Origin of the sequence: Ottowia flava, from assembly GCF_008017535.1 — a bacterium.
GTDB lineage: Bacteria > Pseudomonadota > Gammaproteobacteria > Burkholderiales > Burkholderiaceae_C > Ottowia > Ottowia flava.
The window spans coordinates 1-226184 of sequence record NZ_VRUA01000002.1; the positions used below are offsets into that span (position 1 = coordinate 1).

Sequence of the window (226184 nt, forward strand, 5' to 3'; positions counted from 1 at the left end):
AAGCTTTAGGGTTTTTACCGATTTGCACTGCAACCAAGGCCGCCTCGCATCTCCCAACCCACAACCCACAACCAGAAGAGTCTTCCGATTGTCGCCAACCCCTGAGATCCCTCATCGATCAGCGAAGCCTTCGATTATGGCACGTCTTTCAAAGACCTGTCAAATCTTGGGGGATTTGGCGGCCGCGCCGCTTTCTCCACCTCCCGGCGCTTGGAAGTACTCCTCGACCGGACTTCGCTGTGAGCAACTTGCGTTGCCGTGATCAGCGAAGCCCGCGACTATAGCACGCTTTTTGGCCGAATACGTGGCAGCCGCGAACGGGACGCCGACTGCCCCGCTTACGCCTCGATTTCAGCTTCCCGTGCCTTCGATCTCGATCTGCGCTGTGGGATCACGCGCTGCGGCGGGCTGTCTTATCACTGTGGCGTGTCGCCTGGTCAACGTGACTCTCGTTCAGCGGCTTCGCGCGGATGAGGAAGCCATGGTCATTGCGCGACAGACTACGAGATGAAGGTGGGCACGACCCACGCGTCAACCCAGTGATTTGCGCCGCTTTGCCCGCCCACCCCTCGCGGACCGGTCAGCAGCCACCACACGCGCTGCCAATCCCCAAACGGCCTGCAGCGGCAGCTATGCTTACGCGCTCCCGTAGCTATCCTGTATGCGCCCGATCGGCGCCCACGGCATCGCGCTCACCACATTTCGCTGACACCTTCGTTGGCGCTCACCTCTTCGATCGTGATCCCATGGCCTTGATGACTCTCTTGAACGGGCAACTGGCGTTTGGCCATGTGGCCTTGCTGGACCACGCCGACTTCGCGCTGGAGACGCGCGAACGCGTGGGCCTGATTGGCCGCAACGGCGCTGGCAAGTCCTCCTTGCTGAAGATCCTCGCCGGCATGGAGCGCCCGGACGACGGCGATCTGCAATTCCAGACCGGCCTGCGCCTGGCCTACGTGGCGCAGGAGCCTGCGTTGGACGCCTTCACCACGGTCAACGACGCCGTGGGCGCCGGGCTGAACCACTTGGCCGAGTTGATTGAGGCCTATACCCGCGGCGAAGGCGATCTGGCGGCACTGCAGTCGCAGATTGAAGCGGAAGACGGCTGGAACTGGCCGCAGCGCGTGGCCGACACCTTGCAGCGCCTCGGCCTGGATGGCACGCGCCACGTGGCCGACCTGTCCGGCGGCACCAAGAAGCGCGTCGCGCTGGCGCAAGCGCTGGTGCGGCGTCCCGACGTGTTGCTGCTGGACGAGCCGACCAACCACCTGGACCTGGACGCCATCGGCTGGCTGGAACAACTGTTGCTGGACTTCCGCGGCAGCGTGATCACCATCACGCATGACCGCGCCTTTCTGGACCGCGTCGCCACGCGCATCGTTGAACTGGACCGCGGCCGCCTGGTCAGCTACCCCGGCAACTTCAGCGCCTACCTGACGTTAAAGGAAGAGCAGCTCGCGCAGGAGGCCACGATCCAGGCGAAGGCCGACAAACTGCTGGCGCAGGAAGAAGTGTGGGTGCGCCAAGGGGTGGAAGCGCGCCGCACCCGCGCGCAAGGGCGCATCAACCGCCTGCAGAACTTGCGTGCGGCGCGGGCGGCCCGGCGCGAAACGGTTGGCCGCGTGCACATGGAAGTCAGTAGTGGCCTGCCCAGCGGCAAGCTGGTGGCCGAGCTGGAGCACGTCACCAAGACCTTTGGCGAGAAGACGGTGGTGCGCGACTTCAGCGCCACCTTGCTGCGCGGCGACAAGATCGGCCTGCTGGGCCCCAACGGCGCGGGCAAGACCACGCTGCTCAAGCTGATTCTGGGCGAGCTGGCGCCCGACAGTGGCCGCGTGCGCCAGGGCGCCAACCTGCAGGTCGCGTATTTCGACCAGATGCGCGACGCGCTGGATCTGGACGCCACGCTGGAAGACTTCATCAGCCCCGGCAGCGAATGGATCGAAATCGGCAAGAAGCGCCAGCACGTCAAGAGCTACCTGGGCGACTTCCTGTTCAGCCCGGCGCGCGCGCATTCGCCGGTGCGCAGCCTGTCGGGCGGCGAACGCAACCGCCTGCTGCTGGCGCGCCTGTTCGCGCGCCCGGCCAACGTGCTGGTGCTGGACGAGCCGACCAACGACCTGGACATCGACACGCTGGAGCTGCTGGAAGAGCTGCTGCAGACCTACGACGGCACCGTCTTCCTGGTCAGCCACGACCGCACTTTCATGGACAACGTGGTCACCAGCACCATCGCCTGGGAAGGCCCCGGTCAGTGGCGCGAATACGAGGGCGGCGTGACCGACTGGCTCACACAAAGCGAGCGGGCGCGCGAATGGGCGAGCGGGCGCGCGGGCCTCGCCACTCCGGCTGCGCCGCCCAGCCCGGCGCCCACGGTCCAACTTGAGAATAAAAACGACACCCAGCCCTACACAGATCAGCGCGGGCAGCTATCAAAAAAGAAGCTGAGCTACAAAGAACAGCGCGAACTGGACGCCCTGCCCGGCCAGATCGAAGCGCTGGAGACGGAGCAGTCCGACATTCGCGCTGCCCTCGCCGACGGGCAGCTCTACCAGTCCGACCTAGCGCGCGCCGTGGCGCTGCAGGCGCGCGATGGGGAGATCGACGACGCCCTGATGCACGCGCTGGAACGTTGGTCCGAGCTGGAAGCGCGCACGCACTGACCCCCGGTATCGCCCCAGCTTGACGTGACAGGTCAGCGTGCCAAGATGCGCGTTTTGCAAAACAAACACAGGTGAGGAGAGCGCGTGATGGAGGGCTTGGGCTGGATCGCTCCGCTGTTGCTGGTGGCTTTGTTGGGTGGCCTGGGTTTTCTGTGGTGGCAGCGCCGCGGCGGCACCGCGGCCGGCGGTGACGCGCCCCTGGGTCGCAACGACCGCTTTGCGCCGGCGGCCGCGCTGTCGGCGGCCGAGATGGAGCTGCTGGACTACCTGGTGCGCGCCTTCCCGCGCCGCGCCGTGCTGTTCCGCGTCGCACTGTCGAACCTGGTCAGCGTGCGCCGCGCCGACAACCGCGTGGCCACGCAGCAACGGCTGGCCGAGCACCGCGTGGACTACGTGGTGTGCAACCGCGATGGCCGGCCGGTGTACGCGTTCGAGCTGGATGCACTGCACGACAACGCCGACGAGGCCGAACTGGACGCGCGCGAAAAGCACCGTGTGCTGAAGTCCGCCGGCATCCGGCTGATTCGCCTCACGCGCAGCACGCGCGATCTGCCCAACCCCAACGACTTCCGCCGCCACGTGCGCAGCGCCGAACTGACACCCGACGGATCGCCCGCCAACGTGACCGCGCCAGGCGCTTTGGCGCCAGCGGACGGCGCTGTACCGTTGCCCGCGCACCGCCGCCCGCATCTGTCGGACGACCTGCCTCACGGCCGCGCCGGTGGTTTCCGCGACACCCAGCCCATGACGGTGACCGGGCTGATGGATTTGTCACCGGTGGCCGACGAACACGCCGACGCCGCGGCCGACGCCTGGGGCATAGGCCGCGCCAGCAACTGACGGCCGTGGCACCACGCGGTGCGTCAGCGCCCCGGCCGTGTGACCCACGCGCCGAACGCTGCGGCCAGCCGGCCGTACAGCAGCCGGTCACGCAGGCCCCCGCCGCTCAGCTTTCGTTGGTGCCAGCGGCCTTTTTCACCGGCCGCTGCCAGTGGGCGATGCTCACTGGCTTGCCGCGCGCCACGGTCAGTGCGCCGGGCGGCGTGCTCTTGGTCAGCGTCGATCCGCCGCCCACCGTGCCGCCCGCACCCAGCGTGATCGGCGCGACCAGCACGCAGTTGCTGCCCACGTGCACGTCGGCCTCGATCACCGTCCGGTGCTTGTTGGCACCGTCGTAGTTGGCGGTGATGCTGCCGGCGCCGTAGTTCACGCGTTCGCCCACCGTGGCGTCGCCCAGGTAAGCCAGGTGGTTGGCCTTGGCGCCATCGGCCAGGGTGCTGTTCTTCACTTCGACGAAGTTGCCGATGTGCACCTCGGCGCCCAGCGTGGCGCCCGGGCGCAGACGGGCAAACGGGCCGACCAGTGCGCCCGCGCCCACGCGCACGCCGTCCTTGGCGCCGTCGATGTGGGTGAAAGGGTGAATCACCGCGCCCGCCGCGATGTCGGCGTTGGCAATGACGCAGTGCGCGCCGATGCGCACGTCGTCGCCCAGCGCCACCCGGCCTTCGAAGATGCAGCCGACGTCGATCTCCACGTCCTGCCCACAGACCAGCTCGCCGCGCACGTCAAAGCGCGCCGGGTCGGCCAGGCGCACGCCGTCCGCCATGAAGCGCTGGGCCGTGCGCAGCTGCAGCTCGCGTTCCAGCTCGGCCAGCTGCTGCGGGCTGTTGACGCCGGCCACTTCCACCGCGTCGCTGATGCGCAGCGCCTGCACCGGCGTGCCATCGGCCACGGCGTGGCGCACCACGTCGGTCAGGTAAAACTCTTTTTGCGCGTTGTCGTCGTCCAGCTGCGCCAGGTATTTCTTGAGCAGCGCCGTGGGCGCGGCCATCACGCCGGAATGCCACTCGGTCAGCGCGCGCTGCTCGGGCGTGGCGTCCTTGGCTTCGACGATCGCCAGCACCGGTGCGTCCGCGCCCTGCCCGCCCCGCACGATGCGGCCGTAGGCGCCGGCGTCCTCGGCCGTGTCCACCGTCAGAAGGGCGATTTGGCGCGCGCCACACAGGTCGATCAGCGCACGCAGCGTATCGGGCTGCACCAGCGGTACGTCGCCGTTCAGGATCAGCGTGACGCCATCCTGGGGCAGCAGCGGCACCGCCTGTTGCACCGCGTGACCGGTGCCCAACTGCGGCTCCTGGCGCACAGGCCGCAGCGAGGGATATGAACCATTTTGGCCTCCAGCCTTACTCCAGTCTGCGCAGGCAGCTTCTACTTCTGTAGCACCATGACCGGTGACGACCACCACGTCGGCCGCCCCCAGGGCGGCCGCGCCGTCCAGCACATGGCGCAGCAACGCGCGTCCGGCCAGCGTGTGCAGCACCTTGGGGCGCTTGCTTTTCATGCGGGTGCCTTTGCCCGCGGCCATGACGACGACGTGGATGGCGCTCATATCTGACGGTGTCCCCTGGGTCTCAATGCGATGCGCTTGATTATCGGACGCGCCACGCGGCCATTTCCGCGCGCGCCCGCAACGGCAGCGCCCGGGCGCTAGCATGCGCCATGCACATCGCCGACCTGCCCCCCGATGCCGCCTTGATCGAGCGCCTGGTCACGCTGATGGACGGCCCCTCCGACGAGCGCCTGGTTTGCTTTCGCGCGCGTTGCGAACACGCGATCAAGTCCGTCGACATTGACCGTCCTACGCTCGCCCTGGTGCTGCGCGGGCAGAAGCACGTGCAATGCGGCAACCAAGCCGACCAGTTCGAACCGGGTGACCTGCTGGCCGTCGCGCCTGGGGTGCGGCTGGACGTGGTGAACCGGCCCGACCCTGCCGACGGCCGCTACTTCAGCCTCAGCATCCCGCTGTGCGACGAGGTGCTGGGCGCCGCGCGCTTGCTGTGGACCACGCCATTGGCCTCGGCACGCATGGATTTCGTGCGGATTCCGGCCGGCAGTCTGTGCACAGAGTTGACCGCGCTGGCCGACGCCGCTGAAGCGGACGACGAATTGCGCGCCCGGATGGCGGTGCTGGCCCTCTTGACGCAACTGGTGCCGCGCGGCTGTGGCGATCTGCTGCTGCCACCGGCCCCCCGACTGTCCGCCCAGGTGCGTGAACTCGTCGCGCAGGCGCCCGACCGACCATGGCAATCGCGCGATTTCGAGCAGGCGCTGGGGTGCAGCGGCGCCACCTTGCGCCGCCGTCTGGCCGATGAAGGCCTGTCGCTGCGCGAGCTGATCGCGCAGGCCCGGCTGGCGCACGCTCTGCTGCTGTTGCAGACCACGCGCTGGCCGGTCAAGTCGGTGGCGGCCAAGGTGGGCTACTGCTCGGCCGACAGCTTCTCGCGCCGCTTCCGTGAGCGCTATGGCCTGGACGCCAGCGCCATGGGCAACGCGCTGCCCGAAGCCGCCTGAGCGTTTCGCGCGGCAATCTGAGCGCCCGGCGGGGCGCTTGAGGCGTACCGTCAGCACATCGCCTTCGGGCTTTCTCTGACAGGACGCTCTTCATGCCCACCAACACCCGACGCTTTCCAAAGCTCGCCGCTGCCCTGCTGGCGCTCGGCGTTGCCACCAATCCCTTGCCTGCGGCCGCCGCCGATTTCACGCAGGTACCCGGCGTCTATCGCCAGGCCATCGGCGACCTGCAGGTCACCGCCCTGTTCGACGGCGTCGCTTTTCTGCCCGTGCAGCAGCTCAAGGGCATGCCGCCTGCCAAGACTCAGGCAAGTCTGGATACCTTTCACGTGCCGCAAACCCAGGACGGCGTGCAAACCGCCGTCAACGCCTACCTGGTGCGCCGCGGCGGCGAGCTGCTCCTCGTGGACACGGGCACGGCGGACTGCTTCGGCCCCGCGCTCGGGCAGGTGCTGGGCAACCTTCGGGCGGCCGGTGTGCGGCCGGAAGACGTCCGGCACGTGCTGCTCACCCATGCGCACCCGGACCACCTGTGCGGCGTGCTGACGGCCGATGGCCAGATGGCGTACCCCAACGCCACGCTGTGGCTGTCCGAGGCCGACGCGCGCTACTGGCTCGACCCGGCGACGCGCGACCTCGCGCCCGAGGCCATGCACCCGCTGTTCGACATGGCGCGCCGCGCGGTGGCGCCTTACCAGGCGGCCGGGCGCTTCAAGGCCGTGGGCGACGGTGACGCCCTGCCCGCAGGCGTCGAGCGCGTGGCCACGCCGGGCCATACCCCTGGCCACACCTCTTGGCGCGTGCACGGCAGCGGCCAGGCCTCGCTGCTGGTGTGGGGCGACGTGGTGCACTACCACGCGGTACAGCTGCGGCACCCGGAAGCCGCGTTCGAGTACGACAGCGACCGCCGGCAGGCCGTCGCCTCGCGCAAGCGCCTGCTGGCCGAGGTCGCCGAGCGGGGTGAATGGGTGGCGGGCGCGCACCTGCCGTTCCCCGGCATGGGTCACGTGGTGCGCGAAGGCCGCCATTCCGCCGCGAGCTACCGATGGGTGCCCACGGAGTTCGGGCCGATCGGCAAGCCCTGAGCGCGTGCGGGCGCGGCCCGCTCAATCCAGCGTCTGGCGGTAGCGCGCGATGGCGAGCACGCTCACCGCCAACACAAAGGCGAGCAATGCGCCCAACTCGGGCAGCAGCTCGGTCAAGCCTGCGCCCTTGAGCATGATGCCGCGCACGATGCGCAGGAAGTGCGTCAGCGGCAGCACCTCGCCAATCCACTGCGCCCAGCGCGGCATCCCGCGAAACGGAAACATGAAACCCGACAGCAGCATCGAGGGCAAGAAGAAAAACAGCGTCATCTGCACCGACTGCAACTGGTTGCGTGCCAGGGTGCTGAAGGTGAAGCCGACGGCCAGATTGGCCAGGATGAACACGCCGATCATCGCGCCCAGCAAGGGGCCGCTGCCCACCATCGGCACGCCAAAGAGCAGCCAGGCCGCGCCCATAATGACCATAAGCTGCAGGTAACCGATCACCACGTAGGGCAGGATCTTGCCCACCATCACCTCCAGTGGCTGGACGGGCGTGGCGAGCAGGTTTTCCATGGTGCCGCGCTCGCGCTCGCGCGTCATCGCCAGGCCCGTGAACATGATCATCGTCATGGTCAGGATGGTGCCGATCAGCCCCGGCACGATGTTGACGCGCGACAGGCCTTCAGGGTTATAGCGCCGGTGCACCCGCACCTCAAAGGGCGGCGCCTGCGCGTTCAGCGCACGCAGCGGGCCCGTCAGGTCGCGCCGCAGTGCCTGCGTGGACAGCTGACCCAGCGCCGCCACCGCGTTGGCCGACGCCGATGGGTCGGTCGCGTCGGCCGCCACGTACAGCACGGGCTTCTGGCCGCGCAGCAGCTGCGCCTCGAACTGCGGCGGCACCACCACGATCAGCTGCACATCGCCGCGCAGCATGGCGTCGTCGGCCTTGGCCTCGCTCACCCCGTTCATCACCACGTCGAAGTAGCCGGTGTTCTGCATGGCCGTGGTCAGCGTGCGCACCAGCGGCCCGTGTTCGGCCGCGACGATGGCCGTGGGCAGCTGCTTCGGGTCGGTGTTGATCGCATAGCCGAACAGCACCAGCTGCATCACCGGGATCATCACCGCCATCGCGAAGGTCAGCCGGTCGCGCAGGATCTGCTGGAACTCCTTGATGAACACCGCCAGCGCGCGGCGCAGGGACAAGCCGCCGCCCCCGCTCACGACGGCACCCCGCCTTCGGCAAAGTTGTCCTGCGCCTGGCCAATCAGGCTGATGAACACGTCTTCCAGGTTGGCGGGCGCGCGCGCCACGTTCAGGCCCTGCGCAGCCAGCGGCGCGACCGCCTGCTCGACCAGCGCCGCATCGCGCCCCGCGACGTGCAAGCGGTTGCCGAAGGGCGCCACGCTGTCCACGCCGGGCGCCTCCGCCACGCGGGCCTGCTGCTCGGCCGTGATGGCGCCGGTCACCTCGTACACCGTCAGGTGCGCGCCCTGCACGATCTCGGCCTCGGTGCCGCGCGCCAGCACATGGCCGTAGGCGATGTAGACGAGCTCGTGGCAGCGCTCGGCCTCGTCCATGTAGTGCGTCGACACCAGCACCGTGATGCCCTCGCTCGCCAGCCGGTGGATCTGGTCCCAGAAGTCGCGCCGCGCTTTCGGGTCGACACCCGCCGTCGGCTCATCGAGCAGCAGCAGGCGCGGCCGATGGATCAGGCAGGCGGCCAGCGCCAGGCGCTGTTTCCAGCCGCCCGACAGCGCGCCCGCCAGCTGGTGCTGGCGCTCGCGCAGGCCCAGGTCGTCCAGCGCCTTGTCAACAGCGGCGCGGCGTTCGGGCAGCGCGAACAGGCGCGCGATGAAGTCGAGGTTCTGGCGAATCGACAGATCGTCGTACAGCCCGAACTTCTGCGTCATGTAACCCACCTGGCGCTTGATCAGCGGCGCCTGCGTGCGGATGTCCAGGCCCAGGCAGGTGCCCTCGCCCGCATCCGGCGTGAGCAGGCCGCACAGCATGCGGATGGTTGTGGTCTTGCCGCTGCCGTTGGGGCCCAGAAAGCCGCAGATCCGGCCAGGCCGCACCTGCAGATCGACGTTGTCCACCACGACGCGCTCGCCATAGCGCTTGGTGAGGCCGCGCACGTCGATGGCCCAGCCGGCCGCGTCTTCACCGCGGGTGAATGCCGCCTCTTCTGCTACTTTGTTCATAGCTGGTTGCGCAAGCTCATGGCCGATCAGAGCCCTGTTTTTTTCAAGAACCGGGCACGGCAGGCAGCAGCCGCACATCCAGTGGCTGGCCAGGCTTCAGGCGCGCGACGTCCTGGGTCTCGGGCAGCGCTTCGACCATGAACACCAGCTTGGCACGCTGCGCATTCGAATAGATCACCGGCGGTGTGTACTCGGGCTCGGTCGCGATGCGGCTGATGCGCGCGGTGAGCGGCGCCGCACAGCCATCGCAGTTGAGTTGCACGGCAACGCCGCTCTTCAACTGGCTCAGGGCGGCTTCGGGCACGAAGAAGCGCGCCTTCAGGTGGCCGGGCGGCAGCAGCGACACGACCGGCTGACCCGCCGCCACCCACTCGCCTTCGCGAAACAGCGTGTCGGCCACCTGCCCGCTGGCCGGCGCCGCCTGCGCCATCTGGTCCAGGCGCCAGCGCTGCTGGGCCAGCGCGCCGTCGGCCGCGCGGGCCTGCGCTTCGGCCGCGGCGCGCTCCTGCGCACGCGCGGGCTGGCGCGCCGTGCGCAGGGCGGCTTCCAGCTCGGTCACGCGCTGGTCCGCAGCGGCCGCGGCGGTGCGGGCCGCGTCGGCCTCGCTGCGCGAGACGGCGGCCTGAGTCACCAGGGACGCCTTGCGCGCCGAATCGGTGCGCGCCAACGTGGCCTGCGCGCGCGCCTGCGCCAGCTGCGCCTGCACCTGCGCGACTTCGTCGGGCCGCTTGCCGGTCTGCAGATTGGCCGACTGCGCGACCGCGGCGTCGCGCTGGGCCTCGGCCGCCTGCAAGGCGTCGCGCTCGGGTGCCTCGTCCAGCGCGAACAGCGGGGCACCCTGCGCCACGTCGTCGCCCGCGCGCACCGCCAGTCGGGTGAGCCGGCCGGCCACCGGCGCGGCGACGTAGACGTAGTCCCCCTCGGCGTAACCCGACCAGCCATCGCCCACCGGCTCGGTGCAGGCCGCGAGCACGGCGGTCGCGGCCAGCAGCACGCCGGCCAGGCGCCGCCGGTTGGCGGAGCGACCTGTGCGCGGGCGTGCCTGCGCGGTCCTGTCACGTCGTGTCATGCAAGGCTCCTGATCTGAGGGCCCGCAGCGCCAGCCCGATGCGTTCGTCGATCGCCGCGTCGGACAGCACCTGCGGCTGCACCAGCGGCTGCGCAAAGGCCGGCAGCAGGCCGGTGTCGCGCATGGCCGAAGCGGCCAGCACGGGCGCCATCACGGCGCCGAACAAAAAACTGGCGCGCAGCAGCGGGGGCCGGGGGGCCAGTTGGCCGCGCGCTTCGGCCTCGGCCAGCAGGCCCAGCACCAGCTCCACGTGGCGCGGCAGGTTGCGCTGGATGAATTCGGTGACCACGGCGTGCCCGGCCTGCGCGTCGCTCAGCACGCGGCGCAGCAGGGGCGCGTGCTCGCGCACGAAGCGCGCGATGGCGCCCAGCGCGCTGTGCAGGCGCTCCAGCGGTGGCCCGGGCCGCTGCGCCGGGGTGCTCATCTGGCTGAAAAGCTCTTCGTAGAAGCCCTGCAACACCTGCCGCAGGAAGTCTTCCTTGCTCTCGAAATGGTAGTGAAACATGCCCGCCGTGACGCCCGCGTGCGCGGCCACGGCACGCACGGACAGGCCGGCGCACCCCAGTTCGGGGTACAGCGCGGCGCCGCTGGCGAGCAGCGCCTGGTCCTGCTGACGAGAAGGTCGGGCCATGAGGGTGCCGAGTTTGCACCGTTTCTGGTCAACCGTCCAGTAAATGCTGCTCGCCGACGCCGGCGCGCGCCGCGGGCGCGCTGCAAGGGGATCAGGCGGTCAGATCAGCGGCTGCGGGCGCAGTGGCCGGGCGGCGTAGTCCGCCAGTGCCGCGAGCGCGCCGGGCTTCACGATGCGCAGGCGGCCATCGCGGATCTCGTGCAGGCCCAGCTGCGTCAGTTTGCGCAGCGTCTTGTTGGTGTGCACCAGCGACAGACCCAGCGCGTCCGCGATGTGCTGCTGCGTCAGCGGAAATTCGAACGCGCCGTCGCCATCGACCAGCCCGGCCCGCTCGGCGCGCCGCGCCAGGCGGATCAGCAGCGTGGCGATGCGCTCAGCCGCATTGCGCTGGCCCACGGTGACCAGGTTTTCGTCGACCACCTGTTCACCGCTCGCGCTCAGCCAGGTGATGTCGTAACCCAGCTTCGGGTTGCGGCGCACGAAATCCCACAGGCCGGACTGCGGAAACACGCACAGCTGCGCATCGGTCAGCGCCTCGACACCGTGGGTCGCGGTATTGGCGAACTCGGCCTGCAGGCCGATGAAGTCGCCCGGCAGCAAAAAGTTGAGGATCTGCCGGCGCCCGTCGGACAGCGTCTTGTAGCGAAACGCCCAGCCCGCGTACAGCGTGAACAGGTTGACCGGGTCGCCCAACTCGGCGATCACCGCCCGGCCCGCGGCCACCTTGCGGGTACCGCTGCGAAAGGCCTGAATGCACGCCAGCTCCTCCTCCGTCACGGGCTGAAAGCCCTGGGTTTGCCGCAGCCGGCAATCTGCGCAAGCTGCGGGCGGCTGAGGGCGGGGGAAGATGCTCATGGTTGTAGGAGTTTCGTCTACTCCCGGGTTACACGCCATGCGCATTGACATACCCTCATGGCGCCGTAGCCCCTTCCAGCGGCGACCGGAGGCGGCCTCAGCGCGGTGTCAATCCGTGGTCGAGCAGGGCCACCACCTCGTCGGCAAACTGCGGGTAGCTCATCGAGCCGCCCGGGCGCAACCAGGTGAAGGTCCAGTTGATCATGCCGAACAGCGTCATCGCCACCGCCGTCTGGTTGCCTGCGTGGATGCGTTCCGGGTAGGCGCGGCGCAGAAAGCGCGTGACGGCCGAGACCACGTCGCGCTGGCGGTTCAGGATCACTTCGCGCTGCTCGGGCCCCAGAAACTGCGTGCTGCCCAGCAGCGCCGCGTGGCGGGTGGCCGACGTCTCGTACTCGCGCAGAAAAGCGCGCACCAACTCGTGCAGCGTGGCGCGCTCGTCCAGCCCGCCGCGCTGCGCCGTCGCCTGCACCTGACCGATGATGACCAGCAGCTTTTGCGTGTAGCGGTCGAGCAGGTCGAACAGGATCGCCTCTTTGCTCTCGTAATAGTGGTAGAGCCGCGCCTTCGACGTGCCGCCCGCAGCGGCAATGTCGTTCATGCTGGTGGCGGGGTAGCTCTGACGGGCGAAGCAGTCGGCCGCCACGTTCAGGATCTCGTCGCGGCGCAGCCCGTGGGCGGCGGAAATCGGTCTTGCCATCGCGCGATTATCCCCATTCACCGACCGTGCGGTTGGCTTTTGTTTTTTAAGGGTTTTAAGCCTCTAGCCCTACAACCACCAGCGCAGACAGCTATGTTTTTGATGGCAAAGTGCGTTCGGCGTCGGTCGCCATCCAGGCCGCGACCGCTTGCGCACGGGCCTGTGCAACGGCCTTGCCGATCGCCTCGCCGCGCGCACCGCGGGCCTGCGCTTCGGCCGCGACGGTGGCGGTTTCCACACTCTGCGCCGCCGCCAGCGCGGCCAGCAGGCGCGGGCGCTGCGGGTAGGCGTCGTCTTCCATGCCCAGCCGTCCGCGCGCGTCGCATTCGCAGGCCAGCAGCGCGTCGGCAAAGCGCGCCGGTTTGCGGAACGCATCGCAGCGCTCCAGCAGGCGCACAGTCGCGGCGGCGTTCAGATCGCCACTGCGGTGGATGTTGCCGTGTTCGCGCGCGACCACGTCGGCCAGTTCGGTGCATTCGGTCGGCACGCGCAGGCGTTCGCCCACGGTCTTGAGCAGCTTGGCGCTGCGGATTTCGTGCGCGATGTGGCGCGGCAGCTCATCCACCGGCGTCGTGCCCTTGCCGAGGTCGTGCATCAGGCAGGCCCAGCGCACCGGCAGGCCCGCACCCAGGCGTGCGGCCATCTGCAGCACCATCATCACGTGCACGCCGGTGTCGACTTCGGGGTGGTATTCGGCGCGCTGCGGCACGCCCCACAGGCGGTCCAGCTCGGGCAGCACGACGCGCAGCGCGCCGCACGCGCGCAGCACCTCGAACATCCGCGCCGGGTGCGTCTCCATCAGCCCGCGCGCCAGCTCCTGCCACACGCGCTCGGGCACCAGGTGGTCGGCCTCGCCATCGGCGACCATGTCCTGCATCAGCGCCAGGGTCTCGGGCGCGACGCTGAAGTCGTGAAAGCGCGCGGCAAAACGCGCCAGCCGCAGGATGCGCACCGGGTCTTCGCGGAAGGCGTCGGTGACGTGGCGCAGCACCTTGGCGCGCAGGTCGCGCTGGCCGTGGAACGGGTCAATCAGCGCGGGATCAAGATCCAAGCCTTTTTGGCCTGCAGCCGGCACCCAATCTGCGCAGGCAGCTATCGCATTGATAGTCAAATCGCGCCGCGCCAGATCCTGCTCCAGCGTCACATCGGGGCTGGTGAAGACGTTGAAGCCCTTGTAGCCGCGCCCGCTCTTGCGCTCGGTGCGCGCCAGCGCGTATTCCTCGTGCGACTCAGGGTGCAGGAACACCGGAAAGTCCTTGCCCACCGGCACGAAGCCCTGCGCCACCATCTCTTCGGGCGTGGCGCCCACCACCACCCAGTCGTGGTCTTGCACCGCCAGCCCCAGCAACCGGTCGCGCACCGCGCCACCCACCATGTAGATTTGCATGGGGAGAGTGTAGAAGGCGGGCGCTGGCGCCCGCCCACGACAACAGCCCACACCAGTATCGAGTAGGCCGTGGGCGGCAGGCACCGCCCGGCGATACGCGCACCGTCAGCGCGGGGCGCTGCCCTTTGGCACCAGGCCTTCGTGAAACTTGTCGAGCAAGCGGTCCGCGGCTTCCTGATCCTTGTGCGTGCGGGCCGGCTCACTGGCCGATGCCTGCGACTGCGCCTTAGCTGCGGAAGCGGCCGCGTCCTGTGGCAACGGCTTGGCCGGACAGTCGATCTGGCGGGGTGCCTGATCAGAGCCCATCAGGTAGTCGACAACGGCCACGTCAACACATGCGGTTTGGTAAGGGAACACGCCATGTGTGTATTCGCCAGGCACGTAGACCAAGTGGGAGGTCGGCAACTGCGCGAACATGTTCAACGCATCGGGGGTCGGCGTGGCTGAATCAAACTGCGACTGGACCATCAACAGCTTCTGGCTCTGCAAGGGCTTGAAGTCGGGCTTGGTGGTGCGCGGACCACCCCAGAATTGGCAGGGGTTGTGACCCAGGGCGCTAAAGAAGTAGCGCGGTGACGCCTGGGCTTGGGCCCGCACGATCGCTGTCCACGCCGCCGGGTCCGTGGTGGCGACGCTGTCGTTGCAAGTGACAGGCCAGAATCCGCCGCTGTCGGAAATGCTTTGCGCCGGGAAGTTCACCCAAGTGTGGCGGTACTGGTTGTAAAACTGGATGGCCTGACTCATTGCAGCTTGGTTGCGCTCAGTCGCGTCGGCGGTGCCGCCGGCGATGAACACGGTTTTTGCCAGGGCGCCCACCACGCCGCCCGCGTCCGCGTCCGAGGGCGCTGCACGCAGCACGGCGTCGAGCCCCCGCGCCGCTGCAATAGCGGTCATCGATTTCTCAGACTTGCGAACGCTGTAGGAATCACCCGCCAGCTGACCTCCTAACAGCGCCTGCACACGGGGCGACAAGCCGTTGATCATCTGGCTGACCTCGCCCGCACTGGCGCCCAGTTGGTAGTAGGCGGCGTGGCGTGCCGCGTAGGGCGCCAGGATGCGATCTTCAATGATTTGGCGCGCCACCGGCTTGGCCACCAGCGCGCGCTCCAGATTGCCGGAAAAGTCGATGGAACTGTCCAGCACCATCCGGCCGGCGTGGTCCGGGAACAGGCTCGCGTACCACGCGCCCAGCCACGTGCCGTAGGAATAGCCGACGTAGTTGAGCTTTGCGTCACCAAGCAGGCCGCGGATCAAATCCATGTCGCGCACCGTAGCGTCGGTGTTGACGAAGGGCGTCACCGGGTTGCGCGCGCACGCGATCGCGTACTTGCTGGCGTTGTAGCTGGCGTTCGCGACATAGACATCCTGCGTGCCCAGTGGCGTGGGGTCGACAAATTTGCTCACTTCGTTGGTCTGGCACAGCACATGCACGCTGCTGCCCGTGCCGCGCGGCGAGAAGCCCACCATGTCGTAGGCGCTCGCCAGCTGCCGGTACTTGGCCCCCACCGGCGTCGCGGGATCGGCCGAGTTGATAAAGCCAATCAAATACTGAGACAACCAGAGGCCGTCCTCGCCGGGGCCGCCGGGGTTGAACAGGATCGAGCCCTTGCGCTGGGCCGGATCCATCGACTTGAGCCGCATCACGGCAACCGACACGTCGCCGCGGTCGGGCTTGGCCCAGTCCAGGGGCGCGCGCACGTCGGCGCACTGCAGGCGCTCGCCAACGCCGTCAGGCAGGTTTACTTGCGGCCCGAGCGCCGTGGCGTCGCACACCCCCCACTGGACGACTTGGTCGCGGTACGCCTGCAGCGGATCAGGGGTGCCGCCGCCGTCGGCGTCGTCACCGCCGCCGCACGCGGCCAGACTGGCGGCCGTGGCCGCGGCGACCAGCCAAGTCCAAGGGCTGGTGGTGGATTGGGGGCATCTCTTCATCGGTCGGCTCCTGGCAACACAAGTTGCGCGATTTCGAACACTTTATTTACCCGTCGTTACATCTGAAGGCCGCCCGATGATAGGCCGCTTGTCGTCCCCTTGGTATCCCTGAAACTGGGTATTTTGAGGCGCACCCCAAGAATCTCTTGCGGACCCAAAATTCAAATGTTTTTGGCTTTCAGCCCTACAACCACCTGCGCAGACAGCTACCCATTTGGTAGCATGAGAGACCGAAGCGGCTGCGCGGCGCTGCCAACATGGCTGGCCTGCGACGCGCGCCGCGGCCGGGCTGGCGTACCGGGCGCCTCCTTTTTCCCCGCGGTTTAACCCCCTCCGAGGCGTTACCCCGTTCAAGCCTTCACCTGCTGCTTTTTTTGCGGAAACCTGCCATGACCCTTCGCCCGACCAATCTGCCCTTTGACACCCTGGTGGCGCCAATCCAACGCCGGCGCGGCGCCACGCCCGTGCTCACCGTTGTGGTCGTTGCCGCCCTGCTCGCAGCCTGCAGCACACCAGTACGGCAGTCGTCCAGCAAGCCCCAGGCTGATGCGGCGGCCAGCGCCAGCGCCGCGGTGGCGGCGCCCTCCCCCGCCGCTGCGCCGGTGCCAGCCCCGCCACCGGCGTACCAGGCGCAACCCGCGCCGCGCGCCGGGTTGGCGCGCAACCGGGCCGTCGCCACTGGGAACGTCCTGATCGCGCCGCCGATGCCGCTGCCGCAGCAGGCGCTGCCCGGCCGCGACACCGAGCGCTACGACAAGATCAAGGACAACCCGGTCAAGCTGACCGCGCAAGACGCCGTGTCCACGCTGAGTCTGGACGTCGACACCGGCAGCTACAGCAATATGCGGCGCTTTCTGAAGCAAGGCCGTCTGCCGCCGGCCGACGCGGTGCGCGTGGAAGAGCTGCTGAACTACTTCCCCTTCCCCTTCACCTACAGCAACCAGCCCACGGCCGGCGCGCCGTTTGGCGTGACAACCGAGGTGGCGCCAGCGCCCTGGAACGCGCAGCATCTGCTGCTGCGCGTGGGCGTGAAGGCGGTGGACGTGCAAAGCGGGCAGATGCCGCCAGCCAACCTGGTGTTCATGGTGGACACGTCGGGCTCGATGGCAAGGGCCGACAAGATGCCGCTGGTGCAGGCCACGCTGCGCATGCTGACCGAACAGCTGCGCCCGCAGGACAGCGTCAGCATCGTCACGTACTCGGGCCATGTGTCGCTGGCGCTGCCGGCCACCAACGACAAGCAGAAGATACTGGGCGTGGTCGGCGGCCTGCGCGCCAGCGGCGCCACGTCGGGCGGGCAGGCGCTGGCGATGGCGTACGAGCAGGCCCGGGCCGCCTTCAAACCCGGCGGCATCAACCGCATCGTCATGGCGACGGACGGCGACTTCAACGTCGGCGTGGCGAACGTGGAGCAGCTGAAGTCGATGGTGGCGCGCGAACGCGCCAGCGGCGTGTCGCTGACCACGCTGGGCTTTGGCACGGGCAATCTGAACGAGCCGATGATGAAGCAGCTGGCCCTGGTCGGCAACGGCAACTACAGCTACATCGACTCGGCCACCGAGGCGCGCAAGGTGCTGGTTCAAGAACTGTCGTCCACCTTCAACACCGTGGCCGCGGACGTCAAGCTGCAGCTGGAATTCAACCCCGCCAGCGTGGCCGAATGGCGCCTGATCGGCTATGAAAACCGGGTGATGAGCGAAGCCGACTTCCGCAACGACCAGGTCGACGCGGTGGAGATCGGCGCCGGCAAATCGGTCACCGCGCTGTACGAGCTCACGCCCGTCGGCCAGACCACGCTGCACGCACCGCGTCGGTACGGCCAGACCACTCAGGCGGCAGCCACCGGCAAGGCGGGTGAGTTGGCCGAATGGCGCGTGCGCTACAAGGCGCCGGGACAGTCGCAGGCCAGGGAGATCCGCCAACCCATTGCCGTGGCGCCTGGCAACGCCGCGCCCAGCGTCGACTTCAAGTTTGCGGCCGCGGTCGCCGGCTTTGGCCAACTGCTGCGCACCAGCCCGTACATCGGCCAATGGACGTACGACGACGCCCTGGCTCTGGCGCGCGCCGGCCGTGGTGACGACCCGCAAGGCTACCGCGCCGAGTTCGTGCAGTTGGTGGAGACCGCGCGCACCTTGGCGCCCAAGGCGCCGGGCGCTGGCATGCCCGGAAATCTGCAAGCCCCGCAGTAAGGGCAGGCGCCGGGGCCGCGCGGCCCCGGTGTCGCATCAGCGCTGCGCCGTCATCAACCGCAGCGCCAGCCCGGCAAAAACCAGCGCCGCCATGCGGTTGAGCCAGCGCTGCGCGCGCGCCGAGCGCGCCAGGCGGGCACGCAGCGCATCGGCCGCCAGAATCACCGCCGCGAACACCAAAGCCCCGGCAGCGATGAAAAGCAGGCCCAAGGTCACGATCTGCAGCACCACCCCGCCCCGCGCGGGCGTGACGAACTGCGGCAGCAGGGCCAGGAAAAACAGCAGCACCTTGGGGTTGGTCAGGTTCATGACCACGCCGCGCCCCACCAGCCGCCACCAGGACTGCTGCGGCGCCCCGCCCGCCGTGTCGGCCTGCACACTGGCCGGCGCGCGCCAGGCGCCCCAGGCCAAATACAGCAGGTAAGCGGCGCCGGCCAGCTTGAGCGCGGTGAAGGCTGCGGCCGATGCGGCGAAGACCGCCGCCAGCCCCAGCGCCACCGCCAGGGTGTGGACCAGCACGCCCAGCATCAGCCCCGTCAGCACGGCAAAGCCGGCGCGCCGCCCCTGCGACGCGGAGATCATCAGCAGAAACAGGTTGTCCGGCCCTGGAGCGAGGGCGAGCAGCAACGAAAGGCTGAAAAAGGCGAGTGCGGTGTCGGGGGAAAGCATGGTGGGAGGTGCGAGTCAGGCTTTGATTTTGACGGGGCGGACGCAACGCGCTGGGTGACGCGCCCCCGGTCGCGTGCTGACCCGGCCGAATCCCCCAAATACCCCAACCACAGCAGGTGTAAGCAGCGCCCGCGACACTGCGCGGCTATGAAATCCATGGGTCAACGCGCCACCGGCGCCCGACTGGAGCGCATGCGCGCCTCATCTGCCTGGGCGGGCGAAGGCTTTCGCAACCTCTACCCCGTCGCACCGGGCCTGCGCGACCCGGCGGTGCCGATGCCGTCCATCCGCGAGATGCTGTGGTCTTCAAACAGCCGCCGTGTACCCGTTGGGCCGCTGCCCGTCGCCGACCCCCGCTCTACGTGGCTGCGCCCGCCGGACACCGGCCTACGGGCGACCTGGCTGGGGCATTCCAGCGTGCTGCTGGAGATCGACGGCTGGCGCGTGCTGACGGACCCGGTGTGGGGACCGCGCGCGTCGCCCTCGGTGCTGGTCGGGCCCAAGCGCTTTCAGCCGGCGCCGGTGGCCTTGCGCGACGTGCCGGAGGTGGACGCCATCGTCATCTCGCACGACCACTATGACCACCTGGACTACCCCACCATCAAGGCGCTGGCGCGCAGCCGCGTGCCCTTCATCACCGCCCTGGGCGTGGGCGCGCACCTGCAGGCCTGGGGCATCGCGCCCGAGCGCATCCACGAGTTGGACTGGTGGGAAAGCCACCGCGTGGCCGGCACCGGCCTGACGGTGACGGCGGCGCCGTCACAGCACTTCAGCGGGCGCGGGCTGAAGACGCGCAACAGCACGCTGTGGTCGTCCATTGTGGTGCGCGGGCCGCGGCACGCGGTGTTCTTCAGCGGCGACACCGGCCTGACGGGCGAGTACAAGACGATTGCCGAACGCCTGGGTCCGTTCGACCTGGCGCTGCTGGAAGTCGGCGCCTACCACCCGGCCTGGGGCGACATCCACCTGGGGCCCGACCACGCGCTTGAAGCGCTGGCGCTGCTGGGCCACCCGCCGCTGCTGCCGGTGCACTGGGGAACGTTCGCGCTGGCCATGCACGACTGGGATCAGCCGGCCGAGCGCCTGTTGGAGCTTGCACCGCAGCAACCCGCGCCGCTGCTGATGCCGCGCCTGGGCGAAGCGGTGGAGCCGGCGCACGCCGAGGCGATCCGACCTTGGTGGCGCGCCGTCAAGGCGGCCGAGAACAAGGCGTGCGGCCCACGCCCGGCGCCCGAACCCGCGCCGCCCGCATCGGCGCGGCCAGGCACCGAACCCGAGTGGCCTGCGGATTGAAGCGCCGCGTTCTGCGCTCAGGCCGCGGCGATGGCCTCGATCTCCAGCAGCCAGCGGCTGTCGAAGATGCCGGTGATGATCACCGTCAGCGCCGGCGCATGCGCGCCCAGCGCCTGCTGGCGCGCCACGCGGTTGGCCAGGGTGTGCTCGCGCGACGCCAGAAAGGTCGTGACTTTGACCAGGTGGCTGGCGTCCATGCCGGCGGCGCGCAGCTGCGCCATGACGTTGCGCCAGGCCAGCGCGGCCTGCGCTTCAAAGCCTTCGGGAATGTCCCCTTCGGGCGTTTCCGGGATCTGGCCGCTGACGAACAGCCAGCGCTGCACGCCTTCGACCTGCAGCGCCTGGGCGTAGCCGCCAGCGACGGCCGGTGCGTCGGGGGCATTGATGGCTTGGGTTTTCATGAAACGTCCTCGCCGCCGTGTCAGGGCGCCACGCGGTACGGCTCGTCGAAATCGACGAAGTCGTGCTCGGCCAGCGCGCCATCGATCCAGGCTTTGACGCCCGGGGTGGCGCACACGCGGTCCATGTAGGCGCGCACGTCGTCCGGCACCGGCAGCGCGTAGGTGCGCAAGCGCATGACGACCGGGGCGTAGAAGGCGTCGACCGCGCTGAAGGCGCCGAACAGCATCGGGCCGCCGTGGTGCGCCAGCAATTCCTGCCACATGCTGACAATGCGCGCCAGGTCGGCGCGCACGCCGGGCTGATCGCGCAGTGCCAATGCGCCAGCCGTGGGCAGGCTGGCTTCGATGTTCATCACACAGGCCGAGCGCAGCGCGCCAAAGCCGCCGTGCATTTCCGCGCACAGACTGCGCGCACGGGCGCGCTGGCGCCGGTCGGCCGGCCAGACGCCTTGGTCGGGAAAGCTTTCGGCCAGGGTTTCGACGATGGCCAGCGTGTCCCAGACGGCCAGGTCGCCATCCACCAGCACCGGCACGTTGCCCACGGGCGTGATGGGCGCCAGCGTGGCCTTGAAGGCCGATTCGGGGCCGAAGGAGTCGAAGCGCACCATGACCTCGTCGAACGGAATGCCCAACTGCGTCATGAGCACCCAGGGCCGCATGGACCAGGACGAGTAGTTCTTGTTGCCGATGTAGAGCTTGAGCATGCGATGTCCCTCCAGAACAGCCTGTCATGCTAGCGCGTGGCGCACCGGCGATCCATGCGCTTTTTCCTTGCCATTGATGCGCTGCGCGCACCGGCAACGGCGGGGATGGGCCCAACCCGACGGCGTCAGGGCTCGTCGCGGCTTTCCGTGCGCTCGGCCGGCAGCAGGTGCGGCACCAGGGCGAACACCACCAGCGCGAGCAGCGTGGCGATCAGCGCCGTCACCTCGCGCCCCATGCCACAGGCCATGCCGATGGCAGCGGTCATCCACAGCCCGGCCGCGGTGGTCAGGCCGCGGATGTGCTCGGCACCGCGCGCTTCGGATTTGAGGATGGTGCCGGCGCACAGAAAGCCGACGCCAGCCACCAGGCCCTGCACCACGCGGCTCAGGTCCGCCGGCTCGACCCCCATCTGCTGCGGCAGCATGACGAATAGCGCCGAGCCCATGGCCACCAGCATGTGGGTACGCACGCCCGCCGCCTTGCCGTGGCTTTCACGCTCGTAGCCCAGCACGCAGCCCAGGGCCAGCGCGAGCAGCAGGCGCACCAGAATGCGCACGGCTTGCCCGATGTCGGGCACATCCGAAAACTCGGCGGCGAGCACCTGCAGCACGGTCGGGGCATCGGCGGCGTTCATGGCGTGGGCCATTGTGCGGTCGCTGGCGCCGCTACCGGCGTAGGACGCGGGCGCTGATGCGCAGCGCTCCCCGTTGCGGGTGCTGGCGCCATCGGCCACAGGACGCCAAACGCTATCGAATCAGAAGCTGCTCGCGCAGATCCAGAAAGGGCCGGAGGCCGAAAAGGCTTGAAACCCGACTCAGGGCAGGTCGCGGCTCAGATCGGGTTGGCCCCCCAGGGGACCCACCTGGCCCAGTCGCGCCTTGATCGACTGCGCCTGGCCCGTGAGCAGCGCCGCGTAGTCGGTGGTGTTGGACAGCACCTTCTTCACGTAGTCGCGCGTTTCGTTGAAGGGCACGTTTTCGGCCCAGATCGCGCCTTCCATCGTGGGCCCGTTGCGCCAGTTGCGCGGGCGGCCGGGGCCGGCGTTGTAGCCGGCGGCGGCCAGGGGCAGCGAGCCCTGGAAGTCGTCGAGCGCCAGCTTCAGGTAGCTGGTGCCCAGCAGCAGGTTGGTCTGCTGGTCGTTGATCTGGTCGGCGGTGAAGCCCTGCAGGCCGATCTTGCGCGCCGTCCAGCGGGCGGTGGCGGGCATGACCTGCATCAGGCCCGACGCCCCCACGCCCGAGCGCGCGTCCATCACGAAACGGCTTTCCTGGCGGATCAGGCCGTACACGTACGCCGGGTCCAGCCCGATGGCGCGCGACTGGCTGACCACCGGCTCGCGCAGCGGCGTCGGGAAGCGCTGGGCGAAGTCCATGAAGCCCTTGGTGCGTTCGCTGGCGTTGATGCAGCGGTCCCACACCTGGCGCTGGCAGGCGAAGTCGGCGGCGGCGTACAGCTCGCGGTCGTTCATGCCGCCCTTCTGGTGCAGGTTGGTCCAGTAGTTCCATTCGCGCGCGCCTTCGCCGCGCAGGCCCAGGGCGATCGCCATCAGCGCGCGGTTCAGGCCGATGTGGGTGCGCGCCCATTCCTTTTCCTGCACCGACAGCGGCACCGGGCCGGCGGGGATGGTGCTTTGCTGGCCGATCTCCTCGCGCGCCAGCTTTTCATAGAAGCCGAAGCGCCCGGGATTGGCGGCCAGCTTCTCGAACGCCGCGCGGGCGGCGGCGCGGTCGGCGTCGCTGCGCGCCTGCGCCAGCTGGGCGCGGGCCTTCCAGTACACCCAGGCGCCGTCGTCCGCAGCCGGGGCGTCCATCGCGTCGATGGCGCGTTGCACGGTGCGCCAATCGCCCTGGCGCAGTGCGGCGCGCGCCTTCCAGGCGAGCTGGTCGTCCGGCAGATCGGCGTCGCGCGTGACCTTGGCGAAGTAGCCCGGCGCCAGGTCCGACAGGTTCAGCGCCGACCACTTGCCGATCACGCCCCAGAGCCAGTTGCGTTCCTCGGCCGTGAGCTGCACGCTCCATTTGCTGTCCAGTTGCAGCGCAGCCTGGTCGGGGTTTTGCGTGGCCAGCTTGATGAGCGCCAGCACGATCAACTCCTGCCCCTTGCGCGTGCCAACGGCGGCGCGGCTGCTCAGGTAACGGCCGGGGTTCTGCAGCAGGCTGGCGACGTCGCCCGCCACGTCGGGCGCGTCCAGCGCCACGGCGGCGCGCGCCAGGCTGGGGCGGTTGGCTTCGGTCGCCAGGCGGGCGCGCTTCCACAGGTCGGTGAAAGGCAGCGCGCCGGCCTGGTGCAGCAGGCCGGCGGCCAGCAGGCAGCCGTCGTCCAGGTCGCGCTGGGCGAACCAGTCGCGGCGCACCTGCTGCACCTGTTCCTTGCTGGCGGCCTTGCCGTTGGCGACGTCCGTCGCCACCGCGTAGCAGCGCACCTGCGGGTCGTCGGCCATGCGAAAGCGCGGGTATTCGGCGGCAAAACCGGCCCAGTCGCGCCGCTTGCCGGCCAGCAACAGCCAGTCGTTGCGCAGGCGGTCTTCCTGGTAGGTGCCGGGGTAGCGGGCGGAGAAATCCTGCACGTCGGTCAGCGTGGCGTCCTCCAGCCGCGCCTTCAGCTCCCAGTAGCCCGCCCAGGGCTCCAGGGCGTGGCCGCGCGCCTGTGGCAACAGGCTGGCCAGGCGCGCACGGTCGTTGCGGCGGAACGCGTCGCGCATGTCGAGGATGACGCTGTCGCTGACGGCAGGCGCCGCGGTGGGCGCAGCCGGCGCAGGCGACACGCCGCCGGGTTGCGCCAGGCCGGGCAAACCCGGCCACACCGCGCCGGCCAGCACCACGCCCACGGCCCGCAACGGTGTCAGAATCTTCGAAACTTGCATCGTCGAATTATGAATAAGTCGTTTGACAAGAAGGCCTTGCGCCAACGTCTGGTGGAGCAGCGCCTGCACCTGGAGGACCGCCTGGCGCGCGCCGACGCGCTGCAGGACATCCTGCGCATCTGGCTGGTCGGCCGGCCCGATACCGTGATCGGCGCGTACTGGCCAATCAAGGGCGAATTCGACCCGCTGCCCGCGCTGCACCGCTGGAAAGAGGACGGCGAGCTGATCGACGAGCCCCAGCGCCGGCGCATCGGCCTGCCGGTGGTCAACAAGGTGCACAAGACGCTCACCTTCCACGCATGGTACCCGGGGTGCCCAATGGAAGAGGACGCCTACGGCATTCCCAAACCCAAGGACACCGAAATCCTAGTGCCCACGCTGCTGTTCGTGCCCTGTGTCGGCTATGGCCCCGGCGGCTACCGCCTGGGCTACGGCGGCGGCTTTTACGACCGCACGCTGGCGGCGCTGGAGCCGCGCCCGGTCACCGTGGGCGTGGGCTTCACCAACGGCTTCATCGACGATTTCGAGCCCGAGCCGCACGACCAGCCGCTGGACGCCATCCTGAACGACAACGGCGTGGTCTGGCCGGTGGGCGGCGCCTGAGGCGCTTCGCCGTCAGTCCAAGTCGTCCCGCTCGTCCGGGTCCAGACCCTCGCCGATCACGTCGCGCGTGGCGACGGCCTGGGCGCTGAGCCAGTCGGCGAAGGCCGCCACCTCGGGCCGCTGGGCGCTGCGCTGCGCCGTCATCACCCAGTACGCCATGGGCGAGCGCATGCGCATGCCGGTGAACGGCTCGACCAGTTCGCCGCGGGCCAGCGCTTCGGCCACCAGCGGCGGGCGCGCCAGCACGATGCCCTGGCCGGACAGCGCCGCCTGCGTCATCTGGTACGCGTAGTTGAAGCTGAGCCAGCGCTTGGGCTGTGCGCGCTCCAGGCCGTGGCTGTCCAGCCAGCGCCGCCAGGTCAGCCATTCCAGGTGCGGGGTGAAGGCGTCGGCGGCTTCGATCAGGGTGAAGTTCAGCACGTCGGCGGGCACCTTCAGCGGCGCCCCGCTTTTCAGCAGCCAGGGGCTGACCATGGGCGTGACCGATTCGCCGAACAGGCGCCGCGCGCCGGGCGGCATGCGGTCGGCCGGCGCGTAGCGGATGGCCAGGTCGACGTCGGCCACGTCCAGGTCGAACGCGGTGTCGGACGCATCCACCCGGATGTCGATGTCCGGAAACTCACGCTGAAACCATTCCAGCCGCGGAATCAGCCACATCGACGCGAACGAGGCGAACGTGGTCACCGCCACCTGCTTGCGCCCGGCGCTCTGGCGGATGTGGCGCACCGCGCCGTCGATGCGCGGCAGCGCATGCGCGACCGCCTGCAGCAGCTGCATGCCCGCCGCCGTGAGTTCGACCGCGCGCGTGTGGCGCAAAAACAGCGGCACGCCCACCTCGTCTTCCAGCGACTGGATCTGCCGGCTGACGGCGGACTGCGTGAGCGCCATTTCTTCGGCCGCGATGCGGAAGTTCAGGTGCCGTGCCACGGCCTCGAAGGCGCGCAGGTAACCGGCCTGCACCGGGCGCGTACGCAAGTGAGTCTGGGAATGCAGCATGGCACGCGATTGATGCGAAAACGGGATGAATAGCGTGTCGCGATTTCATTGGACTGTCAACGGGGGGAAGGCGCACCATGACCATCCGATTAATGATTTTCTTTGTCTGTGTGGGAGTCCACCATGCGCCACCATCCTGATGCCCTTTCTCCCTTGGCCCTGCGCGCCCAGGCGCGCGGACTGTTCACCCTGCCCGCCGGCCAGGCCCAGCGCTGGCACGCTTGCCGAACCGGCGAATTGCGTGTGGTGCGCGGCCTGATGTGGGTCACATTCGATGGCCCGCACCCTGGCACCGAGGCCGGCCCGCAAGGCGACGTCTTCGTGCGGGCGGGTGAGCGTCTGGTGCTGCCCGCCGGGGCGCGGCCGGTGCTGGAATCCGTGGCCACGCCGCAGCAGGCCCTGGGCGACGCCGCGTTCAGCTGGCACGCCGGACAGCCGCTGCGCAGCGCCGCCGCCGACCTGGCGCGCGCGTTGGTCGACGCCGGGCATGCGTTCGTGCGTCTGCTGGGCGGCGGCCGCGGCCCGCGGGGCGCCTGAGCCCCGTCCGCGCGCGCCGCGGCATCGGTTGATCGGCACACGCGGCCGGTCAATCGCCACCCATGAGCTATTATTTAGATAGCTGCTTGCGCAGATGGTTGTAGCGCAAACGGCCGATTTCATCGCAAATTCCTGGCAGAGACGGCGCATCACGGAAGCCGCGCCGCGGCACCCCCGATACCCTGGCAAACCCTGCCCTGGCCGCCCGAATGGCCGGGCGATTTGGAGTAGGCTAGCGGCGAGGCCTGCAACACACCGCGCGCCCACCTGGGCCGGTCGCCGGCCCCGGCACCGAATCACCAGGAGGCATATCCCCATGACCAAGCCGCTCTCGCCCACCGAGATGGCCCTGCGCGACGCAGCGCGCGAGTACCACCGCTCCCCCACCCGCGGCAAGATCGCGGTCAACGCGACCAAGCCGCTGTCCAACCAGCTCGACCTGTCGCTGGCCTACTCGCCCGGCGTCGCCTACCCGTGTCTGGACATCCAGGCCGACCCGGCCAAGGCGGCCGAATACACCAGCCGCGGCAACCTGGTGGGCGTCATCACCAACGGCACCGCCGTGCTGGGCCTGGGCGACATCGGCCCGCTGGCGGGCAAGCCGGTGATGGAGGGCAAGGGCTGCCTGTTCAAGAAATTCGCCGGCGTGGACGTGTTCGACATCGAACTGGACGAGCGCGACCCGGACAAGCTGGTCGAGATCATCGCCAGCCTGGAGCCCACGCTGGGCGGCATCAACCTGGAAGACATCAAGGCGCCCGAGTGCTTCTACATCGAGAAGAAGCTGCGCGAGCGCATGAACATCCCCGTCTTCCACGACGACCAGCACGGCACGGCCATCATCTCCGCCGCCGCGTTGCTCAACGGGCTGGAACTCGTGGGCAAGAAGATCGGCGACGTGAAGGTGGCCGTCAGCGGCGCCGGCGCGGCGGCGATCGCCTGTCTGGACGTCATGGTGGCGCTGGGCGTGAAGCCGCAGAACGTGTTCGCCTGCGACTCCAAGGGCCTGATCTACCAGGGCCGCCCGGGCGGCTTTGACGAGAGCAAGGCGCGCTTTGCCCAGCCCGACACCGGCGCGCGCACCCTGGCCGACGTGGTCAAGGGCGCGGACGTGTTCCTGGGCTGCTCGGCCGCCGGCGTGCTGACGCCCGAGATGGTCAAGACCATGGCCGACAAGCCGGTGATCCTGGCGCTGGCCAACCCCGAGCCCGAGATCCGCCCCGAAGATGCCAAGGCTGCGCGGCCCGACTGCATCATCGCCACCGGGCGCTCGGATTACCCGAACCAGGTCAACAACGTCCTGTGCTTCCCCTACATCTTCCGCGGCGCGCTGGACTGCGGGGCGACCAAGATCACCGAGGAGATGAAGCTGGCCTGCGTGCACGAGATCGCCAACCTGGCCAAGGCCGAGACCAGCGCCGAAGTCGCCGCCGCCTACGCCGGCAAGGACCTGCAGTTCGGTGCCGACTACATCATCCCGACGCCGTTCGACCCGCGCCTGATCATGCGCATTGCCCCGGCGGTGGCCAAGGCCGCCGCCGCCTCGGGCGTGGCCACGCGCCCGATCGAGGACATGGACGCCTACCGCATGAGCCTGGAGCGCTTTGTCTACCAGACCGGCATGGTGATGCGCCCGGTCTACGCCGCCGCCAAGGCCGCGGCGCCCGACCACAAGCGCGTGGCCTACGCAGAAGGCGAGGACGAGCGCGTACTGCGCGCGGCCCAGATCGCCATCGACGACCGCCTGGCCACGCCGATCCTGATCGGCCGGCCGGCGGTGATCGAAACCCGCATCCAGAAAGCCGGCCTGCGCATGCGCCTGGGCAAGGACATCGAATGCGTCAACCCCGAGGACGATCCGCGCTTTCGCACCTACTGGGAGACTTACCATGGCCTGATGGCGCGCAACGGCGTCACCGTCGAGGCGGCCAAGGCCGCGGTGCGCCGCTCGACCACGGTCATTGCCGCGCTGATGGTGCACCTGGGCGATGCCGACGCCATGCTGTGCGGCACCGTCGGGCGTTTTGACGCGCACCTGGACCACATCCGCGACATCATCGGCGTGGAGCCCGGCGCGCCCGGCTACGCCACGCTGAACGCGCTGATGCTGCCCGAGCGCACGCTGTTCATCACCGACACCTACGTCAACGACGACCCCAGCGCCGAGCTGCTGGCCGCCATTGCCAAGATGGCCGCCGACGAGGTGGGCAACTTCGGCGTGCCGCCCAAGGTGGCCTTCGTGTCGCATTCCAACTTCGGCTCGTCCAAGCGGCCGGGCGCGCTCAAAATGCGCCGGGCGCGCGAGCTGTTCCGCGAGATGGCGCCCGATGTTGAATGCGATGGCGAAATGCACGGCGACAACGCCCTGTCCACCGCGCTGCGCGCGCAGGCCGTGCCCGACAGCACGCTGCACGGCGAGGCCAACCTGCTGGTCTGCCCCAGCCTGGATGCGGCCAACATCCTGTTCAACGTGCTGAAGATCACGGTGGGCAGCGGCGTGACCATCGGCCCCATGCTGCTGGGCACCGCCGCACCGGCCCATGTGCTGACGCCTTCGGCCACCGTGCGCCGCCTGGTCAACATGACCGCCCTGGCCGTGGCCGAAGCGGCGGCGCGCCAGCGGGCAAAGTGAACGGCGCACGCTTCACGCCGCGTGGCGAACTGAGGCTGTGCCCATTGAAAAAAGCGGGCCTCGGCCCGCTTTTTGCTACCCTATCCATAGCTGCTCGCGCAGGTGGCTGTAGGGCTGGAGGTCGATTTCTCTTGAATCAGTCCGCCCGCTGGTTTACTGCTTGAACGCTTCGATGGTGGCGCCGATGGTGACTTTCTTCGTGATGCCGAAGTCGGCGCCGAAGTTCATGCCCCACTGGCTGCGGTCGATCACGGCTTCGAAGTCGCCGCCGCAGGCCTCGGTCTTGGCCATTGGGTTGTCGTAGCAGGCGAACTGCTTGACCTTCAGGGTGACCGGGTGCGTCTGGCCCAGCAGCGTCAGTTGGCCCGGCACCTCCGTCAGCTTCCCGCCCTTGTAGACCAGGCGGTCGGACACGAAGCGCAGGGTTGGAAACTTCTCGGCGTTGAACAGGTCGGGGGCCTGCAGGTGCTTGTCGAATTCGGCCGAGCCGCTGGCGATGCTCTTGACGTCGACCGTCACGTCGATCTTGCCCTTGCGCGCCACCTTGTCGAACTCGATCGTGCCGTCGGCCTTGTCGAAGCGCGCGCGGTTGACCGAGGCGCCGAAATGGCTGATGGCGAAGGTGGCGTAGGTGTGGTCGTCGTCGATCTTGTAGGTGGCGGGCGCGGCCTGGACGGCCAGCGCCGTCAAGCCCAAGGTAGCGGCGATCAGCGAAGCGGCAAAACGAGAGGACATGCGTTGTTCTCCTGGCAGTGGGGTGAAAGGGGGCGGCGCCAGCGACCGGGCGCCGGGGCCGCAGCGCGGCGGTGCGACGGGTGGCTAGCGAAGCGGCTGAGGGGCCCGTCGGCGGGCCGCCCCATCGGACGGTCACCATCTTAGGGTCAAATGGACAGGTCATAACCCACCCGATTTCGCGGCTTTGTTCAAACCATTTGAACTCAAAAGCCATGGTAAATCCTGTTTCATGCAACGCAGCGGGCCTGTCCCTGCGTCGCACCTGCCGATCCGCCATTCACGCCCCATGAGCATTCGCCACCTCGACTCCCTGTTCCAGCCGGCATCCGTGGCCGTCATCGGCGCCTCGGAACGCGCCTTTTCCGTGGGCGGCACGCTGTGGCGCAACATGCGCAGCAGCGGCTTCACCGGGCCGGTGTTCCCGGTCAACCCGAAATACCGCGAACTGGGCGGCCAGCGCTGCTACGCGCGCGTCGCCCAACTGCCGCAGGTGCCCGAACTGGCGGTGATCTGCACGCCGCCCGCCACGGTGGTGGACCTGGTGCAGCAGCTGGCGGCGCTGGGCACGCAGGCGGTGGTGATCATCACCGCGGGCCTGACGGCGGCGCAGAAGCAGGCCGTGCTGGACGCGGCGCGCCCGCGCCTGATGCGCATCCTGGGGCCCAACTGCGTCGGCCTGCTGGCGCCGCACGCGCACCTGAACGCGAGCTTTGCGCACATCCCGGCGCGGCCGGGGCAGCTGGCCTTCGTGTCGCAGTCGGGCGCGCTGGTCACGGCCATGCTCGACTGGGCAGAGGCGCGCCACGTGGGCTTTTCGTGCTTCGTGTCGCTGGGCGAGCACGCCGACGTCGATTTCGGCGACATGCTCGACTACCTGGCCAACGACCCGCACACGCGCGCCATCCTGCTGTACATCGAGGCCATCGACGACGCGCGCAAGTTCATGTCTGCCGCGCGGGCCGCGGCCCGCAACAAGCCGGTGATCGTGGTCAAAGCCGGGCGCAGCGAACAAGGCAGCCGTGCCGCCGCCTCGCACACCGGCGCGCTGGCGGGCGCGGACGAGGTGTACGACGCCGCCATCGCGCGCGCCGGCATGCTGCGCGTGGACAGCCTGGAGCAGCTGTTTCTGGCGGCCGAGGTGCTGACGCGCTTTCGCGCGCCGATCGGCGACCGCGTCACCATCCTCACCAACGGCGGCGGCGCGGGCGTGCTGGCGGCCGACGCCGCGGCGGCCATGGGCGTGCCGCTGGCCACGCTGGGCGACGCCACCCTGCGCGAACTCGACGCCGTGCTGCCCGCCAACTGGTCGCGCGGCAACCCGGTGGACATCATCGGCGACGCGCCAGCCCAGCGGTACGTGGACGCGCTTCAGGTGCTTGCGCGCCACCCCGAAGAGGCGGGCACGATCCTGTTCATCCACGCGCCCACGGCCATTGTGCCTTCGGTGGACATCGCCCGAGCGATGGTGCCGGCCATCCAGCCCGCCGGCCAGCGCCCGGTGCCGGTGATCGCCAGCTGGATCGGCGGGCCGGCGGTGGCCGAGGCGCGCGAAGTCTTCGTGCGCGCCGGCATCGCCTGCTACGACATGCCCGAGCAGGCCGTCGCCGCCATCGGCATGCTGCAGCGCTACGCCCACAACCAGGCCGAGCTGACCGAAGCGCCGCCCGCCGATGGCGCAGCCAGCGCGCCCGCGCCCGACGCCGAGCGCGTGCGCGCCATCGTCCGCCAGGTGCTGGACAGCGGCCGCGACATGCTGACCGAGCCCGAGGCCAAGGCCGTGTGCGAGGCGTACGGCGTTCCGGTGGTCGCCACGCGCACCGTCCCGGCCGACCCGGCAGCGGCCGCGGCCGAAGCGGCGCGCCTGGGCTTTCCGGTGGTGCTCAAGATCCTGTCGGAAGACATCAGCCACAAGTCGGACGTGGGTGGCGTCGCGCTCAACCTGCAGGACGCGCCCGACGTGCACGCGGCGGCCGAGCGCATGCTGGAGCGCGTGCGCAAGGTGCACCCCGACGCGCGGCTCGATGGCTTCACCGTGCAGCAGATGGTGCGCCTGCCGCAGGCGCAGGAATTGATCATCGGCGCCAGCATCGACCGCGTGTTCGGCCCGGTGATCCTGTTCGGCCAGGGCGGCACCGCCGTCGAAGTGATGAAGGACAGCGCCATGGCGCTGCCGCCACTCAACGCTCCGCTGGCGCGCGCGCTGATCGGCCGCACACGCGTGGCGCGCCTGCTGGAGGGTTACCGCGATGTGCCGCCCGCCAACCTGGGCGCGGTGGTGCAAACGCTGGAAGCCGTGTCGCGCCTGTTGGCCGACATCCCTGAAGTGGCCGAGCTGGACATCAACCCGCTCTTGGTCAACCACGAACGCGCCGTGGCGCTGGATGCGCGCGTGCGCGTCTCGGCCGACCGCCCGGCGGGCGCGGCGCACTTCGCGATCCAGCCTTACCCGTCGGAGCTGGTGGAAACGGTGGACTGGTGGGGCCAGCGCGTCACCCTGCGGCCGATCCGACCGGAGGACGAGGCCGCGCACCGCGACTTCATGGACGGCCTGGCGCCAGAAGACCTGCGCATGCGCTTCTTTCACAGCCGCCGCCGGCTGGAGCGCGGCGAGTTGGCGCGCCTGGTGCAGGTGGACTACACCCGCGAAATGGCCTTCGTCGCCACCGCACCCGCGCCGGACGGGCGCGAGCAGACGCTGGGCGTGGCGCGCGCCATCACCGACCCCGACAACCAGGTGGCCGAATTCGGCATCATCGTGCGCCCCGGCCTGAAAGGCAAAGGCCTGGGTCAGTTGCTGATGGCTCGCCTGATCACCACCTTGCGCGCCGCCGGCACGCAGCGCCTGGCCGCCACCGTGCTCGCAGAAAACGAGCGCATGCGCACGCTGGGCCGCGCGCTCGGCTTCACCGAAACCTCGGACCCGGCCGACCCTGCCGTTGTGCACCTGAGCCTGGCGCTGCAGCCCGCCAAAACACCCGCAGGCCGTGGGGGTGCTCGCCGCAAGCCGCGGGACGCGGTCTGACCTGGCTCAAGATGGGGGTGGCGAGGGGGCGTTTACATCAATACTGATAGCTGCCTGCGCAGGTGGTTGTAGGGCCAGCGCCCTGTTTCATAGGATTTACATCACCATGGCGCCTTGTCCGACGCGCAGGACGCCAGCGTCGGTACTAGAGTGAGCATCCTGGCGGAACTTTCCTTTTAGCACTCGCTCCAAGAGAGTGCTAAAATACTTGAGCAATATGAAAGGACATTCCAAGATGACCCATACGGATTCCGCTTCCAACGCGGTGGCGCTGGCCAATCCCTGGGCCGTCGTTCCGCCGCTGGGCAATCTGGACGCCTACATCACGGCCGTCAACCGCCTGCCCATGCTCACCCAGGAGGAAGAGCAGCGTTTTGCGCGCGAGCTGCGCGACGACGACAACCTGGAGGCCGCCGGCAAGCTGGTGCTGTCGCACCTGCGCCTGGTGGTTTCCACTTCGCGCCAGTACCTCGGCTACGGGCTGCCGCACGCCGATCTGATCCAGGAAGGCAACGTCGGCCTGATGAAGGCCGTCAAGCGCTTCAACCCCGACCAGGGCGTGCGCCTGGTCAGCTACGCGCTGCACTGGATCAAGGCCGAAATTCACGAGTACATCCTGAAGAACTGGCGCCTGGTCAAGGTGGCGACCACCAAGGCGCAGCGCAAGCTGTTCTTCAATCTGCGGTCCATGAAGCAGGGTTTCAAGACCGAGGACGCCGAGGCCGACATCACCCACCGCGACGCGCTGACCGATGCGCAGATCGACGTGGTGGCGCGCGAGCTGAACGTCAAGCCGATCGAGGTACGCGAGATGGAAACGCGCCTGTCGGGCGGCGACATCCTGCTGGACCCCAGCCCGTCGGACGATGGCGAACAGGCGTTCGGCCCGATCGCCTACCTGTCCGACGCCAACCACGAGCCGACGGCCATGCTCGAGTCGGCCCAGCGCGACGTGCTGGCCACCGAAGGCATCGCCACAGCCCTGAAAGGCCTGGATGAGCGCAGCCGCCGCATCGTGACCGAGCGCTGGCTGAACGTGAACGACGACGGCTCTGGCGGCATGACGCTGCATGAGCTGGCGGCCGAGTACGGCGTCAGCGCCGAGCGCATCCGCCAGATCGAAGTGGCCGCCATGAAGAAGATGAAGGCCGCGTTGGCCGAATACGCGTGACCGTGTGCCGCGCAAGTTCGGCGCCCTACCATCCCCAACCCGCTCCGGCGGGTTTTTTTATGTCATGCCGGCTGTGGCGCCCACGCTTTGGTCAACCCCGGAGCGCCTAGTGCGCGCCGCCCCGGTACGGTACTGGCCGGGCGTGAGGCCCCGCGCTGCACGAAAGCGCCGCACCAGATGACTGGCACTGGCGTGTCCGCTGGCCGCGGCCACGGCTTCCAGGCCCATTTCGCCTGAGCACCGCAGCAAGTCGGCCGCGCGGTCAATGCGCCGGGCCGCCAGCCACGCGTGCGGGGCGCATCCGAAGGACGCGCTAAACGCGTGGGCGAAGTGGTGCTCTGACAGTGCGCAGAAGGCCGCCATCTCGCCCACGGTGATCTGGTCGGCTAGGTGTGCCTGCAGCCAGTCGGCCAGCCGGCGACGCAGCGCCGGCGCCAACCCGCCACGCAGGCGCTGCCCCGCCGTGCGCTGGCCATGGGCGATCAACAAGTGCGCCAGCACAGCATGGCCCAGCTCGCCTGCTTGCAGGCGAGCCTCGGGCGTGGACCAGTCCAACCCGGCCAGCCGCGCCATCAGGCCGGTGAGCACGGCGTCATCGGTGAAATTCAGCTCCGGCAGGCGCACCTCGCGCGGCTCGCGGTCGAGCAGTCGCAGCGCCAGGGGGCCGAGCTGCTCCGGCGCGAAGTACAAGTGCACAAAGTGCTGCAGCTCGCCCACCACCCAGTTGACGGGCTGGCCGGCCGGCATCAGGCAGAACTTCCCTGGGGCGCCGCGCTGCTGCGGCGCATCTTCGCGAAAGGTGCTGCGCCCCCCGTCAAGGTAGAGCGACATCGTGTGGTGCGTGGGCAAATAGCGCACCGCGTCGTATTGGTTGGACCACAGCGCGACCGACAGCCCGTCGCCCAGCGCAGCACGCCGGTGCAGGCGCGCCCGCGAAAGCCGCAGCGCGTCGTCCACCCGGCTGGGGCTGACAGGGGTGTGGACTTGGTCGGCATCGGGCATGCTGCACTGTAACAACGCGGCGGTGCCGCCAGCGCTGGGCGGCGCACACAAACCGCAGAAACGTGCAATGCAGTGCAGCGCCGCGGGCCGACACTGGTCGGCGCCATGAATACCTTTCTTTACGTCATCACAGTGCTCGTCTGGGGCAGCACCTGGATCGCGCTGAAGCTGCAATTGGGTAGCGTGCCCATTGTCTGGTCGATCGTCTGGCGTTTTGCGCTGGCGGCGGCGGTGCTGCTTGCGCTGCTGGTCGCGCGGCGCCAGCTGCGGCCGCCTGTGCGGGCCGCGTGGTCGCTGGTGGCAGCCCAGGGGGTGTGCTTGTTCTGCGTGAACTTCATCTGCTTCATGAACGCCAGCCGCTTCATTCCGTCCGGGCTGGTGGCGGTGGTGTTTTCCACTGCGACGCTGTGGAATGCGCTGGGTGCGCGGTGGGTGTTTGGTCGCCCGTTGACTGCGCCCGTGCTGGGCGGCGGGGCCTTGGGACTGGCGGGCCTCATAGCGATGTTCTGGCCTGAGATTGCGGCGCACGGCGCTGGCGCGCAAACGCTGGCGGGCCTTGGCTGGGCTTTAGGCGGCACGCTGTGCTTTTCATGCGGCAACCTGCTGTCGGCGCGCCTGCAGGCGCTGGGCGAAACGCCGCTGTTGACTAATGCGTGGGGCATGGCGTGGGGCGCGTTAGTGCTGGCGGTGGGCAGCCTGGCGGCGGGCGTGGCCCCGTCGTTCGACGCCTCGCCCACCTATGTCCGCGCGTGGCTGTATCTGGCGGTCGCCGGCTCGGTGGTGGGTTTCACCGCGTACCTCATCCTGGTCGGGCGGCTGGGGCCAGAACGTGCGGCCTATTGCACGGTGCTGTTTCCGCTGGTTGCGCTGACCATCTCGTCGGTCGTTGAAGGCTACCGCTTCACCACACCGGCGCTGGCCGGGTTGGCGCTGGTGATGGCGGGCAACGTCATCATCTTCCGCAAACCTCGGCGCATTCCGGTCGGCGCCCAACCATCGACCAAATAAGGCTCTGGCGTTGGCAGGACTTGCGGCGGCAGCTATCCAAATTGGAGCATTCAGCCGATGCATGATGACGGGAGGCCAACCCATGCCGCGTGCCAGATGCCGATCCGCGCAATGCGCGCCGAAGCGGGCGGGAGAGGATCGTCGCGTTGCCCGGGTGACCGCCGCGGTATCAGCGCGCCGGGGCTGAAAGACCGACAACCCGGCATGCAACCGCAAGGTGATGCCTTGGCGTTCTGCTCCCCAGCCGAGACGCACCATCTACTGCGCCGGTACCGCGGTGCCGCCACTGCCGAACGCCGCGGTACAGGCTCAAGGCGAGGAAGGGAGTACAGTTGCCGACCACTGCGGACCGCGCTGCCGCCAGCGCCAGCCCGGCCTCCTGCGAAGCTGGCGACGCGCGCCGCGGCCCGTTCTCATCGTCTTCATCCACGCCCCACAGTCCCATGCACGCTTTGCACCGATCCCGTCGCATCGTTTTGTCGACCCTGTGCCTCGCCCTGACCTGCGCGGCTGGCACGGCGCTGGCGGCCGACGCCTGGCCCAGCAAGCCGCTGCGCATCATCGTCGGCTTTCCGGCCGGCTCGTCGCCCGACCTGACGGCGCGCGCGTTGGCCGAACCGCTGGAAAAGGCGCTGGGCCAGCCGGTGATCGTGGACAACCGCACCGGCGCGGGTGGCAACATCGGCGCCGACGCCGTGGCCAAAGCAACCGACGGCCACACCATCGGGCTGATGATCAACGGCAACATGACGATCGCTCGGCTGCTGAACCCGGCCGTCCGCTACGACCCGCTGAAGGACCTGGCGCCCGTGAGCCTGGTCGGCGTGGCGCCGCTGGTGCTGGTGGCGCCGGCCGGCGCGCCCGGCGCGGACGCCAAAGCCTTTCTGGCGGCCGCGCGCGCGGCCGGCGCCAAATGGAGCTACGGCTCGCCCGGCGTGGGCACGGTGGGGCACCTGGGCATGGAGCTGCTGAAAAGCCGCGCCGGCATCGCGCCGGTGCACGTGCCCTACCCCGGTTACCCGCAGGTGTTCACGGCGCTGGTGGCGGGCGATTTGCAGTTGTCGATGCTGCCGCCCGCGTTGGCCAACCAGCAGATCAAGGCCGGCAAGCTGCGCGGCATTGGGGTGACGTCCAGCGGGCGCAGCACGCTGGCGCCGGAGCTGCCGAGCATGGCCGATGCGGGCGTGAAGGACTTCAACCTGGAGATCTGGAACGCCGTGGCCGCGCCGGCCAGCATGCCCAAGGCGCATGTGGAAAAGCTGGCGGCCGCCGTCAGCGCCATCGTGCGCACGCCGGAGATGCGCCAGCGCCTGTTCCAGCAAGGCTGGCAAGCCATGGGCTCGTCGCCCGAAGCGCTGGGCAACCGCATCCGCAGCGATGCGCAGGTGCTGGGCAACATCATCCGGGCGCAGCAGATCAAGGCCGAATGAGGGGCTGACACTCAGTAAAAAGGGTGCCGATGGCACCCTTTTTACTCTCTATTTGATAGCTGCCTGCGCAGATGGTTGTAGGGCTTGAGGCCGATTTCTCTTGAAATCCGTCGAGCCCGCTCAGTTGCCCTGGATCAGCAGCTTGATGTCGTTCGCCAGCGGCTGGGCGCCCATGCCGTACCGCGCGTACAAACGCAGGCGGCCCTGCGGGTCGTAGATGAAGCTGGCCGCCGTGTGGTCCATGGTGTAGCTGGTGGGGGTCTTGCCGTCCACCTTCTTGTAGTACACCTTGAAGTCCTTGGCGAGCGCGGCCAGCTTCTCGGGTGAGCCGGCGTACAAGCCCAGAAACGTCGGGTCGAAGTTGCGCATGTATTCCTTGAGCACGGCGGGGGTGTCGCGCTCGGGGTCGATGCTGACGAACAGGCCTTGCACCTTGTCGCCGTCAGCGCCCAGCGACTGCTTGACCTGCGCCAGCTCGGTCATGGTGGTCGGGCAGACGTCGGGGCACTGCGTGAAGCCGAAGAACAGCACGACGACCTTGCCCTTGAAGTCGGCCAGCGTGCGCGGCTTGCCGTCGAAGTCGGTCAGCTGGAAGTCCTTGGCGTAGTCGGCCCCGGTGATGTCGATGGCGTAAAACTGCGGCTTGCTCGGGTCGCAAGCCGCCAAAAGGCCTGAGGCGCCTGCCACAACTGCGCAGGCAGCTACCGATTTCAGAGCATTTCGACGTCGCATGCGGGGGAACTCACACCAGGTAATGGTCCACCAGCAGCGCGGCGAACAGCAGCGACAGGTGGATCAGGGAGAAACGGAAGGTCTTGCGCGCCAGCTGGTCGGAATAGCTGCGCCACAGCTTGAACGCGTAGCCCATGAAGCCGATGTTCAGCACCACCGCCGCCACCAGGTAGATCCAGCCCGACATGCGGTAGATGAAGGGCAGCAGGCACGCGGCGGTGAGGATAAAGGTGTACAGCAGGATCTGCAGGCGGGTGAATTCGTTGCCGTGCGTGACGGGCAGCATGGGCAGGCCGCTCTTGCGGTAGTCCTCGACCCGGTAGAGCGCCAGCGCCCAGAAGTGCGGCGGTGTCCACAGGAAGATGATCAAAAACAGGATCATCGCCTCGGGGCCGACGCTGCCGGTCATCGCGGCCCAGCCCAGCACCGGCGGCATGGCCCCGGACGCGCCGCCAATCACGATGTTCTGCGGCGTGAGCGGCTTGAGGATCACGGTGTAGACCACCGCGTAGCCGACGAAGGTAGCGAACGTCAGCCACATGGTCAGCGGGTTCACCCACACATACAGGATGGCCGAGCCGATGGCGCACAGCACGCCAGAAAACGCCAGCGCCTGCACGTCGGACATTTCGCCGCGCGCCGTGGGGCGCCAGGCGGTGCGCTTCATCTTGGCGTCAATGGCCTTTTCTACCAAGCAGTTGAAGGCCGCGGCGGCGGCGGCCACCAGCCAGATGCCGGCGCAGGCGATGACCATGCGCTGCAGGTCGGCCCAGCTGGGCAGGCCGGGCACGGCCAGCACCATGCCGATCAACGCGCAGAAGACGATCAGTTGCACCACGCGCGGCTTGGTCAGCACGTAGTACTGGCGCCAGATCGGCATGCTGGGCAGCGCCGTGGCGGCGCCGACCGGCGCGCCTTTGGGAGCGGGGCGGCTGCTCATGCGCGCACCTCGCGACGCAGGTCGGTGGCGGGCACGGCGCGGGTCTGCGCAGCCGTGCGGCTGGCGCACAGCGCCCAGGCCAGCACGGTCATCAGCGCCGCCGCACCGCCGGTGTGCAACACCGCAGCGACCAGCGGCCAGTCGAGCACCACGTTGGACAGCCCGGTCACCAGCTGCATGACGGCCAGCGCCACAATCCAGCGGCGCTGACGCACCAGGCGGCCGCTGCGGTGCAGGCGCCAGGCCAGTACGCCCAACAGCACGAAGACGGCGTAGGCGAACAAGCGGTGCGTGTAATGGATGGCCGTGAGCGCATGGAATTCGAGCTGCGAGCCATCGGCCGACAGACCCAGCGGACGCCACAGCTCGAAGCCCTGGGCAAAGTCCATCTCGGGCCACCAACTGCCCTGGCACATCGGGAACGTGTTGCAGACCAGCACGGCATAGTTGGTGCTGACCCAGCCCCCCAAGGCGATCTGCACCCCAACGGCAATGGCCGCTACCCATAGCAGCATGCGCACGCCGCTGCCCAGCACTTCGGCCGGTTGGCCTGCGGCCTGGCGGTAGCGCTCGGCCTGCGCCGCCAGCAGCACCAGCAGGCCAACGCCGCCCAGCAGGTGCAGCGTGACGATGGCGGGGAACAGCTTCATGGTGACCGTGAGCGCGCCAAACGCGCCCTGCGCACAAACCCAGGCGAGCGTCAGCAGCGGCCAGCCCGGATGCAGGATGGCGCTGCCTTGGCCAGCCCCGCCAGGTCCCGCCGCAGCCCGGCGCGCGCGGCGCCATTCGACCCACGTGGCCACGGCCAACGCGATGATCAGCACGCCGACGGTGGTCGCCAGGTAGCGGTGGATCATCTCGACCCAGGCCTTGCCATGCGTGACCGGGCCGGTCGGCATGGCGTCCTGCGCGGCGGCGATGTGCTCGCGCGCGCCCACGGGGCTGGCCTTGCCGTAGCAGCCGGGCCAGTCGGGGCAGCCCAGGCCGGAATCGGTCAGGCGGGTGAAGGCGCCGAACAGCACCAGATCAAAAGTGAGGAACAGCGTCAGCACCGTGAGCGCCTGCAGGCGCCGCGCGGGCGATGCGCCCTGGCTGCGCAGGCGCAGCCACAGCAACGGCCCGATGGCCAGCAGCAAGCCCATGCCCATCAGGTGCAGCGCCGGGCTCAGGTTGTACAGCGGGGTGGTGTCCATGGTCGCAGTCGCGCGGCAATTGGCCTATTCGCGGCCCGGCTGGTCCCAGGAGGCCGACGCACGCAGCAGGCGCGAGATGTCGCGCTTGGCCTTGGAGGCGTTGGCCTTGTCGAGCGCCGGAAAGCGCATCATCCAATGCGCCATCGGGTCGACCACGTACAGCGATTCGGCCAGGGCATGGCCGGGCGCGGGCTCGAGCCATCGGGTCAGTTCCGCCTCGGGCACGCGCACCACCGTGGCCTGCGCAAGCGCCGGGCGCAGGGCGTCGGGCACGCGCTCATCGTCGGTCACCAGCCAGACCCAGTCCAGGCGCTCCTTGTCCTTGCCCAGGCTTTCGCGCAGCTGGCGTTGCAGGTACAGGTTGCTTTCACAGCGCGCGTCGCATTTGGCGCCGCCCACGCTGACGAGCAGCCACTGGCCCTTGAGCGACTGCAGATCGAACGGCTGGCCGTTCAGGTCGGTGGCCGCCAAGGTGGGCACGGGGCGCTGCGGATCGATCAGTTGGCCCAGGCTGGTGCCACCGCCCGGGCGCACGACGTAGTAGCTGAAGTACGAGGCGACCACCGGGGCCGCGCATACGAGCGCCAGCAGCAGCATCTTCCAGCGGCCGGAGCGCGTGCGTTGCCCGTCCTGCGCCATCGCGTCGGCAGGCGCGGGCATGGCATGCACGGTGAGGCCGAGCGGCTCGTCCCGGCCTGGGGGGCGCTCAGGCGCGGGGGGAACGGAGGAAAGGTCGGACAACTTGGAACCAGAGAAAAAGCAGGGCCATCAGCGTGCAGAGCCCAAACCATTGGAAGGCGTAGCCGTAGTTTCTGTCGACGCCGGTGGCGGGCGGCGGCCAGTCGCGCTGCAAGCCGTCGGAGGCAGGACCCGTTTGCTGCACCAGTGTGGCGGCGAGCGGCAAGCCGGTTTCGACGCGGTACGCGCCCAAGTCGAGATTTTGCCGGATTCGCCCACCCGATTCCTGGCCAAGGGCAAAGACCGCAGGCACGCGCTCCATCACGCGGCCGGTGACGGCCACCGGGCCAGCGGGCGTTGGCACCGGCGGCAATGCATCGCGCTGCTGGAAATTGCGCGGTGCCCAGCCGCGCAGCACTAGCACAACGCCGGCATCGCCCGCCAGCCGCAGCGGCGTCAGCACGAAAAAGCCGGCCCGCCCATCCATGGAACGGTTGTCCAGGAACACCGTCGCGTCGGGCAGCCACTGCCCGTCCAGGCGCACGGCGCGGTGCAGCAGCGGATCGGTCTGCGCGGGCTCACGTGCCGCCACCAGTGCCGCGGGCGGGATGGCCGGCAGCTGTTCCCGCGCGTCCATGGCGGCTTGCTGGGCCTCTTTCTCGTCGACGCGCGACAGCTGCCACAGGCCCAGCCTGAAGGTCACCACGATGCCGACCACGGCAGCAACAAGGATCAGGCCATCGCGCCAGGTGAAGGTGCGCCGGGTCACGGGATAATGCGCTCCATGAAACAGGTACTGATCGGGCTGGCCTTCGTCGGCATTCTGGGCAGCCTGGCGTCGGCGTTGTTCTTCATGATGAAGAAGGACAAGCCCGGCGAGCCGGACGACCCCAAGCGCGCCGCCCACATGGTCTGGGCGCTGGCCTTGCGCGTCGGTATCTCGGTACTGCTGTTCGTCTGCATACTGCTGGCCTGGAAGCTGGGTTATATCCAGCCATCGGGTTTGCCACAAAATCCATAGCAGCTTGCGCAGGTCTGTCTAGGGCCAAAGCGGGCAATCAATCGAAAAGAGCGCCTTGCGGCGCTCTTTTTCGTTCGGCCGCCGGAGGCGTCACATCCAGTAGACCAGGATGTACAAGCCCAGCCAGACCACGTCCACGAAGTGCCAGTACCAGGCCGCGCCTTCGAAGCCGAAGTGGCGCTCGGGCGTGAAGTGGCCCTTCATCAGGCGCAGCGTGATGAACAGCAGCATCAGCATGCCAACCAGCACGTGAAAGCCGTGGAAGCCGGTCAGCATGAAGAAGGTCGAGCCGAAGACGCCGGAGCTGAGCTTGAGGTTCAGGTCGGTGTAGGCATGGTAGTACTCGTAACCCTGCACGCACAGGAAGGTGGCGCCCAGGATCACGGTGATCCACATGAAGATGATGCAGCGCGCGCGGTGGTTGGCCACCAGCGCGTGGTGAGCGATCGTCAGGGTGACGCCGGAGGTCAGCAGCAGCGCGGTGTTGATCGTGGGCAGCCAGAACGGGCCCATGGTTTGGAAAGGCTCGACGATGCCGGCCGGCGACGCGGTGGCGCCTGGCGCCAGGCTGGGCCACACCGCCTTGAAGTCGGGCCACAGCAGCGCGTTGTCCAGACCGCCCAGCGCCGGCACCGAGTGCTCGCGCGCCCACCACAACGCAGTGAAGAAGGCGCCGAAGAACATCACTTCAGAGAAGATGAACCAGCTCATGCTCCAGCGGTAGGACAGGTCGATCTTGCGACCGTACAAGCCGTTTTCGCTTTCGCGGATGGCGTCGCCAAACCATTGGTACAGCACGAACAGCCACCAGGCCAGGCCAGCGAAGAACACATAGGGCGCCCAGTTCGAGCCATTGACCCACTGGGAGGCGCCCAGGATCACCAGGAACAGCCCGATGGCTGCCATCACCGGGTGCCGGGACTCCGCGGGAACGTAGTAGTACGGCGTGTGGCCGTGTGCGGTGCTCGACATCTTCACTTCACTCCTGTGCTCTTCAATTTATAGCTACTCGCGCTTATCCGTACGGCGCGGGAAAAGGTTTCGACTCAAAAATCTCGATTTAGGCCGCGGCAGGCCCGCTGGCCACCACCCAGTTGACTATCAACAGCAGCACCACGATGAACAGCACCAGCGCCACCAGCCCGGCAATCACCACGTGGAACGGACTGACCTGCGCCAAGTCCTGCTGGTACTCGCTGCGCTTGCGGATGCCCAAGAGCCCCCAGGCCACCATGCGCATCGACCGCCAGAACGACGGAGGCTGCACCTCGGGCGACGCCTCGCGCGCCGGATCAGGTTGGCGCACGGCGTTCATGCGCCTGCTCCCGTTTTGGCATTGGTCGCTGCGGCGCTGGCCTCAGGCGGCAAGGGCACCTTGCCACCGACCTCGAAGAAGGTGTACGACAGCGTGATCGTCGTCACGTCCTTGGGGATGCGCGGATCGATCACGAAGGCGACCGGCCAATCCTTTTTCTCACCCGGCGCCAGCGTGTACTGGTTGAAGCAGAAGCATTCCAGCTTGTTGAAATGCGGCGCCGCTTGCCTCGGTGCATAGCTGGGAATGGCCTGCGCCGACATGGTGCGGTTCTGGACATTCTGGAACTCGTACATCACCGTGGCCAGCTCGCCGGGGTGAACCTGAAGCGAGCGCTGTGCCGGCTTGAAGCTCCACGGGCCGCGTGCATTGGCATCAAATTCAACGGTGATGGTGCGCGTCTTGTCGATCTGGGTGTTGGCGGTGCGCGCCGCAGCGGCGCTGGTCAGGCCGTTGCCGGGCACCTGCTTTTCTGTGATCGACAGGATGTTGATGCCGGTGGCCTCGCAGATCGCGCGATAAATCGGGATCAGCGCATAGCCGAAGGCAAACATGCCGAGCGCGACCACGGCCAGCTTGCCCACCATCTTGAGGTTTTCGGTTCGGAGTGCCATCGCGCGCCCGCCGCTTACCCGCCGCCCAGCACCACCATGCGGACGATGAAGCCGATGAAGAAGGCGATCGCCACCGAGCCCAGGATCAGGCCCAGCCTTGCATTGCGCTTCTTCTGCTCAGATGTGGTCATGTCAGACAAGGTACGTCGTTTCGCTCCGCTTTGATGGTCAGCCGATCACGCGCGTGGCGGTGGCATCGAGCTTCGGCGGTGTTTCGTAGGTGTGGAACGGCGCCGGCGAAGGCACTTCCCATTCCAGGCCTTCCGCGCCTTCCCATGGCTTCTGCGGTGCCTTCTCGCCCTGGCCGCGCATGGCGGGGAGCACTACGAACAGGAAGAAGTAGACCTGTGCGAAGCCGAAGAAGAAGGCGCCGATCGACGCGATCATGTTGAAGTCGGCGAACTGCATCGGGTAGTCGGCGTAGCGACGCGGCATGCCGGCCAGACCCAGGAAGTGCATCGGGAAGAAGGTGATGTTGAACGAGATGATCGACCACCAGAAGTGGATGCGGCCGCGCGTCTCGCTGTACATCACCCCAGTCCACTTGGGCGCCCAGTAGTAGTAGCCGGAGAACAGTGCAAACAGCGAGCCTGCCACCAGCACGTAGTGGAAGTGGGCGACGATGTAATAGGTGTCCTGGATCTGCGTGTCGATCGGTGCGACGGCCGGGATGATGCCGGTGAAACCACCGATGGTGAACACGAAGATGAAGCCGACGGCGAACAGCATGGGCGTCTCGAACGTCATCGAGCCGCGCCACATGGTGGCGATCCAGTTGAAGATCTTCACGGCGGTCGGCACAGCGATCAGCATCGTGGCGTACATGAAGAACAGCTGGCCGGTCACGGGCATGCCGGTCGTGAACATGTGGTGCGCCCACACGATGAAGGACAGGATGGCGATGGCCGAAGTGGCGTACACCATCGAGGCATAGCCGAACAGGCGCTTGCGGGCGAAGGCGGGCACAACCTGGCTGACGATGCCGAACGCCGGCAAGATCATGATGTAGACCTCGGGGTGACCGAAGAACCAGAAGATGTGCTGGTACATCACCGGGTCGCCGCCACCGGCGGGGTTGAAGAAGCTGGTGCCAAAGTGGCGGTCGGTCAGCGTCATGGTGATGGCGCCGGCCAGCACGGGCATCACGGCGATCAGCAGGTAGGCGGTGATCAGCCAGGTCCAGCAGAACATCGGCATCTTCATCAGCGTCATGCCCGGAGCGCGCATGTTCAGGATGGTGACGATGATGTTGATCGCGCCCATGATCGACGAGGCGCCCATGATGTGCATCGCGAAGATGCTGGAGTCCATGGAGGGGCCCATCTGCAGCGTCAGTGGCGCGTACAGCGTCCAGCCGGCAGCGGGCGCACCGCCGGGCATGAAGAACGAACCCACCAGCATGATGGCCGCCGGAATCAGCAGCCAGAAGCTGAAGTTGTTCATGCGCGCGAAGGCCATGTCGGATGCGCCGATCTGCAGCGGGATCATCCAGTTCGCGAAGCCCACGAAGGCCGGCATGATCGCGCCGAACACCATGATCAGGCCGTGCATGGTGGTCAGCTGGTTGAACAGCTCAGGGTTGACCAGTTGCAGGCCGGGCTGGAACAGTTCGGCGCGGATCATCAGCGCCAGCACGCCGCCCACCATCAGCATGGTGAACGAGAACAGCAGGTACAGCGTGCCGATGTCCTTGTGGTTGGTGGCAAACACCCAACGGCGCCAGCCGGTTGGCGTGTGGTGATGATCGTCGTGGTGGTCGTGGGCGTGGTCGGGGTGGTGACCGGCGTGAGGAGGAAGAACGGCGCTCATGGGAGGAATTCCGAAATCTGGTCTATCAGGATGCGGTCAAGCTCACTGGGCCGCGACGATGTCCACGCGGCGACCTTCGCGGTCGGCGCCCTGCGCACCGGTGATGACTTCCGGTTTGCGCATGTCGATGCGGTCGCCCGCCACGCCACCAGCCTGAAGCGCATCGCGCACGGCGGTGGCGCGATTCTTGGCCAGTTCGTTGTTGGCATCAGCGTTCCCGGTCGAGTCCACGAAGCCCGACAGGGCGATCTTCACGTCCGGGTGCGCCTTAAGGTAGTCCACAGCGGCCTTCAGGGTCGCACTGGCCTCTGTGTCCAGGTCGCTCTTGCCGGTGGCGAAAAACACCTGATAGGGCATGCCTGTGGCCGGCGCGGCAGCGGTCGTCGGCGCTGCAGCCGACGCAGGGGCAGCAACGGCCGGTGCAGGCGCGGCTTCGGTCTTCGCAGCTGCGCCGCCAGCGGGGAACTCACCCGCGCGCGCCGCCTTGAACTGGGCCGGCTGGACCAGCTGACCCGTCTTGTTGCTCCAGTGGTTCTTGGTGTAGGTCACCACGGCAGCCAGCTCGGTGTCGGACAGCTGCTTCCACGACGGCATGGCACCGTTGGCACGGCCTTCCAGCACCACGTGCATTTCTTCGCCCAGCGGACCTTGCACGATCGCGCTGCCGTCCAGCGGCTTGATGGCGCCACCGCCCTTGCCGTTTTCCAGGTGGCAGGCAGCGCAGTTGGCGGCGTAAACCTTCTCGCCACGGGCCATCAGCTCAGGCAGCGTCCAGACCTTGTTGGGGTCGTCGGCCAGCGCGGCCAGGCGCTTCTTCTCGCCTTCCACCCAAGCGGTGTAGTCGGGCTGCGACAACACCTTCACGTGGATCGGCATGTACGCGTGCTCCTTGCCGCACAACTCGGCGCACTGGCCGTAAAAGTCGCCGGTCTTCTCGGCGCGGAACCAGGTGTCGCGCACGAAACCAGGGATCGCGTCCTGTTTGACGCCGAAGGCCGGCACCATCCAGGAATGGATGACGTCATTGGCGGTCGTGATGACACGCACCTTCTTGCCGACGGGCACGACCAGCGGATGGTCAACCTTCAGCAGGTAGTCGTCGCCGGCCGGCGTGCCGGCGTCGGACAGCGCGCGCTGCGATGAATCGAGCGTAGACAGGAAACCGATGCCCTCGCCTTCGCCGCTGATGTAGTCGTAGCCCCACTTCCACTGGTAGCCGGTGGCCTTGATGGTCAGATCGGCGTTGGAAGTGTCCTTCTGCGCAACCACCACCTTGGTGGCAGGCAGCGCCATGCCGATGACGATCAGGAAGGGGATGATGGTCCAGACCACCTCGACGGTGACGGACTCGTGGAAGCTGGCCGATTTGGCGCCCTGCGATTTGCGGTGCTTCCAGATCGAATAGAACATCACGCCGAACACGCCGACGAAGATGATCGAGCAGATGATCAGCAGCATCCAGTGCAGGCCGTGCTGCGCTTCGGCGATGCGCGTGACCGGCGGCGGAAGGTTCAGCTGATTAACGGCGGGACCGCCGGGCAGATCGTTCACGCGCGCCGCGAAAGCGCCCGTGGCGGCCCAGGCCGCAGTCCAGATGGTGGCGTGGCGGGAAACGCCAGCCAGCCGTGTTGCAATGCTCTTCATCGTGCTCACGTTCTTCAGTGCCTTACACAACCACTTCCCGATCCGTCCCGAACCCCGCACCGCTGGTGCGCAATGCCCGGCACATCTCCCCTGCCAATGCCTGCCGCCATTCCGGGCGCACGTGGCGACCCACTTCGATCTGCCTGCCATGCGCGCCGATATGGATCAACGCGCCCCGGCCTTCCGATAAGCGGACCTGGACAAACGCGCTGGAAAACTCCATCCGCTCACCCCGACCGGCCCGGTCACGCTCGATGATCAATCGACCGTCCTGCAGCAACACCGTCTCTCCGTCTGTCGCGTGCCTGGCGTAGACCAGTATGGCCACACCCAGCGCAAGCAACTCCAGCCCCGCGAACCCCAGCACGAGCGGCGCGCCGAGCATCCAGAACCATGCGCCAACAAGGGTCGAAACAAGGCAAAGGGACGCGTAAAACCAACCGAGTTGCGCGGGCGTCACGCTGCAGTTGCGACGCAAGCGCCACGCCAGTGCATGACTGCTGACATGCGCAAACCGGAATGTCGACGAATCCTGCAAGGCTTGCCTCCTGGGCCAACCGCCGCGTGAAGCTTTCACGCTGTTGCAAGCAAGTTTAACCGACTCCCCAGGAGGCTTTGATAAAACTCAAACGGGTGGGTATTTTCGTTTGCGTTGCCGCAACGAGGTGCGCAGATCGTCCAGCGCGATGTGGGTCTCCCCCGTCAGCGAATGGCGAGGCGCGGGCTTGAGCGCGTGCCCATAAATCACTTCGAAGCTCAGGGTCATCGGCCCTGCGCCTGCCGGCGCACGCAGGCCCAAATCAAGCTCACTCAACAAGGTGTCACGCCAACCGCGTCCACGCAGGCCGGGGAAACGGCCGACACCCAGATTGCGCCCGAGTTCCCGCAATTCGGTCAGCATTCGTTCGGGTGTTTCGAATTGCAACGTCAGCGTCTCCATATCCATCACCGGTTCCGCAAAACCCGCAGCGGCAAGTTGGTCGCCCCAGTCGTGCATGTCGGTGAATTCGTGCGCGGGCGGCGGCCAGCCCCGCCGTGCGTACAGCGCGCGCAACTCCTTCAGCGTGTCGGGCCCGAGGCACGAGAACAGGACGAAACCGTCGACCGACAGGGCACGGTGCCACGCGCCCAACAGCTCGTCCGGCTTGGCGACGTGGTGGGCCAACATGTTGGCCCAGACCAGTTGCACACTGCCGTCAGGCGGTGCGGTGACGTGCTCCTCGCGGCTGGCGCGCGGCGTGGTCGCCCATCGCTTCCACCAGGGCTTCACTATGTTTTTAGAAGCATCCTGCGCAGACTCGTATTGCCCTGAGACCCAATAACACTTCGCATTCGGATAGTGCTGAGCCACCAACGCATGACCGCCCAGTCCGCCGCGCTCAGGCTCCCAGTCGGCCCACTGCTGCACCGGCAGGCGGATCACCTCCAGCCGCTCGGCCATGCGCCGGGCGACTTCCTCATGCAGCCAGGGCGACGCCGTCCATGCGCTCGTCGCCCAGCGTTCGGCGGCGACGGGGTCGAGGGTGGGCGGACGGTCGGCAGGCATGGCGGATGGCACAGCGCAGTATATTGAGGCCGCCTGCGCGGCAGCTGCGGCCCCATAGACCCATGCTGATGCGCCGCGATCACATCGCCGCCTCCAAACACACCACCCATGCGCCCGCTGCACCGCCTGTTTGGCCCAGACTGGCGCCATGCGCTGCCCAGCCAGTGCCGCGTGTGCCACGCTTGGCCAGCGCTCACGCTGTGCGCGCGCTGCGTGACACGTTTCGCCCCCCACACCACGCGCTGCCAGCGCTGCGCCCTGCCGGTGACAGGCGGCGCGCCTGTCTGCGGCGCCTGCCTGCGTGCGCCGCCGCCGGTAGACAGTTGCTTGGCCGCCCTGCCCTACGCCTGGCCGTGGACCGAGGTGATCGCGCAGTTCAAGTTCCACGCTGAACCGGGTCTGGCCTCGCCGCTCGGCCATCTGCTGCAGGCCGCGTCCGGCGTGGTCGCTGCGCTGGCGAGTGCCGATCTCGTGCTGCCGCTGCCGCTGTCGGACGAGCGCCTGGCCGAGCGCGGCTACAACCCGGCCCAGTTGCTGGCGCGGCACCTGGCAGCGCCACCGGGCAGCCTGCGCCTGGACCTGCTGCTGCGCACGCGCCACACGCCGCCTCAGCACGGGCTGCCGCGCGCCCAGCGGCTGCGCAACGTGCGCGGCGCCTACGCGGTGGAGCCCCGGCGCGCGGCCGAACTGGCAGACCGGCGTGTGGTGCTGGTCGACGACGTGATGACCACTGGCGCCAGCCTTTTTGAAGCTGCGCACAGCGTGCGCGCGGCCGGTGCGCGCTACGTCACTGCGGTCACGCTAGCACGCACGGCCGAGCACTGAACCGAGTGCGAGCGCGATCTGCCGTGGCGCGCAGGCACCAAGTCACAATGGCGCCCCATGTTCCACATCGTCCTGGTTGAGCCCGAGATCCCGCCCAACACCGGCAACGTGATTCGCCTGGCAGCCAACACCGGCTGCGCGCTGCATCTGATCGAACCGTTGGGCTTCTCGATGGACGACCGGCACATGCGCCGCGCCGGGCTGGATTACCACGAGTACGCCGAGGTCCGCCGGTACGTCGACTGGCCCGCGTTTCTGGCCGCCTGCCAGCCCGACGCGCAGCGCCTGTTCGCGCTGACCACGCGCGGCACGCGTGCCGTACACGATGTCGCATTCCAGGCCGGCGACTGGCTGGTGTTCGGCGCCGAGACGCGCGGTTTGCCACCGACGCTGCGCGAAACGATCGCCCCGGCGCAGCAACTGCGCCTGCCGATGCGCGCCGGTCAGCGCAGCCTGAACCTGTCTAATGCGGTCGCGGTCACGGTGTTCGAAGCCTGGCGGCAGTGCGGCTTTGCCTGAAAAGCCGACGACGCGCAACCGCCGCGAACCGTGCTTTTTCCACCGCATTGAGGCCCGAGGCGGTCGCATTGCGTGTGAAAAGGTGTCGGCTCGTTTCAAGATCAATAGACTTCGCCTACCGGTGCACTGCACCGATTGCTGTAAGAGTCCCGACCATGCCTCCCGCCCTCAAACCGCTTGTCGCAGCTGCCCTGGCCGTAGGGCAGCGCCTCGGCGGCCAGCGCGTGGCCGACAGCGCCGACCTGACGCGCATTCGCACCGCCATGCTGGAGCGCGTGATCGACTGCGAACTGAAAACCGTGCGCCGCATCCGCATGCAGCTGTCGGGCGCCACCACAGCGGTACAGCTGTGGCTGCTGCGCAGCGAGGTGTACCAGGCCGTGTCGGAGCAGTTTGGCCAGGCCGAGGCCGCGGCCCGCATCGATACGCTGCGCCCGCTGTTCCAGGGTTTTCTGCCGTCCAAGCAGCTGCGCGCCGTCTGACGGCGCTTGGCGCGGCCTGCGCAGGCCGCAGGGGTTTCAAGCCAAATCAGCGCGCAAACCGCATCCCGCCTGCGCAGGCAGCTTCAAAGGTAATAGCGCGACAGCGGTTCGGCCACGCACACCGGCTTGTCGGCACCCTCGCGCTCGATGGTGCATTTCCAGGCCGCCTGCTGGCCGCCTTCAATGGCTTCCATGCTCAGCAGCTCGATGCGCACGCGTAGGTGGCTGCCGGCCGGCACCGGCGCCATGAAACGCACCTTGTTCAACCCGTAGTTGATGCCCATGCGCACGTCCTTGACGGCGATGGAGCGGTCAAAAAACCCCGCCAGCAGCGACAGCGTGAGGTAGCCGTGGGCGATGGTCGTGCCGAACGGGCCGGCCTTGGCGCGCTCGGTGTCGACGTGGATCCACTGGTGGTCGTCGGTCGCATCGGCAAACTGGTTGATCTGCTGCTGGGTAACGGGCGCCCAGTCGGTCACCACGATTTCCTGGCCCGCGCAGGCGGCCAGCTCGGCAAGGGTGTCGAAGGTCTTCATGGGGCGCCAATCTACAGGCACAGCGCATGGATACCCTGTCAGGCAGGCGACTGGCGCTGCATCCATCCACGGATGCGTGAAGCAGATGATTTCACCTTGGTACGCGCCCATCCTGCGCAATCAGCTATCATTTTTGAATGAATCGATCCTCCATGGTCACGCTGGGCCGACGCGCCGCACCCCTTGCCTTTGCCGCCTGCCTGCTGGGCACGGCCAGCGCGCAGGAAACACCGCCTGCGCTGGACGACGCAGCATTCCGCAGTTGCCTGGCGCAATTGCAGGGCTCGGCCGCCTTCCGCAACGTCGACCGCGCCACCTTCGCCCAGCACACGCAGAACCTCGCGCCCGACCCGTCGGTGCTGGTGCTGCTGGACAGGCAGCCCGAGTTCACGCTGCCGGTGTGGGACTACATCGCCGTGCTGGTCGACGACGAGCGCGTAGCCGACGGCCGCGCCGCCTACGCCAAGTGGCAGGACACGCTGCGCCGCATCGAGCAGCAGAGCGGCGTGGCGCCCAACATCGTCATGGGCGTGTGGGGCGTGGAAAGCAACTTCGGCCAGATCCTGGGGGGGCGCCCGCTGGTGCAGTCGCTGGCCACGCTGTCGTGCTTCGGGCGACGCCAGAGCTACTTCCGCGGCGAATTCGCGGCCACGCTGCGCATCCTGCAGGAAGGCCACATCCCGGCCGAAAAACTGGTCGGCTCCTGGGCCGGCGCGTTCGGGCAGACGCAGTTCATGCCCAGCACCTTTTTCCGCAGCGCGGTCGACTTTGACGGCGACGGTCGCCGCGACATCGTCGACAGCGTGCCCGACGCGCTGGCCTCCACCGCCAAGTTCCTGCAAAACGCTGGCTACCGCCGCGGCGAGCCCTGGGGTTTTGAAGTGCGCCTGCCGGCGGGCATGGACACGTCGGACGCCAGCCGCAAGAACAAGCGCCCGATCGACGCCTGGCGCCGCGCCGGCGTGACCCTGGTGGACGGCGCGCCGCTGCCCGACAGCCTGCCCAGCGCCGGCCTGCTGATCCCCGCGCGCAACCGCGGCGGCGGCCCGGCCTTCCTGGTCGGGCGCAACTTCGACACGCTGTACAGCTACAACGCCAGCGAAAACTACGCGCTGGCGATCGCCCAGTTGTCCAACCTGGTGGCCAACCCGAGCGGCAGCGTCGCCTTCGTCACGCCCTGGCCGACGGACGACCCCGGCCTGTCGCGCGCGCAAAACCGCGAGCTGCAAACCCTGCTGCTGGCCCGCGGGCACGACATCGGTACCGCCGACGGCCTGATCGGCGCCAAGACGCGCGAAGCCATCAAGGCCGAGCAGCAGCGCCTGGGCTTCAAGCCCGATGGGCGGGCGGGGCAAAAGCTGCTGGCGGCGCTCAAGACGGCGCGCTGACGCGCTGCTTTCCGCGCCCGCCATGACCCCTTGGCAACATGAAATAGTTCAAAAACAATAGCTGTCTGCGCTGATGGTTGTAGGGCCGAAAGCCCAATCCCCTGCCTCCGCGAGCCGGCGTCGTCCCCAAGGCGCACTCAAGCAGGCGTCCACGCAGACCAAAGTAGCAGTCCCCACGGCCCCTGGGACTGCTGCGCGGCCTGATCCGGCTGCAAGACCCGACATCCCATCGCAGGTCCACAAAACACTCTCTCGGATATTTGACTCGTCTCGTGCCGCACCGCGGCCATCGGCTCACGCCTGCGCGCGACGCGGCGAGAGGTGGATGCCGCCGATCATGCAGCGGACCGAGCCGCCCGCCATCTCGATGGTCGGCACGCGCAAGGGCAGCAGCCGCGCACTGCGTCCGATGCGCGCCTTCTGCTGCGCCGTCAGGCTGTCGCATGCGCGTTGCGACAGCGCCAATACCCGGCCATCACGGCCCGCCAGTTCAATGGCATTGCCGGCGAACTCGCCGATCTGCTCCGGGCTCAGGTCGATGACTTCGTGCCCTGATTCCTGCAGCCGCGCGACCACCGCCTGCGACCGGCATGGATCGGTCAGCGAACGCACGCCGAGCAGTGCGAATTCGGTGGCCACGCACATCAGCACGTTGGTGTGGTAAATCGGCCTGCCCGCACCATCGGCGGTGTCAAAGACGATGGGCTCATAGTTGAAATGCGCGCTGAAGCGCTCCAGCAGCACGGGGTCGGCGCGCTTCGAGCGCGCGGTGTAGGCCACGCGCGCCATGTGGTCGAACACCATCGCGCCAGTGCCTTCGAGGAACAGCTCGTCCTGCTCCAGACCCGAGTAGTCGATCACGTCCTGGACGCGGTACTCGGCCTTGAGCATCTCGATCACGTCCTGGCGCCGCTCGCGCCGGCGGCTGGTCGAGTACATTGAGTAGATGGCCACATGCCCGCCAGGATGGGTGGAAAACCAGTTGTTCGGGAACACCGCGTCAGGCGTGTCGCGCCCCCCTTCATCCTCGAACAGGTGCACGCGCACGCCAGCGGCCTGCAGTTGTTCGGCGGCCTGGCTGACCTCACGGTAGGCCGCTGCAGCGATGGTGTGTGCGTCGTTCTGGTCAGCCTCGCTCTGGAACGCGTTGTCGGCAGCGGTCTGCGGATTGGGCGTGAAGCGGTGCGGGCGAACCATCACGACCGCGGAAGGGGCCTGAATCGAGCGAAAAGTGGACATGGCGGCTGCGGGGTGGTCGACAGGCTCAGGCCACGCGGCGCATTACCGTGCGCAACGCGGCGGGACGGGTGTAGCGAAACAGGTCTTTGGGATCATCGACCCCAGGTACAAGCTCAACGTTGGTGCCCAGGTTGCGCTTCTCGGCCTGCGCCAGCACGTAGCGCAGCATCGAATAGTCTTCCAGCGCGAAGCCGACCGAGTCGAACACCGTGACCTGCTCGGCACTCTGCCGCCCGGCTTCGGTGCCGGCCAGCACGCGCCAAAGGTCTACGACGGGGAAGTCGGCGGGCAGCTGCTGGATGTCGCCCTCGACGCGCGTCTGAGGTTCGTACTCGACGAATACGCGGGCCCCGCGCAGCACATCGGCGTGCAGCTCGGTCTTGCCGGGGCAGTCGCCGCCCACCGCATTGATGTGTATGCCGGGCTCGATCATGTCCGGCGTGAGGATGGTGGCGCAGCCCTTGTCGGCGGTGATGGTGGTGACGATATCGGCGCCGCGCACGGCTTCGGCGGTCGAAGCGCAGCGGACGATCCTCAGCGAAGGGTAGACCGACAGATTGCAGATCAGCTTGTCGGTGGCGCGCGGGTCGACGTCGTAGACCGCGATTTCCTCGATGCCCAGATGGCAGTGAAAGGCCAGCGCCTGAAATTCGCTTTGCGCGCCGTTGCCAATCAGCGCCATGCGGCGCGCGTCGGGGCGGGCCAACGCACGCGCTGCCATCAGCGAGGTCGCGCAGGTTCGCAGCGCCGTTGCCACGGTCAGTTCGGACAGCAGCACCGGATAACCCGTGTCCACGTCGGCCAACACGCCAAAGGCCATCACGGTGTACAGGCCGCGCTGGGTGTTGCTCGGGTGGCCATTGACGTACTTGAAGGCGTAGCGCTGGGCATTGGAGACAGGCATCAACTCGATCACGCCAATCTCAGAGTGATTGGCGACGCGGGCGCGTTTGTCGAATTCTGGCCAGCGGACGAAATCGTCACGGATGGCGCTGGCGAGTTCGCCAATGGACTTGGCCACGCCAATGTCGTGCACAAGGCGGGCCATGGTGGGAACGTCGACGAAGCGGGTCATGGAGGTCTCCTGAAAGTCTTAGCACGTGCGGCGCCTGCCGCCACCCAAGAGATTGTTCGCCGATTTCACGCCAATTTGAATAGATCAACTTGCCTTGTTATTCATTTTGATTGACACTTTGTCATTATCAAAATACACAATGTAAAAACATGGACGACACCGACCGCGAACTGATCTCGTTGTTGCGTGCCGATGCGCGCACATCTGTGGTTGCGCTGGCGAAGAAATTGCGTGTCGCACGTGCCACCGTGCAGAACCGCATCGCCAAGCTGGAAGCGGAAGGGACGATCGTGGGCTACACGGTGCGGCTCAAGCCGGCGGCCGAGGGTCACCGCATCCGTGCGCTCACCTCAATCGAGGTTGACGGCAACCACGAAGAGGAGGTACGTCGAGAACTGCGCGGTCACCCCAACGTGGTGGCCCTGCACTCCACCAACGGTCGCTGGGACCTGATCGCCGAGTTGCGAACCGATACCCTGGAATCGTTTGACCGCGTGCTCCATGCCATCCGGAAGATCCAGGGCATCGCCAACACCGAAACCAGCATCCTGCTGTCGACCTACAAGCTCTAGCCTGGCGTTCGGGCGCAGCGCTGTGCCACACCGCACCGCTACCGTGGGCACAAGCGCATGGCGACCTCAGCCAATTGAGCACGAGAGGCAGGGCGCATGAGTCCACACGCACAGCATTTTGCTAATTTCAATCAGTCATAATGCCGAATTGAAGCTCAGAATGTGTGTCTCATCCGTTTGGCGATGCAGGCGAGCGTTCCTGAACCGTGCTTCGGCATTCGTGACGGCTATTCCACCGTCACACTCTTGGCCAGGTTGCGCGGCTTATCGACGTCGGTGCCGCGCGCCACCGCCGTGTGGTAGGCCAGCAGTTGCAGCGGCACGACGTGCAGGATGGGCGATAACTGGCCGTAGTGTTCGGGCATGCGGATGACGTGCAGGCCCTCGGCGGCTTCGATGCGGGTGTCGGCATCGGCCAGCACGTACAGCACGCCGCCGCGCGCGCGCACTTCCTGCATGTTGCTTTTGAGCTTTTCCAGCAGCGCGTCGTTGGGCGCCACGGTGACCACTGGCATGCTGCTGGTGACCAGCGCCAGCGGCCCGTGCTTCAGTTCGCCCGCCGCGTACGCCTCGGCGTGGATATAGGTGATTTCCTTGAGCTTGAGCGCACCTTCCTGCGCTACCGGGTAGTGCAGCCCGCGGCCGAGGAACAGTGCGTTCTCCTTGCTGGCGAACTGCTCGGCCCAGTCAATGATCTGCGGCTCCAGCGCCAGCACGGCTTGCAGCGCGGTGGGCAGGTGGCGCATGGCTTTCAGGTGCGCCGCTTCCTGCTCTTCCGTTAGTAGCCCGCGCGATTTGGCCAGCGCCAGCGTCAGCAAAAACAGGCCCGCCAGCTGGGTGGTGAAGGCCTTGGTGCTGGCCACGCCGATCTCGACGCCGGCGCGCGTGATGTAGGCCAGCTTGCATTCGCGCACCATGGCGCTGGTGGCAACGTTGCACACCGTCAGCGTGTGCTGCATGCCCAGCGACTGTGCGTGGCGCAGCGCGGACAGCGTATCGGCCGTCTCGCCCGACTGCGTGATGGTGACGACCAGCGTGGCCGGGTCGGGCACGGATTCGCGGTAGCGGTATTCGCTGGCAATCTCCACCTGGCAGGGCAGCTTGGCGATGCTCTCGATCCAGTACTTGGCCACGCAGCCCGCGTAGTAGCTGGTGCCGCAAGCCAGGATCAGCACCTGGCGGATCTTCTGGAATGTGGGGTAAGCGCCATCGCCCGGCGCGTGGTTGTTGGCCGCCTCGAACAGCTCCGGCACCACGGCTTCCACGCCTTCCAGCGTGTCGGCAATGGCGCGCGGCTGCTCGAAGATCTCCTTTTGCATGTAGTGGCGGTAGGGGCCGAGTTCAGCCGCGCCACTCATGGCCTGCACGGTGCGCGCCGGGCGCTGCACGCGCTGGCCGGCGCGGTCGTTCACCCAGTGCTTGCCCAGTTGCAGGTCGACCACGTCGCCCTCTTCCAGGTAGACGATCTGGTCGGTCACGCCGGCCAGCGCCATGGCGTCGCTGGCCAGGAAGTTCTCCTTGCCGTCGGCGCCCAGGCCGACCACCAGCGGCGAGCCCTGGCGCGCGCCGACCAGGCGGTGGGGCTCGTCGCGGTGCAGCACGGCGATCGAATAGCTGCCGCGCAGACGCTTGGTGGCCGCTTGCACGGCCGCCAGCAGGTCACCGTCGTACAGGCTGTCGATCAGGTGGACGATGACCTCGGTGTCGGTCTGGCTGACGAAGCGGTAGCCGCGCTGCTGCAGTTCCGCCCGCAGTTCGTCGTGGTTTTCAACGATACCGTTGTGCACCAGGGTAACCCGGCCGGCGCGCTCGTCGTCGGCCGCATCCGCTCCGCGCGGGCCGGTGCTGAAGTGCGGGTGCGCGTTGCCGACCGCGGGCGCGCCATGCGTAGCCCAGCGCGTGTGGGCAATGCCAGTGTGGCCCTGCAGGTGCTCCTGCTCGCACTGCTGCGCCAGGTCGGCCACCCGGGCGATGCCGCGCACGCGCCGCAGTTCGCCCGACGGTTGCCCCGCCTGGCCGGCCGTGTGCACGGCCACGCCGCAGGAGTCGTAACCGCGGTATTCCAGCCGCTGCAGGCCTTGCAGCAGGATGGGCACGATGTTGCGCGTGGACACGGCGCCGACGATGCCGCACATGAGGCACTCCTTGGTGTGAAAAGGGACAGAGACAACGCGCGGCGGGGTTGCCAAACGCTTGCAGGCATCGTAAGGAAGGCGGTGTGAAATCTCATCAACCCTGAATTGAAGATATTGAAATTTGATTCCAATTCAAGACGTGAAAGCAATTTTTAGCCACAATGGCATCCGTTATGGAATTGGATTCCACAGATTGGGCCCTGTTGGCCACCCTTCAAGCCGACGCGAGCGCCAGCAACCAGGCCCTGGCCGAGCGCGTGGGCGTGTCGCCCCCCACCGCGCTGCGGCGCGTGCGGCGGCTGCGCGAAGCCGGGCTGATCGCGGGACAACTGGCGGTGCTCGACGAAGACCGCATTGCCGCGCTGCAAGGCCACGGGCTGACGGTGCTGGCGGAAGTGTCGCTGGACCAGCAAGGGGCCGCGCACCTGGCGGCGTTCGAGCGCCGCGCGGTGCGGGACGACGCCGTGCAGCAGTGCTACCGCGTGTCGCCGGGGCCGGACTTCGTGCTGGTGGCGCGGGTACGCGACATGCCGGGCTACCAGGCGCTGGCCGAACGGCTGTTCACGCAAGACGCCAATGTGCGCAACGTGCGCGCGTTCTTTTCGGTCAAGCGCGCCAAGTTCGCGCCGCAGGTGCCGTTGTCGGGGGTGTGAGCGGCGGCGTGCGCGAGCCGCGGCGTGTCTCGCCACGGCGAGCATGGTCAATGACCTGTCACAGAGTTTTGAATGAAATTGGCCTGCAGCCCTACAACCATCTGCGCAAGCAGCTACTGAATCAATAGCTCACTTGCCATCGCAAGGAGCAGGCGACGCACGCGGATCCCGCGCCTGCAGCGCCCAACGGTTTCACCACACGCCGCGCGCCATCACCGGCACCACGCTTTCCACGCGGCCGCCGGCCAGGCCGTCGCGCACCACCACCAGGTGGCTGTGCAGGTTGACCGTGGGGTCGCAGTGGCCGGGGATCAGCCACACGGTGTCGCCCAAGGCGGGCAGGTTGGACAGCGGGCCGCTCTCGTCCAGCGGGTGCAGCACGCCGTGCTCGTCGCCGCCATTGGCAAAGCGCAGCGGGGGCTGGCCGGGCAGCGCGTGCACTTCGGGCACGCCGCTGTCGATGGCGTGGGCTTTCAGGCCGGCGTCACACACGGCGTGCCCCGCCGACACGCTGATGACCTGGGCCTTGACGAAGAGCGCCGGCTCGAACTGCGGCTGCGCCGGGTCGCGGTCGTTGCGCAGGTAGTCGGCGTCCATGAACAAAAAGCTGCCGGGCTGCACTTCGTTCCAGACGCCGCTGGCCGCTTCGTGTGCGAAGGTGCCGGTGCCCGCACCGGTGACCAGGGGCACGGGCATGTCGGCCGCTTCCAGCAGGCGGCGCACGTCTTCCACCTTGGCGGCGGCCGCGACGATGGCCGCGTGCCGCTCGCCCACGGTCCGCAGGTGCTGCGCACCGCCGTGGTAGGCGTGCAGGCCGGCAAAACGCAGGCTGCTGCGCGCGACGACCGCCCGCGCCAGCGTGACGACCTTTTCGTCCGGCGACACGCCGCAGCGGCCCTGGCCGACGTCAATCTCGATGTACACATCGACCACCGCCTTGGTCAGCTGCATGGCCTGGGCGAGGCGCTCCACGCCTTCGGCGCTGTCGACGACGATGCCGAGCTGGCCGCCGCGCACACTGAGTTGGTGCGCCAGCGCGGCCACGCGGCGCAGCTTGTTCACCGCCAGGATTTCGTTGGTGATCAGGATGTCGTTGATGCCGCCGGCGCCCATGGCCTCGGCCTCGGCCACGGTCTGCACGCACACGCCAACAGCACCGGCTTGCAATTCGAGCCGAGCCACGGCCGGGCTCTTGTGCATCTTGGCGTGCGGGCGCAAGCGCAGCCGGTGCTTGGTGGCGAATTCGACCGCCCGCTGCAGGTTGCGGTTGGCGGCGTCCAGATCGACCACCAGCGCGGGCGTGTCGATGGCGTCGACGCCCTGACCTACCAGCGCACGCAGGTGGTCGGGCAGAGGTTCAGGTTGTGCTTTCATCGAGCGACGCATCCTCCAGGTGACTGACGTCGGCCCAGCCGACGAGACTGAGGCCCCCCTCGGGGCTCCACAACAAACGGTTGACGGCGGTGTTGGTCAGCTGCCAGGTGCGCGCGTCCTGCAGCCCCAGGCGCGCCGCAGCGCGGTACAGCACGTCCAGGACGCCACCGTGCGTGACGATGGCGATCAATTTTTCAGTGTTTTCGGCCACCAGCGCTTGAACAGTCTGCGCAACGCGCTCCTGAAATACGAGCAACGATTCACCTCCCCTGCCCGGCGGCGCCCAGTCGGGCACGCGCCGGCGCCATTGCTCGGCGGCCTCGGGCGCAGCTTGGGTGACCTGCTCGAAGGTCTGGCCTTGAAAGTCGCCAAAGCAGCGTTCGCGCAGACCGGTGTGCAGCCGCAGCGGCGCGCCGGTAGCGTCGGCCAGCGCCTGGGCCGTGTCGCGCGCGCGGCTCAGGTCGCTGCTGTAGATCGCGTCCAGCGACTCGCGCCCGGCCAGCGCATGGGCCAGCCGACCGGCCTGCAGGCGGCCAGTCTCGTTCAGCGGGATATCCAGATGGCCTTGCAGCCGGCCGCCCACGTTCCAGGCGGTTTCGCCGTGGCGGATGGCCAGAATGCGGGTGAGCTGCATGGCGTCATCATGCCATGCGCCCTACCGTATGAGGCTCCGGTGAGCCCTTCGGGACGACCGCTGGTCGGCCGACGCGGCACCCCAGCGAACCGATCCTGACAGGGGCTTCAGTGGCGGGGCGTCACCATGACCGGCGCGCCTGGCGCAGGCGCTGGCACCGCCTGCGGAACGGCACCGCTCGTTGGCACCGGCGGCGCGCTGCCGCCTGTGGCGTTGGCCACCGGCACCAGCGGTACACCCACGCGACGCACGGTCTGCGCCGGGTTGGGGTAGCCCTCCAACGCGGCGACGAACAGCGCGGCCAGCACGTTGTCGGTGTCGTGCCAGGGGCCGTCGTGGCGGGCGCGGGTGTCGTACACGATCTGGCCGGTGCGCAGGTCGCGCATCAGCAGGTTGACCTCGCTCACGTAGGCCGGAATGGACGGGTCGTCCAGCGGCCAGCCCATGCCCAGCCCGATGCCACCGCCGCGCCAGCCGCCGCCAAAACCGAGCCCAAGCGACAGGCGCGGGCCGTAGCCCATCGGGCGGCCCCATTCGTCGCGCCAGTAGGCGCTGACGTAGCCGCCAACCTGCACGCTCAGTTGCGCGTTGGCGTCGTCGCGCAGCGCACCCACGCGCGCCAGGGCGGCCTGCGCCATGGCCTCCAGCTTGTCAGGCGCCGGCTGGCCGGCGACGAGGGGACCGCGCTCAAAGCGGTAGCGGGCGTTCAGCAGCACCGCCGCACCCGGCGCCTGCGCGGCCACGGTGCGCACATCGGCGTCCACCGTGCGCGGCCCGGTGGCACAGGCCGTGAGGCCCGCCAGCACGGCCGCCACCGCGATCCATTTCAACCAGAACTGCATGTCGAAACCTCCTGCACCGATGACGAAGCCGCTGCCTCGGGCCGCGGCGTCAGGCGCTGACCAGCCGCACGCCGCCAAAAGGCGTGCCCACCGATTCGGCAAAGCGCTCTTCGTCAAACGCCTTGTCGCCGTTTTCGTCCGGCGTGCCCGTCGCCTTCAGATGGCGGAAGTCGTGCAAGGTTCCGTCCATCAGGTGCGAGGGCACCACGTTCTGCAGCGCAGTGAACATGTTTTCAATGCGCCCCGGGTGCTTCTTCTGCCAGTCGCGCAGCATCTCGCCGATCACCTGCCGCTGCAGGTTGTCCTGACTGCCGCACAGGTTGCACGGGATGATCGGGAATTCGCAGTGCTCGGCCCAGCGGATCAGGTCCGATTCGGCCACGTTGGCCAGTGGCCGGATCACGATGAATTCGCCGTTGTCGCTGGTCAGCTTGGGCGGCATGCCCTTGAGCTTGCCGCCGAAGAACATGTTCAAAAAGAAGGTCTGGAGCATGTCGTCGCGGTGGTGGCCCAGCGCGATCTTGTTGCACTTCAGCCTTCGCGCCACGCTGTACAGAATGCCCCGGCGCAGGCGCGAACACAGGCTGCACGTGGTTTTGCCTTCGGGGATCTTGGCCTTGACGATGCTGTAGGTGTCCTGCGTCTCGATGTGGTGCTCGATGCCCAGGTTCTGCAGGTAGGCCGGCAGGATTTCGGCGGGAAAGCCGGGCTGCTTCTGGTCCAGGTTGACGGCCACCAGCTCAAACGGCACCGGCGCGCGCGCCTGCAGCTTCATCAGGATGTCCAGCAGGCCGTAGCTGTCCTTGCCGCCCGACAGGCAGACCATTACGCGGTCACCGGCCTCGATCATGTTGAAGTCGGCAATCGCCTGGCCGACCTGGCGGCACAGGCGCTTTTCCAGCTTGAGCGCCTCGCGCTCGGCCTTGGAACGGGCGGAGGGGCCAGCGGCAACGTCAACGTCGTCCAGAACAGAAGGGTTCGCGGTCATGCCCCGATTGTCCCAGATGGCCCTGCGCGGCGCTGGCCGCGCGCCCAGCGCTTACTGCGGCTGCGCGATGGCGCGCGCCGCCTTGATCGCCTCGTCCGCCATCACGCGGTGCAGGCGCGGGCTCGGGTGGAAGTTGTCGGACCACATATAGGTGTCGCCCGCGTTCGGTTTGACCAGGGTCTGCGCCGTGCAGAACACCGCGCTGCGCGTGGGCTCGGTGTTGTTGCAGGCCATGTCGGCGGTGTTTTCGATGCCGAAATCGCCCGGCTTGGCCAGCACACGCGCCAGCGTGTCGGTCAGGTCGAGGTACTGCACGTCCGGCAGACCCTGGGTGCCCTCGGCCACGATGCGGTTGAAGCGCGTGGCCCAGTTCGTCACCACCGCAGGCGCCTGGGGCACGGTGCAGGCGGCCAGGTCCAGCGGCTTCATGAAGGCCGCACCAAACGGCGTCACGGTGAAGTCGAACGCGCCGGCCACCAACACGGGGCCGCCGCCCTGGTCCTTGATGCGCTTGACAGCGCTGACCAGCGCATTGGCGGCCTCGTCCACCGCCGCGTCGGCCGCCGCCTGGGTCGGCGCCGCAGCGCCGCGCCCGTTGCTGTCGGTGCCCCAGCACAGGTCGGACAGCTGGGCGTACAGGTCGTTGCTGCCGCCGTCGATCACCACCAGCTGGTCGGCGGCAAAGCGGCCGTGCTGGCTCAGGTAGCGCTCCACCTGCTGCGCCACCGGGGCGACCACGTCGTTGTTGCCCACGCCGCTCTGGCTGGGAAAACGGGCGACGCGCGCGCCGCCTTCGGCGTACCCGTTGCCGCCCAGCACCCTCGCCGTGCCGACGCCCGCGCTGGCGATGCCCGAGGCCGTGGCGTCCAAGGTCAGCGCACGGTTGGGCGACAGCGTCAGCCCATAATGCGCAGCCACGCTTTCGACCCACACCGGCGTCGGGTTGACGGTGAACTTGCCCGGGTTGTCGGGGCGCCCGGTCGCCGGTGCGTAGGTGCCGACGTCGCTCAGGCTGTCGCCAAAGACGGTGATCGATTTGACGCGCACCGCATCGTCATCGCTGCCGCCACCACAGCTGGCCAACACGGCCAGCGCCAGACTGGCGGACGCCACGCGGGCGAAGGTCTTGAAGCGAACAGGCATGGCGCGATCCCCAAAGAAGTGAGTGAGCCAGCGCCCACCTTCCCGGGCCGACGCCACCACGGCCGCCGTGCCGGGGCCGTGCCGGGGCCGTGCCCGCGTTATACCGAAAAAACCGCAGCAGCCAAGCCAGACAAGGCGCCGCGCTGCGGCCCTACCAGCGGCCCGCCTCCATCCGTATCGCCACTTCGCAATCGTCAAAGATTTCCAGCTTGGCGATCTTCACGCGCACGCCCAGCACGCCGTGCAAGCCCAGCAGGCGCTCGCACAGCTTGCCGATCAGCGATTCAAGCAGGTTGACGTGCTCGTCCGTGCATTCGTCGATGATGATCTGGCGCACCTTGCGGTAGTCCAGCACGTGGGTGATGTCGTCGTCGCGCGGGCGAAGCGGCTGCGGGCCGAGGTTCAGCTCGGCGTCAACCTGGATCGGCTGCGGCGCGGTTTTTTCCTCGTCGAGGATGCCCAGGCTGGCGTCAAAGCGCAGGCCGTTCAGCGTCAGCGTCTGGCCGCCGGCGGTGGCGTCGGCAGCCGCGTTCGCTTCTTTTTCAATAGCTGGCTGCGCAATCGGCTGTAGGGCCGGCGCCGCATTCATCATGGAAAAATCGCGTTCAAAGCGCACCAGGTGCTGGCCGCCGTCGACCAGCAGCGTGGCGCCGGTGAGCGAGCGGTTGCCCAGCGCAAACACCACCGTGGCGGCCACGTCCTCAGGCGTGGACGAGCGGCCCAACGGGCTCATGCGGTGCAGCTCGGCAAAGCGCTCGTCGCTCAGCAGATGGCTGGTCAGCGTCAGCCCAGGCGCAACGCCAACCACCCGCACGCGCGGCGCCAGGGCCTGCGCCAGCAGCGTGGTGGCGCTTTGCAGCGCGGCCTTGCTGAGGGTATAGCTCAAGAAGTCCGGGTTGGGGTTGAACAGCTTCTGGTCCAGCAGGTTGACCACGCAGCCGGTGGCGGGCGGCGCATCGCGCGCATCCAGGTGCGCGGCCAGGGCCTGCGCCAGCAGCACGGGTGCGGCGGTGTTGGCGTGCAGATGCGCGTCGAGCAAGCGGGTGCTGAAGCTGGTGGCGTTGTCGAACTCGAACAGCGCGGCGCTGTTGACCACCGCGTCGACCGGGCCGAGCGCGGCGACCACACGCGGCAGCAGCGCGCGGGCTTGCGCCTCGTCCGCCAGATCGGCATCAAATGCGGCGCCAGCCGGCCCCAACTCTGCGCAGGCAGCTACGGTATCCAGAGCATCCTGGCGCGATCGGTGGTAGTGCACGGCGACGCGCCAGCCGGCCGCAGCGCAAGCCAGCGCGATGGCGCGGCCCAGGCGCCGGCCAGCGCCGGTGACGAGCACGGTGCGGGAAAGGGCAGCGGTGTTCAAGGACAATCGGGGGTGTGAAAAAGACGGAATCCAGTGTAACCAGCGGCGCTGCGGCGAACGGCCTGGCGCAGCCTGCTGACGCATCGGCGCAGGCCGAGCTGACGGCGCGCATCGCCGACGCCATCCGCGCCGCCGGCGGCTGGATCGGCTTTGACCGCTTCATGCACCTGGCGCTGTACGCGCCGGGGCTGGGCTACTACGCGCACGGCTCGCGCAAGTTCGGCGCGCTGCCGGGTTCTGGCAGCGACTTCGTGACGGCTCCCGAGCTGTCGCCGCTGTTCGGCCGCGCGCTGGCCGGGCAGGTGGCCGAAAGCCTGCGCGCCACCGGCACCGACGCGGTGTGGGAGTTCGGCGCCGGCAGCGGCGCGCTGGCCGAGCAGCTGATCACCGGCCTGGCCGCGCTGGGCCAGCCGCTGGCGCGCTACACCATCGTCGATGTGTCCGGCAGCCTGCGCGCGCGCCAGCAAGAGCGCCTGGCGCCACTGCTGGCCGCGCACCCGGGTTTGCAGATCGACTGGGCCGATCGCCTGCCCGAGGCGCTGCGCGGCGTGGTGGTCGGCAACGAAGTGTTGGACGCCATGCCGGTGCAGCTGCTGGCGCGTGTGGACGGGCAGTGGATGGAGCGCGGCGTGGCGCTTTCAGATGCTTTTGAGGCCACAGCCCTACAACCACGAGCGCAAGCAGCTACCGATTCAGTAGCACCCTTCGTCTGGTCCGACCGCCCGACCGAGCTGCGCCCGCCCTTTGATGTGGAAGGCGAACACGACTTTCTCACCGAAATCCACCTTCAGGCGCGTGCCTTCATCACCACGCTGGCCGAGGCGCTGGTGCGCGGCGGCGCGGGCGCGGCGTTCTTCATCGACTACGGCTTTCCCGAGGCCGAGTACTACCACCCGCAGCGCCACATGGGCACGCTGGTCTGCCACCGCGCGCACCAGGTCGACGACGACCCGCTGAGCGCCGTGGGCGCCAAGGACATCACCGCGCACGTCAACTTCACCGACGTGGCACTGGCCGCGCAGGACGCGGGGCTCGACGTGCTGGGCTACACCAGCCAGGCGCGTTTTTTGCTGAACTGCGGCATCGCCCAGGCCATGGAAGCGGCCGACCTGCCGACCCGCGCCAACGCCATGAAGCTGCTGACCGAGCACGAGATGGGCGAGCTGTTCAAGGTGATCGGCTTCGCCACGCCAGGGCACCCGGCGGCGCTGGGCTTTGCCGCGGGCGACCGCGTGCACCGGCTCTGACCCATGATCCGCTGGGTCATCGTCATCTTCCTGGCGCTGATGCTGATCAGCTGGTTCACGCCGTTTTTGAACAAGCTGGGCTTCGGCCGGCTGCCGGGCGACTTCCGCTTCAGGCTGTTCGGGCGCGAGTGGTTCATCCCGCTGACGACGACGCTGATCCTGAGCGGTGTGGCCAGCCTGATTGCGCGGCTGCTGTAGGCCCAGGCGACTTCAGCGAACTCACTTTTCGATAGCTTCTTGCGCAGTTTGGGCAAGGGCTACAAGCCGATTTTCCTCACAACATTTCGTCAGGCGCCAACGGCCCCAGCAGCTGCAGCACCATGCGCAGGCCCAGGCTGGCGTCGGGCTCGCTGCGCGCGTCTTCGAAGGGCGCGTCCGGCGGCGCGCGCCAGCGCAGCTGGTCTTCGGCGGTGAGCTCCATCTTCCAGGCGCTGTCGTCCAGCGTGTCGTCGATCTTGGCGGTGGCCTCGCGCGACAGGGCCACGCTGCGCACGACCAGCGCGACCTCGGTGTTCTGCAGCTTGGAGCGCAGGTCGAGGTTCATCGAGCCGATGCTGATCACGCGCCCGTCGATGATGAATATCTTGGAATGTAGGCTGGCCTTGGAGCCGCCCGCGCCCGAGCCGAACACCGTGCGGTCGAGCTTGGCGCCCTGCAGCGCGCGCATCTCGTACAGCTCGACCCCCAGGCGGATCAGGTCCTTGCGGTAGCGCGCATAGCCCACGTGGGCCAGCGGCGCGTCGTTGGACGCCAGCGAATTGGTCAGCACCCGCACGCGCACGCCGCGCGCGCGCATGGCGGCAAACACCTTCATCATCTCGGGCCCCGGCACGAAGTATGGCGAGACGATGAGCGCGTCGCGCCGGGCGCTTTGCATCAGCGCCAGCATGCCGTCGACCACGGTGTCGTCGGTGTGCTCGTCGTTCAATTCCGGCACGAGCTTGGAGGGCTTGTCCACCAGCAACAGCGCCGGCGCCCAGGTCAGCTGTAGCGTGTCCAGATCCATGGCCGGGGGCAGCAAGGGCGGGCCGACAGCGTCCGAAGGCGCGGACGCGGCCGCCTCGGGGCCGTGGTGGCCGTTGGCCGAGGGCGCTGAAGCGGTCTCCGCACCGGCGGCCCCGGCGGTCTGTGCGCCCGCGGTGGCCGACGCCGCCGGCCGGGCGGGAGCGGTCGAGTGGTACAGCGCGCGCAGCTCGTCCGGCGTGATGAGCGACTGCACCGGGTAGGCGAGCGGATTGTTCCAGTAGTTGTCGAAGCTGAGCGACATGGCCCGCACCACCGGGCCGACGGCGAGCACGTCCATGTCGACGAAATTGCTGCCGTCGGCGGTGCCGAAGTAGGAATCGCCCAGGTTGCGCCCCCCGGTGATGCCCCAGGCGTTGTCGGCGATGTACAGCTTGTTGTGCATGCGGTGCTGGATGCGCTTGAAGTCGCCCAGCGAACCCAGCGCCCGCAGCGCCCCTGCGCCGCGCCCGCCCGGCAGCGGGTTGAACATGCGCATCTCCACGTTGGGCAGAAAGGCCATGGCCATGACCAGCGCGTTGCGGCCGGTGGAATTGAAGTCGTCCAGCAGGATGCGCACGCGCACCCCGCGCGCGGCGGCCGCGCGCACCGCGGTGAGCAGCTCGCGCGTGCTGGCGTCGGCGTGGATGGCGTAGTACTGGATGTCGAGCGTGCGGGCCGCGCGCTCGGTCAGCGCGAGGCGGCTGCTGTAGGCCTCGTTGGGCGAGCCGATCAGGGCAAACCCCGAATCGCCGTCCTGCTCGGCGCGCGCCGACGCTGGCCGCCGCGCATCGGCCAGCGCGCCCAGCGGCGTGCCCTGCGGCTGCGCCAGGGCGTGCGATTCGGGCCGCGCCACATCGGTCGGCAGGCTGCCGCAACCCGGCAAAGGCAAGAGCGCGACCAACAACGACGCCGTGCAGCCCAACCGACGCAGGAGTCCGCGCGGCTTGAGGGCTTGAGGTATCGGCGGGGTGAATGTCGTCATCGCACGTCCGGTGAATGGCAGGCAGAAATCATAGTCAGCGCCCTGCGCCGCAGCTGTCGGACGACGGCCTCACCTGCGCTGCGAAAGCGCGCCCGAGGTCGGCCAGACAGCAAAAAACCGCCCGAGGGCGGCCTTTCGAGGTGAGTGCGCGCTTCGAACGCCCAGCTGATCAGGCCGTCTGGTCGTCCACGCTGGCGGCGGGTGCGTTGGTCACGCACGACTGGATGCCGTTGTCGCGGGCCGATTCGCTGGAATACATCTGGCTCTGGCCGATGACCTGACCATTGCCGGCCTTGAGCGTGAAATACGGCGAGCCATCCTTGGCGACCAGCTTCTCGTAACGGGCTGCGTCGCCACCGTTCTTCTTGACCGATTCGATGCCGTTGACCGCGCTGGCCTTGGCTTCGTACATCTCGCTGGTGAGGATGGTCTGACCGTTGCCGGCCAGCAGGGAGAAATGGAACTTGTCGTTCTTGGACTTCTTCAGTTCAAACTTGCCTGCCATGAAAACTCCTTCGTTGGCGCCAAAGCACGGTTGGCTGGCGCGCATTGTGGCCGCCTGGGCATGACATTTCAACCCGGCAAGCGCGCGGCGTGCGATACCGCACAGGCCTGTCGCGGATCGGCCAAAACCCGGGGGAGGATGGTCAGCTCTGGATCAGGCGCCGCGATTTCGATACCGACAGCAGCATGCCGAGCGCCAGGCCAAGCGTCACCATCGCCGTGCCGCCATAGCTGATGAAGGGCAGCGGCACGCCCACCACGGGCAGGATGCCGCTCACCATGCCCATGTTGACAAAGGCGTAGGTGAAGAAGATGGTCGTCAGCGCTGCGGCGAGGAGGCGCGCGAACAGCGTCGGGCCATCGGCCGCGATCATGAGGCCGCGCAGGATCAGGAAGGTGAAGCCCGCCAGCAGCGTCAGGTTGCCGATCAGCCCGAATTCCTCGGAATAGGCGGCAAAGATGAAGTCGGTCGTGCGCTCGGGGATGAACTCCAGGTGCGTCTGCGTGCCCTGCATGAAGCCCTTGCCGTGCAGCCCCCCCGAGCCGATGGCGATCATGCCCTGCAGGATGTGGAAGCCCTTGCCCAGCGGGTCGCGCGTAGGGTCCATCAGGGTGCACACGCGCTGACGCTGGTACTCGTGCAGCACCACCCAGTCGACGCCATCGGCGCACAGCTCGGTCTCGAAGCTCAGCAGCAGGACGATGCCGACGATGCCGATCAGCACAGGGGGCAGCACCAGCTTCCAGGGCAGGCCGGCGAAGAAGATCACGGCCAGGCCCGCCGCCATGACCAGCAGCGCGGTGCCAAGGTCGGGCTGCTTCATGATCAGGCCCACCGGCACCGCCAGCAACGCAAACGCGACGACGAAATCCACCGGGCGGGTCTGCCCTTCGCGCCGATGGAACCACCACGCCAGCATCAGCGGCATGGCGATCTTGAGCAGCTCGCTGGGCTGAATGACGATGCCCAGATTGATCCAGCGCGTGGCGCCCTTCTTGGTGATGCCAAAGAACTCGACGCCCAGCAACAGCACCACGCCCACGACGTAGAGCGGCACCGCCATGCTCATCAGCCGCTGGGGCGACACCTGCGCCACCACGAACATGATGCTGGCTGCGATCAGCATGTTGCGGCCGTGGTCGATGAAGCGGGTGCCGTGATCGAACCCCGATGAGTACATCGCCGTCAGCCCCATGCCGGCCAGCGTCAGCACCGCCAGCAGCAGCCAGAAATCGAACCCGCGCAGGAACGGCAGGACGCGCCGCCAGACCGAAGGACGTTCGAAAACCACTGCCATGCCGAATTATCCCCCGGCGACACCCGCATGCAGGCTGCACGGCGACGCAAAAAGCCGCGAGAGGTGCCAAAGCCACCCGCTACCATCGCCCGCATGGCCACCACGCACCTGCTCTACCTGCACGGCTTTCGCTCATCCCCGCAATCGACCAAGGCGCGCAGGGTCGGCGAACGCGTGCAGGCCAAGCACCCGGGCGTCACCTGGTGGTGCCCGCAATTGCCGCCGTCGCCAAGCGAGGCCGCCGCGCTGATCCAGCAAGGCGTGGCCGACTGGCCGCGCGGGCAGATGGCGGTCTGCGGCTCGTCCCTGGGCGGGTTTTACGCCACCTGGCTGGCCGAGCAGGCCGGCTGCAAGGCGGTGCTGCTGAACCCGGCCATCGACCCGGCGCGCGACCTGGCCGGCTACATCGGCGAGCAGACCGCCTGGCACGACCCGGACGAGCGCTTCTTCTTCCGCCCCGAGTACATCGGCGAGTTGCGCGCCCTGCAAACCGGCCCCCTCACCCGCCCCGAGCGCTACTTCGCGGTGATCGCCAAGGGCGACGAGTTGCTCGACTGGCGCGAGATGACCGGCCGCTACCCCGGCGCGCAGATTCGCCTGCTGGAAGGCAGCGACCACGCCCTCAGCGATTTCGACCAGCACATCGACGCCGTGTTCGACTTTCTGGAACTTGCGCCCGCCTGAGTGCTCTTTCTGAGAATGTGCCGCGCAAAAGCCCTCTCGCAGGGTCTGTTCAGCACATCTTTTTTGATAGCTGCCCGCGCGACACAGGCGCCGCTTTCAGCCACTTTTATTCAAATCAACCCGGCAACGTGGTACCTGCGCGCCACCGAAGCCGTCTGCCTGCAAGGAACCTCAATGACGCCCGACAACGCCGCCCGCTACGGCAGCTTCAGCCGCTTTCTGCACTGGACCATGGCCCTGGGCATCGGCTGGATGCTGGTCTCGGCCATCACCCATTCACTGGCCAAGGATTCGGGGCTTGACGCCTTCATGTGGCCCACGCACAAGCACGTGGGCAGCGCGCTGATGGTGCTGGTGGTGGTGCGCCTCCTGTGGGCCTTGGTCAACACCGCGCGGCGCCCGGCTTCGCTCAGCTTGGCGGCCAAGCTCGGGCATTGGGCGCTCTACGCGCTGATGTTCGCCATCCCGCTCATCGGGCTGCTGCGCCAGTACGGTTCGGCACGCGCCTTCTCGCCGCTCGGCCTGCCGGTCTTTCCTGGCCGCGACGAAAGCACCAAGATCCAGTGGATGACCGACCTCGGCGGCGCCCTGCACGGCGAGCTGGGCTGGGTGCTGCTGGCGGCCGTGCTGGGCCACATCGCCATGGCTTGGTGGCACCGCCGCAGCCCGACCGACAACGTGCTGCCGCGCATGATCGGAAGCAGCGCGAGCGCCCGCTGAGGCCCGCCGCCATGACCGGCTTTGGCCGGTGGGTACCTGAGGATGGGAAAATCCCCCTCCTCTATGCATGTTCTCTTTGACGAAGCCGGGAAATTCCTCGCCGGCCGTATCCTTTCCGAGGCCGAGGCCTCGGCCCAGGTTGAACTCGATTCGGGCAAGCGCCTGAAGGTCAAGTCCGCCAACCAGTTGCTGCGTTTTGACAAACCGGCGCCGGCGGAATTGCTGGCGCGCGCCCAGCCGATGGCAGCCGAGGTCGAGCTGCCATTGGCCTGGGAATTCGCCCCCGAGGCCGAATTCGGCTTCGACGAACTGGCCGCCGATTATTTTGGCGATGCGCCCGACGTGGTGCAGCGCACCGCCATGCTGATGGCACTGCAGGATGCGCCGCACTACTTCCGCCGCGCCGGCAAGGGGCGCTTTCGCAAGGCGCCGGCCGACATCGTGGCGCAGGCCTTGGCCGCGATCGAGAAGAAAAAACAGATCGCCGCCCAAATCAACGAATGGGCAGGCGAGCTGGTGGCGGGCCAGACGCCCCAACCGGTGCGCGATCAGCTCTACAAGATCCTGTTCAAGCCGGACAAGAACGCGCCCGAATACAAGGCCGTGGTCGAAGCCAGCCGCAACGCGCAGCTGGCGCCGCTCACGCTGCTGCAGCGCGCCGGCGCGATCGAATCGCCCTACCAGTTCCACTGGCAGCGCTTCTTGTTCGAGAACTTCCCCAAGGGCACGGGCTTTCCGCCGCTGGCGGCGGCGGCCATCACGGAAGAGCTGCCGCTGGCCAATGTGCAGGCGTTTTCCATCGACGATTCGCACACCACCGAGATCGACGACGCGCTGTCGCTGCAGGGCCTGGGCACGGGCACCGTGGTGGTGGGCATCCACATCGCGGCGCCCGGCCTGGCGATACAGCCGGACGATGCGCTGGACCAGGTCGCGCGCGCCCGCCTGTCCACGGTGTACATGCCGGGCTACAAGATCACCATGCTGCCGGACGACGTGGTGCAGACCTACACGCTGAGCGAAGGGCGCGACGTGCCCGCGGTGTCGCTGTACGTGACGATGAACGAGGCGACCTTCGATATCCAGCACAGCGAAACGCGACTGGAGCGTGTGCCCATCGCCGCCAACCTGCGCCACGACCAGCTGGACCACATCGTTACGCCCGAGTGGTTGTCCGGCAACAGCCATTCTGAAGAAAAAAGCGCTTTGCCCGCGCCAGTAGAGCGCAAGCAGCTATCCTTTTTATACCGACTGGCGCAACACCTGAAAGCCGGGCGCGAGCGCGTGCGCGGCAAGCCCGAGACCTTTTCCCGGCCCGACTACACCTTCCGTCTGGTGGGCCAGCAGGGCGACGTGCCAACCGGCAAGGAGCAGGTGCAGATCACCACGCGCCAGCGCGGCGCGCCGCTCGACCTGATCGTGGCCGAAGCGATGATCCTCGCCAACAGCACCTGGGGCCAGTGGCTGGGCACGCTGGGCGTGCCTGGCATCTACCGCAGCCAGGCCAGCCTGCTGCCGGGCATCAAGGTGCGCATGGGCGCCAAGGCGCTGCCGCACGCCGGCATCGGCGTACCGGCCTACGCCTGGAGTACTTCGCCTCTGCGGCGCTATGTTGACCTCGTCAACCAGTGGCAGATCATTGCCGCGGCGCGCCACGGCAAGACGGCGGCGCTGGCCGCGCCCTTCAAACCCAAGGACGCGCAGCTGTTCGCCGTGATCAGCGCGTTCGATGCCGCCTACAGCGCCTACAACGCGCACCAAGCGAGCATGGAGCGCTTCTGGACGCTGCAGCACCTGCGCCAGCACGGCACAACCGAGGTGACCGCCCAGCTGATCAAGGAAATGGCTGGCGGCGCCTGGCTGGTGCGCGCGGAGGAACTGCCGCTGGTGTTCAGCGTGATGGGCACGCAGGCGCTGGTGCGCGGCATGCGCGTGCGCGTGAAGCTGGGGGCGATCGACGACATTTCGCTTGACGTGCACGGCACCGTGACCGAGGTGCTGGCGGCCAACGCGAACGTGAGCAGCCCCGCCGACGACAACAGCGATGAGGAAGATGACGCACCCGCCGCCGGGCCGTTGACGATTGCGGTGGACGTGAACGAGAGCGAGGCCGGAAGCCCTGATAATCCGGCCTCGTAATGCTGCGTTTTTTCAAGTCGCTGTCGACACTGCAATGGGCCCTGGGCCTGTCGGTGCTGTTCCACGCCGTGGTGCTGACGGCGCGCTTTGTCGACCCTGAAGGCTTTCAGCGCGTCTTCCAGGACACTACGCTGGACGTGATCCTGGTCAACGCCAAATCGGACGAAGCGCCGGAAAAGGCCCAGGCCATCGCACAGGCCAACCTGGCCGGTGGCGGCGAGGCCGAAGGCCGTCGCATCGCCAGCACGCCGTTGCCGCCCAGCCTGCAGCAGTCGACCGGCGACGCGCCTGTCAACGAAAACCAGCGCCGCATCGACAACATGCTGGAACAGCAGGAGATGCTGCTGGCCCAGGTGCGCCAGCAGCTCGCTGCCATGCCCAAGGTCGATCCGCGGAAACCGAGCGATGACCCCGAATCCCAGGCCCAGGAGGAGCGTCGCCAGCAACTGTCCAAGCTGCTGGCCGCCATCGAGCAGCGGGTGGACGAGGAAAACTCGCGCCCCCGCAAGCGCTTTTTGAGCCCGGCAACGCTGGGCACGACCTACGCGCAGTACTACGACGACATGCGCCGCAAGATCGAGGTCGAAGGCACGACCAACTTCCCGCAGATGGCCGGCCGCAAGCTGTATGGCGAACTGCTGATGGCGCTGCTGATCAACCACGACGGCCGCATCCTGGATGCACGTGTGGTGCAGAGCTCGGGCAACCGCGCGCTGGACAAGCTGGCCGAGCTGATCGCCTCGCGAGCCGCACCGTTCGGACCTTTCACGGCGTCGATGCGCAAGGACACCGACCAGTTCGACGTGACCGCGCGCTTCAAGTTCACGCGCGACATGAAGCTTGAGACCACGCTGCAGGCCGATCCGCTGGACAGCACCGTTAAAAATGGAACACCGCCGTGACGACGGCACCTTCTCCTGAGTCGCCTGCGGCGCTTCCCCGCTTCTTCCTCCGGGAAGCGCGGCAACTGGGGCGCCTGATTGCGCGGCCGCGGATGGCGGTCAGGCCATGCGGCGCGCCACTCGTCCGCTGTGGCCTTTTGAACTTGTTTGCAAGCTCTGCACTTTCCCTGCGGAGGGCCTGACATGCTGCGCACCTTCGGCCGCTGGATCTTGCTGTGCGTGCTCGCACTGCTGTTGCTGGAGGCGTTCTTCATCGGGCGCATCGCGCTGATGGCGGTGCTGGACCCGAAGTCGACGGCGTTTCAGCGCTCGGAAGCCTGGCGGCTGGCGTCGCAGGGCGAACTACGCTGGCGCCAGGACTGGCGCGATTACGACCAGATTTCCGACCACCTGAAGCGGGCGGTGATCGCGTCGGAGGACGACAGCTTCGTCAACCACGAAGGCGTGGACTGGGACGCGATTGAAAAGGCCTGGGATCGCAACGCCAAGGCCGAAGCAGCCGCGGCCGCGCGCGCCGAGCAGAACCGCCCGGCGCGCCCGGTGCGCATCCGCGGTGGGTCGACCATCACCCAGCAGTTGGCCAAGAACCTGCTGCTTTCCGGTGAACGCAACTTGCCGCGCAAGGGCCAGGAGCTGGTGCTGACCTACGCGCTGGAAACGCTGCTGAGCAAGGAGCGCATCCTGGAGATCTACCTCAACAACGTCGAGTGGGGTGAGGGCGTGTTCGGCGCCGAAGCGGCCGCGCAGCATTACTTCCGCAAGAGCGCGGCGCAGCTGAGCGCGCGCGAGGCCGCGCGCCTGGCCGTGATGCTGCCGCGCCCGCGCTACTTCGAGAAACTGCCCCGGTCGGCCTACCTGAACAACCGCAGCTCGATCATCATGGGGCGCATGCGCTCGGCCGAACTGCCTTGAGCGCGTGGGGCTGCGCCTCCATTGAATTTTCACAAAGAATCGCCCTCCAGCCCTAGCCCGAATTGCGCAGCCAGCTATAATTTTTGCAGCAATGAGAGTGCTCGGCATTGACCCCGGACTGCGCACGACGGGCTTTGGTGTGCTCGACGTGGACGGCCCGCGCCTGCGCTACGTGGCCAGCGGCGTGATCGAGACGCGCAGCGTCGACCAAGGCGATTTGCCCGCGCGGCTGAAGGTGCTCTTCGACGGCATTGCTGAACTGAAAGCGCGGTACCAGCCCGAAGTGGCGGCGGTGGAAATTGTCTTCGTCAACGTCAATCCGCAGGCCTCGTTGCTGTTGGGTCAGGCACGCGGTGCATGCGTCACCGCCCTGGTCGCTGGCAACCTGCCGGTGGCCGAATACACGGCACTCCAAATGAAGAAAGCCGTGGCCGGCCATGGCCGCGCTGCCAAGGCGCAGGTGCAGGCCATGGTGCAGCGCCTGTTGCAACTGCCCTCGGCGCCGCGCCCCGACGCCGCCGACGCGCTGGGCCTGGCCATCACGCACGCCCACGCCGGGGCGGCGCTGGCGCGGCTGGCGTCGGCGGGCCAGGCGCGACGCTCCAGCAGCATGTACCGGCAGTCGCGCTGAGCGAGATTCTCAAGTCTTTTGAGCCACCAGCCCTACAACCATCTGCGCAGGCAGCTTCTATTTTTATAGCACATCTGCGCGATGCACCTACAACACGCGCTCGGCGATCAGCACCGCAAAGAAGCCCAGCGCGGCCAGCAGCGTCCACTTCAGCACCACCCAGCCGATGGCGCGAAAGCGCGGCTGGCCCGTGGCGGCGTAGTAGGCAAAGCACACGCCCGACACCAGCAACAACAGCAGGATGAGCCAGCGAAACAGCAGCACCGGTACCGGCCCCCGCTGCGCTTACCAGGCGCGCGCCAGTTGCGCGAAGCCCTGCGGGGCCTGGCGCTCGTCTTCGAAGGTGACGAGTTCCCACGCGTCCTCGTGCGACAGCAACTCGCGCAGCAGGCGGTTGTTGAGCGCGTGGCCAGAGCGGAACGCGGTGTAGGCGGCCAGCATCGGCTTGCCGACGCAGTACAGGTCGCCGATGGCGTCGAGGATCTTGTGCTTGGCGAATTCCTCGGCGTAGCGCAGGCCGTCGGCGTTGAGCACCTTGGTGTCGTCCATGACGACGGCGTTGTCCAGGCCGCCGCCCAGCGCCAGGCCATTGGCGCGCATGGTTTCGACGTCCTTGCTGAAGGCGAAGGTGCGCGCGCGTGCAATGTCGCGGCTGTAGCGGCCCGAGCCCATGTCGAACTCGACGCGCTGGCCGGTGGCGTCGATGGCGGGGTGCTGGAAGTCGATCTCGAACGCCAGGGTGAAGCCGTGGTGCGGCGCCAGGCGCGCCCATTTGAGCTGGTCGCCCTCACCGTCGCGCACTTCAACCGCGCGCTTGACGCGCAGGAACTGCTTGGGTGCCTTTTGCTGTTCGATGCCGGCGCTTTGCAACAGATAGACGAACGAAGACGACGAGCCGTCGAGGATGGGCACCTCTTCGGCCGTGATGTCGATGTACAGGTTGTCCAGCCCCAGGCCCGCGCAGGCGGACATCAGATGCTCGACGGTGCGCACCTTGGCATCGCCCTGGGACAGCGTGGACGCCAGGCGCGTGTCGGTCACGGACAACGCTGAGACCGGGATGTCGACCGGCTGCGGCAGGTCGATGCGACGAAACACGATGCCGGTGTTCGGCGGCGCGGGACGCAGCGTCAGCTCGACCCGTTCACCACTGTGCAGGCCCACGCCAACCGCGCGGGTCAGGGATTTGAGGGTACGTTGCGCAAGCATGGGGCCGATTTTACGGCTTTGCCTACCCGCCGTGCGCTTCAGAGGCCAGTGAGTCGGCATCCAGAATTCATGCTTCAAATTGGCCGTGTGCGCATATGGGTAGTGCGCGAGCAGCTTCTCTATTCATAGCAAAACGCTGCACGGGGTGACCGTGCAGCGTGCTTGCCGCCATGACCTGAACGCGCGACGCGCTGCGATCGATGACCTGCGGGACTCAATCCGCCTGCTTGCGCAGGAAGGCCGGGATCTCGAAGTCGTCCATGCCGCCCGAGGACAGCGCGTCCACCTTGGCCGCAGCCTGGGTGCGGTTGGTGCGCCACACGCTGGGCACCGCCATGTTGCCGTAGTCGGCCTGCGCCTGGCCGGCTTGCGGCTGGGTGGGCGTGACGAACATCGGCTGGTTGTCGGTGCCGGTGCGCAGACCGCCTTGCACCACGGTGATGGGTTGGCGACGCATCGCCTGGCGCGACAGGCCGGTGGCCAGCACGGTGACGCGCAGGTCTTCACCGAGTGTGTCGTCGTAGGCAGCGCCGAAGATGACGTGCGCGTCCTGGGAGGCGTAGGCGCGGATGGTGTTCATCGCTTCCTTCGACTCGTTCAGCTTGAGCGAACCCTTGGACGCAGTGACCAACACCAGCACGCCCTTGGCGCCCGACAGATCAATGCCTTCCAGCAGCGGGCAGGCGATGGCCTGCTCGGCGGCAATGCGGGCGCGGTCAGGGCCGTTGGCCGTGGCCGTGCCCATCATGGCCTTACCGGGCTCGCCCATGATGGTGCGCACGTCTTCAAAGTCGACGTTGACGAAACCGTAGTCGTTGATGATCTCGGCGATGCCGCCGACGGCGTTTTTCAGCACGTCGTTGGCCTGCGCGAAGGCTTCTTCCTGGGTGATGTCGTCGCCCAGGACTTCCAGCAGCTTCTCGTTCAGCACCACCACCAGCGAATCGACGTTGGCCTCCAGCTCGGTCAGACCGGCTTCGGCGTTGGTCATGCGGCGGCCGCCTTCCCAGTCGAAGGGCTTGGTCACCACACCCACCGTCAGGATGCCCATGTCCTTGGCAATGCGCGCGATCACGGGTGCAGCGCCCGTGCCCGTTCCGCCACCCATGCCGGCGGTGATGAACAACATGTGCGCGCCGCGGATCGCCTGGCGGATGTCGTCGGCTGCGGCTTCGGCCGCTTCGCGGCCCTTGTCGGGCTTGCTGCCGGCGCCCAGGCCGCTGTGGCCCAGCTGGATGCTGGCATTGGCCAGCGTGCGGCCAAGCGCCTGCGCATCGGTGTTGGCGCAGATGAATTCCACGCCCTGCACATTGCGCGTGACCATGTGATCGACCGCGTTGCTGCCGCCGCCACCGACGCCGATGACCTTGATCTGGGTGCCGGCGTTGAAGCCTTCGGTTTCAATCATTTCGATGCTCATGGTGTGTACTCCTTATCTGTCTGCAGTTGCCTGGGATGGTTTGATTTTGGGTTGCGCGCGGGAGAAAAACTGGAACTGGGGGTAAGGGGGTGTTTCATCACGGTGGCCCGGTGCTTTGCCACCCGGGGGACACCGATCGAATGCGTGCAAAGAGGCTGCGCGTGTTCATGCTCAGAAGTTCCCCACAATGAAGTCCTTGAACCGGCCGAACGCGGTTTTCACGCCGCTGGTTTTCTGGGCCACCTTGAAGCCACGCAGGCGCGCCTGCCTAGCTTCTTCCATCAAACCCATCACCGTGGCAGCGCGGGGTTGCGCCACCATATCCGACAACGCCCGGGAGTATTTCGGCACGCCGCGGCGGACGGGTTTCAGGAAGATGTCTTCACCAAGCTCGACCATGCCCGGAATCACGGCGCTGCCGCCTGTCAGGACGACACCCGACGACAGCACCTCTTCATAGCCCGAGTCGCGGATGACCTGCTGCACCAGCGAGAAGATTTCTTCGACGCGCGGCTCGATCACACCGGCCAGCGCCTGCTTGGACAGCATGCGCGGCGTGCGGTCTCCCAGGCCGGGCACTTCGACCTGGGTGTCGGCATCGGCCAGCAATTGCTTGGCGCAACCGTGGGCGACCTTGATGTCTTCGGCGTCCATGGTCGGCGTGCGCAGCGCCATCGCGATGTCGCTGGTGACAAGGTCGCCCGCGATCGGGATCACCGCCGTGTGGCGGATGGAGCCGCCAGCAAAGATGGCCACGTCGGTCGTGCCTGCGCCGATATCGACGCAGGCGACGCCCAGGTCGCGCTCGTCGTCGGTCAGCACCGCCTGCGCGGAGGCCAGCGGGTTCAGCATGAGCTGATCTACTTCGAGGCCGCAGCGGCGGATGCACTTGATGATGTTCTCGGCAGCGCTCTGGGCCCCGGTCACGATGTGGACCTTGGCTTCCAGGCGCATGCCGCTCATGCCGACGGGTTCGCGCACGTCCTGACCGTCGATCACGAATTCCTGCGGCGCCACCAGCAGCAGGCGCTGGTCGCTGGAAATGTTGATGGCCTTGGCCGTCTCGACCACGCGCGCGACGTCGATGGGCGTGACTTCCTTGTCCTTGACAGCCACCATACCGCTGGAGTTGATGCCGCGGATGTGGCTGCCGGTGATGCCCGTATAGACCCGGCCGATCTTGCAGTCGGCCATCAGCTCGGCTTCTTTCAGCGCCTGCTGGATGCTGGCCACCGTAGCGTCGATGTTGACGACCACGCCGCGCTTGAGCCCATTGCTGGGCGCCACGCCCAGTCCGGCCAGCTTCAGATCGCCGCCAGGCAGGACTTCACCCACCACCACCATGATCTTGGCGGTGCCGATGTCGAGTCCGACGATCAGATCCTTGTACTCTTTTGCCATGTTCTAGTCAGTCGATCCTGTGTCCTGGCCTTCAGCGTCGCACCGGCGCGGCGGCGGGCGCGGGCGTACCCGGGGTCGCGTCGCCGCGCACGGTCGTCACACCGCGCATACGCAAGGCATAGCCACCCACGTGGCGCAGGTCCGCCGTCTCAACGGCATCCAGCGTGCGCTGATGGCGCGCCGCCACTTCCTTCACTGTTCCCACGAATTGGTTCAGCCGCGCAGCCAGCTCCTGGGGCGAACCCTGCCCCAGTTCGATCACGGCGCCGCGGTCCAACTCAGCCACCCAGTTGCCCCGCGCCTGCAGGGTCAGCCCGGCCAGGCGGGCACCGAGGGGCTCAAGCAGGGGACTCAACTGGCGCAGCATGCTCAACACCACCGGCGCCTGGCCTTCGGGGCCTTGCAGGCGAGGGATGCGCCCTTCCTCGGCTTCAGAATCGCCCACTTCGAAGACTTCGCCCTGCTGGTTGACGAGTTCGGTATCGCCATCACCCCAGTGCGCCACTGGCACGTGTTCCTGCAGGGTGATGTGCAACTGGTTCGGAAATTCGCGCTGGACCATGGCCCTGCGCACCCACGGGGCCGACTGGAACGCGGCCCGCGCAGCCGAGAGGTCGAGCGTGAAAAAGTTGCCGGACAGCTTGGGCGCCACTGCGGCGCGCAGGCTGGTTGCGCTGTTGTGGGTGGTATCGCCACCCACGGTGATCCTGTCAATGGCGAACGCCGGGTTGCGCAGTGCCCACCAGAGGCCGGCAGCCACGCACGCCAGCACCAGGCTCGTGACGAGCAGCGAGGTCGTCACGTTCATCAACCTGACGTCCAGCGGCATGGGCACCGACGAAGTCACGCAGCCCCCTCCTTGTTCGCGCCATAGTCCAGCGATGCATCGGCCAGCAACTGCACGCAAAGGTCCTCATAGCTCACGCCATCCGCCTTGGCCGCCATCGGCACCAGCGAGTGACCGGTCATTCCGGGTGACGTGTTGATCTCCAGCAGGTAGGGCTGGCGCGTGGCGGCATCGATCATCACATCCACGCGACCCCAGCCGCGGCAGCCAAGCACGCGATAGGCCTTGACGACCAACGCCTGAATGGCGGCTTCCTCGCCGGCTGGCAGATTGCAAGGAACGCGGTATTCCGTGACGTCGGTGAAATATTTGTTCTGGTAGTCGTACTGGCCCTCGGGCGCGACGATGTGAATGACCGGAAGGGCGCGCGCGTCCGAGCCAGCGCCCAGCACCGGGCACGTCACTTCGTCGCCCGCGATGAACTGTTCGCACAGCACATCGGTGTCCAGAGCGACGGCGGCCGCCACCGCGTCCTGCATCTGGCTTGCTGTCGTCACCTTGGTCACGCCAAGCGACGAGCCCTCGCGCGCCGGTTTCACGATCAGGGGCAAACCCAACTGCGCCGGAATGTCGCACACCTGCGCTGCCGTGAAATGGCCTCGCTGCAGCAGCACATGGCGCGGGGTGGGCAGCCCCTCGGCTTGCCAAACGCGCTTGGTCATGACCTTGTCGATCGACATGCTAGACGCCATGACGCCGGCGCCTGTGTAGGGGATGCCAAGCAGTTCCAGCGCGCCCTGCACCGTACCGTCTTCACCGAAGCGGCCGTGCAGCGCGATGAAGCAGCGCGCGAAGCCCTGACGCTGCAATTCGTCCATCGGTTGCTGGGCGGGATCGAAGGCGTGTGCGTCCACACCCCGGGCGCGCAAGGCCTGGAGAACGCCCTGGCCGGACATCAGGGAGACCTCGCGTTCAGCCGAACGCCCCCCCATCAGCACCGCCACTTTTCCGAATTGAACGCCGTCTTGCACCATGATCCCAAAGTTAGCGCGGATTATGCTCAGTTTTTTGTAGCAAATCAACGATTTTTGCCGGAACGGCGCCAATCGAACCCGCTCCCATGCACAACACCACGTCACCTGCCCGTGCGCGCTCGGCGATCTGCTGTGGCATGTCCGCCACGTCGTCGACAAAAACCGGCTCGACCCTGCCTGCTACGCGCAGCGCGCGGGCGAGCGAACGGCCGTCTGCGGCCACGATCGGCTCTTCGCCGGCGGCGTAAACCTCGGCCAGCACGACCTGGTCGGCGCTGCCCAGCACCTTGACGAAATCCTCGAAGCAATCGCGCGTTCGGGTGTAGCGGTGTGGCTGGAACGCCAGCACCAACCGGCGTCCGACGAACGCACCTCGCGCCGCCGCCAGCGTGGCCGCCATCTCCACCGGGTGGTGACCGTAGTCGTCGATCAGCGTGAACGTGCCGCCGTCGCCTGTCGGCAATTCGCCATAGCGCTGGAAGCGCCGGCCAACGCCCTTGAACTCGGCCAGTGCTTTCTGCACGGCGGCATCAGGGATGTTCAACTCCACGGCCACCGCAATCGCCGACAAGGCATTGAGCACGTTGTGTTCGCCCGCCAGGTTCAGCACCACCGGCAGGTCCGGCAAATGCACGCCGTTGCGGCGCTGCACGGTGAAGTGCATCTGACCGTGCTCCGCGCGCACGTCGACCGCGCGGACTTGCGCGCCTTCGCGGAACCCGTAGGTCGTCACCGGGCAGGCGACATCACCCAGGATGTCGCGCACCGCCGGGCTTTCGATGCAGAGCACCGCCGTGCCATAGAAAGGCATGCGGTGCAGGAAATCGACGAAGGCTTTCTTGAGCTTGCCGAAGTCGTGCCCGTAGGTCTCCATGTGGTCGGCGTCGATGTTGGTCACCACCGCCATGACCGGCAGGAGGTTCAGGAAAGACGCGTCGGATTCGTCCGCCTCGACCACGATGTAGTCGCCCGAACCGAGGCGGGCATTGGCCCCCGCGCTGTTCAAGCGGCCTCCGATCACGAAGGTGGGGTCCAGCCCCGCCTCGGCCAGCACACTGGCCACCAGGCTGGTGGTGGTGGTCTTGCCGTGCGTCCCGGCGATGGCGATGCCCTGCTTGAGGCGCATCAACTCGGCCAGCATCATGGCGCGCGGCACCACCGGGATGCGCTTGTCACGCGCGACGATCACCTCGGGGTTGTCGGGCGTCACGGCGGTGGACGTCACCACGGCGTCCGCGCCCTCCATGTTGGCCGCCGCGTGCCCAATGTGGGTGCGGATGCCCAAGCCCTGCAGGCGGCGCAGCGTGGCGCTGTCGGACAGGTCCGAGCCGGAGATCGTGTAGCCCAGGTTGTGCAGGACTTCGGCAATGCCGCTCATGCCCGAGCCGCCGATGCCGACGAAGTGAATATGCTGGATGGCGTGTTTCATGCGGCCAACTCCTCGCACGCCGCCACGATGGCCTGTGTGGCTTCTGTTTTTTGCAACGTTTTGGCCTTCAGCCCTACTTGGATCAGCGCTGAGCGCTCTGTTTTTTGTAGCAAATCTGCCAAACCTTCGGCCGTCAGCTCGCGTTGCTGAATCAGCCAGCCGGCGCCCTGGTCGACCAGGAAACGGGCGTTGGTCGTCTGGTGGTCGTCCACCGCATGCGGAAACGGCACGAACAGCGCAGCAACGCCGATGGCCGCAATCTCCGTGACCGTGGTGGCGCCCGATCGGCAAATCACCAGATCGGCCTCCGCGTAGGCACGGGCCATATCGTCGATGAACGGCACCAGTTCGGCCTGAACCCCGGCGGCCTCGTAGTTGGCGCGCAGCGCATCGATCTGCTTGGCGCCGCTCTGGTGCACGACGTGCGGGCGGCTGGTTTCCGGCAGCAGCGCCAGAGCGCGCGGCACCACCTCGTTGAGCGCTTGCGCGCCGAGACTGCCGCCGACCACCAGCACGCGCAGCGGGCCGGTGCGCCCGGCAAAGCGCTCCTGGGGCCCCGGGTATTGCGTGAACGCCGCACGCAGCGGGTTGCCGACCCATTGCACTTTTCGCGCCTTGGGCAGCACGCCCGGGAACGCCGTGAAGACCTGATCGGCGACCCCCGCCAACACCTTGTTGGCCATGCCCGCGATCGAATTCTGCTCGTGCAGCACCAGGGGCTTGCCCGCCGCCACGCCCATCATGCCGCCCGGGAAGGTGATGTACCCGCCCAGCCCCACCAGGACGTCCGGCTTGACGCGGCGCACCACCTGCAGCGCCTGACCAAAGGCCTTGAGCAGGCGCAGCGGCAGCAGGAACAAGGTCTTGAGGCTCTTACCACGGACGCCGCCGAATTCGATCGGCTCGAAGGCAAAGCCACGCGGCGGCACCAGTTGCTGCTCCATGCTGGCTGGCGCGCCCAGCCAGTGCACGCGCCAGCCGCGCTCGCGCAGGCTTTCGGCCACCGCAAGCCCGGGGAAGATGTGACCACCCGTTCCGCCAGCCATCACCAGAGCGCACTTCTGCGTCATGCGCGGCCCCCTCGCATCAACTGGCGGTTTTCCATGTCAATGCGCAGCACGATGGCGATCGCCACCATGTTGGCCATGATGGCGGAGCCGCCGTAGCTCATGAAGGGCAGCGTCAGACCCTTGGTGGGCAGAGCACCCAGGTTCACACCGATGTTGATGAAGGCCTGAAAACCCAGCCATAGACCAATGCCCTGCGCCACCAGCCCGGAGAACACGCGGTCCAGGGCGATCGACTGACGGCCGATGTACATGATGCGGCGGGTGAGCCACAGAAACAGGAAGATCACGCACACCAGCCCGATCAGGCCGAACTCCTCGCCGATCACCGCCAGCAGGAAGTCGGTGTGCGCCTCTGGCAACCAATGCAGCTTCTCGATGCTGCCGCCCAGGCCCACGCCGAACACTTCACCACGCCCGATGGCGATCAAGGCGTGCGACAGCTGATAACCCTTGCCAAGCGCGTGCTCCTCGCTCCACGGATCGAGATAGGCAAAGATGCGCTCGCGCCGCCACGGCGAGGCCCAGATCATGGCGGCGAACGCCACCACCAGCACGGCGGCGATCAGGAAGAACATGCGCGCATTGACGCCGCCCAGGAAAAGAATGCCCATGGCGATCACCGCGATCACCATGAAGGCGCCCATGTCCGGCTGCGCCAGCAGCAGCAACCCCACGACAGCCACGGCGATGCCCATGGGCAGCACGGCCCGGAAGAAGCGTTCCTTCACGTCCATCTTGCGGACCATGTAGTCAGCCGCATACATCAGCACGGCGATCTTGGCCAACTCTGACGGCTGGAAATTCATGGGGCCGAGCGAAACCCAGCGCCGTGCACCGTTGACCACGGTGCCCACGTGCGGGATCAGCACGGCAATCAGCAGGGCCAACGACACGACGAAAAGCCAGGGCGCCGACTTTTCCCACCAATCCATGCGGATCTGGAAGGCCACCAGCGCCGCCATCAAGGACAGGAAGATCCACATCGCATGCCGCAGTGCAAAGTGGCCGGGCGCGTAACGCGCGAAGCGCGGGTTGTCCGGCAGCGCGATGCTGGCCGAATACACCATGATCAGGCCCCAGGCCAGCAAGGCAACGCAGACCCAGATCAAGGACTGGTCAAAGCCCAGCACGCGCGACGGCGTGCTTGCGGTGCGTGCGTACTCCATGCCGCCGATGCGCACCGGCAGCTCGTCGGCGCGCGCGCGCTGGCGGCGCTTCTTGGCGCGGGGCTGCTGGCCCATCGCGTCACTTGCTGCGCTCATGCCAGCACCTCCAACTCGACACCCTCGGCCAGCGCCAGATCGCGCACCGCAGCGCAGAACGCCTCGGCGCGCTCACCATAGTTCCGGTACATGTCCAGGCTGGCGCAAGCCGGCGACAGCAGCACGGCATCGCCCGGTTGCGCGTGCTCGCGCGCCGCCGCCACCGCACCGACCATGTCGTGCGCCTCGAGCAGCGTCGCGCCGGTGGCGGCCAGCGCGGCGCGGACCTGCGGTGCATCCCGACCGATCAGCACAGCGGCGCGAGCGTACCGCGCGACGGGGTCCGCGAGCGGCGAAAAATCCTGCCCTTTGCCATCGCCACCCAGGATGACCACCAGCTTGCGCTCGGCGCCCAGGCCGTGCAGCGCCGCCACCGTGGCGCCCACGTTCGTGCCCTTGCTGTCGTCAAAGTATTCGACTTCCCCCAGACGCCCGATCGACTCGACGCGATGCGGCTCGCCACGGTATTCGCGCAAGCCATACAGCATCGGCGCGAGCGGACAACCTGCGCTCGTCGCGAGGGCGAGCGCGGCCAGTGCGTTGACAGCGTTGTGCCTGCCACGAATTCGCAAGGCGTCGGCGGGCATCAGGCGCTGGAAGTGCAGCTCCTCCTCGGTGTCCTTACGGCGGCGCTGCGTTTCGTCGGCTTCAAGCGCGCGAACCAGCCATGCCATGCCCGCGACCACTTCCAGCCCGAAGTCGCCGGGCGCAGCCGGCATGTCGCCGCCGAAGGTGACGACTTGGCGCGGCGTCGGCTTGGGGCCTTTGACACCCTTTGCCGGCACGACCGGTTGCATCGCCATGACGAGCGGATCGTCGCGGTTGAGCACCATGACAGCGCGGCTGCCGAAGATGCGCGCCTTGGCCGCCGCGTAGGCAGCCAGATCGCCGTGCCAGTCCAGATGGTCCTGGGTGACGTTAAGGACGGCCGCCGCCGTGGGCTCGAAACCCTCGACTTCGTCGAGCTGGAAGCTCGAGAGTTCCAGCACCCACACCTCCGGCAAATCGTCTGCATCGAGCCGAGCCTGCAGCGTGTCGAGCAACGTCGGCCCAATGTTGCCGGCGACGACCACCGATTTGCCCGCGCGCTCCACCAGCTGACCAGCGAGCGCGGTCACCGTGGTCTTGCCGTTCGTACCCGTGACGGCCAACACGGCCGGCGCGTAACCGCGCTCCTCGCGCAGCGCGTCTAGCGCCTGGGCAAACAGGCCGAGTTCGCCATGCACCGGCAGACCGCGCAAGCGCGCTTCGGCCACGACGTCTGCAATGGCCTTCGGCGCGAGACCGGGGCTGCGGTAGACCGCGCGCAGGCTGGCTTCGTCCACGAGACCGGCCGCGAGGGGGCCGGCAACGAAGCGCGCCTCGGGCACCGAGTCTCTCAAGGCATGCAGTTGAGGTGGCTCCTCACGCGTGTCGGCCACCGTCACCGTGGCGCCGTGGCGCGCGCACCAGCGCGCGATGGCCAAGCCTGACAGCCCCAAGCCCAGCACCAACACGTGACGATCGTTCATGGTCTGCACGGTCTACCTCAGCTTCAGGGAAGACAGGCCGATCAGGCACAGCAGCATGGTGATGATCCAGAAACGGACCACGACCTGGGTTTCAGCCCAGCCGCTTTTCTCGAAGTGGTGGTGCAGTGGCGCCATCTTGAGCAGGCGGCGCCCTTCGCCATAGCGGCGCTTGGTGTACTTGAACCATGTGACCTGCAGCATCACCGACAGCGCTTCGACCACGAAGATGCCGCCCATGATGGCCAGCACGATCTCCTGCCGTGCGATCACCGCGATTGTGCCCAGCGCGCCACCCAGCGCCAGCGCACCGACGTCGCCCATGAAGACCTGCGCCGGATGGGCGTTGAACCACAGGAAGGCCAGGCCCGCGCCCGCCATGGCCGCGCAGAAGATCAGCAGTTCGGCCGTACCGGGAATGTGGGGGAACAGCAGATAGCGCGCGTACGCCGAACTGCCCGTGACGTAGGCGAACACGCCCAGTGCCGACCCCACCATGATCACCGGCATGATGGCCAGGCCGTCGAGACCGTCGGTCAGGTTGACCGCGTTGCTGGCGCCCACGATGACCAGGTAGCTCAGGATCACGAAACCGATCACACCTAGCGGATAGCTCACCTCCTTGAAGAAGGGCACCGTCAGGCCAGCGGCTGCGGGCAGGTCGATCGTGAAGCCGGACGACACCCAGTTCACAAACAGCTCCCACACCTTGGCGTTGGAGCCTTCCGAAATGCTGAACACGAGGTAGAACGCCGCAGCCAGACCAATCAGCGACTGCCAGAAGTATTTCTCGCGCGAGCGCATGCCTTCCGGATCCTTGTTGACCACTTTGCGCCAGTCGTCCACCCAGCCAATGGCGCCAAAACCAAAAGTGACGATCAGCACGATCCAGACGAAACGGTTGGACCAGTCGAACCACAGCAAGGTGGAAATGGCGATCGACAACAGGATGAGCACGCCGCCCATCGTGGGCGTGCCGCTCTTAGACAGGTGCGTTTCCATGGCGTAGCCGCGCACCGGCTGACCGATCTTCAATTCGGTCAGCTTGCGGATCACCCACGGGCCCGCCACGATGCCGATCACCAGCGCCGTCATCGCCGCCATCACGGCGCGAAAGGTGATGTACTGGAAGACGCGGAAGAAGCCGAATTCGGGCGTCAGCGTCTGCAGCCAGGCAGCCAGACTAAGCAGCATGGGCGCCCTCCGGGGTGACTCCGTCGGCGGCCGACAGCGCCTCGACCACCCGCTCCATCCGCATGAAACGGGACCCCTTGACCCCCACGCTCGCCGACTGCGCCAGCAGCGTGCGCACAGCGTCGTTCAGCGCTTCGATGGTCTCGAAATGAAGGCCACCGCCAAAAGCCATGGCCGCGTGGATCGCCATGGGGCCATGCGCAAGCAGCCGCTCGACACCGCGCTCGCGCGCGTAGGCGCCGACCTCGGCGTGGAACTCGGGGCCTTGGCCGCCCACCTCGCCCATGTCTCCCAGCACCAGCAGGCGCGGACCGGGCAGCTCGGCCAGGACATCGACAATGGCGCGCACCGAGTCGGGGTTGGCGTTGTACGTGTCGTCGATCAGCGTGATGCTGCGGCCACGATGCCGGATGATCGCCGTGCGCGAGCGGCCCTTCACCGGCACAAAAGTCGTGAGACCTTGCGCCATGGCATCGACAGGCACGCCCGCTGCCGTGCAACACGCGAGCGCAGCCAGCGCGTTGCGCAAATTATGACGCCCCGCCACATACAGATCGAATGCCACATCACCGGCCGGCGTGGCGGCCACGGCCTGCCAGCGGTCTCCTTGCCAAGCGCTGGCGCGCAAGCTCACGCTCCCAGAATGCTCTCCAAACAATAGCTGCAAGCGCCCTTCTGACATGGATTTCCAAACGTTTTCATACTCATCTTCGGCCGGGAAGATCGCGCAGCCATCGGCATGAAGCGCACGAAATACCGACCCGTTCTCGCGCGCTACCGCCTCCACCGTGGCCATGAACTCCTGGTGCTCACGCTGCGCGTTGTTGACCAAACCCACCGTCGGCTCGGCGACCGACGCCAGATAGGCGATCTCGCCCGGGTGGTTCATGCCCAGCTCGACCACCGCCACGCGGTGGTGCGCACGCAGCCGCAAAAGCGTCAGGGGCAGGCCGATATCGTTGTTGAAGTTGCCCTGCGTGGCCAGCGCATCGTCGCCACGCCAGGCATGAAGGATCGACGCAATCATCTGCGTCACCGTGGTCTTGCCGTTGCTCCCCGTCACGGCAATCAGCGGCCCTTCAAAGCGCCGGCGCCATTGCCGGGCCAAATCGCCCAACGCGAGGCGCGCATCGGCAACCAGCACCCCTGGCAGCCCGCTGGCCAGCAGCCTGTCGGCCGCGGCTTCCGCACACAGCACGGCCGTCGCCCCCTGGGCCACCGCCTCGGCCATGAAGTCGGCGGCATCGAAGCGCTCGCCCTTCAGCGCCACGAACAGATCGCCCGCCTGCAAGCTGCGCGTATCCGTGTGCACACGCTGCACCAGCGCGGCTCCGCTGCCCACCACACGGGCGCCCGGCAGCCATGCGGCAACCTGCTCCAGAGAAAGCGCCATGCCGCTCATGCGCCTGCGCCTTTCCCAGCGGCGCGCGCGGTGAAGGCGCGCTGCACCTGATCGACGTCCGAGAACGGCAGGCGCTGGCCGCGCACTTCCTGGTAGGTCTCGTGGCCTTTTCCTGCCACCAGCACCACATCCTGCGCATTCGCGGCACACATGGTTGAGAGGATGGCCTGGGCTCGGTCCAGCTCGACCTGCACCGCGCCTGGCGCGCTCAGTCCCACCAGCATCTGTTCGACGATGGTCTCCGGCGCTTCGTCGCGCGGATTGTCGCTGGTGATCACCAGGCGGTCGGCAGCGCCTTCAGCCGCTGCGGCCATCAGCGGGCGCTTGCCGGCGTCGCGGTTGCCCCCGCAGCCGAACACGCACCACAGCCTGCCGCCACGCGCCAGCGCGAGTGGGCGCAAGGCAGCAAGCGCCTTGGCCAGCGCGTCAGGCGTGTGCGCGTAATCGACCACCGCCATGGGCGCTCCGGGCGCATCCAGGCGCTCCAGGCGACCCGGCACCGGCAGCAAGACCTGACAGGCGGCCGCCGCGTCCGCCAGGGGCACGTCCAAAGCACGCAGCACCCCCAGCACGCCCATCAGGTTGCTGGCGTTGTAGTCCCCGATCAGGGGCGTCGTGACCGTGACGGTTTGCTCACCTTCACGCACCCGCCACTGCAAGCCCTCAGGCCCGTACCGCAGGTCAAGCGCCTGCAGCCGCGCCGCCTGACGCAGCGAAACTGTCCAGACGTCCAACCCGCGCTGTTCGGCCAACTCGACCAGTTCTGGGCCCCGCGGATCGTCGATGTTGATCACGGCCGCGCGCAGACCGGGCCAGCGGAACAGGTCTGCCTTGGACTCCCAATAGGCCTGCATGCTGCCGTGGTAATCCAGATGGTCCTGCGTGAAATTGGTGAACACCGCCACGCGGATCGCCATGCCATCCAGACGGTGCTCGGCGATGCCGATCGAGGACGCTTCGATGGCGCAGCTGCGCACGCCCGCATCGACAAAGTCGCGCAGGCGGCGCTGCAGCAACACGGGGTCCGGCGTGGTCATGCCGGTGGCTTCCACGACTGGCGCCACACCAATACCCAAAGTGCCCACCAGCGCGCATGGGGAAAGCGCCGGCAGCTCCAATTTCGAGAGCAGATTGGACAACCACCACGCAGTCGATGTCTTGCCATTGGTGCCCGTAACAGCCACCATGTTCAGCGCGCGCGACGGGTGCTCGTAGTAAGCGTCGGCCACCAGGCCGGTGGCGGTCTTGAGTTGGGGGTACACAGCGATGGCCGGGTCGTCAAAGCCAAACGCGCCTGCGCCCTCGCGCTCCACCAGACAGGCCTGCGCGCCCTGAGCCAGCGCCGCGCCGACAAAGTGGCGACCATCGGTCGCCGCACCCGGCCAGGCTATAAAGCCATCGCCCGCACGCACCTGGCGGCTGTCGGCGTGCAACTGCCCCGTGACGCGCGAGCGCAGCCAGCGGGCCGCTTCCTGCGGGGTATCAAGCGTGGGCAGCGTCATGTCAGAACGACTCCTGCACCTGCTCGGCGACGATGGCAGGCTTGACCGCCACGTCCGGCTGCACGCCCATGATGCGCAGCGTCTGCTGCACGACTTCGCTGAACACCGGCGCCGCCACCGTGCCGCCGTAGTAGGTGCCGTTGCTGGGCTCGTCGATCATGACGCCGACGATCAGGCGTGGCGACTCGATGGGCGCCATGCCGGTGAACCAGGCACGGTACCTGTTGGACGCATAACCCTTGCCGACCTGCTTGCGTGCCGTGCCGGACTTGCCGCCCACCGAATACCCCACCGTCTGGGCACGCTGGCCCGTGCCGCCAGGACCGGCCGCCATGGCCAGCATCTTGCGGATGGCGCGAGCATTCTTGTCGGAAAACACCTTGACGCCCTGGATCGGCGTGTTGGAATCCAGCTTGAGCAGCGTGGCCGGGATGACCTCGCCACCATGCGAGAACGCGGTGTAGGAATGGACCATCTGGAACAGCGATGCCGACAGGCCATAGCCGTACGACATCGTGGCCTGCTCCACCGGCTTCCAGTTCTTCCAGTAGCGCACCCGGCCGGTGGCCGCGCCCGGGAAGGCCAAGTCCGGCTTGCGCCCGTAACCCAGCGCCGAATAGGTTTCCCACATTTCCTGCGGACGCAGCTTCTGCGCGATCTTCAGCGCGCCGACGTTGCTGGACTTCTGGATCACGCCCTCGACCGTCAGGTTGCCGTAGTTGTGCGTGTCCCGGATCGTGAAGCGGTCCAGCTGGTAGCTGCCGGGCGAGGTGTTGACCATGGTCTGCGGTGTGACGCGCCCCGCCTCCAGCGCAATGCCCACGGTGATGGGCTTCATGGTGGAGCCCGGCTCGAACGTGTCCGTCAAGGCGATGTTGCGCAACTGCGCGCCGCTCAGGTTCTTGCGGTTGTCCGGCGAATAGCTCGGGTAGTTGGCCAGGGCCAGCACCTCGCCCGTCTGCGCATCCAGCACGACCACGCTGCCCGATTTGGCTTTGTGCGCCAGCACGGAGTCGCGTAGCTTCTGGTAGGCGAAAAACTGCACCTTGGAGTCGATTGACAGCTGAATGTCTTTGCCATCCACCGGTGGCACTTCATCACCCACCGCTTCCACCGCACGCCCCAGCCGGTCCTTGATGACGCGGCGCGAACCCGGCTTGCCCGCCAATTCCTTGTCGAACGACAGCTCAGCACCTTCCTGACCATGGTTTTCGACGTTGGCGAAGCCGACCACGTGCGCGGCGGCCTCACCTTCGGGGTACTTGCGCTTGTATTCGCGGCGCTGGTGAATGCCGGGGATCTTCAGCTCGGCGATCTGCTTGGCGATGGGCTCGTCCACCTGGCGCTTGATCCAGACGAAGGTCTTGTCCTCGTCGGCCAGTTTCTTGTTCAAATCGGCCATCGGCATGCCCAGCAGCTTGGCCAGTTGCTGCAGCTTGGCAGGGTCGCGCTCCACGTCTTCCGGAATGGCCCAGATGCTGGGCGCCACGACGCTGGAGGCCAACAACAAGCCATTGCGATCAAAGATACGGCCGCGGCTGGCTGGCATGTCCAGCGTGCGGGCAAAACGCACCTCGCCCTGGCGCTGGAAGAAGGCGTTGCCGAACACCTGAACGTAAGCGGCGCGGCCAATCAGCACGATGAAGGCCAGCGCCAGCATCGCCACGATGAACTTGCTGCGCCAGACCGGCGTCTTGGACGCCAGCAGCGGACTGGAGGTATAGCGGATGTCCCTCACGGCGTCCGTCCTTGCGCCGGGGGCGCCGAAGCCACTGGCGACACCGCGCTCGCCGAAGTCACGTATTCGGTGACGGCCGGCGTCACCGTGCGCATGGCCAACTTGTCCTTGGCCAAGGTTTCGACGCGCAGCGACGTTGCCGCGGCGCGCTTTTCCACTTCCAGGCGCCCATGCTCGGTTTCGAGGCGATGCGCCTCGGCAACGGCGCGATCCAGTTCCGTGAACAGGCGGCGCGAGTCGTACTGCACCCGAACCAGGTACATCGCCGACACCATCAAGGCGGCCAGCAGAACGATCGCAAGCCGGGTCATGCGCGCCCCCCGCGATGGTTCGCAGGCAGCGGTGCCTGGGTGCGTTCGGCCACGCGCATGATGGCGCTGCGCGCACGCGGGTTGGCAGCGACTTCGGCTTCGCCCGGGCGCACGCGCGCCAGTGCGCGCAGCAAGGTCGGCGCCGGCTCGGCGAAGGGCGCGCGGCGGTCCACCACGGCACGCGAGTGCCGCGCAATGAACTGCTTGACGATGCGGTCTTCCAGCGAATGGAAGCTGATCACCACGAGCCGACCTCCGGGTTGAAGCACATGCAGGCTGCCTTCTAGCGCCTGCTGGAGCTCTTCAAGCTCCCCGTTGACGAAAATCCGAACAGCCTGAAATGTGCGCGTTGCAGGGTTCTGGCCCGGCTCGCGGGTTTTGACCGCGCCAGCCACGAGTTCGGCCAATTCAGCGGTGGATGCAAGAGGGCCCCGTTCCTGTCGGCGCGCGACAATCGCCTTTGCAATGGGGACAGCAAACCGTTCTTCGCCGTAGTCACGAATCACCTCTGCAATCTGCCGTTGATCGGCCACCGCCAGCCACTCCGCAGCACTTTGGCCCCGCGTGGGGTCCATGCGCATGTCGAGTGGACCGTCGGCACGAAAAGAAAAACCCCGCTCGGGGTTGTCGATCTGCGGCGAGCTGATGCCCAGGTCCATCAACACCCCGGTCACGCTGGCCGGCGGCAACTCGCCCAGCGCCGCAAAGCCCTGGTGCCTGATCGAGAAACGCTCGTCGCGGATTTGCGCGGCCTCGGCCAGCGCCTCCGGGTCCTTGTCGAAAGCCAGCAGACGCCCCGCCGCCCCCAGTTGGGCCAGCAGCGCGCGCGAATGGCCCCCGCGCCCGAAGGTGGCGTCCACGTAGAGGCCATCTGCACGGGTGATCAGTGCGTCGATCGCCTCGTTCAGCAAGACGGTGGTGTGCGTCCATGTGTTCACCGCGCAAGGCCTGCCGTTAGAAAACGAATTCCTTGAAGGAATCGGGCATGCCTTCTTCCAGCGCCTTGGCCTCCTCGGCTTCGTAACTCGCCTTGTCCCACAGCTCGAAGTGGGCCCCCATACCGAGCAACATGACTTCGCGCGTGATGTTGGCAGCGGCGCGCAATTCCGGCGCCACCAGCACGCGGCCGGTGGCATCCATCTCCACATCCATGGCGTTGCCCATGAAGATGCGTTTCCAGCGCTGCGCGCTCATGGGCAGTTGCACGATGCGGTCGCGGAATTTTTCCCATTCGGGACGCGGAAAGACCATCAGACAGCCGTCGGGGTGGCGCGTGATGGTCAACTGGCCGGCGGCCGTCGCCACCAGGACGTCACGATGCCGGGTCGGCACGGAAAGCCTCCCCTTTGCATCCAGACTCAGCGATGACGGCCCTTGAAACACCTGACTTCCCTGCTTTGTGCCCAACAAGACGGGAAAGGCACTTTCCCCCACTTAATTGCACTTTTTTGCACTGTAGCAGGAAAACGTCAAGCGGCAAGGACGCCACACAAATTATTTCAATGAAATCAAGACCTTAGCTGGGTTTTCGACCAGTTCGAAAAATAAAATCGCTTTGAAATTAGGCACTTAGCCTCGACAGTCAAAGTAGCGCCTGCACTAACCGAATCCGCGCAGCCGCGCAACACTTAGCGCGACAAACGCACACTCGCGTGGCGCGGCGCGCTACGCTGAACCGCTGCATAGGCTGCCCGGCGGTGGCGACTTGCACCTGATTCCCTGGCGGCGGCACACACCCTTCGCCCAACTGGCCCAGTCACAAAAAAGGGCCCCGAAGGGCCCTGGTGATCTCGCACACGCCGTCAGAGGATGTAGCGCGACAAATCTTCGTCCTTGCTCAGCGCCGACAGGCGCTGATCGACGTACGCGGCGTCGATGCGCACCGTCTGGCCCTCATGCCGCGTGGCGGCGAAGCTCAGTTCTTCCAGCAGTCGCTCCATGATGGTCGACAGGCGACGCGCGCCGATGTTCTCGGTGGACTCGTTCACGGCGAAGGCGATTTCGGCCAGCCGCGCGATGCCTTCTGCCGCGAAATCCAGCGTGACCCCCTCGGTCGCCATCAGCGCCTGGTACTGGCGCACCAGCGATGCGTCGGTCTGCGTCAGGATGGCCTCGAAGTCCTTGACCGACAACGATTGCAGCTCCACCCGGATCGGCAGCCGCCCCTGCAACTCGGGAATCAGGTCGCTGGGCCGCGACAGGTGGAACGCGCCCGACGCGATGAACAGGATGTGGTCGGTGCGCACGATGCCGTACTTGGTGGTCACCGTCGTGCCCTCGACCAGCGGAAGCAGGTCGCGCTGCACGCCCTGGCGCGACACCTCGGCGGTGCTGCCACCTTCCATGCTGCGCGACGCCACCTTGTCGATCTCGTCGATGAAGACGATGCCGTTCTGCTCCAGGTTGTGCAGCGCCTGCACTCGGATTTCATCTTCGTTGACCAGCTTGCCGGCTTCTTCGTCGACCAGCAGCTTCATGGCCTCGGCGATCTTCACGCGGCGCAGCTTGCGGCGCCCGGCGCCCAAGTTGCCCAGCACACCCTTGAGCTGCTCGGCCATGTCTTCCATGCCCGGCGGGCTCATGATTTCCATGGTGGGCGCGGGCTGGGCGAGTTCCAGCTCGATTTCCTTGTCGTCCAGTTGGCCTTCGCGCAGCTTCTTGCGGAAGGACTGGCGCGCCGAGCTGTCGCCCGCCGGCGCATTGCTGCCGTCGGCATTGCGGGCAGGCGGCAGCAGCACGTCCAGCACGCGGTCTTCGGCCAGGTCTTCGGCGCGCGAGCGGTGCTGCTTCATGGCCTGCTCGCGCTGCTGCTTGACCGCCATCTCGGCCAGGTCACGGATGATCGAATCGACGTCCTTGCCAACGTAGCCGACTTCGGTGAACTTGGTCGCCTCCACCTTGATAAAGGGCGCATTGGCCAGCTTGGCCAGGCGGCGCGCAATCTCGGTCTTGCCCACGCCGGTGGGGCCGATCATCAGAATGTTCTTGGGCGTGATCTCGGGGCGCAGCTTTTCGTCGACCTGCTGGCGGCGCCAGCGGTTGCGCAGTGCGATGGCCACGGCGCGCTTGGCGTCCTGCTGACCCACGATGTGGCGGTCGAGTTCGGAGACGATTTCCTGCGGCGTCATGGAAGACATGAAGTATTTATGCCAAATAGGGCTGCAGCGCTACAACCATCTGCGCGAGCAGCTATGTTAAAAATAGCAACCTGAGCGACCGCTCGAGGTCAGAGCGTCTCGATCGTGTGGTGCATGTTGGTGTAGATGCACAGCTCGCCCGCGATTTCCAGCGCTTTCTTGACCACCTGGTCGGCCGGCAGATCGGTGTGGTCCAGCAAGGCCTTGGCGGCCGATTGGGCGTAGGCGCCGCCCGAACCGATGGCCACCAGCCCGTGCTCCGGCTCCAGCACGTCGCCGTTGCCGGTGATGATGAGCGACGCTTCGCGGTCGGCCACCGCCAGCATGGCTTCCAGCCGGCGCAATACGCGGTCGGTGCGCCAGTCCTTGGTGAGCTCGATCGCTGCACGGGTCAGGTGGCCCTGGTGCTTTTCCAGCTTGGCTTCAAAGCGCTCGAACAGGGTGAACGCGTCGGCCGTGGCGCCCGCAAAGCCGGCCAGCACCTTGCCGTGGAACAGCTTGCGCACCTTGCGCGCCGAGCCCTTGACGACGATGTTGCCCAGCGTCACCTGGCCATCGCCACCGATCGCCACCTGCCAGCCTTCGGGCGTCTGGCGCCGCACGCTGATGATTGTTGTGCCGTGAAAGGGTTCCATCGCGTCCAGATGGGGGCGATGCGGCGCGGCGCAAGTCCTGCGCCACGCAAAAATTGGGGCTTAGTCGCTGCGCGGCAGCACGCGTGCGGCGTCCTGGATGCCGATGACGCCGAAAAACGCCGCCACCAGGCGGTTGACCTGCTTGAAGGTCACCGGTCGGCCTTCGCTCTTTTGCTGCATGGCCCAGTTCAGCAGGTCGCCCGCGGCGCCAAAGTCGACGCGCAACAGTTTGCGGCAGTTGAGTTCGAACATGCCGATGCCGCGACCGTCAGCAAAGGGCGCCAGCGCCTGGTCGGCCGCGCCGACGAGTTCGCCTTCGAGTGTGCCGCGAAACACCCCAGCCTCATCGACCGAGGGCGCGCCGGTCGATGGCGGCGCCGAATCAAGCTGCGACTCACCCGTGGCATCGGGGCCGAAATCGCTTGGCACCACCGTCTGCCCCTCTTCAGTCATGCGATTGAAGCTGCCCGCCGGCTCTTCCCACGCCGGCGGCGAGACCTCGTAGGTCACGCAGTAGTTCAGCGCGACCAGCTCGAACTCGTCCATCTCCCGCTGCAGGCGCAACAAGGCCAGGCGCGCGTCCCACCATTGCGGATCGGCCTCCCGGTCGTCGGTAGGCGAACGCTCGGCCAGCACTGCCAACAGCCGGTCGTCGCCCAGAAACTTCAGGCCGCCGGGCTGGTTGCCCCAACGCTTGAGCACGTCGATCAGCCCCGGCAGGGCCGTGGGCTCGATGGTCTTGAGATGGCGCCAGTCGACGCGCCACGGCGGTGGGTTGCGCTGCAGGCTGGCCTTGAGCGCGGCCACCGACTGCGTGCCGATGGTCGAAGGGCTGACCCAGTGGAACAGGCCCGACACCACGGCTGCCGGCGGCGTGATCGGGGCCGGCGCGGACACAGCGCCCGCTTCGGTGACCAGCGCCCATTGCGGCGCCGAGCGCCCGAACAGGTCGGCAAAATCGATCGCGGCGTCGTCGAATTTGTCCTGCTGGAGGCTGGCACGGTAGAGATCGAACAACGTCAGCCAGGTGTCCATGTCCCGGTGACGGCTCCCGCCATCGCGCAGCAATTCCATCAGCCCGGCCTCGGCACCAGCGACGTCGCCATTGGCGAAGCGGATCGCCGCTTCCTCGATCTCAGGGTCCTGCTTGGCCTCGACGACCACTTCCACATTGAAATCTGCGTGTCCGCCGAAAAGCACCACGCCTGAGCGCGAATCTGCCGACGTGTCCACCGTGGCACCCAGCGCCGCGGGCATCGGCGCCGCGGCCAGATCCGGCATCGTTGGCGCAGGCGGCCGGTTCAGCAGCTCCTCGCCCATCGTCTCGGTAGGGACGAAGGCACGCACCTGAGGCGGGCCACCTGCACCCACCGGCCGTACTTCCGGCTCCGCGGCGGCAGACTGCATGGGCAGGGGTTGCGGCTGTGCTGTTACCGCACCCGGCGTCACCTCGGCAGCCGCGCCGGGCGCCGCCGCTGCCCCCGCCTTGTGCTTGAACCAGGCGGTGGACATCTGCGCTTCGATCTCGTCGATCTTCTTGAGTGTGCGGGCGCGCTCGCCGGTGTTGGCCGGCTGACTGCTGGGATAGAAGGATGGACTGGCCTGCACCTCGCGCCCATCGGCATCGCCACGTCGGCGCAGCTTGCGCAGCATGTCGAATTCGCGGTTGCGCACGAAATCGTTGCGCCGCTTGCGCACGATCATTTCCTTGAGCGCCAGCCGGGATTCGGCATCACCGCTGTCCGTGTCCGGTCGATCCAGGTCCGACCAGTGCGTGGTCGGGCTGGTGACGAACTTCACCATCTTGGACAGCAGTCCGCCTGGGCGTGTTCCGGAATCCTTGCTCATGGACGGTGAAAAGGCCGCGTGGGGGTGCTTTCGCTCAGTCGCCGAACATCTTTTGCTTGAGCTCGCGCCGCTGCTGCGCCTCAAGCGACAGCGTGGCGGTGGGGCGGGCCAGCAGGCGCGGCACGCCGATCGGCTCGCCGGTCTCATCGCAGTAGCCGTAATCCCCTGCGTCGATGCGGCCGATCGACTGCTCGATCTTCTTGAGCAGCTTGCGCTCGCGGTCGCGCGTGCGCAACTCCAGCGCGTGCTCTTCCTCGATCGTGGCACGGTCGGCCGGATCGGGCACCACTACCGTGTCGTCGCGCAGGTTTTCAGCCGTCTGGCCGGCGTTGGCGAGGATGTCGTCCTTGAGCTGCACCAGCTTCATGCGGAAGTAGGCCAGCTGTTTGTCGTTCATGTACTCCGTGTCGGGCATGGCCACGACTTCGGCATCGGACAACTCCTCGATGCTCTTGGTTTTCCAGTTGTTGGCCAGCTTCGGGTCTTTCTTGACCGGAATGGCCACGGGTGGCGTAGCAACAGTGGACATAGGGACGGGTAACACTTTCAACGTGGCCGGCGCTGCGGTCGCAACGGAACGGGGGGTTGTCGCGGGCGCTGACGCCTTGGCCGGCCGCGCAGCCGCCTTGGATTTGGCGGGCGTGGCCTTGACAGGGCCTTTAGGAGCTGTGGATTTCACGTCAACTGTCTCCTGTGAAGCGCGGCGCCAGATGCGACGGCTACAACCTTGGTATCCAGCGAATGAAGCAGTACCCTTTTCATCCGCGCCAAGCCCTGTTTTTGGCTTTCTTGGGCAATCTGATCAGGGCATTCGTTCTTGGCCGATGCCCTGCTCAAAGGCGGCGATTGTAGCCACGTCCAGGGTTGCCGCGAAATCACCCTACCTCGGTGCAAACCCGGAAACGGCCATTTTCGTCGGATCGTGTGACGGATGTGCAAGCTGACCGCCGTGCTTCCCGACCAACACAGCACCCTCAGACCAGGCACTGCTCCAAACCCTGCAGCAGGATGTCCTGCGGCAGGTCGATGCCGATGAACACCATCTTAGACACACGCGCCTCGCCCTCGGCCCAGGCCGGGCCCAAGTCGCTGCCCATCAACTGGTGCACGCCCTGGAAGATGACCTTGCGCTCGGTGCCCTTCATCCACAGCACGCCCTTGTAGCGCAGCATGCGCGGGCCGTAGATGTTGACGATGGCGCCCAGGAAGTCCTCCAGCTTGGCCGGGTCCAGCTCCCGATCGGTGCGAAAGACGAAGCTCTTGACGTCGTCGTCCACATGGTGGTGGTGCGCGTGGCCATCGCTGTGGCCGTGCTGGTGCGACGGGTGATCGCAGTGCTCGCCATGTTCGTGGTCATGACCGTGGTGGTGGTCATGGTCATGGTCGTGCGCATCTTCTTCCTTCAGAAAGTCGGGGTCGATGTCCAGCTTGGCGTTCAGGTTGAAGCCGCGCAGATCGAATACGTCCTTGATCGGCACCTCGCCAAAATGCACCACGCGCTGCGGCGCACGCGGGTTCATGTGTTTCAGGCGGTGCTGCAGCGCGTCCAGCGACTCGGCGTCCACCAGGTCGGCCTTGCTGATGAAGATCTGGTCGGCAAAACCTACCTGGCGCTGCGCTTCCACGCGGTGGTTCAGCTGTTCGGCCGCGTGCTTGGCGTCGACCAGGGTGACGATGGCGTCCAGCAGGTAGGCCTCGGCGATCTCGTCGTCCATGAAGAAGGTCTGCGCCACCGGGCCGGGGTCGGCCACGCCGGTGGTTTCGATCACCACGCGCTCGAAGTCCAGCTCGCCCTTGCGCTTCTTGGCGGCCAGGTCGGCCAGCGTGGCGCGCAGGTCTTCGCGGATGGTGCAGCAGATGCAGCCGTTGCTCATCTGGATGATCTGCTCCTCGCGGTCGTTGACGAGGATGTCGTTGTCGATGTTTTCTTCACCGAATTCGTTCTCGATGACGGCGATCTTCTGGCCGTGCGCTTCGGTCAGCACGCGCTTGAGCAGCGTGGTTTTGCCGGCGCCAAGAAAGCCGGTGAGGATGGTGACGGGGATGAGGGCCATGGGCGGGTCTGCGCGCCGCCAGCCGTGCGGCCGGGCGCGCCAAAGGCATTGAAAACACACAGTGTAGCCATTGGGCATGACCGCAGCAGGCGGGTGCAGCGATGGCCTTATCGGCTTACCCGCACCGGCCCATCGCTATGCTTTTTCTAGCTGTCAGCGCAATCTGCTATAGGGCCAGATGTCGATTTCTCTTGAAATTTTGGTGGGGACACGGTCCGCCGTGCGCATGCGCCTCAGCGCTTGCGCGCCCGCGGATGCGCCGCGTCGTAGGCCTTGGCCAGGTGCTGGAAGTCCAGCCGCGTGTAGACCTGCGTGGTGCCGATGTTGGCGTGGCCCAGCAATTCCTGCACCGCACGCAAATCGCCGCTGGACTGCAGCACGTGGCTGGCGAACGAATGGCGCAGCATGTGCGGGTGCACCGGTGTGGCCAGACCCGCGCGCAGGCTGCGCCGGCGCAGGCGCTGCCAGACCGATTGCGCGGTCAGCCGTGTACCGCGCTGGCCGATGAAGAGCGCGTGCGCCGCGTCGGCCGCCGCCACGCTGACCTGATCGCGCACCGCCAGCCAGCGCGCCAGCGCCTCGGCCGCGGCGCGACCCAGCGGCACGGCGCGGCGCTTGCTGCCCTTGCCCTGCACGTGGATGTCGCCCGCCTGCGCGTCAACCCAGCCGCGGCCCGCCCGCGCGGCGGCGTCGCTGGCGGCCACGTCCAGGCCCACCAATTCGCCCACGCGCAGACCGGCGCCGTACAGCAGCTCAACCATGGCCGCGTCGCGTGCTTCCAGCCAGGGGCTGTCCTCTTCGTCGCTGTGGTCGGCCAGGTGCATGGCTTCGTCCACGCCCAAGGCCTTGGGCAGCGGCCGCGCCTGCTTGGGCGCACGCACGTCCTGCACCGGGTTGGCGCTGATCAGCCCTTCGCGCCCCAGCCAAGCGTAGAAGCCGCGCCAGCCCGACAGAATCAGCCCGATGCCGCGCCCGCTGCGCCCGCCCGCGTGCATCTGCGCGACCCAGCGGCGCACGTGGTGGTTCTGCACCGCTGCCAGCGCCACCCCGGCCTGTGCGGCCGATGCGCCCAGCTTTTCCAGGTCCAGCGTGTAGAGCGCCACCGTGCGCTCGGCCAGCCGCTTTTCGACCTGTACGTGTTGCAGGTAGCGCGCGATCAGGGCCTGATCGGCGGGGGACAAAAGGGGCGTGGCATCGGCAGACATGCTAGCCAAATAATAGCTGCTCGCGCAGATTCCGCCTAGGCTAGGGTGAAAAAACGCCTCGAATTACTTACGAAGCTACGCCGCGCATGCTTTGGGCATGGACGCGATCGGCACGCATTGCAAGTTGACAATGGCGACCACCTGCACGGGCCAGAGCGCCCATGGCGAGCCGCGCCACAGCGCCAGCTCAGACGTCCCGCACGCGAGACAGCGCCGCGCTGGCCAGCTCGGCGATCCGTTCCAGGAAATCGGTCGCCATGCCGGCCTGGTAGCGCTGGCTGTCGGGCGAGGCCAGCACCAGCAAACCGAAAGCGGGCGCGGTGGCGCTGGCGCGCAGCGGGATCAGCGAGATCGACGCGGCGGCTTCCGGGTCGTCCAGCCACTGCACGGCATCAAAGCCGGAATTCACGCCGCAGTACGGCGTGGTCAGCGATGAGGCCAGGCTTTGGATGTCCTCGCTCGCGCCTTTGGCAAAGGGCTCGTCGGCGTAGACCTCGGCCACGTCCCACAGCTTCAGCGCGGCCTGCGGCACGCTGAACTGGCTCTTGATCTCGCTGATCAGCACCGCCGGCAAATCGACCGGGCGCGCCACCAGAAACAGCTGACGCGACCAGCGCTGCAGCTTGTCGCCGATCAGCATGTTCTCGTTGCCGTGGCGCATCATCTCCATCAGGCGGTGCTCGAGGATCTTGATCTTCTCGCGCAGCATTTCGGCCTGGCGCTCTTGCAGGCTGACGGCACGGCCGCCGTGCGGACTGGTCAGCTGCACGGCGCCCAGCAGGTCGGCGTTGCGCTCGAAGAAATCGGGCGTGTGCACCAGGAACTGGGCGATGTCGGCTTCGGTGATGGGGGTAACGGGCTCAGTCATTTCAAGTCAGGTACTTCTGTTTCGCCTTCGAACACGGTGACGGCGGGGCCGCTCATGCGCACCGGGTCGTGCTCGCCGCCGGCCCATTCGATGGTCAGCAGGCCGCCACGCGTGTGCACGCCGACCTTGGTATCGAGCAGGCCCAGGCGGATTCCCGCGACCACCGCAGCGCAGGCGCCGGTGCCGCAGGCCAGGGTTTCGCCGGCCGCGCGCTCATACACGCGCAGACGGATCTGCCCGCGATCAACGATCTGCATAAAGCCGGCGTTCACCCGTTCGGGAAACGCCGGGTGCGATTCGATCAGCGGGCCCTGTTGCGCGACGGGCGCCGTGTCGACATCCGCCACCACCTGCACCGCGTGCGGGTTGCCCATGGACAGCACTGCTACGTTAACCATAGCTGACTGCGCAGTGTTGACCAAGGCAAACGCCTGGTTTTCCACCAAATTTTGTTCCAACGGCAGCGGCCAGACCTGCCAGCCGCCTTCCGGCACCGGCGACAGGCCGTGGGTGTTGAACGGCACGCGCGCTAGGTCGAACATGGGCGCGCCCATGTCCACGGTGACGCGGCCGTCCGCGCCTTCGGTCAGCTCCAGCACGCCGTGCTGCACCTTCACGCGCACGGTGGATTGGTCGGTCAGCCCTTGCTGGCGCACGTAGCGCACGAAGCAGCGCGCGCCATTGCCGCAGTGCTGCACCTCGCCGCCGTCCGCGCCGTTGTGGATGACGTATTCAAAGTCCACGTCCGGCGTAGGCGCCGGGCGCACGGTCAGGATCTGGTCGGCGCCAATGCCGAAGTGCCGGTCGCCCAGCCAGCGGTACTGGGCCGGCGTCAGGCCCAGCCGCCCACGCGTCTCGTCGAGCACGACGAAGTCGTTGCCCGCGCCCTGCATCTTGGTGAAGCGGATGTGCATGGCGGAATTATCCCTATATCCTCACCGGGATCGTTCCCCGACATTTGAAAGGCCCGCCGCATGCGCATTCCCGACTGGACGCCCGAAGCCCATCCGCAACCCGCTGAACTCGTCAACGCCATCCGGGCGCGCCGAGGTGGCGAGCTGATCAACCTGGACAAGGCGCTGCTTTGGAGCGAACCGCTGGCGCGCGGCTGGAACGTGTACCTCAAGGCCGTGCGCTCCGAACTGCCGACCAGCCTGCGCCTGCGCGAGCTGGCCATCTGCACCGTGGCGCTGCTGACCGGCGCGCAGTACGAATACCACCACCACGCGCCCGATTTTCTGAAAGCCGGCGGCACCCAGGCCGAGCTGGATGCGCTGCAATGCGTGGTGAAGGGCGATGCCCGCCGCTGCACCGACGACCCGGCGCTGGGCGAGCTGGAACAGCTGGTGGTGCGCTACGCCGCCCAGATGACGCTGGACGTGAAGGTGGAAGACGCCGTGTTCGACGCGCTGCGCCGGCACTTTGACACCACGCAACTGGTCGAGCTGACCAGCTCGATCGCCACCTACAACATGGTCGCGCGCTTTCTGGTGGCGCTGGGGGTCACGCCGGAAGGCGAGGCGGCTTGAGCCACCGGCCAAGCCGCTCACTGGCTCAAGTCAGTTGCTCTGCATTTGATAGCTGTTTGCGCTGACGCACCAAGGGCTGAATGGCAGTTTTCAACCCAACGCTGAAGCCTTCAACGCACGGCAGCGCCCCAAGGCACGACGCTACTCGCCGAGGGGCGCGACATGCGCCTTCACGGTGCGCACGACCGCCGCAACCGCCTCGGCCGGCCATGGCGCACTGCCTGGCTGCGTTTCGCCCAGGTACTCGGCGCGTGCCTGTGCCAACACGGGCCGCTGCGCCTGCGGCAGGCGCGCCAGAGCCCAGTCGGCGGCGGCGTCCTTGCTGGCCACCTGCCCGGTGTGCGCGCTGTACCAGATGCGCGCCAGCGTCAGCAGCACGTTGCGTTCATCGCCGCGCCAATCGGGCTCGGTGTGCCACAGCGCCAGCGCGGCCGCCATCGCGCCCCGCACATCGTCGGCCGGCACGGCGTCGAACAGGGTGACCGCCGCCGCTCCGTGCAGCGCCACGCTGTGCGCACGCAGTTGGGTAAGCAGGAGCGCGAGATCGGGGTCAGCCATGGGCGGCTCGAACCGACCGGCGATCAGGTCGTCCCGCAGCCATTCGCCAAACTGCAACTCGCGCCGCGGCGCGCTGCGCCACGGCTTCACTTCGGGCAGGCTGACCACGGTGAGCTCCAGCGCGCGCAGCGCGGCATCGCTGCCCGGCGGGGCCGATACGGCCAGCAGCGCCTGCATCAGCGCGCGTCGTGTGGCCTCGGGCAGCGGGCCGCTCACCGCAGCCATCAGATCGATGTCGCTGAGCGGGTGCAGGCCGCCCGGCTCGACCGCCGATCCGTACAGGTGCAGCGCGACCAGCGTGTCGCCCAACTGCTGCCGGATCACGCCGGTGGCGGTCTGCACCTGAGCGGCGACGGCGGCAGGGATGGGTGCCGTCACCGCCACGCCTTCGACCCGAAGTGGCCCATGATCGCTATCCATACGATAGCTGTCTGCGCAGATGGGCGTAGCGTTAGCGGGCGATTCTTACCCAAGCCGCGGACCCATCAGGTGCGCGGCGGCTCGCCCGCCACCAGCTTGTAGACCACGCCACCGATCACGCCACCAACGATCGGCGCGACCCAGAACAGCCACAGCTGGCTCAGGGCAGCGGTTTGTGCGAACAGCGACACACCGGTCGATCGCGCGGGGTTTACCGAGGTGTTGGACACCGGGATGCTGATCAGGTGGATCAGCGTCAGGCACAGGCCAATTGCGATCGGCGCAAAGCCCGCCGGCGCGCGCGCGTCCGTCGCGCCCATGATGACGAACAAGAACATCGCCGTCATCACGATCTCGCACACCAGCACCGCACCCATCGAGTACTTGCCCGGCGACAGCTCGCCAAAGCCGTTGCTGGCAAAACCGCCCGGCTGCCAGCCGGCCTGGCCGCTGGCGATCACGTACAGCACGGCCGCAGCGGCGATCGCGCCGATCACCTGCATCACGATGTACGGCACCACCTTGATGCCCGCAAAGCGACCGCCAGCCCACAGGCCCACGGTCACGGCTGGGTTCAAATGGCAGCCGGAGATATGGCCGATGGCGAAGGCCATGGTCAGCACGGTCAGACCGAAGGCCAGCGCCACGCCGGCGAAGCCGATACCCAGTTGCGGGAACCCCGCAGCCAGCACCGCCGCACCGCAGCCGCCCAACACCAGCCAGAACGTACCGATCAATTCGGCCACATACTTGTTCATGATGAAGCTCCTCGAATCCCAGGGAAAAGACGCCACCATCCTACGCCGCGCATCCGGCAGGCTTGTGACCGCGCCAGCGCGCTGTGCGGAATGTCAGGTGGCTGTCGCCACCCCACGACGCGAAGGGCCGCGCGCTGCGGCGGCGCACCGCTGAGAAGATGGCGTGGCAGAGATCGCCCAAGCTGCCGCTGGCCGACAGCCAGCGGCACGGCGCCGGCTGCGAGCTGTTCCTGGTCGAAGGCGAATCCGCCGCGGGGGCGGTCGCTGCCGTGCGGTCGGCGGCGACCCAGGCGGTGCTGCCGCTGCAGGGCAAGCCGCTCAACGCCTGGCGCGCATCGCCCGCGCGCGTGGCCGCCTTCCCTTGGTACGCCCAGTTGGCCGACGCGCTCGGCCTACCCTCGCCCACCGTGGGCGATGCGCTGGCCCCCGGCGCGCTGCGTTTCGAGCGCCTGGTGCTGCTGTTCGACCCCGACGCCGACGGCATCCACATCGGCGCCTTGGTGCTCTTGTATTTGCAGCGCTTCGCGCCCGCGTTGATGGCGCAAGAGCGCGTCTGGATGGTGCGCGCGCCGATGGCCGGCCTGCGCGTGGCCGCGCGCGACACCGGTGAAACCGAAGACGTCTGGGCCTATACGCCCGAACAGGCGCACCAGCTGCGCCAACGCGCCGCCGCGCAAACCGAGCGCTGGGCCGTGCTGCGCGACTGGGCCTTCCGCGGCCTGGCCAGCCTGCCGCCGGACGTGCTGCGCACCACCTGCGTCGAGCCCGCCACGCGCCACGCGGCGGTGGTCACGCCAGCGCAGGTGCAGGCGGTGATCGATGTGTTTGGCGGGGCGGGCTGACATGCGTGGTAGGTGCCGCACGCGCATACGCGTCCCGCAGACACGCACGCGTTCGATCTTGTCTTGAACGCTTGCACCGAACCATTCAGCTATTCAATCGATAGCTTCATGCGTGCGCCAATGAAGCGCCTGCGAATGATTTCTCTTTGAATTCGGACGCAGTAGGCTCATGACAATTGAATGCCGAGCGAGAGGCACGTGCCACCGCCGCACGTCTCATGGACGTTTCAAAGCCCCTCTTAGCCAGCTATCGGCTTGCGCGCGCGTTCACTTCACAAGGGCGCTTTGGGTCCCATGGGCGGACGCCCACCACAGACACACGCTGCACATTGCCTCGCCCTGCCTTCAACTCCCGCATTGGGGCTGAACACGTTTCGCTGCGCTCTGACATGGCGTACTCCACTTCATAGTCTCGCCCAGGCTCCGGCGTGAACTGCACCCGAACGTAGCAACTGAATCCCTGCCGACCCACGCTCGTGCTGGTGGAAAAGACAAACGCCAAGGGCCGACCGGCCGGCAGCGCAAACTCTGAATGGAGCTTGCCCGCTGCAGGCGGCGATGGCATTCCCAGGGTCTGCGCGTTCTGAACCGAGATGTCATCCGTTTGCGTCACTCTGGCTGGCCTGCCGGGACAGGTCGACAGGTCTTGCACGTACAGCCGACTCGACCAGATCGTGCCGCTGGCTGATGGCGACGCCGGTGACCACTCGCAGCCGAGCCTGCGGCTCACCGGGCGCCGGCGTATGGCTCGTTGCACAACCCGCCAGCAAGGTCGCCCCAGCCAGCAACATCATTCCTTTCGTTGACCGTAGCCGTCCCACTCTGCTTCCCTCGGTCCGCAGCGCCAGTCTCAGCGGGCCTGCCTTCCTTATTCCTAAAACAGATCCCCTCGCCCCTGCTGCGGCGCCGTCACCCCCAGGTGCCGGTACGCTGCGAGCGTGGCCACGCGCCCGCGCGGGGTGCGCTGCAGGAAGCCCTGCTGGATCAGGTAGGGCTCGATCACGTCTTCGATGGTGCCGGCCTCTTCGCCTATGCTGGCGGCGATGTTGTCGAGGCCGACCGGGCCGCCGTCGAAGCGGTGGATCACGGCTTCGAGCAGTTTGCGGTCCATGACGTCAAAGCCCTCTGGGTCCACATCCAGCATGGCCAAGGCGTCGTGCGCTACCTTTTTGGAGATGTGCCCGTCACCCTTCACCTCGGCATAGTCGCGCACGCGGCGCAGCAGGCGGTTGGCGATGCGCGGCGTGCCGCGGCTGCGGCGGGCGATCTCCATGGCGCCGTCGGCGTCGGCTTCGACATTGAGCAGGCCAGCACTGCGCGCAACGATACGGGTCAGCTCTTCGGGTGTGTAGAACTCCAGCCGCGCGACGATGCCGAAGCGGTCGCGCAGCGGGTTGGTCAGCATGCCGGCGCGCGTGGTGGCGCCGACCAGAGTGAAAGGCTGCAGATCAAGCTTGATGCTGCGCGCGGCCGGGCCTTCACCGATCATGATGTCGATCTGGTAGTCCTCCAGCGCGGGGTAGAGGATTTCCTCGACCACCGGGCTCAGGCGGTGGATCTCGTCGATGAACAAGACGTCGTTCTTTTCCAGGTTGGTCAACAGCGCCGCCAGGTCCTTGGGCTTTTCCAGCACCGGGCCGCTGGTCTGCCTCAGATTGACGCCGAGTTCGGCCGCGATGATGTGGCTGAGCGTGGTCTTGCCCAAGCCCGGCGGGCCGAACAAGAGCACGTGGTCCAGTGCCTCGCCGCGTTTGCGGGCCGCGCCGATAAAAATCTCCAGCTGTTCGCGCGCCTTGGCCTGGCCCACGTACTCTTCAAGTTCCTTCGGGCGCAGGGCGCGCTCGATCGCCTCTTCTCGCGGCGACGCCGCACCGGCGGACAGCACGCGCTTCGGCCGCACGTCGGCGGCGTCGAAATCACCAAAATCGTCGGTCTGGATGCTCATGGGTGCGCGGGCCAAATACTGGACGAATAGCCAGTTCACCGCATTATCGACGCTGAGCGCAGGGCAGCGCCGCGCCAGCGTTCTCGCATTGGCAACGCCCGCTGGATCAGTTCAATCAGCGCAGGCAAAAAACAAGGCGCCAGTGGCACGACCCGCCCATCAAGGTCGTACCACAGGCGCCAAGCGCAACTACTTCAGTGAGCCAGCGTCAGGGCGCAAGCCATTTGTTGATGCCAGCCGCGAAAGACCGGCCGAAGCGGCCATAGTGGTCGCTCCCGTTAGGGTTCTGGCAGCTTGAGCTTCCGCCCATCAGGTTTCCGACCACGTAGCGCTTACCGGCTTCGCTCTGTGCAAAGATGGCGGAACCACTGCTGCCGCCTTCCGTAATGCCGCGCTGCCAACCCACTATGAACATGTTGCCGCCGGCAGCATTCGCCGTGTCGCAATCGATGGCGCCGTTCCCGCCCATCGTGCAGCTACTGTAGCCCTTCACTGCGCCAACACTGAATTTCTGCAGATCACCACGCGGGTTGTGAATCCCGAGCACCGACGTTCCGCTGCCCACCCCGTCTCCATAGTAGGAGCCAGCGTACACGACGCTGGCTGGTGCGGCTCTGTTCAGCTGCAACAGGGTCGAGTCCGTCGGAGCATGCGTGAAGCGCAACACCGTGCCACCCAGCACCCGCGTTGTCGCTTCATCCACCTTGGGCGAGCCGTTGCAGGAGGCCGCCCGGAAGAACCAATACGTGATCACGGTGGAAGCTACCTCCTGGGTCGACACGCAGTGGTGGCCGCTCAGGAAATACGGCGTCTGGCTGTTGCGGGTATCGTTCATCAACGTACCCGTGCACATGTAGGTGCCGCTGTCTTTCTGGTAGGTCATGTGGGCCACAGACCGGCTTTGCGGGTCCAGGCTGGGCTCGCACATCACGTCCAGATTGCAACTGCCAGCCCATCCGATCTGGTCGAATGCCTTGGTCGGCGTTTCAATGGCTTCCGAAACGGTTTTCATCCAATGCGACAGCTGGGGCACCGCCAGCTGCAGCTGTGCCGGAGCGATGCCCGGGGGCAGTTGCACTTCGAGCGTGCTGATGTCGCCCGCCGTGTCCGGACCCCAGTACATGCGCGCGGCGTTCCCCAGCACCCCGCTGGATTCGTTGAGCTGACGCAGGCTGTTCAATTCCGCAGAGGTCACTTCGACCACCTCGGTGCCGGGTGCGCCGTAGAAGCGCAGCACAGCCCCTGCAGGCACGTGCTGCGCAAGCACGCCGAGACGGATGGCCTTGGCGCCTTCGGCCGTGAAGGACACGGCGGCGACTTGAGAGCCATCGGCCAGCGTTGCCCAACGCCACGCCCGCGCGAGGTCGTCAGGACTGGCGGTGGCCGCGACGTCGCGGCCTTCACCGATCTTGAGCGCCACGCCCTTCTCGGCCAGCGGCGCGGCCTTGACCACGGACAGCGGCCCGAGCGCCACGTTCGGCACGCTCGCCTGGGCGGGCAGGCGGCTGACCGCCGCAGCTTGGACCTTGGCAGCAGACCGGGACATCCCTCGGGTGTCCAGTTGTTCGATGAAACCAGCGCTGGGAGCGGGTGATGGCCCGGGTGACGGTGTCGGCGCAGGTGTCGGGGCCGGCGCAGGCGTGTCGTCATCGCCGCCACCGCAGGCGCTCAGGGTCAAGGTGGTTGCCGCGCAGGCGGCCCACAGCAGATGCAGTCGGTGTTTGTTCATGGGTACTTTCCTCCCGGGGAAAAAACGGTGTGTTGGAACGGGCTCAGGATCGCGGCCATAGGCTGCCAAGGCCGCACGGATTGATTCGGAGCATCGAGAAAATCAGAGATCAGCCGCAGTACACGCGGACCACGCGCTGGCTGGCGTCCACGACGACGTTGACGCGGCCCAGCTTGAATTCCTTGGTGATCATGCTGTCGGGGCGCAACTGGCGCACCTCTTGTGCGCCAGTGGCCGCGCGCACGCGGCCCAGCGTATCGCTGGTGACTGCCTGCCCGACAAACGATTGCGCCGCCTGCGCATCGCATCGCGCCTCGGCCGGCGGCGCGGCAGCCATGGGTGCACTGCCGTCCCCAGTCGCGCCGCCAGCACAGGCCGCCAGCATGAACAGCGAGGCCGCGCCCCCCAGCCATGGAAAAACCAAACTCTGCATAACGCTCCCTCTCCTCGGCGTGGAAAAAGGCGCACGCCGTGCGCCGCTTCTGCGCCAAAGCATAGCCGCAGGATGCGTCGTTTCGTGCCTGCGCAGCGACAAGTTGCGCACCAGCATGCTTCTGGTTGTTACATCAAGGCTGCGCTTGTCTCGGGCACCGCAGCCGCTCACCCATCGGCCGTAGCGTTGCGCGAATGCGACGAGCTCGCCTCGCAACCCATTTGGCTTTTTGAACCAGGCGGCTGATCCCAACCGGTCGATCGCTAAGCCCTCTGGCGCACGAATCAGTGCCAGAGCGCGCGTCAGCGCGTCAGCGATTTCAGCGCGAGCTTGATACCTTCGCTGACCCCCACGTCGGCGGGCAAGGCTTTCAATGCCGCAGCGGCTTCCTTGTCGTTGTAGCCCAGCGCGATCAGCGCCTGCTGGATGTCGGCATGGCCATCGCTGGCGGGCGCGGTGGGTGCGCCGAGGTCGGCGCCAAGCTTGCCCTTGAGTTCCAGCAACAGGCGCTCAGCCGTCTTTTTGCCAATGCCCGGCACCTTGACGAGGCGCCCGCTTTCCTGCGCAGTGACCGCCTGCGCCAGATCGGCCACGCTCATGCCTGACAGCACCGCCAGCGCCGTGCGCGGGCCGACGCCGCTGATCTTGACCAGTTCGCGAAAGGCGTCGCGCTCGGTCGGTGTGGCAAAGCCGTAGAGGATCTGGGCGTCCTCGCGCACCACGAAGTGCGTCAGCAACGTGACCTGCTCGCCCAAGGCGGGCAGTTGGTAGAACGTGCTCATGGGCACATCGACTTCGTAGCCGACGCCGTGACAGTCGACCAGCAGATGCGGCGGCGATTTTTCGGCCAACTGGCCCACAAGGCGTCCGATCACAAGGGCTCTTTCCAGAATGGATGGCGGGCGGCCCCTCTGGCCGCAGATTGCAAGCCTTCAATGATAAATCATGCGCCAGCCCGCCATGGATATGCGCGGATAGCTATCAAACTGAAAGCGATGTACATATTGAACACGGTCTCAATGGCGGCTGCGCCCGCACAACCAGTGAAGTTGGGCCGCGCGGCGGCGCACCGCTACGGCCGCACCAGCCCGCGCCGCGCCGCCTCCAGCGCGGCTTCGGCACGCGAAGACACGTTGAGCTTGCGGTAGATCTGCTTGACATAGTCTGCGACGGTGTGGCGCGACAGGCCGAGCTGCCCGGCGATTTCGGGCAGCGTGAAGCCCTTGGCCACGCGCTGCAGGATTTCGCTTTCGCGCGCATTCAGCGCGACGTCGTCCGGGCTGGGCGATGGCAGCAGCGCCGCCCCCGCATCCTCGGCGAAAAAACGCAGCACGCGCCGAGCCACCGATGGTGACAGCGGCGGCTCGCCCTGCACCATGCCCTGCAACGCGGCAACCAGGTCATCCACCGGTTGATCCCGCAGCAGGTAGCCGAAGGCACCCGCCCGCAGCGCGGGGAACAGGTACTCGTCTTCGTCGGTGCCCGTCACGATCACCGCCACAGCGCCGGGCGGCAGCGCCTGGATGACCTGTGCCACGCCCTGCCCACCTTCGTCCAGGCCGTGGGGGTCGATGAGCGCCAGCTCAACGCGCTGCTCGCCCAGCAGCCGTACCGCTTCGGCTGCGGCCTGCGCATGGCGCAGTTGGGCCACCGGAAAAGCCTGATCGGCAACCAACGAGAGCCCCGCCTCCGCTTCAGCCTCCGCTTCGACGATTAATACGCACTTCATAGTCGCCATCATGCTAGTGGCCCGGCCAAGGGAGCCGGTTACCACAGCCCGCCGATGTGACTTTGTTCTCAACTATGTCGCGCCAAGTTGACCAAAAGCGCATGATCGGGCCCTCGCACACACGCGATCCTGGCTTGACCGCATCAAGCTCAACCCAGCTCGGTATCGACGAATGGCGTTTTGCGCGGCGTTCAGGCGCCGAACTGCCGCACAATGGCCGAGTGATTCTTCGCCATACCTTTACCCCCCTCAACAACACCCGCCTGCAACACCTGTGCGGCCCGATGGACGAACACCTGCGCACCATCGAAGCGGGCCTGCAGGTGGCCATCGCACACCGGCATGAACAGTTCAAGGTCGACGGCCCCAAGAAGCAGGCCGAGCGCGCCATCACACTGCTGCAGGCGCTTTACGAATTGGCCGACCGCCCGATCCGCCCCGAAACCGTGCAACTCATGCTGGCCGGTGACGGCACGCCCGTAGGCGAAGGTGCCGACGGCAGCGCTGTACTCGCCACGCGCCGCAGCGACTTGAAAGCGCGCACGCCCAACCAGGGCGCGTACCTGGAGAACATTGCCAGCCACGACATCACCTTCGGCATCGGCCCGGCCGGCACCGGCAAGACCTACCTCGCCGTGGCCTGCGCCGTCGACGCGCTGGAGCGCCAGTCGGTGCAGCGCATCGTGCTGACGCGCCCGGCCGTCGAAGCGGGCGAGCGCCTCGGCTTCCTGCCTGGCGACCTCACGCAGAAGGTCGACCCTTATCTGCGCCCGCTGTACGACGCGCTGTACGACCTGATGGGTTTCGACCGCGTCGCCAAGGCGTTCGAGCGCAACCAGCTCGAAATTGCCCCGCTGGCCTTCATGCGCGGACGCACGCTGAACAACGCGTTCGTCATCCTCGACGAAGCGCAGAACACCACGCCAGAGCAGATGAAGATGTTCCTCACCCGCATCGGCTTCGGCGCCAAGGCCGTGGTCACCGGCGACGTCAGCCAGATCGACTTGCCCAAAGGCGCCACCAGCGGCCTGATCGACGCCGAGCGCGTGCTCAAGCGCGTCAAGGGCCTGGCCTTCACCCGCTTCACCACCGCCGACGTCGTGCGCCACCCGCTGGTCGCGCGCATCGTGGACGCGTACGACGCGGCACCGCGGCGCACGTCGGATGCGCGGGGCGGTTGATGACTATGATTTAGGTAGCTGATGGCGCAGGTGGTTGTAGGGCCGCAGATCGATTTCCCTGCAAATTCACGTGCATGACCACCCTGCGCAACTGGTCCTTCCGTTGCGCCACCAGGCACCGCGGTGCACCCTCAGACTCACGCTCAACCGTCTGTCAGCGAACACTCCGGTACCGCACCATCAACTAGACCCGGGCGCCCTGGCTCGCGTACGGTGAACCCAACGCCTTTGGTGTTGAGGAGTCCTGCAATGCCCATTTTGTACCGTTCGCTCCCCTGGCTGCTTGTCCTGATGGGCACCGGCGCCCTGGTCGCGTGCGGCGGCGGCGATGACGACCCGACCCCCGTGGACCCGTCGACGACGGTCACCAACCTGGCCTACTGCCACAACCCCAGTATGTACACGCTGGGCAGCCACTGGTCGATCACGTGGGCCGCCAATGCCGACCACGCGGAAAGCCGAACCACGGGCGTGGTCCTCGCACCGCCTGCCGATTGGGACATGCCAATAGGCACCGTCGTCTGGGCCCCGTGGGAGGTCCATCGCGCTACGGGCGAGTTGGCGCCGATCGGGACGGTTGGGCGGATCAGCACCTTTGTCCGGCTGGCCGGCGACCACGAGCAGACCCTGCTGTACGCGTCCTGGCAGCATTTCGCATCGGGCAATGCCGTCGCCTACACCGGGTCGGTTCCTGCGGAAAGCCTGCCCATTGCCCTCGCCGACGGTCAGACCCACCAAGGCGCGCCCCACAAGAATTTCAGCGTTCTGGCCTACCCGCCCATCGATGCCAATGGGGTACTAACTTACGTCGGCCGCGAATCCATGACCCTGCCCGCAGGCACCGTTAGCACTTGTCACACGATTTCGCGGCGGTTGGCGGATGGCGTCGCTGCGGCGGGCGAGATGCACGCCTGGATGGTGGCCGAGGGCCCTTACAAAGGCCTTCAGGTGAAGACGACCTACATCGATCCGGCCAAGACCATCACCATCGAAGCCAAAGCGCTGAGCGCCCACTGGAAATAGCGCGCGGGTGAAGCAATCGCAGCCCGATTCGGACCATTGACCGGATGTCATTCGCTACTTCATCGATAGCTGCTCGCGCGGGCACCGTATGCTTCATCAACGCAAAGTTCAGTTTTTCAAAGGAGGCACCCATGAAGCGACCCCGTACAACGCCAGCGTCCACGCTTGCACGGCTCAGCGCCTTGGCGCTCCTGACCGCACTGTCCGCTTGCGGCGGGGGCGATGACGATGCCACGCCCGTCGAGCCGCCAGCGCCGCAACCCACGTCCAACCTGGCCGACTGCCACAACCCGAGCATGTACAAGGTGGGCAGTGGTTGGTCGGTGACCTGGGACGTGACAGACACCCGTGCAGTGACAAGTGACGGCGTGATTCCCGTGCGCGAATCCATCACCCACACCGACGTGCTAGCGCCGCCACCTGAGTGGGGCATGCCCGCTGACGCGGTCCGATGGCGAGATGCGCCCAACAGCATCAACGGTTGGGACAGGCTTCCTGATTGGCAGGGTCGCTATGTGCGTTTGCACGACGGGGTGGTCGACACGCTGCTGACCGCGCGCTGGGAGTGGCCCACCCGCGCCTTCCCAAACATCGCTTACCACGGCTATTTGCCGGGACTGACCGAGCCCATTGGCTTGGCTGCGGGGGAAACCTACGCAAGTCCGGCCGTCACCCAGTACGTCGCTGGTCATTACATTTTTATTGACACTAACAACGTGTCGCACGTTCCTGCTCCGCCGCTGGACGGCGGCACTGGCGTTCTTCCTGACAAAGCCACACTGGAAACCACCTACCTCGGCCGCGTGGACGTGACCGTGCCCGCCGGAACATTCGCCACCTGCCACGTTCGGCAAACATCCGCGCCGGGCGTGGTACAGGAAAGCTGGCGCGTGGCGGAAGGCCAGTGGCGCGGCATCACGGTGCAAAGCCGTGAAAGCGGTGACGGCTTCCGCCTTGACCAGCAGGCCCGCGAAATCAGTGCCAACTGGAACTAACCCTCCCGTCATGCCACCCCTGTCCCTGAGCCTCCAGTTCGCCCGCTTCCCCGCTGCGGCCGAGCACCGCGCCGCGCTGCCCCGCCACAGGGTCGCGCGGTACGTACGCTCAGCGCTCGGCGAGGACGTGCAGGCAGCCGAAATCACCGTACGCATCGTCGATACAGACGAGGGGCAGCAGCTCAACCGCGACTTTCGCGGCAAGGACTACGCCACCAACGTGCTGACCTTCGACTACAGCGGCGCTCCGGTGGTGGCGGCCGATCTGGTGTTGTGCGCGCCGGTGGTGGCGCGCGAAGCGGCCGAGTTGGGCAAGCCACTGGCCGAACATTACGCACACCTGCTGGTGCACGGCGCGTTGCACGCCCAAGGGTGGGACCACGAAACGGGCGATGAAGACGCCGAGGCCATGGAAGCGCGCGAAACCGAGATCCTGGCGGCGCTGGGCATCGCTGGCCCCTACGCGAAGTGAGCATTTCACGGGCATCGCTCGTGGGCCCAGGTCAGCCTTGAAGTCCTGAATGCATAGCTGCCCGCGCCCGTCCCGTGGGGCTTGCAGCCGGATTTCGCCCCTCAGCGATCAGCCAGTCTGGCGCATCGCGACGAAGCGCTGCGCCCGACGGGCTGCCCGCAACGAACTATGGATTCGATAGCTGGCCGCGCCCGCCCCGCGCGGCCAGGCGGCCAATTCGGCTCAAATTCTGCCGAAGGCCCCTTGGCCGAGCCTCAGAGCAGCCGCGCCCTGACGCTCTTGCCCTTGACCCGGCCCGCATTCAACCGGGCGCAGGCTTCGCTGGCGATGGCGCGGTCCACGGCGACGTAGGTTGAAAAATCGTTGACGCTGATCTTGCCGACCTGCTCGCGGGCGTAGCCGAAGTCGGCACACATGGCGCCCATCACGTCGCCGGCGCGGATCTTCTCCTTGCGTCCGCCCACGATCTGGATGGTGGACATGGGCGGCACCAGTTCGCCGCCGGGCGCAGGCTTCAGCTCGGCCAGCGGGTGAAACGTGGACGCCCGCCCCTGCAGCTGCTCGATGCGGCCGACGCTGCCCATCTCGTCCATGCTGACGAGGTTGAGCGCCAGGCCTTCGGCGTCGCCGCGGCCGGTGCGGCCGATGCGGTGGATGTGCACCTCGGCATCGGGCGTCACGTCCACGTTGATGACGGCGGGCAGATCGGCGATGTCCAGCCCGCGCGCGGCGACGTCGGTGGCGACCAGCACGCTGCAGGAGCGGTTGGCGAACTGCACGAGCACTTCGTCACGCTCGCGTTGCTCCAGCTCGCCATACAGCGCCAGTGCGCTGAAGCCCTGCGCCTGCAGCGCGCTGGCGATGGCGCGCACCTGCTGCTTGGTATTGGCGAAGATCAGCGTCGATTCGGGCCGGAAGTGCAGGAGCAATTGGGCGACGGCGGCGGCTTTCTGGCCCGATTCGACCTCGTACCAGCGCTGCTCGATCTTGCCGGCGCTGTGCTGGGCGGCCACCTTCACCATCTCGGGCTGGCGCATGAAGCGCGCTGCCAGCTTGGCGATGCCGTCCGGGTAGGTGGCCGAAAACAGCAGCGTCTGCCGGTCGGCCGGGCACTGCCGCACCACGGTTTCGATGTCGGCCAGAAAGCCCATGTCGAGCATGCGATCGGCCTCGTCGAGCACCAGCGTCTTGAGCTGGCCGATGTCGAGCGCGCCGCGCTCCATCAGGTCCATCACGCGGCCGGGCGTGCCAACCACGACGTGGGCACCGTTTTCCAGCGTGGCGATCTGGTTGCGCGAGGGCACACCGCCGTAGACGGTGACGACCTTGATGTTGTCCTGCGCGCGCGCCAGGCGGCGGATCTCGGTGGCGACCTGGTCGGCCAGTTCGCGCGTGGGGCACAGCACGAGCGCCTGGATGCCAAACCAGCGCGGGTTGAGCTTGTCCAGCAAGGGCAGACCGAACGCCACCGTCTTGCCGCTGCCGGTGCTGGCCTGGGCGATCAGGTCCTTGCCCTGCAGGGTGAGCGGCAGGCTGGCGGCCTGGATGGGCGTCATCTGCAGGTAGCCGAGCTGCTGCAGGTTGTCCTGCATGGCCGGCTGCAAGGGCAGCACGCTGAACGTCGCGGCTGCGCCGGTAGGAGCGGTTGAATTCATGGGGCGCGATTATCCGGGCGGCGCCCCAGCCGGGCGCTCAGGGTGCGGGCGGCAGCCGCATCGGGATCGTGACCGGCCCGTCGTTGACCAGCGCGACCTGCATGTCGGCGCCGAACTCGCCGGTGGCCACGATCGGGTGCGCGGCGCGCGCCTGCTGCACGAAATACGCGTACAGCTGGCGCCCCAACTCGGGCGGCGCCGCAGCGGTGAAGCTGGGCCGGTTGCCGCCAGACGTGTCGGCCGCCAGCGTGAACTGGCTGACGATCAGCAGGCCGCCACGCACGTCCTGCACGCTGCGGTTCATCTTGCCGGCCTCGTCGCTGAAGATGCGCAGCTTCAGTACCTTGGCCAGCAGCTTGTCGGCGATGGCTTCGGTGTCACCGTGCTCGGCGCAGAGGAGCAACAACAGGCCCTGGTCGATCTGGCCGGATATGCGCCCTGCGATGGTGACGCTGGCCTGGGAAACACGCTGGATGAGGGCCTGCATTTTCGGCTATCGTGCGCTCGTCAAAAATGAATTCAGGAGTATGCATGAGCTTGAAGAACCAACTGCTGCGGGCCTTGGCCGCGCTGGCCGTGGCGCACGCCGCCCTGTGGGCGACCAGCGCGGCGCAGGCGCAAAACAATTCGCGCGAGGCAGCCGAAGCCGTGCGCAAGCACCGTGCCGAACAAGGCGCCTCGGCGCGACAGGCCAAGCCCGCGCCCGAGCCTGCCCGGAAGTCCTGGCGCGGTGACGCGTACCGCTCCGGCGCCAATCCCAATGCCGACCCGCGCGCCAGCCTCAAGAGCTGCATGGACCACTCGGGCATGAACATGGCCGCGCGCGACCGCTGCATGCGCCAACACTGCGAAGGCCGCTGGGGCCAGGGCGATTGCCCGAACCAGGGCGGTGACCTGCTTGACCGCTCGGGCGCCAACGACCGCACCCCGCTGGGCCGCTGCCTGAAGGAAGCCGGCGCCAACCCGTTCAAGCGCGACGGCTGCGGCTGGCGCCACTGCAACAACAAGTGGGACACGCCCGAATGCGCCGCGATCAAACCGCGCGGCACCCCTTCGGCCCAGTGACGCAGGCGGGGCGCCAAGCCCCGCGCTCAGTGCCGATGGGCGTGGCCCAGCCCCATCGGCACCGTGCCTTCGTCGGTGGGCGCCGCTTCGCCCAGCTCGGTCAGCGGCTCCACCCCCAGCGGCAGCAGCTGAATGCTGACCTGCAGGCCAGGCACCGCGTCCAGCAAGGCCTGCTCGACGCGCGCACGCATCGCCGCGGCACGGCCCAGGCTCCAGTCGGCCGGCAGGTGGAGGTGCATGCTCAGGAAATGGCGCTGGCCGGCGCGGCGCGACAGCACATGGTCGATGCGCACCGGGTTGGCGTGGCCGGGCGCCGTGACGCCCCCTGCCCCGGTGGCGCGCGCGACATTGCCAGGGCTGTCACCTGACGGTTGCAAAAAGCCCGCCAGCACCGCATCGACCTTGGCCTGCACCTGCGGCTCGGCCGCGGCGTCCATCAGGCCTTGCGACGAGCGCCAGATCAGCCGCCCGCCCTCGCGCAGGATGTTGAGCGCCACGCCGATCGCCACCAGCGGGTCCAGCCACAACCAGCCAGTCAGCCCCGCCAGCACCAGGCCGATGACGACACCGGCCGAGGTCCAGACATCGGTCAGCAGGTGCTTGGCATCGGCTTCCAGCGCGATGGAGCGGTGCGTGCGCGATGCGCGCAGCATGATCCAGGCGAGCACGCCGTTCAGCACCGAACTGGCGACCGACAGCGCCATGCCCCAACCCAGTTGCTCCAGCGGCTGCGGGTGCCAGAAGCGCGGCAGTGCCGCCCAGACGATGGCGGCGGCCGCACCGAGGATCAGGATGCCCTCGAAGCCGGACGAAAAATACTCCGCCTTGCTGTGGCCGAACGGGTGGTCCTCGTCGGCCGGGCGCGCGGCCACAGTGACCATCCACAGCCCGAACACGGCGGCCGCCAGGTTGACGAAGGACTCCAGCGCGTCGGACAGCAGGCCGACCGAGCCGGTCAGCCACCAGGCCAGCGTCTTGAGCGCGATGGTCAGCAGCGCGACCACCACGGACACGCCCATCAGGCGGGCGGGTGTGATCCAGCGACGAAGCGATTCGATGGGCATGGGCCGATTGTCGGGCGGGCGCGCACGCCAACCCTTGCGCCAGGCTTAGCAAGTTCCTTACAAGCCGCTAACCCTTGACAGATCTGCGCAAGCAGCTCCTGATACCAGAGCAAATACCCGCACAGCAGCGCTCTGAACGCGCCTGAGTCGCATTCCCCAGGCGGCTGTGCGCGGGCCGACTGAGACTGCGCCCGGCGCGCGGCGGCAGGTGCGCCACCTCGCGGGCACCGCCGACGGCGTCTCAGGCACCGGTCAACGCGTACAGGCCATCGGCCTCTAGCCGCACCTCGCCAGCGTCGACCAGGCCGTCCAGGTGCTGCGCGATGGTGCGCCGCTCGGCCGGAAAGACCCAGGGCACGGCCGCGCCGGGCGGGTACAGCACGCCGCGCCGCGCCAAATCGTCCAGCGTGTGCGGGCGCTCGCGCAGGTAGCCGATCAGCTGATCGTCGTGTTCGGCGATGCGGGTGGCAAAACGGTCCAGCGCGCGCACGAATTCGGCGCGGTCGGTCAGCACGCCCTTGTGGTGCGAGGTGACCCACACGCGCGCGTCCAGCTCGCGCACGCGCTGGAGGCTTTGCTGAAACAGCACCAGGCTGGACGTGGCGTCGCCGTAGTACGGGCCAAAGCCGGTCAAATCGATGTCGCCGATGAAGGCGACGCCTTCGCTTTCTTCCACCAGTGCGCAGTGGCCAGACGTGTGGCCAGGCAGGTGGTGCGCGCGCACGCGCACGCCGCCGCCCAGCTCCCACACGGCACCGTCGGCGTAGGCGGTGGCGTCGGGCCGCGGCACCCAGTGGTGGCTGCGTTCGATGAAGGGGCGCAGCTCGGTCATCACCTCGGGCGTGTAGCCGTAGTGCGCGCACAGGCCTTCCCACGATTGAGCCGCCGCCAGATCGGCCGCGTGCACCTGCACCGGCGTATGCGGGACGCGGTGCAGGCCGGCGGTGTGGTCTTCGTGCACGTGGCCGAGGATGACCAGGTCGGCCTCGTCGAACTCGGGCCCGATGCGGTTGGCGACCAGCGGCGTGTCGAACGCCACGCGCATGTCCGCGCCCTGGACGATGACCTGGTTGCCGTCCGGGTGCTTGCCCGACTTGTCGCCAAAGTGTACGGCCACCGGGCCGAAGCGCTGAACAGGAGGTGCCGTCTGCATCTTGGGTATCGTAGCGGCGGTGCCGCGCAGCGCGCACCGCCTGCGCGACACCGCTGCCCTCACGCCCCCCATCCCCCTACCCGCCATGACGCTCGACATCGCCCAATCCACCCCCACCGCCGCCGCGATGGCGCGCTGGGTGGAGCGCGCCTGGGACCTGGGGCCGGTGGTCGGGGGCGAATTCCTGCGGCGCAGCTTCAACCAGGTCTACCGGATCGACTTCGCCAGCGGCCAGCGCGCGGTGGCGCGCCTGTCGTCCGAACGGCCGCGCGGGCCAGCCAACACCGCGTTTGAAGCCGCGCTGCACCAACACCTGGCGGCGCAAGGCTGCCCGGTGGTGCGCTGCCTGCCGGCGCGCGGCGGCGCCCACGCGGTCGACGTGCCGCTGCCCGAAGGCCCGCGTCCGCTGATGCTGTTCGACTATGTGGAAGGCGACTTCACCGGCGAAGCTCCTGAAGACATCGCCGCTTTCGCGCGCGGGCTGGCGGCACTGCACGCGGCCGGCGCGTCGTACGCCGGGCCGCCCAGCCGCTACGCGCTGGAGTTGCCCGACCTGCTGGACCGCCCGCTGCAAGACCTGCTGCGCGCGCCGACGATGCTGCCCGAACTGCGCCCTGGCTTCGAGGCCGCGGCCGAGCGCCTGCGCGCACGCCTATCGGCGTTGGAGCCCCTGACCCGGGTGATGGGCCACGGCGACGCGCACGGTGAAAACAACTTCATGCGCACCAACGCGCAAGGTGAGCCCGAGGCGGTGTTCTTCGACTTCGACGAAGCCGGCCCCGGCTGCCTGGCGTACGAGCTGGCCATCTACCCCTGGTCCATGTTCCCGCGCATGCCCGACACCGCGCCGAGCGAACGGGTGCTGGCGCGCTGGCGCAGCTTCATCGACGCGTACCGCGCAGTGCGCCCTTTGAGCGCGGCCGACCAGGCCGCCATCGCCCCCTTCATGGCCGTGCGCCAGTTCTGGCTGCTGGGCGAATACGCCGGCCGCGTGCCGGTCTGGGGGTCGCAAGCCATGCCGACCATGTACCTGCGCAAGCAGCTGGGCCTGCTGGCGCAGTGGGAGGCGCTGGAACTGCCGTTCTGAGGCGCACGGCGCGGGCGTCAACAACGTTCGGCGTTCGCTTGGATGGTGCGTGTGGCCGCTTCAATCGCTACTGATTTCGCAGCTGTCCGCACAGATCACTGTAGGGCCAACGGCCGATTTTGCTTGAAACTCCGAGAACGCTTTGCTCTGCCTCAACCCAGCACATCGCCTGGCGCAAAGCTCGCCTCGGGCGCCAGACCGAACGCCGTGGGGTAGCGCAGCGCGCCGCGCGCCGCCTGGTCGCCGAACGCCAGCGCCTGCACGTGGTCCGCGTACGCCGCCGGCAGGCCCGGCAAGCCAAGGTCGGGCGACGCGGCGAAGCCAAAGCGCGCGTAGTAGGCCGGGTCGCCCAGCAGCACCGCGCCCGCCGCGCCCTGCGCCCGCAACGCCGCCAGCGCGGCCTGCACCAGCGCCTGTCCCACGCCCTGGCGCTGCCAGCGCGGATCGACCGCCAGCGGGCCCAGCCCGAACCAGCGGCCGGGCGAGCCCGACAGCCGCACCGGCGATGCGGCGACGTAGCCAACGCAAGCGCCCGCGCGCACGGCCAGCAGGGACAGGGTGAGCGCGCCGTCCCGCCGCAGCGCACGCACGGTGCGGGCTTCGCTCTGGTCGCTGTGGGGCACACCAGCGAAGGCGGCGCCGAGCACGTCGTCGATCGCGGGCGCGTCACCGCGCGCTTCGGGGCGGATCTCGGTTGCTATCAACGCCGTAGCTGCTTGCGCAGGTGGTTGTAGGGCCAACGGCCGATTTGGCTTGAAACTACCGAAGCCGACACCGCCCCGGCGTCTGGGGCCACGCGGCGCTTGGGCTCAAGCCAGGGTGACGCGCGCGAACTTGCGCTTGCCGACCTGCACCACGTAGGTGCCGGCGGCCAGCTTCAGGCCTTTGTCGCTGACCACGCTGGAATCCACCCGCACGCCGCCGCCGTCGACCAGGCGGTTGGCTTCGCTGCTGGACGGCGCCAGGCCCGCTTGCTTGAGCAACTGGCCAATGCCCAAAGCGCCGCCCTCGCCCAGCGGCAGGCTGAGCTCCGGAATCTCGTCCGGCACGCCGCCCTTGGCGCGGTTGATGAAGTCCTGCTCGGCCGCCTCGGCCGCCGCCGCGCTGTGAAAGCGCGCGGTGATCTCCTTGGCCAGCAGCACCTTGGCGTCCTTGGGGTTGCGCCCGCCCTCGATCTCCAGCTTGAGCGCAGCGATTTCCGGCAGGCTCATGAAGGACAGCAGGGTGAACCAGTCCCACATGAGGTCGTCGGAAATCGACAGGATCTTGGCGAACATGGTGTTCGCGTCTTCGGTGATGCCGACGTAGTTGTTCTTGGACTTCGACATCTTGTACACGCCGTCCAGGCCGACCAAGAGCGGCATGGTGAGCACACACTGCGGCTCTTGGCCATGCTCCTGCTGCAGGTGGCGCCCCATCAGCAGGTTGAACTTCTGGTCGGTTCCGCCCAATTCGAGGTCGGACTTGAGTGCGACCGAGTCGTAACCCTGCAGCAGCGGGTACAGGAATTCGTGCAGGCTGATCGAATTGCCTTCATGGAAGCGCTTGTGGAAGTCGTCGCGCTCCATCATGCGGGCCACGGTGTACTTGGCGGCCAGCTGGATCAGGCCGCGCGCGCCCAGGGCGTCGGACCATTCGCTGTTGTAACGGACCTCGGTCTTGGACGGGTCCAACACCTTGGCGGCCTGGGTGTAATACGTCTCGGCATTGGCCTTGATCTGCTCGGGCGTCAGCGGCGGGCGCGTGCTGTTGCGGCCCGACGGGTCGCCAATCAAGGTGGTGAAGTCGCCGATCAGGAAGATCACCTGGTGGCCCAGATCCTGCAGCTGGCGCATCTTGTTGAGCACCACCGTGTGGCCCAGGTGGATGTCGGGCGCCGTGGGGTCGAGCCCCAGCTTGATGCGCAGCGGCTGGCCGGTCTGAGCCGATCGCGTCAGTTTCTTGAGCCAGTCGTCCTGCGGCAGCAGTTCGTCACAGCCGCGTAGCGAAATCGCCATGGCGGCGCGGATATCGTCGGAAATCGGGTCTTTTGTCAGCTGGGTGTCAGACATGGTGTCAGTCGCGTTGTAGGAACCTACCTACGCCGTTATACTCATTTGCTTAGGCCGCATTCTAAGAGGCCGTGCTCTGCCCGCAGAGCGCTTTGCCGGGCGGTTCGTGAACCCGTGGGACGAACCGCTCTGTCGTGACCTGTTTTCCGGAACATCCCCGCGCGTGAAGCAAGAACTGATTTCCACTGGCCTGGCTCTGGCCGATTTCGTACACCGTCACCCGAAACGCATCACCGCTGTCATCGCGGCGTTGCTGCTGGGCGGCGGCGGCGGTGCCTTCGCCGTGGCGTCCTTGGCGCCCACTGCGCCCTCTGAACCCCTGCGGCTGGTGTCCGAATCGGTGCAGAGCCTGCAACTGGGCGGCCAGGTCGACATGCTCGACACGCACCGCTTCACGCTGTACCGCAGTGAGCAGACACGCACGTCCGACACCCCTGAAGCACTGCTCAAGCGCCTGGGCCTGGCCGATCCGGCCGCTGCCGCCTTCCTGCGCAAGGACACGATCGCCCAGCAGGCGCTGTTTGGGCGCGGCACCGCGGGCCGCACGGTCACCGCCGAAGCCACCGACCGGCTGGAACTGCAAACGCTGCGGACCCATTGGGTCGAAAACGACAACGACAACAATTTCAAGCGCCTGGTGGTCGACAAGACCGCCGATGGCTTCAGCGTTCGGGTCGAGACTGCGCCGCTGGTGGCTACCCAGCGCCTGACCAGCGGCGTGATCCGAGGCACGCTGTACGCTGCCACCGATGAAGCCAACCTGCCCGACAGCGTCACCAAGCAGCTGACCCAGATTTTCGAATCCAGCGTGGATTTCCACCGTGGACTGCGCCGTGGCGATCGCTTTTCGATCGTCTACGAGTCGCTGGAGGCCGATGGTGAAACCATCCGCTCCGGCCGCATCCTGAGCGCCGAGATGGTGAACCGCGGCAAGACCTTCCAGGCCATCTGGTTCACCGAGCCCGGCGCCAACAAGGGTGCCTACTACGGATTTGACGGCCAGAGCCTGCGCAAGGCCTACTTGGCGGCACCGATGGAAACCACGCGCATGACCAGCGGCTTCGGCATGCGCGACCATCCGGTGCTGGGCTACCGGCGCGAGCACCGTGGCGTCGACTACGCGGCCCCTACTGGCAGCCCGGTACGGACCATTGGTGACGGGCGCGTGGAATTTGCCGGCGTTCAGAGCGGCTATGGCAACGTCATTTACGTCAAGCACCGCAACGCCAAGGACACGACGGTCTACGCGCATCTCTCGCGCATCGACGTCAAGACCGGCGACAACGTCATGCAGGGAGAGCGCATTGGCGCCGTCGGTCAAACCGGCATCGCCACCGGCCCCCACCTGCACTTTGAGTTCCGCGTCAACAACGAGCCTCAGGACCCGACCGAGATTCTGGCCGAGCAACGCGAGAACGTCCCCGTGTCCCCGGGTGGGCGTGCCGCGTTTGCCAAGCTGTCTGCAGGCATGAAGCTGCAGCTCTCTGCGGCAAGCAACATTTCGAGCAGCACGTTTGAGTGAATTGAGCGGTCGGGCGCAGATGCGCCCAGCAAAAAGGGCGCCCAAGGCGCCCTTTTTTGTGGCCAGACCCGCTGGGCCAGCCTGGCAGATGGCTTATTCAGGCACCGAGAACGACGAGCCGCAGCCGCAGGTCGTCTGGGCATTCGGGTTCTTGATGACGAACTGTGCGCCCTGCAGATCTTCCTTGTAGTCGATCTCGGCGCCGACCAGGTACTGGTAGCTCATCGCGTCGATCAACAAGGACACGCCGTTCTTGGTCATCGTCGTATCGTCTTCATTGGCGATTTCATCGAAGGTGAAACCGTACTGGAAGCCAGAACAGCCACCGCCCTGCACGAACACGCGCAGCTTCAAGTCAGGGTTGCCTTCTTCGGCAATCAGGTCTGCCACCTTGGCGGCAGCGCTGTCGGTGAACACGATGGGATCGGGCATCGTGGATGGGGATTGAATTTCTTGCGCAACGGCACTCATGTCGGCTCCTGGAATGCTAGGACCATATTGCCAAATAGTATATCAAATTACTCGGGATTCGTCAGGGGCGATCCAGGTCCAGCGTGGGCTCAGTCGGCTCCGCCGGCAGCGCCGATCTGGCCTCAGCCGGTGCAGCGGGCGCGGCCACCGGCGACGGCGGCGTCACCTGCGGCTGCAGTTGACCAGCAATCACCGCGCCCTGCTGCATCTCCAGCGCCTTGTAGCGCACATCACCCTGGATGCGCGCCTTGGACTGCAACTCCAGCAGTTCGCGCGCCAGCACCGGGCCGACCACGGTGCCGCCGATGACGACGTGGTCCGCGCTGATCGCGCCCTGCACGCTGCCGCCTTCACCGATGACCAGCACGCTGGGCCCCGCGCCTTCTGCCGTGACATCGCCCAGCACCGTGCCGTCGATCTGCAAACCCTCCTGGAAGGTGCAATCGCCCGCCACTTTCATGCCAGCGGCAATCGTGCTGCGAACGGACCACGGCTTCTTGATGCCCAGCATGTCTGCGACTCCTCGGTTCATCCCCTGCTTTTACCACGGCAGTGCGTCCGCGCCGCCACCCGGCCCGCACGCCCATGAAAAAACCGCGCGGCCTGACGGCGGCGCGGTTTTTGCAGACAGCCCGAAGGCGGTCGATCAGCGCTTGCTGAACTGCTTGCGGCGGCGTGCGGAGTGCAGGCCGACCTTCTTACGCTCGACCTCGCGGGCGTCGCGGGTCACGTAACCAGCGGCCGACAGGGCCGGCTTCAGGTTCGCGTCGTAGTCGATCAGGGCGCGGGTGATGCCGTGGCGCACGGCGCCGGCCTGGCCGGATTCACCACCACCGTGGACGTTGACCTGAATGTCGAAGGCTTCGACGTTGTCGGTCAGCACCAGTGGCTGCTTGGAGATCATGATCGAGGTCTGGCGGCCGAAGAATTCTTCGATGGCCTTGCCGTTCACCGTGATCTTGCCGGAGCCTTTTTTCAGAAACACGCGGGCGACGCTGGTTTTGCGACGGCCGGTGCCATTGTTCCAATCACCAATCATTTACCGGCTCCTTAGACTTCCAGCGCCTTGGGCTGCTGGGCGCTGTGCGGATGTTCGGCGCCGCCGTACACCTTCAACTTCTTGATCATGGCGTAACCCAGCGGGCCCTTGGGCAGCATGCCCTTGACGGCCTTTTCCAGCGCGCGGCCGGGGTGCTTGGCCTGCATGTCGCGGAAATTGGTTTCGCGGATGCCGCCCGGGTAACCGGTGTGGCGGTAGTATTTCTTGTCAAGCTCTTTGGCGCCGGTGACGCGGAGCTTGGCGGCGTTGACGATGACGATGTAGTCGCCGGTGTCGACGTGAGGCGTGTAAATGGCTTTGTGCTTGCCGCGCAGACGGAGGGCCACTTCGCTGGCGACCCGACCGAGCACCTTATCGGTGGCGTCAATCACAAACCACTCGTGCGTCACGTCAGCGGGTTTTGCGCTGAACGTTTTCATGAGTTTTCCTGGATAAGGAGGGTTTGGCGGGCCCCACGTGAGCCCGCGAACGTCGCGCCCTTTTCCACGGTCGGCGCTCCTCTTGTCAGGGAGCCTCTTAGGTGGGGTTTGGCGCCTTCCCGAGGGAACACACCATCTTGCCGCGGGGCACGCTATGCGCTGCAAAGCCGGCCATTATAGCCCGCATCCGGCATGGGGCGATAGCCCCCAGGTGCTGAAAAACCAAGCAACTTCCCTGTAACACCGCTGCCGGCTCATGGCACACCCTGCCCAACGCGCCATCAACCGCGCGAGCGCCCCCTCGGCGCGGTATACGATGCCGGCATGTACAGCTACCGCCACGGCTTTCACGCCGGCAACCACGCCGACGTGCTCAAGCACCTGTGCCTCATCGGCACCACGCGCCATCTGATGCGCAAGCCCACCCCGCTGTTGATGGTGGACACGCACGCCGGGGCGGGGCTGTACCGGCTGGACGGCGACTACGCGCGCACCTCGGGCGAGGCGGCCGAAGGCGTGCTGCGGCTGATCGACGCGGGCTTCAAGCCAAATCAGGCCTCAGCCTTAGTGCCACCTTCGCAAGCAGCTATTAATTCAGAAGCAAACCTGCTGGAAGACTACCTCGGCGTCATCGCCAGCTTCAACACGCAACCGGGTGCTTGGCGTGTGTACCCGGGCTCGCCCTTCATTCTGGCGCGGCTGATGGACGAGCCGGCGCGCGCCCCGGTGCACGACCGGCTGAAGCTGTTTGAAATGCATCCGACCGATGCGCACACCCTGCTGGACAACATCTCGCAGCTGGACGTCGGCCGCCGCATCAGCGTGGCGCCGGAAGACGGTTTTGCCAGCCTGAAGGCGCTGATTCCGCCCCCACCGGCCGCCGGCGGCTCGCGCCGCGCGCTGGTGCTGATGGACCCAAGCTACGAGATCAAGACCGACTACGCCAAAGTCGCCGACAGCATGCAGGACGCGCTCAAGCGCTTCGCCACGGGCGTTTACCTGGTCTGGTACCCGATCATCCCGCGGCCCGAGGCGCACAGCCTGCCGCGGCGGCTGAAGACCTTGGCGCAGCAGGCTGGCCGCGGCTGGCTGCACGCCACCTTGAACGTCGGCGCGGCCGACGATGGCCGCGGGCTGTCGGCCAGCGGCATGTTCATCATCAACCCGCCGCACCCGCTGAAAAACCAGCTGGAAGCCGTGCTGCCCGACGTGCTGGCCGCAATGAGCGAAGGCAAGGGCCGCGGCGCCGGTTGGGCCGTGGAAGCCGGCGCCGCCTGAACCCGCAGCGCCAGCGCGCGCCACGACCGCTCAATATCCGGGTAAACCCCAGGGTCATACGCCCGAATTAACCGACCGCTTGGTCGGTTAATTATTTATACTGGCGGTCTGCCCGTCGTGCGCTTTCTTGTTGGCGCCGGCTTTTGCGCCGTTCGGGCCACTCCAGGAGACCCACGCATGTACACGCAGTCGTTTTCCGTGCCCGACGAGGGCGAAGCCAAAACCAACCTGAAGGCCGTGCGCCAGCCGCCGAGCGAGACCGAGGTCGCGCTGCAGGCCGAATTCGACGCCCGCATCGACGCCGATGGCCGCATCGAGCCGCGCGACTGGATGCCCGAGGCCTACCGCAAGACCCTGGTGCGCCAGATCAGCCAGCACGCCCACAGCGAAATCGTCGGCATGCTGCCCGAAGGCAACTGGATCAGCCGCGCCCCCACCCTGAAGCGCAAGGCCATCCTGATCGCCAAGGTGCAGGACGAAGCCGGCCACGGCCTGTACCTGTACAGCGCCGCCGAAACGCTGGGCACCAGCCGCGACCAGATGCTGGACGCGCTGCACTCGGGCAAGGCCAAGTACAGCTCCATCTTCAACTACCCCACGCTCAACTGGGCCGACGTCGGCGTGATCGGCTGGCTGGTCGATGGCGCGGCCATCATGAACCAGGTGCCGCTGTGCCGCTGCAGCTACGGCCCCTACGCGCGCGCCATGGTGCGCGTGTGCAAGGAAGAATCGTTCCACCAGCGCCAGGGCTACGAAGCCCTGCTGGTGATGATGAAAGGCAGCCAAGCCCAGCGCGACATGGTGCAGGACGCCGTCAACCGCACCTGGTGGAAATGCCTGGCCATGTTCGGCCCGCCCGACGCCGACAGCCCCAACAGCGTGCAAGGCATGCGCTGGGGCATCAAGCGCATCAGCAACGACGACCTGCGCCAAAAGTTTGTCGACGCCACCGTGCCGCAGGCCAAGGTGCTGGGCGTGACCCTGCCCGACCCCGACCTGAAGTGGAACGAGGCGCGCGGCCACTACGACTACGGCGAGATCGACTGGGCCGAGTTCTGGCAGACCGTCAACGGCCACGGCCCGATGAACCGCGAACGCCTCGGCGCGCGCGTCAAGGCGCACGAGCAAGGCGCCTGGGTGCGCGATGCCGCCGTCGCCCACGCCAACAAGCAACAGCAGCGCGCCCGCAAGGCCGCCTGACCGACACACCCCTGGAGACACCACGATGAGCAACCAACCCGCCCTCAAAGACTGGCCCCTGTGGGAAGTCTTCGTCCGCAGCAAGCAAGGCCTGGAGCACAAGCACTGCGGCAGCCTGCACGCCAGCGACGCGCAGCACGCGCTGCAAATGGCGCGCGACGTCTACACCCGCCGCCAGGAAGGCGTGAGCATCTGGGTGATGCCCTCGCACCTGATCGCCGCCAGCGACCCGAGCGACAAAGAGCAGCTGTTCGAGCCCGCCAGCGACAAGATCTACCGCCACCCGACCTTCTACGAGATCCCCGAAGAAGTGGGGCACATGTAAATGGACGCCCGCGTCAACACACCAGCGCCAGTCGACTACCTGCTGCACCTGGCGGACAACGCCGTGGTGCTGGGCCAGCGCAATGCCGAATGGAACGGCCACGCCCCCATCCTGGAAGAAGACCTGGCCATGGCCAACAACAGCCTGGACCTGATCGGCCAGGCGCGCATGCTCTACCAGTATGCGGCCGAGCGCCTGAACGCCGACGTGCGCGCGCCGCGCAACACCGCGTGGCCCGCTGGCCCTGTCACCGAAGACACGCTGGCCTACTTCCGCGACGTGCCCGAATTCCGCAACTACACGCTGCTGGAACTGCCGCACCGCCTGGCCCTGGTGCCCGCCGCCGGGGGCGAGCGCGACTGGGGCGTCACCACCGTGCGCAACTTCCTCTACAGCGCGCTGATGGTGCTGGTGTGGGAACGCCTGTCGCAGTCCACCGACGCGCACCTGGCCGCCATCGCCGCCAAGAGCCTGAAGGAAACGCGCTACCACCTGCGCCATTCGCGCGACTGGCTGGTGCGGCTGGGCGACGGCACCGACGAATCGCACCGCCGCGTGCAGGACGCGCTGGACTACCTGCTGCCCTTCACCGACGAATTCTGGTCGGCCTCGGCGGTTGAAAGCGCTGTGGCTGCGGACGCCAGCGGCGTGCAAGTGGCCGAGTTGCGCGATGAGTGGAACGCCATCGTCGATGAGGCGATTGCCGAAGCCACGCTCAAGCGCCCGGCCGCCGCCGACGGTTACGTCACGCAGGGCAAGAGCGGCGTGCATTCCGAGCACCTGGGCTACCTGCTGGCCGAAATGCAAAGCCTGGCGCGCGCCCACCCCGGCGCCGTGTGGTGAGCCGCGCGCAGCCCCGTTGCCCCGCCTGAGCCCAATCGCCATTTATGAGCCAAATCGCCCCCCAGCGCCCGCCAGAACAGCGCAGCCAGCTCCTGGAAAGTGAGCAAGCTGCGCTGTGGACGGCGCTCGACGAACTGACCGATCCGGAAATCCCGGTCGTCACGCTGCGCGAAATGGGCATCCTGCGCGATCTGCGCCGCGGCGCCGACGGCCGGGTGGAAGTGGTCATCACGCCCACCTACAGCGGCTGCCCGGCGATGGACCAGATCGCCGATGACATCCAAGCCACGCTGGCGCGCGAAGGCGTGGCCGGGCGCGTGGTGACGCAACTGGCACCCGCCTGGACCACCGACTGGATGACGCCCGAAGCCCGCGCCAAGTTGCGCGACTACGGCATCGCGCCGCCCCACACGGCCGCCGCTTGCGGGCCGGGAGAATCGGTGATCCAGTTTGCTCCCAAATCCGGAGCTGGCCGCGCTGACGGATCGGGCGCTACAGCCCGTTTTGGCATGCCAACCCTGCCCGTCGCCTGCCCGCAGTGCGGCTCACTCAACACCACCGAAACGTCGCACTTCGGCTCCACCGCGTGCAAGGCGCTGTACCGCTGCCTCGACTGCATGGAGCCGTTCGACCATTTCAAAAGGATTTAAGGGTGGCCACCCCCCTGAGTCGCCTGCGGCGCCTTCCCCCCTCTGCTGCGCGAGGGGGGACCACGCCCGTGCCCGGCACAGGTCCGGGCACGGCGTGCGCTGGCCTGCCGGGCGCCTTGGGCGGTCGCCATCCTTCGTCTTTGCGCGTGTCGCCACGCGCGGTGCTCCGCTGATCCGGCGCGCTGTTCAATTTCTACAGAATTCACCCACGAGGAAACCGCTTCCATGTCCGCTGTTCCCCGCTTTCACGACCTCACCGTCGCCCGCGTCAACCCCGAAGCGGCTGGCTCGGTGGCGATCACGTTCGCCGTGCCGACCGACTTGCAGGAGCGCTTTGCGTTCGAGCCGGGCCAGTTCCTGACGCTGCGCACCACCATCGACGGCCAGGACGTGCGCCGCAACTACTCGATCTGCTCCACGCGCAGCCGCTTTGGCAGCCACGGCGAGCTGGAGGTGGGCATCCGCCCGATGGACGGCGGCGTGTTTTCCAACTGGGCCGCGACGCAGCTGAAGGCGGGCGACACGCTGGCCGTGATGCCGCCGGACGGGCGCTTCACCATCCGCAAGCCGCGCGCGCTGCACCGCGTGGGCTTTGCGGCGGGCTCGGGCATCACGCCGATCCTGAGCATCATCGCCAGCACGATGGAAGAGAGCGAGCACGCCAAGTTCACCCTGGTGTACGGCAACCGCCGCATGTCCAGCGTGATGTTCAACGAGGCCCTGCAGGACCTCAAGGACAAGTACAAGAACCGGCTGACGCTGATCCACGTGCTGTCGCGCCAGGCGCAGGAAGTGCCCATGCTCGAAGGCCGCATCGACGGCGCCAAGGTGCAGCAGCTGATCGACACCCTGCTGCCCGCCAAGAGCATGGACGAAGTCTTCGTCTGCGGCCCCGAGGCGATGATCGACGCCGTCGAAGCGGCCCTCCAGACCGCTGGCGTGCCTGCCGACCGCATCTACAGCGAGCGCTTCACCTCGCCCACGCTGGAAGCGCTGACGCCCGACGCGCGCCGCGCCGCCGTGCAGCAGGCCGACCCGGAAGCCCCCGCCGGCCAGGTGCAGCTGACCGTGGTCATCGACGGCAAACCCCACGAGATGGCCATGCGCACCGACCAGCACGTGCTGGACGTGGCGTTGTCGGCCGGCCTGGACCTGCCCTATTCCTGCAAAGCCGGCGTGTGCTGCACCTGCCGCGCCAAGGTGCTGGAAGGCGAAGTCGTCATGGACAAGAACTTCACCCTGGAAGACGACGAGATGGCGCAGGGCTTCGTGCTCAGCTGTCAGGCGCGTCCGGTGGGCGACAAGCTGATCATCAGCTACGACGAGCGCTGACGCACGTTGCTTGCGTGGTCGACGATCGCCGCAAATGACAACAAAAAAGGCGCCGATGGCGCCTTTTTTTGTGGCTTGAGGGTTCTTGAAGAAGCCGATGCGCCCTGCAGAGGGTCTGCGGCGCGGCTGCCTTATTCGCCGGCCGAGGCGCTGGTGGCGATCATCTCGCCATCGCGACTCGCGGGCAGGACTTCGCGCAGGACGACGGCGTCGTGGCCGCGCGACTTCAAGCCGAGCGCGCTGGCGGCGGCCTTGCTCAGATCGAGGATACGGCCCTTGGCGTACGGTCCGCGGTCGTTGATGCGCACGACCACGTCCTTGCCGGTGCGCGGGTTGTGCACCACCACGCGCGTGCCAAACGGCAGCGTCTTGTGCGCCGCCGTCAGCTCGTACATGTCGAACTTTTCGCCGTTGGCGGTGGTGCGGCCGTGAAAGCCGGGGCCGTACCAGGACGCCATGCCCTTTTGCAGGTCGCGGCCGGCGCGCACCAGCTTGGCCACGCGCGCTTTGGGCGACAGCGAGGCGCGGGTTTCAACAGCGTCTGGTTTGGCCTCGGCCTCGGCGTCCGTGGGCGGCTCGGCATCGCGTGTCCCCAGACGGGTCTTGAAACCTGAATAGTTGGAGCAACGCATGTCGTGCACGGCCTTGGCCGACGAGCAAGGTTCAGACAGAGGAGTGGAAGTATTCAGGCTTACCGTTTGGGCCGAAAGCGGCCCGGCTGCCAACCACAATGCGCCGATCCACAGCATTCGGCCAGTTGGCAAACGGCTTGCACTTCCCGAAGCCGGCTCGTCGCTTGCGCGCTCGCCGGGAGAGGTGTCCCGTAACATGGGGTCGGATTTTAAGTGGCCCGGGACGGTTTTGGGGGTGTCAATTCGTCACGGAAGCGTCACTTGGACACAAAACTCTAGAAAAGCGGGGCCGCATCCTACGTTTGGTTATGAAGAAACGTGGGCGTGCGCCAGGGTTATCGCGATCTTTTCTCTAGTCTTTTTGCCACTTGGCCCTACAGCCACCTGCGCAGGCAGCTACGTTATCCATAGTTCCTACCGTGCGTGCGCCCCATCTTGGTGAACCGAGGCCTGGCTCCTTGCCGCGTCGCATCCCGCACTTTGCCCAAGTGCGGTTGCCCCGATCCGGACGACGGCAAGGTCGCCACCGCCGCATCGGTGCGCAGCAAGCTCACGTCGGCGAAACGTCTGCTCTCTAAACAGTATCTGCCTTACGCCTTACAACCACCTGCGCAGGCAGCTATGTTTTCAGAAGCAGGCGGACGGCGTGACCGCCTCAGGCCACGCCCAGGCGCCGCAGCACTTCCAGCGTGCCGACCGACTGGTTCAGCGTGTAGAAGTGCAGGCTGGGCGCGCCGCCGGCCTGCAGGCGCTGGCACAGGGCGGTGACCACGTCGGCACCAAAGTCCTTGATGGCGGCGCTGTCGTCGCCAAAGCTTTCCAGGCGCTGGCGGATCCAGCGCGGCACTTCGGCGCCGCAGGCGTCGGAAAAGCGCAGCAGCTGCGTGGAATTGGTGATCGGCATGATGCCGGGCACGACCGGCGTGTCGATGCCGCGGCGGCGCAGCTCGTCCACCAGGCGGAAGTAGCCGTCGGCGTTGAAGAAATACTGCGTGATGCCGACGTCAGCGCCCGCCTGCACCTTGGCGATGAAGGCGTCCAGGTCGGTCTGCGGCGAGCGCGCCTGCGGGTGCATTTCCGGGTAGGCGGCCACGGCCAACTGGAAGTGGTCGCCCGTTTCCGCGCGGATGAAGGCGACCAGGTCGCTGGCGTAGCGGAATTCGCCGCCCAGGCCGTAGCCGCTGGGCAAATCGCCGCGCAGCGCCACGATGCGGCGCACGCCGGCCTCGCGGTACCTGGCCAGGCGCTGGCGGATGCTGTCGTGCGTCTGGCCGATGCACGACAGGTGCGGCACGCCGGCATGGCCTTCGGCCAGGATCTCGCGCACCGTGTCCAGCGTGCCTTCCTGCGTGGAGCCGCCAGCGCCAAAGGTGACCGAGCAGAACTCGGGCGCCAGCGCGTACAGCTTGCTGCGCACGGCGCGCAGCTTCTCGGCGCCTTCAGGCGTTTTGGGCGGAAAGAATTCGAGGCTGAGCGATGAAGAGGTGGTCATGCTGCGGATCACGTTTCGGGTCAAACGGCCGCCGCGTGGCGGGCGTGGATGAAGAATTCGCGGTTGCCGTCACCGCCCTCGATCGGACTGGGCAACCAGGCCACGGTGTGCAGACCGGCGTCGACACAGGCCTGGCGCAGGCGCTGCTCGACCACGGCGTACAGCGCGCTGTCGCGCACCACGCCGCCCTTACCGATCTGGCCGGGCTGCAGCTCGAACTGCGGTTTGACCAGCAACAGCAGGTCGCCCTGCGGCGACAGCAGCGGCACCAGCGCGGGCAGCACCAGCGTGAGCGAAATAAACGACAGATCGCCGACGATAAGATCAAATTGCGCGGGGATGACGGTGTGCTTGTGCTCGCGCCGGCGGCGGCGCACGGTGGGCAGCTCGCCCGCGGCGCGCGCCTTCACCTTGGCCGCCCGCTCGGCCTTGAAGGCTTCGATCTCGTGTTCCTGGGCGTCGTCGCTGTCGTCGTAGTCGTCGTCGATCAGGCCGCCGTTGCGCATCCAGGCGTACGGCGCATCGGGCTGCGTGTGGTTGTCGTCGGGCTCGGCCTCGGCGCGCTCGCTCAGCGCTTCTTCGACCGCGTCGTGCAACGTGTCCGGGGTCAGGTGGCGCGCGTTCAAGCCCTCCACCGCGATCACGCGCGGGTCGGCGCGCAGGCGTTCGTGCAGTTGCGCTTGACCCACGTCCACACCCACGACCTGCGCGGCGCCCTGCTGCAGCAGGCAATCGGTGAAGCCGCCGGTGCTCTGGCCCACGTCCAGGCAGTGCTGCCCCACCACGGCGATGCCGCTGGCGGCCAGCGCGCCTTCCAGCTTCAGCCCGCCGCGCGACAGGTACTTGGCTTCGGCCGCGTCCAGCAACTGCACCTCGGCCCCGGCCGGGATGTCGTCACCGTTCTTGGCGACCGCATGCCACGGCAAGGTCGGCGCCAAACGCCATTGCACGCCCGCCGCGATCAGCCGCTGCGCCTGCGAACGGGTGGCGGCATGCCCGCCTTCGACCAGGAAAACATCTGCGCGCATCGCGCCCGTCCTTTTTTTTGAAGCCGCCATCAGGCGGCTCAGGGGGTGTCAATACCGATACGTATCGGGCTTGTACGGCCCATCCACGGACACGCCGATGTACGCCGCCTGGTCCTTGGTCAGCTTGGTCAGTTGCGCGCCCAGCTTGGACAGCTGCAGGCGGGCGACCTTCTCGTCCAGGTGCTTGGGCAGCACGTAGACCTTGCCCACCTGGTATTCCTTGGGCTTGGTGAACAGCTCGATCTGCGCGATGGTCTGGTTGGCGAACGACGACGACATCACATAGCTCGGGTGGCCCGTGCCGCAACCCAGGTTCACCAAGCGGCCCTTGGCCAACAGGATGATGCGCTTGGCGGGCTTCTTGCCTTCCTTGGGGAAGATCACATGGTCCACCTGCGGCTTGATCTCTTCCCACTTGCAGTTCTTTTCGAGCGAGGCAACGTCGATCTCGTTGTCGAAGTGACCGATGTTGCAGACGATGGCCTGGTCCTTCATGGCCGCCATGTGCTCGTAGCGGATCACGTCCTTGTTGCCGGTGGTGGTCACGAAGATGTCGGCTAGTGGCGCGGCGTACTCCATCGTCACCACACGGTAGCCTTCCATCGCGGCCTGCAGCGCGTTGATGGGGTCGATCTCGGTCACCCACACCTGCGCCGACAGCGCGCGCAGCGCCTGGGCCGAGCCCTTGCCCACGTCGCCGTAGCCGGCCACCACGGCGACCTTGCCGGCGATCATCACGTCGGTGGCGCGCTTGATGCCGTCCACCAGCGATTCGCGGCAGCCGTACAGGTTGTCGAACTTGCTCTTGGTGACCGAATCGTTCACGTTGATGGCGCGCACCTTCAGCGTGCCCTTGGCCGACATCTCGTTCAGGCGGTGCACGCCCGTGGTGGTTTCTTCCGTCACGCCGACGATGTGCTTCAGGCGGCGGCTGTACCAGGTCGGGTCTTCCTTGAGCTTGGCCTTGATGGCGGCGTGGATGATCTTTTCTTCCTCGCTCTTGGCGCGGCCCAGCACCTTGATGTCCTTCTCGGCCGCGGCACCCAGGTGCATCAGCAGCGTGGCGTCGCCGCCATCGTCCAGGATCATGTTCGGGCCTTCCTGGGGCGTGCCCTTCTTGCCGCTGAACTCAAAGATCCGGTGCGTGTAGTCCCAGTAGTCCTCCAGCGACTCGCCCTTGATCGCGAACACCGGCGTGCCCGTGGCCGCGATGGCCGCGGCGGCGTGGTCCTGCGTCGAGAAGATGTTGCACGACGCCCATCGCACTTCGGCGCCCAGCGCCTGCAGCGTCTCGATCAGCACCGCGGTCTGGATCGTCATGTGCAGCGAACCCGTGATGCGCGCGCCCTTGAGCGGCTGCTTCTTCGCGAATTCGTCACGGATGGCCATCAGGCCGGGCATCTCGGTCTCGGCGACCGCGATTTCCTTGCGGCCCCAGCCGGCCAGGCTGATGTCGGCAATGGCCGAATCGGCCGCGGGGTTCTTCACAGGGGATTTCATCAGGTGGCTCCAATGCACAGGCATTTCAAAAAACCACTGATGGAAGGAAGCACTCACCCTGCACGATCAGTGGGTGAGCGTCGTTGCCGTTGTCAGGTGTCCGAGCCTCACGCCCGGCCAGTTGGCAGACGCTGCAACGCTCCTCGGATAGGGCGAAATTATACCGAGTGCCCTGCTGCGGCGCAGCAAACGCCCAGGTCTGCGAAAATCGCGGGCTGCCTGGAGTCTGCCCCGTGTCATCGCCCTACGTCTCTGAAGTCCGCCGCCGCCGCACCTTTGCCATCATTTCCCACCCCGACGCCGGCAAAACGACGCTGACGGAAAAGCTGCTGCTGTTCTCGGGTGCGATCCAGATCGCCGGCGCTGTCAAGGGCCGCAAGGCCAGCCGCCACGCCACCTCCGACTGGATGGAGATCGAGAAGCAGCGCGGCATCTCGGTCGCGTCGTCGGTGATGCAGATGAGCTACCGCGACCACGTCATCAACCTGCTGGACACGCCCGGCCATAAGGACTTCTCGGAAGACACTTACCGCGTGCTCACGGCCGTGGACTCGGCGCTGATGGTGATCGATGCCGCCAACGGGGTGGAGGCGCAGACGCGCCGGCTGATCGAGGTCTGCCGCCAGCGCGACACGCCCATCATCACCTTCGTCAACAAGATGGACCGCGAGGTGCGCGACCCGCTGGACATCATGGACGAGGTGGAACGCGAGCTGGGCATGCCCTGCTGCCCGATCACCTGGCCGGTCGGCCAGGGCAAGAGCTTCGGCGGCATCATCAACCTGCGCACGAAAAGCATGACGGTGTTCGCCGCCGGAAGCGAAAAACGCCCGCAGGACTTCGAAGTGATCCCTCTCAGCGAAGGCGACAAGCTGCGCGCCCGTTTCGGCCAAGCCTTTGACGACGCGCTGGAGAGCATGGAGCTGGCCGTGGGCGCCTCGGCCGAATGGGACCACGAAGCGTTTCTGGCGGGCAAGCTGACGCCGGTGTTCTTCGGCTCGGGCGTGAACAACTTCGGGGTGATGGAGGTGCTGGACGCGGTGGTCGACATGTCGCCGCCGCCGGGTGCGCGCATCGCCTACACCGAGGTCAACCGCCAGCGCGAAGAAAAAACCATTCACCCTGACGACAGCGGCTTTGCCGGCGTGGTGTTCAAGGTGCAGGCTAACATGGACGCCAACCACCGCGACCGCATCGCCTTCGTGCGCGTGGCCAGCGGCAAGTACACGCCCGGCATGAAGATGAAGGTGCAGCGCACCGCCAAGGAACTGCGCCCGACCAGCGTCGTCACCTTCATGTCGCAGCGGCGCGAAGCGGTGGACGAGGCGTACGCGGGCGACATCATCGGCTTCACCATCCACGGCGGCGTGCAGTTGGGCGACTCGATCACCGACGGCCCTGCGCTGCAGTTCACCGGCCTGCCCTTCTTCGCGCCCGAAATGTTCATGACGGTGGTGCTGAAGAACCCGCTGCGCACCAAGCAGCTGCAGCAGGGCCTGATGCAGTTGGGTGAAGAAGGCGCGATCCAGGTCTTCAAGCCCGACGCTGGCGGCAACATGCTGCTGGGCGCCGTGGGTCAGCTGCAGTTCGAAGTGGTGCAGCACCGCCTGAAGACCGAATACGACTGCGAGATCCGCCTGGAAGGCTGCCAGTACACCGGCGCGCGCTGGATCACGGCCGACACGCCGGCCGAGTTGCGCGAGTTTGAAAACGCCTACCCGCTGCGGCTGGCGCACGACGCGGCCGACACCCTGGCCTTCCTGTGCACCAGCCCGTACGACGTGCGCCTGGCGCAGGAGCGCTTTCCCAAGATCCACTTCCACCCGCTGCGCGAGCACGCGGGCCTGAGCCTGCAGAACAGCTGACCGCGGCCGCGCAGCCGGCATTTTGTCTGGCGCGTGGTCCTGATTTGATAGCTGCTTGCGCTTATCTGAAGCTGGCTAGAGGCTTATTTGCCTCACAACCACCGCGTCATGTGGCCCGCGCGTCGACGGGCAGCGTGAGGCCCTCCTTGATCTCCTCCATCACCACGTAGCTGTTGCTCTGCGCCGGCACGGGGATTTTCTGCAGGAGCTGGGCGAGCAGCTCGCGGTATTCGCTCATCGCCGACAGGCGCATCTTGATCAGGTAGTCGAAGCGGCCGGACACCAAGTGGCACTCCAGCACGCGGGGTTCGTGCATGAGCTCATTGCGCAGCTTCTCGAACAGCTCGCCCGACTTGGACGACAGCGTCAGCTCGACAAACACCAGCAGCGGCCGCCCCAGCTTGGCCGGGTCGATCCGGGCGTGGTAGCCGGTGATGACGCCTTCGCGCTCCAGCCGGCGCACGCGCTCGGTGACGGGCGAGGTGGACAGACCCACCTGCTGCGCCAGCTCGGTCATGGGCAGCCGACCGTCGCGCTGCAGGGTATCGAGGATGCGGCGATCGGTGCGGTCAAGCGCGCTGGGTGGCATGGTTTGCTGTGCAGGGGTATCTAGCAGCGAAAGGCGAAGCAATAATCACTTTAATCATTTCATATTTCAGTGATTTTTACTGGCGTCATCTTCATACAGTCTTATCTTCACTGCAAGTGGTGCAGTGCCTTGGGTGGAGACGGTCATGAAAGTCATTGTTCTGGGCGGCGGCGTGGTCGGTGTCACCACCGCGTACTACCTGGCGCGCGGCGGCGCTCAGGTGACCGTGATCGAGCGCCAGGAAGGCCCGGCGCTGGAAACCAGCTTCGCCAACGCGGGCCAGGTGTCGCCCGGCTATTCCACACCCTGGGCCGCGCCGGGCATCCCGGTCAAGGCGCTGAAATGGATGCTGCAGCGCCACGCGCCGCTGGCCATCCGCGCCGACGGCAGCCTGTTCCAGCTGCAGTGGATGACGCAGATGCTGAAAAACTGCACCAGCACGCGCTACGCCGTCAACAAGGAGCGCATGACGCGCGTCGCCGAATACAGCCGCGACTGCCTGCGCCAGCTGCGTGCCGATACGGGCATCGAGTACGACCAACGCACGCTTGGCACCCTTCAGGTATTTCGCACCGCCAAACAACTGGCTGCCGCACAGAACGACATCGCCGTGCTGCGCGAGTGCGAAGTGCCGTTTCGCGAACTGCGCGCCGACGAGCTCCCCGACATCGAACCCGCTCTGGCCCACGCGCAAGGTCTGGTCGGCGGTCTGCACCTGCCGGGCGACGAGACTGGCGATTGCCACCAGTTCACCAAACAGCTGGCCGCGCTGGCGCGCGCTGCCGGCGTCGAATTCCGCTTCGGCACGGCGGTGCAGCGCCTGATCACCCAGGGCCGCCACGTGACCGGTGTGCAACTCGGTCAACCCGGTGCCGCCGATGGCGAAACGCTGGAGGCCGACCGCGTCGTGGTCGCGCTGGGCTGCGCCTCGCGCCAGCTGCTGACCACGCTGGGACTGAATCTGCCGGTGTATCCGGTCAAAGGGTATTCGCTCACGGTGCCGATCGTCCACGAGACGCTCGCGCCAGTTTCGACGGTGATGGACGAGACGTACAAGGTCGCCGTCACGCGCCTGGGCGAGCACATCCGTGTCGGCGGTATGGCCGAACTGGCCGGGCACGACCTGCGCCTGAACCCGCGCCGCCGTGAAACCCTGGAAATGGTCACGCACGGTCTGTTCGCCGGTGCCGGCGATTTGCCCGACGCCAGCTTCTGGACCGGCCTGCGCCCCATGACGCCCGACGGCACGCCCGTGCTGGGCCGCGCGCCGGGCTGGGACAACCTGCTGGTCAACACCGGCCACGGCACCCTGGGCTGGACCATGGCCTGCGGCAGCGGCAAGCTCGTCGCCGACCTGACGCTGGGCCGCACGCCGGACATCCGCACCGAAGGGCTGGGACTGGATCGCTATACCAACGATAGCTGGTCGCGCCCGAATGACGGGCGCCAGAGCCCGATTCATGCCTGAATGACTGGCACGCCAACGACAAAGGCCCCTTGCGGGGCCTTTTGTCTTTGTGGAGGAGAAATACCTCTTAGCGGCTCGACGGAAAGCTGAACACTGAGCCTTCGCGCACACCTGCGCTGGGCCAGCGCTGCGTGATGGTCTTGCGCTTGGTGTAGAAACGCACGGCGTCGGGGCCGTAGGCGTGCAGGTCGCCGAACAGGCTGCGCTTCCAGCCGCCGAACGAGTGGTAAGCCACGGGCACGGGCAGCGGCACGTTCACGCCGACCATGCCGACCTGGATGTGGTCGGTGAAGTAGCGCGCGGCCTCGCCGTCGCGGGTGAAGATGCAGGTGCCGTTGCCGTATTCGTGGTCGTTGATCAGTTGCATGGCTTCCTGCAGCGTCTTGACGCGCACGATGCCCAGCACCGGGCCGAAGATTTCTTCCTGGTAGATCACCATGCCGGGCTTGACCTGGTCGAACAGGCAGGGGCCGAGGAAGTAGCCGTCGGCGTGGCCTTCGACCTTCAGCCCGCGGCCGTCCACCAGCAGCTTGGCGCCTTCCTTCACGCCCTGGTCGACGTAGCCCTTCACCTTGTCGAAGTGCGCCTTGGTCACCAGAGGGCCCATGTCGTTGCCGTTGTCGGTGCCGGGGCCGACCTTCATCTTGGCGATCTCGGCCGACAGGCCGGCGATCATCTGCTCGGCCACTTCGTCGCCCACGGCCACGACTAGTGGCACGGCCATGCAGCGCTCGCCGCAGCTGCCGTAGGCCGCGCCCATCATGGCGTTGACGGCGTTGGCGATGTCGGCGTCGGGCATCACCACGGCGTGGTTCTTGGCGCCGCCCAGGGCCTGCACGCGCTTGCCATGCTTGCTGCCTTCGCTGTAGATGTACTCGGCGATCGGCGTGGAGCCGACAAAGCTCACCGCCTTGACGCGCGCGTCGCGCAGCAGCGTGTCGACGGCTTCCTTGTCGCCGTTGACCACGTTCAGCACGCCCGGCGGCAAGCCGGCCTTCACCGCCAATTCGGCGATGAACAGCGCGCTGGACGGGTCGCGTTCAGACGGCTTGAGCACGAAGGTGTTGCCGCAGGCCACGGCCATCGGCCACATCCACAGCGGCACCATGGCCGGGAAGTTGAAGGGCGTGATGCCCGCCGTGACGCCCAGCGCCTGGTGCTCGGCCCAGCTGTCGATGTTGGGGCCCACGTTGCGGCTGTGCTCACCCTTGAGCAGCTCGGGCGCGTAGCTGGCGTATTCCACGTTCTCGATGCCGCGCTGCAGCTCGCCGTGCGCGTCGTTCAGCACCTTGCCGTGTTCGGCGGTGATCAGCGCGGCGATCTCGTCGGCGTGCTCTTCCAGCAGCACCTTGAGCTTGCTCATGACGCGCGCGCGTTTCAGCGGCGGCGTGTTGCGCCACTCGGGGAAGGCCTTCTCGGCGCTGGCAGTTGCCTGCTCCACCGTCGCCTGGCTGGCCAGGGCCACATGGCCGCTGACCTGGCCGGTGGCGGGGTTGAACACCGGCTGGGTGCGCGCCGTGTCGTTGACGCGCTGCCCATCGATCAGGTGGCCGATGGTTTGGGTCACGGATTTGTCGTTGTTCATGTCGATCCTCAATAAAAAATGGCTGCCGCCCGCACCCCATGGGCGCGGCCAGCTATGAAAAAACGAGTTACGCGGCCGACGCCGCCACAGGCGACGTGGCCAGCGCTTCGTTCAGATGGCCCATCGCGCGGCTCACGTACTCGTCCTTCTCGCCCACCGGCGCGAAGTAGTGCAGCACCTCGCGCGCCGCGTCCACGCCCTTCAGGCGGGCGATGAACCACGCCGACAGGTACTGCGCCGACAGGCAGCCCCCGGCCGTCGCCAGGTTGCCGCGCGCGACCAGGGGCGCGCCCAGCAAACGCACGCCCGCGTCGGCCACCCAGGGGTGGCTGGTCAGGTCGGTGGTGGCCGGTTGCTGGCCCAGCAGGCCGAGCTTGGCCATCAGGAAGGTGCCAGAGCACTGCGCGCCGATGAGCTGCGCGGCCGGGTCCAGCCGCAGCTGGCCCATGATCGTCGGGTTGGCCGCGACCTCGCGCGTTTTCATGCCGCTGCCGATCAGCACGGCGTCGGCTTCGTTGGCTTCGGTCAGGTCGACCTGCGCCTCGATCGTCAGCCCGTTCATCGACGCCACGCGCGGCGCCGGGCTGGCGATGGACACGCGCCAGTTGGCGTCGCCGCGCAGCGCGATGCGGCCCAGCATGCCGTAGGCGATGAGCGAGTCCAGCTCGTTGAAGCCGTCGAAGGTGAGGATGACGATGTGCATGGTGTTTTGAACAAAATCCGGCTCCAGCGCTGGATGGACCAGCGCTGGCAGCTATCAAAACAAGAGCTTTAGGCCGTCGCCTCCAGCGCGTCGCCCAACGCGCCGATCAGGCGGTCGATCTCGGCCTTCTCGCTGATGAAGGGCGGCGCCAGCTGAATCGTGTCTCCGCCGTAGCGCACATAGAAGCCAGCCTTCCAGCAGTGCATGGCGATCTCGTACGGGCGCTTGGCGGGCTCGCCCGGCGCCGGTGCGATCGTCAGGCCAGCCGCCAGGCCGATGTTGCGGATGTCGAGCACGTGCTTGGCACCCTTCAGGCTGTGCACGGCCGCTTCAAAGTGCGGCGCCAGGGCCTTGACGCGCGCCGGGCCGTCTTCGGCTTCCAGCAAATCCAGCGCAGCCAGCGCGGCGGCGCAGGCGACCGGGTGCGCGCTGTAGGTGTAGCCGTGAGCGAACTCCAGCATGTAGTCCGGGCCGCCAGCGGCCATGAAGGTGTCGTAGATGCCCTTGCTGGCCACCACGCCGCCCAGCGGCTGCACGCCGTTGGTGACCTGCTTGGCGAAGGTCATGATGTCGGGCACCACGCCGAAGAAGTCGGCGCCCATCATCGTGCCGCAGCGGCCAAAGCCGGTGATGACCTCGTCAAAGATCAACAGGATATCGTGCTGCGTGCAGATCTCGCGGAGGCGCTCGAGGTAGCCCACCGGGGGCACCACCACGCCGCCCGAGCCGCTGAAGGGCTCGACGATGACGGCGGCGATGTTGCTCGCGTCGTGCAGGGCGATCACGTCCAGCAGCTTGTCGGCCAGCGCACGGCCGCCTTCGGTCGGCTGGCCCTTGACGAAGCTGCCCAGGGCGGGCTGCGTGTGCGGCAGGTGATCGGCCGCAACGCCCTGGCCGTACAACTTGCGGTTGCCGACCATGCCGCCGACCGAGATGCCGCCGAAGTTGACGCCGTGGTAACCCTTCTCGCGGCCCACCAGCAACTGCTTGCCGCCCTGCCCTTTCAGGCGCCAGTAGGCGCGCGCCATTTTCAGCGCGGTGTCGGCGGCTTCGGAGCCGCTGGCGGTGAAGAACACATAGTCCAGACCGGCGGGCGTGAGGCCCTTGATGCGGTTGGCCAGCTCGAACGACAGCGGGTGGCCGAACTGGAAGCCGGGCGAATAGTCGAGCTTGGCGGCCTGCTTGCCCACGGCTTCGGCGATCTCGCGGCGGCCATGGCCCAGGCCGGTGCACCACAGGCCGGACAGGCCGTCGAATACCTTGCGGCCCGTGCTGTCCACGTAGTAGCTGCCTTGCGCGTCCGTGATGATGCGCGGGTCGCGCTTGAACTGGCGGTTGGCGGTGAACGGCATCCAGTGCGCGTCGAGCCAGGCGGCGTCGTGGCGGGTGGTGCTTTCAGCGGTTTGGGGGGCGGTGGTCACGCTCATGGGGGTCTCCTTGGGTCACGCTTGAAGGCCACGCACGCGCGCAGCCCATGGGGCGGATTGTGGGCCGGGTATTTATTGGGTTAAATACGCAGATATCCAAGTTTGGTTAGCAATTCATGAAAGTATCCAAAGCGGCCGCGCCGCGCGCCCGCGCCGTGCTCGGCCAGGTCAGCGACATGGACCTGCGCCTGCTGCAGGTGTTCAAGGCGGTGGTCGAATGCGGCGGCCTGTCGGCGGCCGAGCTGGAGCTGAACATCGGCACCAGCACCGTCAGCCGCCACGTCAAGGACCTGGAGACGCGCCTGGGTCTGACGCTCTGCCGACGCGGCCGCGCGGGCTTCGCCGTCACCGCCGAAGGCCAGCGCGTGTACGACGAAACGCTGCGCCTGCTGGCCGCCGTGGACGGCTTTCGTGCGGGCGTGGACGACATCCACCAGCGCATGGGCGGCCAACTGGCCGTGGCCGTGTTCGACAAGACCGCCAGCAACCCGCACGCGCAGATCCACCAGGCCATCGCGCGCTTTGCCCAGGCCGCGCCCGATGTGCGGCTGAATCTGCACGTGAGCAGCATCCAGGCGATCGAGCGCGGGGTGATGGACGGCAGCTTCGCCGTGGGCGTGATTCCCGAACACCGCGCCTCGGCCACGCTGCGCTACGACCGCCTGTTCGACGAAACCATGTACCTGTACTGCGGCCAGACGCACCCGCTGTTCGCGGCGGGCGACGATGCGCTGGACTGGGCACAGTTGCGCCGCCGCGGCGACTTCGCCGGTCTGGGTTACCACTCGCCCAACATGGAGTTGGCGCACGCCGAACGGCTGACGCGCAAGGCCACCGGTTTCGAGCAGGAGGCGATTGCCACGCTGATCCTGTCGGGCCAGTTCATCGGATTTCTGCCCGACCACTACGCCGACAGCTTCGTGCAGCATGGGCAGATGCGCGCGGTGCGCCCGGCGTTGCTGCACTACCGCTGCGAATTCGTCAGCGTGCTGCGCCGCTCACCGCAGCCGTCGCGCGCGGCATTGGCGTTTCATGCGGCCTTGCTGGCGGCTCACGGCGCGACGTGAGAAGCCGCGCTGGCTGACGGCCCTGCTTGAAGAAAATGTGCCGCCACGCCTACATGCACCTGCGCAGCCAGCTATCAACAAGGTAGCAAAAAGGGCATCCTGGGAGGCCCTTTTTTTTGATGCGCCCGGCGCCTCAGCTGCCGGCCTTGATCACGCCACAGGCCAGGCGCGGGCCGGCGTTGCCCACCGGCTGCGCGTTCACGTCGTCCGGGTCGCGGTGCACGATGACGGCCTTGCCGATGATGCTGTCGGGCCCGCGCAGCTTCAGCGATTCGCTGTTGAACGACACCTTGGCGGTGCCGCTGGCGTCGGCCATCAGTTGCGGCATGTCGCCCACGTGGTGCTTGGCGCCGTCCCAGGCGCCGTGCGGCTGATTGGTCGGGTTGTAGTGGCTGCCGGCGCTGGTGAAGTCGGGCTTGGAGCAGTCGCCCTTTTCATGCACGTGGAAGGCGTGCGGCGCGTTGGGCTTGAGGCCGGTGATGGTGCCGTTGACGCTGACGATGCCACGCACTTCCGAGAAGTTGAGCGTGCCCTGCACCGGCGACTGCGGGTTGGGCTGTGGCTCGCCGCCCGAGGCGGAACTGAGCTGCACCGACGCCACGGTGCGCGGGTTGTTGCCGCCGTCGCCCGCGGGCTTGGACGCGCAGGCCGCCAGCGCGGTCGCGGCGGCAACCAGGGACACGCCAGTCAGGCGGCGCAAGGTGGTGGGGTTCATGGGTTTCCTCCAGAAAAGAAAGGCTGTGCGCAGCGGCCGGGCGCGGTGGCCCGGCCTGAACCCCGCATCCTAGGCACGGCGGCGCAGCAGCGCGTGTAGGAGAACCGCGCCAAACGTGGCGGTGCCGATGCCGCCCAGGGTGAAGCTGCCGAATTTCAGCGTGAAATCGCCCGTGCCCAGCACCAGCGTGATGGCGGCCACCAGCAGGTTCACCGGGTTGGTGAAATCGACCTTGTTGTCAACCCAGATCTTGGCGCCGGCCATGGTGATCAGGCCGAACACAACTATCGACACGCCGCCCATCACCGGCAGCGGAATGGCCTGGATCAGCGCGCCGAACTTGGGCGAGAAGCCCAGCACCAGCGCCATCAGCGCGGCCACCACGAACACGGCGGTGGAATAGATGCGCGTGGCGGCCATCACGCCGATGTTTTCGGCGTACGTCGTCTGGCCGGTGCCGCCGGCGGCGCCGCTGACCATGGTGGCCACGCCGTCGCCGATGAAGGCGCGCCCGATGTAGGGGTCGAGGTTGCGGCCGGTCATGGCCGTGACGGCTTTCAGGTGGCCCAGGTTTTCCGCCACCAGGATCAGCGCCACCGGCGCGATCAGCAGCATGGCGTTGCCGTCGAACACCGGCGCGGTGAACTTGGGCAAGCCGATCCAGGGCGCTGCGGCGATGCCCGAAAAGTCCATCGGTTTGCCCAGGCCCATGCCGTTGGTCAGCACCAGGTAGATCACGGTGGCCAGACCGAGGCCGACCAGGATCAGCAGGCGCTGCACCATGCCCTTGGTGAACACCGCCACCAGCGCCACGCAGATGAAGGTGACCAGTTGCATCCAGCTGTCGAAGTTGCTGGCCGCCATGTTCTTGATGGGGATGCCGGCCAGGTTGAGGCCGATCACCGCGACCACGGCGCCGGTGACGACGGGCGGCATCATCTTTTCGATCCAGCCCGTGCCCACGGCCTGCACGATGGCGCCGATCAGCGCGTACAGCGCCCCGCAGGCGATGATGGCGCCCAGCGCCACCGCGATGTTGGCGTTGGGCCCTTTGCCCGCGTACGCAGTGGCGGCGATCACCACGCCGATGAAGGCGAAGGACGAGCCCAGGTAGCTGGGCACCTTGCCGCCTGTGATGAAGTAGAAGATGAGCGTGCCGATGCCGCTCATGAAGATGGCGAGGTTGGGGTCAAACCCCATCAGGATCGGCGCCAGCACCGTGGCGCCGAACATGGCGATGACGTGCTGCACGCCCATCGCAAAGGTCTGCGGCCAGGGCAGCCGCTCGTCCGGCCCGATGACGCCGCCGTTTGCCAGCGCCGCGGTCGGACGCTCCTTCCACTGAAACAGACTCATCTTCCCACCTCGCTCATTGGCTTTGTCGATGGGCGGCAATGGTAGAGCAGGCGGGCCGCCTTGGCGGGGGTTTTTTCAGCCGATGGGCCAGCAGCGCGGCGTCCTGGTCGACCCGTCACTGCGTGTTATCTGCTATCATATCGATAGCTTTTAGCGCAGACTTATGTAGGGCCGGATGCCTATTTCATCCTCAATGGCAGAGCATGCCAACGCACACCCGACCGCGCGATCACACCCGGCCGAAGGCCCAGCCGCTGGCCGCCTGCGTCCCCTCGACCTGGTCGATCAGGCGCAGCAACGGCGTCAACTCGCGGTAGCGCCCGGCCGTGTGGCGGATGTAGGCGACGAAGCGCGGCGCGTCGGCCAGGTATTTGGGCTTGCCGTCGCGCAGCGTCAGGCGGGCAAAGATGCCGGCCACTTTCAGGTGGCGCTGCAGCCCCATCCACTCCACGGCGCGCCAGAAGCTGCCGAAGTCGCTGTGCCAGTCCTCGAAATCCATCAAGCCGGCCTTGCGCGCGCGCTCCCAGTAGCGCACGGTGATGTCGATCACGAATTCCTCGTCCCAGGTGAGGAAGGCGTCGCGCATGAGGCTGGCGATGTCGTAGGTCAGCGGGCCGTAGACGGCGTCCTGGAAATCCAGCACGCCTAACGCGACACCCTCAGCGGCGGCCCCTGCCGGCACACCCCCAGCGTTTGGGGGCACCGTCTCGCCGCCGCCCGGCCGCCCGAAGGCGGCGAGAGCCCCCTCGGGGGGCAGCGCAGCAGGCGAAGCCGCGTAGCGTGGGGGCACCATCAGATTCCTCGGCATGAAGTCGCGGTGCACGTACACGCTGGGCGCCGCCAGGTTGCGCGCGACGATCAGCTCAAAAGTCTTGTCCAGCGTCTCGCGCAGGGCGCCCTCGACGGCCACACCACGGTGCTGGCTCAGGTACCAGTCCGGGAACAGTGCCAGCTCGCGCCGCAACAGGGCTTCGTCGTACGGCGGCAGCACGCCGGGGCGGCTGGCCTGTTGCCAGGGCAGCAGCACATCCAATGCGGCTTCGTACAGCGGACGGGCGGCCTCGGGCGCGTCGGCGCTCACGTCCTCGATCATGGTGCGCGAGCCCAGGTCGGACAGCAGCATGAACCCATGGGCCTCATCCCAGGCCAGCACCTCCGGCGCGTGCAGGCCGGCATCGCGCATCAACGCCGCCACCCGCACGAAGGGGGCGCTGTTTTCCTTGTCCGGCGGCGCATCCATGACGATGCGGCTGCCACCGTCCAGCGTGTCCACGCGCAGGTAACGGCGAAAGCTGGCGTCGGCCGAGGCGATGCGCACGCTGTCCGGGCGCAAGCGCTGTGCGGCGGCCAGGCCCCCGAGCCACCCATCGAAGGCGGCATGGCGCTCGGCGTCCGACCAAGGCAGGGGCAACGGTGTGTCACGGGCTGTGACAGCGTCGGCAGCAGAAGGAATGTGAGGGGGCGCGGCGCTCATGGATAATCGATTCTACAAACCGCGTCCCCTCGGGGCATGCCCGTTTCGACATTCCGCAGTGCAGGTACCCCCGCTTCTCTCCAACCGCCCTCCCGCACGTCCTCTCGCCCGACCGTCCGGTCTGCGGCCAGTGGCCGCGGGCGTGCTGGCCCTGCTGGCCAGTGCGGCGCTGGCTCAACCCAGCCCGACCGATCCCGCTCACACGCCCGCGTCGGACGCGCCGCTCACCCTGCACGCCAGCCCGATGCTTTCCGAATCCGTGCCCGAACGCAGCGGTCAGGCCAGCATCATCTATGGCGAACACATCAGTGGCCGGCCCGACCTGGAAACCGTGATCGAAGGCGACGCCGAGTTGCGCCAGCCCGGCTTCGTGCTGCGCAGCAACCGTCTGACCTACGACCAGACCACCGACGTGGTCACCGCCAACGGCGATGTGCGCATCAACTCGCGCGGTGACCGCTTCACCGGCGTCGAGGGGCAAATCCAGGTCGATGCGTTCGAAGGCTTCGTGCTGCAACCGACCTACCAGTTGCTGGCCAACGGTGGCCACGGTCAGGGCGAGAGGCTGGAACTGCTCGACCGTGACCGCGCCACGGTGCTGTCGGCCGACTACACCACCTGCCGGCGCGGCGGCCCGGACTGGATGCCCGACTGGATCCTGCGTGCCAACCGGCTCGAGCTGGACCAGGAAGACCAGGTCGGCCGCGCGGAAGGCGCGGTGCTGGAGTTCAAGGGCCAGCCCATCCTGCCGCTGCCCTCCATGAGCTTCCCGCTCAGCGACCAGCGCAAATCCGGCTGGCTGCCCGCCACCGTGGGGCTGGACAACAAGAGCGGCCTGAACCTGACGCTGCCCTACTACTGGAACATCGCGCCCAACCGCGACGCCACCATCACGCCCGATGTCATGCTGCGCCGCGGCGTCGACGTGGGCGGCGAGTTCCGCTACCTCGAGAACAACTACAGCGGCATCGTCAATGCGCACTACATGCCCAACGACAAGCTGCGCGACCGTGACCGCTGGGGTTACTTCGTGCGCCACAACGGGCTGTACGACACCGGCATCTCGCCGATCGGTGGCGTCGGCCTGGGCCTGAGCCTCAACCGGGTGAGCGACAACAACCACTGGCGCGACTTCACGCGCAAGGGCCTGTCGCTGACCACCCGCCTGCTGGCCAACGACGGCAGCCTGAGCTGGTCCAAGGGCGACTTTGCCTTGAGTGCGCGGGCACTGAAGTGGCAGACGCTGCAGGACGTGACCGCGCCCATCGTCCCGCCCTACGATCGCCTGCCGCAGCTGACCGGCCGCTGGGCCAAGGTCAACGACCGCGGCTTCGACTATTCGGTCGAGGCGGACTACACCCGCTTTCGGGCCGACCGCCTGCTGACCAATCAGCCCAACGCCGACCGCAGCTACCTGTGGGGCCAGCTGTCGCGCCCGTTCCTGCGTTCCTGGGGCTTCTTCACGCCCAAGGTGCAACTCCATTCGGCACACTACAAGTTTGATGGTGGTCTGGTCGGCGGCGCCAACTCGGCCAGTCGCACCGTGCCCACGGTGAGCCTGGACGGCGGCCTGGTGTTCGAGCGCGACGCAAGCTATTTCGGCCGCGCCTTCCGCCAGACGCTGGAGCCGCGGCTGATGTACGTGTACACGCCCTACCGCAACCAGAATCTGATCCCGAATTACGACACCGGGCCGTACGACTTCAACTTCGCGACCATCTGGTCGGAAAACGCCTTCGCCGGCCATGACCGGGTGGTCGACAACAACCTGGTCACGGCCGGACTGACCACGCGCCTGCTCGACCCCGAAACCGGTGCCGAAGCGATCCGCCTGGGCGTAGCCCAGCGCTACCGCTTCTCGCCCCAGCAGGTCGTGCTGCCGGGCGGCAAACCGTATGCGCGCGGCCTGTCCGACCTGATGCTGGGCGCCTCGATCAACTGGAACCCCCAGTGGTCGTTCGACACGGTCGTTCAGTACAACCCCGACACGCACCGCAGCACGCGCACCACCGTGCATGCCCGCTATTCGCCGGGTAAGTTCCGCACCCTGAGCGTGGCCTACCGCAACCAGCGCGACCTGCTGAGCGAATCGGTGGACGTGGGCTGGCAATGGCCGCTGGGCGATCTGGTTGGCCGGCGCGGCGAACTTGGCACCACCACGTCCGGTGGCGGCGGCAGCTGCAACGGGCGCTGGTATGGCGTTGGCCGCCTCAACTACAGCCTGCGCGACAAGAAACTGGTGGACGCCGTGGTCGGCCTCGAGTACGACGCAGGCTGCTGGATTGGCCGGATCGTCTTCGAGAAGCTCACCAGTTCGGTCACCTCGTCCACCAAGCGCATCATGTTCCAGCTGGAATTCGTCGGGCTGTCCAGACTGGGCACCAACCCGCTGCGCTCGCTGCGCAACAACATCCCGGGCTATCAGTACCTGCGCCAGGAAACCTCCACCCCGAGCCGGTTCACCGCCTATGACTAAGACCTCCCGCTCTTTCCGCCTTCAGCGCCTCGCGGCACGGGCCACGCTGCCGCTGCTCTGTGCCGCGCTGGCGATTCCCGCGCATGCCCAGTCGACTGACTCGGCAAGCAGCAACAAGGGCAAGACCCAGCGCGCGGCGCCGAAGGCCGCTGCCAAGCCCGCGCCCAAGCGGGCGGCCAAGCCAGCCGCCAAAGCCGCGAAGAAGCCCGCCACAAGCAAGCCCGCTGTAACGCCTGCCAAGCCCGCACCCGCCGCCAGCAGCCCTGCCGCGGCTGGGGCGACGCCCGCAGCAGCCGCAGCCACAACCAGCGCCGCCCCGCGCGAAGCCGACTACATCGTCGCCGTGGTCAACAGCGAGCCCGTCACCAACAACGAGGTCCGAGCACGTGCCGCGCGCGCCGCACAACAGCTGAGCGAACGCGGCGTTCCCACGCCGCCAACCGCCGACTTGCGCAAGGAAGTGTTGGAGCGCCTGATCTCCGAGCGCGCCCAGTTGCAGTACGCGCGCGAGACCGGCATCAAGGTGGACGACGCAGCACTGGAGCAGGCCGAACTGGCCATCGCCCGCCAGAATGAACTGAAAAGCATCGACGAACTGCACCGCCAGGTGCAGCAGCAGATGGGCATCACGGTAAAGGATTTCCGTGACGACATACGCAACCAGGTCACGCTGGCGCGTCTGCGCGAGCGCGAGGTCGAACCCAAGCTCAAGGTCACCGACTCCGAGGTCGACGCCTTCATCCGCGAGCAGACCGGCGTGCGCGCGCCAGGTCAGGACATCAACCTGGCGATGATCCTGGTGGCCGTGCCCGAAGGCGCGAATGCTGCCGAGCGCACCAAGCTGCAGCAGCGAGCCGACGACGTGGCGCGCCGCGCCAAAGCGGGCGAGGACTTCGCCAAGCTGGCCACCGAGTTCTCCGACGCCAACAACCGCGGCCGCGACGGTGGCGTGCTGGGCCTGCGCTCGGCCGACAAGTACCCTGAGCTGTTCGTGCGCGCCACGCAGCGTTCGCGCATCGGCGACATCGTCGGTCCGCTGAAGTCGGACGCCGGCTTTCACGTGATCAAGGTGCTTGAGCGCAAGCGCAACAACGATCTGCCCGAAGTGCGGATCCCGCAGACGCACGCACATCACATCCTGCTCAAGGTGGGCGCGAACCAGAGCGAGCGGGTCGCGCGCGACCGTGCCGCCGACATGCGCCGCCGCATCCTGGCCAAGCAGGCCGACTTCGAAACCGTGGCGCGTGAAAACTCGCAGGACGAAAGCGCGGCCGAAGGGGGCGATCTGGGCTGGGTCAGCCCCGGCCAGTTCGTGCCCGAGTTTGAGCAGGCGATGAACAACCTGGACCCAGGGCAGATCAGCCCACCGATCGTCACCCGCTTTGGCGTGCACCTGATCCGCGTGGACGAACGCACCGAGCGCACGCTCTCGTCGGACGAGCAGCGCCAGTTGGCACGCAACATGCTGCGCGAGAAAAAGGCGCAGGAATCGTTCGACACCTGGGCTCGTGAAGTGCGCGGCCGGGCGTATGTGGAATACCGCGACCCGCCACGGTGATCCAGGAACACCCCCCTGAGCGGCTGCGCCGCTTCCCCCCGCTCTCTGCGCGCTGCGCGCTTCGGGCAGAGGGACAACGCCAGTGCGCGGCGCAGGTCCGCGCACGGCGTTCGCTGGTGCGGCCTGCTCCGCGGTCGCCGGCTCGGTGGAATGCCACACGGTGCCGGGCTTTTGCGAGCCCCTGGCAGCCACACGGATTGATCGGCGGCGTCACCGGCTCGCCCGCGCCATGAAACACATCGCGCGCAAGCGTTTCGGCCAGCACTTCCTGTCTGACCCGGCGATCATCGACGCGATCGTGCGCGCGATCGATCCGCGGCCGGGGGACGCGATGGTGGAAATCGGCCCCGGTCTGGCGGCGCTGACGCAGCCGCTGGTGGAGCGCCTGGGCGCGCTGACGGTGATCGAGCTGGACCGCGATCTGGCGGCGCGGTTGCGCGCGCACCCGCAGCTGCGCGTGATCGAATCTGACGTGCTAAAAGTGGATTTCGCCCAAGTCCAGCCAGCGCAGCCAGCTACGAAATTAAGAGTCGTCGGCAACCTGCCCTACAACATCTCCACGCCCATCCTGTTCCACCTGCTGCCCTTTGCCGGGCTGGTGCAGGACCAGCACTTTATGCTGCAAAAGGAAGTGATCGACCGCATGGTGGCCACGCCGTCGACGTCGGACTACAGCCGCCTGTCGGTCATGCTGCAGTGGCGCTACGCGATGGAGAACGTGCTGTTCGTGCCGCCCGAAGCGTTCGATCCGCCGCCCAAGGTCGATTCGGCCGTGGTGCGAATGCTGCCGCGCGACCATTTCGAAGCGCTCGACGTTGACGCCTTCTCGCAACTCGTGCAGACCGCCTTCAGCCAGCGCCGCAAGCTGCTGCGCCACTCGCTCGGCAAATGGCTGGACGCGCGCGGGTTTGCCGGCCACTTTGACGTGCAGCGCCGTGCCGAAGAGGTGCCGGTGGGCGAATACATCTCACTGGCGCAGGCGCTGCAGGGCGGCGCCTGAGCGCGCCGCGCGGGTCTGCCGCGCACTGCCGAATACTATCTTTTTGCTAGCTGGCCGCGCAGATTGCCGTAGGGCCGACGGCCGAAAAGGCATTGCATCGCCAGCCAGCATGGTGACGCGCCAACGCGGCGCGCCTGTCCCTCAGCACTGGCTGAAATCGGGCTTTCTTTTCTGCATGAACGCCGTCATCGCTTCGCGCGCGGCGGGCTCACCCAGCATGCGGCGGAAGTGGGCGCCTTCTTCGTCCATGCGCTCAATCACGGCCTGCTGCTGACCGCCCTTCATCAACTGCTTGGTCGTGATCAGGCTGCTGAGCGGCTTGGCGGCGAGCTTCAGCGCCTGCTCACGTGCGAAGCGGTTGCACTCGCTGGGCGGCAGCACGCGGTTGACCAGGCCGACCTCTAGCGCAGCTTCGGCCATGAAGGGCTCACCCAGCAGCAGCGCTTCGGCCGCGCGGTGGTAGCCGAACATCTGAGGCACCAGCAGGCTGGACGCGGCTTCCGGGCACAGGCCGAGGTTGACGAAGGGCATGGAGAACGCGGCGTTGTCGCCCGCGTAGACCAGGTCGCAATGGAACAGCATGGTGGTGCCCACGCCCACCGCCGGGCCGCACACGGCGGCCACCAGCGGTTTGGGCAGCGTGGCGATGGCGCGCAGGAAGCGGAACACCGGCGAATCCGTGCCGGCCGGCGTGTTCTTCAGGAAATCCTCCAGGTCGTTGCCGGCCGAGAACACGGTCTCGTGCCCCTGGACCAGCACCACGCGCACCGCGTCGTGGGTGGCTGCACCTTCGATGGCGGTGGCCAGCGCGTCGTACATGGCGACGTGGATAGAGTTCTTGCGCTCGACGCGGTTGAAGGTGAGCGTGAGCACGCCGGCTTCTTGGTGAATGAGGATGTCGGACATACGAATTGCGTGGGTTGGGGTGAACGGAAAAAAATATTGCGCTACAAATTACGGAGCTGCCCGCGCAATCCCATCTAGGGCCACAGGCAATTTTGGCTTGAAGCCCTATTCCTTGTAATAGACGATTTGCTGCGTCGTGACCAGCAGCTCGCCGGTCTGGCTCCACAGCTGGCCGGTCTGGTCGAAGAAGCCGTTGGCAAACACCTGGCCCGCGGCCTGGCCCAACAGAAAACCGTCGCCCACCGCGGCCAGCGTGGCGGCGTCGACGTGGAAGTACGCGGTCATCGACACGGTGCCGATCGGCGTCTGCACGGCACGGCGGCGCCACACGCGCGGAAAGAAGACGTCGGAAAACGCGGCCAGGCTGGCAAAGTCGAGCGGGCGCGGCGGCTCGTCGCGCACCCACATGCGCGTCAGGCTCGGGGTCTCGCTGCCGTCCCATTCGGTCGGCATGGGGCCGACCAGCGGGCGCATGTTGTAGCGCTCGATCCAGCGGACCCACCCGCGCACCTCTGCTCGCGCGACCTCGTCCGGTGCAGCCACCTCGGGCATGGGGGTGTCGTTGACGCTCCAGGTGCTGCGGCGCACGGCGGTGACGGCAGTGGCGGTCAGCACGGTGTGTTCGGCGCCCTGCGCGTCGGCCTGCGTCATGCGCAGCGTCCAGTGCTGGGTCGAACGGTTGGTGCGCGCCGGTTGCGCCCAGATGTGAAAGGGCGCGTCGGCCACGGCCGCCGCGAAGTTGACGGTGAAGGCGATGGGGTCGCCCAGGCGCTGTGGGTGCAGCAGCACGGCCTGCAGCATCTGCGCGGCCGACACACCGCCAAACGGGCCGACCATGTTGGCGTAGGCCGGGTGTGCGGCGCCGTCAAAACGCAGCGCGCCATCGGCCGCCGGGCCATCCGCCTGCGGCACCAGTGCCAGCGCCTCGTCAAGCGGATGAAGGGAGGTGGAAGAAGCGTCGCTGCGGCTCATGGCAAGAAGGGCGGTCAGTTCGTCAAGACAGCAAAACTAACACGCGACCACGGCGGTGCTTGTCGCTTCGGTGCCTTGCCCGCGCAGTGTCGCGAGGGCGTGCAGTTCGGCTTCGGTCAGCGGCCAGAGCGCGTCGGCGCAGGCGCTTCGAAACCAGCCCAGGTGACCGATGCGCGGCAAGCCCAACGCTTCCGGCACCACGCGCTGTACGGCTTGCGGCGCGCCGGTGTAGAGCGCCAGCAAGCCCTGCAGCGAGGCCTCCGACAGCATCTCGTCGTCGCTGACCAGAAAGGCGCTGATGGGAAAGCGCACGCGCGCGTAACTGGCGCGGGCCGCCGCGCCTTCCACGCCAACGCTGTATTCGGGGTGCAGGCACCAACGCCGCCACTGCCACATGACGCCGCGCGGCAGGTCGCCGATCAGCCCCAGGCGCCTGCCCGGGAAGTAGCCCGCAAGCGCCGTGGTCACCGGCACGATGCCCCACCAGAACAGGGGCGACTGGCGCCGCTGGCGCGCCGGGTAGTGGCGCCAATAGCCGATGCCGGTGGCCACAGCGAGCAGGCCGTCCACCTGGTCCGGCTGCGCGAACAGGCCAGGCAGTTGCGCGCCCAGGCTGTGGCCCACCAGCAGCAGCGGCCCGTTGGGTGTGGTCGCGCGCGCGTGGGCGACCACGCTTTCAAAGTCCCGCGCCCAGTCGTGGAGCGTGGCGCGCGATTGGCGCAGGCTGGGACCAAGCGCGAGGGAAGCGCCCTGGCTGCGGTAGTCGAAGCTGAACACCCGCCAGCCGCGCGCCGCCAGCCAGCGCGCAAAGGGCGCGTAGTGGCTTTGCGGCACGCCCATCGCGCCGCCGATGACGACGCAGCCGTGGGCGGGCCCTGTCGGCGGGTAGCTGCGCAGCGCGATGCGGGCGCCGTCCGGCGCGCTCAGCACCGCGTCGGAATCGGCCGCGGCAGGCGCCTGGGTCACCACGCCGCCGTGCTCAGACGCGCTCGAAGATGCCGGCGGCGCCCTGCCCCATGCCGACGCACATGGTCACCATGCCGTACTTCAGCTGGTGGCGGCGCACCGCGTGCACCACGGTGGCCGAGCGGATGGCGCCGGTGGCGCCCAGCGGGTGGCCCAGCGCAATGGCACCGCCCATGGGGTTGACCTTGGCGGGGTCGAGCTTCAGCGTGTTGATGACGGCCAGCGACTGCGCGGCAAAGGCTTCGTTCAGCTCAATCCAGTCGATCTGCTCTTGCGTGAGGCCACCGGCCTTCAGCGCCGCCGGGATCGCCTCGATCGGGCCAATGCCCATGATGTGCGGCGGCACGCCGCGGCTGGCGTAGCTGACAAAGCGCGCCAGCGGCGTCAGGCCGAAACGCTTGACCGCAGATTCGCTGGCCAGGATCAGCGCACCGGCGCCGTCGCTGGTCTGCGAGCTGTTGCCCGCCGTCACGCTGCCGCGCGCGGCGAACACGGTGCGCAGCTTGGCCAGGCCTTCCAGCGTGGTGTCGCGGCGCGGGCCTTCGTCGATGTCAACCACGCGCTCGGTCTGAGTGACCTCGGCGGACTTTAGGTTGACGCTGCGCTCGGTCACAGTGACGGGCGTGATCTCGTCCTTGAATTCGCCCGCGGCGATGGCCTTCATGGCGCGCTGGTGCGATTCCAGCGCGAAGGCGTCCTGCGCCGCGCGGCTGACGTGCCACTGCTGCGCCACCTTCTCGGCCGTCAGGCCCATGCCGTAGGCGATGCCGTAGTCGTCCACGTTGTCGGTGTTGCCGAAGATGGCGGGCGACAGGCTGGGGTTGTTGCCCATCATGGGAACCATGCTCATGCTTTCCACGCCAGCGGCCACCATCACTTCGGACTCGCCCACGCGGATGCGGTCCGCCGCCATAGCCACGGCCGACAGGCCGGAGGCGCAGAAGCGGTTGACGGTGATGCCGCCCACGCTCTTGGGCAGGCCGGCCAGCACGGCGCCGATGCGCGCCACGTTCAGGCCTTGCTGCGCCTCAGGGATGGCGCAGCCGCAAATCACGTCCTCAATGGCTGCCGGGTCCAGCCCCGGCGCCTGTGCGAGCACCGCGCGCAGCGTGTGCGCGAGCAGATCGTCCGGACGGGTGTTGCGGAAATAGCCTTTGTGCGAACGCCCGATGGGCGTGCGGGTGGCAGCGACGATGTAGGCGTCTTGAACTTGTTTCATGGTCGAACTCTTTCTCGGTTGGCCCGCCACCTAGGCAGGGCATGCCATGGGCGCCACGCTGGCCAGCGAACGCCGTGCACGGACCTGCGCCGGGCACTGGCGTTGTCCCCCTTCCCAACAGAGAGGGAGGAAGGCGCGAAGCGACTCAGGGGGGTGCATCTCAATTCCGGACCGGCTTGCCGGTGGACAGCATGCCCATCATGCGTTCTTGCGTCTTGGGATTGGCCAGCAGCGAGGTGAAGGCCTGGCGCTCCAGCGCCAGCAGGTAGTCTTCGTCCACCAGCGTGCCGGGATCGACATCGCCGCCGGTCACCACGCCGGCGATCAGGCTGGCGATGTGGAAGTCGTGCTGGCTGATGAAGCCGCCGTCGCGCATGTTGACCAGCTGGCCCTGGATGGTCGCCTTGCCGTCGCGGCCGGCCACACGGAACTGGCGCTTCATAGGCGGACGATACCCGGCCGCGTGCATGGCCTTGGCTTCGGCAATGGCGACGAACAGCAGCTCGTCCTTGTTGGGCACGACGACGTCGCTCCACAGCAGGTAGCCGAGTTGGCGCGACTCCAGCGCACTGGTGCCGACCTTAGCCATGGCCGCGGCGGTGAAGCCTTCGGTCAGGAAATGCAACAAGTCCTTGTCGGTGCTGGTGGCGGCGTTTTCAGCCGCACGGCGGGCGATGTAGGTCAGGCCGCCGGCGCCGGGCACCAGGCCCACGCCGACTTCAACCAGGCCCATGTAGCTTTCCATGATGGCGACGCGGCGTGCACTGTAGATGGACAGCTCGGTGCCGCCGCCCAGCGCCATGCCACGGATTGCAGCCACCACCGGCACCTGCGCGTAGCGCATGCGCATCATGCCGTCCTGCAACTCTTTCTCGAGCGAGTCGACGAAGCTCGATCCGCCGGCGACGAAGCCCTGCAGCATGGTCTCCAGGTCGGCGCCGACGCTGAACGGATCGTCCCCCGGCCAGATCACCAGGCCCTTGTAGTCCGCCTCGGCCAGCTCGATCGCCTGCATCAGGCCTTCGCCAGCGGCCGGGCTGATGATGTGCATCTTGGTTTTGAGCGTGGCGATGACGACCTCATCGTCCAGCGTCCAGATGCGAATGGCATCGGTCTCCGCCAGGGTCTTGCCCGCAGTCTGGAAGCGCGGCCCGCCTTCGCCCAGCAGCAGCTCGGGGAACAGCTGGCGCTGGTAGACCGGCAGCTGGCGGCGCGGCTCGAAAGTGGCCGTGGCGGGGTTCCACGAACCCTGTTCGGTGTGCACGCCACCGGCATCGGCCACCGGGCCCTTGAACACCCAGTCCGGCAGCGGCGCCTTGCTGAGCGCCTTGCCGGCGTCGATGTCCTCCTGGACCATCTTGGCCACGTCCAGCCAGCCGGCTTCCTGCCACAGCTCGAACGGGCCCTGCTTCATGCCAAAGCCCCAGCGCATGGCCTGGTCGACGTCGCGCGCGGTCTCGGCGATGTCCTGCAGGTGCACGGCAGCGTAGTGGAAGCCGTCGCGCAGGATCGCCCACAGGAACTGGCCCTGCGGCCCTTCGGCGTTGCGCAGCAGCTTCAGACGATCACCCGCCTTTTTCTTGAGCATGCGGCCGTAGACTTCGTCGGCCTTGGCGCCCGCCGGCACGTATTCGTCCTTTTCGAGGTCGTAGCGCAGGATGTCGCGACCGACCTTCTTGTAGAAACCCGCACCCGTCTTCTGGCCCAGACTCTTCATGTCCAGCAGCTTGGCCAGCACCGACGGGGTGGCGAAGCTGTCGTAGAACGGATCGGTCTCGGCCGTCAGGTTGTCCTGCAGCGTCTTGATGACGTGGGCCATGGTGTCCAGGCCCACCACGTCGGCGGTGCGGAACGTGCCGCTGGACGCGCGACCCAGGCGCTTGCCCGTCAGGTCGTCCACCACATCCACGTTCAGGCCGAACTTCTCCGCCTCTTTCATGGTCGCCAGCAGGCCGGCGATGCCGATGCGGTTGGCGACGAAGTTGGGCGTGTCCTTGGCGCGCACCACGCCCTTGCCCAGCGCAGTGGTGACAAAGCTTTCCAGCTTGTCGAGCACCTCGGGCTGCGTGGTGGGCGTGGGGATCAGCTCCACCAGGTACATGTAGCGCGGCGGGTTGAAGAAGTGAATGCCGCAGAAGCGCGGGCGCAGCGCTTCGGGCAGCGCCTCGCTCAGCTTCGTGATCGACAGGCCCGAGGTGTTGCTGGCCAGCAGCGCGGTCTTGCTCACGAAGGGCGCGATCTTGTGGTACAGGTCGCTCTTCCAGTCCATGCGCTCGGCAATGGCCTCGATGATCAGATCGCATCCCTTGAGCTTCTTCAGGTCGTCGTCGTAGTTGGCGACCTCGATCAGCTCGGCATCGCTGGCCACGGCCAGGGGCGCGGGCTTGAGTTTTTTGAGGTTGTCGATCGCGCGCGTGACGATGCCATTCTTGTCGCCTTCCTTTGCAGGAAGATCGAACAAGATCACCGGCACCTTGCAGTTGACGAGGTGGGCGGCGATCTGCGCCCCCATCACCCCGGCGCCGAGGACGGCGACTTTCTTCACGTTGAACTGGGACATGTCATCCATTCCTTGGATCTTGGTCGCGCCGCGCTGCGCCACAAGGGCGCGCGGCGCGGCGATTTACTTCACCCGTTGCCAGGTCTGCGTGCGCCAGAAGGGGCCGATGGAGCCGCGCACTTCCAGCTTCTGGCCGCCGTCGGTGGGTGTCAGGCGCAGCGCGTAGTCCTTGCCCTTTTCGGGGTCGAGGATGCGGCCACCTTCCCACACGTCCTTGCCTTCGGCCTTCTTGGCGCCGCGGATGATTTCCAGGCCGACCATCGGCTTGTCCTTGCGGTCGCCGCTGCACTGATCGCACACCGATTTGGGGTCGGCGCCCGGGCGCAGCAGTTGCTCGATGTGGCCGGTGAGCACGCCGCCATGGTCCGCGACGACGATCTGCGCCTTGGGCTGCTTGGTGTCGTCGTCAACGCTGCGCCAGGTGCCCACGGGCGTCATCTGGGCGTTCGCCAAGCCTGCGGCAAACACTATCAAAGCAATAGCGGCTCGCGCAGATGGCTGTAGGGCCGAAAGCCTATTCTTCATGAAATCACCCCTAGGAAGGCTGTTGGGCCATCTGCGTGGCTCAGGCCAGCGCAGCGTCTGTGTCGAGCAGGTTGGCCACGCCAGAGCGCGCGGTGCGCATCAGGCTAGCGGTCTCGGGGAACAGGCGCGCGAAGTAGAAGCGCGCGGTCTGCAACTTCGCCTGGTAGAACGGGTCGGTATTGCCTTCGGCGATGGCCTTCAACGCCACGCTCGCCATGCGCGCGAAGAAGTAGCCGAACACGAGGTGACCGGCCACGCGCAGGTAGTCGACGCTGGCGCCGCCCACTTCGTCGGGGTTGACGAAGCCCTTGAAGCCGATTTCGGTGGTGAACTTGGTCATCTGGTCCGCCAGGTAGGCCAGCGGGTTGATGAATTCGGCCATCTTCTCGTTCACGCCTTCGGCGGCGATCAGCGTCTCGATCTGCTTGCCGAACTTGCGCAGCGTGGCGCCCTGGTTGGCCAGCACCTTGCGGCCCAGCAGGTCCAGCGACTGCACGGTGTTCGTGCCTTCATAGATCATGTTGATGCGGGCGTCGCGCACGAACTGCTCCATGCCCGTTTCGTGGATGTAGCCGTGACCGCCGAACACCTGCATGGCGTGGTTGGTGGCGGCAAAGCCGTTGTCGGTCAGGAAGGCCTTCACGATGGGCGTGAGCAGCGCGACGATGTCGTCGGCATCCTTGCGCACCTTCTCGTCGGGGTGGTAGAGCGACTTGTCGAGCATCATGGCGCAGTAGATGCTCATGGCGCGGCCGCCTTCGGCGTAGGCCTTGGCCGTCAGCAGCATCTTGCGCACGTCGGGGTGCACGATGATCGGGTCGGCCGGCTGGTCCTTGGCCTTGGGGCCGGACAGGCTGCGCATCTGCAGGCGCTCCTTGGCGTAGACCAGGGCGTTCTGGTAGGCCACTTCGGTCAGGCCGAGCGACTGGTTGCCCACGCCCAGGCGCGCAGCGTTCATCATCACGAACATGGCCTGCAGGCCCTTGTTGGGCTCGCCGACCAGGGTGCCAACGGCGCCGTCCAGCGCAATCTGCGCCGTGGCGTTACCGTGGATGCCCATCTTGTGCTCCAGCCCCGTGCAGAACACCGGGTTGCGCGCACCCAGGCTGCCGTCGTCGGCGACCATGAACTTGGGCACCAGGAACAGGCTGATGCCCTTGCTGCCCTTGGGGGCGTCCGGCAGGCGGGCCAGTACGAGGTGCAGGATGTTGCTGGTGAAGTCGTGCTCGCCGGCGCTGATGAAGATCTTGTTGCCGGTGATCTTGTAGGTGCCGTCGGCCTGCGGTTCGGCCTTGGTGCGCAGCATGCCCAGGTCGGTGCCGCAGTGCGGCTCGGTCAGGCACATGGTGCCGGTCCACTCGCCGCTGGTCAGCTTGGGCAGGTACTTTTTCTTCTGCTCGTCAGTGCCATGCGCGTGCAGGGCCTCGTACGCGCCGTGCGACAGGCCGGGGTACATGGTCCAGGCCTGGTTGGCGCCATTCAGCATTTCGTAGAAACACTGGTTGGTGACGAAGGGCAGGCCCTGGCCGCCGTACTCGGAGTCGCACGACAGCGCGGCCCAGCCGCCTTCGACGTACTGCGCGTACGCCTCCTTGAAGCCTTGGGGGGTGGTGACCTCGTGTGTGGTCTTGTCCAGCGTGCAGCCTTGCGAATCGCCGATCAGGTTGAGCGGCTGCGTCACCTCGGAGGCGAACTTGCCGCCCTCTTCCAGCACGGCGTTGAGCGTGTCGGCGTCCAGGTCGCCGTAGCGCGGAATGGTCTTGAGTTCGTCGACCACGTTCAGCACTTCGTGCATCACGAACTGCATGTCGCGCAGAGGGGGGGTGTAGCTGGGCATGGAAAAAGCTCCTGTGGTGTATTCGGGAAGCGGTGAATCGGTTAGGCGCCGTAGCGCGCCAGGATGTTGTCGAAGCCGCGCAGCGCGCGCGCCATGGAACCGGGGCGCTGCAGAAAGCGGGCGTCGTAGTGCAGCGCCAGGATCAGGGCGTGGATTTCAAAGGTGATCTGCCGTTCGTCGGCGTCGGGGACCAGGTGGCCTTCATCGCGGGCTTGTGCGACGGCGCGCTCCATGGCCTCTTGCCAGGCGGTGACGGCCTCAATCAGCGCGTCGCGCACGGGGCCGGGGCGGTCGTCGAATTCGACCGCGCCGCTGATGAAGATGCAGCCGGAATCGAGTTCGGCGCTGGTGTAGCGCATCCAGTGTTCGAACAGCGCGCGCACCCGCGGCAGGCCGCGCGGCAGCGCCAGGGCGGTGTGAAAAACTTCGGCCTCGAAGCGCGCGTAGTATTCGCGCACCACCGAGATCTGCAGCTCGTCGCGCGAGCCGAAGTGGGCGAACACGCCCGACTTGCTCATCTCCATCACCTCGGCCAGCGCGCCAATGGACAGGCCTTCCAGGCCAACCTGCGCCGCCATGCGCAAGGCGGCGTCGACGATGGCGGCCTTGGTCTGCTGGCCTTTGGCCAACGCACGGTCGGCCGGCGCAGGCCGCGCACGGCGTGTCGGGGAGGCTAAGCGTTGGGGCATGGCTCAATAAAACGAACGGTCGTTCTATTTTGCGTCGAAGCGGAGCATTCGCCAAGCGATTCACCCCAGCCCCTCTTAGGTATTTACCCTAGGATCAGGGCCGCCCTGCCCTATTTCAGACGGAACGCCACCACATCCTGATGCTGTTCGCCCAGGCCGTCAATGCCCAGCGCCATGCGATCGCCGCGTTTCAGGTAGCGCGGCGCGGGTTGGCCGGCCGCGTCGCGCCAGCCCATGCCGACGCCCGGTGGCGTGCCAGTGGTCAGCACATCGCCCGGTTCCAGCGTCATGAAGCGGCTGACGTAGCTGATCAGCTTGGCGACGTTGAACACCATCGTGCGGGTGTTGCCTGTCTGCATGCGCTCGCCATTCAGATCCAGCCACAGGCCCAGCCGCTGCGGGTTGGGCACTTCGTCCCGCGTGACCAACCACGGGCCGATTGGGCCGAAGGTGTCGCAGCCCTTGCCCTTGTCCCAGGTGCCGCCGCGCTCGGTCTGGAATTCGCGCTCGCTCACATCGTTGACGACGCAATAGCCAGCAACATGGTCCAGCGCGTCCTTTTGCGCAACGTACCGCGCCGTGCGGCCGATGACCACGCCCAGTTCGACCTCCCAGTCGCCTTTTTTCGAGCCCTTGGGCAGCATCACCGGGTCGTTCGACCCCTGGATGCATGAGACGGCCTTGGCGAAGATCACCGGCTCTGCCGGCACGGGCAAGCCCGCCTCAGCCGCGTGGTCGGCGTAGTTCAGGCCTATGGCGATGAACTTGCCCACCTGCGCCACTGGACAACCCAGGCGCGGGCGGCCACGCACGGCAGGCAACTGCGCCAGGTTGAGCCTGCGCAAGCGCGCCAAGGCCACGTCGCCCAATTGGGCCGGACCGATCTCGGGGATGACGGCCGAGAGGTCGCGCAACACCCCATCGGCGTCCAGCACACCGGGCTTTTCCTTGCCCATCGGGCCATAGCGAAGCAGTTTCATCAGGGAGTCCTATCAAGTACCCCCCGAATCTACATGCTAAGCTGAATGCAGCTCTGGCCCTAGTCGGATCGGCACAAGCAGCTCCTGGTTTCAGAGCATCCTGGTCAACGCAGCATCAAGCGATTCGGTCGGTGAGCGCCGGAAGCCCGAGCGCGCGAAGCGCTGCAAGCGCCCCACCATGAAAGACGTTAGCACCGAAGCGCTGAGTTGCGCATCTGCCGTGGGGGTGACGCTGTCGGCCCCGTGCCCATCGGCGAGCACCGCGTCGCGCAGACCTTGGCGCAGTGCGGCTTCCAACTTATCGAACAACTGGTTCATGCGCTGCTGCAAGCGCTCGTTCTCAAATACCAGGGCATCGCCCACCATCACGCGGGTCATGCCGGGGTTCTTCTCGGCGAACTGCAACACCATGGTGACCACACGCGCTGCGCGGGCACTGCCAGCAGCCTCGCGTTCAGCGATCTGATTGACCAGGCCGAAAACGGTGCTTTCAATGAAGTCAATGAGCGCTTCAAACATCTGCGCCTTGCTCGCGAAGTGCCGATAGAGCGCGGCTTCACTCACACCCAAGCGCGCTGCCAAAGCGGCGGTCGTGATCCGCTCTGCGCCCGGCTGCTCCAGCATGGTTGCCAGGGCCTGCAGGATCTGTGCGCGGCGCTCGCCCGGCTTGGGACGCTTGCGCCCCAACGCTGCTTGCGCGGGCGCAGCATCGGTAGCGGAGGAAGCTTCGGCGGGGAGGTCTGACGGCAGCATAGGGCGACCAAATGTGTCGAAATGATTCTCGCACAAACAGAAGCATTTCGTTCACAGTGTCTACCCGAGTCTGACTTGACTTGGGGCAGATTTCACGGCCCGCCCGCCCTGTGACGCCCGTTTCGCGCCCTTGGTCGATACAAAACCCGGTTCAGTGCGAGCGGATCATGGTGCCAAACGGCTGATCGGTCAGCACTTCCAGCAACATCGAATGCGGCACCCGGCCGTCGATGATGTGCACCGCATTCACACCGCTCTTGGCCGCATCAAGGGCGCCTGCGATCTTAGGCAGCATGCCGCCGGAAATGGTGCCGTCCTGCACCAGATCGTCAATGCGGCGCGGCGTGAGTTCGGGCAGCAGTTCGCCTGCCTTGTCCAAGACGCCCGGTATGTTGGTCAGCATGAGCAGCTTCTCGGCTTGCAGCACCGTGGCCAGCTTGGCTGCAACGACGTCGGCGTTGATGTTATAGCTCTCGTTCTGCTCACCAAAGCCGATCGGACTGACCACCGGGATGAACTGGTCGTCCTGCAGGGCTTGCACGACCGAGGGATCGATCTGGTCGATGTCGCCGACCTGGCCAACGTCGTGCTGGACATTGGGATCCTTCTGGTCCATCAGCTTGAGTTTGCGTGCGCGGATCAGGCCACCGTCGCGCCCGGTCAACCCCACAGCCTTGCCGCCCGCCTGGTTGATCAGCCCGACGATATCCTGCTGCACTTCCCCGGCGAGCACCCACTCGACCACTTCCATGGTTTCAGCGTCGGTGACGCGCATGCCCTGGATGAAATGCCCCTGTTTGCCCAAGCGCTTGAGCGCCGTCTCGATCTGCGGGCCACCGCCATGAACCACCACTGGGTTGATGCCCACCAACTTGAGCAGCACGACATCTTCTGCGAACGCGGCCTGCAACGCCGGGTCGGTCATGGCGTTGCCGCCGTACTTGATGACCATGGTCTTGCCGTGGTACTTGCGGATGTACGGCAGGGCCTGCGCGAGGATATCGGCTTTGTCGCGGGGAGGAAGGCTTTTGGATTCGGTCGACATGGGCTTTTACAAGAAGGACTGGTTGATCAGGCCAGTGCCGATGATAGGGTAGTGCTACCAGCGCGAATTGCGAAACACCCTAGGCACTTTGAAGCGGATGATCGCGATGTAGGCCAGAACGTAGGAGACGACGAACAGGAGACAGAACCCTACCAGCACCGCGGTGTTGTTCCAGAACAGGATGGCGGGCACTACCGTCAACAAGGTAAAGGCCCAAAGGTAGGGCGACGTGCGGTTATTGCGCATCAGCATGCGGCGGGATTCGTCGTCGTCGAACACCTCGCGCACGATGCGGCGGTAGATCAACTGGTGGAAGTGCAAGGCGTCCGCCACCCCGGGGGATACGCCGCGGCCGAGCTTACGGTAGATGCTGAACAGCGTTTCCCACACGGGGTAGATCAGCAAAAGCATCGGGAACCATGGCGAGACTACAGGATGGCGCTGGACAAGCGTGAGGCTGGCCAGCCCGATTACCAGGCCCCAGATGTAAGCGCCGCCATCGCCAGAGAAAATCATGCCGCGCGGGTAGTTCCACACCAGAAAGCCACCAGTGGCAGCGGCCGTTGAAATCAGCACAGCGGCCAGTGCCCTGTCTCCCACCTGCAACGCCACATGTGCCAGCGCCAGGCAGACGATCAGCGCAACCATGCCCGCCAGACCGTTGTAACCGTCAATGATGTTGAATGCGTGGGGCAGCCCGGCTATCGCCATTAGCGCGATGGCGCCGCCAATCCAGGGCGCCATGGCCAGCAAAGTATCGAAACCCGGGATCGCGGTCGTCGACACAGACAAGCCCAGCCAAAGCACGGCCAGCAAACCGGAGGCCGTGGTCAGTGCGAGGCGGTAGCGCACCGACAGCCGCTGCGTCATGTCCTCGATCACACCGCCCAGCACCGCCGGCAGCATCACCAGCAACCAGCCCCAGACCCAACCGTGCAGATTCAGGGAGGCTGGGTTCCCCCACAGCCGTGTCTGCAAATAGCCAAGTACCCATGCAGCGACCGCACCGCACAATACGGCTACGCCGCCGATTCGAGGCACGTCCCCGAAGTGAAAGCGCTGAGGGAGATTGTGGTCGTATGCCGCTGCATGCTTTCGGGCCCAACGGATAATCACGGCCCCCACGACGAGCGCGACGAGAAATGCCAATACGCTCAGTGCGATCACAAAACGCCTTGTTCGTGGATTGTTTGCTGCTTAGGCGGCATCGTGTTTGAAATACTGTGATCGTACCCGCTCGCCAGTTGTCCGCAGCCTTGCCCCGCGTCCAGTCTGACTCACGGCGCTATCCAACCAATGCGGAACTGGAAAGCGCCGCCTCTACTGCTTGAATGATCGGTAAAAACCCATCACGCGTTCCACGTACCTCTGCGTTTCAGGATATGGCGGAATCCTGTTGCCGTATTTGGCCACAGCGCCTTCGCCCGCGTTATAGGCTGCGATGGCCAAGGATGGATCGCCACTGTACCGGCGCAAGAGATCTGCGAGGTATCGGCTTCCGACCTGCGCATTTACATGCGGTTCCAGCACGTTGTGGCGGCCAGTGTCCAACGAGTAGCCCGTGACCCCGTAGCGCGCAGCCGTTGCAGGCATGATCTGCATCAACCCCAGCGCCCCCTTGTGGGATACCGCATCCGCATTGAAAGCCGACTCGGCGGCGGCCACGGAGTACAACAAAGCTGGGTCAACCGCGTGCGACTGGGCTGCCGCATCGAGATAGGCCTTTACATCATGGAAGCCCTGCGGAAGTTTTGAAGCGCCACGGACACCCATACCAGAACCTGCTGCTGACCTCGGCGCGACAGAGCCAACCGGCTCCCATGCGGAATAGCGCAGGGGCCATGTCCGATTGATCAAGCGAAGTTCTCTTGCCGCCGATTGCTTGACGATATCTGTAGGTTCAGTGTGAACTGAACCAGAATCATCGCCCAGCGGTGCATTGCCCATGTGCACTACACCATCGCCATCTACGAATTCCCAAGTTTCTCCACCATAGACGGTCGAATGCAAGGCGATGCCCAGCACCAGCAAGCACCCATGGATCGAGATCAGAACGAGATCCAGAGCGCGACACCTCTGCGTTTTCACCAACCAACTGGTTGGATCTGCGCCCCGATCCAAAGGAATGTTAGCCACGACGAATCCACCTATGCCAAAACGGTAGCGTCTTTGCAGCAATCGCCACGTCGCGCTGCTCTCCATGCTCAGGCTCGCCAGCGCGTCGGCGGGCGCGCACGACCCGAGCAGGAACGCCCGCAGCAATCATGCCGTCAGGCACATCGGAGCGCAACACTGCGCCAGCCGCGACCACCGCACCGCGGCCAACGCGAACGCCCTCCAGGACGATCGCCCCTGCACCGATCCAAGCTCCATCTTCGATCACGATCCTTGAGCGTGTAATGCGATTGCGCGCGATGATCTCATCGCCACCGTCGATTTCGTGTCCGGCGGAAAGCAGCTTCGCATGCGCCCCGATCAGGACGTCTGAGCCAATCGTCAACCCCCCTTCGCCTGAGAGGTAAGCGCCAACATTCACGATCGTTCCTGATCCAATGTGAATACCGACGCAAGGAGCGATGTCGACATCTCCCAGCACAAGCCGTGTGTAAGCGTAGAGGCTGACCCGATTGGCCAGGCAAACCACATCGGTCCTACGCCCCCATCGCATCACGGCCACCGATGGGTCAACTCGGCAATCCTCTCCCAGCATATCCACGCCGAGGTGAGAGTCCGTGAAGTCTGGCACCCCGATCAACCCGGACATCGTTTCCTCACGACCTCAGCGCTTGAAGCAGGCGGCGCAAACGCCCTGGCCAACCTTGGGTCTTCAACCACTCCAACTCATCGTGGAGGCGTTGAATTTCAGCATCTTGAGCGGATACCTGCTGCTCGCGCTCAAGCACTTCCGACCTGGCCGTGCGTTCCTGCTCCTTCAGTGACTCGATCGCAGCCACCTTGTTTTCCACCTCCACCCCGAGACGTTCGATCTCAATCTTCGCCTCTGAAAAGGCCTTTTGATGTTCGACAAGTGAATCGTATTCACTCTGGTGGCGCAACGTGAGCGCTTGGAGCGCTTTGCGAAGCCTTAGGATGTCTTCGTCAGCGGACCTGATGCGTGCGGTGGACGCATCAGCCTGTGGTGTAGCCACTGTCATCCACTCGTACACATCGAATTCCGGCCACCCAGAGACCAGCGCCTGGCGGGACGCCTCGTCAAGCTGCTGCCAGGCCCAGACAAATTCGCTCGCCTCAACCGGAAGGTGAAGGCCTTCCCAATGCTCAGAGGCCCAGCCCGTCGTCATCAATAATCTGCCCAAGCTGCTGCGCGTGAAGAAACGCATGTGGGTGCGATCGAGCAGCCCCGTGTCCGCGTACTCAAACATCCCCAAGCGAAGCCCTGCGACAAGCCCCGCATAGGCCACGTTCGGCATCGATATGACCAGTCGCGCCGCTGGCTCTGCCAGGTCCCGCAGCGCGAGCAAGGTAGCAGCGGGATCATGCAGGTGCTCAAGAACGTCACATGCCAGCAATGCCCCGAACGTGCGTCCGTGCAATTGCTCTCGCCAGTCCAACGCGTTCAGGTCGGCTTCAATGATCTCGACACCGCGCGACTTCAAAGCAGCAACCGCGTGCGGATCGTTCTCGACCACGGTCACCGCGTGGCCCCGCTCCATCATCACATTTGTCATCGCACCGGGTCCGGGCCCCAACTCGAGGATCGAGGCACCGGGGGGCACCTGCCTCAGTAACCTCGCAGGCCAGTCCTCGCCATCGGGGTCGAACGCGTAGTTGTACCGTTCGGGTGTGGTCAAATCCTGCCTCCCTGGTCGACGGGGCTGCTGACATGAGAATTGTTTACGCCAAGAGGCGGTGACAACCATTCATGGTCCAACATTACCAAGCCAAATTCCTGACGCGTTCGATTCAGGACCGTGAACGGCTGTATCAACTCGGCCATATCGATGACCTGGAAGCCAGAGTCGTCGAGCACATAGACGCTCCAAAGGTATTTGCCTGAAAGCAAAGCAATCGCTGGAAAACGAACACGTACGATATGCCTGCCTACACCAGATAAGACTTGCTTGTCGGCACGCATCTGCGTGCCAGTCCCGAAAACGTTGTCCTTGTCAGGTCGAACGATAGCCAGCGCGACATGGAATGGATCTGACGTATACGACTCAACCTCGATTTCGACCGACATGTCCTCGAACGATTCGAGTTGCGACATGTTTACGCCCTCGGCAGTCTCTGTCTTCAAGCTCAGGAATTTCACCAGCGGGACACCACCTTGAATGACTTCAGATCCGATATGGGCCGCGCCCTCGCTCTCTGTTGACGGGACCGGAGGCACATCCTGCCGCAAATGGATATATCGGCGCCGCTCGTGCGCCTCGTAGGCTGTCACCACGCCTTCGGTCGGGCCCATCTCCTGGACCAAGCCACCATGGATCCAAGCAGCCCTCTGACAAAGGCTGCGAACTTGATATAGATTGTGCGAGCAAAAAAGAATGGTCGCACCCCGATCCCGCAACGCCAGGATGCGGTCGAGGCTTTTTTTCTGAAAATGCATGTCCCCTACGGACAATGCTTCATCGACAATCAGAATCTGTGGTTCGACCGCCGTAGCACCGGCAAACGCCAAACGCATAAACATACCTGAAGAATAGGTTTTGACCGGGCGCTTAAGCGATTCATCCGATAGCTCTGAAAACGTAACGGCGCTCTCCACGAATGCCGACATGGCATCGCCTTCCAACCCGTGCAAAGCTGCCATGAAACGCATATTGTCATAACCTGACTCCTCTGGGTGAAAGCCTGCGCCCAACTCCAGAAGCGCTGCGATCCGCCCATCGCGCCGGACCTCACCTTTGGTCGGTCGTATGGTCCCCGCAGCAATCTTCAGCAGTGTGCTCTTTCCCGCGCCATTCTCACCAACCAGTCCGAACGTTTCTCCAGGTTGGACCGCAAATTCGACGCCAGTCAGCGCGACATGCATGCGATGGCGCCGCTGACGAAGCACCCATTCCCACAGTCGATCTTGCGGCCGATCATAAACCGCATAGGATTTTTCAACCCCATGAAAACTCAAACCCATGAATCAAAGTGCCTCACCAAGCGCGGACTTCATCGAGCGGAAAAACCACCATCCCCCGATACCCAGAAACACAGTCCAGCCGAAAAGTGCCCACATGGTTCCAGCAGGCACCGCTATACCCAAGATAGCGTTCTGTACCGCCAGCGCCAGACAGGCCACAGGGTTGAACAAAAACCAATTGTGGAATCGCTCCGGCACCTGCGCAAGCGGATACAGAATAGGCGTTAGATAAAACCAGAGTTGCAACCCAAACGCGACAAATGAACCCACATCTCGCCATAGGAAATGCGCCATCGAAAGTAGCAAGGTCAACCCGAGCGTCATGACGACCTGTGAAAGTACCAGTAAAGGGATCCAGACCCAACTAGCTCGCGGCCCAATGCCCTGGGTTACGCATAGCACCAACAGCAACGCATAACCGATTCCCATAGCAAGCAAGCTGCTGCCTACTGATACGGCGGGAAGAATTTCGGCGGGTATCGGTTGCTTGCGCAGGAAGTCTTCGTAGGCCACCAAACTGCCTACACCACGGCCAATTGCATCGACAAAGGGCAGCCAGACAGCCAAGCCCGCCAACAAATGAAGCAGATACCCTTGATCCGCATCGATGCCCGGCACTCTGACGGCCAGAATTTGACCGAAAAGCACGTAAAAAATGGCCAATGTAGCCAGAGGCTGAACAAAGGCCCAGGCAAGCCCCAGCACAGATCCGGCGTAGCGGGTCTTAAATTCCCGCGCCAACCAATAACGCCACAATACCAGCCGCTGGCGCGATCTCGCCCTGAAAGTCACAGCCCTAGTAGGTTGTTGCGTTGCTGCGCGCGACATCTAAACTGTCCTTAGCCAGTTAATCAGACGGTGCAACCCATCGTCAAATGATACTTCTGGCTTCCAACTGAGCTCTTTTCCGGCCAACGAGATATCCAGTATGTTCACAGGTGGATCGAACGGTCGTCCGGGAAGGTTATCGCGCTTGATCTCGTGCCCAAGCACCCGCTCCAAGGCTTCTAGGACCTCATTGACACTGATGCCCTCCCCACTGCCGATATTGAACACGCGAGCTCCCCCTTCATGCGTTGCCGCCGCTGCAAATGCTCTGCCCACATCTTCCGCATATAAGAAGTCACGAATCACTGAACCATCGCCCCATACATCCACTGGCTGCCGGTGCAAGGCCTTGAAAGCGAAGGCCGACACAACCCCTTGTATACCTCTTGGTTGCTGCCACTCTCCATAAGGGTTGCTCAAACGAAGTATGCGAACAGGCAAACCATTCAACGCTTCCTCTACCCTGAAATAATGCTCCGTTGCCAACTTGGTGACCCCATACGCACCCAATGGAACGGTAGGATGTGTCTCTACAATCGGAGTAGCCTGCGGGCGCCCGTATACAGCCCCACCGGACGAAGCGAACAGCACACGCGGTTTTACAGATAGGTCTCTGAGCCCGTCTAAGAGATGTAGGGTACCGATCAGATTGGAGTTAACGTCGCAAATAGGGCTTTCACTGGCGGTTGATGGAACGGTGGACGACGCAAGATGTACCACACAATCCGGATGACCTGTCTTTTCAAGCCACCGCCCGATATCCACATAAGCACAACGCACCTCACCGTGGACCCATGGCAGTGGGTCTGTAATCGACTCGGATTCGCGGTCAACAGACCATACCTCGTGGCCCTCGCTTGACAAGGCGCGCCCAACGTGACGACCCAGAAAGCCCCGCCCACCCAAGATCACGCAGCGCACAGACTCGTCTCTCTGGCGCTTTGGAGCCCTGCCTCAAACGCCACTGCCACATTGCTCCAATGTTGTGTCTTGGCAAAAGCCTCCGCGCGAGCAATTAGCGCCATGCGCCGTTCGTCGTTCTCAAGCAGCTCGCAAACTGCTCGACTCAACGCTTCCGGCGTCGGCTCAGTCAGCACAGCTATCTCTTCTGAGAGGAGCCACTCCACATTCGCTCCTGTATTTGAAACTACCGCGCATCCGCAACCCATCAACTCAAGTGGCAACAGAGAAAGGTTGGTTAACGAGAGCACCAACGCGACATCACATTGTGCATATAGATCCGGCAGCTCGTCCAATCCTACTGTCCCGCAGTCGAGATGCGGAAAAGGAATTCGGTAATCGGCGGTGTTCCACCCCGCCAAAACGAATTCTACCGATGGCAGTGCACGATGAACCGCATCCAGCACCAACAAGCCCAGTTCAAACGCACGGCGGGGCGTTGGCGGCCGTGCATAGAAGAAAACTCGCTTAATATGTGGCTCGCGCCGAGGAAGGGGGCGGTAGCGATCATGCTCGACGCCAAATCCGACAGCGCGTGTCTTCATTCCGTAATCGCGTTCCAACCGTTCTGCTAGCCAGTCACCCGCAGCGATTCCAAAAAAACCAAAATGGTAAGTATTTTCCGCAAAAATATATTCGCTACCCATTGGATAAAAATAGGGTTCAAAATCCTGTGCGAAATAGATTTTTTTGAGTGATGACGGAAATCTTCGAACAAAATAGGCGGTCTGCCACCCCGTCGCCACAGCAAACTCAGCGGCCGGCAAATCCCCACCCTCAATAACCACATCTGCTTTCAGTGGAAAAAAATGGTCAGCGATGTCTCGCCTCGCAGAAACAGCATCCAAGTGAACGGTAGGGCCGACGATTAAAATAGTCGACTGATAGCCCATCGATTCCAGATGAAATATCGTCCGAAATATGTTTAAATGACCACCAGATCCGATACTAAAGTCAGGTATGACCCATAACAGCGACCCGAGCTCCGCTGATCCACGGACGGCCAACGGGGAAGCATTCGACACAAAATCGAAGTGGGCAAAGATATCCGCTCGCGGCCATTGACCAGGCCCAAAACGAACCCGTTGCACAATCATTTTCGCTGTTGATGCAACACCATCACGCCGGATCAAGTCCCGAACTTGGCGGGCGCGATATATGAGAGAGTTCAACATGTATATTTATGCGGCGCCTCTTTGCTGGATCTGCTGATCTCGCGAGACGATCTTCTGAAGCCAATCCGGTAATGACAGATGATTTGTACCCATTAACTGCCCAAGTGTCCGAGCCCCTTCGATGCACACCATGTATATGGTATTTTTGGTCAAGCGCCAGCCGCTCAGGCCAGCCTCCCGAAGCCAAATGTAGTCTCTTCGCCCAAGCATCGCCGCTGAACGAATAGTGGACACTACACCATCTTGAAGGTCGTAACCGAAATAGCGCTTGAATGAGCGGGCCTCGTCAAAGTTCCTCTGAAATGTCTCCCACACGCCAAAGTCATGGGAGTGGAAAACCATCGCCTCCGGAACGAATGCCTTAGTGTAACCGGCTTTAATCGCCTCAAGCGCCCAAGTCTGATCTTCGGCAAACTCAACATCAGGCAGCGGCATTTTTTCCCAAACGGATCGTCTAATGCAAGAATTGTTGCTGGAAAAAAAATGTAGATATTGTCGATATCCAGGATCACTATCGAATCGCTCTCTATCCTCAAGCCGACTAAATGTTAACGTCGAGCCAAATCCTGCAAAATGCTCATCCAGCTCTCGGTGCGTAATGTGTCGCGCGTGCAAATGAGCACGATGTGGACCAAACGCCCCAGCCACTGCCGCATCGGTATTGCATCCGTCGACAAGGCTTACCAACCAGTGATCTGACGCGGGTTTTGCATCCTGCGTCAAAAATACAAGAAACTCTCCTTTCGAATGCTGAGCGAGCAAATTTCGAGTTTTTCCATGGCGAAAGTCTTTCGGCAAAATACTGATGACGCTTGCGCCCCGCGTTGTCGCCAACTCAATCGAACCATCGGTCGAACCTGAGTCAACCACCAATATTTCAAATGGCCACGGAGTTTTCTGAGCGCGTACTGCATCTAGCACCTCACCCAACAACTCGCCGCCGTTCTTGACTGGGATGAGAACCGATGCACAAACCCGGGTCATAGATGATGACCCGCCTGATCCAAACGATTGGATACCGCAGATGCGATTGATCCCGACTTGCCTTTCCCATCAAACTTGCTGTTCTTGGCAGGCGAATTAGCTGGGGGGGACGCCGATGCGGGCGTCCGACTTGGAGGAATCTTAAACAAGGCTTTTATTGCATCGGTATTGATGGCCGCACCGTACTGTTTGGTTAGCTTCTCACTCAGAGATTTATTGGCCTTTTCTCTACAAAACGACAACTGCCGATTGGCTGCCGACGTTTTCACGTCGTCCCACTTCATCAAGTATGATGGTCTCACGTCACCGATCAGGAACAGATACGCAAAGTCACCGTCGCGCACCGGCCCCACTATTTCACCCTTCTTCGCGCCGGCTAACGCTCGCATAATCGCCAGGTCACCAGTCAGGTTTACCCAGCCCAGATCGCCCTGAACCTCCATCTTGTATATCTTCTCTGCGTCCTGGGCTACCTGCTCAAAGCTCTTCGCACTTTTCACCACTTCCTGCGCCTGGTCCATCAACCACCCCATTGCTGAAGAGCCAGCTACTTTTTCAGACGCGGGTAGCATCACGCGTGCGAGGCGAGCGCTAGCCGGGGCGGTGAATGCCTCAGGGTTTTTGTCGTAAAAGCGGCGCGCAGCGACCTCGTCGCTCGGCTTGACGCATGTCTCTGCCAATTGTTGGTAGACGGCATGCGCATAAATGTCGTCGAAGCGCTCCGCCTTTTCCGAGCTACGCACAGGCACCTTGATGCGCTGACCTTCCAGCACAAGCATGCGTGTCATCACCATCTCGCGTAGCGCGTTTTCGGCGCCCCAAAAATTCCTGACCAACGGCTTCAGGTCAACGCGGCGATTGAGGTACGCGCCGAAATCCGCCTCTGTAATGGTTTCGCCGTTTGCCAACGTTGCCAAGGGAGGGGTTTCGGCCACCGCATGCACAGCACAAACACTAAGAACCACACCCGCCAAAACAAATCGGGTATGACCAAACACCGCGTTTAACACCTTCTTCATGGTCTACTTCTTCTCCGAAGCACGTTCCCAGATGGGACCGCGATACAAGTCCGCTCTGTCACCAGCGGAGTTCAGGACGAGAAGGTCGCGCTCCCCATCACCGTTCACATCAATTACCTGCAACTCGGTCGGAAAGCCACTTGTAGCAAGCGTTCGAGTTTCAAGCACATTGCCCGCGCTATCCAAGCGCTGGAGGTATAAGGCGCTGGCAGCCCCCCAAACCACCAAATCATCCGCCAATGGCGCCACTGAAACGGTTCCGGCGGGGTCGCCCTGAAGGTACTGCACGGCACCTGTGTCCATGTCGAGACGAACGTTACGGCCTCCCATCTCTAGCGCCACGTAAACCCACTTGCCACTGGGCGAGGGGCGCGCTTGGCGCGCCACAACGTCGAAATGCATCAACTCCTCCGGTGCGGCCGCCCAGTCTTTGGCGCTGACATACATGAGCTTCTTGCCGTCCAAACAGGCCGCAACTGCACCTTGGCCGCGTCCACCTGGCGCACGATCCACAAGTGCGGGGTGCCATGGGGTGTCGCACCAGGGCACGTTCTTGACGCTGGCATCCTTCGCGCCCAACGTCCACTCCACGATGGAAACCTCACGCCCTTTGTATGGGGTCGCCATAAGAGTCACACGGTTGCTTTCGCGAGACAGCACAACCACATCACGGGGCGCAAAGGGAACGAGCAACTGCGCATGAGGCGTCAGACGCCCTTGATTCACCGAAAAAATGTCCAAGGACTGACCTCGCTCAACAGCAGCAACCGCCCAGTTGTCTGTAAGCCACTTGGCCGAATCCGGGTGGTACTGAACCTGCTTCCGGTCCAGTTCGATGACACGGGTGCTCTCTACCTGGTGCAAAACAGCGTGGCCACTTTCATGCTCGACCAGCACGATTTTGCACCCATCGGCCATGCATCGCGCCTCACCTCCCCACGCCAGGGGTGCCGGGAATGTGACCCGCGCTTCGCCTTGCGAGTTCGGACGCTGCGGCTCATGAAGCGAAACAGGTGCGCCAGACTGACATCCGGACAAAATGGCGAGCATTGCGCCAACAAAAGACATCAACCGGACCCGCGAACCTCTCATGAGCACTCCAACCAACGCCAGAAAAAGACGGAAAACAAAAAAAGCGCCTACCGGCGCTTTTAAGACACTTCGGCAAATCGTTATTCTAACGTAGCCGAAGCGCCAGGTTGTGCTGAAGGCTGGCCCATACAGGCCAACCTCAGGATCTCAACCCATTACCGGATGGTGTGAGCACCCAGAACGGTCTGCACCGCACCGAAGGCAGGCGCGGAGATCACGCTGTACGTAAACACCGAAGTGTTACGAGCGGTAATGTGTGTTCTAGTCACGCCAGAAGGAATGCCACTCACAGCAGCTGCCTTCGGCATCCAGGAAATGAAGCCATCCACGAAGGTGGAAGGACGGCCAGCAATGGTTTCAGGATTGAACCAGTCCAACTCAGCGTGGTCCAGTTGGAAGTTCACCGAACGGCGGTTCTGTGCGTTGTCAAACATGTTGACCGTGTAAGTACCGCGCTGATCACCCGTCGACCAAACCACAATCGCGGTATCGTTGCCGCCCGGAGCGCCATCAACGAAATAACGCATCGCGAAAGTCTGATTGTTAGCCGTGGTCAGCGAAGCTGCACCACCAACGGCGGTAACGCTATCAGGGCCCAGAGTCGTCAGGTTGTTGCCAGCAGGGATTGTCAGCGGACCATCGATGACGGGCGTGAAAGCCACGTCCTTGTTGACGGGATCCACATAGAAGGCGCTACCCGCCAGAATCGGGCCGCTAGCAGCCAGGGTGGCGGCAGCGTCGGCAGTACCACACAGAGGCGGCGCACCTGCACCAGTGGCGGTGGTGCCCACAGCAAACACCAGATAGCCGCGGTAGCCATCCATGCCCGTGCCGGCACGGTCAGCCCACACGAAGGGCTCGTAGTCCTTGGCCGTCATCACAAAACAACCGTCAGCCACGTGGCCAGACTCTTGGTTGTGGAACGTCCAGTAAACCGGAATCGAGCTCTCCGAGTTGTTCATCAGACCGACAGTGGTGGTACCACCATTGGCTTCCTTGATCACGTTCGGCACGACAAACCCGTTGGAGAACGTACCCGACACGTAAGCATGAGCTGTACCAGCCCCCAGCACTGCCGCAGCCGCAACAGCGGTCATTGCAAGTTTTTTCATCTCTAAGGTCCTCAGAAAATTTAAAGAAGCGCCCCACTGAGTGGGTACCACAGCCCATCCGTCACTCCGTTTGGGTTGCAGTCATCTTAATTGGCGCCTAACTGTTAAGCAAGCAAATCTCGACCAACATCTTAGCGCTCGCCTCAGATGTTGCTCCCAAGAGACAATCACTTCGTAGGAAACAAACCACTCTTAGGTGGCGAATGGTACCAGACGCCTTCGATCAGCTTCCATTGGTCTTCGGTACGAAGATCCCTGTCGCGCACCCTCAACAGCGGGAGCGAATACTTCATCGTTACATCGACCATGCCTGTGTCGCCCTCGATGGACTTCACCCCCGTGACGTTAACGCTGCTGTAGGTGATGCCGCCTTTTTTGAGGTAGGCCTCCAGCGATGCGTTGGGCGCCCTTGACTGAGCCTCGTACGCCCAAGCACCAACGTTGTCATTGGCGCGAACGAGACCCCAATACGCCTGGGCACGCTTCAACAACGCCTCAGGGGAGGCGTCTGCCTTGGCCGGCGCCGCAGCCGCAGCGCCCGCGCCGGATGGCGAACTAGCGCAACCCCACAGACCGATAGAAAAAATGCCCAGCGCCGAAGCCAGAGCTGCGCGACGCGCTATAAATTTGATACCGTTCATAGACCAACCTTCGAAATCATAAAAACAGACGTCATCCTCAACGGGGCTCTGATCCGGCGGGAGTGGCAGGGTTCAACGGATCTTGAAGACTGAGGGACCGGATACGCTGACGCATCTCGACACTTGCCGCTCGCACCTGATCATCGTTTTCGAGCGCGCGGGGCGTCAAAAGAACCATCAGCTCGGTGCGGTTCTTGGTGTTGCTGGTCGTCGAGAACAGCGCACCGAGTAGCGGTACATCGCTCAGCAATGGCACGCCAGCACGCCCGCTGGCCTCGTTTTCGCGAATCATCCCCCCCAGCACGATGGTTTCACCTGAGCGCACGGCGACTTTGCTCTGGATTTGACGGGTCATGAACTTACGTTGCTTGGTGACCGTGTCCTGCTCACCGACATCGGTCACGTTCTGCTGGATGGCCAGCGTGATCAGGCCGCCTGAGTTCACCGATGGCGTAACCGACAGCATCACACCGGTGTCTTTGTAGGTGAAGCCGTCCGAGATGACGACGCCGTTGGTGACCGTCGATCCCCCGGAGCTGATCGGCTGTTGGTCCCCCACCTGGATCGTCGCATTGTGGTTGTCGAGCACCAACAGCGAGGGATTTGAAAGGACCTTGACTTGCGACTTTTGCGCCAACGCGTTGATGGTGGCGGTAATGGCCCCGGCATTGTTGACCACCGAGTAGGAAAAGCCCGGGGTTCTCGGCCCAATGCCCACGACATTGCCGTTGCTGTCCAACGAGTTCATGTTGAGCATCGCACGGCCTCGCCGCCCACCGCCCAAACCGTTGTTCAGCGCCCACTCGACGCCGTACTCCAGCGCGCCGGTCAAATTGATCTCGACAATGCTGGCTTCGATCAGCACCTGAGTAGGCGCCTTGTCCAGCTCGCGCAACGCGCGCTCGATCCGGCGGTATTCCGTGCGCGGCGCGCGGATCAGCAACGCGTTGCGGGCTTCGTCAGCAACCACCCGAACATTTCCCTCCAGGTCACTGACGGTCGTTTGCGGGCCTGCGCCAGCGCCGCCCAAACCGCCCCCGACTGCTCCGCCATAGCCCGTCAAACCTCCACCCAGACCGCCTACCGGGCTGGTGTTGGAGGTGCCCAAGGCCGTTCCGCCAATGCCACCGCCCATACCGCCGCCAAGCGAGCCGCCCAAACCAGTCAGGCCGGAGCGCCCGGAAGCTGAGCCGGACGAGCCGAACCGGTTCCCGCCCGTCCCCAACACGCCTCCTCCACCGAACTGGCTGGGCGCAGTGCCGCCGGCCACGCCGGCGCGGCCACCCGACGATCCACCGAACAAGCCGTTCAGCAGCTCCGCCATTCGGACCGCAGAGCCATTCTGGACGGGATAGACAAACAGCCCCGCCTCCAGGCCATCCGTGGGTTGGTCCAGCCGCCGTATCCAGGTTTCCACCTGAGACAACATCTGGCTTCGCGGCGTCACCACCACGAGTGCGTTGAGCCGCTCTACCGGAAACAGGCGAACCAGCCCGGCGAGAGGGCCACCCGCCCCACCGCTTCCCGCTGCGGGCCCCGGCGCTCCTGGGCGCGTCGCACCGGGAGCGCCTCCGCTGGAGGGGCTTGCACCTCCACCAAAAGCGGCAGCACCGGCCGACGCCTGGTCGGGCGCCAGCATGGTCTGCAAGGTTTCGTAGACCACGCCAACGCTGGCGTATTCGAGGGGAAATACCCCTAGCGACATCCCGGAGAGATAGTCCACGTCAAACGCGTCCACCATCTCCAGCCAGCCTTCCAGCTGGATCTTGCTGCCTTGCAAGACAAGCAGATTGCGGACCGTGTCGACGTACACGATGGCCTCTCTTGGGGCCAGCGGGCCGAGGATCTTGGCCATCTCGCCGGCGCCGATGTAGTCCAGCGGCACGATGACCGTGCCGGCACCCACCATGTCCTTCATGCGGGACGCCGACGTCAGCGGGCGGCTGCCCACCGTGGCCGCACGCTTGGTGACGTGGTACACCCCCGCAGCGTCACGCACGATGGCCAAGTCGTGGGGCAACAGCACCGTGTCCAGAACATCCAGCACCTGTTTTCTAGGCAATGGCTTGCGTGTTCTAAGACTGACCACCGCATCACCGCCGGCATCAATGGTGTAGCTCACCTTCAGAAGGTCACCCAGCAACGCCGATGCCAGCGCAGATACCGTCACATTTTCAAAGTTCAGCGATACCCGATCGCCCTGCGTCAGGACAGGGTCTGACTTTGGCGCCAAGGACGGCTTGACCAGTTTGTCTGTACCAGGATATACGCGAGGGCCGATGGCGCTGTCCAGGGCAGGTTTTGCGCCAGTGCCGCCGTCCCGCTGGCTGGATGCCGGTTGCGGGAGCGTGTGCGCCGGCGAAACCTCGGCGGCCTGCGGCACTTCCTGGCCCAGCGACGTGGTGCGATCCACGGACGCGCATCCGGCCGCAAGGACCGAAAGCATGATCAGTGATGGTCGAAAAAGCGACATTGCGATCATCTATATATAGGTTTTAAGTTCTCGCCGATGAGCCGGGTACTGCACCAGGCGCAGAAGCTGCTCCAGACGGGCTGGCGGACGGATTCAAGGGCCTGACTGGATGCAGTCCACCCGACCCCGGGGGGGGCGCGGTCACCGCTGGCGCAGGGACGGCGCCAGCTGCCGGCCGCCGCTGCCCCATGGCACTGCCACTGGGAGCTGACCTGCCCCTGACCGCATCTTTCTGCCCGGGTTGCACAACCGGCGCCGCGTTGGTGCGCTCAAGCGCACGCTCTATCCGCTCTCCGGTGGTCGATACCAGCACGGCTACCAGCCCATCAAAAGACTCCAGCCGCCATTCACCCTCCGGCTGCGCAGAATCCAGCTTCAATACAGTCCGGTCAGGTCGTTGAAGCAAAGCAACCCGCTGCCCGCCGGACTCCAAAACGGCCATCAGGCGCAATTGCGCCATTTCAGATTCAGGCGCAGAGCGCTCCGCCGAAGCCTCTCCGGCCTCCACCGGCGCTCGCGTCGACCAGAACAATGGACTTTGCAGCGCATGCTTGGCTAGTGCATTCGGACTGGCCTGGACCGCCACAATTTCAGGCAGGGTCGGCTTGACAGGCGCTGGCGGCTGCCAGCCGGTTCGGCCGACCCACCAGCCAACGACCCCTACGGCAACGGCCGCCGCGCCTACCACCAGCAACACTGTGCCTGCGCGCCTCATGGCTTCGCCTCCTCCACAGCCTGAGCGATGGGCGCATCCAGCTGCAGGGTCAGCCGTGCCCGGTGCGCCGCCTTGTTGGATGCTTGCCCTTCGCGCTGAATGTTGAGCGAATGCACCAGGTAGGGCGGGCGCTCCGCCTGCAGCGCCTGCCCCAATTGAACCAGTTGCGCCCATTCCCCGGCCACCGTGGCGCTGACGCGCACCTTGGGGAGCTTTTGCTCTGACTCAGCCGGCACCGTCGCTGCCTGCGAAGAAACCAGGGTCGCGCCGCTGGCAACGACCAGCTCGCGCAGACTCTGCAGGACAGCGTTTTGACCCTCGCTACCGCCCTTGTGCAACCAGGGTCCGACAGCCGCCCGCGCTTGACTGAGTCGCGTATCAATATCTGCACTTGCCGCGAGAATGCCATCCAGACGGGAAATCCGGGACTCCAGTTGCTCTTGCGCGGTGCTGTACCGCGACCAGTTGACCCAGTACAGCCAGCCCAGCACAAATACCACAAGAAGGAGGCATGCGGCCACAGCCCACACTGCCCGCTTTGTCCAAGGGTGCAATGCGTGGGTATCCGATGAGCCGCGCTGATGTCGATTGCGTGAAATCATTTCGCGGGGGCTCCGCTCTCGGCATCACGCCAAGTGAACTCGAACGAGAATCGCTCCCGGCTTTGGCCTTCGTCTCGAACCGTCGGGGCTGTCGTGCGCAGTTCCGCGAACTCAGGCACCTTGGACAGTTGGGTCATCAAATCCGTGGCGTTGCTGGCCAAACCCATCATGCGTACCTGCCGGTCACTCGCCTCCAGACGGTCCAACCAAGCGTCCTCTGGAAGTTTTTCGGCGAGGCGATTGAGCGCCGACGCCACAGGCAAGCTCAGTTGGCGCTCGGCCGTCAGCGCGTCCGACAGCTTGGCCAATTGATGCAATTCGTCCAACTTTTTCCGAACCGGCGCCGCCATCGGCTCGACGGTGGTCATGTGCGTCATGCTCCGGACGACCGCCTGGCGCTTCAAAAGCAAGGGCACGGACAAAGGAATCATCAAGGCCAATGCCACCAAAACCAGGCCGCCGATCGCCAAGCCGTCCAACCTGCGCTGCTGGCGACGCTGCAGCGCCGTTGCTGCGCCCCGCGCCAGCAACGCCTGCTCATCGCCTTGTACGAGGTACACAGGCGCATCGTCGGTCAGCTGAACTTGGGCCAGCCCCTGCACCACAACGCGCGCGGGGCAAACACCCCAGACGACACGCCAGCCGCCCAATTCGTCCGGCTGCGCGCGCCAAGCCATCACCACCTGGTCCGGCGGTAATGGCGACACACGCCATAAGGCCTCCGATACCGCGCCTTCCAACGCAGCGGCGCCGACAGCGGGTAGGGTAAATTCACCCCAAAGCACATCCGGCTCGCCAATCAAGAGTGCTTCCGGCACGCCACCTTCTACCCTTGTCCGCCGGTCCCCCGTGATGCGCCAGCGCGCGCCCTGAGGCGTCAATGCCAGTCGGGTGACCTCCGGCCAGAGCCCTCTGGTGCCGAGCCAGCGGCGCAGATCGGTCAACCCCCAGACCAATCCATCCCAGTACGCGCGTGCGCGCGTCAATGCACCTGACGCCGCGCTCATGGGTACCCCACCTCTGGATCTGCCACACGTGTGGCCGGCTCAATGGAACGCGTGGTCCATGCGGTCATTCCGCCTGGACGGGTGCTGAGATCCGCCCACACTTCACGCTGCCACCAGCGACCGGGCTGTGACTGGAAGTACGCCCGAAGGCGAAGCGTCTGGCTGGAAACGTTGGAAGCCGCCGTGAACATGTCCGTCATTAATCCCGGTTGAAGGACGCCCGTACGCATCTCCGGCGGCGTGGCATGGAGGCTTGCGCCGAGACCGGGCTGGCCAGAAATGGCGTCGATCAACGCCGGGGGCGCTGCAGCAAGCACGATTTTTTGCTGCCCATTGATGCCCAAATAGGGCGAAATTATTGCATAGAGCTCTGGCGTCATCCCCAGCACCCCTTTGAGCTCAATGAGGTCGTCCAAGCCCGAATTGCGCGGCCGGATCGGCGAGCCTGCTGCCCGGTACTGCGCGATTTCGGCGCCGCCTACGCCCCCCGGCTCGTCATCAGGGTCGATGAAGTCGTGCACCCGTGAGGCCAGCACCGTCGCCTCCCCCTGGCTTAACCCTCCGACACGGGCAAACAGGGCCTCCAACATGGCAGGGGGCGCGACATTGATGTCCACCAGACCGTCGGTAGGCACCACCTCGACGACCACTTCGGCACCCCCGACCGGCACCAGAAGCCGGCGGTACCCCTTGGCCAACTCCTTATCGGCCGTCAGGGCGCTGAGCACCAGCCCGGTGGCGGATTCCAGCACCGTATCCACGCGCGTGCGCTCCAGTTCCAGCCCCACCCTTTGCGTATAGAAACGCGCGCTTTGAGCGCCCGCCAACACCACCAGGGACAACCCAACAACCATCCACAGCACAAGGATGAGGGCAGCCCCCTTTTGACGACGAGCCTGCCTCATCGCGCCCCCGGCAGGGCAAACATCAGCGCAGGCCAATCGCCTTTGGCGTCACCAATCACCACGCGCACGCGGGCCGGGAAGCGCCCCTGCTCACTCGACCACTGCCTGACCCATTCGCCGCTGACCCCATCCTGGTAATACCACTGGAGACTGCGCACATCGGTGATCAGGTTTTGCCGCAAGGCTTGCCCCCAATCCAAAGCCATGGCCCCGCCATCGAACGGCAAGGCCTCCACCAGCAAATCAATGCCACCATCCGAGTGCCGCAACGGCCCCAGGCGAAACACGTGCAAGCCGCCGGCCTCCCCGCGCTCCGGCAATGGAGCGACCCACATCGCCCCGGCCTCGGTCCCGGCAAAGAAAGGGGTGACCGTGGTCCCCTGCACCATCGAAAGCGGCCGAAGCCCGTCCAGCTTGCGCGTGAGCCATTGCGACACCACCAGCATCTGCTCGGCGCGGTCCATCGTGGCCTGGTTGCGCTCCTCGGTGCGCCCGATCAGGCCAAACGCTGTGAAGACGAGCGCGACCACCAGCGCCGTCACGCCCAGCGCGATCAGCAACTCCAGCAAGGTGAATCCCCTTGCTGGCCGGGCATGCCGCCGGCTCAGGGGGCGGTGCGGTAGAGCTTCCATCCCGTCAACTCGAACAAGGTTCCACCGCCATTGCGACCCACCTGCACAACGACCCGGGCCGCGGGCAAAGGCGGCACGTCCACTGGCGGGCCCATGACGCTGGCTATGGGAACGCTCTCCTGCGCCACCTGAACCCGCCATTGCCAAGGCCCCTGCTGACCCGACTGAAGCGCCTGCAGATCCTCGGCAAACGTGGCGCTGGCCAGCACCGACCGTGCCACCATCGCCGCCTCGACGCGCGCCTCCACGTCCAGTGCGACCTTGGAGCTCTGCCCCACCGTCCGGTACAGCGCAGTGAAGGCCACTGCAGCAATTGCCATGGCGACCAGGGCTTCGAGCAGGGTGAATCCGCGCTGACCACCCATTCTTGGCGGTCGACCATCGCGGCCCCAACGGCTTGCCGGGCTCACGCGCCACCTGTCACCGCAGCAGATTCCACCGTACCCAGCAGCCAGTTCACGCCAAACTGCACGCCCCGGCCAGACCGCATGACCGCCAGTTGACCGCCGCGTGCAAACCCATCTGGGCTGAACACGAAGATCGGCTCAACCCCACTGGCGCCAACGCCCGGCGCACCCTCGACGCGCTGCCAGCGCACCTCCAGGGCGGGCGGAAGCTCCACCAAGGTCACGTCGCCCGCGCTGAGCCGGTGCAATTGGGGCTGGTACGTCACCACCACCGGCTCACCCTTGTCGATGCTGACGGCGCGCGCGTGCTTGAGCTGACTGGTCACATCCCGCACCGCGGCTTGGTAGCGCGCGCGCTCCAGGTACGCCTGCGCACCACCACCAACGACCGCTACCGCGATGGCAGCAACGCCGAGCACCACCAGCAGCTCCAGCAGCGTGAAGCCAGCGGTGCGGCGCTGCAGCGGTCGGGGGCGAGTCATCGGACAATGAGCAAAGGCAGGCGATCAGAATCAGTTGTGGACATCGGCGTTCTCGCCTTCGCCACCTGCCTTGCCGTCACCGCCAAAGCTGAACACGTCCGGCGCACCGTTGCGGCCCGGGAATTTGTATTGGTAAGCACCGCCCCACGGGTCGTTGGGCAGGTCTTTCTTGAGGTAGGGGCCGTTCCAGCCATTGGCGCTGCCCGGCCGTTCAACCAGGCTGCGCAGACCTTCAGCGTCGCTGGGGTAGCGGCCAACGTCCAGTTTGAACAGGTCCAACGACTGCTCCAGCTCCTTGATCTGCACCGCCGCGGTCTTGGACTTGGCGCCGCCCAACTGGTCCAGCACCTTGGGCCCGATCAGGCCGGCCACCAGGGTCAGGATAACCAGCACCACCAGCAATTCGATCAGGGTCATGCCGCGGGCACGGCTGGGGCGTTGCACGCGCGCCGCGCGTGAAAGTTTCAGGGGAAATTGCATTCGGAGAGTCCTTAACTCGTTGACTATCGGGAAGACAGCGTGGGAGTCACTTGCCCACGGTGTCGTTGATGGACAGCACACCGCCCAGGATGGCGATGATGATGATGGCCACGATCACGCCCAGGATGATGATGATCAGCGGCTCCATGGCCGCCAGCAGGCGCGACATGGTACGCCGACCTTCTTCTTCGTAGCGGTCGGCCAGGGCCAGCGACGTGCCGTCCAGGTCGCCCGTCTCCTCGGCCACGCGCATCAGCTGCGCGGTGCTGGATTGGCTGAAGTGGGCCGAACCGAAGCCGGTGGACAGCCGCTTGCCGGACTTGACGATGCCGACCAGCGGCTCCAAGTCCTTGCGCAGCGCGGTGTTAGTCACCGCGTCGCTGGCGATGCGCAGCGCGTCCACCAGCGGCACGCCGCGCTGCAGCAGGCCGCCCAGCGTGCGGAAGTAGATCGCCAGCTGCAAATTTCGGAGCACATTACCCATAAGGGGCATGCGCAAGACGCCAGAATCCAGCCGAATCCGCCCTGCCGGCGACGCCGCCCAGCGCGACAGCAGAAAGACCACGATGGTGAAAACCAGCAAGAGCAGCATCCAGTTGCTGCGCACGAAATCGCTGACGTTCAACACCAACCGGGTTAAGAACGGCAGGGCATCGCCCATCGAATCAAAAATCTCGCGGAACTGCGGCACCACGAAGGCCAGCAGGATGATCACCGACAGCACCGCTACCCCGGCCAGGATGAACGGGTAGGTCATCGACGAGATGATGTAGTTGCGCAGCTTGTCGTCGGCTTCCAGTTGACTCGTCAGCTCCTTGAGCACGGTGGTCAGGCCGCCCGAGGCCTCGCCCGCGCGGATCATCACCAGGTAACGCCGCCCCAGATCGCGCTCGAACGGCTGCAGGGAGGTGTAGAGCGACTTGCCGCCACGCACGCCTTCGGTCACCCGGATGACGAAGGCCTTCAGGCGGTCGTTGTTGGCGATCTCCTGCAGCATGGCCAGCGCCCGGTCCAGCGGCATGTTGGCGCTTTTCAGGTGCGACAGCTCGCGCGTGAACAGCAGGATGTCGGCGCGCTTCAGGCGCACTTCTTCGCTCTTGGTGGCCGCCATCGCCGCCGCGGCGGCATCGCCGCCCTGCAGGCTGACGGGCGTGATGCCCTGCCCGATCAGGCGCAGGCGCGCCGCCTCCGCGCTGGGCGCACGGATGCTGCCTTGGCAGGGTTTGCCGTCGGTGGCGGTGCCGGCGTACTGAAAGTCAATCATCCTGTCGGGCGACGCGCAACACTTCTTCGGCGGTCGTCAGTCCTTGCGCCACTTTGGTCGCGCCGTCCTGCAACAAGTTCCCGCCCACATAGCGCGCCTGCCCCCGCGAGAGGGCGGAGCCGCGCTCCAGAATCAGCTTTTTGACGTCTTCGGTCAGCAGCAGCAACTCGTGGATCGCCAGCCGCCCGCGGTAACCAGTGTTGCGGCAGGCCGGGCAGCCCACGGACCGGTACAGCGTCTGGCCCTCGGAGAGCTCCATCCCCAGCGTCTGGGCCGCCAGGCGCGACTGGTCCGGCGACATGGGCGCCTTGCAGGTATCGCACAGCTTGCGCACCAGGCGCTGCGCCAGCACGCCGACGACCGAGGCGGTGATCAGGTAGGGCTCCACACCCATGTTGATCAGGCGCACGATCGCCCCCAACGCGCTGTTGGTGTGCAAAGTCGATAGCACCAGGTGCCCGGTCAGCGCGGCCTGAACAGCGATATTGGCCGTCTCGCCATCGCGCATCTCGCCGATCATGATGACGTCCGGGTCCTGGCGCAGGAAGGAGCGCAGCACGTGCGCAAACGTCAGGCCGATCTGCGGCTGCACCTGCACCTGGTTCAGCCATTGCAGGCGGTATTCGACGGGGTCTTCCACCGTCAAAATCTTCAGGTTGCGCCCTTCCAGCGACAGCAGGGACGCGTACAGCGTGGTCGACTTGCCCGACCCCGTGGGCCCGGTGACCAGCAGCACGCCGTGCGGCACGTTCAGCAGCTCGCGCATGGCGGCCAGCGTGGGCTCGGTGAACTGCAGGCGGTCCAGCGACAGCAGATCGAGGTTTTTCTCCAGCAGACGCATCACCACCGATTCGCCGAACATGGTCGGCACGGTGGACACGCGCACGTCCAGCTCCTTGCCGTGCACGCGCAGGCGGGTGCGGCCGTCCTGCGGCAGGCGGCGCTCGGCGATGTCGAGCTGCGACAGGATCTTGATGCGCGACACCACGGCCGGCGCGTCGCGGTTGTCGATTTCGTCGATGGGAAAGATCTGGCCGTCGACGCGGATGCGCACGACGGATTTGTCTTCGTAACTTTCGATGTGGATGTCCGACGCCTGCGCGGACACCGCCTGCGACATGATCTGGTTGACGCGCTGGATGATCGGCGCCTCGGACGCCATGTCGCGCAGGTGCTCGATGAATTCGGTGGCTTCGTAGCCACCCTCCTCGCCCGCCTCGCCTTCCGCTTCGCGCAGGAACCATTCGTCCAGCTGCTCGGCGATCTCGGTGCCCAGGCCCAGCGCGATGCGCGGCTCCTGGCCAAACACTAGGCGCAGCGCGGCGCGCAGACGCTCGCTGCCGGGGTCGGTGGCGGCGAAGTCGGGCGGCGTGTCGCCGTCGGCGTCGCCCAGCGGCAGCAGGCGATTGGCCAGCAGAAAGCTGGTGTTCAGGCGGACGGTGTTGGGTTTTTCGGCCGGGAAGTCGGCCTTGCGCACCAGTGGCACGCCGGCCAGCTGGGCCAGGGCCTGCGCCACGTCCACCTCGGACACCAGGCCCAGGTCGACCAGCAGCTGGCTGAGTCGCCCGCCCATGGTCTGTTGCACGCCGTGAGCGCGGTCCAGATCGGGCGGCGAGAGCTTGCGGTCGGCCAGCAGGCGCTCGCCCAGGCGGGCTTCGAGTTGCTCCAGATCGGGGATGACGGCGGTTTCAGCCACGGGGTCCATTGCGAGTGCCATGGGCGACATTGTCCTCAGTTCACCAGGGCGGGCGAACGGGCTTGCGAAAATAACATCAAAATTGGCCTCAAGCCCTACAACCACCTACGCGAGCAGCTATACAAATCATAGTCTGTTTTGCCTATTTCCACAGCAGCCAGCGGCTCAGGCGGTCCAACTCGGGCCCGACATAATACGTTCTGTAGGTGAACAGGCGCGCCAGCCGCCCCCGACCGCGCCAGGCCAGGTACTCAGCCACGTATCCATCGTCCAGCCCGTTGTCGCGCAAGCGGCGCCCCAGCGCCTCGGCCTGCGCCCGCGTGCCGCGCCCCAGCTGGCGCACCCGTTTCAGCACCCCGCCGCCGTCGCGTGCCAAGCGCATCAGCCGGCTGGGAAGGCCGCGGTCGCGCGCACCGATCTGATTGCGCCCGTGCTGGCGGTACCGCATCAGCGGCTCGGGCAGGTAGTCGCGCGCGCCGCTGCCACTCAGCACCGCCAGCCACCAGTCGTGCATGACGGCGTCGGGCGGCAGGGGCAGCGCCAGCTCCAGCAGGGCGCGGTTGATCAGCGTGGCGCAGCCGGTGACCTGGTTGACGCTGAGCAGCGTGCGCGCATTGACCTGTGCCGGTTCGATGCGCTGAAAGGCGGCGAAGGACGGGCTGATGACCTGCAGCTGCTCGTCCACCACCGTCAGGTCGCTGTGCGCCAGACAGGGCGCGTCAGTGCCCACGCGCGCTTCCAGCGCCTGCACAGCGGCCAGCAGGCGCGCGGTCTTTTCGGGCAACCAGACGTCGTCCTGGTCGCAAAAGGCGATCCAGGCGGCGCTGCCGTCGTCCAGGCTGGCGCGCATCAGGCGCTCGAAATTGCGGATCACGCCGCCACCCTTGGGTTGTGGCGGCAACAGCAGCATGCGTCCCTCAAAAATACGTTCGTAGCGCCGCAGGATGGCCAGGGTGTCGTCGGACGAGCCGTCGTCGCTGACGATCAGGCGGAAGTTCGCGTGCGTCTGCGCCAGCAGCGAATCCAGCTGCGGCGCCAGGAAGGCGGCGCCGTTGTAGGTGGCCAGCAGGATGTCGACCAGGGGCGCGGCGCTCATGACGGGCGGCGCCGGTGGGCGCATTCGGCCTGCATCAGCGCTTCGTACGCGTCGACGATAGCGGGCCAGGTGTAGTGTTCGGCGATGATCTGGCGCGCGCGGTCGGCGCGCTGGGCCACGGCTTCCGGCGACTGGGCAACGCGGGTGTTCAGCCGCTCGGCCAGCTCGGCGGGCTTGGCGAAGTAGTCGGCCGCATCGCGCGCCACTTCGCGGTTGTAGGGGTTGTCGTGTGCGATCACCCAGTTGCCACAGGCCAGCGCCTCCAGCAGCGACGGGTTGGTGCCCCCCACCGAATGGCCGTGCAGGTAGCTGGCGGCGTGCACGCGCAAAGCGTTCAGGCGCGCGGGCTCGTACACGCCGCCAGTGAAACGCACGCGGTCACTGGCTTTGGTCAGCAGCTGTTGCTGGTAGGGCGTGCCGCCGGTCACATCGCCCACGATGACCAGCGGCCAGTCGCCACCGCCCGACGCGGTGTGCAGGCGGTGGCCTTCGATGATTTCCAGCAGGTGGTTTTCCGGCTCCGGCCGCGCGACCACCACGTGGTAGCGCCCGGGCGTCAAGCTCCAAGGCGCGAGCAAGGCGGCGTCGGCCTGGCCGGGCAGCACCGGGTCGGCACCGTAGGCGATGAAGTCGCAGGGCGCGCCGCGCGGGTACAGCGTGCGGTAACGCTGGGCAATGGCCTCGGCGTCGGCGATCAGGCGCGTGGCGGCGCGGCTGGCGACCGACTCCATGGCGCGCAGGTAGGTGCGCGCGCCGCGCCCCCACTTGCTGCGCGCCCACTCCAGCCCGTCGACGTTGATCCAGACCGGCGTGCCGAAGGCGCGCGGCCCCCAGCAGGCCCAAGCCGCGCCGTAGCCCAGCATGTAGACCAGATCGAAGCCGCGCCGCGCGTCCCACAGGCACGCGCTGTCGTACGCCAGCACCGAGGCCGGGCCCCAGGCCGGGCGGCGGCGCGCGCGCACTCGCACGCCCTGGTGCCAAGTGTCGGGGCCCGGGGCGCCATCGGCTTCGGCGTACACCGTGACGGCGTGGCCGCGCTGCACCAGGCCAACGGCCAGGCGTTCGGCAAAGGTTTCAAACCCGCCGTAGCGGGCCGGGATGCCGCGCGTGCCGAGGATGGCGATGCGCAGTGGGGCCGCTGCCGCAGTGCTGCGCGGGGGCGCCGCCGCGGCGCCAGCGCCACGGGCCGGCGCCTGCGTCAAATGTCGGCCTCGGCCAGCAGGCGCGCCGACGTCTTGTCCTTGTCGGACAGCACCGGCTCGGCGATGCCGTGCGACGCCAATGGCCACTCGATACCGATGGCGGGGTCGTCCCAGCGGATGGCGCGTTCGTGCGCGGGGCTGTAGTAGTCGGTGGTCTTGTAGAGGAAGTCGGCGGTGTCGGTCAGCACCACGAAGCCGTGCGCCAGGCCGGGCGGGATCCACAGCTGGTGCTGGTTCTCTTCGCTCAGCACCGCGCCAGACCAGCGGCCAAAGGTGGGTGAATCGCGCCGGATGTCCACCGCCACGTCGAACACCGCGCCGCGCACGCAGCGCACCAGCTTGCCCTGCGCCTTGGGCGCCAGTTGGTAGTGCAGGCCGCGCAGCACCCCGCGCCGGCTGCGGCTGTGGTTGTCCTGCACGAACGGCAGATGGACGCCTGTAGCGTCGGCAAAGGCCTGCTGGTTGAAGCTTTCAAAGAAAAAACCGCGTGCGTCCCCAAACACCTTGGGTTCGATCAACATCACGTCGGCAATGGCCAGCGGCGTCAGGTTCATGGTCAATACACCCGCTTGTTCATCAACTGCAAGAGGTATTGACCATAGCCGCCCTTGACCAAGGGCTGCGCCAGGCGCTCGAGCTGCGCATCGTCGATCCAGCGGTGGCGCCAGGCGATCTCTTCCGGGCAGGCGATCTTCAGGCCCTGGCGGTTTTCCAGCGTGGCGATGAATTGGCCGGCCTCCATCAGGCTCTGGTGTGTGCCGGTGTCCAGCCACGCGTAGCCGCGGCCCATGATTTCGACGCTGAGCTGGCCTTGCTCCAGGTACAGACGGTTCAGGTCGGTGATCTCCAGCTCACCGCGCGGCGAGGGCTTCAAGCCCTTGGCCAGTTCGACCACCTGGGTGTCGTAGAAGTACAGGCCGGTGACGGCGTAGGGGCTCTTGGGCTTGGCCGGCTTTTCTTCCAGCGACAGCACCTTGCCGGCGGCGTCGAATTCGGCCACGCCGTAGCGCTCCGGGTCGTGCACGTGGTACGCAAAGACCGACGCGCCCGTCTGGCGGCCATCGGCGCTGGCCAGCAGTTCGTGAAAGTCGTGGCCGTAGAAGATGTTGTCGCCCAGCACCAGCGCGCTGGGGGCGCCGCCCAGGAAGGATTCGCCAATGACGAAAGCCTGCGCCAGACCGTCCGGGCTGGGCTGCACGGCGTACTGCAGGTTCACGCCCCACTGGCTGCCGTCGCCCAGCAGCTGCTGAAAGCGCGGCGTGTCCTGCGGCGTGCTGATCACCAGGATGTCGCGGATGCCGGACAGCATCAGGGTGCTGAGCGGGTAGTACACCATGGGCTTGTCGTACACCGGCAGCAGCTGCTTGCTGACCGCCAGCGTCGCCGGGTGCAGGCGCGTGCCGGAACCGCCGGCCAGGATGATGCCTTTGCGGGCGCTGGAGGTGTTGTGGTTTGAAGTCACAGGATTTCCTTGAGCATGCGGTCCACGCCCTGCTGCCACGGCGGCAGGGTGAGGCCGAACACGGCTTGCAGGCGCGTGGTGTCCAGGCGCGAATTGTGCGGGCGCCGTGCGGGTGTCGGGAAGGTGTCGCTGGCGACGGGCTCCACCTCTTTTACTACCAATTCAGGAGCTGCCTGCGCAGATCTGTATTGGCCAAACACGTGATTGGCGTACGAAAACCAGGTCGTGTAACCGGCCGCCGCCAAATGGTAAGTACCGCCGTCTTCCGGCCGCGCCAGGCACTGGCGCAGGGTGTGGGCGGTGATGTCGGCGATCAGCTCTGCCCCCGTGGGTGCGCCCCACTGGTCGTCGACGATGGTGAGGCGCTCGCGCTCGGCCGCCAAGCGCAGCATGGTGCGGGCAAAGTTGCCGCCGCGCGCCGCGTAGACCCAGCTGGTGCGAAAGATCAGATGGCGACAGCCGCTGGCGCGGATGGCTTCTTCGCCGGCCAGCTTGGTCGCGCCGTAAACGCTGAGCGGGCCGGTGGCGTCGCCCTCGCGCCAGGGCGTGTCGCCGCCGCCGTTGAACACGTAGTCGGTGCTGTAGTGGACCAGCAGCGCACCCACCTCGGCCGCGGCCTGCGCCAGCGCGGCGGGCGCCTCGGCGTTCAGGCGCCGGGCCAACGCCGGCTCGCTCTCGGCTCGGTCGACCGCCGTGTGGGCGGCGGCGTTGACGATGGCCGCAGGGCGCAGTGCGCACACCGTGGCCGCCAGCGCGTCCGGGTCGTTCAGGTCGCCGTGCAAGGCGCCTTGGCCGTGGCGGTCCAGCGCCGTGAGCGGGCCGAGCGGCGCCAGCGCGCGCTGCAGTTCCCAGCCGACCTGGCCGTTCTTGCCCAGCAGGAGGATGCCGTGGCCCGCCATGCCTCAGGCAGCGGGCTGGGCCGCGCCGCCGTTCGACCCGTACTGCGTCGCCACCCAGTCGCGGTAGCCGCCCGACTGCACGTCGCGCACCCAGGCGTCGTTGGCCAGGTACCACGCGATGGTCTTGCGGATGCCGGTTTCGAACGTTTCGGCCGGCTTCCAGCCCAGCTCGCGCTCGATCTTGCGGGCGTCGATGGCGTAGCGTCGATCGTGGCCCGGGCGGTCCTGCACGTGCGTGATCTGCTGGCGGTAGCTGCCGCCGGCCGCGCGCGGGGCCAGCTCATCCAGCAGATCGCACACGGTGTGGACGATGGACAGGTTGGCCTTTTCGTTCCAGCCGCCGATGTTGTAGGTCTCGCCCAGGCGGCCCGCTTCCAGCACGCGGCGGATGGCCGAGCAGTGGTCCTTCACGTACAGCCAGTCGCGCACCTGTTGGCCATCGCCGTACACCGGCAGCGGTTGGCCGGCCAGGGCGTTGACGATCATCAGCGGGATCAGCTTCTCGGGGAAGTGAAACGGGCCGTAATTGTTGGAGCAGTTGGTCGTCAGCACCGGCAGCCCGTGCGTGTGGTGCCAGGCGCGCACCAGGTGGTCGCTGGCGGCCTTGCTGGCACTGTAGGGGCTGTTGGGCTCGTAGACGTGGGTTTCGGTGAAGGCGGGCGCGTCGGGCGCCAATGTGCCGTAGACCTCGTCGGTCGACACGTGCAGGAAGCGGAAGGCGGCGCGCTCGGCCTCGGGCAGGCCACCCCAATACGCCCGCGCGGCTTCCAGCAAGCGAAAGGTACCGACGATGTTGGTGACGACGAAGTCCTCCGCCCCATGGATGGAGCGGTCAACGTGGCTTTCGGCCGCGAAGTTGACGATGGCGCGCGGCCGGTGCTCGGCCAGCAGGCGCTCCACCAAGGCGCTGTCGCCAATGTCGCCCTGCACGAAGACGTGGCGCGGATCGTCCTGCACCGAAGCCAGGTTGGCCAGGTTGCCGGCGTAGGTCAGCTTATCGAGGTTGACGACCGGCTCGTCGCCCTGAGCCAGCCAGTCCAGCACGAAGTTGCTGCCGATGAAGCCGGCGCCGCCGGTGACAAGAATCATGAGATAGGTTTCCTTACCGCGGTGGCGGGCACTGCCGCCATGATCGCGCCGATTATTTCATTTTCGCCACCCCCTGCACCCACGCGACGCCCGCAGGCCTTGCGGCACAATGGGCGCGTCCGCTTTGTGCGCCCCATCCTGCACCATGGCCACTTCCCGCAAGCGCCCTGCCGCTGACCCTGCAGATCCGACACCGACTCCAACGCCCGGCCCAGACAACGTCTGGCTGGCCGGCATGGGCGCGCTGGCTCAGGCTCAGGCGCGCGGCACCCAGGCCTTCGATGCGCTGGTGCGCGAAGGCTTGGCCCAGCAGGCCAAGGCGCGCGAGGCCGCCGAGTCCGAGATGTCCAAGGCCGCTGAGCGCCTGAGCGCCATGACGTTGGGCAGCGCCAACCCCTGGGACCGCCTGGGCGGCATTTTTGAGGGGCGCGTACAGCAGGCGCTGGAGCGACTCGGCATGCCCTCGCCGGAACTGCTGGCCGCGCTGTTGGCTCGAATCGAGGCGCTGGAAGCGCGCGTGGCCGTTTTGGAAAGCGCAACGCCCCCCGCCGGCGACCCGGTGCGCCGCCCGCGCGCCAAGCCCCGCTCCCCTGGAAACTGATGTTGGCTTCGATCGCACAAACGCCTTTTTTTGACGCCCCTGACGCGGGGGCCCTGCGCCTGCAGCGCAAGCGCCTCGTCACCGCGCTGTCGGTAGCGGTGCTGGTTCACGCCGTGGTGCTGGTCGCGCTGGCCATGCCGCCGCGCTTTAAGCTGGGTATCGATCGCGCGGACCCGGTGGTCACCCGCTGGATTCCGCTGCCGGCCACCCCCAGTCCGGGCGTGGCGCGCGAAGAACCCGCGCCCGCCGAACCCAGCCGGCCGAAGGCCGAAGCCCCTGCCAAGCCCAAGGAGCGCCCGGAGCGGACACGCCCCACGCCCCGTCCGGCACGCGATGACGACAAGTCTGCGGCGACCCAGGTCGCCGAAGCGCCGACCGACGCCGCTTCCGCCGCGTCGTCGCCGCTGCCCGAGGGTCAGGATCCGCTGCGCATGCTGCCGACCACACCCGAGCGCTTTCAGATGCTGGACCGCCTGAGCCGCGATGTCGACGCCGACCCGTCGCTGTTCGCCCCCGGCAACGCCATCAGCGTGACGATCGACCTGAACGGCCAGCCCAAGGTCTGGCGCTTCATCATCGTGGCGGGAGAAACGGTGAAGTCGATGGGCGGGCTGGATGTGCCCACGTTGCGCCTGCTGCACTACCCTGAAAACGACCGCGACGACCGGGTCGAGGTCTGGCTGGTGCCGCAGTTGGCATACCGCCCCATCCAGATCAACGTGACCTCGCCGGGTGCGCTCACCGCCCAAAACTACACGGCGCGCGCCGCGCTGGACCAGTTGGACCGGGCGGCGCGTGGTGAGCCCCCAGCCGGCACCGCGCTTGGCGCGGGCGCATCGGCCCCGAACAAACCGGCGTCCCAGTAAGCCCCGGCAGCGTCACCCCATGGCCAAGAAAGCGCCCCGCCGCACCGCCGAGCGCATTCTGGCCGCCACGCTAGAGCTGTTCAACCGCTTTGGCGAGCCCAACGTCTCCACCACCGTGATCTCGGCCGAGCTGAACATCAGCCCCGGCAACCTGTACTACCACTTCCCGTCCAAGGACGAGCTGGTCAACACCTTGTTCGACCAGTACGAAGCCCGCGTGGTCGTGCTGCTGGCCGCCAGTGACGACGTGCGCGACCTGGAAGACGCATGGTTCTTCCTGCACACGCTGTTCGAGCTGATCTGGGCCTACCGCTTCCTGTACCGCGACCTGAACCACCTGCTGTCGCGCAACCGCCGACTGGAAACGCACTTCCCCGCCATCCTGATGCGCAAGAAGGGCGCGCTGCGCGTCATGCTCGACCAGTTGCTGGCACCCGACGCCGACGACGCCGCCACGCGCGACGCCGTGGCCGCGAGCATGGTGGTGCTGCTGACCTATTGGCTCAGCTACGAGTACGTGCTGCAGCCGCGCACCGCGATGGAGCCTGAGAACGCGCAGGACGCCCTGCTGCGCGGCGCCTACCACGTGCTCAGCCTGATGGCGCCGCACCTACCCGACGCGCCGCGCGAGCACCTGAAAGCGCTGACCGAGGCCTACCAGCCCGCCATGGGCTAAGCTGCCGTGAACAACCGCCCTTGTTCACGATGAGCGCCTGGACCCCTTGCCCGTTTGCCGCCGACAGCCCGTTCGACGTCGCGCGCGTGCGCGCGCTCTGGCCCGAGCTGCACGCCGTCGATGCCGAGCCGTTGCCCGAGGACGAGGCGCTGTTGCACGGCTGGGCGCTGTTCCACACCGGCCTGTTTGAACAAGCGGCCGACACCGGCCTGGCCTCCGGCATCGACGGCTGGTCGCTGGCCAACCGCGCCACCGCGGCCCACGCCGCGCTGGTCGAGCCGAACGAGGGCGCGCGCCTGGAACTGTTCAAACGCGTGCACCAGTTGGCCAGCGCCCAGGTGCTTCAGCGGCCGCAGCTGGCCAGCGCCTGGTACTGGCAGGGCTACGCGCTGGCGCGCTACGCACAGGGCATCCACGTGGCGCGCGCGCTGGCGCAGGGCCTGGGCAGCCAAGTGCGCGCGGCGCTGCACGCCACGCTGGCGCTCAACCCACGCCACGCCTACGCCCACGTGGCGCTGGGCGCCTTCCAGGCCGCGGTGATCGACAAGCTGGGCCCGATGGTGGGTGCCATGACCTACGGCGTCACGGCCCGCTCCGCGCTCGACCACCTCGAGCAAGCGCAACGCCTGGCGCCGCAGTCGGCCGCCGTGCTGCACGAATGTGCGGGCGCGCTGCTGCTGCTGGACGGCCGCGCCCGGCTGGACGAGGCCACGCGCCTGCAGGAAGCCGCCGCCCGCGTGGCCCCGCGCGACGCCGTGGAGCGCCTGTGGGTCGAGCTGGCCCGCACCAGCCTGGCGCTGTGACCTGACGGCAGGTCACGCACGCCACAGCGCTAACATCCACGCCAGCCGACGCGCCGCAGGCTGCGCCGTCATTTTTCTGAACCCAGGAGTTTCGCCATGTCCGACCTGAAAGACCGTTTCGACGCCGCCGTCGCCAATTCCAAAACCCTGAGCGAGCGCCCGGACAACCCGACGCTGCTGAAGATCTATTCGCTGTTCAAGCAGGCGACCGAGGGCGACAACGAAGAAGCGAAGCCGGGCTTTGCCGACATCGTGGCGCGCGCCAAGTGGGACGCCTGGAAGAAGCTGGAAGGCACGAGCAACGACGAGGCGATGCAGCAGTACATCGACCTCATCGAAACGTTGAAGGGCTGACCCCCTGTGGCGCCGGAGGCGCCTTCCCCCTGCTCTCTTCGCGCTGCGCGCTTCGGGCAGGGGGGCAACGCCGATGCCCGGTACACGCCCGGGCATGGCGTTCGCTGGTATTGGCGCCCCGCTGATTGCAGGCGCGGCAGCATGAGGCACGGCCAACCGCCTTGCTGGTCATGGCGCGGCACTTTGCGCGTCGACGTATTTTTTAAGCCAAATCGGCCTCTGACCCTAGAGCAGATTGCGCGATCAGCTACTGAATTTCTAGCAGCCCTGCGAATACAGGACGCTCGCTGGCACACGCAATGCGTCGGCGCGCAGCGCGCTCAACGCGTCGTCTTGTCGTCCTGACCCGCCTGCGCCGTCGCCGTCTCCAGCGCCCGCAGTTGGGCCAGCCGCTCGGCTTTGGGCAGCTTGCCCAGCGCCGCGACGGCGGCGTGAAAGCGCGGCCAGTCGCTGCCTTCTCGCACAAACAGGGCTTCGAAGGCCGGCACCAGTTCGTCGTACGCGGCCTGCACGCCGAAAAAGGCGTTGTTGGCCTCGGCCACCCAGCGGTCGTAGCCGTCGTAGGGCGTGCCGGCCGCGGCCCAACGCGCTTTCAGGTCGGCGTAGCGTTGGCGAAAGCGCGCCACTGCTTCTTCTTTCATAGCTGCCAGCACAGTTGTATCAATGCCTGGCGCCCCTTTTTGCTTGTAAACCGCGTTCAGGTCGTCGCGCGTCAGCCGGCTCAGCGCACGGAAGTCGCGCCGGCGCTGGTCGAAGGCGGCGTACTCGCGCCGAGCCGCCTCGCTGGCGTGCGTGGCCAGCCAGCGCTGGCCGCCCAGACGCTCCACGGCCGTGGCGTACGACTCGTTGAACATGGTGTCGTCGTCCACGTACACGACCTGGTGCGCCAGCTCGTGAAAGATCATCCGCGCCAGCTCGCCCTCGGGGTAGCGGATGAAGGTGGAGAGCAGCGGGTCGCCCCCCATCCAGTTCAGCCAGCCCAGCGTGGAATAGGCCGGGATGCCGTACACGCGCACTTCCAGCCCCTCGTCGCGCTGCAGCTGCTCGGCCAGCGCGCGCGCCTCGGCTTCGTCGTAGTAACCGCGGTAACCCACGCAGCCGACCACCGGAAAGCACCAGCGCTTGAGCGTCAGCGAATCCGGCGGCGCCGCCGCCACGTTCCACACCGCCGCGCGGCGCTTCAGGTCGCTGTAGCGGTGGTAGCTGGCGTTGTCGGGCAGCGCCAGATCCGTGACTGCGAAGGCGCGGATGCGCTTGGCCAGTTCCAGCCGCTGGCGCAAGTCATCCGGCGTCGCCGGGTCGGCCAGCACTTCTTCCACCGGCTTGGCCGCGCCCATCAGCGCCAGGTGGCCCTGGATGGATTGGGCGTAGTAGCTGGCGGCGGTGCAGCCGGAGAGCAGCCAGGCGCCAGCCACGGCCAACAGCACCCAGGCCGCGCGCCGCTTCATGCTGGCGCCCGCTCCACCTGCACCGCACAGTCGTAAAACGTCGGCCCACGGCCCATGTCGGTCAGCTTCTGGCTGGTGACTTCGTTGACGTTGGTGCCGGCCAGGCCGAACTTGCGCCACCAGATGCCCAGGCCGTTGACGACGCCGGGGCGGGCGCGGGTGCTGACGTCGGCCTTGACGCGGTAGTCGCCGCGGGCGTTGAAGACGCGCACCACGGCGCCGGAGGTAATGCCGCGGGTGGCGGCGTCATCGGGGTGGATTTCAAGCAGCGGCTCGCCTTCGATGCTGCGCAGGCTTTGCACGTTGACGAAGCTGCTGTTGAGGAAGTTGCGCGCCGGCGGCGAAATCATGGCCAGCGGGTAGTCGGGCGAGGCGCCGGCGGGCTCGTGGTTGGGGATGAAATCGGGCACGTCAGGCCCGCCAGACGTGCGCAGGCCGCTATCAAATTGGCACTTGCCCGATGCGGTGGGAAAGCCGCCTTCGGCGTACGGCGCATCGGGAATCGCCAGCGCGGCAAAGCCGTTTTGCAGCAGCGCGTTGAAGTCGATCTGTTTGCCGTAGGCCTGGCGGCACAGGGCTTCGTCGCTGTCGGCAAAGCACGGGGCGTCCAAGCCCATGCGCGCGGCCAGGTCGCGGAAGATCTGGGCGTTGCTGCGCGCTTCGCCCATGGGCGCGATGGCCGGGCGGTTGAGCAGCACGTCGGTGTGGCCATAGGCCAGGTGGATGTCCCAGTGCTCCAGTTGCGTGGTGGCGGGCAGGACGATGTCGGCGTGGTCGGCCGTGTCGGTCAGGAAATGCTCCAGCACGACGGTGAACAGGTCTTCGCGCTGGAAGGCGCGCACCACCTTGGGCGATTCGGGCGCGACGGCGACGGGGTTGCTGTTGTAGACCACCAGCGCCTCGACCTTGGGGCCGAAGTCGGCCGACGCTTCGCGCAGCAGATCGTCGCCGATGGTGACCATGTTGATGGTGCGCGGCGTGCGCCCGGCCAGCAGGTCGGGCCGCTGCAGCGTGGCGCGGTCGACCGGGAACTGGCTGGAGCTGGACAGCAGCACGCCGCCCGCGCGGTGGCGCCAGGCGCCGGTGAGCGCCGGCAGGCAGGCGATGGCGCGGATGGCGTTGCCGCCGCCCGCGCAGCGCTGCACGCCGTAGTTGACGCGGATGGCGGCCGGTGTGGTGGTGCCATAGTCGCGCGCCAATTGCACGATTTGCGCCGCTGGCACGCCACAGGCCTGCGCGGCCCGCTTCGGATTCCATAGCATGGCGCGCGCTTTCAGCGCTTCCCAGCCGACCGTGTGGCGGGCGATGTAGTCGTGGTCCAGCCAGTCGTGCACGATCAGCTCGTGCATGATGGCCAGCGCGAGCGCGGCGTCGGTGCCCGGCAGCAGGGCGATGTGCTCGTCGCACTTGTCGGCCGTTTCGCTGCGGCGCGGGTCGATGCAGACCAGGCGCGCTCCGTCGCGGCGCGCCTGCTGCGCCAGGCGCCAGAAGTGCAGATTGCTGCCGATCGAGTTGCTGCCCCAGATCAGGATCAGCCGGCTTTCGGCGAAGAATTCGACCTTCATGCCGACCTTGCCGCCCAGCGTGCGGGTCACGGCCTCGCCGCCGGCGGTGGCGCAGATGGTGCGGTCCAGCAGGCTGGCGCCCAGCTGGTGGAAGAAGCGCCGGTCCATCGATTCCCCTTGCACCAGGCCCATGGTGCCGGCGTAGCTGTAGGGCAGGATGGCCTGCGGGTCACGCGCGGCGATGGCGCCCAGGCGCTGGGCGATCTCGTCCAGGGCGGCGTCCCAGGTGATGGGCTCGAACCGGCCTTCGCCCTTGGCGCCGACGCGCCTGAGAGGCGTCAGCACCCGTTCCGGATGGTTGGTCCTTTCGGCGTACTTCGACACTTTGGCGCACAGCACGCCGTCGGTCGACGGGTGCGCCGGGTTGCCACGCACCCGGACGGCGCGGCCATCCTCGACGGTGGTCACCAGGCTGCAGGTGTCGGGGCAATCGTGGGGGCAGGCGCCAACCACCTCAGCCATGGTGGTCACCCGGTGCGCTGTGGCGCGGAATGAACAACGGCATCAAAATACTCGGGTATGTAATAAAAAGTTAGGGTTTAAACAGTAGACTTCCGCCTGCTTTTTGCAGTCGCAGTCTCGGAGTGCAACCCATGCGTCAGCCATTTTCATCCAATCGTCGTCGGTTTGTTCAGGTTATGGGCGCGAGCGCCGCGGTCGGCGCGGGCTGGGTCCGCGCGCAGGACAACCGCATCCTGCTGGGCCAGTCGGCTGCCTTCACCGGTCCGTCGATGCAACTGGGCACGCAGTTTCATGCCGGTGCGCAGCTCTACTTCCAGCAGTTGGCCGGGCAAGGTGGCGTGAACGGCCGCCCGGTCGAGATCCGCCAGCTCGACGACGGCTACGAGCCCGACCGCTGCGCCAGCAATACCGAAAAGCTGATCAAGGACGATGTGTTCGCCCTGTTCGGCTACATCGGCACGCCCACCAGTCTGGTGGCGCTGCCGATGGCGTCGGCGGCCAAGGTGCCGTTCATCGCGCCCTTTACCGGCGCCATGAGCTTGCGCGCGCCCTTCAAGCGCGAGGCCTTTCACGTGCGCGCCTCCTACGACGACGAAACCGAGCTGATCGTCAAGCAGCTCACCCACCTCCACCAGGACCGCATCGCGGTTTTCTACCAGAACGACGCCTACGGCAAGGCGGGCCTGACCGGCGTGACGCAGGCCCTGGGCGCACGCAAGCTCAAGCCGGTGGCCGAGGCCACGGTGGAGCGCAATTCGGTCGACGTTGGCGCCGCGGTGGCCAAGCTGGCGGGTTCCGGCGCGCAGGCGATCGTGCAGATCGGTTCGTACAAGGCCAGCGCCGCCTTCATTCGCGCGGCGCGCAAGGCCGGATTTGGCGGTACCTTCTACAACGTGTCCTTCGTCGGCACGCAGGCGCTGGCGGACGAATTGGGCAAGGACGGCGCCGGCGTGATGGTGTCGCAGGTGATGCCCTCACCGTACAACCCGGCTCGCACGATCGCGCGCGAGTTCGTGGCCGCTGCCCAGAAGAGCGGCAAGGTGCAGCCCAATTTCTCCAGCATGGAAGGCTACCTGGCAGCCAAGGTGTTTGCCGAAGGCCTGCGCCGCGCGGGCAGCAAGCCGTCGCGTGAGAACCTGATTGCCGCGCTGGAGTCGATCAACGAGGACTTCGGCGGCTACCGCGTGGGCTTTGCGCCCAACAACCATGTGGCTTCGCGCTTTGCCGAACTGTCCATGCTGACCGGCGACGGCCGCGTCAGGACCTGAAGCGCCCCCTCTGCCGGGAACGGCGACCGACCCTGCTCCGCCGGTGACGGCTTCCCCCGTCCCTTAGCGCTGCGCTCTGGGAGCCGGACGCCGCCAGCGCTGCGGGGCGGCCTTGGCGCGGCCGCTTGCTTGAACGGAGCGCGTTGCCTGGCCTGGCGGCCCATGTAGGGCCAGCCAAGAAATGCATAAGAATCGGCTCCCGGCCCTACAACCACTTGCGCGGGCAGCTTCTTTTTCAATAGCAGTCTGCACCTTGGTTGCTGTGGCTGGGGTCTTCACCCGGGACCGCCCACGTCGGCACCATGCACGCTAGACTGCGGTGCATGAAGCTGATCGACTCCATCCTGACCCAGGCCGCCGGCATCGCCGCCGTGCGACGCGACATCCACGCGCACCCCGAGCTGTGCTTTGAAGAGGTGCGCACCGCCGACGTGGTGGCGGCCAAGCTGACGGAATGGGGCATCCCGATCCACCGGGGCCTGGGCACGACCGGCGTGGTGGGCATCGTGCACGGGCGCGACGGCGGGCAAAGCGGCCGCGCCATCGGTTTGCGCGCCGACATGGACGCGCTGCCGATGACCGAGTTCAACACCTTCGCCCACGCCAGCACCCACCACGGCAAGATGCACGCCTGCGGCCACGACGGCCACACCGCCATGCTGCTGGCGGCCGCGCAGCACTTTGCGGCACACCGCAACTTCGACGGCACGGTGTACCTGATCTTCCAGCCCGCCGAAGAAGGCGGCGGTGGCGCGCGCGAGATGATCAAGGAAGGCCTGTTCCAGCAGTTCCCCATGGAAGCCGTGTTCGGCATGCACAACTGGCCGGGCATGGCGGTGGGCAAGTTTGCCGTCTCCACCGGGCCCGTGATGGCGTCCAGCAACGAATTCAGGATCACCATCACCGGCAAGGGCGGCCACGCCGCACTGCCGCACACCGGTGTCGACCCGGTGCCGATCGCCTGCCAGATGGTGCAGGGTTTTCAGACCATCCTGACGCGCAACAAGAAGCCGGTGGAAGCGGGCGTGATCTCGGTCACCATGATCCACGCCGGCGAAGCCACCAACGTCATCCCCGACAGCTGCGAGCTGCAGGGCACGGTGCGCACCTTTACCTTCGAGACGCTGGACCTGATTGAGCGCCGCATGCAGGAGATCGCCGAAGGCATCAGCGCCGCATATGGCGCGACCTGCGACTTCCACTTCCACCGCAATTACCCGCCCACCATCAACACGCCGTACGAGGCCGAGTTCTGCCGCGGCGTGATGGCCGACATCGTCGGCCCCGAGAACGCCGAGGCGCAAGAGCCGACCATGGGCGCGGAGGACTTCTCCTTCATGCTGCAGGAAAAGCCGGGCGCATACTGCTTCATCGCCAACGGCGACGGTGCGCACCGTGGCCAGTATGAAGGCGGCGGGCACGATGCCGGCCCCTGCACGCTGCACAACCCGCATTACGACTTCAACGACGACCTGATCCCACTGGGCGCCACTTACTGGGTGCGCCTGGCCGAGCAATGGCTGGCGCATCAGCCGCCGGCCGACCGGCCCATGCCCCAGGGCGCCGGCAAGTAAACACGGCGTCGCCGCGCCGTGACGACCCGTCCAGCGCCCGCGTTCACCCGCGGGTTCGGCCCGGCCACGCCGCTGCTGCGCCTGTTCGACGAGGCGCACACCCGCGCCTTCTACGTCGACTTCCTCGGCTTCACGGTTGACTGGGAACACCGTTTTGGCGACAACTTCCCGCTGTACCTGCAGGTGTCGCTGGGCGGCTGCGTGCTGCACCTGACCAGCCACTACGGCGACTGCTGCCCGGGCGGCGCCGTGCGCATTCCGGTGGCCGACATCGCCACGCTCACCGCGCTGCAGCAGCGCCTGCTGGCGGCCGATTTCCGTTACGCCAAGCCGGGGCTGGAAGACACGCCCTGGGGCACGCGCGAATTGCGCCTGGGCGACCCGGCCGGCAACCGCCTGGTCTTTTTCGCCGACCTTCCGCCATCCAACAACAGCACCGAGGAGACCCCGTGATCCCGATTCCCGCCGCGTTTTCGTCCAGCTACGCCCAGGCCCGCGTTAAATTTCTGGAAGCCGCCGCCACCGACGGCCTGCGCATCGAATCCTTCAACCACCCCCTGCCCGGCCGCGACGGCGAACAGCTGGCGATGGACATCGCGCTGGACGGCAGCCCGGACGCCGAGCGCCTGCTGATCGTCAGCAGCGCCTGCCACGGTGTGGAAGGCTACTGCGGCAGCGGCGTGCAGGTGTTTGCGCTGCGCGACGACGAGTGGCGCGCCAAGGCCCGCGATGCCGGCGTGGCCGTGCTGTACATCCACGCGCTCAACCCGTACGGGTTCTCGCACGTGCGCCGCGTCACCCAGGAAAACGTCGACCTGAACCGCAACTTCCACGATTTCAGCCAGCCGCTGCCCGTCAATGAAGCCTACCGCCAGGTGCACGCGCTCCTGTTGCCGGAAACCTGGCCGCCCGACGACGCGAACCGCGCTGCGGTGCAGAGCTACATCGAAACCAAAGGCCTGGGTGCCTGGCAGGCCGCCATCTCCAGCGGGCAATACGAATACCCCGATGGCCTGTTCTTCGGCGGCACCGCGCCCACCTGGAGCCACCAGACCCTGCGCCAGGTGTTGGCGAAGTACGCCAGCCGCGCCAGCGACATCGCCTGGATCGACCTGCACACGGGCCTCGGCCCCAACGGGGTGGGCGAGCCGATCTACGCCGGCGCCGACGACGCCGACACCGTGGCCCGCGCGCGCCGCTGGTGGGGCGAGCACGTCACGTCGATCTACGACGGCACATCGACCAGCCCGCTGCTGCGCGGCCTGATGTGGAACGCGATCTACGACGCCGCGCCGAACGCCCGCTACACGGGCATTGCCATGGAATACGGCACGGTGCCGGTGCCGGAAGTCATGGACGCTCTGCGCGGCGATCACTGGCTGGCGCAGCACCCTGAAGCCCCGGCCGAGCTGGCCGCGCAGATCAAGGCGCGGCTGATGGCGGCGTTCTGCACGGACACCGATGCGTGGAAGGGCCAGATCATCAGCCAGGCGCGGCAGGCGATGTTTCAGGCGGTGGATGGGATGGCGGGCGCTGGGGATCCGGCGGCGGCTTAACTTTTTGGGCTTATCGGGCGCTGGCCTTACGGGGGATCGCGCGGGCAGCTATTGAATTTGCAGTTTTCGTGCTTGTTCGACGTTGGTGTTTGAACGACGTTGAGAGGCCGGGAAGTGCGCCCGGCGGCGCAGTTTCTTTCTTTGACTCGCCAAAGAAAGAAACCAAAGAAAGGCGACCCCACGTCTGCGACCCCTGCGCCGTGTGCAGGGGCAAACCTGCGTCGCGCTTCTGCCGGGGTGGGCCGCAGAACTCACTGCGCTGCTTTGCAGCTCCGTTCAGACAGCTGCGGCCAGTCAGTGCACGAAGCGGCTGCATCCTTTGGTGCAGCCGCCACCCCGCCAGAATCACGCCGCAGGCGCAGCCTCAAGGGGCGTGGAACAGCCACTCGGGCCATCGCAGCGCTCGGCCTCGGATTCGCGGCCGAGCGCAGCGATGGCCCGGATCGTCTTCATTCCCCTGTGGACGTGCCGAGAAGCGCAGAGCGGGCGGTGGGCGCGGGCACCGAAGGATGGCCGCGCTTCGTGCTCTGACTCGCTGCAGCTGTCTGAGCGGCGCTGCGCAGCAGCAAAGCGAGTTCTGCAGCGCCACCGCCCGATCGAGCATCGCAGGTTGCCCCGCAGCATCGCTGCGGGGACACGGCCAGTGGGGTCGCCTTCTTTTGCCTTCTTTTCTTGGCGAGTCAAGAAAAGAAGGTGCGCCGCCGGGCGCACGTCCCGGCCTCCGAACTTCAATGAATCGTCGAAGCAAAACGAGCAATTGACTACAAATTCAGTAGCTCCTCACGCCAATGTCTATAGGGTAAAACGGCAAAATCACTTAAATCCCGCGCGCTCCGCGCACCCATTTAAAACCGGCTCGCCATCTCACTGCGCTCACGTGCAATCACCAGCAGCCCGTCAAAAATCATGCTCTCGATCAGCTCGAACGGGCGCGTCATCGCCGGCAGCATCTTCCAGCCCGCGCCGCCCGTCATCAGGCACAGCGGCTCGGCCGCGCAGCGCTTGAACAGGTGCTGGAACATGCGCTCGCACGCCCCGGCGATGGCGAAGGTGCCGCCGCTGGTCAGGCCGTCGCTGGTGTTGGTCGGGAATTCGCACACATCGCCCGTCGGCACGTGCAGGCCGGCCGTGCCCGACTCCAGCGCGCGCAGCATGATGCCGTGCCCCGGCAGGATCAGCCCGCCCAGGTAGCGTCCGTGCTGGTCGATCGCTTCCACCGTCACGGCCGTGCCCACCATCACCAGCAGGATCGGGCGCGGCGGGCCGCGGCGCAGCATGTGGTGGCGCGCGCCGATCATCGCCACCCAACGGTCGGCGCCCAGGCGCGAAGGGTAGTCGTAGCCGTTGGTGAGGCCCGCCTCGGCCTCGCTGGCCACGACCCAACGCGGCTCAACGCTCCAGCCCTCCATCTGCTCCTGCACGCGGTGCTTGACCGCCTGGCCGGCGACGATGCAGCCCAGCATCGTCGTCGGCTCGGGCTGGGACGCCCACACGCCCTCACCCAGCCGGTCGATCTGCTCCAGAAATTCCGCGCCGTGCGCCAGCACCTGCGCCTCGGGCGCGGGCCGCTCGTACAGCGTCCATTTCAGTCGCGTATTGCCAACGTCGATCGCCAAAAAAGTCATGGGGCGCCATTATTAGCGAGTTTGTCCTACAGGTGTTGCGGTGCCCGCCGGCGCGACCCGTCATCGGTGCGGGTTACATTTCGGCTTTCCGTTCCAACCCCTCAAAGGAGAATGCACATGGGATTGTTCAGTTTCATCAAGGAAGCCGGTGAGAAGCTCTTCGGCGGCAAAGAAGTCGAACAGGCAGCAACCTCCAGCGCGCCCAATCTGGCCGAGCTGAACGCCAAGGCCGGCGACGCGATCAAGACGTACATCGAAAAGCAGAACCTGGGCCTGTCCGGCCTGACCGTGGCTTTTGACGGCGCCACCGGCAAGGTCACCCTGGGCGGCAGCGCCCCCAGCCAGGAAGCCGCTGAGAAGGCCGGCCTGTCTGCCGGCAACGTGGCCAGCGTGAGCGATGTCGACAACAACCTGCAGTACCCCGCCGGTACCGCTTCGCAGTACCACGACGTGGTGAGCGGCGACACGCTGTCCGCCATCTCCAAGAAGTACTATGGCGACGCTAACAAGTACAACGTGATCTTCGAAGCCAACAAGCCGATGCTGTCGGACCCGAACAAGATCTACCCCGGTCAGAAGCTGCGCATCCCGGCGCTCTGATTTGCATAGCTGCCTGCGCAGACCCATGTAGGGTTTCGCAGGCTTTATGCGAGAAAAGGCACCTTCGGGTGCCTTTTTCATGGGCGCTTCCAAGCCACCTGCGTGCGCGACAGGCACCGCGCATCGGCGCGCGTACAGTGCACGCATGAACGCCGCCGCCCCCGCTTCGCCGTCCGCTGCCCCTGACGCCCCCGACGCCATCACTGCGCTGGACGCCACGGCGCTGTCGGAAGCGATCCACGCGCGCCAGCTGTCGTGCCGCGAGGTGATGCAGGCCTACCTGGCGCGCATCCACCGCCTCAACCCGACCTACAACGCCCTGGTGTCGCTGCGCCCTGACGACGCGCTGCTGGCCGAGGCCGACGCTTGCGACGCCGAGCTGGCGCGCGGCCAATCGCGCGGCTGGATGCACGGCCTGCCACAGGCGATCAAGGACCTGGCCAACGTGGCGGGCCTGCCCACCACGTTGGGCTCGCCGCTGATGAAGGACTTCGTCGCGCAGGAAGACGGGCTGATGGCCGCGCGCATGAAAGCGGCCGGCTGCATCGTCATCGGCAAGAGCAACACGCCCGAATTCGGCCTGGGCTCGCATACCTTCAACGAGGTGTTTGGCGCCACGCGCAACGCCTATTCGCCCAGCAAGACGGCCGGCGGCAGCAGCGGCGGCGCGGCCGTGGCGCTGGCGCTGCGCCTGCTGCCGGTAGCCGACGGCTCGGACTTCATGGGCAGTTTGCGCAACCCCGCGGCCTGGGCCAACGGCTTTGGCCTGCGACCCAGCCAGGGCCGCGTGCCCATGGTGCCGGCGCTGGACGTGTGGGTGTCCCAACTGGGCACCGAGGGGCCAATGGGCCGCAGCGTGCGCGACGTCGCGAAGCTGTTGGAAACACAGGCCGGCTGGTCGCAAAGCGCTCCTTTATCGATAGCTGGTCGCGCAGACTCCTCTAGGGCCGGCGACGCATTGGACGTCAAAGCCCAGCGCATCGGCTGGCTTGGCAACCTGAACGGCTACCTGCCGATGGAAGACGGTATCCTGGCGCGCTGTGAAGACGGCTTGCAGCGCCTGCAACACCAGGGCTGCGCAGTCGAACCGGCCACGCTGGGCATGGCGCCGGAACGGGTGTGGATGGCCTGGCTGGTCTGGCGCCGCGTGCTGGTGGCGTCGCGCGTGGCGCCGTTCTTGCTGAAGGCCGGCAACCGCACGCTGATCAAGCCCGAAGCGCTGTGGGAGCACGACCAGGCCCAAGGCTGCAGCGCAGCCGAATTCCTGTCGGCCAGCGTGACGCGCACCCAGTTCTACCAAAGCATGCTGGCGCTGTTCGAGCAGTACGACTTTTTGGCGCTGCCGACCACGCAGGTCTGGCCGTTCGACGTGACCGAGCGCTGGCCGCAGTCGATCGCCGGCCGCCCCATGGACACCTACCACCGCTGGATGGAGGTCGTCATCTACGCCACCTTCGCCGGCCTGCCCTGTATCAGCGTGCCGGTGGGCTTCAGCCCCGACGGCCTGCCCATGGGCATGCAGCTGATCGGCCCCCCGCAGGACGACGCCGGCGTGCTGCGCCTGGCGGCGGCGTACGAAGCGGTGATCGGCGATTGGCTGGGGCGGTTGCCGGGCGTGGGCTGACCTGAAGGCGCCGCGGCGGCGCACGATTGCGATGCTGAGCGTGACGGGTCTCACGCAAAAGCACCCATGAAAACGCTATGAATTCAGAAGCTATCCGCGCAAGTGGTTCTAAGGCCGACGCCAGAATTCTTCACAAAAACGGAATCAACCCAAAACCGGCGGACCGGCAAGCGCCCCGGCCCCTCAGTTCTGCCGCCAGGGCAGACCGGCGTGGCGCCAGCCGTTCTGGTGGCCGCGCTGGGCGTTGGCGTCGGGGTCGCCTTCAAAGCCGCCCAGCACGTTGTACGCGGTCAGCCCGAGCTCCGTCGCGCGCTTGGCGGCGGCGATGGAGCGCACGCCGCTGCGGCACAGCAACATTACTGTCAGCCCTTCTTCCGCCGCTGCCTGCACCTGCACATCGAAATCGGGGTTGAGCGCCATGCCCGGCCATTGCTTCCAGGCGACGGCGGCGGCGCCCGGCACAAAGCCGACCCATTCGCGCTCGGCATCGGTGCGCACGTCGACCAGCACAGCGCGGCCGCTGTCCATCCACTGGCGAGCGGTTTCGGGTGTGATGTCGCCGGCATAGCCGTCCGCCAGGGCCGGCTCGCCCCGGGCAGGTGATGAAGCTTGCGGCGCGTTGCGCCCGGAGCGCTGGTTGGCCGGTACGGCTTCGTCGATGCGGCGCGGTTTCGGTAAGTCTAAAGCATCCATCAACGCCACGAATTCGTCACGTGACTTGTCCGCGAGGCGCGGATTGGTCGCTTTTTCCAAGCCAATTGTGGACTGAGTACGTTCGTGGTAATCGTGCCCTGGCCAGACAATGGTGTCGTCGGGCAGGGTGAACAGCTGGCCAGTGATGCTGTCGTAAAGCTGCGCGGCCGAGCCGGACTGGAAGTCGGTGCGCCCGCAACCGCCAATCAGCAGGGTGTCGCCGGTGAAGACGTGGCGCTCGTCCTGGCGCAGATCGGGCCGCATTTCATGGCCGAGCGGCACATTTGACGCCTCGGTTGGCACCTCTTCGGGGTCGTGCCATTTGCGCTCCCAATAGAAGCACACGCTACCCTGCGTGTGCCCCGGCGTGTGCAGCACGCGCACGGCTTCGCGCCCGAAGCGCAGCACGTCGCCGTGCTTGAGCTGCACTGCTGCGGTGCCCACGCCGCAACCGACCGGCGCGGCCAGCTGGGCCCCGGTCATTTCCGCCAGTTGCGCTGCGCTGGTGATGTGGTCAGCATGTGCGTGCGTTTCCACCGCCCATTTGAGCTTCAGGTTCAGGCGACGCAAGGCGTCGAGGTCGCGCTCGAGCTGCTCCGTCACAGGATCAATGATCAACGCATCCCGCGACACCTCATCGAACAGGATGTAGGTGTAGGAATGCGAGGTCGGATCAAAAAGCTGCGTGGGGTTCATGGCCCCAGTGTAGAGCGAACGACCCGACCCGGCACGCCTGCCGTCATGTGAAAGCCGGTCTCGGGCTTGCCGTGGCCGGCCAAGCGCCAGGCTAGGCCCGGCGCAGCCGCTCAGGCAAAGCGGACCAGGATGTCGGCGACATCGTCGGCACCGGCCTTACCGTCGGCTATCAGTGTTGCGACCATGGCAAAGAACGCCTTGTCCAGCGCCTTGCGGGCAGCCGTCATCTGCTGCGCGACCTGCTCGGATTCGGCCTCCGCCTGAATCAGTTTCTGCAGCCCGCGCAGTTGTCCTTCCACGCGCGCGAGACGCGCGCAAAGTGCCTTCTTTCCAGCTTCTTCAGTGACGATGCTCATGATTTAGCCCCTTACTCCAGTACTACTTTGGTGTCTATATGCACCTCTCTCTCAGGACCGAATAGTACTGGGAAGTAGACCGAGTTGACTAATCTGATTCACATATTTTTGACACATGATGACAACATACCCAGTGACAACCTAAGTATGTCGCCCATTGCCAACGGAATAAGGTGAGCGCCCGCACATCTGCATGGCTACATAGCCCCGAGCTGCGGGGGGTTTGCGAAAACCACACACGCCCTGTAACTTCGGGCCACTTCGACTTCCCAGAAACGAACGTGGAATGACCAAAAAAAGCAACAACCCCACCGGCAGTCCGGCATTAGCCTGGACGGTTCCGGTCGGCGGCGCCCGTTTTTCCTTGCAAAAACTGTCGCCCGGCGACAAGCCTTTTTCAATCGGCAACAAGACCGAGGACAAAAGCCGCATCACCGAACTGGCGCAGGAAATCGACGCGCTGCAGGACATTTTCTGGGCCGACAAGCGATTCAAGTTGCTGGTGCTGTTGCAGGGCACCGACACGGCCGGCAAGGACGGGACGATCCGCGCGGTGTTCAAGGAAACCAGCCCGCTGGGCGTGCGCACGCACGGCTGGAAAGCGCCGACCGAACTGGAGCGCAGCCACGACTTCCTCTGGCGCATTCACCAGCAGGTGCCAGCGGCGGGCGAATTCATGATCCACAACCGCAGCCACTACGAGGACGTGCTGGTGCCAGTGGTCGAGGGCTTCATCGACGCCGCCGGCACCGCCCAGCGCTACCGGCAGATCAACGATTTCGAACGCCTGTTGTGCGAAACCGGCACGGTGGTCATGAAATTCATGCTGCACATCAGCTTCGACGAACAGCGCGAGCGCCTGCAGGCGCGCATCGACGACCCCACCAAGAACTGGAAGTTCAGTGAGGGCGACCTGGAAGTGCGGACGCAGTGGAAGGCCTACCAGAAGGCCTACGACGACCTGCTGCGCGCCACCTCCACCGAATGGGCGCCCTGGACCGTGGTGCCGGCCGACAGCAAGACCCACCGCAACTTGATGATCGCCACCCTGGTGCGCGACAAGCTGCGGTCGCTGCAGTTGCGCTATCCGCCGGCAGACCCCGAGCTGAAAGGGCTTCATATCCAATAGGGGGCAGCGCAAGCAGCTCCTTATTCGATAGCAATCTGCTTGACGAAAGCAGCGCTCACCCCGTCAGGCTGCGCCCGTGACCTGATCCGCCTCAGCGCTGGGCGGCGCCGAAATGCCGACGCACCCTTGCGGCGAAGTCGGCCGCGGCATCGGAAAGCGCTGACTGGGCGGCAAAGGCCATCACCACGGCCACCGGCGACACGGGCTCGATCGGCCGCACCGCCAGGCCTTCGCCCAGCGCCGTGGCGACATAGGGGTTGACGATCCCCACGCCGGCGCCGCCGCGCGCCATCATGCAGACGGTGCTGGAATAGTTGGTCTCGACCATGCCGGACGTCTCTACCGCGTGCTGCTGCAGCGCGCGCCGCAACTGCTGCCAGGTGCTGTCGTTCTCGCCCAGCGTGAGCAGCACCTGACCTTGCAGATCGCGCACATGCAGGCGCGCGCGCTGCGCCAGCGGATGGGACGGGTGCATCACGGCGACCATGTCGCGCTCGTCCAGCACTTCGGCATCCAGGCCCGCTCGGCGCACTGGCTGGGTGGTCAACACCAATTCGTGGCCGCCGCGGGCCAGGCTGGTCTGCAGCACGCTCATGCCGGCTGTCTCGATCTTCACGTGCATCTCAGGTCGGTCGCGCATGAAGCCGGGCACGATCTGGGGCAGCACGCTCAGCGCCAGCGCCGGCGTGCAGCCAATGCGCAGCGAACCCGCTCCGGAGCGGCGGATCGCCGCGACTTGCAGGGCGATGGCGTCCATGCCTTCGAAATGGCGCTCAACCACGGCCAGCAGGGCCTGCGCTTCGGGCGTGGGGCGCAGGCGACCGTGGTGCTGGTCGAAAAGCCGCAGCCGCGTCTCATGCGCCAGTTGCGCGATCAGGCGGCTGACCGACGGCTGCGTGGTGTGCAGCACCTCGGCGGCGGCGGTGACGGTGCCGGTCTGCATGACCGCACGAAACGCCTCGATCTGGCGGGGGTTCAGTGCGCGAGGCATGAGGTATTCGACCAGGATGGCATATCAAAAATGTATGACGTGGCGACAAAGAAGCATTGTTCAGAATACTTCACGCGCCTTAGGCTTGCCCCTTGAAGAGAAGGAGAAAGCAATGCCCATCGTGATGAATTCATACCATCGCCCGCGCCGTGCGTGGCTGGCCGCCTCGGCCGCTGTGTTTGGCTTGGCGTTCAGCGCCGGCGCGCTCAGCCAGTCCGCGCCCTACCCCAGCAAGCCGATCAAGATCATCGTGCCGTTCACCGCCGGGGGCAGCTCGGATGTGCAGGGGCGCATGCTGGCGGACGCGCTCAGCCGGTTGTACGGACAGTCGGTGATCGTCGACAACCGGCCCGGCGCCGGCGGCCACATCGGCGGCAAGGCGGTGGTCGACGCGACGCCCGACGGCTATACCGTGCTGTTGGGCTCAATCGGCCTGCACGCGACCTACGGCGTCTACAAGAAGCTGCCGTACGACCCCAGCAAGGACCTGAAGATCGTCACCGTGCTGGCTGAAATGCCGCACGTGGTCGTGGCCACGCCGTCGCTGCCCGCCAAGAACCTCCAGGAGCTCACGGCACTGGCCAAGCGGCAGCCGGACACCGTCCACTTCGGCTCGGCGGGCATCGGCTCGTCGGTGCACATGCTGGGCGAGCTGTACAAGCTGGCTTCGGGCGCGCCCATCGTGCACGTGCCCTACAAGGGCAGTTCGGCCGCGCTGAACGACTTGCTGGGCGGTCAGATCCAGCTCATGTTCGAGAATCCGCCCACCGTGATTCCCCAGGTCAAGAACGGCAAGCTCAAGGCCCTGGCGGTCTCGGGCCAGCAGCGCATCGCCGCCCTGCCGGATGTGCCCACCGGCATCGAGTCCGGCTACCCCGGTTTCCAGGCCACGTCATGGACCACGGTGGCCGTAGGCGCCAACGTGCCCGACGCGATTGCGGACAAACTGAACGCGGACATCCGCAAGATCGTTTCCGCGCCGGAGTTTCGCAAGGGCCTGGAAGAGCAGGGCATGACCGCCGTGGCCAACACGCGGGAGACCGCACGCAGCTTCGTCGCGGCAGAGAAGGTCAAGTGGGACAAGGTCATCGCGCAGGGCAAGCTGAATGCCGACTGACACAGTGACTACTGCTCCGCTTGCCGCTGGGCAGGCCGCCGCGCCGCGCGCGCGCCGCCTGGGCGGCGACGCACGCCACCACTTCTTTGGCTACTACAACAAGAGCACCTGGGACCGCAGCGGTCGCTGCGTGCTGGCCCAGCGCACGCCCTACCGCGATGTGCTGCTGCGCCCGGATTCGGAAGCCGAGGTCGGCTACTTCGACCTGCAGGACGGCGATCGCTTCCACGCGCTGGCCCGCACGCGCGCCTGGAACTGGCAGATGGGCAGTCAGCTGCAATGGCTTGACGGGCTGCCGGGGCGGCAGTTCATCCACAACATCCGAACCCCGGACGGGGGCCACCCCTACCGCGGCTTCGGCGCGCAGGTCGTCGACGCCGACACCGGCGCCATCCGGCCCCTGCCCGCGCCGGTATACGTGGTAGCGCCCAGCAGCGAATGGGCGCTGTGCGTCGACTACCGCCGGCTTTACGTGACGCACGAGACCATCGGCTACAGCGAGCCCGACGGACCGTTCGATCTGCCGCTGGCGCCCTCGGCCGACGGCATCTGGCGCATGGAACTGGCGACCGGCGCGCTGCGGCTGCTGGTCAGCTACGCCGACCTCAAGGGGTTTCACCATCGCCCGTCGATGGACAAGGCCATCCACTGGGTGAGCCACATCGAGATCAACCCGGCGTCATCGCGCATCCTGCTGCTGCACCGCTGGACCGAGCGCGTGAAGGACGAAACCTGCTTCCTGCACCGCCTGATCACCATGAACCCGGACGGCAGCGAGCTGCGCCTGCTGGAATGCTCCGACCACCCGCTGCCGCAACTGGCCGACGACTTCGACCCCAGCGCCGTGGGCACCTTCGACTATGAGAAGTCGGAGTGGCAGATCTCGCACCCGCTGTGGCGCAACGACCATCAGATCATCGTCTGGGGACCGCACGATGGCGCGATCCACTACCACCTGTACGACGACGCGCCGGGCGGCGCCGTCCAGGTGGTGGGCGACGGCACACTGACCGAAAACGGCCACATGACGTTCTCGCCGGCCAACCAGCGCTGGCTGCTGTCGGACACCTACCCCGACGCCACCACCCACGAGCGCATCCTGTTCCTGTACGACATGGACACCGGTCGCAAGATCGATCTGGGCAGCTTCTACGCCGACCCGACCTTGTCCAAGGAGAACCGCTGCGACCTGCATCCGCGCTGGAGCCGCGACGGCCGCCAGATCTGCATCGATTCGGTGCACGAAGGCGATCGGCAGATGTACGTGCTGGACGTGGCGGATCTCGTCGGCTGAAGGGGCCTGGCGACGCGCCTACGCGTCCGGCCGGTGCCAGAGCCAGATGCCGACGGCCAGCATCACCGCCGGTACACCCAGGCGCAGCCAGAGCGGGATCTGCGGCAGGAACTGCATGCCGATGGCGCTGACCGCCATCATGCTGGAGCTGAGCCACTTGATGCGGCGGGGAATCGCGCCGTGTCGGCGCCACTGCACGATGGGCGGACCGAACAGGCGGTGGTTCAGCAGCCAGATCTCGAACGCAGGCCAACCCTTGCTGGCGGCCCACGCCGACGCAATCAGGAACGGCACCGTGGGCACCACCGGCAGCGCGACGCCCACCAGGCCGAGCCCCAGGCAGGTCAGCGCGAGCGCGCGCCATGCCAGCACGGTGAGGCGGCGCCGCAGCGCCACGCGTTCGGGGCTGGGCACGGGGCGCTGGTGCTCGGGCAGTCCGGTCATCGCGCGCTTGCCCTCGGTGCACGTCCATCCGCGCACGGGCCGCGCCCGGCGTAACGGGACGCTGCGGGGCACGGCAATGGGGCTGCCTTCCTGCCAGATATTTGCATGGCAGCAGCATGCCACGGCGCCCTGCCCACCGCTGTCAGCCAGCGCCTGATTTGGGGCAAAAGCCCTCCCCTCATCCACCCGGCGGGGACTTCAGGCGGTCGAGGCGCAGGCGGTCGCGCGCGTCGGTCACGCGGGCCACGGCCCAGTAGCTCACGCCGATGGCGCCCAGCCCGGCCGCGCCGGCCAACAGGAGCAGCACCAGGATCTGGTACTTCGCGGCTTCGAGCGGTGCCATGCCGGCCAGGATCTGCCCCGTCATCATGCCCGGCAGGGTGATGATGCCGGCGGCCGACATCTGGTTCATCACCGGAATCAGGCCCTGCTGCAGCGCGGCGCGCTGCAGGCCGCCCAGCGCCTGGCGCCGCGTGGCGCCAAGCGCCAGCTGGGCCTCGATGGCGGCGCGCTCGCGCGCGACGCCGCGCGTGAAGGCGTTGAGCGTGATGCTCACGCCGTTCATCACCGAGCCCAGCACGATGCCCACCATCGGGATCGCCGCCTGCGGCGACCACCAGGGTTGGTGCGCCAGCATCGCCAGCCCCAGGCCGGCCACCACGACCGTGGCCAGCGTGCTCATCGCCGCGCCCATGCCCCAACCCCACCAGCCGCGCAACTGCCGTTCCTGCCGCGCATAGATCTCGCGCGCCGCCGCGCCCAGCATGAACACCAGCACGGCGCCCACCAACCAGGGCGACTGCAGGGCAAACACCATCTTCAGCATCAGGCCGACCAGCAGCAGCTGCACCACCACCCGCACTCCGGCCACCAGCAGCGGCCGCGCCAGCCCCAGCCCCAGCACCAACGACAGGCCAGCGTTGACGACCAGCAGCGATGCCGCGAGCAGCAGCTCGCTGAATTCCACCGTTGGCACGGAACTCATCGGGGCCCCGCTTCCAGCGCCAGGGCGTCGGCGGTTGGTCGGCTCGCCTCGGCTTGCAACGCGCCGTCGGCCAGCGTGTAACGCCGATGCGCCAGGCGCTGCGCCTGGGCAGCATCGTGAGTGACCAGCAGCAGCCCCGCGCCTTCGGCCAGGCGCTGGCGCAGCAGCTGCTCGACCAGCGCGCGCGCCTCTTCGTCCAGACCGGAGGTCGGCTCGTCCAGCAGCAGAACGCGGTTGTCCGGCTGCAGCGCGCGCAGCAGGGCCAGGCGCTGGCGCTCGCCGGTGGAACAGCGCGCGACCGGCGCGCCCGCCAAGTCGGGCGCCAAGCCGACGCGGGGCAGCAAGGCGGTCAGGTCCACGCCCGGCGCGAAATGGGCAGCCACCGTGTCGGCCCACCACCCGGACTCGGCAGCGACGTAGGTGACACGGCGGCGCCACAGCGGCGCCGGCATGGCGCTGCACGCGGCACCGCCCAGCCACGCGTCGCCCTCATGGGGGTCCAGATCGGCAACGGCGCGCAGCAGCACGCTCTTGCCCGCGCCCGACGCACCCATGATCGACACGCACTCGCCCGCCGCCACGTCCAGATCGACCGGCCCGACGTGCAGCCGACGCAGGCCCTTCAGCACGAGCAGCGGGGCGGTTCCGGGCACCGAGGTCGAGGGCATGAAACTCCTGATTCAATAGCTGGTCGCGCAGGTGGTTGTAGGGCTGGAGGCACAAATCACTTGAAATCCCCGTGTCGCCAGTCGGCGCTGATCCCTGCCGCCGGATCATAGTGCGCGCCTCAGCGCGCCGCCGCAGTCACGCGGCGGTCTCGGGCAGCGTGGACAATGGGCCATGATCTCGCTTCCGCCGTTCATTCCGCCTGCCCCGTTCGACGATGCCGCTGCCGCGCTGGCCCAGGTGCAGCGCATCTACGACGCCGGCTGCGCCCACCTGCGCAGCGCCCTGCTCGCCTACATCGAGGGCCCGGCCGACCCGGTCGGCCCCTTGACCCGCGTGCGCGCCTGCTACCCGTTCGTGCGCCTGCACGTGCCGCATGGCCGCCACCCCGACACGCGCCTGGCCTACGGTTTTGTCAGCCAGGGCGGCAACTACGAAACCACGCTGACGCGGCCCGAGCTGTTCTCCTCATACTACTTGGAGCAGTTCCGCCTGCTGATCGAAAACCACGGCGTCACGCTGGAGGTGGGCACCAGCCATGAGCCGATCCCGCTGCCCTTCAGCCTGGGTGAGGACGAGCACTTCGAAGGAGGCCTCAGCCTGCGCCAGCGCCAGCGCCTGGCCGACATATTCGACCTGCCCAACCTGAACGCGATGAACGACAGCATCGCCAACGGCACGTTCGAGCCGCCGCCGGGCGAACCCGCCCCGCTGGCCCTGTTTACCGCCCCGCGCGTCGACTATTCGCTGCACCGCCTGCGCCATTACACCGGCACCTCGCCCGCGCACTTCCAGAACTTCGTGCTGTTCACCAACTACCAGTTCTACATCGACGAATTCACTGCGCTGGGCCAGCAGGAAATGGCCAACCCCGACAGCCAGTACACCCGCTTCGTGCAGCCCGGCAATGTGATCACGCACCGCACAGGCCTGACGCCGCCCGCTGACGAGGCCAACGGCCTGCCGCCACCGCGCCTGCCGCAGATGCCGGCCTACCACCTGGTGCGGCCGGACCGCAGCGGCATCAGCTTCGTCAACATCGGCGTCGGCCCCAGCAACGCCAAGACCATCACCGACCACATCGCCGTGCTGCGCCCGCACGCCTGGATCATGGTCGGCCACTGCGCCGGCCTGCGCAACAGCCAGCAGCTGGGCGACTACGTGCTGGCCCACGGCTACGTGCGCGAAGACCATGTGCTGGACGAAGACCTGCCGATGTGGATCCCCATTCCCGCGCTGGCCGAAGTGCAGATCGCCCTGCAGCAGGCGGTCGCGGACGTCACCGCGCTGACGGGCGACGAACTCAAACGCGTGCTGCGCACCGGCACCGTCGCCACCACCGACAACCGCAACTGGGAACTGCTGGGCGCCGGCGCGCCGCAGCGCCGCTTCTCGCAGTCGCGCGCCGTCGCGCTCGACATGGAAAGCGCCACCATCGCCGCCAACGGCTTCCGCTTCCGCGTGCCCTACGGCACCCTGCTGTGCGTCAGCGACAAACCCATGCATGGCGAGATCAAGCTGCCCGGCATGGCCAACCACTTCTACCGCGAGCGCGTGAACCAGCACTTGAAGATCGGCATCCGCGCGATCGAGCGCCTGCGCGAAAACGGCCTGGACCAGCTGCACAGCCGCAAGCTGCGCAGTTTTGTGGAAGTGGCGTTTCAGTAAGCGCCGCGCGATAACCACAATTGGCGGCGCGGCCCAGACCGGGCTGCACCCGGCTTCGCGGCCCAGCGATACTCCCCTAAACTCATGGGAGGGCCCGCCCGACGTCATGCACGGCGGGCCGCACTTGACCAATCAGGGAGAAAAAAATGTTGGCTTGGCGTTTTACCCAGGGCATGTTGCTGGCTGGGCTGATCGTCGGCTCGGCCCAGGCCACGCCGGTGACGGCCGTTTTCGGTGATCAAGCGGGCACGCTGTGGGCACCGGCGGCGCCCACCGCCGTCACCGACCGAAGCACCATCGTCATCGGCTTTCAGGTGGGCACGGGGGCCAGTGCCAAGCGCTATTCCACCGGCGCCAACGACAGCTTGATGCCCACCGTTCCGGCATTCACACCGGCGCAATTCCAGGCGCTGGCCCCGGACAGTATCCTGACGCCCACCAGCGGCAGTCCGCTCATCGGCAAGGGCACCGCCTTCCCGATTGACCCCAAACCCCCGACACCCCCGCCACTTGCGCCGCTGATCACCGACGGCGTCCAGGGCCTGGAGTTGGCCACTGCCGTATTCAACTTGCCGGCCCAGACACTGCGCTTTCGTGTTGGGCTGCCCGCTTCGCCGGACTTGACCACGCCGGCCATGCTGGTCACACAAGTGGGCGACACCAGCAAGCCCGACGTCTACCAGTTCGTAAACAGCGTTGGCACCGTGGTGGGCCACCCCGTGTCCATCATTGTCAGCCCAACCGGCATCGCACGCATCAATTGGCAGTTCTACCGCGTTGATGGGAGCAACGCCGCTCACGCGCCGGGCACCATCACGGGGGTTGGACCGCGAGCCGTGCGCCTCGCCAGTTTCACGCTGGCTGACTTCGGCATCACCGCCGCCAATGCTGGCACTGTCGCGAGTTTCGAGCAAAGCCTGAGCGGGGAATCGGACGTGGCCTTCGTCGCATACAACAAGGGCTTGGTCATGGTGCACGGGCCGGACATGGCAATTGACCTGTCTGGGCTGACCAATGCGCCGTTGGTCCAAGCACAGTCCTACTACGGGACATTCACCTGCCAGAACAGGGGCACGGGCGGCGCCAGTGCGGCAGCGATGCCGGCCACCAACTGCACCGTGAGCACTTTGCCCGCGGGTCTTGCCGTCAGCGGCTGCTCCATCGACACGGCTGCGCCGCCGCCCCCCTGGACCGCCGGACAAACTTTGCCGGCCGGCGCCACGGTGACGTGCGCCGTCTCCGGCACGCCCACTGCCCTGGGCACCACCGCCGTCAACGGCAGCACCAGCGGGGCCAACCTCACCACAATCAACGGCACACCCGTTACCACGCCCGACACCGACCCAAGCAACAACAGCGCCATGCTGGCGTTGACCGTCAGCGCCGCGCCGCTGGCCGACATGCGGGTCGACAGCGTCAACCTGCCTGCTGGCACCGTGGGTCAGCCATACAACGGCAGTTTTGCGTGCGGAAACCACGGTGCCGGTGCCGCCTCGGCTGGCACTTGCGCGCCCGCCGGGCTGCCGTCCTGGGCGACGGCTGATTGCACGCCTAAGCCGCCCGCGGCCTTGGCGTCAGGCGCCGTCATCAACTGCACGGTGACGGGCACGCCCGACGCCAAGGGAAGTTCGTCGGTCATCGTGCGCACTAGCGCGGCGCAGGAGTCGGACACCACCAACAACGAAGGCAGCGCCACACTGGTCATCGGCGGCACGCCCAACGTGATGATCGATCTGAGCGGGCTGCCCACCACCGGCACCGTCAATCAGCCCTACACGGGCCACTTCAGCTGCACCAACCAAGGCACGGCCGACGCCACGGGCACCGTGTGCAACGCCACCCTGGCGCCGTGGATGGCCCTGGGCGCCTGCACGCTCAGCCCTTCGAGCAGTGCGTGGACGTCGCCGAGCGACATTCCTGGAGGCCAGACCGTGACCTGCCAAGTCACTGGCACGCCCACCCAGACCGGCCCGTCGACCATCAACGGCACTGGCGGCACGAACACCGCCACGACCACCGTCACCGTCGCGGGGGCCGCCTTGCCTGTGCCGACGCTGGGGCAATGGGCATTGATGCTGCTCGCCGGCTTGCTCGCCGCGTTCGGCCTGCATCGCTCGAGCCGCCGCGCACACTGAGAGGGTTGGTGAATAAAAACGGGCGGCCACGGGCCGCCGTTTTTTTTGCATCGCGGGCGGCGCATCCGGTCTGGCATGGGCACCCGCCGACCCGACGCTGCAAGCCCCAGCGTTGCAGGTCGGCCAGGAAATTCGCCAAGGCCTGAGCGCTGCGCTTTGCTGACGCCGACAGCACGCAGCAAGACGGGCAATCGAGTCTCCGTGTCCTGGGACAGTGCGACCAAGCGGGCCGGCATGGCCCAGCCCTAAAACTCCGCTCCCGTCCCCTCTTGTCCGCACCCAGGGTTAGTCCTAGTGAGTGCGACTCACCTAACGTGTACGATTGTAAGTGAGTGGAACTCACCTTGAAGGCGCCAGCGTGTTTGCAAGCCTTCTGCTCCGGGGTGCACCTCATCCGCGGGCGTGTAGTGACACAAGGGGATCGCTTTGCAACCACACATCAATCATCCCACCCTGCCTGATGACCAAGCGGCCGAGGCAACGGAGATCAAGCCGAAGACCGGCACCCGCTTGCCCAAGGAAGTGCGCATGCAGCAAATCGAATTTGCCGCGCTGAAGGTCTTTAGATGCCGTGGCTACAAGGACGGCTCAACCAAAGAAATCGCCAAAGAGGCTGGCGTGACCGAGGGCCTGATTTTCAAGTACTACCCGACCAAAATTCAAATACTCGAAAACATCATTTGCACCTGGTACGACAAGGCGCTCAGCCAATACCTGGCACAGATTCAAATAATCGAATCACTCAACGACAAGTTGAAATATGCAATCAGTCACAACCTGGAATGCATGTGCAATGACGCGGAAATATCCAACTTGTATCTCGAACTCAGAAGAGACAGATATTTCAAGAGTTCTCGACTACTTGAATACAACAAGCTGTATGTGGGAGAAATGATTAATGTCATCAAAAACATACAAGACACCCACAACACTGGGCGTGAGCCCATCCGACCAACTCTCATCGCGCAGATGATCTACTCCATGGCAGAAGCCAGAAGCGAGCCTCATCGATTTGGAGAGAAAAAGATCAATATTCAAACGACGGCCGATGAGATTTACGAACTCTTCATGCGGCTGCTCTAACCACCGCCTTCAACACAGGACTTCATCATGCACGGAATCAGGTATGCGAGCCAAGGTATAAATTCGCTGAGCGAAGAGCAACTTCGCGCGCACCAATGGATGCTGCTTCAGCAGCAAATTTCCTATTGCCTGGATAATTCCACCTATTATCGAAAGCGATTCAAGGATCTGGATGTTGAAGTTGGCGATATCAAGGGGCTTGACGATTTTCTAGCCCTCCCCGTGCTGATGGGCAAAGACCAAGAGCGGTTGGCTCAAAACGAATCGCTGGAAAAGCAAGGTCACCCCTTCAGCTCGTACCTGTGTGCCCGGCTCGACCAGATCGCGGTGACGGCCACCACCAGCGGAACCACGGGTGACCCGACCTTCACCTACACACTCACACACAGCGACCTGCGTCACCTGAATTCGGGCATTTCCTCGATGATGAACCACGCGGGCATCCTCCCGGGAGAGCGCGTCCTTTTTGCCCACGCTCTGGGGATTTACGCCACCTCGGCCGTCCTGCCACCCCTCCGAAATTCGGGCGTCTTGCCGATCGATGTGGACGTTCGTGGCGGAACCGACGCGATTCTCAAATTCGCGCAGATGACTTCGCCCACCGCCTTGATGACCACGCCGTCGCTGGCGCAGTACCTGGCCGAGGCGATGCCGCAGAAAACCGGTAAACCGGTTTCTTCGCTCAATCTCAAGGCAGTTTTTGTGGTTGGCGAAATTGGCGCCGGCATTCCTGAAATCAAGGAAAAGATCGAATCCGCCTACGGTTGCCGGGTATACGACTGGATCGCACCTTTTGCGCAAACCCTGGCATTTTCATGCAATAGCCATGAATACCACGGCATGCATGCGGTGACACCGGAGATCGACCTTTACCCGCTCGACCTCATTGACCCGGAAACTGGCCGGCACGTCGAACCCGTGGATGGCGCCATTGGCGAAGCGATCTGCACCTCGCTCAATCGGCAAGCGCGGCCTATCCTGAAATACGCAACCGGCGACATCGTTCAGATTTACCGGAACGAATGCCCGAACTGCGGCTTTAAA

The 226184-nt window shown here is 66.5% G+C and carries 212 protein-coding genes, 2 pseudogenes and 1 riboswitch (1 of these 215 running past the window's edge); of the genes and pseudogenes, 67 read left to right on the forward strand and 147 right to left on the reverse strand.

Annotated elements, in window-relative coordinates; genetic code table 11:
- Positions 1–746 precede the first annotated feature (746 nt).
- Positions 747–2663: an ATP-binding cassette domain-containing protein gene (locus FVQ98_RS02165; protein WP_147911790.1), complete on the forward strand. Its 1917-nt coding sequence runs from the start codon at positions 747–749 to the stop codon at positions 2661–2663.
- Between the two features lie 87 nt (positions 2664–2750).
- Positions 2751–3503 carry a DUF2726 domain-containing protein gene (locus FVQ98_RS02170; RefSeq protein WP_147911791.1) on the forward strand — a complete coding sequence of 251 codons (753 nt, stop codon included), beginning with the start codon at positions 2751–2753 and terminating at the stop codon, positions 3501–3503.
- Positions 3504–3609: 106 nt separating this feature from the next.
- Here FVQ98_RS02170 and glmU read toward each other — a convergent pair whose 3' ends face one another.
- Positions 3610–5052 carry a bifunctional UDP-N-acetylglucosamine diphosphorylase/glucosamine-1-phosphate N-acetyltransferase GlmU gene (gene glmU / locus FVQ98_RS02175; RefSeq protein ID WP_147911792.1) on the reverse strand — a complete coding sequence of 481 codons (1443 nt, stop codon included), beginning with the start codon at positions 5050–5052 and terminating at the stop codon, positions 3610–3612.
- A gap of 110 nt (positions 5053–5162) precedes the next feature.
- On the opposite strand from glmU, the gene FVQ98_RS02180 reads away from it, so the two are divergent.
- The gene (locus FVQ98_RS02180) at positions 5163–6014 is read left to right on the forward strand and encodes a helix-turn-helix domain-containing protein (RefSeq protein ID WP_222707544.1); all 852 of its coding nucleotides are present in this window, start codon (positions 5163–5165) and stop codon (positions 6012–6014) included.
- 92 nt (positions 6015–6106) lie between these two features.
- Positions 6107–7099 carry an MBL fold metallo-hydrolase gene (locus FVQ98_RS02185; protein ID WP_147911793.1) on the forward strand — a complete coding sequence of 331 codons (993 nt, stop codon included), beginning with the start codon at positions 6107–6109 and terminating at the stop codon, positions 7097–7099.
- A gap of 21 nt (positions 7100–7120) precedes the next feature.
- Here the strand turns inward: FVQ98_RS02185 and FVQ98_RS02190 are convergent, their stop codons facing one another.
- The 8 genes from FVQ98_RS02190 to FVQ98_RS02225 form a co-directional block, all read right to left on the reverse strand.
- A complete protein-coding gene (locus tag FVQ98_RS02190; protein WP_255507587.1) occupies positions 7121–8263 on the reverse strand; it encodes an ABC transporter permease in 1143 nt (380 codons plus the stop codon).
- Positions 8260–9243: an ABC transporter ATP-binding protein gene (locus tag FVQ98_RS02195; RefSeq protein WP_147911795.1), complete on the reverse strand. Its 984-nt coding sequence runs from the start codon at positions 9241–9243 to the stop codon at positions 8260–8262. Before FVQ98_RS02195 ends, FVQ98_RS02190 begins: the two co-directional genes overlap by 4 nt.
- 43 nt (positions 9244–9286) lie before the next feature.
- Positions 9287–10312 carry an HlyD family secretion protein gene (locus tag FVQ98_RS02200; RefSeq protein ID WP_147911796.1) on the reverse strand — a complete coding sequence of 342 codons (1026 nt, stop codon included), beginning with the start codon at positions 10310–10312 and terminating at the stop codon, positions 9287–9289.
- A complete protein-coding gene (locus FVQ98_RS02205; RefSeq protein WP_147911797.1) occupies positions 10299–10943 on the reverse strand; it encodes a TetR/AcrR family transcriptional regulator in 645 nt (214 codons plus the stop codon). Before FVQ98_RS02205 ends, FVQ98_RS02200 begins: the two co-directional genes overlap by 14 nt.
- A 99-nt stretch (positions 10944–11042) precedes the next feature.
- Entirely contained in the window at positions 11043–11798 is a 756-nt protein-coding gene (locus FVQ98_RS02210; RefSeq protein ID WP_147911798.1) for a Crp/Fnr family transcriptional regulator, read from the reverse strand.
- Positions 11799–11895: 97 nt separating this feature from the next.
- Positions 11896–12498: a TetR/AcrR family transcriptional regulator gene (locus FVQ98_RS02215; protein WP_147911799.1), complete on the reverse strand. Its 603-nt coding sequence runs from the start codon at positions 12496–12498 to the stop codon at positions 11896–11898.
- A gap of 91 nt (positions 12499–12589) precedes the next feature.
- Positions 12590–13885: a multifunctional CCA addition/repair protein gene (locus FVQ98_RS02220; protein ID WP_147911800.1), complete on the reverse strand. Its 1296-nt coding sequence runs from the start codon at positions 13883–13885 to the stop codon at positions 12590–12592.
- A gap of 105 nt (positions 13886–13990) precedes the next feature.
- Entirely contained in the window at positions 13991–15817 is a 1827-nt protein-coding gene (locus FVQ98_RS02225) for an alpha/beta fold hydrolase (protein ID WP_147911801.1), read from the reverse strand.
- A 389-nt stretch (positions 15818–16206) separates the two neighbouring features.
- On the opposite strand from FVQ98_RS02225, the gene FVQ98_RS02230 reads away from it, so the two are divergent.
- Entirely contained in the window at positions 16207–18006 is a 1800-nt protein-coding gene (locus tag FVQ98_RS02230; RefSeq protein ID WP_147911802.1) for a vWA domain-containing protein, read from the forward strand.
- 36 nt (positions 18007–18042) lie between these two features.
- On the opposite strand, the gene FVQ98_RS02235 is transcribed toward FVQ98_RS02230, so the two are convergent.
- On the reverse strand, positions 18043–18675 hold the full coding sequence (locus FVQ98_RS02235) for a LysE family translocator (RefSeq protein WP_147911803.1): 633 nt from the start codon (positions 18673–18675) through the stop codon (positions 18043–18045).
- A gap of 156 nt (positions 18676–18831) precedes the next feature.
- On the opposite strand from FVQ98_RS02235, the gene FVQ98_RS02240 reads away from it, so the two are divergent.
- Positions 18832–19968, forward strand: coding sequence for an MBL fold metallo-hydrolase (locus FVQ98_RS02240; protein WP_255507588.1), 1137 nt, complete (start codon positions 18832–18834; stop codon positions 19966–19968).
- A 17-nt stretch (positions 19969–19985) separates the two neighbouring features.
- Here the strand turns inward: FVQ98_RS02240 and FVQ98_RS02245 are convergent, their stop codons facing one another.
- The 4 genes from FVQ98_RS02245 to FVQ98_RS02260 all read right to left on the reverse strand — a co-directional run bounded on the left by FVQ98_RS02245 (position 19986) and on the right by FVQ98_RS02260 (position 23937).
- Positions 19986–20369, reverse strand: a complete 384-nt coding sequence (locus tag FVQ98_RS02245) for a RidA family protein (RefSeq protein ID WP_147911805.1) — start codon at positions 20367–20369, stop codon at positions 19986–19988.
- Between the two features lie 20 nt (positions 20370–20389).
- A complete protein-coding gene (locus FVQ98_RS02250) occupies positions 20390–21073 on the reverse strand; it encodes a glutathione S-transferase family protein (protein WP_147911806.1) in 684 nt (227 codons plus the stop codon).
- Between the two features lie 125 nt (positions 21074–21198).
- Positions 21199–21708 carry an MgtC/SapB family protein gene (locus FVQ98_RS02255; protein WP_147911807.1) on the reverse strand — a complete coding sequence of 170 codons (510 nt, stop codon included), beginning with the start codon at positions 21706–21708 and terminating at the stop codon, positions 21199–21201.
- A 180-nt stretch (positions 21709–21888) separates the two neighbouring features.
- Positions 21889–23937, reverse strand: a complete 2049-nt coding sequence (locus FVQ98_RS02260; RefSeq protein ID WP_147911808.1) for a lytic transglycosylase domain-containing protein — start codon at positions 23935–23937, stop codon at positions 21889–21891.
- A gap of 9 nt (positions 23938–23946) precedes the next feature.
- Here FVQ98_RS02260 and FVQ98_RS02265 point away from each other — a divergent pair, with 9 nt between their 5' ends.
- Positions 23947–24540: a 5-formyltetrahydrofolate cyclo-ligase gene (locus FVQ98_RS02265; RefSeq protein WP_147911809.1), complete on the forward strand. Its 594-nt coding sequence runs from the start codon at positions 23947–23949 to the stop codon at positions 24538–24540.
- A gap of 12 nt (positions 24541–24552) precedes the next feature.
- Here FVQ98_RS02265 and FVQ98_RS02270 read toward each other — a convergent pair whose 3' ends face one another.
- Positions 24553–25536, reverse strand: a complete 984-nt coding sequence (locus FVQ98_RS02270; RefSeq protein ID WP_147911810.1) for a LysR substrate-binding domain-containing protein — start codon at positions 25534–25536, stop codon at positions 24553–24555.
- A gap of 123 nt (positions 25537–25659) precedes the next feature.
- Between FVQ98_RS02270 and FVQ98_RS02275 the strand changes: the two genes are divergently transcribed.
- Positions 25660–26073, forward strand: a complete 414-nt coding sequence (locus FVQ98_RS02275) for a DUF2917 domain-containing protein (RefSeq protein ID WP_147911811.1) — start codon at positions 25660–25662, stop codon at positions 26071–26073.
- A 316-nt stretch (positions 26074–26389) separates the two neighbouring features.
- Entirely contained in the window at positions 26390–28705 is a 2316-nt protein-coding gene (locus FVQ98_RS02280) for an NADP-dependent malic enzyme (RefSeq protein WP_147911812.1), read from the forward strand.
- 153 nt (positions 28706–28858) lie between these two features.
- On the opposite strand, the gene FVQ98_RS02285 is transcribed toward FVQ98_RS02280, so the two are convergent.
- Positions 28859–29440 carry a YceI family protein gene (locus FVQ98_RS02285; RefSeq protein WP_147911813.1) on the reverse strand — a complete coding sequence of 194 codons (582 nt, stop codon included), beginning with the start codon at positions 29438–29440 and terminating at the stop codon, positions 28859–28861.
- A gap of 286 nt (positions 29441–29726) precedes the next feature.
- Between FVQ98_RS02285 and FVQ98_RS02290 the strand changes: the two genes are divergently transcribed.
- Complete coding sequence (locus tag FVQ98_RS02290; protein ID WP_147911814.1) at positions 29727–32462, forward strand: bifunctional acetate--CoA ligase family protein/GNAT family N-acetyltransferase; 2736 nt, start codon at positions 29727–29729, stop codon at positions 32460–32462.
- 235 nt (positions 32463–32697) lie between these two features.
- A complete protein-coding gene (rpoH, locus tag FVQ98_RS02295; RefSeq protein ID WP_147911815.1) occupies positions 32698–33633 on the forward strand; it encodes an RNA polymerase sigma factor RpoH in 936 nt (311 codons plus the stop codon).
- A gap of 57 nt (positions 33634–33690) precedes the next feature.
- On the opposite strand, the gene FVQ98_RS02300 is transcribed toward rpoH, so the two are convergent.
- Positions 33691–34635, reverse strand: a complete 945-nt coding sequence (locus FVQ98_RS02300) for a helix-turn-helix domain-containing protein (protein ID WP_147911816.1) — start codon at positions 34633–34635, stop codon at positions 33691–33693.
- Positions 34636–34740: 105 nt separating this feature from the next.
- On the opposite strand from FVQ98_RS02300, the gene FVQ98_RS02305 reads away from it, so the two are divergent.
- Together FVQ98_RS02305 and FVQ98_RS02310 are read left to right on the forward strand one after the other, a co-directional pair.
- Positions 34741–35643 carry a DMT family transporter gene (locus tag FVQ98_RS02305; protein WP_147911817.1) on the forward strand — a complete coding sequence of 301 codons (903 nt, stop codon included), beginning with the start codon at positions 34741–34743 and terminating at the stop codon, positions 35641–35643.
- A 443-nt stretch (positions 35644–36086) separates the two neighbouring features.
- The gene (locus FVQ98_RS02310) at positions 36087–37073 is read left to right on the forward strand and encodes a Bug family tripartite tricarboxylate transporter substrate binding protein (protein ID WP_147911818.1); all 987 of its coding nucleotides are present in this window, start codon (positions 36087–36089) and stop codon (positions 37071–37073) included.
- Positions 37074–37193: 120 nt separating this feature from the next.
- On the opposite strand, the gene FVQ98_RS02315 is transcribed toward FVQ98_RS02310, so the two are convergent.
- Genes FVQ98_RS02315 through FVQ98_RS02335 form a run of 5 tightly spaced genes read right to left on the reverse strand, consistent with a single transcriptional unit; the run spans position 37194 to position 41385 of the window.
- Positions 37194–37805, reverse strand: a complete 612-nt coding sequence (locus FVQ98_RS02315; protein ID WP_147911819.1) for an SCO family protein — start codon at positions 37803–37805, stop codon at positions 37194–37196.
- Positions 37806–37815: 10 nt separating this feature from the next.
- Positions 37816–38745, reverse strand: coding sequence for a heme o synthase (cyoE, locus tag FVQ98_RS02320; protein WP_147911820.1), 930 nt, complete (start codon positions 38743–38745; stop codon positions 37816–37818).
- Positions 38742–39938 carry a COX15/CtaA family protein gene (locus tag FVQ98_RS02325; protein WP_147911821.1) on the reverse strand — a complete coding sequence of 399 codons (1197 nt, stop codon included), beginning with the start codon at positions 39936–39938 and terminating at the stop codon, positions 38742–38744. Before FVQ98_RS02325 ends, cyoE begins: the two co-directional genes overlap by 4 nt.
- A 24-nt stretch (positions 39939–39962) precedes the next feature.
- Positions 39963–40598, reverse strand: a complete 636-nt coding sequence (locus tag FVQ98_RS02330; RefSeq protein ID WP_147911822.1) for an SCO family protein — start codon at positions 40596–40598, stop codon at positions 39963–39965.
- 46 nt (positions 40599–40644) lie between these two features.
- Entirely contained in the window at positions 40645–41385 is a 741-nt protein-coding gene (locus FVQ98_RS02335) for an SURF1 family protein (protein WP_255507589.1), read from the reverse strand.
- 6 nt (positions 41386–41391) lie between these two features.
- On the opposite strand from FVQ98_RS02335, the gene FVQ98_RS02340 reads away from it, so the two are divergent.
- Positions 41392–41637, forward strand: coding sequence for a twin transmembrane helix small protein (locus FVQ98_RS02340; RefSeq protein ID WP_147911823.1), 246 nt, complete (start codon positions 41392–41394; stop codon positions 41635–41637).
- Positions 41638–41727: 90 nt separating this feature from the next.
- Here FVQ98_RS02340 and FVQ98_RS02345 read toward each other — a convergent pair whose 3' ends face one another.
- From FVQ98_RS02345 to FVQ98_RS02375, 8 genes are all read right to left on the reverse strand, one after another.
- Positions 41728–42609: a cytochrome c oxidase subunit 3 gene (locus FVQ98_RS02345; protein ID WP_147911824.1), complete on the reverse strand. Its 882-nt coding sequence runs from the start codon at positions 42607–42609 to the stop codon at positions 41728–41730.
- Between the two features lie 88 nt (positions 42610–42697).
- Entirely contained in the window at positions 42698–42952 is a 255-nt protein-coding gene (locus tag FVQ98_RS02350; protein ID WP_147911825.1) for a DUF2970 domain-containing protein, read from the reverse strand.
- Positions 42949–43566: a cytochrome c oxidase assembly protein gene (locus FVQ98_RS02355; RefSeq protein WP_147911826.1), complete on the reverse strand. Its 618-nt coding sequence runs from the start codon at positions 43564–43566 to the stop codon at positions 42949–42951. Before FVQ98_RS02355 ends, FVQ98_RS02350 begins: the two co-directional genes overlap by 4 nt.
- A gap of 14 nt (positions 43567–43580) precedes the next feature.
- Positions 43581–43697, reverse strand: a complete 117-nt coding sequence (locus tag FVQ98_RS19850; RefSeq protein ID WP_222707546.1) for a cytochrome oxidase small assembly protein — start codon at positions 43695–43697, stop codon at positions 43581–43583.
- 37 nt (positions 43698–43734) lie between these two features.
- A complete protein-coding gene (ctaD, locus tag FVQ98_RS02360) occupies positions 43735–45375 on the reverse strand; it encodes a cytochrome c oxidase subunit I (RefSeq protein WP_147911827.1) in 1641 nt (546 codons plus the stop codon).
- Between the two features lie 42 nt (positions 45376–45417).
- A complete protein-coding gene (gene coxB, locus FVQ98_RS02365; protein WP_147911828.1) occupies positions 45418–47019 on the reverse strand; it encodes a cytochrome c oxidase subunit II in 1602 nt (533 codons plus the stop codon).
- A gap of 22 nt (positions 47020–47041) precedes the next feature.
- Entirely contained in the window at positions 47042–47557 is a 516-nt protein-coding gene (locus tag FVQ98_RS02370; protein ID WP_147911829.1) for a DUF2244 domain-containing protein, read from the reverse strand.
- An 87-nt stretch (positions 47558–47644) separates the two neighbouring features.
- On the reverse strand, positions 47645–48565 hold the full coding sequence (locus FVQ98_RS02375; RefSeq protein WP_147911830.1) for a class I SAM-dependent methyltransferase: 921 nt from the start codon (positions 48563–48565) through the stop codon (positions 47645–47647).
- A 108-nt stretch (positions 48566–48673) separates the two neighbouring features.
- Here FVQ98_RS02375 and FVQ98_RS02380 point away from each other — a divergent pair, with 108 nt between their 5' ends.
- From FVQ98_RS02380 to FVQ98_RS02390, 3 genes are all read left to right on the forward strand, one after another.
- Positions 48674–49390 carry a ComF family protein gene (locus FVQ98_RS02380; protein ID WP_147911831.1) on the forward strand — a complete coding sequence of 239 codons (717 nt, stop codon included), beginning with the start codon at positions 48674–48676 and terminating at the stop codon, positions 49388–49390.
- A 57-nt stretch (positions 49391–49447) separates the two neighbouring features.
- The gene (trmL, locus tag FVQ98_RS02385; protein ID WP_147911832.1) at positions 49448–49909 is read left to right on the forward strand and encodes a tRNA (uridine(34)/cytosine(34)/5-carboxymethylaminomethyluridine(34)-2'-O)-methyltransferase TrmL; all 462 of its coding nucleotides are present in this window, start codon (positions 49448–49450) and stop codon (positions 49907–49909) included.
- A gap of 155 nt (positions 49910–50064) precedes the next feature.
- Complete coding sequence (locus FVQ98_RS02390) at positions 50065–50391, forward strand: hypothetical protein (RefSeq protein ID WP_147911833.1); 327 nt, start codon at positions 50065–50067, stop codon at positions 50389–50391.
- 83 nt (positions 50392–50474) lie between these two features.
- On the opposite strand, the gene FVQ98_RS02395 is transcribed toward FVQ98_RS02390, so the two are convergent.
- Positions 50475–50927, reverse strand: a complete 453-nt coding sequence (locus tag FVQ98_RS02395; protein ID WP_147911834.1) for a MaoC family dehydratase — start codon at positions 50925–50927, stop codon at positions 50475–50477.
- Between the two features lie 137 nt (positions 50928–51064).
- Here FVQ98_RS02395 and FVQ98_RS02400 point away from each other — a divergent pair, with 137 nt between their 5' ends.
- Entirely contained in the window at positions 51065–52315 is a 1251-nt protein-coding gene (locus tag FVQ98_RS02400) for a lytic murein transglycosylase (protein ID WP_255507590.1), read from the forward strand.
- 294 nt (positions 52316–52609) lie between these two features.
- Here FVQ98_RS02400 and ctlX read toward each other — a convergent pair whose 3' ends face one another.
- Positions 52610–53554 carry a citrulline utilization hydrolase CtlX gene (gene ctlX, locus FVQ98_RS02405; protein ID WP_222707547.1) on the reverse strand — a complete coding sequence of 315 codons (945 nt, stop codon included), beginning with the start codon at positions 53552–53554 and terminating at the stop codon, positions 52610–52612.
- Between the two features lie 25 nt (positions 53555–53579).
- A complete protein-coding gene (locus FVQ98_RS02410) occupies positions 53580–54629 on the reverse strand; it encodes an ornithine cyclodeaminase (RefSeq protein WP_147911835.1) in 1050 nt (349 codons plus the stop codon).
- Between the two features lie 149 nt (positions 54630–54778).
- Here FVQ98_RS02410 and FVQ98_RS02415 point away from each other — a divergent pair, with 149 nt between their 5' ends.
- Positions 54779–55201 carry an Lrp/AsnC family transcriptional regulator gene (locus FVQ98_RS02415; RefSeq protein WP_147911836.1) on the forward strand — a complete coding sequence of 141 codons (423 nt, stop codon included), beginning with the start codon at positions 54779–54781 and terminating at the stop codon, positions 55199–55201.
- Between the two features lie 227 nt (positions 55202–55428).
- Here FVQ98_RS02415 and glmS read toward each other — a convergent pair whose 3' ends face one another.
- Positions 55429–57336 carry a glutamine--fructose-6-phosphate transaminase (isomerizing) gene (gene glmS, locus FVQ98_RS02420; RefSeq protein WP_147911837.1) on the reverse strand — a complete coding sequence of 636 codons (1908 nt, stop codon included), beginning with the start codon at positions 57334–57336 and terminating at the stop codon, positions 55429–55431.
- 173 nt (positions 57337–57509) lie between these two features.
- Between glmS and FVQ98_RS02425 the strand changes: the two genes are divergently transcribed.
- Positions 57510–57989, forward strand: coding sequence for an Lrp/AsnC family transcriptional regulator (locus FVQ98_RS02425; RefSeq protein ID WP_255507591.1), 480 nt, complete (start codon positions 57510–57512; stop codon positions 57987–57989).
- 192 nt (positions 57990–58181) lie between these two features.
- Here the strand turns inward: FVQ98_RS02425 and FVQ98_RS02430 are convergent, their stop codons facing one another.
- The 7 genes and pseudogenes from FVQ98_RS02430 to FVQ98_RS19980 all read right to left on the reverse strand — a co-directional run.
- A complete protein-coding gene (locus tag FVQ98_RS02430) occupies positions 58182–59363 on the reverse strand; it encodes a DSD1 family PLP-dependent enzyme (RefSeq protein WP_147911839.1) in 1182 nt (393 codons plus the stop codon).
- On the reverse strand, positions 59347–59997 hold the full coding sequence (locus FVQ98_RS02435) for a histidine phosphatase family protein (protein ID WP_147911840.1): 651 nt from the start codon (positions 59995–59997) through the stop codon (positions 59347–59349). The genes FVQ98_RS02430 and FVQ98_RS02435 overlap by 17 nt, the downstream gene beginning before the upstream one ends.
- A gap of 107 nt (positions 59998–60104) precedes the next feature.
- Positions 60105–60839 (reverse strand): DUF4136 domain-containing protein, encoded by a 735-nt coding sequence (locus FVQ98_RS02440; RefSeq protein WP_147911841.1) that lies wholly within the window; start codon positions 60837–60839, stop codon positions 60105–60107.
- 49 nt (positions 60840–60888) lie between these two features.
- Complete coding sequence (gene ttcA, locus FVQ98_RS02445; protein ID WP_147911842.1) at positions 60889–61827, reverse strand: tRNA 2-thiocytidine(32) synthetase TtcA; 939 nt, start codon at positions 61825–61827, stop codon at positions 60889–60891.
- Between the two features lie 51 nt (positions 61828–61878).
- A complete protein-coding gene (locus FVQ98_RS02450) occupies positions 61879–62970 on the reverse strand; it encodes an SGNH/GDSL hydrolase family protein (RefSeq protein ID WP_147911843.1) in 1092 nt (363 codons plus the stop codon).
- A 151-nt stretch (positions 62971–63121) separates the two neighbouring features.
- Entirely contained in the window at positions 63122–63562 is a 441-nt protein-coding gene (locus tag FVQ98_RS19975; RefSeq protein ID WP_370512914.1) for a dihydroneopterin aldolase, read from the reverse strand.
- Positions 63557–64330, reverse strand: a pseudogene (locus FVQ98_RS19980) (SDR family oxidoreductase); the annotation flags it as partial. The pseudogene FVQ98_RS19980 and the gene FVQ98_RS19975, both read right to left, overlap by 6 nt.
- A 62-nt stretch (positions 64331–64392) precedes the next feature.
- On the opposite strand from FVQ98_RS19980, the gene FVQ98_RS02460 reads away from it, so the two are divergent.
- Together FVQ98_RS02460 and FVQ98_RS02465 are read left to right on the forward strand one after the other, a co-directional pair.
- The gene (locus tag FVQ98_RS02460; RefSeq protein ID WP_370512915.1) at positions 64393–65577 is read left to right on the forward strand and encodes a class I SAM-dependent methyltransferase; all 1185 of its coding nucleotides are present in this window, start codon (positions 64393–64395) and stop codon (positions 65575–65577) included.
- Positions 65578–65580: 3 nt separating this feature from the next.
- Positions 65581–65775: a DUF2905 domain-containing protein gene (locus tag FVQ98_RS02465; protein WP_147911845.1), complete on the forward strand. Its 195-nt coding sequence runs from the start codon at positions 65581–65583 to the stop codon at positions 65773–65775.
- 76 nt (positions 65776–65851) lie between these two features.
- On the opposite strand, the gene FVQ98_RS02470 is transcribed toward FVQ98_RS02465, so the two are convergent.
- The 3 genes from FVQ98_RS02470 to rodA all read right to left on the reverse strand — a co-directional run bounded on the left by FVQ98_RS02470 (position 65852) and on the right by rodA (position 69366).
- Positions 65852–67564: a phospholipase D family protein gene (locus tag FVQ98_RS02470; RefSeq protein WP_147911846.1), complete on the reverse strand. Its 1713-nt coding sequence runs from the start codon at positions 67562–67564 to the stop codon at positions 65852–65854.
- Positions 67565–67733: 169 nt separating this feature from the next.
- Positions 67734–68069 carry a YegP family protein gene (locus FVQ98_RS02475; RefSeq protein WP_147911847.1) on the reverse strand — a complete coding sequence of 112 codons (336 nt, stop codon included), beginning with the start codon at positions 68067–68069 and terminating at the stop codon, positions 67734–67736.
- A 142-nt stretch (positions 68070–68211) separates the two neighbouring features.
- On the reverse strand, positions 68212–69366 hold the full coding sequence (rodA, locus tag FVQ98_RS02480; RefSeq protein ID WP_147911848.1) for a rod shape-determining protein RodA: 1155 nt from the start codon (positions 69364–69366) through the stop codon (positions 68212–68214).
- Positions 69367–69459: 93 nt separating this feature from the next.
- On the opposite strand from rodA, the gene FVQ98_RS02485 reads away from it, so the two are divergent.
- The 6 genes from FVQ98_RS02485 to ruvC all read left to right on the forward strand — a co-directional run bounded on the left by FVQ98_RS02485 (position 69460) and on the right by ruvC (position 75354).
- Positions 69460–70050, forward strand: a complete 591-nt coding sequence (locus FVQ98_RS02485; RefSeq protein WP_147911849.1) for a YqiA/YcfP family alpha/beta fold hydrolase — start codon at positions 69460–69462, stop codon at positions 70048–70050.
- Between the two features lie 174 nt (positions 70051–70224).
- Positions 70225–70770: a cytochrome b gene (locus FVQ98_RS02490; RefSeq protein WP_147911850.1), complete on the forward strand. Its 546-nt coding sequence runs from the start codon at positions 70225–70227 to the stop codon at positions 70768–70770.
- Positions 70771–70833: 63 nt separating this feature from the next.
- The gene (locus FVQ98_RS02495; RefSeq protein WP_147911851.1) at positions 70834–72909 is read left to right on the forward strand and encodes a ribonuclease catalytic domain-containing protein; all 2076 of its coding nucleotides are present in this window, start codon (positions 70834–70836) and stop codon (positions 72907–72909) included.
- The gene (locus FVQ98_RS02500; protein WP_147911852.1) at positions 72909–73811 is read left to right on the forward strand and encodes an energy transducer TonB; all 903 of its coding nucleotides are present in this window, start codon (positions 72909–72911) and stop codon (positions 73809–73811) included. The genes FVQ98_RS02495 and FVQ98_RS02500 overlap by 1 nt, the downstream gene beginning before the upstream one ends.
- A gap of 183 nt (positions 73812–73994) precedes the next feature.
- Complete coding sequence (gene mtgA, locus FVQ98_RS02505; protein WP_370512908.1) at positions 73995–74723, forward strand: monofunctional biosynthetic peptidoglycan transglycosylase; 729 nt, start codon at positions 73995–73997, stop codon at positions 74721–74723.
- A 91-nt stretch (positions 74724–74814) separates the two neighbouring features.
- Complete coding sequence (gene ruvC, locus FVQ98_RS02510) at positions 74815–75354, forward strand: crossover junction endodeoxyribonuclease RuvC (RefSeq protein ID WP_147911853.1); 540 nt, start codon at positions 74815–74817, stop codon at positions 75352–75354.
- 87 nt (positions 75355–75441) lie between these two features.
- Here ruvC and FVQ98_RS19560 read toward each other — a convergent pair whose 3' ends face one another.
- The 25 genes from FVQ98_RS19560 to dapF form a co-directional block, all read right to left on the reverse strand.
- Positions 75442–75618: a hypothetical protein gene (locus FVQ98_RS19560; protein ID WP_187265602.1), complete on the reverse strand. Its 177-nt coding sequence runs from the start codon at positions 75616–75618 to the stop codon at positions 75442–75444.
- 21 nt (positions 75619–75639) lie between these two features.
- Positions 75640–76563 carry a UDP-3-O-acyl-N-acetylglucosamine deacetylase gene (gene lpxC, locus FVQ98_RS02515; RefSeq protein WP_147911854.1) on the reverse strand — a complete coding sequence of 308 codons (924 nt, stop codon included), beginning with the start codon at positions 76561–76563 and terminating at the stop codon, positions 75640–75642.
- A gap of 214 nt (positions 76564–76777) precedes the next feature.
- The gene (gene ftsZ / locus FVQ98_RS02520; RefSeq protein WP_147911855.1) at positions 76778–77983 is read right to left on the reverse strand and encodes a cell division protein FtsZ; all 1206 of its coding nucleotides are present in this window, start codon (positions 77981–77983) and stop codon (positions 76778–76780) included.
- Positions 77984–78154: 171 nt separating this feature from the next.
- Entirely contained in the window at positions 78155–79384 is a 1230-nt protein-coding gene (gene ftsA, locus FVQ98_RS02525) for a cell division protein FtsA (protein WP_147911856.1), read from the reverse strand.
- Between the two features lie 31 nt (positions 79385–79415).
- Positions 79416–80231: a cell division protein FtsQ/DivIB gene (locus FVQ98_RS02530; protein ID WP_147911857.1), complete on the reverse strand. Its 816-nt coding sequence runs from the start codon at positions 80229–80231 to the stop codon at positions 79416–79418.
- A complete protein-coding gene (locus FVQ98_RS02535; RefSeq protein WP_147912154.1) occupies positions 80228–81205 on the reverse strand; it encodes a D-alanine--D-alanine ligase in 978 nt (325 codons plus the stop codon). Before FVQ98_RS02535 ends, FVQ98_RS02530 begins: the two co-directional genes overlap by 4 nt.
- A gap of 10 nt (positions 81206–81215) precedes the next feature.
- On the reverse strand, positions 81216–82634 hold the full coding sequence (gene murC / locus FVQ98_RS02540) for a UDP-N-acetylmuramate--L-alanine ligase (protein WP_147911858.1): 1419 nt from the start codon (positions 82632–82634) through the stop codon (positions 81216–81218).
- On the reverse strand, positions 82631–83704 hold the full coding sequence (gene murG, locus FVQ98_RS02545) for an undecaprenyldiphospho-muramoylpentapeptide beta-N-acetylglucosaminyltransferase (protein WP_147911859.1): 1074 nt from the start codon (positions 83702–83704) through the stop codon (positions 82631–82633). The genes murC and murG overlap by 4 nt, the downstream gene beginning before the upstream one ends.
- A complete protein-coding gene (ftsW, locus tag FVQ98_RS02550) occupies positions 83701–84945 on the reverse strand; it encodes a putative lipid II flippase FtsW (protein WP_255507620.1) in 1245 nt (414 codons plus the stop codon). Before ftsW ends, murG begins: the two co-directional genes overlap by 4 nt.
- Before the next feature lie 17 nt (positions 84946–84962).
- Positions 84963–86477 carry a UDP-N-acetylmuramoyl-L-alanine--D-glutamate ligase gene (murD, locus tag FVQ98_RS02555; RefSeq protein ID WP_147911861.1) on the reverse strand — a complete coding sequence of 505 codons (1515 nt, stop codon included), beginning with the start codon at positions 86475–86477 and terminating at the stop codon, positions 84963–84965.
- A 12-nt stretch (positions 86478–86489) separates the two neighbouring features.
- Positions 86490–87668 carry a phospho-N-acetylmuramoyl-pentapeptide-transferase gene (mraY, locus tag FVQ98_RS02560; protein ID WP_147911862.1) on the reverse strand — a complete coding sequence of 393 codons (1179 nt, stop codon included), beginning with the start codon at positions 87666–87668 and terminating at the stop codon, positions 86490–86492.
- Positions 87658–89061, reverse strand: a complete 1404-nt coding sequence (locus tag FVQ98_RS02565; RefSeq protein WP_255507592.1) for a UDP-N-acetylmuramoyl-tripeptide--D-alanyl-D-alanine ligase — start codon at positions 89059–89061, stop codon at positions 87658–87660. The genes mraY and FVQ98_RS02565 overlap by 11 nt, the downstream gene beginning before the upstream one ends.
- Positions 89062–89066: 5 nt before the next feature.
- Positions 89067–90572 carry a UDP-N-acetylmuramoyl-L-alanyl-D-glutamate--2,6-diaminopimelate ligase gene (locus FVQ98_RS02570; protein ID WP_147911864.1) on the reverse strand — a complete coding sequence of 502 codons (1506 nt, stop codon included), beginning with the start codon at positions 90570–90572 and terminating at the stop codon, positions 89067–89069.
- A gap of 1 nt (position 90573) precedes the next feature.
- Entirely contained in the window at positions 90574–92310 is a 1737-nt protein-coding gene (locus FVQ98_RS02575; protein ID WP_255507593.1) for a peptidoglycan D,D-transpeptidase FtsI family protein, read from the reverse strand.
- On the reverse strand, positions 92307–92621 hold the full coding sequence (gene ftsL / locus FVQ98_RS02580; RefSeq protein ID WP_147911865.1) for a cell division protein FtsL: 315 nt from the start codon (positions 92619–92621) through the stop codon (positions 92307–92309). The genes FVQ98_RS02575 and ftsL overlap by 4 nt, the downstream gene beginning before the upstream one ends.
- Positions 92618–93559 carry a 16S rRNA (cytosine(1402)-N(4))-methyltransferase RsmH gene (rsmH, locus tag FVQ98_RS02585; protein WP_147911866.1) on the reverse strand — a complete coding sequence of 314 codons (942 nt, stop codon included), beginning with the start codon at positions 93557–93559 and terminating at the stop codon, positions 92618–92620. Before rsmH ends, ftsL begins: the two co-directional genes overlap by 4 nt.
- A 16-nt stretch (positions 93560–93575) precedes the next feature.
- Complete coding sequence (gene mraZ, locus FVQ98_RS02590) at positions 93576–94004, reverse strand: division/cell wall cluster transcriptional repressor MraZ (RefSeq protein ID WP_147912156.1); 429 nt, start codon at positions 94002–94004, stop codon at positions 93576–93578.
- 419 nt (positions 94005–94423) lie between these two features.
- Complete coding sequence (gene hslU, locus FVQ98_RS02595) at positions 94424–95758, reverse strand: ATP-dependent protease ATPase subunit HslU (RefSeq protein ID WP_147911867.1); 1335 nt, start codon at positions 95756–95758, stop codon at positions 94424–94426.
- Between the two features lie 89 nt (positions 95759–95847).
- Positions 95848–96393 (reverse strand): ATP-dependent protease subunit HslV, encoded by a 546-nt coding sequence (gene hslV / locus FVQ98_RS02600; protein ID WP_147911868.1) that lies wholly within the window; start codon positions 96391–96393, stop codon positions 95848–95850.
- A 60-nt stretch (positions 96394–96453) separates the two neighbouring features.
- Positions 96454–98241: an STAS domain-containing protein gene (locus tag FVQ98_RS02605; RefSeq protein ID WP_147911869.1), complete on the reverse strand. Its 1788-nt coding sequence runs from the start codon at positions 98239–98241 to the stop codon at positions 96454–96456.
- A gap of 34 nt (positions 98242–98275) precedes the next feature.
- Positions 98276–98920 carry an RNA polymerase-binding protein DksA gene (gene dksA, locus FVQ98_RS02610; RefSeq protein WP_255507594.1) on the reverse strand — a complete coding sequence of 215 codons (645 nt, stop codon included), beginning with the start codon at positions 98918–98920 and terminating at the stop codon, positions 98276–98278.
- A gap of 295 nt (positions 98921–99215) precedes the next feature.
- Positions 99216–100295, reverse strand: coding sequence for a CobW family GTP-binding protein (locus FVQ98_RS02615; RefSeq protein ID WP_147911871.1), 1080 nt, complete (start codon positions 100293–100295; stop codon positions 99216–99218).
- Between the two features lie 233 nt (positions 100296–100528).
- Complete coding sequence (locus tag FVQ98_RS02620; RefSeq protein ID WP_147911872.1) at positions 100529–101500, reverse strand: tyrosine recombinase XerC; 972 nt, start codon at positions 101498–101500, stop codon at positions 100529–100531.
- Between the two features lie 187 nt (positions 101501–101687).
- Positions 101688–102368 carry a DUF484 family protein gene (locus tag FVQ98_RS02625; RefSeq protein ID WP_147911873.1) on the reverse strand — a complete coding sequence of 227 codons (681 nt, stop codon included), beginning with the start codon at positions 102366–102368 and terminating at the stop codon, positions 101688–101690.
- The gene (dapF, locus tag FVQ98_RS02630) at positions 102365–103282 is read right to left on the reverse strand and encodes a diaminopimelate epimerase (protein ID WP_147911874.1); all 918 of its coding nucleotides are present in this window, start codon (positions 103280–103282) and stop codon (positions 102365–102367) included. The genes FVQ98_RS02625 and dapF overlap by 4 nt, the downstream gene beginning before the upstream one ends.
- Positions 103283–103342: 60 nt before the next feature.
- On the opposite strand from dapF, the gene FVQ98_RS02635 reads away from it, so the two are divergent.
- Positions 103343–103897: a carboxymuconolactone decarboxylase family protein gene (locus tag FVQ98_RS02635; RefSeq protein ID WP_147911875.1), complete on the forward strand. Its 555-nt coding sequence runs from the start codon at positions 103343–103345 to the stop codon at positions 103895–103897.
- Positions 103898–104038: 141 nt separating this feature from the next.
- On the opposite strand, the gene FVQ98_RS02640 is transcribed toward FVQ98_RS02635, so the two are convergent.
- Positions 104039–104833, reverse strand: coding sequence for an aminoglycoside adenylyltransferase family protein (locus FVQ98_RS02640; protein WP_147911876.1), 795 nt, complete (start codon positions 104831–104833; stop codon positions 104039–104041).
- Positions 104834–104940: 107 nt separating this feature from the next.
- Positions 104941–105633, reverse strand: coding sequence for an aquaporin Z (gene aqpZ, locus FVQ98_RS02645; protein ID WP_147911877.1), 693 nt, complete (start codon positions 105631–105633; stop codon positions 104941–104943).
- 158 nt (positions 105634–105791) lie between these two features.
- Between aqpZ and FVQ98_RS02650 the strand changes: the two genes are divergently transcribed.
- Entirely contained in the window at positions 105792–106475 is a 684-nt protein-coding gene (locus FVQ98_RS02650; RefSeq protein WP_147911878.1) for a toprim domain-containing protein, read from the forward strand.
- 874 nt (positions 106476–107349) lie between these two features.
- Here FVQ98_RS02650 and ruvB read toward each other — a convergent pair.
- From ruvB to FVQ98_RS02675, 5 genes are all read right to left on the reverse strand, one after another.
- Positions 107350–108420 (reverse strand): Holliday junction branch migration DNA helicase RuvB, encoded by a 1071-nt coding sequence (gene ruvB, locus FVQ98_RS02655; protein ID WP_147911879.1) that lies wholly within the window; start codon positions 108418–108420, stop codon positions 107350–107352.
- A gap of 208 nt (positions 108421–108628) precedes the next feature.
- Entirely contained in the window at positions 108629–110149 is a 1521-nt protein-coding gene (locus FVQ98_RS02660) for a trypsin-like serine peptidase (protein WP_147911880.1), read from the reverse strand.
- A gap of 109 nt (positions 110150–110258) precedes the next feature.
- Positions 110259–110582 carry an I78 family peptidase inhibitor gene (locus tag FVQ98_RS19565; protein ID WP_187265603.1) on the reverse strand — a complete coding sequence of 108 codons (324 nt, stop codon included), beginning with the start codon at positions 110580–110582 and terminating at the stop codon, positions 110259–110261.
- Between the two features lie 302 nt (positions 110583–110884).
- Positions 110885–111457, reverse strand: coding sequence for a Holliday junction branch migration protein RuvA (gene ruvA / locus FVQ98_RS02670; protein ID WP_147911882.1), 573 nt, complete (start codon positions 111455–111457; stop codon positions 110885–110887).
- 197 nt (positions 111458–111654) lie between these two features.
- A complete protein-coding gene (locus FVQ98_RS02675) occupies positions 111655–112311 on the reverse strand; it encodes a LuxR C-terminal-related transcriptional regulator (protein ID WP_147911883.1) in 657 nt (218 codons plus the stop codon).
- Between the two features lie 221 nt (positions 112312–112532).
- On the opposite strand from FVQ98_RS02675, the gene FVQ98_RS02680 reads away from it, so the two are divergent.
- The 4 genes from FVQ98_RS02680 (at position 112533) to ybeY (ending at position 115982) form a co-directional block, all read left to right on the forward strand.
- Positions 112533–113492, forward strand: coding sequence for a PhoH family protein (locus FVQ98_RS02680; RefSeq protein WP_147911884.1), 960 nt, complete (start codon positions 112533–112535; stop codon positions 113490–113492).
- Between the two features lie 249 nt (positions 113493–113741).
- Positions 113742–114515: a hypothetical protein gene (locus FVQ98_RS02685; RefSeq protein ID WP_147911885.1), complete on the forward strand. Its 774-nt coding sequence runs from the start codon at positions 113742–113744 to the stop codon at positions 114513–114515.
- A 131-nt stretch (positions 114516–114646) separates the two neighbouring features.
- A complete protein-coding gene (locus tag FVQ98_RS02690) occupies positions 114647–115510 on the forward strand; it encodes a hypothetical protein (RefSeq protein WP_147911886.1) in 864 nt (287 codons plus the stop codon).
- Positions 115511–115520: 10 nt separating this feature from the next.
- Positions 115521–115982, forward strand: coding sequence for an rRNA maturation RNase YbeY (ybeY, locus tag FVQ98_RS02695; protein WP_147911887.1), 462 nt, complete (start codon positions 115521–115523; stop codon positions 115980–115982).
- Positions 115983–116236: 254 nt separating this feature from the next.
- Here the strand turns inward: ybeY and dbpA are convergent, their stop codons facing one another.
- Both dbpA and dtd read right to left on the reverse strand, forming a co-directional pair.
- Complete coding sequence (gene dbpA / locus FVQ98_RS02700; RefSeq protein ID WP_147911888.1) at positions 116237–117637, reverse strand: ATP-dependent RNA helicase DbpA; 1401 nt, start codon at positions 117635–117637, stop codon at positions 116237–116239.
- A 37-nt stretch (positions 117638–117674) separates the two neighbouring features.
- Positions 117675–118124: a D-aminoacyl-tRNA deacylase gene (dtd, locus tag FVQ98_RS02705; protein ID WP_147911889.1), complete on the reverse strand. Its 450-nt coding sequence runs from the start codon at positions 118122–118124 to the stop codon at positions 117675–117677.
- A gap of 44 nt (positions 118125–118168) precedes the next feature.
- On the opposite strand from dtd, the gene FVQ98_RS02710 reads away from it, so the two are divergent.
- The gene (locus FVQ98_RS02710; protein ID WP_147911890.1) at positions 118169–118702 is read left to right on the forward strand and encodes a hypothetical protein; all 534 of its coding nucleotides are present in this window, start codon (positions 118169–118171) and stop codon (positions 118700–118702) included.
- Positions 118703–118728: 26 nt separating this feature from the next.
- Here the strand turns inward: FVQ98_RS02710 and FVQ98_RS02715 are convergent, their stop codons facing one another.
- Positions 118729–119766, reverse strand: coding sequence for a cation diffusion facilitator family transporter (locus FVQ98_RS02715; protein ID WP_147911891.1), 1038 nt, complete (start codon positions 119764–119766; stop codon positions 118729–118731).
- Between the two features lie 241 nt (positions 119767–120007).
- The gene (locus tag FVQ98_RS02720) at positions 120008–120919 is read right to left on the reverse strand and encodes an MBL fold metallo-hydrolase (RefSeq protein WP_147911892.1); all 912 of its coding nucleotides are present in this window, start codon (positions 120917–120919) and stop codon (positions 120008–120010) included.
- Between the two features lies 1 nt (position 120920).
- Here FVQ98_RS02720 and FVQ98_RS02725 point away from each other — a divergent pair, with 1 nt between their 5' ends.
- Complete coding sequence (locus FVQ98_RS02725; protein ID WP_255507595.1) at positions 120921–122006, forward strand: phosphotransferase enzyme family protein; 1086 nt, start codon at positions 120921–120923, stop codon at positions 122004–122006.
- A 152-nt stretch (positions 122007–122158) separates the two neighbouring features.
- Here the strand turns inward: FVQ98_RS02725 and FVQ98_RS02730 are convergent, their stop codons facing one another.
- Positions 122159–122746 (reverse strand): GNAT family N-acetyltransferase, encoded by a 588-nt coding sequence (locus FVQ98_RS02730; protein ID WP_370512909.1) that lies wholly within the window; start codon positions 122744–122746, stop codon positions 122159–122161.
- 69 nt (positions 122747–122815) lie between these two features.
- Positions 122816–124057, reverse strand: coding sequence for a tyrosine--tRNA ligase (gene tyrS, locus FVQ98_RS02735; RefSeq protein ID WP_147911893.1), 1242 nt, complete (start codon positions 124055–124057; stop codon positions 122816–122818).
- Between the two features lie 163 nt (positions 124058–124220).
- On the opposite strand from tyrS, the gene FVQ98_RS02740 reads away from it, so the two are divergent.
- Positions 124221–125579: a M23 family metallopeptidase gene (locus FVQ98_RS02740; protein ID WP_147911894.1), complete on the forward strand. Its 1359-nt coding sequence runs from the start codon at positions 124221–124223 to the stop codon at positions 125577–125579.
- Between the two features lie 93 nt (positions 125580–125672).
- On the opposite strand, the gene erpA is transcribed toward FVQ98_RS02740, so the two are convergent.
- The 4 genes from erpA to rplM all read right to left on the reverse strand — a co-directional run bounded on the left by erpA (position 125673) and on the right by rplM (position 127529).
- Positions 125673–126050, reverse strand: a complete 378-nt coding sequence (erpA, locus tag FVQ98_RS02745; RefSeq protein WP_147911895.1) for an iron-sulfur cluster insertion protein ErpA — start codon at positions 126048–126050, stop codon at positions 125673–125675.
- Positions 126051–126111: 61 nt separating this feature from the next.
- Positions 126112–126561 (reverse strand): bactofilin family protein, encoded by a 450-nt coding sequence (locus FVQ98_RS02750; RefSeq protein WP_147911896.1) that lies wholly within the window; start codon positions 126559–126561, stop codon positions 126112–126114.
- 135 nt (positions 126562–126696) lie between these two features.
- Positions 126697–127089: a 30S ribosomal protein S9 gene (gene rpsI / locus FVQ98_RS02755; RefSeq protein WP_147911897.1), complete on the reverse strand. Its 393-nt coding sequence runs from the start codon at positions 127087–127089 to the stop codon at positions 126697–126699.
- Positions 127090–127100: 11 nt separating this feature from the next.
- Positions 127101–127529, reverse strand: a complete 429-nt coding sequence (gene rplM, locus FVQ98_RS02760) for a 50S ribosomal protein L13 (protein WP_147911898.1) — start codon at positions 127527–127529, stop codon at positions 127101–127103.
- A 324-nt stretch (positions 127530–127853) separates the two neighbouring features.
- On the opposite strand from rplM, the gene FVQ98_RS02765 reads away from it, so the two are divergent.
- The 6 genes from FVQ98_RS02765 to paaE all read left to right on the forward strand — a co-directional run bounded on the left by FVQ98_RS02765 (position 127854) and on the right by paaE (position 133157).
- Complete coding sequence (locus FVQ98_RS02765; RefSeq protein WP_147911899.1) at positions 127854–128807, forward strand: 23S rRNA (adenine(2030)-N(6))-methyltransferase RlmJ; 954 nt, start codon at positions 127854–127856, stop codon at positions 128805–128807.
- A gap of 177 nt (positions 128808–128984) precedes the next feature.
- On the forward strand, positions 128985–130007 hold the full coding sequence (gene paaA / locus FVQ98_RS02770; RefSeq protein WP_147911900.1) for a 1,2-phenylacetyl-CoA epoxidase subunit PaaA: 1023 nt from the start codon (positions 128985–128987) through the stop codon (positions 130005–130007).
- A gap of 25 nt (positions 130008–130032) precedes the next feature.
- Positions 130033–130332: a 1,2-phenylacetyl-CoA epoxidase subunit PaaB gene (paaB, locus tag FVQ98_RS02775; RefSeq protein ID WP_147911901.1), complete on the forward strand. Its 300-nt coding sequence runs from the start codon at positions 130033–130035 to the stop codon at positions 130330–130332.
- Entirely contained in the window at positions 130333–131175 is an 843-nt protein-coding gene (paaC, locus tag FVQ98_RS02780; RefSeq protein ID WP_147911902.1) for a 1,2-phenylacetyl-CoA epoxidase subunit PaaC, read from the forward strand.
- A gap of 44 nt (positions 131176–131219) precedes the next feature.
- Entirely contained in the window at positions 131220–131825 is a 606-nt protein-coding gene (gene paaD / locus FVQ98_RS02785; RefSeq protein WP_147911903.1) for a 1,2-phenylacetyl-CoA epoxidase subunit PaaD, read from the forward strand.
- Between the two features lie 225 nt (positions 131826–132050).
- Positions 132051–133157 carry a 1,2-phenylacetyl-CoA epoxidase subunit PaaE gene (paaE, locus tag FVQ98_RS02790; protein ID WP_147911904.1) on the forward strand — a complete coding sequence of 369 codons (1107 nt, stop codon included), beginning with the start codon at positions 132051–132053 and terminating at the stop codon, positions 133155–133157.
- Positions 133158–133288: 131 nt separating this feature from the next.
- On the opposite strand, the gene FVQ98_RS02795 is transcribed toward paaE, so the two are convergent.
- The 4 genes from FVQ98_RS02795 to ahcY form a co-directional block, all read right to left on the reverse strand.
- On the reverse strand, positions 133289–133789 hold the full coding sequence (locus FVQ98_RS02795) for a septal ring lytic transglycosylase RlpA family protein (protein WP_255507597.1): 501 nt from the start codon (positions 133787–133789) through the stop codon (positions 133289–133291).
- Between the two features lie 655 nt (positions 133790–134444).
- Complete coding sequence (metF, locus tag FVQ98_RS02800) at positions 134445–135281, reverse strand: methylenetetrahydrofolate reductase [NAD(P)H] (protein WP_147911906.1); 837 nt, start codon at positions 135279–135281, stop codon at positions 134445–134447.
- A gap of 20 nt (positions 135282–135301) precedes the next feature.
- Entirely contained in the window at positions 135302–136309 is a 1008-nt protein-coding gene (locus FVQ98_RS02805) for a TlyA family RNA methyltransferase (RefSeq protein ID WP_147911907.1), read from the reverse strand.
- A gap of 48 nt (positions 136310–136357) precedes the next feature.
- A complete protein-coding gene (gene ahcY, locus FVQ98_RS02810; protein ID WP_147911908.1) occupies positions 136358–137809 on the reverse strand; it encodes an adenosylhomocysteinase in 1452 nt (483 codons plus the stop codon).
- Between the two features lie 68 nt (positions 137810–137877).
- Positions 137878–137960: riboswitch (S-adenosyl-L-homocysteine riboswitch) on the reverse strand.
- A gap of 82 nt (positions 137961–138042) precedes the next feature.
- On the opposite strand from ahcY, the gene FVQ98_RS02815 reads away from it, so the two are divergent.
- The gene (locus FVQ98_RS02815; RefSeq protein ID WP_147911909.1) at positions 138043–139674 is read left to right on the forward strand and encodes a peptide chain release factor 3; all 1632 of its coding nucleotides are present in this window, start codon (positions 138043–138045) and stop codon (positions 139672–139674) included.
- A gap of 106 nt (positions 139675–139780) precedes the next feature.
- Here the strand turns inward: FVQ98_RS02815 and FVQ98_RS02820 are convergent, their stop codons facing one another.
- Positions 139781–140263, reverse strand: coding sequence for a winged helix-turn-helix transcriptional regulator (locus FVQ98_RS02820; protein ID WP_147911910.1), 483 nt, complete (start codon positions 140261–140263; stop codon positions 139781–139783).
- A 145-nt stretch (positions 140264–140408) separates the two neighbouring features.
- On the opposite strand from FVQ98_RS02820, the gene FVQ98_RS02825 reads away from it, so the two are divergent.
- The gene (locus tag FVQ98_RS02825) at positions 140409–141731 is read left to right on the forward strand and encodes a D-amino acid dehydrogenase (RefSeq protein ID WP_147911911.1); all 1323 of its coding nucleotides are present in this window, start codon (positions 140409–140411) and stop codon (positions 141729–141731) included.
- 67 nt (positions 141732–141798) lie between these two features.
- On the opposite strand, the gene FVQ98_RS02830 is transcribed toward FVQ98_RS02825, so the two are convergent.
- The 3 genes from FVQ98_RS02830 to FVQ98_RS02840 form a co-directional block, all read right to left on the reverse strand.
- A complete protein-coding gene (locus tag FVQ98_RS02830) occupies positions 141799–143316 on the reverse strand; it encodes a CoA-acylating methylmalonate-semialdehyde dehydrogenase (RefSeq protein ID WP_147911912.1) in 1518 nt (505 codons plus the stop codon).
- A 67-nt stretch (positions 143317–143383) separates the two neighbouring features.
- Positions 143384–144019 (reverse strand): DJ-1/PfpI family protein, encoded by a 636-nt coding sequence (locus FVQ98_RS02835; protein WP_147911913.1) that lies wholly within the window; start codon positions 144017–144019, stop codon positions 143384–143386.
- Positions 144020–144087: 68 nt separating this feature from the next.
- The gene (locus FVQ98_RS02840; protein ID WP_147911914.1) at positions 144088–145446 is read right to left on the reverse strand and encodes an omega-aminotransferase AptA; all 1359 of its coding nucleotides are present in this window, start codon (positions 145444–145446) and stop codon (positions 144088–144090) included.
- A 116-nt stretch (positions 145447–145562) separates the two neighbouring features.
- On the opposite strand from FVQ98_RS02840, the gene FVQ98_RS02845 reads away from it, so the two are divergent.
- Positions 145563–146513, forward strand: coding sequence for a LysR family transcriptional regulator (locus FVQ98_RS02845; protein ID WP_147911915.1), 951 nt, complete (start codon positions 145563–145565; stop codon positions 146511–146513).
- Positions 146514–146646: 133 nt separating this feature from the next.
- On the opposite strand, the gene FVQ98_RS02850 is transcribed toward FVQ98_RS02845, so the two are convergent.
- The 3 genes from FVQ98_RS02850 to FVQ98_RS02860 all read right to left on the reverse strand — a co-directional run bounded on the left by FVQ98_RS02850 (position 146647) and on the right by FVQ98_RS02860 (position 150058).
- A complete protein-coding gene (locus FVQ98_RS02850; protein WP_147911916.1) occupies positions 146647–147228 on the reverse strand; it encodes a superoxide dismutase family protein in 582 nt (193 codons plus the stop codon).
- A gap of 69 nt (positions 147229–147297) precedes the next feature.
- Positions 147298–148584 carry a solute carrier family 23 protein gene (locus tag FVQ98_RS02855; protein WP_147911917.1) on the reverse strand — a complete coding sequence of 429 codons (1287 nt, stop codon included), beginning with the start codon at positions 148582–148584 and terminating at the stop codon, positions 147298–147300.
- Positions 148585–148813: 229 nt separating this feature from the next.
- Positions 148814–150058 carry an aminoglycoside phosphotransferase family protein gene (locus tag FVQ98_RS02860; RefSeq protein WP_147911918.1) on the reverse strand — a complete coding sequence of 415 codons (1245 nt, stop codon included), beginning with the start codon at positions 150056–150058 and terminating at the stop codon, positions 148814–148816.
- Here FVQ98_RS02860 and FVQ98_RS02865 point away from each other — a divergent pair.
- The 3 genes from FVQ98_RS02865 (at position 150057) to rsmA (ending at position 155092) form a co-directional block, all read left to right on the forward strand.
- Positions 150057–152534 carry an LPS-assembly protein LptD gene (locus FVQ98_RS02865; RefSeq protein ID WP_147911919.1) on the forward strand — a complete coding sequence of 826 codons (2478 nt, stop codon included), beginning with the start codon at positions 150057–150059 and terminating at the stop codon, positions 152532–152534. The two genes, FVQ98_RS02860 and FVQ98_RS02865, sit on opposite strands and share 2 nt — an antisense overlap.
- A complete protein-coding gene (locus tag FVQ98_RS02870) occupies positions 152527–154092 on the forward strand; it encodes a peptidylprolyl isomerase (RefSeq protein ID WP_147911920.1) in 1566 nt (521 codons plus the stop codon). Before FVQ98_RS02865 ends, FVQ98_RS02870 begins: the two co-directional genes overlap by 8 nt.
- 229 nt (positions 154093–154321) lie before the next feature.
- Positions 154322–155092, forward strand: a complete 771-nt coding sequence (gene rsmA / locus FVQ98_RS02875; RefSeq protein WP_147911921.1) for a 16S rRNA (adenine(1518)-N(6)/adenine(1519)-N(6))-dimethyltransferase RsmA — start codon at positions 154322–154324, stop codon at positions 155090–155092.
- 141 nt (positions 155093–155233) lie between these two features.
- Here rsmA and FVQ98_RS02880 read toward each other — a convergent pair whose 3' ends face one another.
- The 40 genes from FVQ98_RS02880 to rfbB form a co-directional block, all read right to left on the reverse strand.
- Positions 155234–155998 carry an enoyl-CoA hydratase gene (locus FVQ98_RS02880; RefSeq protein WP_147911922.1) on the reverse strand — a complete coding sequence of 255 codons (765 nt, stop codon included), beginning with the start codon at positions 155996–155998 and terminating at the stop codon, positions 155234–155236.
- 105 nt (positions 155999–156103) lie between these two features.
- Positions 156104–156970, reverse strand: a complete 867-nt coding sequence (locus tag FVQ98_RS02885) for an acyl-CoA thioesterase (RefSeq protein ID WP_147911923.1) — start codon at positions 156968–156970, stop codon at positions 156104–156106.
- Between the two features lie 36 nt (positions 156971–157006).
- Positions 157007–157936: an alpha/beta hydrolase family protein gene (locus tag FVQ98_RS02890; protein ID WP_147911924.1), complete on the reverse strand. Its 930-nt coding sequence runs from the start codon at positions 157934–157936 to the stop codon at positions 157007–157009.
- A gap of 13 nt (positions 157937–157949) precedes the next feature.
- Positions 157950–159155 carry an acetyl-CoA C-acyltransferase gene (locus FVQ98_RS02895; RefSeq protein WP_147911925.1) on the reverse strand — a complete coding sequence of 402 codons (1206 nt, stop codon included), beginning with the start codon at positions 159153–159155 and terminating at the stop codon, positions 157950–157952.
- 160 nt (positions 159156–159315) lie between these two features.
- On the reverse strand, positions 159316–161715 hold the full coding sequence (locus FVQ98_RS02900) for a 3-hydroxyacyl-CoA dehydrogenase/enoyl-CoA hydratase family protein (RefSeq protein ID WP_147911926.1): 2400 nt from the start codon (positions 161713–161715) through the stop codon (positions 159316–159318).
- 63 nt (positions 161716–161778) lie between these two features.
- Positions 161779–162153, reverse strand: a complete 375-nt coding sequence (locus tag FVQ98_RS02905; protein WP_255507599.1) for a DUF2147 domain-containing protein — start codon at positions 162151–162153, stop codon at positions 161779–161781.
- A gap of 127 nt (positions 162154–162280) precedes the next feature.
- Positions 162281–164077: an acyl-CoA dehydrogenase C-terminal domain-containing protein gene (locus FVQ98_RS02910; RefSeq protein ID WP_147911928.1), complete on the reverse strand. Its 1797-nt coding sequence runs from the start codon at positions 164075–164077 to the stop codon at positions 162281–162283.
- A gap of 41 nt (positions 164078–164118) precedes the next feature.
- A complete protein-coding gene (locus FVQ98_RS02915) occupies positions 164119–164766 on the reverse strand; it encodes a TetR/AcrR family transcriptional regulator (RefSeq protein WP_147911929.1) in 648 nt (215 codons plus the stop codon).
- A gap of 110 nt (positions 164767–164876) precedes the next feature.
- Positions 164877–165746, reverse strand: coding sequence for a fumarylacetoacetate hydrolase family protein (locus FVQ98_RS02920; RefSeq protein ID WP_147911930.1), 870 nt, complete (start codon positions 165744–165746; stop codon positions 164877–164879).
- A gap of 90 nt (positions 165747–165836) precedes the next feature.
- Complete coding sequence (gene slmA / locus FVQ98_RS02925) at positions 165837–166499, reverse strand: nucleoid occlusion factor SlmA (protein WP_147911931.1); 663 nt, start codon at positions 166497–166499, stop codon at positions 165837–165839.
- A gap of 151 nt (positions 166500–166650) precedes the next feature.
- Positions 166651–167544 carry an acetylglutamate kinase gene (gene argB, locus FVQ98_RS02930; RefSeq protein WP_147911932.1) on the reverse strand — a complete coding sequence of 298 codons (894 nt, stop codon included), beginning with the start codon at positions 167542–167544 and terminating at the stop codon, positions 166651–166653.
- Positions 167545–167598: 54 nt separating this feature from the next.
- Positions 167599–168711 (reverse strand): glycosyltransferase family 4 protein, encoded by a 1113-nt coding sequence (locus tag FVQ98_RS02935; protein ID WP_147911933.1) that lies wholly within the window; start codon positions 168709–168711, stop codon positions 167599–167601.
- A 153-nt stretch (positions 168712–168864) separates the two neighbouring features.
- Positions 168865–169680 carry a lytic transglycosylase domain-containing protein gene (locus tag FVQ98_RS02940; protein WP_255507600.1) on the reverse strand — a complete coding sequence of 272 codons (816 nt, stop codon included), beginning with the start codon at positions 169678–169680 and terminating at the stop codon, positions 168865–168867.
- On the reverse strand, positions 169673–170308 hold the full coding sequence (locus FVQ98_RS02945; protein ID WP_147911934.1) for an acyltransferase: 636 nt from the start codon (positions 170306–170308) through the stop codon (positions 169673–169675). The genes FVQ98_RS02940 and FVQ98_RS02945 overlap by 8 nt, the downstream gene beginning before the upstream one ends.
- Positions 170309–170315: 7 nt before the next feature.
- Positions 170316–171356 carry a class I SAM-dependent methyltransferase gene (locus FVQ98_RS02950; RefSeq protein WP_147911935.1) on the reverse strand — a complete coding sequence of 347 codons (1041 nt, stop codon included), beginning with the start codon at positions 171354–171356 and terminating at the stop codon, positions 170316–170318.
- Entirely contained in the window at positions 171353–172639 is a 1287-nt protein-coding gene (locus FVQ98_RS02955; protein ID WP_147911936.1) for an ABC transporter ATP-binding protein, read from the reverse strand. The genes FVQ98_RS02950 and FVQ98_RS02955 overlap by 4 nt, the downstream gene beginning before the upstream one ends.
- A gap of 3 nt (positions 172640–172642) precedes the next feature.
- A complete protein-coding gene (locus tag FVQ98_RS02960) occupies positions 172643–173467 on the reverse strand; it encodes an ABC transporter permease (protein ID WP_147911937.1) in 825 nt (274 codons plus the stop codon).
- Positions 173468–174388, reverse strand: coding sequence for an NAD-dependent epimerase/dehydratase family protein (locus tag FVQ98_RS02965; RefSeq protein ID WP_147911938.1), 921 nt, complete (start codon positions 174386–174388; stop codon positions 173468–173470).
- Entirely contained in the window at positions 174376–175602 is a 1227-nt protein-coding gene (locus FVQ98_RS02970) for a glycosyltransferase family 4 protein (protein ID WP_255507601.1), read from the reverse strand. The genes FVQ98_RS02965 and FVQ98_RS02970 overlap by 13 nt, the downstream gene beginning before the upstream one ends.
- 6 nt (positions 175603–175608) lie before the next feature.
- Positions 175609–176586, reverse strand: coding sequence for a glycosyltransferase family 2 protein (locus FVQ98_RS02975; protein WP_147911939.1), 978 nt, complete (start codon positions 176584–176586; stop codon positions 175609–175611).
- Positions 176583–177605 carry a peptidyl-prolyl cis-trans isomerase gene (locus FVQ98_RS02980; RefSeq protein WP_147911940.1) on the reverse strand — a complete coding sequence of 341 codons (1023 nt, stop codon included), beginning with the start codon at positions 177603–177605 and terminating at the stop codon, positions 176583–176585. The genes FVQ98_RS02975 and FVQ98_RS02980 overlap by 4 nt, the downstream gene beginning before the upstream one ends.
- 3 nt (positions 177606–177608) lie before the next feature.
- Complete coding sequence (locus FVQ98_RS02985) at positions 177609–178523, reverse strand: VCBS repeat-containing protein (protein ID WP_147911941.1); 915 nt, start codon at positions 178521–178523, stop codon at positions 177609–177611.
- 329 nt (positions 178524–178852) lie between these two features.
- Positions 178853–179809, reverse strand: coding sequence for a hypothetical protein (locus FVQ98_RS02990; RefSeq protein WP_147911942.1), 957 nt, complete (start codon positions 179807–179809; stop codon positions 178853–178855).
- 167 nt (positions 179810–179976) lie between these two features.
- Positions 179977–180450: a hypothetical protein gene (locus FVQ98_RS02995; protein ID WP_147911943.1), complete on the reverse strand. Its 474-nt coding sequence runs from the start codon at positions 180448–180450 to the stop codon at positions 179977–179979.
- Between the two features lie 37 nt (positions 180451–180487).
- Positions 180488–182863: a type II secretion system secretin GspD gene (gene gspD, locus FVQ98_RS03000; protein ID WP_255507602.1), complete on the reverse strand. Its 2376-nt coding sequence runs from the start codon at positions 182861–182863 to the stop codon at positions 180488–180490.
- A 771-nt stretch (positions 182864–183634) separates the two neighbouring features.
- Complete coding sequence (gene gspM, locus FVQ98_RS03010) at positions 183635–184240, reverse strand: type II secretion system protein GspM (RefSeq protein ID WP_147911944.1); 606 nt, start codon at positions 184238–184240, stop codon at positions 183635–183637.
- Positions 184237–185247, reverse strand: a complete 1011-nt coding sequence (locus FVQ98_RS03015) for a PilN domain-containing protein (protein WP_147911945.1) — start codon at positions 185245–185247, stop codon at positions 184237–184239. Before FVQ98_RS03015 ends, gspM begins: the two co-directional genes overlap by 4 nt.
- A complete protein-coding gene (locus FVQ98_RS03020) occupies positions 185244–186080 on the reverse strand; it encodes a type II secretion system minor pseudopilin (RefSeq protein ID WP_255507622.1) in 837 nt (278 codons plus the stop codon). Before FVQ98_RS03020 ends, FVQ98_RS03015 begins: the two co-directional genes overlap by 4 nt.
- Positions 186081–186148: 68 nt before the next feature.
- Positions 186149–186784 carry a prepilin-type N-terminal cleavage/methylation domain-containing protein gene (locus FVQ98_RS03025; protein ID WP_147911947.1) on the reverse strand — a complete coding sequence of 212 codons (636 nt, stop codon included), beginning with the start codon at positions 186782–186784 and terminating at the stop codon, positions 186149–186151.
- Positions 186757–187149: a prepilin-type N-terminal cleavage/methylation domain-containing protein gene (locus FVQ98_RS03030; RefSeq protein WP_147911948.1), complete on the reverse strand. Its 393-nt coding sequence runs from the start codon at positions 187147–187149 to the stop codon at positions 186757–186759. Before FVQ98_RS03030 ends, FVQ98_RS03025 begins: the two co-directional genes overlap by 28 nt.
- Positions 187150–187190: 41 nt before the next feature.
- The gene (locus tag FVQ98_RS03035) at positions 187191–187673 is read right to left on the reverse strand and encodes a prepilin-type N-terminal cleavage/methylation domain-containing protein (RefSeq protein ID WP_147911949.1); all 483 of its coding nucleotides are present in this window, start codon (positions 187671–187673) and stop codon (positions 187191–187193) included.
- 30 nt (positions 187674–187703) lie between these two features.
- Positions 187704–188153, reverse strand: a complete 450-nt coding sequence (gene gspG / locus FVQ98_RS03040) for a type II secretion system major pseudopilin GspG (RefSeq protein ID WP_147911950.1) — start codon at positions 188151–188153, stop codon at positions 187704–187706.
- A 46-nt stretch (positions 188154–188199) separates the two neighbouring features.
- Positions 188200–189417 (reverse strand): type II secretion system F family protein, encoded by a 1218-nt coding sequence (locus FVQ98_RS03045; RefSeq protein ID WP_147911951.1) that lies wholly within the window; start codon positions 189415–189417, stop codon positions 188200–188202.
- The gene (locus FVQ98_RS03050) at positions 189410–191122 is read right to left on the reverse strand and encodes a GspE/PulE family protein (protein WP_147912162.1); all 1713 of its coding nucleotides are present in this window, start codon (positions 191120–191122) and stop codon (positions 189410–189412) included. Before FVQ98_RS03050 ends, FVQ98_RS03045 begins: the two co-directional genes overlap by 8 nt.
- Before the next feature lie 133 nt (positions 191123–191255).
- Entirely contained in the window at positions 191256–192209 is a 954-nt protein-coding gene (locus FVQ98_RS03055) for a glycosyltransferase family 2 protein (RefSeq protein ID WP_255507603.1), read from the reverse strand.
- Positions 192206–193411, reverse strand: a complete 1206-nt coding sequence (locus FVQ98_RS03060; RefSeq protein ID WP_255507604.1) for a DUF1972 domain-containing protein — start codon at positions 193409–193411, stop codon at positions 192206–192208. The genes FVQ98_RS03055 and FVQ98_RS03060 overlap by 4 nt, the downstream gene beginning before the upstream one ends.
- Positions 193408–193965, reverse strand: a complete 558-nt coding sequence (gene rfbC / locus FVQ98_RS03065; protein ID WP_147911953.1) for a dTDP-4-dehydrorhamnose 3,5-epimerase — start codon at positions 193963–193965, stop codon at positions 193408–193410. The genes FVQ98_RS03060 and rfbC overlap by 4 nt, the downstream gene beginning before the upstream one ends.
- Positions 193966–193967: 2 nt before the next feature.
- Positions 193968–194873, reverse strand: coding sequence for a glucose-1-phosphate thymidylyltransferase RfbA (rfbA, locus tag FVQ98_RS03070; RefSeq protein ID WP_147911954.1), 906 nt, complete (start codon positions 194871–194873; stop codon positions 193968–193970).
- A complete protein-coding gene (gene rfbD, locus FVQ98_RS03075; RefSeq protein ID WP_147911955.1) occupies positions 194870–195772 on the reverse strand; it encodes a dTDP-4-dehydrorhamnose reductase in 903 nt (300 codons plus the stop codon). Before rfbD ends, rfbA begins: the two co-directional genes overlap by 4 nt.
- A gap of 3 nt (positions 195773–195775) precedes the next feature.
- The gene (rfbB, locus tag FVQ98_RS03080; RefSeq protein ID WP_147911956.1) at positions 195776–196861 is read right to left on the reverse strand and encodes a dTDP-glucose 4,6-dehydratase; all 1086 of its coding nucleotides are present in this window, start codon (positions 196859–196861) and stop codon (positions 195776–195778) included.
- Between the two features lie 145 nt (positions 196862–197006).
- On the opposite strand from rfbB, the gene FVQ98_RS03085 reads away from it, so the two are divergent.
- From FVQ98_RS03085 to FVQ98_RS03105, 5 genes are all read left to right on the forward strand, one after another.
- Positions 197007–197462, forward strand: a complete 456-nt coding sequence (locus tag FVQ98_RS03085) for a phasin family protein (RefSeq protein ID WP_187265604.1) — start codon at positions 197007–197009, stop codon at positions 197460–197462.
- A complete protein-coding gene (locus FVQ98_RS03090) occupies positions 197462–198328 on the forward strand; it encodes a hypothetical protein (protein WP_147911958.1) in 867 nt (288 codons plus the stop codon). The genes FVQ98_RS03085 and FVQ98_RS03090 overlap by 1 nt, the downstream gene beginning before the upstream one ends.
- A 19-nt stretch (positions 198329–198347) precedes the next feature.
- Positions 198348–199004, forward strand: a complete 657-nt coding sequence (locus tag FVQ98_RS03095) for a TetR/AcrR family transcriptional regulator (protein WP_147911959.1) — start codon at positions 198348–198350, stop codon at positions 199002–199004.
- Positions 199005–199033: 29 nt separating this feature from the next.
- Positions 199034–199807, forward strand: coding sequence for a tetratricopeptide repeat protein (locus tag FVQ98_RS03100; protein WP_147911960.1), 774 nt, complete (start codon positions 199034–199036; stop codon positions 199805–199807).
- A 96-nt stretch (positions 199808–199903) separates the two neighbouring features.
- The gene (locus tag FVQ98_RS03105; RefSeq protein WP_147911961.1) at positions 199904–200161 is read left to right on the forward strand and encodes an acyl-CoA-binding protein; all 258 of its coding nucleotides are present in this window, start codon (positions 199904–199906) and stop codon (positions 200159–200161) included.
- 320 nt (positions 200162–200481) lie between these two features.
- Here FVQ98_RS03105 and FVQ98_RS03110 read toward each other — a convergent pair whose 3' ends face one another.
- Positions 200482–201609: an aminopeptidase gene (locus FVQ98_RS03110; RefSeq protein ID WP_147911962.1), complete on the reverse strand. Its 1128-nt coding sequence runs from the start codon at positions 201607–201609 to the stop codon at positions 200482–200484.
- Complete coding sequence (locus FVQ98_RS03115) at positions 201606–203636, reverse strand: molybdopterin-containing oxidoreductase family protein (protein WP_147911963.1); 2031 nt, start codon at positions 203634–203636, stop codon at positions 201606–201608. Before FVQ98_RS03115 ends, FVQ98_RS03110 begins: the two co-directional genes overlap by 4 nt.
- A 176-nt stretch (positions 203637–203812) precedes the next feature.
- Here FVQ98_RS03115 and FVQ98_RS03120 point away from each other — a divergent pair, with 176 nt between their 5' ends.
- The 4 genes from FVQ98_RS03120 (at position 203813) to FVQ98_RS03135 (ending at position 208034) form a co-directional block, all read left to right on the forward strand.
- Complete coding sequence (locus FVQ98_RS03120; protein WP_255507605.1) at positions 203813–204904, forward strand: ABC transporter substrate-binding protein; 1092 nt, start codon at positions 203813–203815, stop codon at positions 204902–204904.
- 323 nt (positions 204905–205227) lie between these two features.
- Positions 205228–206478 (forward strand): M20 aminoacylase family protein, encoded by a 1251-nt coding sequence (locus FVQ98_RS03125; RefSeq protein ID WP_147911965.1) that lies wholly within the window; start codon positions 205228–205230, stop codon positions 206476–206478.
- Between the two features lie 18 nt (positions 206479–206496).
- Entirely contained in the window at positions 206497–206931 is a 435-nt protein-coding gene (locus FVQ98_RS03130) for a glyoxalase superfamily protein (protein ID WP_147911966.1), read from the forward strand.
- Positions 206928–208034, forward strand: coding sequence for a M14 family metallopeptidase (locus tag FVQ98_RS03135; protein WP_147911967.1), 1107 nt, complete (start codon positions 206928–206930; stop codon positions 208032–208034). Before FVQ98_RS03130 ends, FVQ98_RS03135 begins: the two co-directional genes overlap by 4 nt.
- 845 nt (positions 208035–208879) lie before the next feature.
- Here FVQ98_RS03135 and FVQ98_RS03140 read toward each other — a convergent pair.
- Positions 208880–209659 carry a type III pantothenate kinase gene (locus FVQ98_RS03140; RefSeq protein WP_147911968.1) on the reverse strand — a complete coding sequence of 260 codons (780 nt, stop codon included), beginning with the start codon at positions 209657–209659 and terminating at the stop codon, positions 208880–208882.
- Between the two features lie 117 nt (positions 209660–209776).
- Here FVQ98_RS03140 and lysM point away from each other — a divergent pair, with 117 nt between their 5' ends.
- Complete coding sequence (gene lysM / locus FVQ98_RS03145) at positions 209777–210259, forward strand: peptidoglycan-binding protein LysM (RefSeq protein WP_147911969.1); 483 nt, start codon at positions 209777–209779, stop codon at positions 210257–210259.
- A 145-nt stretch (positions 210260–210404) separates the two neighbouring features.
- Entirely contained in the window at positions 210405–211883 is a 1479-nt protein-coding gene (locus tag FVQ98_RS03150; protein WP_255507606.1) for an amidase, read from the forward strand.
- A gap of 183 nt (positions 211884–212066) precedes the next feature.
- Here FVQ98_RS03150 and FVQ98_RS19985 read toward each other — a convergent pair whose 3' ends face one another.
- The 3 genes and pseudogenes from FVQ98_RS19985 to FVQ98_RS03160 form a co-directional block, all read right to left on the reverse strand.
- Positions 212067–212411, reverse strand: coding sequence for a rhodanese-like domain-containing protein (locus tag FVQ98_RS19985; protein ID WP_370512916.1), 345 nt, complete (start codon positions 212409–212411; stop codon positions 212067–212069).
- Positions 212412–212681: 270 nt separating this feature from the next.
- Positions 212682–213272, reverse strand: a pseudogene (locus FVQ98_RS20260) (MBL fold metallo-hydrolase); the annotation flags it as partial.
- Positions 213273–213382: 110 nt separating this feature from the next.
- A complete protein-coding gene (locus FVQ98_RS03160; protein WP_147911972.1) occupies positions 213383–213628 on the reverse strand; it encodes a metal-sensing transcriptional repressor in 246 nt (81 codons plus the stop codon).
- Positions 213629–213914: 286 nt separating this feature from the next.
- On the opposite strand from FVQ98_RS03160, the gene FVQ98_RS03165 reads away from it, so the two are divergent.
- Positions 213915–214757: a PPK2 family polyphosphate kinase gene (locus FVQ98_RS03165; protein ID WP_147911973.1), complete on the forward strand. Its 843-nt coding sequence runs from the start codon at positions 213915–213917 to the stop codon at positions 214755–214757.
- A gap of 91 nt (positions 214758–214848) precedes the next feature.
- On the opposite strand, the gene FVQ98_RS03170 is transcribed toward FVQ98_RS03165, so the two are convergent.
- Positions 214849–215748, reverse strand: a complete 900-nt coding sequence (locus FVQ98_RS03170) for a LysR substrate-binding domain-containing protein (protein ID WP_147911974.1) — start codon at positions 215746–215748, stop codon at positions 214849–214851.
- 118 nt (positions 215749–215866) lie between these two features.
- Between FVQ98_RS03170 and FVQ98_RS03175 the strand changes: the two genes are divergently transcribed.
- Both FVQ98_RS03175 and FVQ98_RS03180 read left to right on the forward strand, forming a co-directional pair.
- The gene (locus FVQ98_RS03175) at positions 215867–216865 is read left to right on the forward strand and encodes a Bug family tripartite tricarboxylate transporter substrate binding protein (protein ID WP_370512917.1); all 999 of its coding nucleotides are present in this window, start codon (positions 215867–215869) and stop codon (positions 216863–216865) included.
- Positions 216855–218159, forward strand: coding sequence for a TolB-like translocation protein (locus FVQ98_RS03180; RefSeq protein WP_255507608.1), 1305 nt, complete (start codon positions 216855–216857; stop codon positions 218157–218159). Before FVQ98_RS03175 ends, FVQ98_RS03180 begins: the two co-directional genes overlap by 11 nt.
- Positions 218160–218177: 18 nt before the next feature.
- Here the strand turns inward: FVQ98_RS03180 and FVQ98_RS03185 are convergent, their stop codons facing one another.
- From FVQ98_RS03185 to FVQ98_RS03195, 3 genes are all read right to left on the reverse strand, one after another.
- Positions 218178–218603, reverse strand: a complete 426-nt coding sequence (locus FVQ98_RS03185; RefSeq protein WP_147911976.1) for a YbaN family protein — start codon at positions 218601–218603, stop codon at positions 218178–218180.
- Positions 218604–218781: 178 nt separating this feature from the next.
- The gene (locus tag FVQ98_RS03190; RefSeq protein ID WP_147911977.1) at positions 218782–219588 is read right to left on the reverse strand and encodes an ABC transporter permease; all 807 of its coding nucleotides are present in this window, start codon (positions 219586–219588) and stop codon (positions 218782–218784) included.
- Complete coding sequence (locus FVQ98_RS03195) at positions 219585–220256, reverse strand: ABC transporter ATP-binding protein (protein ID WP_147911978.1); 672 nt, start codon at positions 220254–220256, stop codon at positions 219585–219587. Before FVQ98_RS03195 ends, FVQ98_RS03190 begins: the two co-directional genes overlap by 4 nt.
- 172 nt (positions 220257–220428) lie before the next feature.
- Between FVQ98_RS03195 and FVQ98_RS03200 the strand changes: the two genes are divergently transcribed.
- From FVQ98_RS03200 to FVQ98_RS03215, 4 genes are all read left to right on the forward strand, one after another.
- Positions 220429–221922 (forward strand): AMP nucleosidase, encoded by a 1494-nt coding sequence (locus FVQ98_RS03200; protein WP_147911979.1) that lies wholly within the window; start codon positions 220429–220431, stop codon positions 221920–221922.
- 146 nt (positions 221923–222068) lie between these two features.
- Complete coding sequence (locus tag FVQ98_RS03205) at positions 222069–224057, forward strand: IPTL-CTERM sorting domain-containing protein (RefSeq protein ID WP_147911980.1); 1989 nt, start codon at positions 222069–222071, stop codon at positions 224055–224057.
- A 426-nt stretch (positions 224058–224483) separates the two neighbouring features.
- Entirely contained in the window at positions 224484–225140 is a 657-nt protein-coding gene (locus FVQ98_RS03210) for a TetR/AcrR family transcriptional regulator (protein ID WP_147911981.1), read from the forward strand.
- Between the two features lie 27 nt (positions 225141–225167).
- A protein-coding gene (locus FVQ98_RS03215) for a phenylacetate--CoA ligase family protein (protein WP_147911982.1) crosses the window boundary here: on the forward strand, positions 225168–226184 show its 5' portion. Its footprint extends 345 nt past the window's final position; only the first 1017 of its 1362 coding nucleotides appear in the window; the start codon lies at positions 225168–225170; its stop codon lies off the right edge, out of view.

Bases quoted from the DNA above. Each gene is read 5' to 3' on its own strand.
- FVQ98_RS02165 (WP_147911790.1), top strand. From the start codon at position 747: ATGGCCTTGATGACTCTCTTGAACGGGCAACTGGCGTTTGGCCATGTG.
- FVQ98_RS02170 (WP_147911791.1), top strand. From the start codon at position 2,751: ATGGAGGGCTTGGGCTGGATCGCTCCGCTGTTGCTGGTGGCTTTGTTG.
- glmU (WP_147911792.1), bottom strand. From the start codon at position 5,052: ATGAGCGCCATCCACGTCGTCGTCATGGCCGCGGGCAAAGGCACCCGC.
- FVQ98_RS02180 (WP_222707544.1), top strand. From the start codon at position 5,163: ATGCACATCGCCGACCTGCCCCCCGATGCCGCCTTGATCGAGCGCCTG.
- FVQ98_RS02185 (WP_147911793.1), top strand. From the start codon at position 6,107: ATGCCCACCAACACCCGACGCTTTCCAAAGCTCGCCGCTGCCCTGCTG.
- FVQ98_RS02195 (WP_147911795.1), bottom strand. From the start codon at position 9,243: ATGAACAAAGTAGCAGAAGAGGCGGCATTCACCCGCGGTGAAGACGCG.
- FVQ98_RS02200 (WP_147911796.1), bottom strand. From the start codon at position 10,312: ATGACACGACGTGACAGGACCGCGCAGGCACGCCCGCGCACAGGTCGC.
- FVQ98_RS02205 (WP_147911797.1), bottom strand. From the start codon at position 10,943: ATGGCCCGACCTTCTCGTCAGCAGGACCAGGCGCTGCTCGCCAGCGGC.
- FVQ98_RS02210 (WP_147911798.1), bottom strand. From the start codon at position 11,798: ATGAGCATCTTCCCCCGCCCTCAGCCGCCCGCAGCTTGCGCAGATTGC.
- FVQ98_RS02215 (WP_147911799.1), bottom strand. From the start codon at position 12,498: ATGGCAAGACCGATTTCCGCCGCCCACGGGCTGCGCCGCGACGAGATC.
- FVQ98_RS02220 (WP_147911800.1), bottom strand. From the start codon at position 13,885: ATGCAAATCTACATGGTGGGTGGCGCGGTGCGCGACCGGTTGCTGGGG.
- FVQ98_RS02225 (WP_147911801.1), bottom strand. From the start codon at position 15,817: ATGAAGAGATGCCCCCAATCCACCACCAGCCCTTGGACTTGGCTGGTC.
- FVQ98_RS02230 (WP_147911802.1), top strand. From the start codon at position 16,207: ATGACCCTTCGCCCGACCAATCTGCCCTTTGACACCCTGGTGGCGCCA.
- FVQ98_RS02235 (WP_147911803.1), bottom strand. From the start codon at position 18,675: ATGCTTTCCCCCGACACCGCACTCGCCTTTTTCAGCCTTTCGTTGCTG.
- FVQ98_RS02240 (WP_255507588.1), top strand. From the start codon at position 18,832: ATGGGTCAACGCGCCACCGGCGCCCGACTGGAGCGCATGCGCGCCTCA.
- FVQ98_RS02245 (WP_147911805.1), bottom strand. From the start codon at position 20,369: ATGAAAACCCAAGCCATCAATGCCCCCGACGCACCGGCCGTCGCTGGC.
- FVQ98_RS02250 (WP_147911806.1), bottom strand. From the start codon at position 21,073: ATGCTCAAGCTCTACATCGGCAACAAGAACTACTCGTCCTGGTCCATG.
- FVQ98_RS02255 (WP_147911807.1), bottom strand. From the start codon at position 21,708: ATGAACGCCGCCGATGCCCCGACCGTGCTGCAGGTGCTCGCCGCCGAG.
- FVQ98_RS02260 (WP_147911808.1), bottom strand. From the start codon at position 23,937: ATGCAAGTTTCGAAGATTCTGACACCGTTGCGGGCCGTGGGCGTGGTG.
- FVQ98_RS02265 (WP_147911809.1), top strand. From the start codon at position 23,947: ATGAATAAGTCGTTTGACAAGAAGGCCTTGCGCCAACGTCTGGTGGAG.
- FVQ98_RS02270 (WP_147911810.1), bottom strand. From the start codon at position 25,536: ATGCTGCATTCCCAGACTCACTTGCGTACGCGCCCGGTGCAGGCCGGT.
- FVQ98_RS02275 (WP_147911811.1), top strand. From the start codon at position 25,660: ATGCGCCACCATCCTGATGCCCTTTCTCCCTTGGCCCTGCGCGCCCAG.
- FVQ98_RS02280 (WP_147911812.1), top strand. From the start codon at position 26,390: ATGACCAAGCCGCTCTCGCCCACCGAGATGGCCCTGCGCGACGCAGCG.
- FVQ98_RS02285 (WP_147911813.1), bottom strand. From the start codon at position 29,440: ATGTCCTCTCGTTTTGCCGCTTCGCTGATCGCCGCTACCTTGGGCTTG.
- FVQ98_RS02290 (WP_147911814.1), top strand. From the start codon at position 29,727: ATGAGCATTCGCCACCTCGACTCCCTGTTCCAGCCGGCATCCGTGGCC.
- rpoH (WP_147911815.1), top strand. From the start codon at position 32,698: ATGACCCATACGGATTCCGCTTCCAACGCGGTGGCGCTGGCCAATCCC.
- FVQ98_RS02300 (WP_147911816.1), bottom strand. From the start codon at position 34,635: ATGCCCGATGCCGACCAAGTCCACACCCCTGTCAGCCCCAGCCGGGTG.
- FVQ98_RS02305 (WP_147911817.1), top strand. From the start codon at position 34,741: ATGAATACCTTTCTTTACGTCATCACAGTGCTCGTCTGGGGCAGCACC.
- FVQ98_RS02310 (WP_147911818.1), top strand. From the start codon at position 36,087: ATGCACGCTTTGCACCGATCCCGTCGCATCGTTTTGTCGACCCTGTGC.
- FVQ98_RS02315 (WP_147911819.1), bottom strand. From the start codon at position 37,805: ATGCGACGTCGAAATGCTCTGAAATCGGTAGCTGCCTGCGCAGTTGTG.
- cyoE (WP_147911820.1), bottom strand. From the start codon at position 38,745: ATGAGCAGCCGCCCCGCTCCCAAAGGCGCGCCGGTCGGCGCCGCCACG.
- FVQ98_RS02325 (WP_147911821.1), bottom strand. From the start codon at position 39,938: ATGGACACCACCCCGCTGTACAACCTGAGCCCGGCGCTGCACCTGATG.
- FVQ98_RS02330 (WP_147911822.1), bottom strand. From the start codon at position 40,598: ATGCCCGCGCCTGCCGACGCGATGGCGCAGGACGGGCAACGCACGCGC.
- FVQ98_RS02340 (WP_147911823.1), top strand. From the start codon at position 41,392: ATGCGCTCCATGAAACAGGTACTGATCGGGCTGGCCTTCGTCGGCATT.
- FVQ98_RS02345 (WP_147911824.1), bottom strand. From the start codon at position 42,609: ATGTCGAGCACCGCACACGGCCACACGCCGTACTACTACGTTCCCGCG.
- FVQ98_RS02350 (WP_147911825.1), bottom strand. From the start codon at position 42,952: ATGAACGCCGTGCGCCAACCTGATCCGGCGCGCGAGGCGTCGCCCGAG.
- FVQ98_RS02355 (WP_147911826.1), bottom strand. From the start codon at position 43,566: ATGGCACTCCGAACCGAAAACCTCAAGATGGTGGGCAAGCTGGCCGTG.
- FVQ98_RS19850 (WP_222707546.1), bottom strand. From the start codon at position 43,697: ATGACCACATCTGAGCAGAAGAAGCGCAATGCAAGGCTGGGCCTGATC.
- ctaD (WP_147911827.1), bottom strand. From the start codon at position 45,375: ATGAGCGCCGTTCTTCCTCCTCACGCCGGTCACCACCCCGACCACGCC.
- coxB (WP_147911828.1), bottom strand. From the start codon at position 47,019: ATGAAGAGCATTGCAACACGGCTGGCTGGCGTTTCCCGCCACGCCACC.
- FVQ98_RS02375 (WP_147911830.1), bottom strand. From the start codon at position 48,565: ATGCCTGCCGACCGTCCGCCCACCCTCGACCCCGTCGCCGCCGAACGC.
- FVQ98_RS02380 (WP_147911831.1), top strand. From the start codon at position 48,674: ATGCGCCCGCTGCACCGCCTGTTTGGCCCAGACTGGCGCCATGCGCTG.
- trmL (WP_147911832.1), top strand. From the start codon at position 49,448: ATGTTCCACATCGTCCTGGTTGAGCCCGAGATCCCGCCCAACACCGGC.
- FVQ98_RS02390 (WP_147911833.1), top strand. From the start codon at position 50,065: ATGCCTCCCGCCCTCAAACCGCTTGTCGCAGCTGCCCTGGCCGTAGGG.
- FVQ98_RS02395 (WP_147911834.1), bottom strand. From the start codon at position 50,927: ATGAAGACCTTCGACACCCTTGCCGAGCTGGCCGCCTGCGCGGGCCAG.
- FVQ98_RS02400 (WP_255507590.1), top strand. From the start codon at position 51,065: ATGAATCGATCCTCCATGGTCACGCTGGGCCGACGCGCCGCACCCCTT.
- ctlX (WP_222707547.1), bottom strand. From the start codon at position 53,554: ATGTCCACTTTTCGCTCGATTCAGGCCCCTTCCGCGGTCGTGATGGTT.
- FVQ98_RS02410 (WP_147911835.1), bottom strand. From the start codon at position 54,629: ATGACCCGCTTCGTCGACGTTCCCACCATGGCCCGCCTTGTGCACGAC.
- FVQ98_RS02415 (WP_147911836.1), top strand. From the start codon at position 54,779: ATGGACGACACCGACCGCGAACTGATCTCGTTGTTGCGTGCCGATGCG.
- glmS (WP_147911837.1), bottom strand. From the start codon at position 57,336: ATGTGCGGCATCGTCGGCGCCGTGTCCACGCGCAACATCGTGCCCATC.
- FVQ98_RS02425 (WP_255507591.1), top strand. From the start codon at position 57,510: ATGGAATTGGATTCCACAGATTGGGCCCTGTTGGCCACCCTTCAAGCC.
- FVQ98_RS02430 (WP_147911839.1), bottom strand. From the start codon at position 59,363: ATGAAAGCACAACCTGAACCTCTGCCCGACCACCTGCGTGCGCTGGTA.
- FVQ98_RS02435 (WP_147911840.1), bottom strand. From the start codon at position 59,997: ATGCAGCTCACCCGCATTCTGGCCATCCGCCACGGCGAAACCGCCTGG.
- FVQ98_RS02440 (WP_147911841.1), bottom strand. From the start codon at position 60,839: ATGCAGTTCTGGTTGAAATGGATCGCGGTGGCGGCCGTGCTGGCGGGC.
- ttcA (WP_147911842.1), bottom strand. From the start codon at position 61,827: ATGACCGCGAACCCTTCTGTTCTGGACGACGTTGACGTTGCCGCTGGC.
- FVQ98_RS02450 (WP_147911843.1), bottom strand. From the start codon at position 62,970: ATGCCTGTTCGCTTCAAGACCTTCGCCCGCGTGGCGTCCGCCAGTCTG.
- FVQ98_RS19975 (WP_370512914.1), bottom strand. From the start codon at position 63,562: ATGATGAATGCGGCGCCGGCCCTACAGCCGATTGCGCAGCCAGCTATT.
- FVQ98_RS02465 (WP_147911845.1), top strand. From the start codon at position 65,581: ATGATCCGCTGGGTCATCGTCATCTTCCTGGCGCTGATGCTGATCAGC.
- FVQ98_RS02470 (WP_147911846.1), bottom strand. From the start codon at position 67,564: ATGACGACATTCACCCCGCCGATACCTCAAGCCCTCAAGCCGCGCGGA.
- FVQ98_RS02475 (WP_147911847.1), bottom strand. From the start codon at position 68,069: ATGGCAGGCAAGTTTGAACTGAAGAAGTCCAAGAACGACAAGTTCCAT.
- rodA (WP_147911848.1), bottom strand. From the start codon at position 69,366: ATGGCAGTGGTTTTCGAACGTCCTTCGGTCTGGCGGCGCGTCCTGCCG.
- FVQ98_RS02485 (WP_147911849.1), top strand. From the start codon at position 69,460: ATGGCCACCACGCACCTGCTCTACCTGCACGGCTTTCGCTCATCCCCG.
- FVQ98_RS02490 (WP_147911850.1), top strand. From the start codon at position 70,225: ATGACGCCCGACAACGCCGCCCGCTACGGCAGCTTCAGCCGCTTTCTG.
- FVQ98_RS02495 (WP_147911851.1), top strand. From the start codon at position 70,834: ATGCATGTTCTCTTTGACGAAGCCGGGAAATTCCTCGCCGGCCGTATC.
- FVQ98_RS02500 (WP_147911852.1), top strand. From the start codon at position 72,909: ATGCTGCGTTTTTTCAAGTCGCTGTCGACACTGCAATGGGCCCTGGGC.
- mtgA (WP_370512908.1), top strand. From the start codon at position 73,995: ATGCTGCGCACCTTCGGCCGCTGGATCTTGCTGTGCGTGCTCGCACTG.
- ruvC (WP_147911853.1), top strand. From the start codon at position 74,815: ATGAGAGTGCTCGGCATTGACCCCGGACTGCGCACGACGGGCTTTGGT.
- lpxC (WP_147911854.1), bottom strand. From the start codon at position 76,563: ATGCTTGCGCAACGTACCCTCAAATCCCTGACCCGCGCGGTTGGCGTG.
- ftsZ (WP_147911855.1), bottom strand. From the start codon at position 77,983: ATGAGCATCGAAATGATTGAAACCGAAGGCTTCAACGCCGGCACCCAG.
- ftsA (WP_147911856.1), bottom strand. From the start codon at position 79,384: ATGGCAAAAGAGTACAAGGATCTGATCGTCGGACTCGACATCGGCACC.
- FVQ98_RS02535 (WP_147912154.1), bottom strand. From the start codon at position 81,205: ATGGTGCAAGACGGCGTTCAATTCGGAAAAGTGGCGGTGCTGATGGGG.
- murC (WP_147911858.1), bottom strand. From the start codon at position 82,634: ATGAAACACGCCATCCAGCATATTCACTTCGTCGGCATCGGCGGCTCG.
- murG (WP_147911859.1), bottom strand. From the start codon at position 83,704: ATGACGCAGAAGTGCGCTCTGGTGATGGCTGGCGGAACGGGTGGTCAC.
- ftsW (WP_255507620.1), bottom strand. From the start codon at position 84,945: ATGGGCCAGCAGCCCCGCGCCAAGAAGCGCCGCCAGCGCGCGCGCGCC.
- murD (WP_147911861.1), bottom strand. From the start codon at position 86,477: ATGAACGATCGTCACGTGTTGGTGCTGGGCTTGGGGCTGTCAGGCTTG.
- mraY (WP_147911862.1), bottom strand. From the start codon at position 87,668: ATGCTGCTTAGTCTGGCTGCCTGGCTGCAGACGCTGACGCCCGAATTC.
- FVQ98_RS02565 (WP_255507592.1), bottom strand. From the start codon at position 89,061: ATGGCGCTTTCTCTGGAGCAGGTTGCCGCATGGCTGCCGGGCGCCCGT.
- FVQ98_RS02570 (WP_147911864.1), bottom strand. From the start codon at position 90,572: ATGACGCTGCCCACGCTTGATACCCCGCAGGAAGCGGCCCGCTGGCTG.
- ftsL (WP_147911865.1), bottom strand. From the start codon at position 92,621: ATGACCCGGCTTGCGATCGTTCTGCTGGCCGCCTTGATGGTGTCGGCG.
- hslU (WP_147911867.1), bottom strand. From the start codon at position 95,758: ATGTCTTCCATGACGCCGCAGGAAATCGTCTCCGAACTCGACCGCCAC.
- hslV (WP_147911868.1), bottom strand. From the start codon at position 96,393: ATGGAACCCTTTCACGGCACAACAATCATCAGCGTGCGGCGCCAGACG.
- FVQ98_RS02605 (WP_147911869.1), bottom strand. From the start codon at position 98,241: ATGAGCAAGGATTCCGGAACACGCCCAGGCGGACTGCTGTCCAAGATG.
- FVQ98_RS02615 (WP_147911871.1), bottom strand. From the start codon at position 100,295: ATGGCCCTCATCCCCGTCACCATCCTCACCGGCTTTCTTGGCGCCGGC.
- FVQ98_RS02620 (WP_147911872.1), bottom strand. From the start codon at position 101,500: ATGTCTGCCGATGCCACGCCCCTTTTGTCCCCCGCCGATCAGGCCCTG.
- FVQ98_RS02625 (WP_147911873.1), bottom strand. From the start codon at position 102,368: ATGACTGAGCCCGTTACCCCCATCACCGAAGCCGACATCGCCCAGTTC.
- dapF (WP_147911874.1), bottom strand. From the start codon at position 103,282: ATGCACATCCGCTTCACCAAGATGCAGGGCGCGGGCAACGACTTCGTC.
- FVQ98_RS02635 (WP_147911875.1), top strand. From the start codon at position 103,343: ATGCGCATTCCCGACTGGACGCCCGAAGCCCATCCGCAACCCGCTGAA.
- aqpZ (WP_147911877.1), bottom strand. From the start codon at position 105,633: ATGAACAAGTATGTGGCCGAATTGATCGGTACGTTCTGGCTGGTGTTG.
- FVQ98_RS02650 (WP_147911878.1), top strand. From the start codon at position 105,792: ATGGCGTGGCAGAGATCGCCCAAGCTGCCGCTGGCCGACAGCCAGCGG.
- ruvB (WP_147911879.1), bottom strand. From the start codon at position 108,420: ATGAGCATCCAGACCGACGATTTTGGTGATTTCGACGCCGCCGACGTG.
- FVQ98_RS02660 (WP_147911880.1), bottom strand. From the start codon at position 110,149: ATGAACAAACACCGACTGCATCTGCTGTGGGCCGCCTGCGCGGCAACC.
- FVQ98_RS19565 (WP_187265603.1), bottom strand. From the start codon at position 110,582: ATGCAGAGTTTGGTTTTTCCATGGCTGGGGGGCGCGGCCTCGCTGTTC.
- FVQ98_RS02675 (WP_147911883.1), bottom strand. From the start codon at position 112,311: ATGAAGTGCGTATTAATCGTCGAAGCGGAGGCTGAAGCGGAGGCGGGG.
- FVQ98_RS02685 (WP_147911885.1), top strand. From the start codon at position 113,742: ATGCCCATTTTGTACCGTTCGCTCCCCTGGCTGCTTGTCCTGATGGGC.
- FVQ98_RS02690 (WP_147911886.1), top strand. From the start codon at position 114,647: ATGAAGCGACCCCGTACAACGCCAGCGTCCACGCTTGCACGGCTCAGC.
- ybeY (WP_147911887.1), top strand. From the start codon at position 115,521: ATGCCACCCCTGTCCCTGAGCCTCCAGTTCGCCCGCTTCCCCGCTGCG.
- dbpA (WP_147911888.1), bottom strand. From the start codon at position 117,637: ATGAATTCAACCGCTCCTACCGGCGCAGCCGCGACGTTCAGCGTGCTG.
- dtd (WP_147911889.1), bottom strand. From the start codon at position 118,124: ATGCAGGCCCTCATCCAGCGTGTTTCCCAGGCCAGCGTCACCATCGCA.
- FVQ98_RS02710 (WP_147911890.1), top strand. From the start codon at position 118,169: ATGAGCTTGAAGAACCAACTGCTGCGGGCCTTGGCCGCGCTGGCCGTG.
- FVQ98_RS02715 (WP_147911891.1), bottom strand. From the start codon at position 119,766: ATGCCCATCGAATCGCTTCGTCGCTGGATCACACCCGCCCGCCTGATG.
- FVQ98_RS02720 (WP_147911892.1), bottom strand. From the start codon at position 120,919: ATGCAGACGGCACCTCCTGTTCAGCGCTTCGGCCCGGTGGCCGTACAC.
- tyrS (WP_147911893.1), bottom strand. From the start codon at position 124,057: ATGTCTGACACCCAGCTGACAAAAGACCCGATTTCCGACGATATCCGC.
- erpA (WP_147911895.1), bottom strand. From the start codon at position 126,050: ATGAGTGCCGTTGCGCAAGAAATTCAATCCCCATCCACGATGCCCGAT.
- FVQ98_RS02750 (WP_147911896.1), bottom strand. From the start codon at position 126,561: ATGCTGGGCATCAAGAAGCCGTGGTCCGTTCGCAGCACGATTGCCGCT.
- rpsI (WP_147911897.1), bottom strand. From the start codon at position 127,089: ATGATTGGTGATTGGAACAATGGCACCGGCCGTCGCAAAACCAGCGTC.
- rplM (WP_147911898.1), bottom strand. From the start codon at position 127,529: ATGAAAACGTTCAGCGCAAAACCCGCTGACGTGACGCACGAGTGGTTT.
- FVQ98_RS02765 (WP_147911899.1), top strand. From the start codon at position 127,854: ATGTACAGCTACCGCCACGGCTTTCACGCCGGCAACCACGCCGACGTG.
- paaA (WP_147911900.1), top strand. From the start codon at position 128,985: ATGTACACGCAGTCGTTTTCCGTGCCCGACGAGGGCGAAGCCAAAACC.
- paaB (WP_147911901.1), top strand. From the start codon at position 130,033: ATGAGCAACCAACCCGCCCTCAAAGACTGGCCCCTGTGGGAAGTCTTC.
- paaC (WP_147911902.1), top strand. From the start codon at position 130,333: ATGGACGCCCGCGTCAACACACCAGCGCCAGTCGACTACCTGCTGCAC.
- paaD (WP_147911903.1), top strand. From the start codon at position 131,220: ATGAGCCAAATCGCCCCCCAGCGCCCGCCAGAACAGCGCAGCCAGCTC.
- paaE (WP_147911904.1), top strand. From the start codon at position 132,051: ATGTCCGCTGTTCCCCGCTTTCACGACCTCACCGTCGCCCGCGTCAAC.
- FVQ98_RS02795 (WP_255507597.1), bottom strand. From the start codon at position 133,789: ATGCGTTGCTCCAACTATTCAGGTTTCAAGACCCGTCTGGGGACACGC.
- metF (WP_147911906.1), bottom strand. From the start codon at position 135,281: ATGACCACCTCTTCATCGCTCAGCCTCGAATTCTTTCCGCCCAAAACG.
- FVQ98_RS02805 (WP_147911907.1), bottom strand. From the start codon at position 136,309: ATGCGCGCAGATGTTTTCCTGGTCGAAGGCGGGCATGCCGCCACCCGT.
- ahcY (WP_147911908.1), bottom strand. From the start codon at position 137,809: ATGAAATCCCCTGTGAAGAACCCCGCGGCCGATTCGGCCATTGCCGAC.
- FVQ98_RS02820 (WP_147911910.1), bottom strand. From the start codon at position 140,263: ATGCCACCCAGCGCGCTTGACCGCACCGATCGCCGCATCCTCGATACC.
- FVQ98_RS02825 (WP_147911911.1), top strand. From the start codon at position 140,409: ATGAAAGTCATTGTTCTGGGCGGCGGCGTGGTCGGTGTCACCACCGCG.
- FVQ98_RS02830 (WP_147911912.1), bottom strand. From the start codon at position 143,316: ATGAACAACGACAAATCCGTGACCCAAACCATCGGCCACCTGATCGAT.
- FVQ98_RS02835 (WP_147911913.1), bottom strand. From the start codon at position 144,019: ATGCACATCGTCATCCTCACCTTCGACGGCTTCAACGAGCTGGACTCG.
- FVQ98_RS02840 (WP_147911914.1), bottom strand. From the start codon at position 145,446: ATGAGCGTGACCACCGCCCCCCAAACCGCTGAAAGCACCACCCGCCAC.
- FVQ98_RS02845 (WP_147911915.1), top strand. From the start codon at position 145,563: ATGAAAGTATCCAAAGCGGCCGCGCCGCGCGCCCGCGCCGTGCTCGGC.
- FVQ98_RS02850 (WP_147911916.1), bottom strand. From the start codon at position 147,228: ATGAACCCCACCACCTTGCGCCGCCTGACTGGCGTGTCCCTGGTTGCC.
- FVQ98_RS02855 (WP_147911917.1), bottom strand. From the start codon at position 148,584: ATGAGTCTGTTTCAGTGGAAGGAGCGTCCGACCGCGGCGCTGGCAAAC.
- FVQ98_RS02865 (WP_147911919.1), top strand. From the start codon at position 150,057: ATGGATAATCGATTCTACAAACCGCGTCCCCTCGGGGCATGCCCGTTT.
- FVQ98_RS02860 (WP_147911918.1), bottom strand. From the start codon at position 150,058: ATGAGCGCCGCGCCCCCTCACATTCCTTCTGCTGCCGACGCTGTCACA.
- FVQ98_RS02870 (WP_147911920.1), top strand. From the start codon at position 152,527: ATGACTAAGACCTCCCGCTCTTTCCGCCTTCAGCGCCTCGCGGCACGG.
- rsmA (WP_147911921.1), top strand. From the start codon at position 154,322: ATGAAACACATCGCGCGCAAGCGTTTCGGCCAGCACTTCCTGTCTGAC.
- FVQ98_RS02880 (WP_147911922.1), bottom strand. From the start codon at position 155,998: ATGTCCGACATCCTCATTCACCAAGAAGCCGGCGTGCTCACGCTCACC.
- FVQ98_RS02885 (WP_147911923.1), bottom strand. From the start codon at position 156,970: ATGAGCCGCAGCGACGCTTCTTCCACCTCCCTTCATCCGCTTGACGAG.
- FVQ98_RS02895 (WP_147911925.1), bottom strand. From the start codon at position 159,155: ATGAAACAAGTTCAAGACGCCTACATCGTCGCTGCCACCCGCACGCCC.
- FVQ98_RS02900 (WP_147911926.1), bottom strand. From the start codon at position 161,715: ATGTCCCAGTTCAACGTGAAGAAAGTCGCCGTCCTCGGCGCCGGGGTG.
- FVQ98_RS02905 (WP_255507599.1), bottom strand. From the start codon at position 162,153: ATGACGCCCGTGGGCACCTGGCGCAGCGTTGACGACGACACCAAGCAG.
- FVQ98_RS02910 (WP_147911928.1), bottom strand. From the start codon at position 164,077: ATGCCCAGCTACACCCCCCCTCTGCGCGACATGCAGTTCGTGATGCAC.
- FVQ98_RS02915 (WP_147911929.1), bottom strand. From the start codon at position 164,766: ATGCCCCAACGCTTAGCCTCCCCGACACGCCGTGCGCGGCCTGCGCCG.
- FVQ98_RS02920 (WP_147911930.1), bottom strand. From the start codon at position 165,746: ATGAAACTGCTTCGCTATGGCCCGATGGGCAAGGAAAAGCCCGGTGTG.
- slmA (WP_147911931.1), bottom strand. From the start codon at position 166,499: ATGCTGCCGTCAGACCTCCCCGCCGAAGCTTCCTCCGCTACCGATGCT.
- argB (WP_147911932.1), bottom strand. From the start codon at position 167,544: ATGTCGACCGAATCCAAAAGCCTTCCTCCCCGCGACAAAGCCGATATC.
- FVQ98_RS02945 (WP_147911934.1), bottom strand. From the start codon at position 170,308: ATGTCCGGGTTGATCGGGGTGCCAGACTTCACGGACTCTCACCTCGGC.
- FVQ98_RS02955 (WP_147911936.1), bottom strand. From the start codon at position 172,639: ATGGGTTTGAGTTTTCATGGGGTTGAAAAATCCTATGCGGTTTATGAT.
- FVQ98_RS02960 (WP_147911937.1), bottom strand. From the start codon at position 173,467: ATGTCGCGCGCAGCAACGCAACAACCTACTAGGGCTGTGACTTTCAGG.
- FVQ98_RS02970 (WP_255507601.1), bottom strand. From the start codon at position 175,602: ATGTTGAACTCTCTCATATATCGCGCCCGCCAAGTTCGGGACTTGATC.
- FVQ98_RS02975 (WP_147911939.1), bottom strand. From the start codon at position 176,586: ATGACCCGGGTTTGTGCATCGGTTCTCATCCCAGTCAAGAACGGCGGC.
- FVQ98_RS02980 (WP_147911940.1), bottom strand. From the start codon at position 177,605: ATGAAGAAGGTGTTAAACGCGGTGTTTGGTCATACCCGATTTGTTTTG.
- FVQ98_RS02985 (WP_147911941.1), bottom strand. From the start codon at position 178,523: ATGGCCGATGGGTGCAAAATCGTGCTGGTCGAGCATGAAAGTGGCCAC.
- FVQ98_RS02990 (WP_147911942.1), bottom strand. From the start codon at position 179,809: ATGAAAAAACTTGCAATGACCGCTGTTGCGGCTGCGGCAGTGCTGGGG.
- FVQ98_RS02995 (WP_147911943.1), bottom strand. From the start codon at position 180,450: ATGAACGGTATCAAATTTATAGCGCGTCGCGCAGCTCTGGCTTCGGCG.
- gspM (WP_147911944.1), bottom strand. From the start codon at position 184,240: ATGATTTCACGCAATCGACATCAGCGCGGCTCATCGGATACCCACGCA.
- FVQ98_RS03015 (WP_147911945.1), bottom strand. From the start codon at position 185,247: ATGAGCGCGGCGTCAGGTGCATTGACGCGCGCACGCGCGTACTGGGAT.
- FVQ98_RS03025 (WP_147911947.1), bottom strand. From the start codon at position 186,784: ATGGAAGCTCTACCGCACCGCCCCCTGAGCCGGCGGCATGCCCGGCCA.
- FVQ98_RS03030 (WP_147911948.1), bottom strand. From the start codon at position 187,149: ATGGGTGGTCAGCGCGGATTCACCCTGCTCGAAGCCCTGGTCGCCATG.
- FVQ98_RS03035 (WP_147911949.1), bottom strand. From the start codon at position 187,673: ATGACTCGCCCCCGACCGCTGCAGCGCCGCACCGCTGGCTTCACGCTG.
- gspG (WP_147911950.1), bottom strand. From the start codon at position 188,153: ATGCAATTTCCCCTGAAACTTTCACGCGCGGCGCGCGTGCAACGCCCC.
- FVQ98_RS03045 (WP_147911951.1), bottom strand. From the start codon at position 189,417: ATGATTGACTTTCAGTACGCCGGCACCGCCACCGACGGCAAACCCTGC.
- FVQ98_RS03050 (WP_147912162.1), bottom strand. From the start codon at position 191,122: ATGGACCCCGTGGCTGAAACCGCCGTCATCCCCGATCTGGAGCAACTC.
- FVQ98_RS03055 (WP_255507603.1), bottom strand. From the start codon at position 192,209: ATGAGCGCCGCGCCCCTGGTCGACATCCTGCTGGCCACCTACAACGGC.
- rfbC (WP_147911953.1), bottom strand. From the start codon at position 193,965: ATGAACCTGACGCCGCTGGCCATTGCCGACGTGATGTTGATCGAACCC.
- rfbD (WP_147911955.1), bottom strand. From the start codon at position 195,772: ATGGCGGGCCACGGCATCCTCCTGCTGGGCAAGAACGGCCAGGTCGGC.
- rfbB (WP_147911956.1), bottom strand. From the start codon at position 196,861: ATGATTCTTGTCACCGGCGGCGCCGGCTTCATCGGCAGCAACTTCGTG.
- FVQ98_RS03085 (WP_187265604.1), top strand. From the start codon at position 197,007: ATGGCCACTTCCCGCAAGCGCCCTGCCGCTGACCCTGCAGATCCGACA.
- FVQ98_RS03090 (WP_147911958.1), top strand. From the start codon at position 197,462: ATGTTGGCTTCGATCGCACAAACGCCTTTTTTTGACGCCCCTGACGCG.
- FVQ98_RS03095 (WP_147911959.1), top strand. From the start codon at position 198,348: ATGGCCAAGAAAGCGCCCCGCCGCACCGCCGAGCGCATTCTGGCCGCC.
- FVQ98_RS03100 (WP_147911960.1), top strand. From the start codon at position 199,034: ATGAGCGCCTGGACCCCTTGCCCGTTTGCCGCCGACAGCCCGTTCGAC.
- FVQ98_RS03105 (WP_147911961.1), top strand. From the start codon at position 199,904: ATGTCCGACCTGAAAGACCGTTTCGACGCCGCCGTCGCCAATTCCAAA.
- FVQ98_RS03110 (WP_147911962.1), bottom strand. From the start codon at position 201,609: ATGAAGCGGCGCGCGGCCTGGGTGCTGTTGGCCGTGGCTGGCGCCTGG.
- FVQ98_RS03115 (WP_147911963.1), bottom strand. From the start codon at position 203,636: ATGGCTGAGGTGGTTGGCGCCTGCCCCCACGATTGCCCCGACACCTGC.
- FVQ98_RS03120 (WP_255507605.1), top strand. From the start codon at position 203,813: ATGGGCGCGAGCGCCGCGGTCGGCGCGGGCTGGGTCCGCGCGCAGGAC.
- FVQ98_RS03125 (WP_147911965.1), top strand. From the start codon at position 205,228: ATGAAGCTGATCGACTCCATCCTGACCCAGGCCGCCGGCATCGCCGCC.
- FVQ98_RS03140 (WP_147911968.1), bottom strand. From the start codon at position 209,659: ATGACTTTTTTGGCGATCGACGTTGGCAATACGCGACTGAAATGGACG.
- lysM (WP_147911969.1), top strand. From the start codon at position 209,777: ATGGGATTGTTCAGTTTCATCAAGGAAGCCGGTGAGAAGCTCTTCGGC.
- FVQ98_RS03150 (WP_255507606.1), top strand. From the start codon at position 210,405: ATGAACGCCGCCGCCCCCGCTTCGCCGTCCGCTGCCCCTGACGCCCCC.
- FVQ98_RS19985 (WP_370512916.1), bottom strand. From the start codon at position 212,411: ATGGACAGCGGCCGCGCTGTGCTGGTCGACGTGCGCACCGATGCCGAG.
- FVQ98_RS03160 (WP_147911972.1), bottom strand. From the start codon at position 213,628: ATGAGCATCGTCACTGAAGAAGCTGGAAAGAAGGCACTTTGCGCGCGT.
- FVQ98_RS03165 (WP_147911973.1), top strand. From the start codon at position 213,915: ATGACCAAAAAAAGCAACAACCCCACCGGCAGTCCGGCATTAGCCTGG.
- FVQ98_RS03170 (WP_147911974.1), bottom strand. From the start codon at position 215,748: ATGCCTCGCGCACTGAACCCCCGCCAGATCGAGGCGTTTCGTGCGGTC.
- FVQ98_RS03180 (WP_255507608.1), top strand. From the start codon at position 216,855: ATGCCGACTGACACAGTGACTACTGCTCCGCTTGCCGCTGGGCAGGCC.
- FVQ98_RS03185 (WP_147911976.1), bottom strand. From the start codon at position 218,603: ATGACCGGACTGCCCGAGCACCAGCGCCCCGTGCCCAGCCCCGAACGC.
- FVQ98_RS03190 (WP_147911977.1), bottom strand. From the start codon at position 219,588: ATGAGTTCCGTGCCAACGGTGGAATTCAGCGAGCTGCTGCTCGCGGCA.
- FVQ98_RS03195 (WP_147911978.1), bottom strand. From the start codon at position 220,256: ATGCCCTCGACCTCGGTGCCCGGAACCGCCCCGCTGCTCGTGCTGAAG.
- FVQ98_RS03200 (WP_147911979.1), top strand. From the start codon at position 220,429: ATGATCTCGCTTCCGCCGTTCATTCCGCCTGCCCCGTTCGACGATGCC.
- FVQ98_RS03205 (WP_147911980.1), top strand. From the start codon at position 222,069: ATGTTGGCTTGGCGTTTTACCCAGGGCATGTTGCTGGCTGGGCTGATC.